The following is a 230,686-nucleotide window of genomic DNA, read 5'->3' as shown; positions in this document are numbered from 1 at the left end:
GCTGGTTGTCAATACGTCTGGATTCATGACGCTCTGTACCGATGATCTTAAGACCTCCGGCCTCTCTTGCAGCATCATCCAGCTTGATATCCGTACCACGTCCGGCCATGTTGGTCGCAATCGTGACTGCTCCGTGCTGTCCCGCATCTGCCACGATTTCTGCTTCCAGTTCATGATACTTGGCATTCAATACCTTATGCTGAATTCCTTCTTTTTTCAGCATTTTGCTGAGCAGCTCTGAAACCTCGATCGTGATTGTACCAACCAGGACCGGCTGTCCCGTTGCATGCGCTTCTTTCACGGCTTCAACGACTGCGTGGTATTTTTCCTGTTTTGTCTTATATACTGCGTCTTCGAGATCTTTTCTCTGAACCGGACGGTTGGTCGGGATCTCTACAACGTCCATTCCGTAAATATCACGGAACTCTTTTTCCTCAGTCAAGGCAGTACCTGTCATACCGCTCTTCTTCTCATACTTGTTGAACAGGTTCTGGAATGTAATAGTTGCCAGTGTCTTGCTCTCTCTTCTGACCTTCACATGCTCTTTTGCTTCGATCGCCTGATGCAGTCCGTCCGAATACCGTCTTCCCGGCATGATACGTCCGGTGAACTCATCCACGATCATAACCTCTCCCTCCTGAGTCACCACGTAATCCTGATCGCGGAACATCAGGTTATGCGCACGCAGCGCCAGAATGATGTTGTGCTGAATCTCCAGATTCTCCGGATCTGCCAGGTTCTCGATATGGAAGAAGTTTTCTACCTTCTTCACACCGTCTTCTGTCAGATTGACAACCTTTTCTTTCTCGTTGACAATAAAATCTCCGGACTCTTCAATATCTTCTCCCATGATCGCATTGATCTTGGAAAACTCACCGCTTGCTTCTCCTCTTTCCAGCTGGCGTGCCAGAATATCGCATGCCTCATACAATTTTGTAGATTTATTACTCTGTCCGGAAATGATCAGCGGAGTTCTGGCTTCATCGATCAATACAGAGTCAACCTCATCGATAACCGCAAAGTTCAGCCCTCTTTGTACAAGCTGTTCCTTGTAGATCACCATGTTGTCTCTCAGATAATCAAATCCCAGTTCGTTGTTCGTTACATATGTAATATCACAATTATATGCCGCACGGCGCTCATCATTGTCCATATCATTGAGAACCACACCGACTGTCAGTCCCAGAAATTCGTGTACTTTTCCCATCCACTCGGCATCACGCTTTGCCAGATAATCATTGACTGTGACAATGTGAACTCCTTTTTCTTCCAGCGCATTCAGATATGCCGGAAGTGTGGATACCAGTGTCTTACCTTCACCTGTACGCATCTCTGCAATACGTCCCTGATGCAGGATGATACCGCCGATCAGCTGTACCCGGTAATGGCGCATCCCCATACTTCTATATGCACCTTCTCTTACAACTGCATATGCCTCCGGGAGAATATCATCCAGTGTCTCTCCCTCTTTGAGACGTTCTTTAAACTCTCTTGTCTTATCCTTTAATTCCGCATCCGAAAGTGCTTTCATCTCTGGCTCCAGCGCCTCAATGCGATCCACGATCGGATAGATTCTCTTCAGCTCGTGCTGGCTGTGAGTCCCGAAAATTTTATCCATTAAACCCATAATCTGCAATCTGCTCCTTGTCTAAATTTACTCTGCCTACCATTCTATCACTAACTTTCCATGAATTCAACCAATTCATGTTTTTGTTCCGCTTTGTTTACATTTCATTTACAAACAGAGCAGATTTTTATAAGGAATTGTCCCTCCAAACAGATCCAGTGCACTTCCGATCGTAAAATCCAGCTTTCCATGTCCAAGATTTTTGAATTTTTCCAGTTCTTCCATACTTCCGATCCCGCCCGCATAAGTAACAGGAATCCCTTCCCATCTGCCAAGCAGTTCTACAAGTTCTCCTTCCACTCCGGAAGATTTTCCTTCCACATCCACACCGTGTACCAGAAATTCATCACAGTACTGCGCCATTTCATCAAGCAATTCTTCTGACAGTTTTTCTCTGGTAAACGTCTGCCACCGGTTTGTCACGATGTAATATTCATCCCCCTTTTTCCGGCAGCTCAGATCCAGCACTATCCTCTCTTTTCCGACCATCTCTTTCAGTCGTCTCAAACGGCTGCGATCCACCTCTCCTTCACGAAATATATAAGAGGTTACGATCACATGGCTGGCGCCTGCATCCAGATATTCTTCCGCATTTTCCGCCGTGATACCGCCGCCGATCTGCATCCCTCCCGGATATACCGAAAGCGCCAGAAGCGCCTGCGCTTTCGTTGCCTCAAAATATTCGGAATCTCTGGAATTGAGCAGAATGATATGCCCTCCTTTGAGTCCATCCTGTTTATATTTTTCTGCATACCAGGCTGCATCCTGTTCTGAAGTAAAATTGGTCTGTGCCATATCGCCTTCATCTTTTAAGCTGCCGCCGACGATCTGTTTTACTTTTCCGTTATGTATATCAATACAAGGTCTGAACTTCATCACAATTCTCCTTTTATAGAAAAGTGCTGCAAAAACTTCTTCTGCAGCACTTGTTTATCCGGTATTCAAAACCTACTTGTTATTCTCCCGGTTCTGTGTGTTATGATCTTTGGTCATTCCATCCGCAGCATCATCTACCGCATCCGTAGCTCCCCTTGTCAGATCATCCACTCCATTGGTCACACCATCCACTACATCATTCACACCGTCTGTGACATCATCTACCACGTTGTCTGCTTTTCCGTTACTGTTGTCATCTGTACGGTTTTCATTTCTGTCTGTCTTGTCATTGTTGTCCTTTGTTTTGTCAGTTGCATCATTCATTGTTGTATCGCTCTGTGTATCTCTTCTGTTTCCACATGCAGTCGTGCCCAGAAGCATACAGGTACACATCAGCAATACAAGCAGTTTTTTTCTGTTTTTCATAATCTTCTTCCTTTCATAAAATATAGTCTTACACTGTTAAGTTTTCCTTTTTTTAATATTTTATGAATGGAATTTTTTTCTTTTTTATGCTCTTGGTCCTGCTGATTTTCTCAGTTTTTCCAATGCTCTTGACTCCAGCTGACGGATCCGTTCTCTGGTCACGCCGAGTATCTGTCCGGTTTCTTCGAGCGTATGTACATTGCCGTCCTCCAGACCGTAGCGGAGTCTTAAGATTTTCTGCTCTTTTTCTGTCAGCGTGGAAAGCATCTCCTGCACTTCTTCTTTCTGTACCAGTGCCGCAACAGCCTCCTCCGGAGTCGGCTCCTGTGTATCTTCAATAAAGTCTTCCAGATTGCTGTTCTCTTCATCTCCCACCGGAGTCTCCAGAGAAACCGGATTCTTGATATAGCTCTGCATGCGCTCTACTTCTTCTGTTGTCATATGCAGCTCTTTTGCAATCTCCTCTGCTGCCACTTCACGCCCGAGTGTCTGTTCCATCTTCCGCTCTGTTTTGCTGATCTTATTCATATTCTGAGCCACACGGACCGGCACACGAATCTCTCTGGACTGAGAATCCAGCGCCCGCAGAATGGCTTCTTTGATCCACCATACCGCATAGGTGGAAAATTTACTGCCCTTTGTGTAGTCAAATTTTTCCACTGCACGCATCAGACCGATATTACCTTCCTGGATCAGATCCATAAACTGCATTCCTTTTCCGGCATAATGCTTTGCCACCGCAACCACCAGACGCAGATTTGCTTCCTCCATCTTTCGTCGTGCTTCTGTATCTCCTTCTGCGATCTGTCTGCCAAGCTCCAGTTCTTCCTCTGCTGTAAGCAGCGGGATCCTGCCGATCTCTTTTAAATAAATCTTTAACGGTTCCGTCATATCCACCGAATCCGGCACCAGATCCTCTGTTTCTGCTCCCAGATCCAGTTCTTCCTCCAACAGTTCCCTTTCTATCTCTTTACTCATATATTTTCATGCCTTTCTTTTCACGTAAGTCTCTGCTTATAGTTTCTCAATCACCTGACCGCTTCTGTAGGCTGCAAGCAGCGACTCCAGATCTGCTACCTGCTCTTTTAATTCGGTGCCGATATCTGTATTTCCAACGAGACGGCGTTCTGTCACCCGTTTCACTACCATGTAATCCGAATGAATATCGCTTCCCTTTTCCACCGCAGCCTCTTTCGACTCAAAAGGCTCATGGGCAACCAGAACAAGACCATAGGAGTTGTAGACAAGGGTATACCCTGCAATTCCCGTCTCTTTCTGATACGCCCTGGAAAAACCTCCATCGATGACCAGAACTTTCCCATTACACTTGATCGGACTTTCTCCGTTTTTACATTTTACAGGAACGTGCCCGTTGACAATGTGGGCTCCCTCCGGGTGCAGTCCGAACTCTTCCAGAATCTCGTCTACCACCGCTTCTTTTTCCAGAAGTTCGTAATACGGATTCTTTTTCTCCAGATGCGTCTCTTTTGCCTCGATAAAATACCGCTCAAAGGTCGCCATCTTGTCTTTTCCGAACAGCGGAGAATCCGGATGCTGCCAGATGCACCACATGATATTCTTTCCTTGCTCTTTTTCCTGTTCATCCAGCGCGAAAAAGCCTTTTCTTACATAGCCTTCCAGCGCATCATACAGACTTTTCCCACGGTAGCTTTTTCCACAGAGCTGTACTTCCTTTAAAGATCCGTCCTCTCTAAGCGGTACGCATCCGTGATACAAAAGATTGTTGTTATACACCTTGTATAATCCACCTTTTGCAAGCAAAAACCGCATATGATTCTGCAGCTTTTCACATCCTGCAAATGCTTTTTCCAGGCGTTCCATAATCTCCTCTTCCTCTTCGGTCAGTTCATACGGAGCTGCCGGATCAATGGTCGGAAACCTGTCATCTTTTAACGGATATTCTTTTCCATCCAGCAGGATCGTGCCTTTTTTATAATCAATCCTGTGCAGCAGTGCACGTTCTTCCATCTGAAATTCCGGATGCTGAAGAATCAGTTTTCCTTCTACCTTAAACTGTATCACGGAAATTGCCTTGTGCATCCGAAGATTCATCTCCATCTCCGCCTTTTGCAGGCGTTCGCTTCCTTTGCGCCTGAAACAGGTACAGGGGTCGTCCCCATAAATGCGAAGTGCAAAATTCGCCAGAGGCAGAAGATTGATCCCGTATCCATCCTCCAGAATATCCAGATTCCCATAACGGGCACAGATCCGGATCACATTGGCAATGCAGCCTCTTTGCCCTGCTGCCGCCCCCATCCAGAGCACATCATGATTGCCCCACTGAATATCCACTGAATGATAGGTCATCAGCTTATCCATGATAATATGCGGGCCCGGTCCTCTGTCATAAATATCACCGACAATATGTAAATGATCAATCACAAGCCTCTGGATCAGATCTGCGATCGCACAGATAAATTCTTCTGCCCTGCCGATCCGGATGATCGTCTGAATGATCTCATTATAGTAGGATTCCTTGTCATGAAGCTCCGCCTTTTCCGTGATCAGTTCTTCTATGACATAAGCAAAATCTTTCGGAAGTGCCTTGCGTACTTTAGAACGGGTGTACTTACTGGCTGCCCGTTTGCTCACCTCGATCAGACGGTACAGCTGAATTTTATACCAGTCTTCCATATGCTTCTCGGTCCGCTTTACCTGCTCTGTCTTCTCTTTTGGATAATAGATCAAAGTAGCCAGCTCCTGCTTTTCCCGCTTCCCAAGCGTATATCCAAATACATCCTCGATTTTGCTTCGCACCGCACCGGATCCATTCTTCAGCACATGGGAAAACGCCTCCCATTCCCCATGAATATCCGTCAGAAAATGCTCGGTTCCTTTCGGAAGATTCAAGATTGCCTGCAGATTGATGATCTCTGTAGAAGCCGCCGCGATCGTCGGATACAGATCCGACAGCCGCTCCAGATATCTTGTCTCTAATTCTTTCATGACACTCCCCGCTCTTTACTCAAACTCTGATTAAAACTGAATCACATCACTCATATCATACATGCCGGCTGTTTTTCCCGCCAGGAACTTGGCTGCTTCCACCGCGCCTTTTCCAAACACGCTTCTGGAATATGCTGTATGCTTAAATTCGATCACTTCATCCATTCCTGCAAAGATCACCTCATGCTCTCCCACGATTGTTCCGCCGCGAACCGCTGAAATTCCGATTTCTTTCTCTTCTCTTTTTTTGCGGTACTGGCTTCTGTCATATACATACGTATATTCATGATCCAGCGCTTCATTGACAGAATCCGCAAGCGCCAGTGCAGTACCGCTTGGAGCATCCACTTTCTGGTTGTGATGACGCTCTACCAGCTCAATATCATATCCCGCAGGCGCCAGTACTTTTGCGGCATCTTTCAAGAGTTTCATCAGCAGATTGATCCCCATGGACATATTCGCTGATTTTAAAACAGCTGTCTGCTCTGCTGCTTTTTCTACTTTTTCAAGCTGGGCTTCAGAAAGTCCCGTGGTACAAAGTACGACCGGAAGCTGTCTGTTCACACAATAGTCCAAAAGTCCGTCCACTGCTGCCGCATTGGAAAAATCGATCACTACGTCTGCCTCTGCATCACACGCTTCCATCGATGAAAACACCGGATACGGATTCTGCACTCCCTGAAACTGATCCACTCCTGCTACAATCTCCACTTTACTGTCTGCTTCCGCAATTTTTGTGATCACCTGTCCCATTTTTCCATTGCAGCCATGCATGATTATCTTTATCATCCTGATTTCCTCCTCGTTCTGTATCTTTCATTTTCCACACCGGAAAACGTTATTCTTTCACGCTATACCGATCCGGACTTTGCAATACACGCCTGCAAAAGACAGACTTTACCCGGATGGGTATACAAAAAAGGATATCACATTCTGGCTATTTGCTCAATCTATGATATCCTTTTAACAATTTTTTATGCTAACTGAATTCCGAACTCCTGCATTGCTTTTTTCAGCTGCACGGTATGTGCTTCACTCAGCTCTGTCAGCGGCATTCTCAATCCGCCGACTTCCATTCCCATCAGATTCACTGCTTTTTTCACCGGGATCGGATTCACTTCGCAGAACAGTGCCTCGATCAGAGGAAGTGCCTTCAGCTGTAATGCCCGGCTTCCCGCAATATCTCCCGCAAAGAAGCTTGCACAGATATCATGTGTCTCTCTCGGAGCTACATTGGACAATACAGAAATCACACCTTTTCCGCCCAGTGACAGGATCGGAACGATCTGATCGTCATTTCCTGAATATACATCCACTTTCCCGTCTGTCAGCTGCAAGATCTTCGCTACCTGTGAGATATTTCCGGATGCTTCCTTGACTGCCACAATGTTGTCAGTCTCTTTCGCCAGTGTCGCTACAGTGGATGGCTCAATATTCACTCCGGTCCTGCTCGCTACGCTGTACAAGATGATCGGCGCTTTTGTCTCGGCCGCGATCGCCTTATAATGCGCAATCAGTCCCGTCTGTGTCGCTTTATTATAATATGGGGTTACAAGAAGTACGCCATCCGCACCGCTCTCGGCTGCTTCTCTTGACATCTCGACTGCAGTCCGTGTACAGTTGGAACCTGTTCCTGCAATGACCGGAATCCGTCCTTTCGTCTGTCTGATCGTAAACTTGATGCAGTCCATATGCTCCTCTTCCGTCAATGTAGACGATTCCCCTGTTGTACCGCAGATCACAATACCGTCGGTACCGTTATCACAATGGAACTGAATCAATTCGTCCAGCTTTTCATAATTCACACTTCCATCTGCATGAAATGGTGTAATAATCGCAACTCCTGCTCCTGTAAAAATTGACATATTTATCCTCCTGACCTTGTCGATTCTCTACTCAGTAATGTTTATGAAATTTTATCATTATTCAGAAGTGATGTCAACGATGGGAATGTGAAAAACGTCCTATTCCATGCACTCCAGCTTGCTCACAGATACTTCATAGGCTGTTCGTGTCTGTGTTTCGGTCTCGGAAATTTTCTTCACATAATCTCTGCTCTGGATTCTTCCCAGTATCTGTACATGCTCTCCCACTTCAAATCCGGACGCATACCGTGCATTTCTTCCCCAGCAGATACACGGAATGTAGTCCGATTTTCCGTACGGACGGTTCACCGCCAGAAGCAGGTCCGCAATTTCCCGTCCAAGCGGTGTTTTCCTGTACACCGGCTTTTTACAGATATACCCCTCCAGCAGAATGTGATTTGTTTTCGCTCCATCCAGTTCCTCGTCAATAAATTCTACCTCTCTTACAAACACAGACAGCACCAGGCGGTTTTTCTGTTCTTCATGCCGGTTATAAGAACGGAACTGCCCGGATACCTTGATCGCCTCTCCCGTATAATCCTGCGTCACATCGATCAGACGTTCTGAGATCATGAGAGAAATCCGGTCATTTGAATTACTCAGACGCTTCACAAGCACATCCGCCATATAGAATCCCTCTCCGAACACCTCGTGGCTGTATGTAAACCCGGATGCCACAACTCCCATGATGGTTACCTGATTGTTTTCAATAATCTTATCTGACATAATTTGTAGTACTCCCTTCCTCGTATGTGGTATTTTATATTTTTGAGTCAACTTAAGTCTATGACATCATACCGCAGTTTAGACCCGATTGTCCGAAAAACCGTTCGACAAAATCTATCGACAATTTTTTTATTTGCCTGTCACAAGAGTACTTGTAAAATCTGAAATTTATGATAGAATGAAAAAGTTGTAACAAGAGAACACACATTAACATAAGTAGGAAAGAGTGTAAAATTATGAAAACAAAACGTGAAGATGTTAGAAATATTGCCATTATCGCTCATGTTGACCACGGAAAAACAACACTCGTGGATGAGCTCTTAAAACAAAGCGGTGTATTCCGCGAAAATCAGGATGTTGCGGAACGTGTCATGGACTCCAACGATATTGAAAGAGAACGTGGAATCACGATTCTCTCCAAAAATACTGCAGTCTATTACAAAGGAACCAAGATCAACATCATCGATACGCCCGGACATGCGGACTTCGGCGGTGAAGTTGAACGTGTCCTGAAAATGGTAAACGGTGTCGTACTTGTAGTCGATGCCTTTGAAGGCGCCATGCCGCAGACCAAATTCGTACTGAGAAAAGCACTGGAATTAGACCTTCCGGTTATCGTCTGCATCAATAAGATCGACCGCCCGGAAGCCCGCCCGGATGAAGTGATCGATGAGATCCTGGAGCTTTTCATGGAACTGGATGCTTCTGACGAGCAGCTGGACTGCCCGTTTGTCTATGCTTCCGCAAAATCAGGAATTGCGGTCCTTGACCTTTCTGACGAAGAAAAAGATATGCAGCCATTGTTTGAGACGATCCTCGAATACATCCCGGCTCCGGAGGGCGATCCCGAGGCACCGACACAGATGCTGATCAGTACCATTGATTACAATGAATACGTCGGACGGATCGGAGTCGGAAAAGTAGACAACGGAACGATTCGTGTCAATCAGGATATGCTCCTTTTAAACCATCATGATCCGGACAAGCAGCAGAAAGTCAAGATCAGCAAACTGTATGAATTTGACGGTCTGAACAAAGTAGAAATAAAAGAAGCCACGATCGGTTCTATTGTAGCGATTTCCGGTATTTCCGATATTTCCATCGGAGACACCCTCTGCTCTCCTGAGAATCCGGAAGCCATTCCATTCCAGAAGATTTCCGAACCGACGATCTCCATGCAGTTCATCGTCAATGACAGCCCGTTTGCAGGAAGAGAAGGAAAATTCGTTACTTCCCGTCACCTGCGCGACCGTCTTCTGCGCGAACTGAACACCGATGTCAGCCTGCGTGTGGAAGAGACGGAGAACGCCGACAGCTTTAAAGTATCCGGACGAGGCGAGCTTCACCTTTCTGTCCTGATCGAAAATATGCGCCGTGAAGGATACGAATTTGCGGTAAGCAAAGCAGAAGTTTTATATCACACAGATGAAAACGGCAAAAAATTAGAACCAATGGAGCTTGCCTACGTGGATGTACCGGAAGAATTTACCGGAACTGTCATCGACAAACTGAGTCAGAGAAAGGGAGAGCTTCAGAACATGGGCGTTTCCAGCGGCGGTTATACAAGACTGGAATTTCTGATTCCTGCCCGCGGACTCATCGGATACCGTGGAGAATTTATGACCGATACCAAAGGAAACGGAATCCTCAACACAAGCTTTAACGGATATGCGCCGTATAAAGGAGATATCCAGTATCGCAAACAGGGATCTCTGATTGCATTTGAGACCGGTGAGTCTGTCACTTACGGACTCTACAGCGCACAGGAACGCGGTACTTTGTTTATCGGACCTGGTGAAAAAGTCTATGCCGGAATGGTCATCGGACAGAACGGAAAAGCAGAAGACATCGAATTAAACGTCTGCAAGACAAAGCATCTGACCAACACCCGTTCCTCCAATGCAGACGAAGCGCTCCGCCTGACACCGCCTCGTATTTTGAGCCTGGAAGAAGCACTGGACTTTATCGATACCGATGAGCTTCTGGAGGTAACACCGGAAACACTGCGTATCCGCAAAAAAATCCTGGATTCCAGAATGCGTAAACGCAGCAATTTGAAATAATCAGGAGACAACCATGAAAAAATATGCCAATGCCTTTTTGAAATGGATCACTTCAATCCTGGAAGTTGTCATCGCTTTGATCCTTGCAGTTACAATTATCATCATGACCTTTCAGCTGATCCTCTCATTTCAGCATTTGTCAGACCTGAATCAGTATCCAAATTATGACGATATGCTGACTACCTGTTTTAACCTGATCATCGGTGTGGAAATGATACGTATGCTGTATCTCCACACCCCGATCACAGTATTTGAGGTTCTGCTCTTTGCCATCGCAAGACAGATCATCATCGAGCATGGATCACCGCTCAACAGTCTGATCGGCGTGATCGCCATTGCAATTTTATTTGCCACAAGAAAATTTTTGTTTATGACTTTTGATGAGTCTGAAAAGATTATTTTCCGTTCCTCTCAGAAAGTCAAATATATCAATCGTCTGATCCATGTCCACATTCCTTATGAGAATGATGAGACACTGCTGGATGTGCTGTTAAAGAAGATGAAGGAAGATGAAATTGAGATCGGAGTCGGTGCCTGCACTTACTTTTCTGATTTCGGTCTGCGCATCGTTAAGATCACCGATGGAAAAATTACCCGAATTGAAGTAATTCGTTCTATACAATAGAGGAATTCCGTGCTATAATGTTTACATAGTACAAAGAACACTTTATAAGGACAAGTTCTTTGTACAATATAAACAAAAGGAGTTGACCAGTATGAACTTTATTATTAGTGGAAAAAACATCGATGTGACACCAGGTTTAAAGGACGCTATTGAACAGAAATTAGGAAAACTTGAAAGGTATTTCACTCCTGAAACAGAAATTATCGTAACACTCAGTGTGGAAAAAGAACGTCAGAAGATTGAAGTGACCATTCCTGTAAAAGGAAACATTATCCGCTCTGAGCAGACCAGCGATGATATGTATGTATCCGTTGATCTTGTAGAAGAGGTTATTGAAAGACAGCTTCGCAAATATAAAAACAAACTGGTTGCCAGAAGCCAGGGACATCCTACCGCTTCCGGTTCCGGCAATAACTTTAAAAAAGAATTTTTCGAATCAGAAGATGACACTTCTGTAGATGATGAGATCCGCATTGTCCGTACAAAACGCTTTGGCATCAAACCAATGTATCCGGAGGATGCCTGCATCCAGATGGATCTTCTTGGACATGCTTTCTTCGTATTCTGCAACGCAGAGACAGACGAAGTCAATGTTGTCTACAAAAGAAAAGATGGTTCCTTCGGACTGATCGAGCCAGAATTTTCATAAGATAAAAAAGCTGCCTCAACCGGCAGCTTTTTTATTGTCACTTATTCAAATACGACCATCTCACCATCTACGTTGGCAAACCAGCACTCTCCTGTTCTGGCTATTCCGGTCTGACCATTTGTCGCTTCTGTGATCTCAGCGATCAGCTTTGACTCCTCCTCTTTCGGAATCAGGACAGTCAGATCTACTTTCTCTGTATACACACTGTCCAGGATTGTCAGCCCTCTTTGTCCCAGCAGATACTGAATTTTCCCCAATCCGGTATAATCTGTTGTAAGATTCAGTTTAAATCCATAGATTTTGGTAATAATCTGACTGTGGGAAATCCCTTCTCTTGCTGATTCGGTATACGCTCTCACCAAGCCTCCCGTTCCGAGAAGTGTCCCGCCAAAATACCGTGTCACAACTACAAAAATATTGTGAAGTCCCGCTCCCCTGATGACCTCCAGAATCGGTTTGCCTGCTGTACCGCTCGGTTCCCCATCATCACTGCAGCGCTCTGTCACGCGTTCTTCTCCGATTACATAGGCCCAGCAGTGATGCCTTGCATCCCAGTACTTTTTCCGTACCTGTTCCAGATACTGCATGGCTTCCTCCTCCGAGTGCACCAAAAATACTTCCGCGATAAACCGGGACTTTTTTTCCACGATCTCGCCCTTGCCGCCCTGATATACTGTCCTGTATTCCATCTGTCTCCCACCTTGCTTTTTCCATGCCTTTTGTTTGTTTCAGGTATTTTCTGCCTGTTCTTCCTCAATTATATATACTATGCCTTTGGAACAAACACAAGAAAAACTGTGCAATTATTAAAATTTTTTTATAAGAATATGAACTTTTTCTTTTTCCTTTGCTTTAAAAGAGCAAATTTGATATAATGAGTAGAATGAATAAAGGAGGATATTATTCATGAATTACGGAAAAGAAAGCCTTTCGAAGAAGAAAAAAAATGTATCTTCAAAGAAAAATATGAAAAAGAAACGGGTCGGCGTCCGTGTCTTTAAGGCCGTTGTCATCTGCTTCCTTCTCATCTGCATCATCGGTGCCGTAGGCGGCGGTCTTTTCGTCAAGAAGATCATTGACGATGCGCCAGAGATCACTCCTGCCAGTGTCAAACCAAGCGGATATAAATCCCAGGTGGTTGCGGCATCTAACGGTCAGAATCTGGGGCAGTTCCGGGAAGCCGGATCCAACCGTATCTACAAGACCATTGACACAATTCCAAAATATCTTGCCAATGCATTTGTAGCGATTGAAGACGAGCGTTTCTACGAGCACAACGGAATCGACCTGCAGGGTATCCTGCGCGCCGGTCTTGTAGGTATCACAAGCGGAGACTTTTCAGAAGGAGCCAGTACGCTCACCCAGCAGCTGATCAAAAATAACGTGTTCCCGAATTTCACGGAGGAAAAAACGTTTTTCGACAGTCTGGAGCGAAAACTGCAAGAGCAGTATCTTGCCCTGGAAATTGAAAAGCAGATGACCAAAGAAGAGATTCTGGAAGCCTACATGAACACCATCAACCTGGGACAGAACTGTCTCGGTGTTCAGTCTGCCGCAAAGCGCTACTTTAACAAAGATGTCTCAGAGCTTACACTTTCGGAGTGTGCAGTCATCGCCGGGATCACCCAGAACCCGACAAGATACGATCCTGTGACTCATCCGGAGGAGAACGCCAAACGACGGGACATTGTACTGAACAACATGCTGGAACAGGGCTACATCACCCAGCAGGAATTTGATGAGGCCAAGGCAGACCCTGTCTATGACAGGATTCAGCCTACTGCAGTCGGCTCTGATGCGGAAAAACCGAACACATATTTTATCGATGAGCTTGCAGAACAGGTGTTAAACGATTTGCAGGAACGTAAATCTTACACTGCAACACAGGCACATAATCTGCTGTACAGCGGCGGTCTGACGATTTATGCGACACAGGATCCGACGATCCAGCAGATCTGCGATGAAGAGGTTGCCGATCCGAGCAACTATCCGTCTACCATCGAATACGGACTGCAATACGCACTGACTGTTACACGTGCTGACGGTTCTGTTGAAAACTACAGCCAGAACAATGTAGGAGATTATATTCAGGCAGCATGGGGACGTGAATATCCACTTGTCTTCTCTTCCCCGGATGAAGCCAATCAGGCAGTTGCGGAATATAAGACAACACTTAATATCCAGGAAGGGGATACTGTAGACGAAAGTATTACAATCCCTCCACAGCCTCAGACTTCTGTTGTTGTGATGGATCAGTATACGGGAGAAGTCAAAGCCATTGTCGGCGGCCGCGGGGAAAAAACAGCCAGCTTTTCTCTGAACCGTGCGACCGATTCTCACCGGCAGCCAGGTTCCTGTTTCAAACCGCTGGGTGTTTATGCTCCGGCGATCGATACCGGAAAATATACTCTGGCTTCTCTGATTGAAGACTCTCCGTACACATACAGCGACGGAACTCCGGTCAACAACTGGGATGGCAAATATATTGGACAGGCTACTGTACGTTATGCGATCCTCCACTCCATGAACGTTTGTGCCGTACGTACTCTGACTGATATCGGTATCGATACAGGTATGAAATATCTTGAGAACTTTGGATTTACTACACTGGTAAGCAAAGAAGATGATCCGGCACACAACGATTACAACCAGTCCACTGCACTCGGCGGTATCACAAACGGTGTTTATAACATTGAACTGACTGCTGCCTATGCTGCACTGGCCAACAATGGAGTGTACACAAAACCGATCTTATATACAAAGGTTTTGGATCATGACGGCAATGTCATTCTGGACAACAGTACTCCTGAGACTCATCAGGTTGTAAAGGATTCCACAGCAGCACTTCTGACGAATGCTATGCAGGATGTGATCAAACGTGGTACCGGTACAGCTGCACAGCTTGCAAATGGAATGCCTGCATCCGGAAAAACCGGTACTTCCGAATACAGTACTGACCTCTGGCTTGCTGCTTACACACCGTACTATACATGCTCTATCTGGGGTGGATATGATTCCAATAAACCAATGGAGAATATCTATAATCAGACCTGGCACGAAGTCATGTGGAAAAATATCATGGACCGTGTCAACACTACACTCGGTCTTCAGGTAAAGAACTTTACCATGCCTGCATCTGTAGAGCAGAAAACAGTATGTTCTGTCACTGGTCTTCTGGCGGTCAGCAGTTGTCCGTCCTACACGGAATATTTCGCAAAAGGAACCGGTCCGACGCAGAGCTGCTCCGGCCACTATGAGGAAGAAGAGGATGACGAGGATGATGACGATAAGAACAAAGAGGATTCCGATTCTCAGAACAGCCAGGATTCCGAAGATAATGAGGATTCCGGAAATTCCGATCAGTCCGGTGATAACAACAACAATTCCGGAAACAATGGAAACAACAACGGAAATAATAACGGAAACAGCAATGGAGATTCCGGTACCGTAACACCTCCGGAAGAATAAAAAAGAAGAGAAGCGATCAGGATCATACCTGAACTGCTTCTCTTCTTTTATATTATCAGTTCCAGCACCTGTTGGTACTGCAGCTGCTGTATCAGATTGTAAATCTGTTCTTTCTCTTCTATCGGTGCTGAAAAGCTCAGTCCGCATCCAGATGTGATCTCCCTTGGAACTGGGATCAGTCTTCCCCCGATCTGCCGCTTTTTTGCCTCGCTTTCAAATGCCATCGCAGCTGTTGTCGTTTCAAATGTCACTATGATACGTAATTCTTTTGGTCTCATATCTCTTCTCCTGCTGTCATTTCTTTGATTGCCTGTACCGCTTCCTCCACCTGTTCTTCACTGAGAAAATGAGAAAAACTAAATCGTACGATTCCCTGTTCCTCTGTATGAAGTGCCCTGTGCATCAGGGGTGCGCAGTGTGCCCCAGGACGCGTCTGAATCCCGTACACCTCGGAAAGCTCATCGCTGACTGCAGAAGAGTCATAATTTCCGATATTCAAAGCGACGATCGGCGCCCGCTCCATATTTGAAAAGTCTCCATAGATTTTTACAGCATCCAGATGTTTGATTCCCTCATAAAACTGCCGCATTCTCTGACATTCAATCCTTTTGATCTGTTCTGTTCCGACATTCAAAATGTAGTTTAATGCTGCATGTAATCCGGCAATCCCATGCCCGTTTAACGTCCCCGCTTCCAGTACAGTCGGCATCTCCTTGGGCTGTGTTTTCAGAAAGCTCTGCACTCCGCTTCCCCCGGTTTTAAACGCAGGCAGGTGTACAGATTTTTGTACGATCATCCCCCCTGTTCCCTGTGGTCCCATCAGGCCCTTATGTCCGGTAAAGCAGAGGATATCAATAAAATCTCGTTCCATATCGATTGGAAATACTCCTGCTGTCTGAGACGCATCCACTAGAAACAACACGCCGTATTTTTTGCACAGTTTTCCGATTTCTGTCAGTGGATTTAAGTTTCCTGTCACATTGGATGCATGGGTACAGGCAAAGATATCCACACCATTTTGAAACAATTCTTCCAGCTTTTCCAGAGAAAGCCGCCCCTTCTCATCCACATCCAGGATCTGCAGGCTGCACCCTCTCTCTTTTGCCCGATACACGGGGCGTAAGACACTGTTGTGATCCATTGCTGTCGCCGCCATCCGTACCCCGGGAGCTGTCAGCCCCTGAATTGCAATATTAAGAGCTTCCGTAGCATTACTGGTAAACACTACCTGCTCCGGTCCTGGTCCGTGAAATAATTCATTCAGCAGACACCTTGTCTCATAGATCATGCGGGCACTGTTCAGACTGGATGCATGGCTTCCTCTGCCTGCATTTCCCATGGTCAGGATCGCATCATACACTGCCTGCGCCACTTCTCTCGGACGATAGTAGCTGGTCGCCGCGCTGTCCAGATAAATCATGGCTTCACAACCTTTTCTGCCTGCAGCATTTTTTCACAGATCACATACATATTTGTAACACCTCCCACAGAAAGCTTCTCCGTCAGTCCGTAGTGATTCAGACACGTTCCACAAGTCAAAATCTCCACTCCCTGCGATTCCAAAAGCTTCAGATCTTCGAGGGATTCGGAGCCTTCTACCGGAAGTCTGGCGCCTCCATTATACATGATGACTGTATCCGGAAGCCCTTCCTGACTCGTGAGCGCATAAATAAAGCCTTTCATCAGTGCCCTTCCAAGAACTTCATCCCCCTCTCCCATGCAGTCAGAAGATAACACAACGATTGTATTTCCTGTTTTTTCGGAGACCGGCTGACACGGGATACATTCTGCAGTCTCTTCCCCCGCTTCATCCACAGCGCCTTCTGCCTTTATAAAAACCCGATATGTATGTTCATCCTGTTGTTCCCAGGAACATTCCAGCTGTTTTTGTTTTGCCATTTTCTCCAGATTCTGCACGGCAATGGCATTGTCCACCAGTGTCTCTACGATATCTGATTCTGCCATCTGTGCCAGCATTTTTTTCGTCTCCACTACCGGAATCGGACACTGTTTTCCTCTTGCATCTACCATATATTTTTTCATGTTCTCTGCACCTCTATCTCACTTCTATTTTTTTCTCTCTTTTTTCTGTGACTTCTCCCACAATCGCACAGGGCAGTCCCAGAGCCTTCAACTCTTCCAGACACTGCTCCGCATCACTTTTTTCTATGCTGACAAGCAGCCCGCCGGATGTCTGCGGATCAAATAAAATCTCTTCCATTTCAAACGGAACCTCAAAAAACTGCACGTCTTCTCCCACATGGTTTCTGTTTCTCTGGGCTGCTGCAGTCAGGTAAAATTCCCCTGCATAATCAAACGCCTCCGGAATATATGGAACCTGACTGCTTTCGACGCGGGCAGAATATGCATCTCCCAGCATCTCCAGGAGATGTCCCAGAAAACCAAATCCAGTCACATCGGTACAGCCGTGCACCTGATACTTTCTCACTACTTCTGAGGCATACTTGTTCAGGGTGGTCATGGAACGGATTGCCTGCGCCATTGCTTCTTCGGATGCTTCCTGGATCCGGTTTGCAGTACACACGATTCCAACTCCAAGTGGTTTTGTCAGGATCAGAACATCCCCCGCCCGGCATCCATTGTTTGCAAACACCTTGTCTGGGTGTATGGTCCCCATTACAGAAAGTCCGTATTTGACGTCTGTATCCGCAATCGAATGTCCGCCTGCCAGAACACCGCCCGCCTCTTTGACTTTTTCTCCGCCACCCAGCATAATCTGCCCCAGTATGTTCAAATCCCAGTTTTCCGGAAAGCAGACAATATTCAATGCGGTTTTGACATCTCCGCCCATGGCATAAATATCACTTAATGCATTTGCTGCCGCGATCTGTCCGAATGTGTAGGGATCATCCACCATGGGAGGAAAAAAGTCCAGCGTCTGCACCACTGCCAGATCATCTGTCAGTTTGTACACTGCTGCATCGTCTGAACTGTCATATCCGATCATCAGGTTTTCGTCCCTCGTCTTTGGTATCTTTTCCAGAACTCTTGCCAGGATTCCCGGGCCCAGTTTTGCCGTGCAGCCCCCGCCTTTACAAAACACAATCTCTTCTTTGTCACTCATCTTTTCTTCTGCCTCCCTTTCATTTTCTGCCATCCGATCACTGCCGCACCGAGCGCACCAGTGCGCAAAACGGCTCCAACTGTTTTAAATTGATATTCACATCATCCCCCCTTTTGCTCTGTTTTTATTATACTGCATTCCCGGAAAAGAGACCAGCTTATGATCGATTTCTCCAATAACAAATTCTTATCTTTCTACATCTCGCACATTACGATCACTTTCTGGGGCGTTGTCATCGGCGGTATGCTGAATGTCGTATTGGTATAATAGACTAACAGCTCCATGTTTCTCGGACTGCAGGTAAACCTCTGCCCGTTCTGTGTCATGATATTTGTCACAGGACTGAGATTTAACCGAAGTGAATTATCTTCTGCCACCAGATTTTCATCAAAGAAATTCAGCATCACATTCTGTTCTCCCCGAAGCACTGTCACAATCTCTGCCCGGTATTGAGGAGGATAAATTGCCGGAACCGGAAGGCTGGTATCATAAAACGCGGCAACCCGCATTCCTCTTCGCAGCCTTACATTTTCGATCACCATTGTATCCGCCATCACGGTAAAGCGTACTTCTCCGTTTTCTGTATCCAGACGCAGAATCTGGCTGCAGCAGGAATCCCCTCTTTGAATCTCCCTTATCACACCGTTTATTTGTCCATATGTCTCATATGCCATTTTACGCACATCCTTTTTTCCTTATATTATGTCTTTTTCTCCGTATTGTTCACACTTTCTTCTTGTACTTTTCCCTGAAATTATGCTATACTGTTTTTCGGAAATCAAAAAAGGAAGCGAACGCAAATGAAAAGATCTGACAGAACATCTTTTTCAATTTCATATAATCAACAGACAGGCTGATGTGCAGCCTGTTTTTTTTCGCTTTACCATAGTAACTTAACGCATAATTATTTCAAAGGAGAGTGTCAAAACCATGAAAACCAATATTTTTAGGCCAAAAAATCTTTTCATGATTTTCCTTGGCAACACCACCATGGCACTGGGAATCGTCATGTTTGTTCTTCCCAACGAGCTGATGACCGGAGGAACCACCGGACTTTCTCTGATCATAGATCATTATCTGCATCTGCCGATTTCTGTCTTTGTGTTTATCTTCAATTGCATCATGTTTTTACTCGGTGCGCTGATACTGGGATTTGATTTTGCCCTGACCACATTGATCAGTACCTTTTACTATCCGATTGCACTTGGATTTTTCCAAAATATCCCTTCGCTTTCCACAATCACGGATGACCGGATGTTATCCAGCATCTTCGGCGGACTCTTTATCGGATTTTCACTGGGAATCGTCATACGGTGCGGAGCTTCTACCGGAGGCATGGATATCCCTCCGTTGATCCTGAACAAAAAATTCGGACTGCCTGTTTCTGTAATGCTCTATGTATTTGACTTTTTGATCCTGATCGGTCAGGCATTGTTCTGTGACAAAGAGGCCATTCTGTACGGAATTCTTCTTGTCATGACCTACACCATTGTACTGGATAAAATTCTTGTCATCGGCCAGGCTCAGACGCAGGTCAAGATCATCAGCCAGAAATCCGATGAAATCAATGAAGCCATTACGCGGAAGATTGATCGGGGATCTACGCTGCTTCATACAGAAACCGGATATCTTCATTCCAGACAAAATATGATCCTGACCGTCATTTCCAACCGGGAGCTTTCAAAACTCAATCAGCTCGTTATGGAAATCGACCCTACTGCATTTATGATCATCGGAAAGGTAAATGAAGTGCATGGAAATGGATTCACGCTGCCGAAAAAACATGCCGTAAAAACAGAGAAATAACGCATGACCACACAAAAAAGGACAACTGATTTTGAGGGCTGTACTCAAAGTCAGTTGTCCTTTTTCATGAAACAATCTTATAAATTTTTCAGCAATTTATCGATGCTGACCAGTTTTACACTGAGTACAAAAATCTCAGCTGCAACTGCCAGCTCTTCCGGTGTCGGATAAGACGGAGCAATACGAATGTTGCTGTCTTTTGGATCTTTTCCATATGGGAATGTTGCTCCGGCGCCTGTCATCACAAGCCCTGCTTCTTTCGCTTTTGCAACGATTGCTTTGGCACATCCTTCCATGGCATCAAAGGAGATAAAGTATCCGCCACGCGGAGCGATCCACGAACCAATCTCGAGTCCTCCCAGTTCACGCTCTAATGTGTTGATAACCGTCTCAAATTTTGGTCTCATGATATCTGCATGTTTTTTCATGTGCTCGACGATTCCATGAATATCTTTGAAGAATCTGACATGGCGAAGCTGATTTACTTTGTCATGGCCGATCGTCTGCACTTTCATCATATTGCGGATGTCTGCAAGGTTCGCATCAGAAGCCGCGATTGCTGCGATACCGGAACCCGGGAAACTGATCTTGGAGGTAGAAGAAAACTTGTATACCATATCCTGGTTTCCTGCTTTTTTACATTCCATCAGAATCTCGAGCAGGTAATCCTGTTTGTCTTCGTACAGATGATGTACACAATATGCATTATCCCAGAAGATACGGAAATCCTCTGCTGCCGGCTTTAAGTTTGCAAAACGATACACTGTCTCGTCAGAATATGTGATTCCCTGTGGATTGGAATACTTCGGTACACACCAGATACCTTTGATCGCCGGATCTTCACTGACCAGTTTTTCCACCAGATCCATATCCGGACCTGTTGCTGTCATCGGAACATTGATCATCTCAATTCCAAAATGTTCTGTGATTGCAAAATGTCTGTCATATCCCGGAACCGGACATAAAAATTTCACTTTATCCAGCTTGCACCATGGAGTACTTCCCATGATTCCGTGTGTCATCGCACGGGCTACTGTATCATACATCACATTCAGACTGGAATTTCCGAATACGATCACGTTGTCTTTTGGTACTTCCATCATATCTGCCAGAAGCTGTTTTGCCTCTGCGATTCCATCCAAGCCACCATAATTTCTGCAGTCCACACCGTCTTCACAGACAAGATCTGTTCCACTGTTTAAAATGTTCATCATCTCCATAGACAGATTCAGCTGTGCTGCTGCCGGTTTTCCTCTGGACATATCCAGTTTCAGCCCTCTGGCTTTTACCTCTTCAAACTGAGCCTGAAGCCCGCTTTTTAATTCCAATAATTCTTCCTTCGTCAAATCCTTATACGCCGCCATTGCAAGATTCCTCCAATTCTTTTATCACTGGTTGTTATTCTATCGACTTTTTGATGTTTCGTCAATCCTTTCTTGCAATTTTCTGCATTTTCCCGCATATTTTCATTGGAACGCGCCTATTTTTGAAGCAATTTATATGTATTCATTCATTTTTCTCCCTGATATTGTCTGATCAGTCCGCTGGACCACACGATCAGCTTTTCAGAAAGCTCATCAAAACTGCCTTTCACTTTTCCGCTTTTCTGCTTCATCTCGATCGCAATATACAAAATCTCCCGATCCAGTCCGTTCAGCTTCGGAAACAGCTCGGCTTTTCTTCTCAGATAATTCCCGGTCTTTAAAAAATATTCCGCCTGGATTGTAAATACCGATGTCTTATATAATTCCATCAGAACTTCCCGACTCTGCTCATGGAGCATATTGTGACAGGCGGCATGATACAGATTGCAGGCTCCCGTATGAACCGCCCGTCTCACGTCTGCCATATCCAGCTTTGCCACGATCTCATCCAGACTTCCTTTCAGCGGCATCGTGTCCTGACAAAACTGAAAAAGATCTGCTTTAGACCAGTTCTCCAGCTCTTCTCGGCCGGAAATAAATCCGCAGATCTTTTCCCGGTACGGAAGACGATTGAGCATCCCTCTGTAGATCCTCAGATCTGCCGGAAGAAGCGTATCCAGAATCAGAACCACATCAATATCACTCTCTTCTGTGGCTTCCCCTCTGGCATAACTGCCCTGTACCCCGATAAACCAGATGCGGTATCCAAATGTACTTACCACTTCATGCACATATTTTTCCAGCCAATTGTAAATTTGAAAACTCATATCTGATTCCTCCATGTCTCTTTTTCTGCCATCGAACGCCTCTTTTTATCAATTACTTCTATTATATGTAATTTTTATTCCCGCCGCAAGAAGGTTTTGGTTTATCTTTATGCCCCGGTACTCTGATACGCTTTCATCCCTTTCTTCCACACCAGAACGTCAATGACCCCCAATATGACACAGGCACCTGCTATATACAGCAAAATCCCGCTGCTGCCCTCTCCCAGCATGCAGACTGTCGGATAATAATTCGCCAGAGCGATCGGAATCAGCGCACTGACGGCTACCCGGATCACGGCATGGTAAATGTCGATCGTTTAACAGTTCCCCAATCTGCAAAAACTGTTCCAGTTCTTCTATAATTTCCTCATACCGTTCGTCCGATACCCGGTATATTTTCTTGTTTAACTCCAGAGAGTAAATAAAGGGAAGATCCCATACAAGAGAACTTTTCTGTCCAAAATTTGCCCCGATATATTCTGCATTTTTCTTGCGGAACTGAAAACTGTCCCTTCCGAACATTTTCGCTTCCCCGCTGTCCGGAGAAAGAATTCCCAGCATGGATTTGATCAATGTGGATTTTCCTGCACCGTTTAGTCCTACAATTCCGACCATCTCTCCTTCTTTGATCTGAAACGAAATATCTTTGATTGCTTCTTTTGTCTCGAATTTACTGCTTTTGAAGATTCCTTTCCCGCTTTTGATTTTTCTGCGGTATGTTTTGGTCACATGGTCCATTTCTACGATTGTGTTCATATTTTCCCTCATTCCTTCTTGATTTCAAACCGTAATCTGCAATTTCTCCTATTATATTATACCCCTCCCCGCAAAAACTGCGCAATAAAAAATCTCTGCTCTTTGGCTTTCATCTCTATTATCATTCGTGCTTTTTCATGATTCAAATGGGTATATAAGTTGTCAGAGATATCGAAACATGATAAAATATCACAGACATTCACACGAAAGGAGTCCCCTATGTCCTCTTATTCACAATCCGATATTTATCACAGTATCTTCTCAGACATTTACACTGTCTTTTGCGGAATGCAGGACTGCCCCCCTTCCTATTCCTTCGGGCCGGCAGTCCGGAACTGCTACCTGCTTCATCTCTGTCTGGAGGGAGAAGGTGTATTTTACTCCGGTGAAGAACGCTATCCGATCAAACAGGGACAGGGATTTCTCATTCATCCCGGTAAGCTGACTTTTTATCAGGCGGATTCAGTGAATCCCTGGAGCTATCTCTGGGTCGGTATCGGCGGTCATGATGCAGAAAAATATCTGCGGCTTGCCGGTCTTTCTGCCAGAAATCCGATTTTTTCCTGTACCCAGATCGATACCGCAAAATCCTATATCCTGGACATGATGAAGCATCACGCCTTAAGTGCCGCAAATGAGATTTACATCCAGGGAATTCTGATGCAGTTTCTCGCCCTTCTGGTGGAGGACGCCGGATGTACGGTTTCTCCTCAGCAGAATACATCCAGCGTATATATTAATCAGGCGATCTCCTACATCCATAAAAATTATCAGAATCCACTCACTGTACAGGAAATCGCGGACTATTTGTCTTTGAACCGGAGTTATCTGACGGAACTGTTTCTAAAAACCGTACAACTTTCCCCGCAGCAGTTTCTCACCCGGTACCGGATCACAAAATCCGAAGAGCTGCTCCAGTCAAGCAGCCTGTCCATCCAGAATATTGCCTATTCCTGCGGATATTCCAGCAGCTTTTCTTTTTCCAAGGCATTCCGTAAAGTGAACGGTCTAAGTCCTTCTGAGTATCGGAAGCAAAAAAGAGGGGGATGAAAAAATCAATTCTTTTGCATCCCCACCCCTTCATTTTTTATTCTTCCTTTGCTTTCAGCAGATAAAGAAGAGACTGGAAATCTCCGTTCTCTCCATTATACTGCTCCGGATTTTGTCCGGACGCCACGTCTGATACGATCAGTCCGGCCTGCATCAGCTCATCTCCGTACAATGCCATTTCCATATCCGAAATCTGATACGGAAGCTTCGGATCCAGTCCCTGCAGTCTGACGCTCCGATATCCGATATTGATCGGCTCCAGGAAGCGATACCAGCCCACAATCGCTTCTTTTTTGTCCTCAGACACAACCATCCATGCCATTTCATTTCCTGCAAACGGGCTCTGAAGTCGATAGAATGTTCCATACTGGATCAGGCTTCTGTGTTCTTTCATAAATGCCGTCTGCTTTTTGATTACCTCCCGCTCTGCCTCTGTCAGACTGTTCGGGTTCAGCTCATATCCGAATGTTCCGAAATACGCTACATCCGCACGCATTTTCAAAGATGTGTTGCGAAGCACCTGATGATTCGGCACTGCTGATACGTGAGATCCCATACTGCTCACTGGATAGACAAGGGACGTTCCATACTGGATCTTACAACGTTCCACTGCATCCGTATCATCCGATGTCCATGCCTGCGGCGCATAATACAGCAATCCCGGATCAAAACGGGAACCGCCGCTTGCACAGGATTCAAATAAAATTTCAGGAAATCTGCCCGTCAGCTTCTCATATAACCGATAAACACCTAGAATATACTGATGCATGACCTTACCCTGATCTGCGGCACTGGCTGTATGAGAGTATACTTCTGACATACAGCGGTTCATATCCCATTTGATATAAGAAATCGGCGCATCCTCCAGGATTTTTTCCATTTGTCCATAAATGGCATCCACCACTTCGGCTCTGGAAAAATCCAGAATATACTGATTTCTTCCATGGGAAATATGACGTCCCGGAGTAGACAAAATCCAGTCCGGATGCTCTCTATAGAGATTGCTGTCCTTGTTGACCATTTCCGGCTCAAACCAGAGACCGAATTTCATGCCTTCCGCCGCTACCTTCTTCGCGATTCCTGCAATGCCATCCGGCAGCTTTTCCAGATTCGGATACCAGTCTCCCAGAGAAGAATGATCATCCTCCCGTTTTCCGAACCATCCGTCATCCAGTACAAACAATTCGATTCCAAGCTGTTTTGCCGTGCGCACGATCTCCAGAATCTTTTCCTCATTGAAATCAAAATAAGTCGCTTCCCAGTTATTGATGAGAATCGGTCTCGGTCGGTCTCTCCAGTATCCTCTTGCCAGGCGTGCACGATACAGACTGTGGAATGCCTGACTCATCCCGTTCAGTCCGCGATTGGAATAGACCATCACCGCCTCCGGTGTCTGAAACTCATCTCCGTTTTTCATTTCCCAGGAAAACCGGTCCGGATGAATTCCCAGCGTCACTCTTGTGACATCGTATGTATCCACCTCTGCCTGCGCCAGAAAATTCCCGCTGTAAACAAGACTGAAGCCATACACTTCCCCGCACGCTTCCGTGGTATTCTCCCGACGCAGTGCCAGAAACGGATTAAAGTTACTGCTGCTGCATCCGCGCATACTATAAATTCCCTGAATTCCATACTGCAGCTTTCGCTCAGTCACCGCACGCTCTCTTCCCCAGGCTCCCGTCAGCTCGATCATTTGATAGTCGTGATCCGGCAGATCCACACTGCAGCTCATTGCACGTTCCAGCACGATCTTCTCTGTTCCGTGGTAAATCACCTTTGCACTTCTTGTAATCGCCGGAAGCTCTTCAAAAATCGTATAGTACAAGATCAGTGTGGTGTGAATCAGCTCATCTTTCAGTTCGATTTCCAGTGTCTGTGCCTCTTTGGAATCTTCGGTATAGGTAGCCGGCAGTCCTGCAAGCGCGGGCTTCCCGTCATAAATCCGATGTGTCTGATACACAAAATCCGTGATCCGGCTTCCGTTTTCCTGCAGAATCTCCACCGCCGGATACCGCATATCCCCTGCTCCATAGGACGGATATTCCTGCTTGATATGTTCCATCGAGAATGTGGAATCTCCTTCGTAAGTACATACAGCCATTGGGCGGTGACGCAGCTCCAGCAGATGGGCAAAACTCTCCCTGTCATGCAGTTTTTTCCCAAAATACAGCTGTCCTAACTGTCCGTTTTTTAAGACTGTGATAATATAACTGATATCCCTGTTGGAAAGATGAAATTCCCGGGATCCTTCGTGATAACAAATGCTCATATTTCTGGTTCTCCTCTCCTGTTTCTATTTCTTATTATAAAGATTTCGAGGGAGACTGCCAGACTGTAATGTTGGAAAAACATATCCAATTGTTGGGTCAGGATCCTACTTTTCGAAGCAATATCCGGAAGGTCTGATAAGCTCCGTTTTTGATCGGAAGTAAAATTCCGGTTTCCATCAATGCCGCTCCATAATACAGTTCTCCACTTTCTGCATCCTGATAACAGGCTTCTTCCTCAAGTCCCTTCCATTTCACTGCATTTCCTGTCATATTTCCATGAATCTGTGTCATCACTGCCTGCATCATCGCCTGTGTTCCATCCTCGGATACAAACTCCCATGCTGCAACTTCATCCGTCACAGGATTGCTCAGCCGGTAATACAATCCGGTCTGGATCAACGGTGCCAGCTGCTTATATTCCTTGATCTGTTGTCTGATCTCTTCTTTTTCTTCTTCGGTCACGTTTCCCAAGTCCAGTTCATATCCAAATGTACCTGCCATTGCCACTGCGCCTCTCGTTGAGAGTGGTGTTTTTCTTCCTGTCTGGTGGTTTGGCACCGCAGACACATGAGATCCGACTGCACTGATCGGAAATCCAAAAGACGTCCCGTACTGAATCTGCAGCCGGTCCAATGCATCGGTGTTGTCACTGCACCAGATCTGAGGTGTGTAATACAACATTCCTGCGTCAAACCTTCCGCCCCCTCCGCTGCATCCTTCAATCAAAAGATTCGGATACCGCTTCAGTAGACGGTCCAGGAAATCATAAACACCCAGTACGTAATCATACAGTACTTTCCCCTGATATCCAGCTGCTGCGGAATAAACGTCGCACAGACTGCGATTCATATCCCACTTCAGATATTCAACCTCTGCATAATCCAACACTTCTGTAATCGAATCAAAAATAAAGTCCACCGCATCTTTTCTGGAAAAGTCCAAAACCAGCTGATTCCTGCTTCGCACCGGATTTTTCCCCGGAATCTGAAGCGCCCAGTCCGGATGTGCTCTGTACAGATCACTGTCTTCTGAAACCATTTCGGGTTCCACCCAGAGTCCGAATTTTAATCCCATAGCGTGTATCTTCGCGGAAAGTTCTCCCAGACTGCATTTTAATTTTTCTTCATTGACCTGCCAGTCTCCCAGTGCCCGGTTGTCATCCCTCCGTTTACCAAACCAGCCGTCATCTAACACCAACATCTCGATTCCCAGCTCTTTTGCCTCTTCTGCCAGTTTTAAAATACTCTCCCCATCAAAGTCAAAATAGGATGCCTCCCAGCTGTTGATCAGAATCGGACGAACCTTTTCTTTATGAGGGCCCCTGCACAGATTGTTCCGAAAACACCGGTGCAGATTCTGGGAAAGCTCTGCCAGCCCGTTTCTGCTGTAGGTCATCACGGTTTCCGGTATGACAAAGACTTCTCCGGTATTCAGAGGATACGAAAACTGCTCCGGCTGCAACCCCATCAGCATTCTGTTCTGCCCGAACTGGTCTTTTTCCACTTCCGCCTGAAATCCTCCGCTGTATACAAAGGACATGGCATAACATGCCCCTGCATCTTCTGTTGTTCCCTCTTCTGTCAGAATCAGAAATGGACTGTATTGATGACTGGAGGTCCCTCTTCTGCTTCCGATCACATAATTTCCATGAGATACCGGAATTCTCTGATAATTCCGCTCCATCGCATGACGTCCGTAAAAACTGATCACATCATATTTTCCTGTCACAAAATCAAGACACGCAGAAGCCGCTTTTTCAAGATAAATGATGTTCTCTTTTGTATTGATGATCTGCGCACTTCGGGTGATCACATCGTATTTTGGCAGTACCCCATAGAGAAGTGTCACCTGAATTCCTGTCCGCCCATCTTCCAGCACCACTTCCAGTGTCTGTGCTTCTTTCTCAGCTCCATACACTGCCGGAAGTCCCGATAGTTCGTATTTTCCCGACAAGATCCGATATCCCCGGTAACGCAGGTCACAGGCAGTAGTCCCATCCTGTCCCCTTACGATCAGCGCTGTGCTTCTGTAATCTCCTGTTCCCCATGTTGGAAATTCCTGCGGGAGCACATCCAGAGAATAGGTTCTGTCATTTCCCGCATCATACAGGTTTCCGGAAAATCCTCTGTCCTGTTTTTGCAGAAGATAGTCCATGCAGCCTTTGGTCTTTCTTCCATAGTATAAATGTAAGAGAACACCATAAGGATCGATCTGCATCTGATAAGTGGAGTGCTCAGTATGTATTGTAAATGTCTTGTTCTGCTCATCAAAAATAATTGCCATATTACTCGTTCCTTTTCTTTTTATTTTACTGCTCCATTCACAACTCCGTTTAAAATCTGTTTCTGACAGATCAGATAAAAGATCAAGATCGGAAGTAATGCCAGCAGATAGGAGGCGAATGCCAGATTGTAATTTGTTCCAAACTGGGTCTGGAATGTCAGCTGTGCCAACGGAAGCGTATTCTGTTCTCCTCCTGACATGATCACAAGAGGTGTCATCACATCATTCCATGTTCCAAGCGCTGTCAGAACTGCTACTGTCGCATGCATCGGACGCATGATCGGAAATACGATCTTCCAGTAAGTTGTCCACGTACTTGCTCCATCCACGCAGGCAGCCTCCTCCAGTGCAATTGGAATATTCTTCAGATATCCGGTATACAAAAGTACATTCATCGGCATATAAAACACAACATAGAGAAGAATGACTCCAAAACGGTTATTCAGTCCCATTTGTGCTGTCTGTTTCACCAGAGGCATCATAAGAATCGCAAACGGAACAAACATCCCGCTGACAATGTATAAGTACACCAGATTATACCCTTTACTGTGCGCTTTATTTCTTCCAATGGCATATCCGATCATGGAATGGATCACAATACTGAGAGCAACTGTGACCAATGTGATGAAAAGACTGTTGCCAAGAGAATTCCAGAAATCCGTCACCCGCATAGCTTCCCGGAAATTTTCCAGACTCCAGGAGCTTGGCAGTGACAAGATTCCGGAAATACTGTTGGTCATCTCTGACGGCTGTTTAAATGCAATGACTACCGTCAGATACAACGGAAATGCAATGGTGATCAGCCCTAATACCAAGAAAATCATGGCCGGTTTGTTTGTTTTTGTATTTGCCCCTATCATAACTGCTCCTCCTTTTTCCCTAACCCGGATAAACCGGAAAAGTTATTTTTATTTTCTACCCCTTGTGTTATTCTAAAGAAAAAGGGGGTTTTTATATGTTACTCACTGATAAATACGTTGATAAAATTCATGGCATCATTACCTGTTATGACCGCATGATCATTCAGGGATATATCCCAAACTGGAGCCATGCGGAAGCAATGACTGCCTATATGAAACTCAACGGTATCCGTATTTTTGATTATCCCACCAGTTTCTCCCAGCCCCTTACGGAACAGGTCCGTCAGAATGCGGAAAAGATTGCTCACGAAAATGGAATGGAAATTGAGTTCATCCGAAAACTCCATGCTTTTCGAAAAGATGACCGCATCCAGAACATCATTGCCGAAACCGGAAAAACGGAAGGTCTGATCCATATCTTTTCTGCTATGGAATGCTGTAATACCTACAGGCCCTGGCATGATAAAACAACTGGGAAGACCTTCCTGAAGTTTGACCAGAGCAAGTGTCTTCATTACTATTTCTATTTTATCGACAGGGAACTTGGCCTTTGCTATCTTCGTGTCCCTACATGGCCGCCTTTCCGTCTTCAGTTTTACATGAACGGTCATAACCTGCTCGCCTATAAGCTTGATAAAAAACAGCTTTCTTACCGGATGCAGGACAACGCGTTCCTTGAAATCTCCGATATTGAAACTGCTCAGAAACTTTCTGACCGTATCAACCCGCAAGGGCTCCATAAAGTTCTCGATGTCTTTGCCAGACGCTACAGTCCCGTTCCGGAATCTCTCGGGCTGGGTTATACCTGGACGGTTCAGCAGATCGAATGTGCCACGGATATCATGTTCCGTAAGCCGGAATACCTGGCACCAATCTATGATGAAATCATCCACACTGCGATATATACTGTGAAGCCTGACAACATCGCCACTTTCCTTGGACAGCGAATCACTTATAACTGTACCAAAGAGATTGGCACAAACTATAATCAGCGCATCCTCGGAACGAGGATCAAGCACCACATGGGTGATGTGTCCATAAAAATGTATGACAAGTTTGGCTGTGTACTGCGAATTGAAAGCACCTGCAATGATATCAGTACGTTCCGTGTGGAGCGGGAAGTTCAGCATAGGGATGGAACATCCGATATTCGGAAAGCCCCTTTAAAAAAGAGTATTTACAGCTTATATCAGTTATTCACAATCCTGAAATCTGCGAATTACAGATACCTTGAATTTATCTCATCCTTTGATGATCACAGCAGCGGCAGGAAGAAATTGGATGAAGTCAGTCATTCCCGGAGGGAAAAGGAACGAACCTATCGCGGATTCAACTTTTTTGATTCCCGTGATCTGTCTGTACTGGAAGCCATCAGCAAAGGGGAATACATGACATTCGGGATACAAGGAAAACAGATCCGCCAGCATCTTCCGAAAATCACTCCGTCTGCCATGACAAGGATCTTTAAACGTCTGAAAGTCCATGGACTGATTGAAAAAATCCCAGGATCCTATAAATATTTGATAACGGCTCTTGGAAAAGAGATCATAGCTGCTGGTTTATCGATAAAAAACCTTATCCTTGTTCCGGCGCTTACATCTTGATTTTCCTGATGCCGAAATTTTGCCATTTTGCGTAGAAAATCATTTATAAGTGGCCTAATACTGTCATCTGCGTCACTGAAATTGCAACGATCACAAGGAAGAAAATAACCGCATTGGCACTCTGAAATCCGAACTGTCCTCCTGCCATACCATTCTGATAGATCAGATAGGAAATGGATTCTGTGCTCTGTGCAGGTCCGCCTTTTGTCAGTGCCATGATCTGATCAAAGACCATCAGAAAGTTTTTCACACAAAGCACCATATTGATCGTAAAAAACGGAAGAATCAGAGGAAATGTCAGGTTTTTGAACTTATTCCATCCGGTAGCTCCATCTATTGCGCCTGCTTCATACACATCCTCCGGTACGGTCTGCAGGCCGGAAATATAGATGATTGTATTCATCGCGATCGCCTGCCATGCACAAACGATCACAATAGCGATCCATGCCAGGTTCTTACTGGAAAGCAGACTCGAAGAAAGCGTTTCCCATCCGATCATCTCTCCCACTGCCGGAAGGATGTATGTAAAGAAATAGTTGAAAATATAACCGACTACCAGCGCTCCCAGAATATTCGGCAGGAAATAAGCTCCCCTGAAAAAGCTCTTGGCACGGATCTTACTGTTCAGAGCCATTGCCAGCAGCAGACTGATCACATTGACTACAATTGTCGTTACGATTGCCAGCTTAAAGGTGAACCAGTAAGAATTTCCCACTCTTACATCCTGAAACAGATCCATATAGTTCCGAACTCCCACCCAGTCATAAGAACCAAATCCTTTGAAATTCGTAAAACTGTACATCACGCCTTTGAGTAACGGCAATGTATTAAAACAGAAAAACAGTGCCACGACCGGTATTGTCATCAACAAAAATGTCCGTTTTCTCTCATTCATCTTTTTCATGCTCATTTCACCTCTCCCTATTTACTGTGTGTCTGTTCTGCTTCATATTTCTGCACCTTCTGTATGATATCCCGATTATATCTCTGCCAGTCTTTGTCAAATTTCTTCAGAAATGCATCTACATCTTTGTCGATCAGAAGTGTCTGTATCTGCGCATCGACTGCCATTTCTGACGGATAATAGTGATCCTGATAATCTGCCATATTTTCTTCTTCGATATATTGTCTGACACCGTCCAGCATCGGTGAGAGTTCAAACTCTCCCTCTTTGCACGGTACACTGTTCTGCTCATTCAGATAGTCCTGCACATTTTCATCTTCCAAAAGAAAATCTAACACTTCATATGCTGCTTCTTTATTCTTACATTCTTTTGTCACACAGAATTGAAGATCGATTCCCGAATTTAATGTATTCTCTTCTTTTTTGTCACTTCCCGGAAATACAAAGGAGTCAATTTCCATGTCAGGATTCACTGACTGAATCTGAGGTACCGCATAGCTTCCGATCGGATACATGACTGCCTCTCCTCTTGCAAACGCTGTACAGGCATCGTTGTAGTTATAAGCAAACGGATCCTTCGGTCCGTATGAAAGCAGCTGCAGCATTTTTTCCGCCACTTCGCGATAATTCTCCGTAAAAGTTGTCTTGCCCTGATTTACCTGGCGGCATACATCCGACGGTGCCAGATCTACTGCCAGGCCATTCCATGGTGCAAGACAGGTCCATGTGTCCTTAAATCCCATAGTGAAGGGCTGCAGTCCTGCGGCCTGGATTTCGTCACACAGGTTCATAAGTTCACTCCATGTCTGTGGTATCTTCCATCCGTGTTCTTCAAAAATCTTTTTATTATAAAGAATTCCTGCGGCATTTCCGGCATACGGTACTGCATAAACACCGTCTGTCGGCACAAATTCCAGATTTTTGTCAATTTCTTTATAAGACTCTTTAATCTCATCGAGTCCTTTGTAATCTGAAATATTCATCAGGATCTCGGCATCCAAAAAGTAGGAATAATTGATATCGCCGCCGATCCCGATAATATCCGGATAATCTTCCCGGATAAAACGAGTTCTCATGATCGTGGAAGCATCATTCGGTGATTCAATCTTCAGGCGGATATTTTTGTGCGTAGCATTAAACTTTTCTTCCACTTTTTCAAAATAAGCCGCAGCCTCTTGTTTATACTGCAGGATTTCAATTTCTGTGACTTTCTCCTCTTTCCCGCTTTTTCCACTGCAGCCTGTCAACATACATACAAACATTCCAAAAATCAGTAAAACGCTTATTGATATATTTCTTCTTTTTTTCATCAATATTTCCGCTCCTTTTTCTTTTTTCATGTACATGTTTTTCTTTATTAGTATTATAACATTCCATTTTGCGACTATGAATACCATAATTTTTGCACTTTTATATCTTAATGCTTGTTTTATATTCTATATTTGAAATAATCTAGCATTTTGGTATATAATGAAAATACACCTCACTTTTACAACAAGTCAGGAAAGGAGACTTTTATGAGTAATATACTCTTTTCTGTTTTTCCAAACGAAAATTTTATTGATATGAGCCTGTACCAGTTCGGCTGGGAACAGTGTCAGCCTTCCCACTCCTACGGTCCGGCTGCCAGAAATCATTATCTGTTCCATTATGTGATCTCCGGAACCGGTACACTGATGGCCGATGATACTTCCGGAATAACACAGACCTATTCTGTCAAAAGCGGACAGGGATTTATGATCTTCCCGCAGCAGATCACCACCTACATCGCCGACCAGAAGCTTCCCTGGGAATATGTGTGGATCGAATTTGACGGACTTCGCGTAAAAGAAATTCTGGAACTGGCAGGACTGACTAAATCTGCACCAATCTATCATGCACATTCCAAAGAAATGCGGGAAGTTCTGAAAGAAGAAATGCTCTATATTGCACGTAATCCCGAACAGCCGCCTTTTCATCTGATCGGCCATCTCTACCTTTTTATGGATGCGCTCACCCGCTCCTGCACACGTGAACAGACAAACTCTGCCGGCAGACTGCGGGATTTCTATATCCATGAGGCAATTGCATTTATTGAACAGAATTTTCAAAATGATATATCCGTAGAAGATATTGCTGAGGTATGCGGTCTGAACCGCAGCTACTTTGGAAAGATTTTCAAAGAGACTCTGGGGCGTTCACCTCAGGAATTTTTAATGAATTACCGTATGGTAAAAGCTACGGAACTTTTAAAACTTACTCAACTCTCCATCAGTGAGATTTCAAACGCTGTTGGGTATGCCAATCCACTGCATTTTTCGCGTGCTTTCAAAAATGTATATGGGGAATCGCCAAGAATCTGGCGTCAGAATCACAGGACATAACATCAAAAACCCGGGAGATCATTCTCCCGGGCTTCCTTATTTACTGCACTGTCGCAATATCGATCAGTGTCAGTTTTTTAATATCTGTATTTTCAAGACTGGTGATCAGCGCCTCAGCGGTATCGATCGCTGTCAGTACATTGACACCTGTCTCAATAGCGTTTCTTCGGATGACAAATCCGTCTCTGGAGTGCTCTGCCCCCTGTGCCGGAATATCGATGACCAGATCGATCTCGTGTCCTAAAATGAGATCCAGAAGGTTTGGCGACTCCTGCTCGATCTTGCGGACCGGAATTGCTTTCACGCCTGCTGCGTTCAGCGCTTCTGCCGTGCTCTTTGTAGCAAAGATACGGTATCCGATCTTTTCAAATCTGCGTCCGATCTCCACTGCCTCCGGTTTGTCCTCATCACGGACAGTCATGATCATGTTTTTGAACTTCGGCAGCTTGATTCCTGCACCCAGGAATGCTTTATAAAGTGCCTCGTCAAATGTCTTGGCAATTCCCAGACATTCTCCTGTAGATTTCATCTCAGGTCCAAGGCTGATATCTGCACCACGGATCTTCTCAAAGGAGAATACCGGCATCTTCACTGCCACGTAATCTGCTTCCGGCTGCAGTCCCGGTGTGTATCCCAGTTCTTTGATCTTGTTTCCGATGATCACTTTGGATGCAAGCGGTACGATCGGAATTCCGGTTACTTTACTGATATAAGGAACCGTACGGCTGGAACGTGGGTTTACTTCGATCACATACACATCATCTTCTCCACATACGATGAACTGAATATTGATCAGACCGATGACATGGAGAGATTTTGCAAGTCTTCTTGTATACTCTGCAATCTTGTCTTTTGCTTTCTGTGTCAGGCTCTGTGCCGGATATACAGAGATACTGTCTCCGGAATGGATTCCTGCACGCTCAATGTGTTCCATGATTCCAGGAATCAGAATGTCTTCGCCGTCACAAACTGCATCGACCTCGATTTCTTTCCCCTGTAAATATTTATCCACCAGAATCGGATGATCCTGTGCGATCCGGTTGATGATTCCGATAAATTCATCGATATCATTATCATTGATCGCGATCTGCATTCCCTGTCCACCCAATACGTAAGAAGGTCTTACCAGAACCGGATATCCAAGTCTGTTTGCAACTTCTTTGGCTTCTTCTGCAGTAAACACCGTTCCTCCTGTCGGACGTGGAATCTCGCACTCTTCAAGGATCTCATCGAATAATTCACGGTCTTCTGCTTTGTCTACATTCTCTGCAGAAGTTCCAAGGATCGGAACACCCATTTTCATCAGAGCTTCTGTCAGCTTGATCGCTGTCTGTCCACCAAACTGTACAACTGCACCGTCTGGCTTTTCGATATCTACAATACTCTCTACATCTTCCGGAGTCAGTGGTTCAAAATACAGCTTGTCTGCAATATCAAAGTCTGTACTAACTGTTTCCGGGTTGTTGTTCACGATGATCGTCTCGTACCCTTCTTTTGCAAATGCCCATGTACAGTGTACGGAACAGAAATCGAACTCGATTCCCTGACCGATACGGATCGGACCGGATCCAAGTACCAGAACTTTTTTCTTGTCACGAGTCTCTTCTACTTCATTCTCACTTCCAAATACAGAATAGTAGTACGGTGTCTCTGCCGCAAATTCTGCTGCACACGTATCTACGATCTTGTATGCTGCAACAATGCCGTTTGCATGACGCATATCGTGGATCTCACGCTCTGTCTTTCCTGTCAGCTGTGCGATCACGTTATCCGGGAACTCCATCCGTTTTGCTTCTTTTAACAGTTCCGGTGTCAGCTCTTCGGACTTCAGTGCGTTTTCCATCTCTACGATAATTGCAAATTTATCGATAAACCACTCATCGATCTGTGTGATCTCGTGAATTTTTTCGTAGCTTACACCTCGGCGGATTGCTTCTGCGATTCTCCACATACGCATATCATCCACGATCTCCAGCTGCTCTGTCAGTTCTTCCACAGACAGATCTGTGAAATCATAAGACATGAGGCTGTCTACATGCTGCTCCAGAGAGCGGATGGCTTTCATCAGCGCACCTTCAAAGTTGTCGCAGATACTCATCACCTCTCCGGTTGCCTTCATCTGTGTAGTCAGTGTTCTCTTTGCACTGATAAACTTATCAAACGGAAGTCTCGGAAGTTTTACGACACAGTAGTCCAGCATTGGTTCAAAGCTTGCATATGTCTTCTGTGTGATCGCATTTTTGATCTCATCCAGTGTATAACCAAGAGCGATCTTTGCTGCAACCTTCGCGATCGGATATCCTGTCGCTTTGGAAGCCAGCGCAGAAGAACGGCTGACACGCGGGTTTACCTCGATTACACAGTATTCAAATGTCTCCGGATGCAGAGCATACTGTACGTTACATCCACCCGTGATATTCAGCTCACTGATAATATTTAAAGCGGAAGTACGCAGCATCTGGTATTCTTTGTCCCCCAGCGTCTGTGACGGTGCCACAACGATACTGTCTCCTGTATGCACACCAACCGGGTCAATATTTTCCATATTACATACCGTAATGCAGTTTCCGTTTCCGTCACGCATTACTTCGTACTCAATCTCTTTCCATCCTGCAATACAGCGCTCTACCAGAACCTGTCCTACACGGGAAAGACGAAGTCCGTTCTCCAGGATCTCCACCAGCTGTTCAGAATCATGTGCGATACCGCCGCCGCTTCCTCCCAGTGTGTATGCCGGACGAAGTACAACCGGATATCCGATCTTATTTGCAAATGCAAGACCGTCTTCTACGTTTTCTACGACCAGAGAAGCTGCGACCGGTTCTCCGATCTTTTCCATCGTTGCTTTAAATTCCAGACGATCCTCTGCCTTTTTGATTGTCTCAGAAGTTGTACCGATCAGGCGGACATTGTGTTCTCTTAAAAATCCTGCCTCTTCCAGTTCCATTGCCAGGTTCAGACCAGCCTGTCCTCCCAGTGTCGGAAGTACGCTGTCCGGCTGCTCTTTTAAAATCAGCTGTTCCACAACTTCTACTGTCAATGGCTCAATATATACTTTATCTGCGATATCTTTATCTGTCATGATCGTCGCCGGGTTGGAGTTCAACAGAACAACTTCGATTCCTTCTTCCTTCAAAGAACGGCATGCCTGTGTTCCTGCATAGTCAAACTCCGCTGCCTGTCCGATAATGATAGGACCGGACCCAATTACTAATACTTTTTTAATACGACTGTCTCTTGGCATTATTTCGCTCCTCCCATCATCTCAATGAATCTGTCAAACAGGTAACCGGAATCCTGTGGTCCCGGGCATGCTTCCGGATGGAACTGTACGGTAAAGATGTTCTTTCCGACATAGGCAAGTCCCTCGTTTGTTCCATCGTTGACATTCGTAAATGCAGGCACTGCCACATTTGGATCTACATTTTCTGCATCTACCACATAACCGTGATTCTGAGAAGAAATATATACACGATTTGTCTGAAGGTCTTTGACCGGATGATTTCCACCGCGATGTCCGTATTTTAACTTGTGTGTAGTCGCACCTGTAGCAAGAGCCATGAGCTGATGTCCAAGGCAAATTGCAAAGATCGGAATATCTGTATTGTACAATTTTTTGATTTCTTCAATAATAGAGGTGCAGTCTGCCGGGTCTCCAGGGCCGTTTGACAACATGATTCCGTCAGGATTCGATGAAATGATCTCTTCTGCAGTTGTGTGGGCCGGGTATACAGTCACTTCGCAACCACGCTGATTTAAAGATTTGGCAATATTATTTTTTGCTCCTAAATCCAGCAGTGCTACTTTCTTTCCTGTTCCTTCCAGAACATATTTCTCGCTGCATGTTACTTTAGAAACAACATCACCTACTGTGTAGGCCTTCAGCTTTGGAAGAATCTCTTCCAGATTGTAATTTTCATTTGTAGTAATCATACCATTCATGGTACCTTTTTCCCGTAAAATCTTTGTCAGAGCACGTGTGTCCACGCCTGCGATTCCAGGAATATCCTGCTCTTTCAAAAAGTCCTGAATCGTACCTTCACATCTGAAATTGCTTGGCATACGAGACAGCTCTCTTACAATATAACCATCCGGCCATGCTTTTCTTGATTCCATGTCCGGTGTGATTCCATAATTCCCAATCAACGGATACGTCATTACGACTGCCTGTCCCGCATAAGAAGGGTCTGTCAACACCTCTAAATATCCTGTCATGGAGGTATTAAACACGATTTCACTAATCATATCTCTTGTCGAACCAATGCTTGTTCCTGTAAACACGGTTCCATCTTCTAAAATCAGAAATGCCTTCATCTGTTCACCTTATCCCTTCGTAAATTTTCTCAAATTGTAAAGATTATACTACATACCCGGGAATATTTCAACCTGTTTTTAGAAAATTAAAGTGTCATCAATTTTATCGTAATGCCTGCGAATCCATTTCAGCCCTTTTTCCATATTTCCTTCTTCCAGGGCATTTACGATTTCTTCATGGATCTGACACCAGTCCTCATTTTTTGCTTCCTTTTGTACATGTGCGATTTCTTCTTCACAAAGACCGGACAAAGATTCCATCACTGCGACAAGCAATTGATTCTCTCCTGCACGGATCAGCTCCTGATGGAATCTTCGGTCATGCTCTGCCGTCTTTTCCGGTATCTGCATCTCTTTTATTTCTGCTTTCAGCCTCTTTAAAACTTCCGGATTTTTCAACCGCACTGCCTGTACAAATGCCTCCTGCTCCAGGATTCGCCGGATTCGGCTGACTTCCCTGTAGTTGCTCTGTCCGGTGAGCAGCATCATGGAAAACACATTTCCCAGACTTTTCTGCGGCATATTCACCAGAAAATTTCCTTTGCCCTGTCTGCTCTCCAGCATTCCGGTATGTTCCATTGTGCGAAGAGCCTCCCGGACAGAATTTCGTCCCAGATTCAGACTTGCCGCCAGCTCCCGCTCAGATGGGATCTTGCTTCCGCAGGAAAGTTTTCCTTCTTGTATCTGCTGTTTCAGATATTCGATCACTCTCTCATATGTTTTCTCATTCATTCCCTAAAAAACCTCTGAATCTTAAATATTCTGTCAATACCTCAACTGTACCTTCGATCCCCAAAACGCCGCTGTCCAGACACAGTTCGTAATCCTGTGCCAGTCCCCACTCCTGCTTTGTATAATATTTATGGAAAGAAGCTCGTCTGCTGTCTGTATCCTCCAGAAATTTCTTTGCCTTTGTCTCGGAAAGTCCTTCCCGCTCCATGATTCTCTGCACACGGATCTTGGGATCTGCATGGATAAAGACACGGACTGCTTCCGGATCTTCTCTGAAAATATGGCCTGCGCATCTTCCTATTATAATGCAGGACTCTTTCGACGCCAGCTCCCGGATTCTTTGAAACGGAATCCGTCCGACCTCCTGTTCAAACTGGCTCATAGCAATGGCATATAATAAACTGTTTACCGGCTCTTCCTCATAAAATGCCTGCACCTCTTCATAATCATCCGTACCTTCTGCAATCTTTTGAAGTTCTGCCTTTCCATAAAGAGGAAGAGAAAGTCTCTCTGCCAGTAATTCCCCGACTTTTCTTCCGCTGCTTCCGGACTGTCTTCCAATTGTAATGATCATACGCTTCATTTGTTCTTCCTCCCTTATAAACATCCTGCAAAAACAGATGCGAAAATTACGGTCAAAAGTCCGGCTACCGCAATCGCCAGACTGCTCATGGCGCCTTCTACCGGTCCCATCTCCATTGCTTTTGCTGTTCCGATCGCATGGGATGCTGTTCCCAGGGCCAGCCCCTTCGCTACTGGTTCTTTGATCCGAAATACCCGGTACACCACGTCTGCGATCATATTTCCCAGTACTCCGGTAATGATGATCACTGCAACGGTAATCGTAACAATTCCCCCTAGTTCTTCCGACACTCCCATTCCGATTGCTGTTGTAATTGATTTCGGAAGCAGTGTCACATACATATCATGAGAAAGTCCGAATAAATAAGACAGGCCAAGAACACTGAGTATACTTGTCAAAACTCCGGATAAGATTCCCGCCGCTACTGCTTTTAAATTCTTTTTCAGCAGATTTAACTGCTGATATAACGGAACTGCCAGACAAACGGTTGCCGGCGTGAGCAGGTAACTCAAATACTGTGCACCCTGATTGTAATCATCATAGGAAATATCCCCTACTGTCAGAATCGCCATAACACACAAAATGGCGATCAAAAGCGGATTAAAAATTGCCATCTTGAACTTTCGTTTTAAAAGCAGCCCTGCCTCGTAACCGATCAGACTGACTGCTGCACCGAAAAATACGGAATGTACTAAAAACTCTTTCATCTTACTGTCTCCTGTTCTGCTTTCTCTTTCTTCTTTTTACTATTGTGTATGACAGTCTGTGTCACTTTTGCAGTCACTGCCATTACCAGAACCGTAGTCACGACCGTGATCACACTGATCGGGATCCACACGGGCTTCAGCACTCCCCATGCATTCAAAAGACCGACTCCTGCAGGAATAAACATGACCGGCATGATCTCAATCAAAAAGACTGCCGCATCAGAAACCTGACTCAGCTTGAGCACCCCTGTTTTCAATGCCGCCAGCATAAGGATAAGCCCCCACACGCTTGCCGGAACAGGCAATGGCAGCGCAGCTTTTAACAGTTCTCCTAAAAAAGAAATCAGCAGGATGATTACAAATTGTCTCAATATTTTCATTTTCTCATTCTCCCTTATAACCAACTGGTAGTACCAGTTGATTATAAAAAAGACTTTTTCCTCTGTCAAGAATTTTTCACATTGTATCCACTTTAATTCAATTCTGCAATTCTGGAAACTCCCACATAAATTTGTGAAATCTTATACCAGGTCCGGTAATCCACGGTTCCTGTCTGCGGCAGACCAAAAATTTCCTGAAACTTTCTGACCGCCTCCGCAGTTGCCGGTCCATACACTCCGTCTGTCTGAATCTTTGGCAGCGCCGGATACGCCCCCGCGATCACATTGAGCTGTTCCTGAAGCTGACGTACCTTTGCTCCGCTGGATCCATTTTCCAGTGTATATCCCGGCCAGGAAGACGGGATTCCGGAAATTTCTTCCGCTGTATTGATATACATATCACTTCCGTAAAAATAACGCAGAATCTCAATCGGAGTATATCCCTGATCTCCCAGCTCCTTTGACCCCCATTGTGTCATCCAGTTGGGACAGCTCACCCTGGTACCATCACAATACTGCGTCAGAATCGGCTGCCGTACATTCGGACGGGACAGATAGTTTGCAAAAATCTCATCCACTACCGCCGAAATCGTATCGTACACATTTCGTTCCGGAATCCACTTGTGATCAAATGCTGTAGACGATGTGATCGTAAAATCATACCCTTTATTCCGATACCATTCTGTGTATACCCTGTTCAATGTAAATGACATAATCGCCAGCACATTTGCGCGGATCGTACTGTCCGGCCAGGTTGCATAAATCTCACTGGACGCCACATTTTTGATGTAATCCCGATATCTCACATAGTAATTTTTTGCCGTGGAGTCCCTCGGAGAACCATCGTGGACAACCACAAATTCCGGAATCACTACCCGGCTGAGCACGATCTCTCCGGACTCTGTGACCGGCTTGATCTCATCCTCCGCAATTTTCGCCGGATATTCCCCGTAGAGCGTATGTGCAGGAATCACGAACACTTCTCCCGACTCTTCCTGTGTAACCTGAGGACGCATAGAAATATTTTGAATTGCCGTCACATCTGCCAGAATCTCCGCCCCTGAGATACTCACCGGTTCAAATCCTTCCGCCTCCACATTCAGTGTATATTCGGAATAGGGCTGCTGATCCGATTCCGGGTTCAGGCTGTACTCGATGGGCGGTGCCGCCAGTTCGATTTCTTCTGTCTGCCCGGATGAATCTGTCTGCAGCTTTTCCAGAGTATTTTCCGGAACTCCGGTATAAGAAATGGAAACCTGCGCATTCTGGATGGGAAAAGCCGTCACTTGTGATGTAATCTGGATCTGGAGTTTTCCCTTGTCTATGTGCTCCTGCTGCATTCGGATGGCCTGTGAGTTCCTCCTTTGATTTTTACTGTAATCCATATCCATTTTCCTTTTTCACAGTTTCTTCTAACTATATGCAAAGTATTCATAAAAAATAACGGACACTGGATGATCGAAAAAAAACGCTCCTGCTTTCGCAGAAACGTTTTTTTATACTGTATTCTTTTTGATCAAAACAACCGCATAATATCGTTATACATCACAAACACCATCAGTGCCATCAATGCTGCAAATCCAATAAAATGCACCATACCTTCTTTCTCCGGAGCGATCCGTTTTCTTCTCACCGCCTCGATCAGAAGAAATACCAGACGCCCTCCATCCAGTGCTGGGATTGGAAGCAGGTTCATGACACCTAAGTTGGCTGAGATCAGAATTCCCAGGTTCATCATACTTAAGATGACTGCCGACCAGCCGGACGGTGCTGCCGCATCATAGGTATCATTGACTACCTCAACAATTCCTACCGGACCGGACAACTGATTCACACCTACTTCACCCGTCAGGAGCATCTTCAGGCACTCCAGCGTGTACTCTACCCAGTATTTTGCCGTGTATGCCCCATACTGGATACTTTTGAAAAATCCCGGTTTCTCCACCTCTGCAGAATAGGTAAATCCCATTCTCTTTGTGGTCTCATCCCCAAACTGTCGTTTTTCCATCTGGATCGTATGTTCTTTTCCATCGCGCTCAAAGGTCAGCTCTGCCGTGTCAGATGTACTGTGTGTCAGATTGTACAGCTGGAACTCTTCATAAATATGAATTTTCTTTCCATTGATCTCTGTGATCACATCCCCTTTTTTCAATCCCTGCTCACTTCCTGAGGAACCGGATTCGACTTCCTGTATCACAGGAACCGCATAGCCGGCTGCTCCCACCAGAATCGCTGACATCAGAAGCGCCAGGATAAAGTTAAACAAAGGTCCTGCCGCGATCACTGAAATTCTCGCCCACACGGACTTGCTGTTAAAGCTCCCCTCGGAAGTATCGTCTGCATCATCTTCTCCCATCATGCAGGCACCGCCCAGAGGGAGAAGTTTTAAGCTGAATTTGGTTCCTTTAAACTCCTTGCCAAACAGAGTCGGCCCCATTCCCAATGAAAATTCATCTACACGGATCCCGTTTAATTTTGCCAGTGTAAAATGTCCCAGTTCATGGATGATGATGATCAAACTGAACAGAAGAATTGCTAAAATAATACCCATATACTACCACCTGTTTTTGATATATTCATAAGTTTCCTGCTCTGTCTGAAGAATCTCTTCTACGGTTGGATCTGCAATCACTTTGTGCATCTCCATACAGCCGGCAATGATCTCCGGAATCTGCAGATAGCCAATCTCCCGATTCAAAAACATAGCAACCGCACGCTCGTTGGCTGCATTGAATACCGTTGGAAGAGAGCCGCCTGTTTTTCCGGCTTCATATGCCAGCTTCAATCCATAGAACGTCTCCATATCCGGGCGCTCAAACGTAATCTGGGAAAGTGTCTCAAAATCCAGCCTGTCTCCCGGAAGATACCGTCTCTTGGGATAATACAAAGCATACTGAATCGGAAGTTTCATATCCGGTGTTCCAAGCTGTGCGATCACCGCGCCGTCCACATATTCAACCATGGAATGAATGATACTCTGTGGCTGCACGACAACCTGGATCTGATCCACAGACACATCAAACAGCCATTTTGCCTCGATCACTTCCAGTCCTTTATTGACCATGGTGGAGGAATCGATCGTGATCTTGCGCCCCATCTCCCAGTTTGGATGCTTCAGCGCATCTTCCACCTGAATATTAAGAAGCTCTTCCCGCTTTTTCCCGCGGAACGGTCCACCGGACGCTGTGAGCAGGATCTTATGCAGCGCCTTGTGCTGCCCTCCCTGCAAAGACTGGAAAATGGCACTGTGCTCACTGTCTACCGGAAGAATGGAAACTCCGTACTCCTTTGCCAGCGGCATAATGATGTGTCCTGCTGTCACCAGTGTCTCTTTATTCGCCAGTGCGATATCCTTTCCTGCCTTGATTCCCTCGATCGTCGGCAGGATTCCGATCATTCCTACGATCGCTGTCACCAGGATTTCTGCATCCTGCTGTACTGCCACTTCTATGAGTCCGTCCATTCCGGATACTACCTTCACATCCAGATCTTTGACATTCTCTCTGAGTTCTTTGGCTTTTGCCTCGTCCCACACCGCTGCCAGCACCGGATGAAACTTACGGATCTGCGCTTCCAGAAGCCCGATATTACTTCCGGCCGCCAGCGCCGTGACCTCGATATCCCGATTTTCTCTTACGACTTCCAGTGTCTGGGTTCCGATAGAGCCGGTCGAACCAAGTATTGCTATTTTTTTCATATCTGTTTTCCTTCTTTCTTAGAGAAGCACGGAAAGATAAAAAATGATCGGTGCCGTGAAAATAATACTGTCAAATCTGTCCAGAATCCCACCGTGTCCCGGTATCAACTTTCCGTAATCTTTGATGTCATGATTTCTCTTGATCGCGGATGCCGCCAGATCTCCGATCTGGGAAATCGCACCGCCTGCTGCACCGATTATTGCAAAGCTGGCCACACTGACTCCTGCATTGCCCCAGTGGTTGATCGCAAGTGCATAGAGAACTGCGATCAGCGCTGCTCCCGCGATTCCGCCGATTCCGCCTTCCACAGACTTCTTCGGACTCAGCTTCGGTGCCATTTTATGCTTGCCGATCAGCATCCCCACACAATATGCGCAGGTATCACATCCCCAGGCACAGATAAATACCAGCCATACCTGAAAGACACCGCCCGGCAGAATTCTTGTCTGATAAATATAAGACAACATCACTGCCACATAAAATACTCCGAAAAACGCTGCCAACATCTGCTCTGTCCGATATTTTGGATAAGAAAATACCAACACTGCCATCAGACAGATCACAAATGCCATAAATAACAGCATGAACCAATCCGTTGTATCTGGAAGCAGCGGTTTGGCATACAACAGACCATAGTATCCTGCTGCAAACAAAAATCCGCAGATCCCAACTGCTTTATTTTCAATCTCAAACACTCTGTACAACTCATAGACTCCGATCATACTGATCAAAAACAAAGTTGCAAACAGTACATTTCCTCCTGTGATCACTGTGATCAGAGCGATCACCACCAGGAGAATCCCACTTAAAAGACGTGTCTTAAACATCTTCTTCCTCCTTCACACCGCCGTATCTTCTGTCTCTTTTATTATACTGCGCAATTGCCTTTTCTAATTCCTCTTTTGTAAAATCCGGCCATGGAATCTCTGTAAAATAAAATTCCGTATATGCCAGCTGCCACAATAAATAATTGGAAAGCCGCAGTTCCCCACTGGTACGGATCAAAAGATCGGGATCCGGTATCCCATGGGTATCCAGATAAGACTCAAACACTGTCTCATCGATCGTTTCCGGCACAACCTTTCCATCTGCGCAGTCTCTTGCAAGGCGGCGCACAGCGCGGATCATCTCATCCCGGCTTCCATAATTCAGCGCGATCTGAAAGTTTAAGCCACCGTTATCCTTTGTGGCTTCTTCCAGTTCCAAAATTCTGGTCCGGATATCCTCATCCAGCGCCTCAATGTCTCCCAGCACACGCACTTTCATATCATTTTTCGCCGCGGTCTTCAGACAGGTCTTCATATAATTGCGCAGCAGTTTCATCAGCGCGCTGACTTCACTTTCCGGCCGGTTCCAATTCTCTGTGGAAAACGCATACACGGTCAGATATTTAATCCCCATTCTCCAGGCTTCTTCGCAGATCCGCTCTACATTCTTACTGCCCTGTGCATGCCCGTAATTTCTCGGCATTCCCTTGGCTTTTGCCCATCTCCCGTTTCCGTCCAGGATGATGGCAATATGCTGCGGTACGTTCATTGTATTTCCTCCTTCTTGCAGGTCTTTCCATCCAGAAGATGGAAAAGAGAGGCTTCTTCACATCTGCCCCTCCTGCTGTTTCGTAATATTGGCCTGTCACACAGGCTGTATCCTAAACTGTCAGTACTTCTTTGGATTTTGCTTCCACCGCTTTATCGACTTCTGCAATGTATTTGTCTGTCAGTTTCTGAAGTGAATCTTCCAAGTCTTTGATCCCGTCTTCTGAAATCTCTGTTCCTTTCAGTTTTTTGAATGCATCGTTTCCGTCACGACGGATATTGCGGATTGCAACTTTTGCTGCCTCTCCTTTTTTCTTCACATCTTTTACCAGTTCTTTTCTTCGCTCTTCTGTCAGTTCCGGGAACATCAGGCGTACCACCGTTCCATCGTTTGTAGGATTGATTCCGATATCAGACATCAGGATTGCTTTTTCGATTTCTTTTAACATGCTCTTTTCCCATGGCTGTATCTGGATCATGCGTGCTTCCGGTACGGATATGTTCGCTGCCTGCTGGATCGGAGTCGGCACTCCATAGTAATCCACTGTCAGCTTATCCAATACATGTGGATTGGCACGTCCTGCGCGGATGGCTGCAAGCTCACTTCCCAGATTGTTGATTGTTTTTGTCATCTTGTCATCATATACTTTTAATTTTTCATCCATGTTTTTGTCCTCCTTATACTGTCACTTTTGTTCCGGTAAATGTACCGCTCATGGTCTCTACAATACTGTTTTCTTCATTCAGTCCAAATACCAGCATCGGCATCTTATTCTCAAGGCAGAGAATGGATGCTGTCAGATCCACTGCTGCCAGCTTCTGATTGATCACTTCCTGAATGGAGATCTCATCATATTTTTTCGCCTCCGGATTTACTTTCGGATCGCTGTCATAAATTCCGTCAATTGCTTTTGCAAGAAGCATCGCATCTGCCTCGATTTCGATCGCACGCAGAACAGCTCCTGTATCCGTTGAAAAATATGGGTGTCCGGTTCCTCCTGCAAAAAAGATCACTTTTCCTTCTTCCAGCGCTTCCACTGCTGCATCCTTGGAAAACAACGATGTAAACGCTCCACATACAAATGGAGTAAACACTTCTGTCTTCATCCCCACATGGCGGAAAATGTCAGACACGTAAATACAGTTCATCACCGTTGCAAGCATTCCGATCTGATCTGCTTTTGTACGGTCGATCGTCTCACTGGTACGGCCTCTCCAGAAATTTCCGCCGCCTGTCACGATCGCAACCTGAATTCCCTGATCTACAAGCTGCTTCACCTGATTTGCAACTCCTATGCAGGTTGCCTCATCAAATCCTGTCTTTTTATCTCCGGCAAGTGCTTCGCCGCTCAGTTTTAACAATACTCTTTTCATCTGTCTGGCTCCTTCAAATCTCTTTGGTATCCGGCATCTCTGCCACATACGCATATTCTAAAATGAAGTATACCATAAGTTGTTTCATTTGTCATGCACTATAGTATCCGCTTTGAGAATTCTCTTCAAAAGACTGTCATAAATCGGCTCTGAGCGCATCAGCGTTGCCACAATATATGCCGTTACCGACACGATCGACAGGGAAAGCATCTGACTGATACTTCCGGACATTTCAAATAACAGGATAATCCCCGTCAGCGGTGCTCTTACAATCGCTGTAAAGAATCCGGTCATCCCAAGCAGTACAAAATTGTTGACATACACCGGAGCCAAGCCAAAAAATTCGACCCCCGCCATGGCAAATACTGCTCCGATCAAAGCGCCTAATATCAAAAGCGGAAAGAAAATTCCTCCCGGCGCTCCGGAGCCAAAGCTGACTGCGGAAAATAAAAACTTCATAACCAGCGTCAGCACAACCATCCCCAATACCATTTCACCCTGTGTCAGGCTGACAATCAAGCCCGAACCACTTCCCAATACCCACGGCATCACAATCCCCAATACTCCCGCAGTCAGAAAGGCGATCAACAGACGGCCTGTTTCTTTCATAAACGGAATTTTGCGATACAATTCCTGGGCCTTTAACATCCCCCAATTATAAAACACACCGGATACACCTACCAAAATTCCCAAAAGGATCAAAAGCCAGTAATAGTTTTGCGGCAGATATTTCGTGATCTGAAATCGAAATACCGGATCTAGGCCAAGAATGTGGGAAGCAATATAATCAGCCGTCACCGAAGCTGTCATGACAGGAAGAAGAATCGGGATTGAAAATGTTTTATGGATCTCTTCTACCGCAAACATCATACCTGCCAGCGGTGCATGGAAAGCAGCAGAAAGTCCCGCACTCGCCCCACAAGTCATCAAAAACTTCTCTTCTCTTTTTCCCCGTCCCAAAGCTCTGGATATCCCCTGTCCTGCCATGGCTCCAAGTTGGATCGACGGACCTTCTCTTCCAAGAGAAAGACCACCCAGCATACACAAAAAGCCTCCTGCAAATTTTGCCGGCAGCACGCGTTTCCAGTTTTGGGAAAGCCTCCCTGCTATCTCCCCTTCCACCTGAGGGATCCCGCTTCCTGAGATCATCGGTTCCCACTTCACCAGTTTTCCCACAATCCATGCAAGCGCTGCCAAAATCAAAAACCACACCACACATCGAAATGGATTTCCTTTCATATAAGAAAGAATCTTTACAAGCCAGTCTCCCGCAAAAGTCAGCGCCACTCGGTAAAGCAGCACGACAAATCCGCCGACAAGACCGACGCAGAGCCCTTCTGTGATCAGCATAACAGGTATTCTACGTGCGCGTTTCCACACATCATTCGTTTTCATAACGTCCCTTCTCTCATTCTTTTTTTTCTCATTCACGTTTTTATTCTACCACGTTTTCTGCCATTCCCAAAATAAAATCGAAAATTCCCCGGAAAACATTGACAATCCACCCTGATTGTTTTATGATATTTTTAGTTTCACACTTTAAACAACTAAAATTTTACAGTATTAATTCAAATAACTGGAGGATCGATTTATGATTATCGTATTAAAGCCAAATACCTCTGACAAAGATATTGCCAGAGTTGAACATCAGATTAAACGAAACGGTCTGGATACTCACATTGTCCGTGGACAGGAGATGACTATCATCGGGTGTATCGGAGATACGACCCGCCTGGATGCACGTCTTTTTGAAGTAGACGCTTCCGTTGACAAAGTCATGCATGTACAGGAACCTTATAAGCTTTCCAACCGCGCCTTTCATCCGGAGGATTCTATTATTGATGTATCCGGTGTCAAAGTCGGCGGAGACAATCTGGCACTGATTGCAGGTCCGTGTTCTGTAGAATCCTACGAGCAGGTTCTTGGAATCGCAAAATCTGTCAAAGCTGCCGGAGCCAATATGCTGCGCGGCGGCGCTTTCAAACCGAGAACAAGCCCGTATTCTTTCCAGGGACTCGGACTGGAAGGACTTGACATTCTCTGTGCAGTCAAAGAGGAGACCGGACTTCCGATCGTAACAGAACTGATGTCTCCGGATCACCTGGATGTCTTCAACGAAAAAGTCGACCTGATCCAGATCGGAGCCCGCAATATGCAGAACTTTGACCTGCTCAAACAGCTTGGACAGCTGGATCGTCCAATTCTTTTAAAACGAGGCCTGAACGCGACCTATGAAGAGTGGATCATGTCCGCAGAGTACATCATGGCAGCCGGAAACGAGAATGTCATCCTCTGCGAACGCGGAATCCGTACTTTTGAAACTTATACCAGAAACACACTGGATCTGCAGAGCATCCCTGTTCTGAAGAAGAAAACACACCTTCCGGTCATCATCGACCCAAGCCATGCCGGCGGAAAATGGTGGCTGGTAGAACCAATGGCAAAAGCATCTGTAGCAGCAGGCGCTGACGGACTGATGATCGAAGTCCACAACGATCCGGAGTGCGCACTCTGTGACGGCGCCCAGTCTCTGAAACCGGAAAAATATGCGGCTCTTCTGGCACAGATCGGACAGATCGCCCAGGTTGTCGGAAAACAGGTTTAACTTGATATACGGGAGGGATATTTTTGAAACTGACAGTAAATTTAGGAAAAAACAGCTATCCGATTTATATTGAAAACAACATTCTGGACAAGGCAAGTTCTTATATTTCCTCCTGCTTTTCCGGAAAAAAGATTATGATCATCTCTGATGACAATGTATTCCCACTTTACGGAGAGAAGTTGAAAACTTCCCTCGGTGACTATGAGGTACACGAGCTGGTCCTTCCACACGGAGAACCTACCAAAGCCTTTGAGACACTCCCCGCGCTTTACAATGCACTGCTAAAGCAGAAGTTTTCCCGCAGTGATCTGGTGATTGCTCTGGGCGGAGGTGTGATCGGAGATCTCGCGGGTTTTGCCGCATCCAGTTATTTAAGAGGGATCCGTTTCGTGCAGATTCCGACTTCCCTGCTTGCACAGGTGGATTCTTCCGTTGGCGGAAAGGTTGCGGTAGATCTCCCGCAGGGAAAAAACCTGGTAGGAGCTTTTTATCACCCAAAACTGGTACTGATCGATCCTCAGGTTCTTCGCACTCTTCCTGAACACTTTATTATGGATGGAATGGGCGAGGTCATCAAATACGGCTGTATCAGAGACGCTGCCCTGTTTGAGACATTAAAAGAACGTGGTTCTTTTGAAAACCTGCAGGACATTCTTCCTGAAATCATTTTCCGCTGTGTGGACATCAAACGTCAGGTTGTGGAAAACGATCAGTTCGATACCGGGGAGCGGATGCTTTTAAATTTCGGTCACACGCTTGCACACACGATCGAACAGTATTTCCACTATGAGCGGGAAAGCCATGGGGAAGCCGTCGGCATCGGTATGTATCAGATCAGTAAGCTCGCCGAAGAAAAAAACTTGTGCCAGCCAGGTACTGCCCAAAAGATCCGGCTGATTTTGAATGCCTACGGTCTTCCGGATACCTGCCATCTGCCGATGAGTGATCTTATGGACGCCATCTCACTGGATAAGAAAAATCTGAACAATCACTTAAATCTGGTGCTCCTTCACCAGATCGGTGACAGTTATGTATACCCTGCCGATCTTACATTCTTTGACCAGGCAGACGAAATTTAAAACAGGAGGAACCCACTTATGAAACAGATTACCGGACACACCGGACTGACAGGACTGTTCGGAAGCCCTGTTGCACACAGCATCTCTCCCATGATGCACAACGCTTCTTTTGAACATCTGGGACTTGATTATGTCTACCTTGCATTCGATGTCGGAACCGACAAACTGGCCGCTGCCGTGGATGGACTTCGCGCCATGAACGTACGTGGCTTCAACCTAACCATGCCGGATAAAAATAAAATGTGTGAGCTCTGTGACCGACTCTCTCCGGCTGCGGAAATCTCTCAGGCTGTCAATACCGTCGTGAATGACAACGGAATTCTGACTGGACATACAACGGATGGTACCGGATACCTGCTCGCAGCAAAGGATGCCGGATACGATCTGATTGGAAAAAAGATGACACTTCTCGGCGCAGGCGGAGCTGCCACCTCCATTCTGGTTCAGGCAGCACTGGACGGATTGTCAGAGATTTCCGTATTCAGTATCCATGACCAGTTTTATGTGCGCGCCGAGCAGATTGTTCAGACATTAAATGAGCGAACAAATTGTAAGGTACAACTGTTTGATTTTGAAGATGATTCCATCCTTCGAAGAGAGATTGCAGACAGCTATATCCTGACCAACGGAACTTCTGTGGGCATGGCTCCGAATACAGACGCTTCCATCATCAACGATCCGTCCTTTTTCCATAAAGACCTGATCGTTTCCGATGTGATCTACAATCCGAAAGAGACAAAACTGCTGCGCCTTGCCAGAGAAGCCGGATGTCCGACTTTCAACGGACTCTATATGCTGCTGTACCAGGGGGCGGAGGCATTCAAGCTGTGGACCGGGCAGGAGATGCCTGTGGAGAAGATTAAAGAGCTCTATTTTTCTTAAACTCAAATGGACCGTACACGAACCTTTTTTCATGCACGGTCCGTTTTTATTATTTTACTTCCCAGGGATTTTCCTCTCCCCGCTCATTCAGACAACAGCTCAAAATCGAATTTTTCACCATATCACTGACTGCCTGGTCGGTATAAAATGCCATATGTGGTGTCACAACTACATTAGGAAAACTTCTCAGGATACACAGATCATGCTTACTTAAGCACTTCGATTTCAGATCCTTATAATACAATCCAAATTCATCCTCGATCACATCCAGACCTGCTGCACCGACTTTTCCTGTTTCCAGACCTTTGATCAGCGCTTTGGTATCGATCAGACCGCCTCTTGCCGTGTTGATCAGAACTACACCATCTTTCATCTGCGCCATTGCCTTTTCATCGATCATATGGAAATTGGACTCAAATAATGGCATATGCAGTGTGATCAGATCACACTTCTGATAAATTTCCTGCACGTTTTCCACATAGTCTGCATATTCTTTTACACTCTCTGAACGATAGACATCATACGCATAGATCTTACAGCCAAATCCACTCAGATCCCGGATGACAGCCTGCCCGATTTTGCCGGTTCCGATGACGCCCACTGTAAAATTATGCAGTTCTCCTCCCTGGATTCCCGGCAGTGAAAAGTCGTTGAGCTCTGCCCGCTGCAGAATCCGTTTCATTTTTCGAATGGACATCAGGATTAAAAGCATCGTATAATCTGCCACACATTCCGGTGAGTATGTCACATTGCTGACCTTCATCCCACACGCTCTCGCTGCATCCAGATCGATATGGTCATAACCGATCGTCCGGGTAGAGATCATTTTGACTCCCAGTTCCCGGAATCGTCTTACCAGTGCTGCGTTAATTTTGCTGGTAAGAATACTGATATAGTCATATCCTTCTGCCAGATGTGCATTTTCCATAGATGGTCCCTGATGACAGATTCCCAGTTCTACCCCATATTCCTTTGAAAATTCCCGGAAATACACATCCTCATCAAATGTCCTGTAACTGTATACAAATAATTTCATAAGCCGCTCCTTTTTAATCTAAACCGTAATGACGGATTGCCTGAGCAATCCCATCTTTCTCTACTTCTGCTGTTACATACTCTGTAAAAGGATCCAGTCCTTTTGCATGATTTCCCATGGCAATCGTATGCTTCGCATACTGAAACATGGAAAGATCATTCATACTGTCTCCAAATACATATGCCCGATCCAGTTCCATCCCGAATTTTTTCAGGATTACATCGCAGGCAGTCCCTTTACTGTAGCCTTTCTGCACAATTTCATAGGTATTGCCTCCGCGGTCAATTGCTTCCATATCTTCCTCGATAAACGTAAAAAATTCCTGAAGATTGCTTTTCTCATCTGCATAAATGAACACCTTGTCATAAATGAAATCATCTTTTTCGAGATAACATTCCAATCCAAGACCATTGGACTGAAAATATCTTCTGGATGTCTCCAGACGTTCAAACCTGGTAATCCTCTCTGGAATATAAATATCTTCCGTTCCTTCTGCAATCCCGTCCAAATTGCATTCCGCCATTTTATTTAAAATTTCTCTTCCCCGTTTTTTGTCAATATTTCTTGTGAACAATACCTCATCATGATACGTCAGATATGTTCCGCATCCGCACAAATATCCGTCAAACATGAACTGCTTTAACTGTGCCGGAATCGAGCACATAGTTCTCCCTGTATTGATAAATAAAAGATGTCCTTTTTTCTGCGCCGCCAAAAGTGCCTCGATCGCGCTCTTTGGAATCTCTTTTGTTTTTTCACTTAATATCGTTCCGTCAATATCAAAAAATAATGCCGCTTTTTTCATATGTCACCTCTGATTTTCCATTCATTTTCTGCATTAACTGTATCACTCTTTTCTCCAAAAGTCTACTGTAAGCATATTTCCCTGTTTTCTCGAATATAGTAGCAAAAACAACGTTCCGGAGCTTTTCTATGAACATTAGCACGCATGACAAAAAAATCCTGTTTGTCTGTTTTCGTCGTCTTTTATTTCTTACACTTGCCTTTTTACTCGGTTCTCTCGCCGGAAAAGCCGAACTTTCCCTTGGCATTCATCCGGTATCCGGCCCGGTCCTCTCGTCCTCTGAAAACTGGGGCCTTAGTTTTCCAGAGGAAGGAACACTCCCCACTGCCAACGCTTCGATTGAAGAGCTGAAGCAATATGATGCTTACTACGCGCAGGATACGGATGAAAAAATTTTATATTTGACCTTTGACTGCGGGTATGAAAACGGCGCTACGCCAGCTATTTTAGATGCGCTGAAAAAACATCAGGCTCCTGCTGCTTTCTTTGTTGTGGGAAACTTTGTCCGGGATAATCCGGATTTGATCCGCCGCATGACAGAAGAAGGGCATACAGTGGCCAATCATACGCTCAGTCATCCGGATATGTCTAAGATTTCCTCTGTCGAAAATTTTCAAAAAGAACTTTCCGGCGTAGAATCTCTCTATAAAGAAATCACCGGCACTGACATGATCAAATATTACCGTCCCCCACAAGGTATCTACAGTACTGAAAATCTGAAAATGGCACAACAGCTGGGATACCAGACATTTTTCTGGAGCCTTGCCTATGTAGACTGGCAGCAGGATGATCAGCCTACTCATGAAGAAGCCTTTGACAAACTGCTTTCCCGCGTTCATCCCGGAGCGGTTGTACTGCTTCACAATACATCAAAGACCAACGGAGAAATTATGGAGGAGCTCCTCTCAAAATGGGAGGAAATGGGATATACCTTCCGTCCGTTGTCCGACCTTACCAAAGCAGCATAAAATCGAAAAAGGACAGCTTCCCATACGGCTGCTGTCCTTTTTCATACGCTCTTTTACTTTTTATTTCTGGCTTTGAAACCTTCTACAATCTGAACCATCTCCTGGGATGGATTGGAGATCACCGCCGTCTGAAATACTTTACACGGTGGTGCCAACTTTACACTCTCCACTGCCGCTGTAACAGCTGATACGCTTCCGCTTACAAAAATCAGGGCATGTCCGCCGCACTTTGTATCCTGTGTTTCATAAAAAACTTCTGCAGTCTTTAACATCCGATCCAGTACCAGAACCGCATTTGCCTCCCCAAGGACTTCTACCAGTCCAAATGCTCCGTATGTCATATTAATCTCTCCTTATTTTGTAATCGTCATTGCAATCGCCGTTTCTGTCTCCTCTGACGGGGATGCAATCACCGTGTGTGAAACAACCTTTGCGATTGGCTCTGCCGTCCGGATCGCCACTTCCATCGCAGCTTTCACATCCGAAATACTTCCCCGCATCTTTACACAGGCACCTGCTCCCAGACGGTTTCTCTCCACTCCCTGAATCTGTACTGCTGCTGCCTTTGCCGCCGCATCCAGTGCCACAAAACATGCGCACTCACTGTCCAGTTCAAATATTCCAATTGCCATACCATGATATTGTTCGGCCATACTTACCTCCTTCACTCAAAAACCTCTCTTCTTTGTTTTTCAGCATTTTTATTATACTTGGCTTTTTTAGGAATTTCAACCTGCTTTCTTTCCTGTTCACACCAATCCCCCGCCTATCCATACGCAATCGTAACAAGAATTGCTTTTTTTGCCGGATTCCGATAAAATAGTACTGATTCCAATAAATGATAAAAAACAAAAAGGAGAGACTATGATCCGAATTGCAATTGTTGAAGATGAAGATTCTTATGTACAGGTACTCACCGGGTATCTGAAACAATATGAAACCGAACATTCCCTTTCCTTCCAGATTTCCGTCTTTCACGATGGTCTGGACATTGTAAGTGAATATAAAGCAGACTACGATATCATTCTTCTCGATATCCAGATGAAACATCTGGACGGCATGAAGACTGCTGAAAAAATCCGGGAACTGGATGAAGATGTATCTTTTATCTTTATTACCTCTACGATCCAGTTCGCAGTTCAGGGATATCTGGTAGACGCCCTGGGATATGTTGTAAAACCGGTCGCCTATCTTGCATTTTCTCAGATTCTCGGAAAAGCTGTCAAAAAGGTGAAGCAAAAACAGCAAAAAGATTATATGACGATCGAAGTGGAAGGCGGACAGATGCGCCTGGATATCAGTCAGATTTATTACATCGAAAGCCAGCGCCACAACATTCTGTTCCATACCGAAAAAGGGGATTTTCTCACTGCCGGTCCAATGAAAAAGGTGGAAGCGCTTTTAAAAGACAAAGGATTTTCCAAATGCCATAACGCATATCTTATCCACCTGATGCATGTGACCGGTATTGTACAAAACAATGTCCTGTTATCTGATTCCACGACACTTCCTGTCAGCCGTGCAAAAAAGAAAGTGTTTCTGGAAGCTTTGACTGATTATATAGGAGGTGTACACCGATGAATTTAGACGCACTGATGGACACTCCCCGGATTTATACCGCCCTTGCTGAATGGGGTGCCTGCATCCTGTACGTCCTTCTCTTACGGCGAAAGGTAACCGGGTGGAAACTGCCGGTTTCCCTTGCCGGAAGCTTGCTCGTATTTATCGCTTATCAGGAATTTGCAGGAACTCTTCCTATTTATTTTTGGATTCCCTGCATGATCGGAGCCGCATTTCTGATGTGCCTCCTTCTGCATCTGCTCTGCGATACTACCTGGCTGGATGCCGGATTCTGCTGCGCACAGGCACTGGTTCTGGCAGAATTTACCGCGTCCTTTCACTGGCAGCTTTATGTCTGGTGGGCGTTGAATTACGCCAAAAACAGTCGGTTATTCTCGACTTTGACCATGCTGCTCTTATACACAGGCATTTATATCGGATATTACTTTCTGGAAAGAGGACATTTTCCGACTGACGAGCGCCTGCTGGTCAATGGAAAAGAACTCCTAAGCGCAATTCTCATTGCACTTGGAGCATTTGCCATCAGCAACATCAGCTTCGTCATACCAAATACGCCGTTTTCCAGTGCCACAAGTTCCATCCTGTATGTGCGGACACTGGTAGATTTCGGGGGACTTGTCATGCTTTTTTCCATGCAGGAAAAACGGGAAGAACTTCGTATGAGAAGTGAAAATCAGGCCATGAATATTGTTCTCCAGCGCCAGTATGACCAGTATCGGCTTTCCATCGATAATATTGAACTTTTACGAAGAGAATTTCATGATCTGAAACATTATATGATCGCGATCCGTTCTGAACAGGATCCCAAGAAAAAAGAACAGTATCTTCTGGAAATGGAGGAGGCGATCCACACACAGGAAGCGCTCACAAATACAGGAAACAGCGTACTGGACGTCGTTCTGACTACCAAAAGCACTTACTGTATGCAGAAGCATATTACATTCACCTGCATGGCTGACGGAAAACTGATTTCTTTTATGCATGTCAAAGATATTTGCTCTATCTTTGGAAATGCACTGGACAATGCAATTGAATGTGTTTCCCAGTTTGATGACCCTGAAAAGCGTCTGATCACACTGTCTATGTATCAGAAAAATCAATTATTGATGATTCAATGTGAAAACTATACGGAAACTTCGCTTTCTTTAAAACCGGATCAACTTCCGACTACAACAAAGCAAAACGCAGGTTATCACGGATACGGACTGAAAAGCATTCAGCAGGCAGCCCGCAAATATGGCGGCTCTATGACACTTCACGCAGAAGACAACTGGTTTACCCTGCAGGTGCTGATTCCTGTAGAATCTTAAACACAAAAGGAGAAAGTCCTGATTTGGCTTTCTCCTTTTGCTTATTCGCAAGTTCCTTATTTTCCGGTTCCCAGCTTTTTCTCATATTCTTTATTTGCTTTTCGGTTCTCAAAGAAACCGCCGAGTACTTTTTTCATACCTTTCATGAAATGTCCGTTGACCACTTCCGCCATACCCTCTGCCATTTTCATGCTGACCGCCCCATGCGTCATCTTTGCAATCCCTCGGAACGGCATATTATAAATAAACAGGATATTCAGATCCGGTTTTCCCTTATCCTCACTTTTCTTTTTCAGGTTTGTGAGAATCTTGTAGATCATTCTTGCCAGTCTGCTCTTTGCATAATACATCTGGCAGATCGCGTCATTCATTCCCAGTTCACCGCTCCACTTTCCATCCGGGATCGGTTGCTTCAGAAGTGCTTCAAATTCTGCATCCGGTACATCTCTGATAATTCCCGAAAAATATGACAGCATCTTTTCAGCATCATATGGCATTGTGTCAGTTGTTCCTTCTATTTCCAGTGTCTCTCTCAATCGGATATCCAATGCACATGCGCCAATACAGATTTCATATCTTCCTGCTTCCTTTTCCCAGCTGTCTGTCTCTACATTCCAGTAACGGAATGTCTTATCATCAAACAAAATCTGTACTTTTCTGCTTTCTCCTGCTTTCAGGAATACTTTTGCGAATCCTTTTAATTCTTTATCCGGACGGAAGATCTTTCCTTTCGGTGCACATACGTACATCTGAGCTACTTCCGCACCATCCATCTTTCCGGTATTGGTCAGTACAAATTCAACTCCATCCGCCGTTACTCTCAAGTCTGAGTATTCAAACGATGTATACGACAGACCATATCCAAACGGATACTGCACTCTCACTTTACTTGTATCATAGTAACGATATCCAACAAACAGACTCTCCCGATATTCCGAATTACGCTCTGTACTTGGAAAATATTTAAATGCCGGAGTATCTTCATAGCGAACCGGATATGTCTCACTGAGTCTTCCGGACGGATTGGCTTTTCCGGTCAGCACATCCAGCATGGCTCCTGCAGAAGCCTGTCCGCCAAGGTATCCGTGCAGCAATGCCTTACAGCAGGAATGCCACGGCATCTCAACTGCAGATCCCGCACTTAATACACCTACAATATTGGAGTTTACTTTTGCCATTGCTTCCAGAAGCTCCACCTGATTCTGCGGAATCCGCATATGCGTACGATCCAGACCTTCTGATTCGCTCAATTCATCCAGACCGAAGCAGTAAATAACCACATCTGCCATCTTTGCAAGATTCACTGCTTCCTTTTTCAGTACTTCATCTGCTTCTCCTGTTCTCTGATATCCTTTCGCTGTACCGATACACTGAATCGGATAGCTGCTGATCATCTGCTCCATTGTTTCTACTTTCGTTGGATTCACCAGAGAAGAACCTGCCCCCTGGTAACGAGGAACAGATGCAAAGTCTCCGATCAGTGCCACTCTTGTATTTTCTTTGAGAGGAAGCAGCTGGAACGGTTTTTCTTCATTCTTGAGCATCACAATACTCTCTCTTGCAGCTTTTTTCGCAAGCGTATGGTGAGCTTCTCTGTCAAATTCACGCACACGCTTTTCTCTGTTCTTTGCCAGTGTCAGTACTGCATCCAGAAGATCGTCCGTACACTGATCCAGTTCTTCCATGGAAAGGCTTCCCTCTTCTAACGCTGCCAGAACTTCTCGTGCCGCATCCAGTCCCGGCGCCGGCATCTCAAGATTAGATCGACAGGCAACTCCTTTTACATGGTCGTTCGAAGCCCCCCAGTCAGTGACTACAAGTCCGTCAAATCCCCACTCTTCTCTTAAAATTTCTTTTAACAAATGCTCATTTTCATTTGCATAGACTCCATTGACCTCGTTATAACTGGTCATGATGGATTTTGCTTTTCCTTCTTTAATCGCAATTTCAAACCCAGTCAGATAAATCTCCCTCAGTGTCCGTTCATCCAATACCGAATTCATTGCCATCCTGCGAAGCTCCTGGCTGTTAACCGCAAAATGCTTCGGACATGCATAGATTCCCTGACTCTGGATTCCTCTTACATAAGATGCAGCCATCTTTCCCGCCAGATAAGGATCTTCAGAAAAATATTCAAAATTCCTTCCACACAGAGGGCTGCGCTTAATGTTCAGTCCCGGTCCCAAAAGTACATCTACGCCTAATGCTGATGCTTCTTCTCCAAGAGCCTTTCCAATCTCTTCACCCAACGATTCGTCCCAACTGTTCGCAATCGTAGCTGCCGTCGGAAAACAGGTAGCCGGAACAGATGCATTCAATCCGAGATGGTCTCCTTCTCCTTCCTGTTTCCTCACTCCATGAGGACCATCTGAAAAAAACGCCGCCGGAATTCCAAGTCGTTTGATCTCTCTTGACTCCCACTCGGACGCTCCACTCAATATCGCTGCTTTCTCTTCAACTGTCATTTTCGCAATGATTTCTGCGTGTTTCATATCTCTCACCTTTCACTTCTTTATCTCTTCATTTTTCTGAAGACTACTCTATCACAAATCCGTAGAAACGGGGAGATTTCTGCACAACTGGTTGTTCTATCATCATAAATGGACCAACAACTACGTATCTTTCTCTTCAATCTGAGCCAGAAGTCTGGCAATCTGTGCATCCTTTTGTGCTAACTGCTCCTGATTCTTCTGTAACTCTTCTTCACTGTGTTTCAGCTGCTCCTGACTCCTCTGCAACTCTTCTTCACTGTGCTTCAGCTGCTCCTGACTCCTCTGCAACTCTTCTTCATTCTTCTTCAGCTGCTCCTGATTCTTCTGCAACTCTTCTTCACTCTGCCTTAGCTGCTCCTTCTGCGCCTTAATTTCTCTCTCCTGCTCTTCAATCATAAACTTCACCGTATTACGGTCCAGTTCCTGCAATTCTTTTGAAAACATACGTACCACCTCTTCTACATTCTCACAAATGTCATAAATTTCCTGATACATGTCTCTAAATTCGGGATACTTTTCGACCAGCTCTTTTACTTTTTCCGAAGTATCATTACTTAAAAAGGTAAGCCATGCATCAAGCTTGTTTTCGATAATTTTATTGTGCGTGGTTTTCCGGAAAATGTCAAGCGGCACCAAAACGTATTCCTGCAGCAGATTCACAGAAAGTCCGGTATCAAACTGCTGCTTTGCCCGATGGATATAGGTATTCGGAAATTCCTGAAATTCTTTTGTACTTTTTTCGATAAATACGATTGTATATACATTTTTCACATCACGATATGTAAAATTTCTCTTTTTTCTGCTCTTGACACTCTTATACTGCCGAAGAAGCAGATCGGCGGAATAGCACGCACACCGCTCTCCCGGAAAAAGATATCCGATACGCTGAATCTCTACATTCGCCAGACTTCCATCCATGAGCTCTACCACAATATCCATAATAACAAGACTCTGCTCATCTGCAATTCTCGTTCCGTCACTTGGTATAACCTGACGGATCTTCACTTCTGTCTCCAGGATACAGGACAACAGCTCCTCCAGTCGCTCCGGATGATAGATCGGGCTTAATATCTCCTTTCCAAACCCGTCATACAACACCTTGACTCCCCGCATCCCTGAACAGAACTTCAGAAAATCTCTCTGCTGTAGTTCTGTCCAGCTCTCATATTCTGCGAGCAGATTCTCATCACTCTTGATCTCTCCTATAATTGCTTCTTCGGTCCGAATATTCGGAAATAATTGTTTTAATGTTTCTGACATACACATACTTCTCCTTTTGTTGATTGATTGATTTTTTTGAAACTGCTCCTGAATCAGAATACTGATTTGAATCTGGATGCTTAAGATAAGGCAATACGCCTGAAAGATTTTTCGACTGCTGTGATATCAGCGTGTTTGGCATCCGATATAGCTATAGTCTAACATAGAATTTCTGGTGAATCTATAAATAAAATAAAAATTTTTTCTAAAAAAAGAGTTATTGCCCGATTGCAATAACTCTCTGTTTTTATGCTTCTTTCTCTTTAAATATGATCTTCATAATCGGGAAGAATACCCAGAACGAAATCACACAGTTGATCAGCATTGTGATAATATCAGCTACTGTCATTCCCGCACCTTCTCCCATCATTCCCATAAAGAAATCATAGATTGGTGTTTTATACAGTCCCTGCAGTGCCGCTGCGCCTACAGAGATCAATACCCAGGCAATGAAATACCATACTGCCGCTTTGACTACACTTGCATTGGATTTGAAAGTCACGTTCCGCTGCAGGAAAAAATTGATAACCTGCGCCAGAAAAAGTGTGATCTCCACTGCAAGGAAATATGCAAGTCCTCCGCCGCCTCCGGAGCTGATTGCTCCGGAAGCATAATCAAATACATAGTAGACGCTGCCGTCCAGATTATGTCCGATTGGCAGAATCTGAAAATTCGTATTGACAAGGGATGTAAAACCAAACGCATATTTAATTGCCGGCATCATGATCATCTGAAGTACTGTCACTCCATTGCTGATAATAAAGAATACGATAAACTGTGCAACTGCCGGGTGTTTTTCTTTAAAAGTCCCCCAGAAGCCTTTCTTTGCCGTGTTTTCCATTTCTATCTCCTCGCTATTGCTTAGTTCTCAACTGCTACAGCTGCCTTCTCTTCTGCAAGGCGTTTGCGGAAGCGTTTGATTGCCACGATTTCAAGTGCAAGAATTCCCACACCCAGTACAACATCTGCTGCAATTGCTGCAATCTGCCATGTCATCAGACCTGTTTCCAGATTTTCCGCATCATATGCACGACTGTTTACTACAGTGTACATAATATTTTTACAAGCCTGACGCATTGCTTCAACACCAGTTGCGCTCTTCTGATCTTTTACATGGTTTGTTTCTGTATCATATGCAACAAGCATTGCATCTGTACCATTTCTGATACCCTGGTCAGAGTTCATGTATCCATATACACCAAAGTAATCTGTCAGAACAAATCCCTGGAATCCCCATTCGTCACGGAGTACGGTATTGCACAGTTCTTCTGAGCCTCCTGCCCATCTTGTACCGATATAGTTGAAAGAAGACATCACTGCTTTTGCTTTTCCTTCTTTCACGCAGATTTCAAATGGTTTCAGATAAATCTCACGGATTGCCTGCTCATTTGACCATGTACAGAGCATACTTGTACGGTTTGTCTCCTGATCGTTCAGGGCAAAGTGTTTCAAATATGCATACACGCCGTATTTTTCTGCACCTACTACTGCATTTGCAGCAATTTTTCCGGATAACAGTCCATCTTCTGAATAGTATTCAAAGTTACGGCCTGCAAATGCAGAACGGTGAATATTCATTGCCGGAGCATACCATCCGGATACCCCCATTTCATCTGCCATTTTACCGATGCTTTCTCCGAATTCCATTGCAATCTCATCATTCCATGTACATGCGATCATAACCGCTGACGGGAATCCGATGGAACCTGTTCCTGTAAAGTTGTTATTGATAGATGCCGGTCCGTCACAGTCAATCGTCTGTATTTTTCCTACGCTGGAAGCTGCTGCTGTCTGATATCCGCCCAGAGCGATCACAGTATCCATATCACTGATTGTCATATTGTCAAGCAGTTCATCCCATTTTGCGTCATCATAGTCGACACCTCTTAAATCTGCCAGTTCAATATCATTTTTTGCACCTGTTTCCGGCATTTTATCTTCTTCATTGTTATAATCTTCCGGATTATAGTTGCTGTTGTTGATAAATTCTTTCTTTGCCTCTTTTGACATGGAAAGACTCTCTGGTGCTGCTGTTGCTTCTTTATAATTTGCAAATCCGTTTGCACGGGATAAGTATGTAACATCTCCTGCCGCATAGTCAAACTGATTTTCCACAGTTGTCTGGTCAGTCGAACGTTTATTGTCTCCTGTATACTTCACTGTTTCATCCACTGTATAAGTTTCAGATTCAATGATGTGATGTGAATCCGTGTTGATGCTGATCTCATAATCACCGGCTTCCAGAACGTATCCTTTTTCTTTCTGATAGTCATATGATGCCATATCTTCTGCTTTAAAGGAAATTGTCAGTGTCTGGGATTCACCCGGCTCTAAGCTTTTTGTTTTGTCATAAGCGATCAGATTCGCAGATGCTTTTTCAATTCCTCCGTTTGTGTACGGCGGGTTATAGTATACTTCTACAACATCTTTTCCTGCTGTGTCGCCTGTGTTTGTAACTGTAACATCAAAGGAAATTGTTCCGTCATTTTCTGTAATCTTGCCCATTTCCTGTGTAAATGTTGTGTAAGATAATCCATATCCAAACGGATACAGTACTGTTTTATCATAATCGATGAGCCCTTCACTGGCAGCTGTCTCGTAGAAACGATATCCGACATAAATTCCTTCTACATAATTTATGAAAGAAGGAGTTGTTGTCTCTTCTTTTCCTGTAAAGCCTGTCTGTGTTACTTTATACTCATCCATATTGTCATATGTAAAGTTTCCAAAGTTCTGTGCTGTCGGTGTTGCAGTCAGATCTCTTACAAATGTATCACTTGTTTTTGCCGACGGATTCACTTCTCCGCTTAAAATCACGCCAAGACCATTGAATCCTGCCTGTCCTGTTCCCGGACACCATACTGCACCTTTGATTTGCTCATAATCATTTAAGAATCCAAGCTCCATTGCATTTGCACCATTGTATACAACTACAACATTGTCAAAATCAGAGCATACCATATCCAGCATATTTTTCTCTGTCTGGCTCAGCTGCAGATAATGCTCTCCCGGCTCAAAGTCTTTGTAGTCTTTTGAGTTATCTGTATAAGTCACTTTGCTTACATCTGTCGGAAGATCTGCACCTTCTCCACCTACACGTGTAATCACAACCAGTGCTGTATCAGAAAAATCCTGTGCATTCTTGATCAAATCTTCACTGTAAGAATCTACTGTAGGTTCTGGAAGTGTCCAGTCCTGCTCCCACATTCCGACTTCCGGACGCTCTGCACGGTAGTCTTTGTAGAAATCAGAAAGCTCTGAGTTCAGTTCAAATCCTGCATTTTCCAGTCCCTGAAGTAAAGATACTGTCTCATATGCATCAGATAAAGAACCGGAACCTGTTCCACCATAACATGGATTTGTCGATGCCCATCCAAATACATTTAACTTTTTATTATTTTCCATCGGAAGCATATTGTCTTCATTCTTTAAAAGCACAATTCCTTCTTCCGCAATCTTCTCTACCAGTTTGGTTGCCTCATTTGATGTCTCTTCTGAAATTGTTCCGTTTCCGGTTGCAAGAGAGATCATGCTTGACATCGGTCCCCAGCAAATCATATTTACTACGATCACCAATGCTAACAGAATTGCAATTCCAGCCTGTGAACGTACCAGTTTTCTTTTTGTCTTTTTCAGTTTAAATGCCGCAATCAGAACAATCAGTGCAATTGCAAGCACAATACCAAATCCAATCAGATAAGGTTTACATGTATTCAATACATTTACCACATCCGCCATGTTAATCGCTAACATTTTTCTTCCTCCCGTATTCTCATATTCTCTATAGTGCCGGCCGGCTTTCTATGTTCATACTTTACCACATGTCCTTCTCTTTTTGAGTTTTTTTGCACAACTTGCACATTTCACAACACAACTGACAAAAAAGAGACAACAGATGAATGTTCTCCACCTGTTGTCTCCTCTCTTATGCACTATCCCTCCAGCTGTTTCTGCTTTTCATATTTTTTCATCACATAAATGTAATACGGAATCAATGGAATCAATGCCGAAATCCATGCCGCCGGATCTGCAAGGCAAACACCGAAAAAGCTCGTCTTTCCTGCCACCAAAAGTACGATCAGCGCTCTTGCCGCCAGTTCAAACACACCACCAAGCATCGGAACAAGACCGTAGCCCATTCCCTGCAGCGCATTTCGATAGATAAAAATACTTCCTAAAAACGGGTATGCCCAGAACACCGTCCGGAAATAAACTTCCGCTGCATGAAGTACCTCTGTCTCCGTTTTGCTCACAAACAACAATGTCATCTCTTCTCCAAAGAAGTACACCAAAACCATTGTGACCGCACTCCAGACAAATACCATGATCTGCGTGTATCGTACTCCCTTATGTACACGATCCATTTTCCCGGCTCCGCGGTTCTGACCCACATATGTGGCAACTGTGGCGCCAAACGCAGTAAATACTGTCACAATAATATTCTGCAGTTTTCCTGCAGCTGAAAATCCTGCCATATATACCGCTCCGTAAATATTGACCGCTCCCTGCACAATGATCGTTCCGATCGCCGTAATAGAAAACTGCAGTCCCATGGGAATTCCCAATGCCAGAAGCCGTCCCATGCTCTGAAAGGAAATCCGAAAATCTTCTTCCGAAAGCCGCAGGATCGGAAATTTTTTTACAATATAAATCAGACACAACAATGCAGAAACAGCCTGTGCGATCACGGTCGCATATCCGCAGCCTTCCACGCCCATTCCAAAATTCACGATAAATACAATATCCAGAACCACATTGATAATCGCGGAAATGATCAGAAAGTATAATGGTGATTTGGAATCGCCCAAAGCCCGCAGCACTGCCGCAAGTGCATTGTATGCCGCAGTTACGATCAGCCCGCCATAGATGACTGCCATATATCCTTTGATATCTGCCATCAGATTTTCCGGAGAATTCATCAGCCTTAAAATCGGCTCATTGGCAAATTCAAATCCGATCGTCATCACCACAGCAAACGCAATCGTCAGGTAAATGGACATTGCCACATAATGGCGCATCCGTTTCATATCTTTTGCTCCAAACCACTGCGATACCAGAATTGCAAATCCACTGGTCAGTCCCTGCAGCCATCCTGTCACAAAAAACATCAATGAACCGGTACTTCCGATCGCTGCCAGAGCATTGACACCCAAAAACTGCCCTGCAATGATGGAATCCGCAATATTGTAAAACTGCTGGAACACATTTCCCAGACACATCGGAATCATAAACTGAATGATCAGCTTTGTCGGACTTCCGACAGTCATATCATTTGTCATCTCTTTTTTCATCTTACTTCCCCTCTCTCTCGACTTCCTTCTTTCAACAATTGCAGTCCAATGATCAGCAGAACCGGAAATACGATTGCTGCCAAAAGTCCTGCCTTCAGATTCTCTGAAAATGCTCCTGATACAACGCCTACCACTCCCGGACCGGAAGAACACCCAAGATCTCCCGCAAGTGCCAGAAGTGCAAACAATGCAGTCCCTCCTTTCGGACAGGATGCTGCAGCCATACTAAAGGTTCCCGGCCAGAATACGCCCACAGAAAATCCACAAAGCCCACATCCCAGCAGCGCCAGCACCGGATTTGGAGACAATGCGGCAAGCAGATAACTCACAATGCACAAAATCCCGCTTGAGAGCATCATTTTTGGCAATGAGATCCGCTCACTCATCTTCGCATAGAGCAGTCTTGAACTTCCCATCAACAGTGCAAAAAGACATGGTCCCGCCAGGTCCCCGACTGCCTTTTCTACATGCAGCCCTGATTCTGCAAATGCTGACGCCCACTGGGACATTCCCTGTTCAGATGCCCCTGCACAGATCATCAGCAGTACCAACACCCAGAAAATTTTCATTTTAAATAATTCTCGCACAGGAATTCCCTCAACGTCTTCCTCTTCTGCCTGAATCGGTACCATTCCAAAATATACTGCATTCAACGCCGGAAGGATTGCCCAGATCACAGCCAGTATCCTCCAGTTCTCAATCCCCGCAATGGCAAAAAATGCAGTCGAGATCAGAATCACGCCTACATGCCCCCAACAGTAAAAAGAATGCAGAAGACTCATCGCAGCAGCCTTTCGCTCTGTCGGACAAGATTCTACAATCGGACTGATCAGCACCTCGATCAATCCGCCTCCAATTGCATAACAAAATACTGCCAAAAGCAGTCCTGCATACGCATCCGGAAAAACGGACGGAAACACTGCCAGTCCCACCAGGCCAACTGCTCCGAAAATATGTGCTGCCACCACACTGTTGCGGTATCCGATCTTGTCCACATATTTTGCGGCCAGCAGATCCACGATCAACTGCACCCCAAAATTAAAGGATACCAAAAGTGCGATCTTATCCAGCGAAATCTCATATGTACTCTGAAATGTCAGAAACAGAAGCGGTGCAAAATTGTTCACGATTGCCTGGGTAATATAGCCAAGGTAACAGGCATTCAATGTATGATTATAGTTTTTTCTGATGTTCATGTCCCTCATCCCTCATTTTTTCATATCAAAAGAGAGTATACCATACATATTTCGTATCGTATACTCTCTTTTTTGTACATTTTTCTATATTTCTCTTCTATCTTGCTCTTTTGAAGCTGATCGTTTTTACACTGCTGCACAGGCAGTTTCCAGGATATCTTCCAGTGCGTTTTTGCTGCTTGTATGGCAGCGGATGATCTCTGCATTGCAGCGGCCTGCTTCTTCCACTGCACACCGCACCATTTTGTGCGAAACAGTGTTTGTGAATAAAACGACCAGATCCGGAGTTCCTATCTTTTTGGACAGATTTCCTGACATCTGTGTGAACACTTTTGCTTTACACTGATATTTCTGACATACTTTTTTATACTGACAGACCATTCGGTCATGTCCTCCGATAATAACAATACTCATACGCACCTCCTGAATTTTCCTGTGTGTTCCCGTTTGTTAGTTGTAACTAACCTTAGTTTTATTCTATAGGAACTATTTCAAAAAATCAAGAGGGTTATTATCGATTTTTTCTCAATAACTAGTTTTCATCCAGTAAGTTTTTCATATTGGTCAGGCTGATCGTCAGCGTAGACATATTATGAAGCAGTGCAGACGTCGTAGGCTGCAGGATTCCTGTGACTCCAAGCAGTATCAAAGTAGCATTGATCCCGACAATGCTTCTGTAATTTTTCTGGATACGCCGCATCAGCGCCTCGCTTAATCTTCTCAACATTACGATTTCCCACAAGTTTTCTGCCGAGATTGTGATATCCGCAATTTCCTGTGCGATCTGCGCACCGTCACGAATTGCAATTCCCACATTTGCTGCCGACAATGCCGGAGAATCGTTGATCCCGTCGCCGATCATAATCACCGTACGGCCGGATGCGCGCTCCTGTTCCACAAATTTTGCCTTATCCTCAGGCAGCACTTCTGAATAATATGCATCCACACCAACTCTTCTCGCCACAGAAGCAGCTGTTTTTTCACTGTCTCCTGTCATCATCACGACTTTCTCAAGCCCTGTTGCCTTCAAAGCACGCACTACATCTGCCGCTTCTTTGCGCAGCGGATCTTCAATACATACAACTGCAGCAAGCTCATGCTCAATGGCAAGATAGAGCAGAGAACATTCTTCCGGAAGTGTTTCAAACTGTCGGATCCACGGTTCTCTGACCGAGCATTTTTCATCTTCGAATACAAAATGATGACTTCCGATCACCACGCGTTTTCCTTCGATCGTGGAGGAAATTCCATGTGCAACAATATAATTGACCTTGCTGTGCATCTCTTCATGCTCCAGCCCTCTTTTTCTGGCGGCTTCCACAACAGCCTTTGCCATGGAATGTGGAAAATGTTCCTCCAGACAGGCCGCCATTCTCAGCAGCTCATCCTCACTCTGCTCACAGAAAGAAACCACCTTTCGTACCGTCGGTCGCGCCTCTGTGAGTGTCCCCGTCTTATCGATGTAGGACGGATTTTGCGGACATTCAAAATAAAAAAGAATGTGGAGGTAACAGACAATGGCAAAATCATTATTTGAGGAACTGGGCGGCAAATACGAAAGGCAAGGGGATTATTTGATACCGTGCTTAACTGTACCCGCCGAAGAAGAACAGGCAATAGGCATCTGGGGGCAACGGCATTTAGATTATCTAAAACAGTACCGTAAAGTTACATACACCAATCTTCTTACAAGCGGCAGGCTAAACGCCTACCTTGCCGACATCAACAGACAGGCACAGGAACGCTTTGAAAGGCTCATAGAGGGTATGAAACAGGCACAGGGCATAACGGAACAGCTAAAGGCAGAAAACGCCTTAGAATGGACAGGATGCCTCAATAACATAAGGGCTTGTGCGAGGGAGATTGTGGAAAAGGAAATTATTTTTGCATAAACAGATGATTAGTGGCAGGGGGAAATCCTGCCGCTTTTTCTGCTTTAGTTTGTCAGCTTGACAAATAAAGGGTTAAGGAATATAATTAGATTCAGTATTATACAAGGAGTTAATAAATATGCGGCAAGGTATTCTTAAATAAACTGTCAATTTGATAGTGGGAACAAAAAGTAGCAGTCCCGTTTCACTTTTAATATGGGGCTTAGTTTTTTGTACCCAGTTTAAGAATACTTTTATCATGTAATTTTATATGCCCGAAAACATATAAGTGTTTTGGGGCTATTGGAGTTATTTACCCAGTGATAGGAGTATTTATCACTGGGTATTTTTATGCCCTTTTTTGGGTGTTGATAGGAGGAAAATCACATGAAAATAATTAACTTAGGCATTCTGGCTCACGTTGACGCAGGAAAGACAACATTAACGGAAAGTTTATTGTATACCAGTGGTGCAATTGCAGAACTAGGGAGCGTAGATGAAGGCACAACAAGGACAGATACAATGAATTTGGAGCGTCAAAGGGGAATCACTATCCAGACAGCAGTGACATCTTTTCAGTGGGAGGATGTAAAAGTCAACATTATAGATACGCCAGGCCATATGGATTTTTTGGCGGAAGTATACCGTTCTTTATCCGTATTAGACGGAGCAGTATTATTAGTTTCTGCAAAGGATGGCATACAGGCACAGACCCGTATACTGTTTCATGCACTACAGATAATGAAGATTCCGACAATTTTTTTCATCAATAAAATTGACCAAGAGGGGATTGATTTGCCAATGGTATATCGGGAAATGAAAGCAAAGCTTTCTTCGGAAATTATAGTGAAGCAAAAGGTTGGGCAGCATCCCCATATAAATGTAACGGACAATGACGATATGGAACAGTGGGATGCGGTAATTATGGGAAACGATGAACTATTAGAGAAATATATGTCAGGGAAACCGTTTAAAATGTCAGAACTGGAACAGGAAGAAAACAGGAGATTCCAAAACGGAACGTTATTTCCCGTTTATCACGGAAGCGCTAAAAACAATCTGGGGATTCGGCAGCTTATAGAAGTAATTGCCAGTAAATTTTATTCATCAACGCCTGAAGGTCAATCTGAACTATGCGGGCAGGTTTTTAAGATTGAATATTCAGAGAAAAGGCGGCGTTTTGTTTATGTGCGTATATATAGCGGAACATTGCATTTGAGGGATGTTATTAGAATATCTGAAAAAGAGAAAATAAAAATCACAGAGATGTGTGTTCCGACAAACGGTGAATTATATTCATCCGATACAGCCTGCTCTGGTGATATTGTAATTTTACCAAATGATGTTTTGCAGCTAAACAGTATTTTGGGGAACGAAATACTGTTGCCGCAGAGAAAATTTATTGAAAATCCTCTCCCTATGCTCCAAACAACGATTGCAGTAAAGAAATCTGAACAGCGGGAAATATTGCTTGGGGCACTTACAGAAATTTCAGATGGCGACCCTCTTTTAAAATATTATGTGGATACTACAACGCATGAGATTATACTTTCTTTTTTGGGGAATGTGCAGATGGAAGTCATTTGTGCCATCCTTGAGGAAAAATATCATGTGGAGGCAGAAATAAAAGAGCCTACTGTTATATATATGGAAAGACCGCTTAGAAAAGCAGAATATACCATCCACATAGAAGTCCCGCCAAATCCTTTCTGGGCTTCTGTCGGGTTGTCCATAGAGCCGCTCCCTATTGGAAGCGGAGTGCAGTATGAAAGCAGAGTTTCACTTGGATATTTAAATCAATCGTTCCAAAATGCGGTTATGGAGGGGGTTCTTTATGGCTGCGAGCAGGGGCTGTATGGATGGAAAGTGACAGACTGTAAAATCTGTTTTGAATATGGATTGTATTATAGTCCTGTAAGTACCCCCGCAGACTTTCGGCTGCTTTCCCCTATCGTATTGGAGCAGGCTTTAAAAAAAGCAGGGACAGAACTATTAGAGCCATATCTCCACTTTGAAATTTATGCACCGCAGGAATATCTCTCACGGGCGTATCATGATGCTCCAAGGTATTGTGCAGATATTGTAAGTACTCAGATAAAGAATGACGAGGTCATTCTGAAAGGAGAAATCCCTGCTAGATGTATTCAAGAATACAGGAACGATTTAACTTATTTCACAAATGGGCAGGGAGTCTGCTTGACAGAGTTAAAAGGATACCAGCCAGCTATTGGTAAATTTATTTGCCAACCCCGCCGCCCGAATAGCCGTATAGATAAGGTTCGGCATATGTTCCACAAGTTAGCTTAACAGCTTGCAAAAGTCATATAAAATGAGATTTGAAAGGATTAGAGACTAATTATGATGAAATGCGAATGGATATTGTGTCCTGTTTGTGGGAGCAAAACCCGTAATAAAATTAGGAAGGACACTGTTTTGGAGAATTATCCCCTTTATTGTCCAAAATGCAGACAAGAAAGATTGATTAAAGTTGACAACTTGAAGATAACTGTCATCAAAGAGCCAGACGCTTAAGACGCAGAGCCGATGAAATTGTGGAACAATTCACGAATCATCGGCTCTTTTTGTTTCGTATTTGAAAGAACAAACTCACCAAATAAAAAAAACGATATTCGGGTGGGTTATTTTGTTATACCCTAAATTACCCTCTGAATTTGTTTTTAAATTTGGAGGGATTTTTTTATGTCCTTTTTTCGGGCAGTTATCTATCTGCTCATACGAAGCAAAATTTATCAATACATAGCATATCAGAGAACGGCAGGAAACCAGTTAAAAAAATTTCTGCCAGTGCAACGGTACTTCTCACCTTGAAAGTAGAAGTACAATCTCCATACAATAGAATTACTATTTCCTATAACCGTAAAGGTCACAGAGCCTTTGCGGTTTTTCTTTTGTCGATTTTTGTTGGAAAGTGCCGTAGGGCTGTTTCTGATATGCGGTGTCGTTCTCCGCCTCTCCATCTGGATTTTTTACATTTCAAAAATTCAGATGGGAGGTATTTATGGTGAAATATGCACCAAGAAAGGTATATATCAGAGAAAGTGGCGGCTATGTGGAATTATCCTACACGGAGTTCTGCCGTTGCAGGGAATCCGACCAGACCTATATGGACAAGCTGTTTATCCCCATTCAAGGCTGTCTGCTTGAAGTCGTGAGGGAGCAATACACAGACTTCTACCGTGACAAGGAACGGTGGCGTTATCTGCAAAAATTAGATACAAAGAATAGACTGCTATCTCTCGACGGATTTACGGACAGCGAGGGGAATCCTCTGGACTTTATCACTGATGAAGCGGTGGACATTGCAGAAACCGTTGTCAATGCGGTCATGGTGGACAGGCTGAAAGCCGCCCTGCCTTTGCTGTCGGATAGTGAACAGGAGCTGATACAGGCAATCTTTTTTGACGGACTTTCCGAGCGTGAAGTCGGGGCGAGGTTGGGCATAACCCAGAGCGTTGTAAACAAACGCAAAGCCAGAATCCTAATAAAACTAAGAAAGATAATAGAAAATTAAAATTTAAGGCGTTCAGCCCCCTTGTTTTTTCCTTTGGGAAGATGAGGGGGCTTTTCTCTGCCCTCTCAATCAATTCTGATTGGAGGAAGTAAGAATGGCATACAACCACGGACGGGAGGACAGGAAATGGCGTATCTGGAAAGAAGCGGAGGAAAAGCTGCTGCGTGAGTGCGGCGTTGATGAAGCGACCATTGAGCAGATACGCATGGCGGACAGGGCAGACTTCAATTCCAACAGGCGGTTTTACCGATGGACGAATGACGTTGCGGAATATCTTGAGGACATGGCAGGCAGGGAGCGGCAGGCGGAAGTGGGTACGGTTGCGGAGTTACTGGAAGAGATTGAGAGCGAAAATCTCTATCAAGTATTAGTCACGGTGGACGGGCGTACCTTGAAAATCGTCCTGCTGAAAATGCAGGGGTATTCCACAAAGGAGATTGCCCCGCTTGTGCATTTGACGACTGGTGCCATCTATGCGAGGTTAGACCATCTGCGGAAGAAGCTGCGGAAAATTTTATAGCTTCTAAAACAGCCTGCCATCCTGCGGGCTACTGGGTGAGGGATGGAAATCCCCTCACTCATTTTTTGCAGGAGGACAACAGGATGGCATACAGGGTTAAGGCATACACGCTTCGGGAGGAATCCACGGAAAGCGGCACAAGGTATTTTATCAGCTTTAAGGACGGGCAGGGCAAATCCCACGAGTTGGAAGTGTCGGAACAGTTCTTTATGGAGTTTCGGCAGATGGAGCGCAGGAACAGGAATCTTTTCTAATGGGACGAGCGGCACAGGGAGTTTAACGAGGTATGGGACGAAACCCTTTACAGACGGGCGTTGCGTGTGCCTAAGAGCCTTGATGAACGCATGGTTGAGGAAGAACGGAATGAAACGCTCTATAAGGCGGTTGGGAGCCTTCCAGAGATACAAAGGCGGCGTTTCCTGCTCTACTACGAGTATGAGTTCAATTTTTACCAAATCGCCGCTATGGAGCATTGCACCGCTTCGGCAATACAGAAATCTGTTGCGATTGCAAAGGAGAAAGTAAAGGCGGAAATTGAAGAAATATCTCCAACCGTGACCGACACCGCCCGAAATAGAAATCTGTTTTTTATTTGTGTGGGATTGGCGGCATTACATACTCTCACTTTTTTCCGTGGGAGTAAATCTATTTTTAAGGAGGTCAACGCCTATGTGCAACGAAAACAAAGACACCGCCCGAAAGGAGGAAAGCCATGCAGAAGTTACAGACAGTCAACGCCGAAACGCTCCTTTATGAACCGCTTGAGAAACCATCCTTTGTGGTGGACAGCCTTATCCCGACAGGCTTATCGCTGTTCTGCGGCTCACAGAAGATAGGCAAAAGCTGGCTCATGCTGAAGCTATGCTTATGCGTGTCGCAGGGAATCCCTTTATGGGATATGCCGACAATGGAGGGCGATGTGCTTTACCTCTGCCTTGAGGACACGTTCTGCCGCATACAGGACAGGTTATTTCGTTTGACGGACGAAGCAAGCGGGCGGCTCCACTTTGCCGTGGCAAGCTGCAAGCTGTCAGACGGTCTTATCGTGCAGCTTGAAGATTATCTGAAAGATTACCCAGACAGCAGGCTCATTGTCATTGATACCTTGCAGAAAGTCCGTACAGCTTCAAAAGACAATGCCTATGCAAGCGACTATGGGGACATCTCCCTCATCAAAGACTTTGCCGACAGGCACTCTCTGGCGGTCATTGTCGTACACCACATCCGAAAGCAGAATGACAGCGACGTGTTCAACAAGGTGTCTGGGACGACAGGATTAACGGGGAGTGCGGACGCTACCTTTGTTCTGGAAAAGGAGAAACGTGCGTCTGACACCGCCAAGCTGTATGTGACGGGCAGGGACACGCCTTATCAGGAATACACGCTGCGTTTCCGTGATTGCCGTTGGGAGCTTGTGGAGCGGAAAACGCAGGAGCAGCTTGCGAAAGAAACGATACCAGATGTCCTTTTTCGGTTGGTGGATTTTATGAGGGATAAGGAAGAATGGATAGGCACGGCAACGGAACTGTTAGCCGCTATGGGGGAAACGGAAACCATACCCACGGTGATTACGAAATGGCTGAATGAATACCGCACCACATTTTTAAGCGAGAACCGTATCTGCTACCAGTACAGCCGCAGGAAAGACGGCAGGCGGATTGCCCTTGCAAGGAGGGCGGGTGACAGCGGTGATGGTGGTGACAGCGATATTAGGATACCCCCCTGTTACTGTCATTGACGCTTAAAGCCATGTAAAGCTGGCGGCTCTGCCCTGCGGGTGACAGCAGTGACGGTGGTGACAGTGATTTTAGGATACCCTGCCGCTGTCATCCCTACGGGAGAACACCCCGTAAACGCAAAATGCAGGCGTGAGATTTACTCGCCCTTTTCGGTCGTGTAAAACCACCCCTGCGGTCAGAAAAATCATTCCGATTTTTCCGACTGCGTTTACAGGGTGTAACACACTACACTTTGCCCTGCAAAGTCGTGTGCCAGACGTTCCCTCTGGACTCCCTTAAGGCAGGGCTGTGCCCTGCTATCCTACGCCTTACGGCTTCGGATAAAAGAATGGCGGCATGACGGTGACGGCTCTTGCGAGGGGGGTATCCCAAAAACACCGTCATCATCGACATGACCGTCATGCAGGGGGTGAGGGTGACAGTTGCGGCAGTCGGCAGGGGGTATCCCAAAACTGCTGTCACCACCGTCACCGCTGTCACCCCAAAGGACGGTCACCCGCCGAAAGAAAGGAGGAATCCGCCTATGCCTTATGCAATCCTGCGTTTCCAGAAACGAAAAGCGGGCGGCGTTGCGGCTTGTGAACGCCACAACGAGCGGAAGAAAGAAGCCTACAAAAGCAACCCAGATATAGATATGGAACGCTCTAAAAACAATTACCATCTCATAGCACCACCAAAGTACACCTACAAGAAAGAGATTAACCGCATGGTAGCCGAAGCGGGGTGCAGGACAAGGAAAGACAGCGTGATGATGGTGGAAACGCTCATCACAGCTTCACCAGAATTTATGAACCAGTTACCGCCCGAAGAACAAAAAGCGTATTTCCAGACGGCTCTTGACTTCATTTCGGAGCGTGTTGGAAAGCAGAATATCCTCTCCGCTGTCGTCCATATGGACGAGAGAACGCCCCATATGCACCTCTGCTTTGTGCCGATTACGCCAGACAATAAGCTGTCAGCGAAAGCTATCTTAGGCAACCAGAAATCATTATCCGAGTGGCAGACCGCCTACCATGAGCGGATGTCCTCACGGTGGAATCAGCTTGAACGGGGGCAGTCCTCAATGGAAACCAAGCGGAAACACGTCCCCACATGGCTCTATAAATTAGGCGGCAGGCTTGATAAACAGTATGAAGAAATCGTGTCTGCCCTATCCGACATCAACGCCTTTAACGCAGGGAAGAAAAGGGATAAAGCGTTAGATTTACTCTCTGCATGGCTGCCAGACGTGGAGAAATTCTCTAAGGAAATCGGGAAACAGCAGGCGTATATCGACAGTTTGAAAGAGAGAATTGGGCAGGAATCAGACTATGCGGGGCGTATGCGTGATGAAAAGTACGAGCAGGAACTAAAGGTGCAGAAAGCGAATCAGAAGATATTTGAATTGCAGAGAACCAACGAGCAGATGGGGCGGCTGCTGTCAAAAATACCGCCCGAAGTGTTGGAAGAATTGCAGAAAAATCATAGAAGCAGAGCGAAAGAAAGGTAGATATGTGAATGAAGAAACAGGATTTTAAGGTGTTAAAGACCAAAGACTTGTACCCGTTCCCCGACAATCCGTTTCATGTGGCAGAAGATGAAACACTGTCAGAGTTAGCGGAAAGCATCAAGGAATTTGGCATTGTCACGCCGATAATCACACGCCCGAAAGAGGACGGGGACGGTTATGAAGTGATTGCAGGACAGCGGCGTGTCCGTGCTTCTGAACTTGCAGGGATAAATACCGTGCCTGCGTTTGTCCTGCCCTTAGACCGTGACCGAGCCATCATCACCCTTGTAGACAGCAATTTGCAGCGTGAGAATATCCTGCCATCGGAGCGGGCGTTTGCTTACAAGATGAAATCCGAAGCCATGAAGCGGCAGGGTTTCCGCACAGACTTAACCTCGTCACAAGTTGTGACGAAGTTGCGGACGGACGACAAGGTGGCACAGGGCTTCGGCGTGGGCAGGATGACCGTGCAGCGTTTTATCCGCCTGACGGAACTGATACCGCCGATTTTGCAGATGGTGGACGAGGGGAAAATCGCCCTCACGCCTGCGGTGGAACTGTCCTTCTTGAAGAAAGACGAGCAGGAAAACCTCTTTGCCACGATGGAGAGCGAAGAAGCAACGCCCTCACTCTCACAGGCACAGCGGATGAAACAGTTAAGCCAGAGCGGGCGGCTTGACATGGATACGATATTTGCGATTATGACGGAGGAAAAGGGCAACCAGAAAGAAACCTTGAAAATCAACACAAGCAAGCTGAAAAAATACTTTCCGAAGAACACAACGCCGAAGCAGATGGAGGAAACCATCATCAAACTTTTGGAGCGTGAGTTGCAGAGGAAACGCAACCGTGACAGCCGCTAATCTTCTTTTTTCGGGAAGTAAATACAGAGAGTTGAGGTATGGAGAATGAGAGAAATCCAGTATGAAATCGTAAAGGAAATCGCAGTATTGTCTACGGGCGACAGTGGCTACACAAAGGAAATCAATCTCATTTCATGGAATGGGAAAGAGCCGAAGTATGACATCCGCAGCTTTTCCCCGAACCGTGAAAAGTGCGGCAAGGGAATCACGCTGAACGCTGATGAAGCGGCGGCACTCCTTAAAGCATTACAGAAAGAATTAAACAGCGAGGATTAATGGTATCTGATTGGCAGGGCGGGGACATTTCCAAACTCTTCCCTGCCCTGTCTGGAAAGGAAGATTTAAGTATGGGCGAGGATAAGAAAGCAGATAAAAAGAGAAAGCGTATCGTGCCAAAAGCACCAGTGCAGATGATAATCAGCCGTGAATATGTCGGCACACAGACCGTTACAGAAGCGTTTGTCCCGATTATCTCCGAGGATATTCGGAAGAAGATTGCCGAGGGCGACACCTTCGACAATGAGGGGCTGTCCGCTTAGAATGTACGCAATGGGACATGAAAACAGATAGGACAGATACGGAGGTTTTACAGTATGGCAGGAATCAAAGAAGAAAAGAAAATCTATTTAGTCGGCATTTATTGCCGCTTATCTAAAGACGATGGTACGGATAACGAGAGTGCGAGCATTGCGACACAGAAATCCATCCTCACGGATTATGTGAAAAAGCAGGGATGGCACATAGCAAAAACGTATGTGGACGATGGTTATTCTGGTACAAATTTCCAAAGACCAAGTTTCCAGAATATGATAAAAGACATTGAAAGCGGTCTGATAAACTGCGTGATTACGAAAGATTTATCCCGTCTGGGGAGAAACTATCTTGATTGTGGGTTATATCTGGAAGTTTTCTTCCCAGAGCATAACGTGAGGTATATAGCGGTCAATGACGGCGTAGATACCTTGAATAAATCTGCTATGGACATCACGCCTTTCCGCAACATTTTAAACGAAATGTATGCCGCTGACATATCTGTTAAGATAAAATCGGCATATCGGGCGAGGTTTCAACAGGGGAAATTCATGGGAACTACCGCCCCTTATGGCTATATCAAAGACCCTGCCGACCACAACCATCTGCTGATAGATGATAAAGTGGCACATGTTGTAAAAGAGATATTCGACCTTGCATTAAAAGGGAATGGAGTTGCCAAAATTTGCAGACATCTTAATAAACAGCATATCCTACGCCCTGCCGCTTATGCGGCGGAGCGTGGCGAAACAGGCTTTGAACGTCATTTTGAGGGGAACGAGGACAAACGCTATATTTGGAGTGGGAACAGCGTGAGGAGCATTTTAAGAAGCCCGATATATGCGGGAAATCTTGTAGGCTACAAACGGATTGCCGCCAATATGAAAATCAAGAAACGCCCCTCTAAGCTGCCCGAAGAATGGGAAGTGATACCCAATACCCATGAGGGAATAGTCACGCAGGAGGAATTTGATATTGTCCAACAGCTTATTACAAGTCGTAGGCTTCCACAGAACAAGGGAGGATTTGTAAATATTTTTGCAGGCGTTATCAAGTGTGTGGACTGCGGATGTGCTCTGCGGGCAATGAACGTACACAGGAGGAAACGCCCAGAGATTATCGACTGTGTACAGTATTCATGTAATAATTATGCAAGAAACGGAAGAAGCGAGTGTAGTGCCCACAATATAGAAGCAAGGGATTTATTCAATGCCGTTCTTGCCGACATCAACTGTTTTGCGGATATGGCAGTGAATGATGAAAAGGCGGTCAGGGCCATAGAAAAGCGGCTCACGGAAACAGACCAGAGCAGGGCGAAAGCATTAGAGAAAGAACGTAAGAAGCTGAACAAACGCCTTGCGGAACTGGACAGGCTGTTTTCCTCTCTCTACGAGGATAAGGTCATGGAGCGTATTACCGAGCGGAATTTTGAGATGATGTCGGGGAAATACCAGAAAGAGCAGCTTGAAATTGAAGCAAGGCTGAAAGAGGTGACGGAAACTCTTAATGAAAGCTACGAGAAATCACGGGGAATCCGTGACTTCCTCGCCCTTATCCGAAATTATCAAGGCTTAAAAGAACTGGATGCAACAGTTATAAACGCACTCATAGACAAGATACTTGTTTCGGAGCGTGAGAAGATGGCAGACGGAACAGTGAAGCAGGAAATCAAGATTTACTATAAATTCATCGGCTTTGTCGATGAATTACATATCATACCTACAAAACGGTGGGCAGCAATGCCCGCTAAAAATTGTACGGTGTGCGGCGTTGAATATGTCCCGGGCTCTGGTGCATCAAGGTATTGTCCTGCTTGTGCCAAGAAGATACGGAGGGAGAAATCAAACGAGAGCAAACGCAGGAGCAGAGAACAGAAAAGGATAGCATGTATGAACTGTCCGCAAAAAATGACCGACTGAACACGATCGTTGTGGCATTTGCAGCAGCTTCCATATATTTTCCGCCTTTTACGGTAATATTATGTGCGCCCGCCTCCCGGATCGCAGACAGTACCGAAATTGGAATCGCCAGCTTGAGTGCACACGAAAAATCTACCATCAGTACTGCCAGTGCCTTGGTCACATCTCTTGTCAGCAGCCAGGTCAGAATCGTTCCTGCCAGTGTATACGGAACCAGTTGATCTGCCAGATGTTCTGCATGACTTTCCAGATTTGATTTCAATTTTTCAGACTCTTCGATCATGGTCACGATTTTTTCAAAACGGGTTGCTTTGCTCACCGCTTTCACGCAGATGATCAGTTCTCCTTCTTCTACAACAGTTCCTGCATATACATAGCTTTCCGCTGTCTTTTTCACCGGAACTGCTTCTCCTGTCATAGAGGCCTGATTGACCATTGCCTCACCACGGGATACGACTCCATCAAATGGAATCACATTTCCCATGCAGACTACTACAAGATCTTCCGGTTCAATCTGTTTTGCGGGAACAAGAATCTCCTGTTCCTCTCTTAAAAGCCAGACTTTCCCCACATTCAGGGACATGTCGCGTGCCAGATCTCCGACAGATTTTTTATGTGTCCATTCCTCCAGCAATTCTCCGATGCCGAGCAGGAACATGATCGAACTTGCGGTATTCATATCTCTGCGCAGGATGGAAACACCGATCGCAGTGGCATCCAGAGCCGCCACTTCCAGTCTGCCTTTTTTCAGACTCGCGATCCCCTGCTGCAGATATTTCAGAGAACGGACACCTGTCCAGACCGCCCGTACCGGTGCCGGTATCAGAAGCTTCCCACCAAAACGCATCACGACTTTCATGAGCAGTTTTTCCTGATATTCTGCGTTCATCTGCCTTCCGGAATGCTCAGTCAGCCCCTCCGGCACTGTCACCCGATCATACCCAAACTTCTGCAGTGCCTTGATGATTTCCCGCCGGTCCTTTTCATAATAGATCACCGCATCCTGTGTTCTTTCATATACTTTTGCTTTTGTCACATTTTCCAGGTTTACGAGATAATACAGCAGAATATCCGCCTCTTCAAACGTCATTTTCGGCTGCACCATATGCACCCGTATTCTTCCCGGTATTTCATGCTTAATTATAAACTTCAATCAAATCCCTCTTTTTATCTTATGCCTCTTCTGCAAAATCTGTGTTGTCTGCCACTGTCTCTTCTGTTACTTCTTCTGCTTCCTGCTCCAGAGCTGCTTCTTTTGCTGCTCTCTCTTCATTGATCTGTTTTGCTTCCGCCAGAATATCTTCTGCATTTTCCTGTACAGTGGATGCTGTCTTCATAACAGAATCTTTTGCACGAAGCACTGCAGCTGTACAATTTGTATACACTTTTTTTGCATCTTTGCTTGACAACAGCTTCACTCCTGCTGTCCCGAATAAAACACCACCTGCAAAAATCCCTAATTTTTTCATTTTAAATACATCTAACATCTTTTCTTCCTCCTGTAAACTGATTCTCTTTTTCTATCTTACTTATGTTTGTAACCGGTATAAAATACCATTACTGCGCAGCATACTGTTGCCCACGCCCAAAATCGGTGTTGTTTCATCTGTTTCCCTTCTTTCTACAATCCATCGATCACTTGTACTTTCTGGTTACATTACACTCATTCTAGAACCCTGATTTTCATTCGTCAATCAAAAATCCGATTATCGATAAATTTTATCAATTTTTCTATCAAAAAAGTGTGGTACCACAGTGCATTTTTTCAAGATTTTACACTCTGCTGATACCACACTTTTCATTCTGCTCTTATTTACTCGGATTTCTTTGTCTGTTCCACTTCACTATGACATCCGCTGCAGCTTCCGCCGCATCCGGAGCACCCTGCACATCCGCCTTTTTTCCGATCACGAATCGTCGCACGGATTGAAAACGAAACAATTACAATTAAAACGATCAAAATAATACATGTTGCTGCATTCACGATTATCACCTTCTAAATTTCTTTTTTATATATTGTATCAGACTCGAGATTCCAATGCCAACTAAATAAAGAAGTATTACAAACAATACCGCGTATCCCATAGATACTACCGATTTTATTCCGCCCATTTTTTCTCCTTTAGGCTTCTGCCACAGAACGTTTTACACTCACTGCTTTTCCTTTATATGGATCTTTTCTGAATAACAGATATAAGACAACTGCCAGCAGCAGGATTGCAACTACTGTAGATGCTCCAAATGTAAGCGCACCTGTCGCAACACCACTGATCTGATATACCATAAATGTTACTACGTATGCAAATACATTCTGGAACAGGATTGCAAACCAGAACCATTTTCTGTCATTGAGTTCCTTTGCCATGGTAGCGATCGCTGCCAGACACGGTGAATCCAAAAGGTTAAAGAGTAGGAAACTGAATCCGGCTGCCGCTGACGGGAACCATGTTGCGACACCGTGTGCTACAACTGCCGGGTCTTCTGTATCTCCGGCTACATTTGCCAGAACTCCCATTGTCGTTACGATTGCTTCTTTTGCTGAGAATCCGGAAAGAGAAGCTGCCACCGGCTGCCATCTTCCAAATCCAAGCGGTGTAAAGATCACTGCGATCACACTTCCGATGGATGCCAGAATACTGTCTGCAGAATCCTCTACTGCCCCAAAGCTTCCATCTATAAATCCATATCCTCCAAGGAACCACATTACGATACAAGCTAGCAGCAGGATCGTTCCGGCTTTTCTGATAAATCCTTTGAGTCTTTCCCATGTATGGAGCAGTACTGTCTTCGCCTGTGGAAGGTGGTATGCCGGAAGCTCCATTACAAACGGTGCCGCATCTCCGTGGAACGGTTTTGTCTTTTTCAGAATAATTGCGGAAACCAGCACTGTCGCAACACCAATCACGTACATGATAAATGTCAGGGATCCTGCCGGAAATCCTGTCGCCTCTGAACCGATCACACCAGCCATCAAAGCGATAACCGGAAGCTTTGCACCACAAGGTACAAATGTAGATGTCATGATCGTCAGTCGTCTGTCATTGTCATTCTCAATCGTCTTGGATGCCATAATTCCAGGAATTCCACATCCGGATGAAATCAAAAGTGGAATAAAACTCTTTCCTGAAAGTCCGAATTTACGGAAAATACGGTCCATGACAAAGGCAACTCTGACCATATATCCACAGTCTTCCAGAATAGAGAGCAATACAAACAAAATCGCCATCTGCGGAAGGAATCCAAGTACTGCACCCAGTCCACCGATAATTCCGTTTACGATCAGATCTTCCAGAAATGCTGCTGTACCGATCGCCTGCAGTCCGGATGCCGCCGCGTCCTGAATCGCTACTACCAGTACATCATTGGTCCAGTCCGTCACATAAGTTCCAATGGTCATTACTGCAATCGCATATACAACATACATCACGCCAAGAAAGATTGGAAGTCCCAGTATCCTGTTTGTCACAATCTGGTCGATTTTATCTGAAGTCGAGAGTTTTTCTTTTGGCTTCTTTACACATTTTTCTACTACATATGTGATTGCCTCATAACGCTCATTTGTAATAATAGATTCTGTGTCATCATCCAGCCTTTCTTCCAGTTTGGCAGCGATTTTTTCTACTTGATTCTGTACAGATGCAGTCAGTTTTAACTGCTCCAGTACTTTCGCATCGCGCTCCAGCAGCTTGATCGCATACCATCTTTTCTGTTCTTCTAAAACGGATGACGGCAACTGTCCTTCCATCTCGGAAACAGCCGCTTCGGTATCCTTTGAAAACTTTATTTCTCCTGAAACAATGCTTTCTTTTTTCGCTGCTGTGACAGCCTCTTTCACTACTTCGCGAATTCCGGTTCCCTTTAAGGCTGAAGTTTTGACTACTTTACATCCCAGTTCTTTTTCCAACGCTTTTGTATCGATGCTGATTTTATTCTTTTCCAGCAGATCCGCCATATTCAGCGCAATTACAACCGGAATTCCAAGCTCTAAAAGCTGTGTTGTCAGATACAGATTTCGTTCAATGTTTGTGGCATCCACCAGATTGATGATCGCTTCCGGCTTTTCTTTTAATAAATAGTCACGGCTTACCACTTCCTCCAGTGTATATGGAGACAAAGAGTAAATTCCCGGAAGGTCTGTTACAATTACATCCTTATTTTCCTTACATTTTCCTTCTTTCTTTTCCACCGTAACTCCCGGCCAGTTTCCAACATACTGATTGGCACCTGTCAGAGCATTGAACATCGTCGTTTTTCCGCAGTTTGGATTTCCTGCCAAAGCAATTTTAATCGCCATCACTCTCTCCCTTTCCTTTCTTTACTCCATCTCAATACAGTCCGCATCGTCTTTTCGCAAAGACAATTCATATCCGCGGATCGTGATCTCGACCGGATCACCAAGTGGAGCCACCTTGCGTACATAAACCTGGCTGCCTTTTGTAATTCCCATATCCATGATACGGCGTTTTAAGGCCCCCTCGCCATGAAGTCGTTTCACTTTTGCAGTCTCACCCACGGCAATATTTCGCAATGTCTTCATTTTCCCTCTTCCTCCTTTAGACCATGATCTTGTTTGCCATCTCTTTGCTGATCGCGACTCTGGAATCTTTGATGCTTACGATCAGATTTCCATTTAACTGAGAAATCACCCGCACTTCTCCTCCGGCTACAAATCCAAGAGTTTCCAGGTGACGTTTCACTTCACTGTTTCCTCCGACTTTCTTAATATAATTGATTTCGTTTGCTGCTGCCATCGTCAAAGGCATCATAATCTCTCCTTTCCAATCACTACTAACTTTTATATTTTAAAACTATTATACGTTAGGCATTTCTAACAATATTCAGTTTACTCTTATCCCTTTCATTTGTCAATCTCTTTTTTATGTTTTCTCTCAGATCATGCCCTTCATGCACTGTTCCGGATTAAAAGAAATAGATACCACTTTCCGGTCATGAAGATATCCGCATGCCTGCAGCCCCTCTTCTACGATAGCTTTCCATTTCTGGGGAGAAATCCGGCACACGCTTTCATCATCCAACACAACAACGCAGGCATCTTCTTTCGGACAAGCTCCGGGACATTCTACTTTATACATGTTTCTTCTGCTGATCGCTCCGATTTCTTCCAGCATATTTATTATTCTGTATACCGTGGCAATCCCAATCTTCTCATCCATTCTGACAGCTTTATAATAAATTTCTTTACAGCTGGAGCACTCATTTTCTAAAATGATGTCAATGAGCGCCAATCTTTGCTTTGTAATCCTGCATCCCTGCTCTTTCAATCTCTGCAAAATCATCTCTCTTTGCATTTTCACATCATTCACAGTCCGCTCCCCTTTCCTTTTGAATCTGTTACTGACTATTTTTTCTCATTAGTTAGTATATTCTAACATTCATAAGTTGTCAATAACATTATAGTGTTTGCCGTCTCTTCTAAAATATGATATACTAAAGACAATTTAACGAGAAACGAGGTGCATACATTGAAGACAAACGAATCTGCAGAAAATTATCTGGAAACGATTCTGATCTTAAGTCAGAAACGTCCGGTTGTACGCTCTGTTGATATCGCTGAAGAACTGGGATTCAAAAAATCCAGCGTCAGTGTTGCCATGAAGAATCTTCGTGAGAAAGAACATATCACGGTTACGAAGGAAGGATTTATCTATCTTACCGAATCAGGAAAAGCCATTGCCGATATGATTTATGAGCGTCACAAGCTTCTGACTGCATGGCTGACACAACTTGGGGTAGATGAAGCTATTGCCGCAGAAGATGCCTGCCGCATGGAACACATCATCAGCAAAGAAAGTTTTGAAGCGATCAAAAATCATATTGAATCACACAGCAGACCATAAAAAAACATCTGTGAAGAACTTTATTTTTTGTTCTCCACAGATGTTTTTTAGTATACCGTCATTGCATATTTCCCTGTCTGATCATAAATTTCCTCTACCCGCTCAAGAGATTCCTCTACTTTCCCCTTCAGGGGATCAAACAACGTCACGCTTTGCTTTTCCAGATTGTATCCACCAAGCACCACACAGTGTTCATTCCAGTACCATCGATATGAATCCCCTCCATACTCTACACTCTGGCTCGAAAAATAGGGATCTTCCAGATCTGATGTCAGCCACAAAAGCACCGGATTTCCAGCTGCCACATACGGAAACAGCTCCTCCAGACTCAGCTTGCTGACATCATACGCTGTATGCTGCTGATATCGCTGTTTCAAAAAGCGGTTTGCCGTATTTACAAGTCCTGGCGGATAGATGCCCACTCCTCCATACGTAGAGGGATCTCCCACATACCCGGATGCATAGTTGTCCCGATTGTAGATCAGATATTCTTCTGCAATCGTGGTTTTTTCGATTGGATATCCTTTCTGTTTCAAAACCATGGTCAGCGCAACACTTTCACACCCGGTCGGTAGTTCCGGCTTCTGCAGGATCACTTCCATTTCGATCTGTGCCTGCTTGGGCAGCTCTCGTCTTTTTTCTTCGATCTTTTTTTCTGCGATTTCTGTCTGCGTCTGTTTCTGGATCACCAGCTGTCTGGCAGACGCCTCCTGCGCTTCTTCTTTTTCCTGCGCTTTTTTCTCACATCCGGTCATAAAAAGTGCTATCGCAAATAGTACCAGAATCAATCCAGCCATATTCTTTTTCATAATCTGTCCTTTCTTTTTACAGATATTGTGTCCAGATTTCCAAAAAGAACTTATGCGACAGCACCTAAATCCTAATTTTCAGTTTTTCCCAGTCGTTTGTACATGGTCTTTTGTACCGCATTCAAAATGTTTTCATATCCGGTACAGCGGCACAGGTGTCCGGATAAAAGTTTCCGTAATTCTTCTCTTGTATATTCTTTGCCTGACTCTAAAATCTCCACTGCACTCATGATCACTCCCGGTGTGCAGAATCCGCATTGTACCGCAGTCTCATCAATAAACGCCTGCTGGATATCTGACAACTCTCCATTCGGTCCCAGAAGGCTCTCCAGTGTCCGGATATTTTTCCCGTCTGCCCATACTGCCAGATAAATACAGGAGTTAAAACACTCGCCGTCAATGATCACATTACAGGCTCCGCATTCTCCGACTTCACAGCCTTTTTTTACACTGGTCAGCCGATAATCATTTCTCAGCATATCCGTCAGTGATGCGCGGACATCCACCATGGTCTCCCTGTATTCTCCGTTGATGGTGCATTTTACCAATTTATACTGCTTCTCACTCATGGATGACACCTCCTGTCCTGACAATCGCCTCTTTTAAAGCGCGCTGACATAAAACTCTTGCGATATGCTCCCGAAATGCCTTGCTGGCTCTCCAACTGTCTCTTGGATGGATATCAAAAAGCACCTGCTCTGCAATCTCCTCCAGTATCCGTGCAGATACTTCTTTTCCTCGTCCTGCCTCTTCTGCATGGACTGCACGCATCGGGATCGGTCCCGCCACACCATACGCAATCCTGACATCCTCTATCACCGTCTTATCTTCTGAAAGCTTTACATTGGCAGAACATCCGAGGGTTGCGATATCCATGGCGTTTCTCATGGCATATTTAATATAATGTCCCCGGTATCCCTGATATGATTGTTTTGGAATCAAAATCCCGGTCTGAAGCTCTCCCTGTCTTATATCCACTTTTCCGGCTTTGATATAAAACTCTCGGATGGGAAGTCTTCTGATGCCTTCCGGGCCTGTCAGTTCTATGATCGCATCCAACGCAAACAGCGTAGATGCCGAATCTGCGGAAGTCACACCATTACATGTGTTTCCTCCGATAGTCCCGATATTGCGGATCTGAGGACCTCCCACCATATCCACCGCTTCCCCAAGGACGGGAATATATTTCTGGATGAGTTCATTTTTTGTGATATGGGAAAAACTGGTGAGTGATCCGATTCTGAGCGTCTCATCTTCTTCCAGACTCACTCCTCTTAATTCATCCAGCCCATAAATACTGACAAGTTCCACTCCTGCCCGCTTTCCCTCACGGATCTGGACCAGCACATCACTTCCCCCTGCAATGATCTGTGCCTGCGGATGCTCTGTCAGAAGGCGGATGGCATCCTGTACATTTTCTGCTTCATAGAGCGCTTTGATATCATACATATTCGTTCACGACCTTTCCCCATTAAATCAATCCGTCTTCCCGGAATTTTGCAAACAGCCTGTGCGGATTCAGCGGAAGCTCATTGAGCCCGGATCCGGTTGCATTTAAAATCGCATTGCGGATTGCCGGCGCAACCGAACATACCGGCGGTTCTCCGAGAGCTTTCGTTCCGTAAGCACTGGTGGGCTCATAATTTTCCACAAACTCCCCGTGCAGATCGGGATGATCTTCAAATGTCGCCATCTTATAGTCCAGAAGATTATTGTCCAAAGGTTTTCCCGTTTTCTCATCAAATTTCAGCTCTTCGGAAAGTCCGAATCCAATTCCCATACTCATGCCTCCATGCACCTGCGCTTCCGCCAGCGCCGGATTGATCAGCCTTCCGCAGTCATGTACATTGACGATATTCGTCAGTGTGGCCCGGCATCCCGGAATATCTACCTCTACTTCCGCAAAGGTACAGCCGAAAGAGTAGGCATTATTTTTGATCTGATAGGTACTCTCTGCCGTGAGATGTCCGCAGTTAGTCAGGCTGTAGAGTTTTTCTGTTGCCAGCTCACCCAATGACATCAGAACACTGCCGTCTGTCGTACGCACAATGTTTCCATCTATAATATCCAGATTTTCTTTCATCTGCCGCGTCATCTCCACTGCCGTATCCAAAACATGACTTTTTAACAGCTCTGCTGTCTGCCGAATGGAAAATCCAGCCATATAGGTCTGCCTGGACGCATAGGCTCCAAGACCAAACGGTGTGATATCCGTATCCTGCATGGTCATCACATGAACCATATCAAACGGAATCCCCAGTGTCTCTGCCGCCATCTGCGCAAATGCAGTATCTGCGCCCTGTCCAATCTCCGTCTCCCCTACCTGCACCTGAATCGAACCGTCCTGATTCATGACCATACGGCAGGAGGATGTCTCCAGAGAAATCGGCCAGACACCGGTATTGTACCAGAATGCCGCCATTCCGATTCCTTTGCGGATATCCCCGGTTTGTTGTGCATATTCTCTACGTTTTCGCTCATAATCTACACTGACACTGCCTTTTTCCATGCATTCCCTGAAGGTATCATAATAATTGACATTTTTTGAAAATCCATCCGTATATCCTTTTGGCATCAGATATTTCCAGCGATATTCATACGGTGGAATCCCAAGTTTCACCGCAATGTCATCCGTATGGCTTTCCATCGCAAACATCGCCTGCGGAATTCCATAGCCGCGCATAGCTCCGGATACCGGTTTGTTGGTAAATACCGTGTACACATCTCCCTCAAAGTTCTCACACGGATACAGCTGCGGGAAAGATCCAAGAGCCTTTGCTCCAATGCTGTGTCCATGAGATGCATACGCCCCCTGATCGGAAAAGCACTCCGCTTTTCTTGCAGCGATCTCACCATTTGGACGCACATAAGAGATCAGATGTGTCCTGATAGCATGGCGTACCCGGTTACATACAAACGTTTCTTCCCGTGACACATCCAGCTTTACAAGCCGCCCGCCGACTGTCTGTGACAGATATGCACACAATGGTTCATATAGAATGTCCTGCTTGTTTCCAAAACCGCCTCCTATGTATGGCTTGATCACTCGCACATTTCCCCATGGGATTCCAAGCGCCTGCCCGACAACCCGCCTGCAGATATGAGGAATCTGCGTAGAAGAGACGATCACGTACCTGCCCTGTTCCATATACGCATAACAGATAAAATTCTCGATATGACAATGCTGCACGGTCGGTGTCTGATACCAGCCCTCCACTTTGATCAGCCCCGGCTCTTCTTTTGCTTTTTCAAAATCCCCTTTGTGGAGCGAAGTGTGTTTCAATACATTTCCCGGATAGTTTTCATGAAGCTGCGGAGCGTCCTCTTCCATTGCCTTTTGTACATCCAGCACAAACGGAAGGGGATCATACTCCACCTTGATCAGCCGCAGCGCCTGAGCTGCTGCCACTTCATTCTCCGCAACAACTGCTGCCACATCATCCCCGTAAAACCGCACATGCTCCGTTAAAAGCAGGCGGTCTTTGACATCCTGATGTGCAGGATCCGTAGACCACGGATGTCCCGCGGTCGGGAAATAATATTTCGGCACATCAAAGCAAGTCACGATCTTTACAACCCCGGGAAGTTTTTGCGCCTCACTGGTATCCACTGATCTTACGATTCCATGAGCGATATCCGCATGCAGTACCCGCGCAATATAAGCGCTTTTATCACACAGATCCTCCGTATATTTTGCCCGTCCGGTCACTTTTTCCAAAGCATCCACTCTCGTTACACTCTTGCCGACCACATGTTCTCTTTCCTCCATGATACGTCACCTCCGCAATTTATTTTGACATTCCCAATTTTTATTGCAGACAGATTTCTCTGCCTCGCACGTATTTCGCACGTACTTCTCTCTCATCTGCCAGATAAATCATTCTCTCCAGACGTGCTCTCACATCCAGATTTTGCGAATGCACAATTCTTGTGTCATCCAGGACAACTGCATCCAGTTCAAATCCCGGTTCAAAGCTTCCCACATTTCCAAAGAATTCACCGCCGCCTTTTGTGGCAATGTAAAATACTTCCTCCAATGTCAGTGGTTTTAAACTGTCATCCTGCATCCTCCAGCGCAGCTTGGAAGCCTGAATTGCAAGCGCCATTGCTTTGAACAGATTTTCTGTGGAGCCCCCTGCCACATCACTTCCAATTCCCACATGCATTCCTTCCTCCAGGAATGTCCGAACCGGCGCCACCCCCGATGACAAGTTCATATTGGATTCCGGACAATGGGCGATAAATACTCCGTTTTCTTTCATTCGCTGCCGCTCTTCTTTTCCGGAATACACACAGTGCGCCATTACGGTTTTGCAGTCTGCCCCAAACAATCCAAATCTGTCATAAGCATCCCCGTAAAACTCCGACCATGGGCAAAGCTCCTTCACCCAGGCAATCTCTCCCGGATTTTCTGATAAGTGTGACTGTACCGGAATCTGGTAATACATCTGAATTTTCTTTAAATTCTCCATCAGTTCATCACTGCAGCTCGGTGTAAACCTTGGCGTCAGAATCGGCATGGTATTCTGATATTTTTTATGCAATACATCCTTGATCCATTCCACTGTCTGAATCCCTGATTCTTCTGCCGATTCCTCTCTGAGATAATCCGGACAGTTGCGATCCATATTCACTTTTCCCACATACGTCACCAGTCCGCTTTGTTCCAGCTGATCCATTAAAAGCAGTGTGGCGTCTCTGTGGATCGTTCCAAAAATACATGCTCTTGTCGTTACACTTCTCTTTAGATTGTCAGTAAAGATACGATATGCACGCCGGGCATACTCCAGATCCTGATATTTTGCCTCCTCCGGAAACGTATTCGTCTCCAGCCATTCCAAAAGCTCCATATCCATTCCCATTGCCCGGAATGTATACTGCGGAGCATGCACATGCAGATCTGTCAGTCCCGGAATAATCAGACACTCCCCATAATCAGATACCGATACCTGTGCATATTCTGGAGGCACTTTCTCAAAAACCCCCTTGACCAGACCGCTTTCGCTGATCAGATAGTGATCCTTTAAGATCCTTAGTTCATCTTTATTTTTGCTGTATACAACATTCCCTTTTAATATAAAAACAGGTTCATTCATTGACTGACCTCCTACTCTTTCCGCCCGACTACAGACCGGGACTTTCCCATCCCACTCTGCTTATAGTCAGCTGTTTGCGGCAGCTGGTAGATACGTCCAACCAATTATGAACCTATATAAGCACCATTTTATGCAATTCGCACAATTATTGCTTTCACTATGTTAAATTTATATTAACATTCCCTATTTTGAATGTCAACAGCTCTTCCATGAAAAATGAATCCGGTATACGAAGTTACTGTGAACAGTAACGGATACTAAACTCGTTCCAGCATTACTTCAATCCGTCCACCGCAGACCATCCCTTCCTCTTCTGCAGCTTCCCTTGTCATATCCACCATACAAATCTGAAACCGCACTTTTTCTTCCCGCATCATCAGCAGTGCTTTTGTGATCACATCACTTTCCGCGCATCCGCCTCCGATCGTGTCGATCAGTGTTCCATCCTCCAGGATCAGCATTTTTGTTCCCACGCCTCTCGGTGCAGATCCTTTTCTGGAAATGATCGTTGCAAGTACTTTTTTCTGCTTTTTACAGTCCTCATCACACAGCGCCTCCAACAATTCTTTGGAATATCCGCATCCTTCTGCTTTTTCATGTTTCACCTGAATGATTTCTGCCATAACAGACACCGCAATTTCTTCCGGTGTCTCAGCGCCGATCTTCAGACCAATCGGTGTGTACACCTCATCCAGCTTCTCACGTTCATGTCCCTGCTCAAAAAGCTCTTCTTTGACGATCGCCACTCTGCGGCGGCTGCCCATCATTCCAATATAAGCATTTGGCTTCTCTACGATTGCTCCCAGACACACTTCATCATACCGGTGTCCTCTTGTCAAAATAATAAAATATGTATCTTCTCCTCCTGATATGCGTTCAAGTCCATGCTCAAAAGAATCGCAGATCACCACATCCGCGCCTGCCACTCTTGCATTGTCCGCAAATTTGGGACGATCCTCAAGAACCGTCACCTGAAATCCCAGCATTTTCCCCATCCGGATCATAGGTATGGACACATGACCGCCTCCGCAGATCACCAGCCTGGGCTGAGAACCTGCACGCTCACAAAACACTGCATGTCCCTCATATTGCTCCACCGGCTCTGTCACAAGTAATTTCTTTCCTGCCGATTCTCCCTCTAATACTGTCATAACAACACAGGAACCACTCTGCATTTTTTCTGCGAGAGAATTATAAAATTCACTCATCCTTTCACGCTCCTTTTTCATTACCCTTTCCCGAACCCGCAATTTGGAAACGTACACACCTCGCAGGACAGACACAGTCCTCCTTCTCCGAGTCTGTAAAAATCCTGATCCTGCAGCCGTTCTCCTGCCACCAGTCTTGGCAGTACCAGATCGAAGATTGTACGCCTTGCATACATCACGCAGCCCGGCAGGCCCATGATCGGAATCTCACCTTTATAGGCCAGCATAAACATCGCACCAGGCAAAACCGGGGCGCCATATGTGATCACTTCATCGGAAGCATTGCGGATTGCCAGCGGTGTCTTATCATCCGGATCGACACTCATTCCTCCGGTACACACAACCATCTGCGCACCTTTTTTGATCCAGTCATTGACTGCCTCTGTCACCATATCCGGTTCATCATTGCAGATTGTATTTCCAAGCACTTCTACTCCATATTCTTCCAGCTTCTGCCGGACCACCGGAGTAAATTTATCCTGAATCCTTCCGTGATATACTTCACTTCCGGTTGTCACGATCGCTGCTTTTTTCTTCTGAAACGGAAGGAGCGCAAAAACAGGAGTCTCTCCTGCTATCTCCTTTACCTGTTTCATTTTTTCTTCTTCGATCACCAGAGGGATCACACGCATTCCTGCGATCTTATCGCCATTTTTCACCGGAAAATTTCCGTGTCGGGAAGAAATACACATCTGTCCCATGGCATTGATCCTACACAGTTTCTCCTTGTCCACTTTCAGAACCCCGTCACACTGTGCCGTCAGCTCGATTTTTCCTTCTTTTGGCTTTGACGCATCCATCTGTGCATTCTGGCACACGCTGCGCAGGATCTCTGCCGCCTCATCTTCATGAAGCATCCCTTCTTGTTTTTCCCACACATACAGATGCTCTTTTCCAACGGAAAGGAGAACCGGAATATCCTCCCTTGTCACTACATGTCCTTTTCTAAAAACCGCATCTTTTACTACCCCCGGGATGATCTGCGTAATATCATGGCAAAGCATACAGCCCACTGCATCCTCGGTCTTGATCAGTTTCATACTTCTAAACACCTCTCTTTTCAATGCTTATAAGGAAATTTTCTCCAGATCACGCATCCACACTTGGGCACACGCATCGCTTGGCATTCTCCAGTCTCCTCTTGGTGAGAGTGCCACTGTCCCGATCTTCGGTCCGTCCGGCAGACAGGAGCGCTTAAACTGTTGGTTGAAAAATCGTCTGCAGAATGTTGTCAGCCATTTTAAAATTGTTTCTTTCTCATATACCCCTTCAAATGTCTGCATTGCAAGCCGATAGATCTTACCCGGCTCATATCCGAACCGCAGCATGAAATACAGATAAAAATCATGCAGCTCATATGGTCCCACCAGATCCTCAGTCTTTTGTGCGATATCCCCGTCTTTTGGAGGAAGCAGTTCAGGGCTGACCGGCGTATCCAGTACATCATAAAGGACTTCCTGCAATTTTGGATCCGCAGTCACGTCTGCCGCATATTTGACAAGATGACGCACCAGCGTCTTCGGTACAGAAGCATTCACTCCGTACATCGACATATGATCTCCATTGTAGGTTGCCCATCCAAGCGCCAGTTCTGACATATCTCCGGTTCCGATGACCATTCCGTTTGTCGCATTTGCAATATCCATCAATACCTGCGTACGCTCTCTCGCCTGCGCATTCTCATACGTTACACTGTGGTCTTTCGGATCATGTCCGATATCCTGAAAATGAAGACTTACGGAATCTGCAATTTTCACTTCCCGCAGCGTCGCTCCGAGCTGTTCTGCCATTTTGCAGGCATTCCGATACGTTCTGTCCGTTGTTCCAAAGCAAGGCATGGTGATCGCAAGAATCTCTTTTTTATCTTTTCCGATCATGTCAAACGCTTTTGCTGTCACAATCAATGCCAATGTGGAATCCAATCCCCCCGAAATACCAACTACCGCCGTGTTTGCGTGGGTATGGAGCAGACGTTTTTTGAGCCCCATTGCCTGGATTGTCAAAATCTCTTCGCATCGCAGAGCACGTTCTTTTTCATCCTGCGGCACGAACGGCTTTTTCGGAAACTCTCTTGTCAGTTTTGTCTCGCACACATCCAGAGGAAATGAGATTCTTGGCAGCACTTTCTCTTTTTCCATCGTAAATGTCGTGTTTTTCCGACGCTCACCGACAATCCTTTTGATATCCAGTTCTGTATAAATGATCTGATTTTCAAATCGCTTTAACTCTGCCAGGATACTGCCGTTTTCTGCGATCAGATTGTGTCCTCCAAATACAAGATCCGTCGTGGATTCCCCTTCGCCTGCATTTGCATAAATATATCCCGCGATCAGTCTCGCTGACTGTCCTTTGATAAGATCCCGTCTGTAGCTGTCTTTCCCGATCGTCTCATCACTTGCCGAACAGTTAACGATCACGGTTGCACCTTCCATTGCCGCACGGATGCTCGGCGGAATCGGCGACCACACATCCTCACAGATTTCCGCCGATACGATCAGCTCTTCCATAGAGGATGCCTGAAACAAAAGCCCCGGACCAAACGGCACTTTTTTACCGTTAAACAGGATTTCTCCCGGCACATCCGGTCCTGCCGTAAACTGACGCATCTCATAGAACTCACCATAGTTCGGAAGAAATGTCTTTGTCGTCAGTCCCAGGATTTCTCCCCTGCAAAGAGCTGCTGCCACATTGTAGAGCTTTGCATCCACCACAAGCGGCACGCCCACAAACACAAGCATGTCCTTCTCTCTTGTAAACTCTGTGATTTCAAGCAGTGCCTGTTTTGCTGCCTGCAAAAGTACATCCTGTGTAAACAGATCCCCGCATGTATATCCTGTGACACACAATTCTGGAAATACCACGATCTTTGCCTGATTGTTCTGTGCTTCTTCAATGGCACTGCATATCTGTTTTGTATTAAACGGCACGTCCGCCACCCGGATATCCGGTGTGGCAGCTGCCACTTTGATAAATCCCTGTTTCATTCTACTGCCTCACTTTCCCTATTTGGACACATCACTTCTATCTGCTTTTTTTCAAAAGTTCCTTCAGCTCGTCTACAGAAAATGTATAGGCGGTATTACAGAAATGACATTTTACTTCGATATCCTTTCCATCGTCGATCATCTCCTGAATCTCTTTTTTCCCGACACTGATGATTGCTTTTTCAATCCGTTCTTTAGAACAGTTGCAGTCAAATTTTGCAGGAAGTGTATCTGTGATCTCTACATCCAATCCCTCCAGAACGTGGTTCAGCATTTCTTCCGGTGTATGGCCATTGTCGAGCATTGCTGTCACAGACTGAATATTCTTGATGTTTTCTTCCAGCTTGCTGAGCACTTCCTCCTCAATAAACGGCATCACCTGTACGATAAATCCACCTGCGCATCGCACGGTATTGTCCTTTTCCATCAGCACACCCAGACCCACAGAAGACGGCACCTGCTCAGAGGTTGCAAAATAATAGGTCAGATCTTCTGCGATCTCTCCTGTCTGCAAAATCGTCTGTCCGGAATATGGTTCTTTGAGTCCCATATCCTTGATCACATTTAAAAATCCTGGTCCAAGCGCACCGCCTACATCCAGTTTTCCGTTCTTCGGCGGAAGCATCACATCCGGGTTGTGTACATATCCTTTCACTTCCCCCTTACTGTCTGCTGTCACTGTCATCCCTCCGATCGGACCTCCGCACTGCACCTGCAGCGTCAAAACATCCGTCGGATTCTTCATCATACTTCCCATCATCGCACCTGCTGTAAGAAGTCGTCCAAGTGCTGCTGTCGCAACCGGACTTGTATTATGCCTTGTTCTTGCCTCTTCCACAAGCTCTGTTGTTGATGCCGCAAACGCACGGATCTGCGCATTCGCTGCTGTTGCTCTTACAATATAATCTTTCATCTTATCTCTCCTGTTTCTTCTATTATAATGATTCTATTCTGCTTTTTTCACAGGTACCTTTCCCTGCTCTCTGGCGATCACATAGATTCGTTCACTGTTCTTAGAAGGCGGTTCTTTTGTAAACGCTTCGTATGCAGTCACAAACTGCAGTCCGGATTCTTCCACAATCCTTGTGATCTCTTCTAACGTATATGCTCTCTGGAAATGTGTCTCCCGGAATCTGCGATAGAGATCACCCTCTGTCTCACTTTCCGCATCTTCTCTGATGAACAGATTCAGTTCGTATTCATTGATCCGCTCTTCCTCATAATAATAATTATCCCAGATAAAACTGCAGTCCTCTCTGGATTCTGCAATGGTCTGATCCCCCAGAACCTCCCGGTACTTGTATTCTGTATTAAAATCAAAAATAAAAATTCCGCCCGGATCCAGATAATTATTCACCCAGCGAAATACCTGCTTCAATTCTTCCGGCTCTGTAATGTAATTCAGAGAATCACAGATACTAAATACCGCACCCACAGTACCATACAGTTCAAACTCCCGCATATCCTGAAGAAGATATAAAATCTCATGTCCTGACTTGATCTGCTTTTCTCTGGCGATCTCCAGCATTTCCTCGGAATTGTCCACTCCGATCATATCGTAGCCATCTGCTGCAAGAAGTTCCGTCATGGTTCCTGTTCCACATCCCAGATCAAGCACCAGACCGTCCTGCACGCCATACTCTTTTAACAATTCCTCCAGATAGCTTTTCCATTCTTCATATGGAATATTATCCATAAAGGTATCATACACTGCCGCAAAACTTGTATATGCATCCATTTTTCTGCTCCTTTGCTGATTCCTGTTGTTTCATTTTAGCATAACAAGGTGAAACTGTAAATCAATAACCCCTGTTTCCGTTACTGTTCGCAAATGTTCTGTTCCTGTTCACAGTAACAATATTCTTGACATCCTGTCTTTTTTTGAGATAGAATAAAAGCGAAAATTTGCTGCACACACCGTCATTGCTACAACAATGACGCTTTTTCTTTTGCAGATATTTTTAATACACGACAAAAGGTGGTGAGGTTATGGACGCTGGAGCCAGTCATCCTTCGGGATTTTTCAGAAAATTAAATAGAAAAAGGAGAGTAATGAACTATGAACAAAGAAATTTTTGTAAAACTCCTTGCGCAGCGCCAGTTCAAAGCTGTCAGAAGCATTCTGGATGTGATGAACGAAGTGGATATAGCCTCACTTCTTTCCGATCTGGAAGACAAAGAACTTGCACTTGCTTTTCGTCTCATTCCAAAGGATAAAGCCGCAGAAGTATTTGCCAATATGAATAATTCCATGCAGACTTATCTGGTAGAGATGTTTTCCGAAAAGGAGTTAAAAGAACTGCTCGATGACCTTTACATGGATGATACAGTGGATCTGCTGGAGGAACTTCCAGCTAATCTTGTCAATCGTATTCTGGACACTGTCAATCAATCTGACCGGAATCTGATCAATCAGCTTCTCAATTATCCGGATGACAGTGCAGGAAGTATTATGACGACTGAATACGTCGATATCCGGGAGACAATGACCGTTGCCCAGACCATGGCACATATCAAAGAGACCGGAATCCACAAGGAGACGATCTATACCTGCTATGTCACCGATCAGCGCAGACTGCTTGGAATCGTCAGTGCAAAAGACCTGATGACGACAGCTGATGACATTCTGATCCGGGATCTGATGCAGACAGAGATCATCTCCGTCACAACGCACACTGATAAAGAAGAAGTCGCACAACTGTTCACTAAATACGATTTTCTTGCCATTCCTGTTCTGGATCAGGATGAACGAATGGTTGGTATCGTCACATTCGATGATGCCATGGATGTTATGGTAGATGAAGCGACTGAAGACATTACCAAAATGGCTGCCATGAGCCCGAGTGAAACGACTTATTTTGATACTTCTGTTGCTGCGCATGCCAAACATCGGATCGCCTGGCTTTTGATCCTGATGTTTTCCTCTACCATCACCGGAAGTATCATTACCAAATATAAAAATGCATTTGCCGCAATCCCGCTCCTTGTATCCTTTATTCCCATGTTGATGGATACCGGCGGAAACTGCGGTTCTCAGAGTTCTACATTGATCATCCGCGGAATTGCACTCGGCGAGATTCGTTTTTCTGATCTGTTCCGGGTCATGTTTAAAGAATTCCGTGTTTCCCTGATCGTAGGTGTAGTACTTGCACTCGCCAATGGACTTCGTATTCTGATCATGTATCGAAATGCCGGACTTGCGCTGGTAATTGGACTTTCTCTTGTAGCTACTGTCATCATCTCGAAACTGATCGGCTGTCTGCTTCCATTGTTTGCAAAAAAACTGCATATGGATCCGGCCATTATGGCATCCCCGCTGATCACAACACTGGTCGATACCTGTTCCATTTTGATCTATTTCAATATTGCGACAAGAATCTTCCAGTTATAAAAATGGAGGACCGTCTCAAACGGTTCCTCCTCTTTTTTATGCTTCTATAATCTCTCCCATACTGATGGTTTTCTTCAACTCATAATTTCCATCCTGAGAATTTTCTAAAATCACGAAATCTGCATCTTTTCCGACTGTGATCTCACCTTTTTGTGTCAGTCCGAATTCTTTTGCCTGGTTTCCGGAACTCATCTGCACTGCCTCTTTTAAAGAAGCATCCGTAAATTTCATGATATTTCGGAACGCATCAATATACGTAAGAACACTTCCTGCAATCGTGCCGTCTTCCAGTCTCGCTGTGCCGTCTTTGACATAAACGGTCTGACCGCCCAACTCACTCTTTCCTTCCGGCATTCCTTTTGCACGCATAGAATCTGTAATCAATTCGATTCCGTCACTGCCTTTTACTTTGTATGCCATGTATACCATCTTTGGTTTAATATGGATTCCGTCACAGATCATCTCAGCTTTCACACCATCTGTCAAAAGTCCATATCCTGTCACACCCGGTTCTCTGTGGTTGAGCCCTCTCTGCGCATTATAAAGATGTGTCACATGACATGCACGACAGCCACAAAGCTGATCATAAGTCGCGTTAGAATGCCCCGCACTTGGCACGATTCCATTGGCAAGACACCAATCCTCAAATTCTGTATCCGCTTCTTCCGGAGCATAAGTCACGATTTTAATCCGGTTTCCGCTCAGTTCATTCCAGTGTTTTAAGACTGCTGCATCCGGCTTCTGGATATAAGATGCATCCTGTGCACCCTTGTAATTCACGGAAATAAACGGTCCTTCCAGATGGATTCCCTGAATGATCGGGTTCTTCTCTGCCGCTGCTTTGATATTCTTCATGGCACTTTCAATATTCTCTGAAGTCTGCGTCATCGTCGTGCAGAAATAAGAAGTAATTCCTTCTTTTGCAGCCATCTGTCTGACCATCCAGTCAATCTCATCTGCCGATGCATCCATGCTGTCCAGACCATATCCTCCATGGCTGTGTACATCAATGAATCCCGGAATCAGATACATTCCTTCCACTTCTACAATCTCATCCTCTTCTCTTGACACAAAATTCTGCATGGAGCCTACCTCGGCGATCGTCTTTTCATATCTTACAAATCCATCCTCAATTACTCCATTCCCCGTATAGATTGTCTTATTTTTTATTACTTTCATCACATTTTTTGCACAGCCGCCCCAGACTGGTCCTGTGCACTCCTTTCTGGTCTTTCTGATGTTTATCATAATACCAGACAGGTATTCTGTCAAAGTAATCTTGCAAGATTTATCATTTTATCATCCGATATTCCATCATCTCATATGCAATATGGCAGCCCTCCTGAATCTCCGGAGGGAGCAGTGCCATTGCCACACACTTTTCTTCTGCATTTTCATCTTCCAGTTTTTGCAGATACGCATACTCTCCGTCTATTCTGATCACTCTGTAATCAATTCTCTCAAACATGTAAATTCTCCTTCCTTTTTTGTTATTGTTCACAGTGACTTTTTTCAAGCATATACAGTCCTGCGGGAACCGCAAAACTGATTCCTGCCAGACAACACAGGCCGACAACCAGCCAGATCAACGGATATTGAAATACAAAATACGAAAGTTTTGTTTCCATATACGTTTTGATCCATTGTAACATGACACTTCCAATTGTCACAAGCAGAACTGTCACCGCACAAAAATAGTATCCGCCTTCCATCATGAAAAGCATACGCTTCTGCCGTTTCGTCATTCCCACACTTTCCATGATCCCCAGTTCCTTTTTTCTGGAAAGGATTCCTGTAACCACGATATTTAAGTAATTCGTCACTCCTGCCATCAGCAGCACAATACTGATACTTCCAAAAATAATCCGATTTCCCTGGATATAATCTTTGGCATTTTCCAGTAATTCCGACTTGCTGATACAGAAGATTCCCGCTTCTCCACTCTGATCCTCTACTCCTGCTGCGGACACGTTTCCCCGCCTTTTGTTTTCTTCCTCCAAAATATTTTGAATTTCTTTCCGAACCTCTGCCTCTTTTTTGTTTTCTACATTCAGTTCCATGTAAAGCGTCTTTTTCTCTGTCGGAATCTTTGCAAAGCCTTTCTCACTGATCAGAAAATAAATACTTCCTCCGCTTCCATGCCACGTCTGACGGATATCTGGAAATCCTTCTGCCCGGTTGTCCAGATATCCGCTCAGACAAAATGCCGGCGACTGTTTTCTCTGCATATTTTCTGCTTCTGTCTGCTCATCCCACTATATTGGTTTCCTAACTACTCCTCTCTATTTTCTTACTCCATAACTAATTGCATCCACTGGACAAGCATTTTTACATCGTCCACATCTGATACACTCCAGATGATTGCAATTCTCAACTGGATCTATATTCATTTGGCAAACTTTTTTACATTTTCCACAATTAATACACTTATCCGTATCCAATCTATATCTAAATATTGAAATAGGGTTAAAAATTGAGTAAATAGCTCCAAGTGGACATATATATTTACAAAAAGGTCTATATATAATTATAGAAAGTAACAAAGTAACTATTAGAATGATTCCTTTCCAATAATACAAGAAACCTATCGCATTTCTCATACTTTTATTTAATAAAACAAGTGGTAATCCTCCTTCCAGCATACCAATCGGACAAATAAGTTTACAAAAATACGGAGAACCCTGACCTAAAATATCAACCAAAAATAAAGGTAATATTATTACAAATACAAGTAATATTATGTATTTCAATTTTCTCAAATGTTTATCAAACTTAAATGTTTCAACTTTTTTAAAAAAGGGAATCTTATGTAGCAAATCTTGAATCAATCCAAATGGACACAGCCATCCACAAACAAATCTTCCCACCAATGCTCCTATAAAAAACAAAATCCCAACTATATAATAACTAATCTTATATTTTGAATTTCCAATCACTGCCTGTAGTGATCCTATTGGACAAGAACCTTTTGCTCCCGGGCATGAATAACAATTCATACCTGGAACACAAATTTTCTTTAAATTCCCACCGTAGATTTTACCAGTCTTAAACCCTTCAAAGTAGGAATTAGTAATTAAAAACCAAACGGATTGAAATAAATGCCTAAAACGATCTCTTATTTTATATTTATCTTTTTTTGTACTACCATTTATAATATTTTTAATTCTATCCAATTCCAATACACTCCATACAAATTCTTATCGCCTTATCCAAGACAACTTTAGTTTCTCCATTACTATGACCATAGTAAATCATCGCCATACTAATAAAGATAATTAATAAAGACAAGGCACGGCTTTTTAAAAATTTATTAACCATATACCAATCACCGCTTTACTTTTATTTATTTTTTATTTTTTCCAATTCTTTTTCAATTACCTGCTTCCATTCCTTTGCACTCTTTGCCCCAGAATAAGTATCACCTACAATATTTCCATTACTATCAACAAAGAAAGTCTCTGGCATAGCCTGTATACCATTCAATCTACCATTAAAGTTTGTCTTATCTGGCATTAAGAAAGGATATGAAGCCTTTGTCTTTTCATGTATTAACTTTGACTTTTCAATTGCTTCCTTGTTTTCACCGGTATCATCAACAGTATCTGTAACAACTCCAACGATATTTACACCCTTGCTTTTCATTTCATTCTGAACCTCAACCAAATCAGGAATTTCCTTTACACAAGCTGTACACCAAGTTGCAAATACATTTACCATAGTAAGATCATACTTCTCAAAATCTTTACTTGTAAAATCCTTGCCATTTATGTCCTTTGTTGATAGTTTACGTAAATCTTTAACCGATTCTTTGTTAAATGCTTCTGTATTTTCTAAATCAGTTTTTTCTGATAGCACAAAACCATTTTCAGGACGTTCTTTTTTATCTATAATTTGAATCTCAGTTCTTTTTAATTCATCCAGAAGATTACTTTCAGCTCCGCTATTTGTGCTTAAATAGCAATCGTATTTTCCATCACTTGAAACTCCTATTTTAGTATGAGTATCACATTTTGTAATTTTAGATATTTTTTCTTCTGATGTATTTTTTTCGAATATACCAATAGTCCCAATTCTTTCAAGCTCATTTTGCCAATTTTTATATCCATCGCCCATCTTTTCTATAACTGCATTTTTTTGTTCTTCTGTCATTTTTTCAAATGTCAAAATAGCATACTTTAGTTCTTTATCTATAGGACTTTGATCATCTAACATCGCTATCTTTTTATCAGCTATATAATTTCTAAATTTGTCTGAGAGTTTAAATTCAAGCCCTAAATATTCATAAACATATTCTTTCTTTGCCTCCAATGTATAATCTGATGGCTTAAAAGTTTCATTTTTGCCATTTGCATTAATTGACATGCCTGCCTCTTCAGAACTTATGGATTGTCCTTCTTTAATTTTATTGTTTTCATTACTTTTTTGACACCCAACTGCGTTTAAGCTCAAACATGATGCAAGTAATAGGCATGCTCCTCTTGATACTATTTTTTTCATAAATTATTCCTCCTTTATTTTTTACACAATAGCATTTTATATCTACTTTCAATAACATTCTACACACCTTTTATGAAACGTTGATGAAATATAATTTTTTATTTTTCCAAACTATGGTATAATTCATTAGGCCACTTATAAATGATTTTCTACGCAAAATGGCAAAATTTCGGCATCAGGAAAATCAAGACGTAAGGCCGGAACAAGGATAAGGTTTTTTATCGATAAACCAGCAGCTATGATCTCTTTTCCAAGAGCCGTTATCAAATATTTATAGGATCCTGGGATTTTTTCAATCAGTTCATGGACTTTCAGACGTTTAAAGATCCTTGTCATGGCAGACGGAGTGATTTTCGGAAGATGCTGGCGGATCTGTTTTCCTTGTATCCCGAATGTCATGTATTCCCCTTTGCTGATAGCTTCCAGTACAGACAGATCACGGGAATCAAAAAAGTTGAATCCGCGATAGGTTCGTTCCTTTTCCCTCCGGGAATGACTGACTTCATCCAATTTCTTCCTGCCGCTGCTGTGATCATCAAAGGATGAGATAAATTCAAGGTATCTGTAATTCGTAGATTTCAGGATTGTGAATAACTGATATAAACTGTAAATACTCTTTTTTAAAGGGGCTTTCCGAATATCGGATGTTCCATCCCTATGCTGAACTTCCCGCTCCACACGGAACGTACTGATATCATTGCAGGTGCTTTCAATTCGCAGTACACAGCCAAACTTGTCATACATTTTTATGGACACATCACCCATGTGGTGCTTGATCCTCGTTCCGAGGATGCGCTGATTATAGTTTGTGCCAATCTCTTTGGTACAGTTATAAGTGATTCGCTGTCCAAGGAAAGTGGCGATGTTGTCAGGCTTCACAGTATATATCGCAGTGTGGATGATTTCATCATAGATTGGTGCCAGGTATTCCGGCTTACGGAACATGATATCCGTGGCACATTCGATCTGCTGAACCGTCCAGGTATAACCCAGCCCGAGAGATTCCGGAACGGGACTGTAGCGTCTGGCAAAGACATCGAGAACTTTATGGAGCCCTTGCGGGTTGATACGGTCAGAAAGTTTCTGAGCAGTTTCAATATCGGAGATTTCAAGGAACGCGTTGTCCTGCATCCGGTAAGAAAGCTGTTTTTTATCAAGCTTATAGGCGAGCAGGTTATGACCGTTCATGTAAAACTGAAGACGGAAAGGCGGCCATGTAGGGACACGAAGATAGCAAAGGCCAAGTTCCCTGTCGATAAAATAGAAATAGTAATGAAGACACTTGCTCTGGTCAAACTTCAGGAAGGTCTTCCCAGTTGTTTTATCATGCCAGGGCCTGTAGGTATTACAGCATTCCATAGCAGAAAAGATATGGATCAGACCTTCCGTTTTTCCGGTTTCGGCAATGATGTTCTGGATGCGGTCATCTTTTCGAAAAGCATGGAGTTTTCGGATGAACTCAATTTCCATTCCATTTTCGTGATCAATCTTTTCCGCATTCTGACGGACCTGTTCCGTAAGGGGCTGGGAGAAACTGGTGGGATAATCAAAAATACGGATACCGTTGAGTTTCATATAGGCAGTCATTGCTTCCGCATGGCTCCAGTTTGGGATATATCCCTGAATGATCATGCGGTCATAACAGGTAATGATGCCATGAATTTTATCAGCGTATTTATCAGTGAGTAACATATAAAAACCCCCTTTTTCTTTAGAATAACACAAGGGGTAGAAAATAAAAATAACTTTTCCGGTTTATCCGGGTTAGGGTATACATGCTCGAATTGAATTATATGTCCAGTATTTCCCATCATGGTAATTCTTTCCCGATTTTTTATTTATTTCTATCCAATAATTGATCTGCTGTAGTACAAGCGCTTCGTTTAATCCTAATTCTCTTGCAAGAGTTTTATTTGCGACTATAGGTTGTTCATCAAATAAATACATACCATCAAACACTCCTTCCTATAATTTCAAGCCCTAATTTATTGATTTTTGGGCTTTTTCTTTAAATATTCACCTCAAAACAAGGGCTTAAAGTGTAGAACAGTCATTGTATCCTGTACTGAATAGTTGAAAATGGTATTATCAAGCACACTATAACAAACTTATTTTTCATCTTTAAGGCGTAATAAAAGAGGTCTTAGAATAAAGGAATCTGACGTATTTTCCATCAAATTGTTTTATCCTGAGACCTCTTGTGTTATCATATGGTTTTGTAACCATGAAATTAAGAAAGCAGAAACCTCCCCTACCAAAGTTTAGTTTCTGCCTTCACCTAAACATAGCTCTCGCTACATTCATACATACCTATGATAACAGTTAAAACAGAAAACTACAACCTTATTTCTCAGGATTTTTACAATAAAACAATAGATTCCCTTGATCTGAACCTTATTTCATGTGTCTGCGGTCACTCCGGCTGTCTCATCCGTCATGGCTCTTATAAACGCAGCATCCAGCTTGCTGACAGGATCCTCTCCCTTTCCGTTGTTCGTGTGTACTGCAAAATCTGCGGACATACCCATGCATTACTGCTTTCATCCATGGTCCCGTATTCCCAGATCCCCCTGGCCCTGCACGTCCGTCTGATTCAGGCTTATGAACATGAAACCGGATTCCGGAACATACTGGAAGAACAATACCTCGTGGATGAAAACAACCTGAAATCCATCATCCGGAACTACCGCTTACATTGGAAGCAGCGGCTGCTCTCCATGAGGCTTTACCTCCCCGATATCCCCAGCCTGATTTCAGGATGCTTTTCCCTCTTTTCCAGACAGTTCATGCAGATTAAATCAACCTCCAATAAACTTTTTATCCTGCCAACATAACCTTACACGACAGGTCTGGTTTTATCCCTTATCCTTTAGAAAAAGGAGGCAGATGAAATCTATGAAACAAGAAAAACAACAGGAAATCGCACTGATGCGCTATGGCGCCATCGCACCGATTATTGCAGGACTTGATGAACGTTATCCAAGCAAGACCGCTTTTTACACGGAAATTTCTGCAAAAGGACTCATGGAACCCGATGGGAAGCTCCATCATTATGCTCCCGCCACCATTGAAAAATGGTATCTGGACTATCAGAACCATGGTTTTGAAGGTCTCGTCCCGAAAGGGCGCTCAGATGCCGGCATGAGCCGCAAGCTTGACGAAGAACTTCAGGAGAGAATCCGGTATTTCAAGACCAACTATCCACGCATGTCTGCGGCCGCTATTTACAGGCAGCTGAAATCCGATGGCTCTGTAATAAACGGACAGGTATCCGAATCCACCGTCAGCCGCTTTGTGAAACGGCTTCAGTCGGAACTGCGGCAGACACCGAACAAGGATATGCGCCGCTATGAACGCCCTCATATCAATGAGGTCTGGTGCGGGGACAGCAGCGTCGGTCCCCGCCTTACAGATTCGGATGGCAAAAAACACCGGATCTATATCATTGCCCTGATCGATGATGCCAGCCGGTTCATTACCGGGATCGATGTGTTCTACAATGATAACTTTATCAATCTGATGTCCGTTATGAGATCAGCCATAGCAAAGTACGGGCGCCCCAAAGTTTTCAACTTTGACAATGGGAAATCTTATAAGAACAAACAAATGGAACTCCTGGCTGCAAGGATCGGTACAACACTCAGTTACTGCCAGCCATACACTCCTACCGGAAAAGCCAAGATCGAGCGATGGTTCCGGACCATGAAGGATCAGTGGATGGCAGCCCTTGATATGCGGGATTTCCATTCACTGGAAGAACTGAGGGGAAGCCTGCATGCTTTTGTCCAGAGATACAACCAATCCCCCCATTCTTCCCTCCACGGGCTGTCCCCACAGGACCGCTTCTTTTCGGAACCGGAACAGATCCGCAGGCTTTCTGAGGAAGACATCACCCAAAACTTCCTTCTGGAGATTGAACGCCGGGTATCTGCTGACAGTGTGATCGTCATCGACCAGATTGAATACGAAGTTGATTACCGTTTTGCACGGCAGCGCATCCGTCTGCGCTATTCTCCGGATATGAAAGAGATCTTCATCGTGGAATCGGATGGAACACTAACCCCGATCCGACTTCTGAACAAAACGGAAAACGCATTGATAAAAAGAGAAAAAGTACACTTATGTAAAGGAGACGAATGAGCATGGATTATACTGCAAGATACGGATTGGAATTCAATCCTTTCCTGAAAAACTCAAAGGAAGTCCTCGTAGAAACACAGGAGTACAAGGAGGTTCTGTTCCGGCTGGACTACCTGCTTACCACAAAAGGTTTCGGGCTCCTCACCGGAAGCGCCGGAAGGGGAAAGACCACCGCAGTCAGGAACTGGGCTTCGGGACTGAACACTTCCCTTTATAAAGTGATGTATTCCAGTCTTTCCACCCTGACCGTAAATGATTTTTACCGGAACCTTGCCACTGAGCTCGGAGCCCAGCCTGCATTCCGCAAGACCGATAACTTCAAGAGCATCCAGGATGAGATCAACCGTCTCGTACTTGAAAAACGACAGACGCCTGTCATTATCATAGATGAAGCGAACTATATCGGAAACGCAGTGCTCAATGACTTAAAAATGCCGTTCAACTTTGAAATGGATTCCAAAGACCGGGCAGTTGTTCTTCTTTCTGGTCTGCCACAGCTCAACAGCACCCTGCGCCTATAGTGGTTCAGTTGTCAAGACAAAAATCTAAGCTTTTTATAATGAACTGATATATGTAACTGGGTAGGGGAGAAAATCCCCCCTTAGGCTGCATGATCATCCAGTAACAGAATCGGATAATAGCAGGATGCCGGTGTTTGATTATTGAGTGCAGAATGACAACGTTCAAAGTTGTAAGTGTGCACATATTTACCGATTGCCTTCCGTGCTTCTCTGATATTGTTATATTGGGTCAGATATGCTTCCTCGTACTTGAAGCTTCGGAACCATCGTTCAATCATGATATTGTCAGCCCACCGGCTTTTACCATCCATGCTTTGACGGATCTGGTTCTCTTTGAGGAAATTCATGTACTCATTGCTTGTAAACTGACAGCCCTGATCTGAATTCAGGATAACAGGTTTTGCCACTATAAACGCCTTTTTTAACGCAGTTATGACCATTCTGGTATCCAGAGTATCATCGACTTCCCAGCCAACGATACAGCGGCTGTACCAGTCAATCACAGCGGTCAGATACAGAAATCCACGCTTAATGGGGATGTATGTAATGTCGATTGACCATGCCTGATTTGGACGGTCGATAACGGCGTTACGTAGCAGATACGGGCAGACTTTAGCCTGTCGCATACGTTTAGAAAGGTTCATTTTTGGATAAATTGGATCAATCCCCATTTCATTCATATAACGGCGCGTTTTCCGGCGACCAACCTGATGCCCACGCTTCTTCAGTTGAGCAGACAGTTGTCGTGCTCCCCAGGCCGGATTATCCGTGTGTAATCGATCTATGATCGATTTGCAATCCAACTCCTCCTGAGATATGGGCATGCCCTTGTAATAAACACTGGTACGATTGATATCAAGAAGTGTAGCTCCTGTTTTAACTGGAAGTTCTTTAGTCTTCAAAAGGTTTTGGACTAAATTTACTCTCGTAGTCAGGTCCAAGTGTTTCTTCAGATTTTTTTTTCAACCAATCCACCTGCATGGTGAGCTGGCCAACTTTTTTCGCATATTCAGCTTTTTCCTTGCGTTCTAAAGCGAGTTTTTCTTTCAGATTATCCTCTCGTGTGTCATTAAAAACCACGGATGCTTTATCGAGGAACTCCTTCTTCCAGTTGCGGAGAAGATTCGGCTGAATATTGTTTTCGGTTGCGATTGTATTTAAGTCTTTTTCTCCTTTGAGCAGTTCAATCACTAATTCTGATTTGAATTTGGCAGAGAAATTTCTTCTTGTTCGAGACATAATAATAATCCTTCTTTCTGTAGTGTTTACAGTATATCAGATTCATTAAGAAATGTCTCTTGAAGTGTCTTAAATTACGATACCATTATAATCAATACCTTCTTCCTACTCCATACACATTTTTTCTCATTACTTGTGTATCATGTACCTATATTGTCATGTAATCCTACTGTGTACACGCTATGTACAGTAAGCACATGGGGTTCAGTTTACATCTGCCAGTACAACTGCAGGTTTTGTCATTAATGCCCTGGCGATCGCCACTCTCTGCTGCTGTCCTCCGGAAAGCGTTCCGGGCAGCCGCTCCAGTTGATTCTGAATTCCCAACAGCATCACGATTTCCTCAAAGAGTTCCTGGTCGATCCCTGTTCCATCCAGCCACAGTGGAAGTACAATATTTTCATACACACTGAGCATGGGAACCAGGTTGTACTGCTGAAATACAAATCCGATATTTCGTCTGCGGAATATGGTTCGCTCTTCTGCTACCATATCTTTCAAGCTTTTTCCGCGGATCCAGACACCGCCTTCTGTCGGAACATCCAGACCTCCAAGCAAATTCAAAAGTGTTGTCTTTCCACTACCTGAGGTTCCCACAATTGCAAGAAATTCTCCATCTTCCACCGAAAATGTCACTCCATCCAATGCATGGACTTCATAGCTGTCTGTAACATAATATTTTTTCAGCCCGATCGCTTTTACCATTTCCATGATTTTCTTCCTCCTTTTTCGCTGTTAGTATACATACAAAATCTAACAAACTTCTAACAATCCGGAAGGAAGATTTATTTCTATCAATACTCCTTTTTCTTTTCTTCTGATCATAAGAAAGCCCTGATGCCTGCTGACAATTTCTCTTGCCAGATACAGCCCGATTCCAAAGCCATCCTGGGTCGTTACACGTTTTCCCCGATAAAATCGCTGAAAAACTGCATTTTCCTCTCCCGGTTCAATCCCAATCCCATAATCCCGCACCTGAATCTTCACAAACCTTTCCTTCTGTTGGACATCCACCTTGATCAGTCCTTTGTACTCACTGTATTTTACTGCATTGTCCAGTATATTATAAAACGCCTCTCCCAACCAGTTCGGATCATGCAGACAAGTCACCTGTTCCGGCAGAATAATCTGGAACTGAATCTCTTTTTCCTCCGCCCTTCTTTGTATCTGTCCAAATCCATTTCTTACTGTTTTTAAAAGATCCGGCTCTTCTTTTTTTATCTGAAGTATATGCTGCTCCAGCCGCGCCATTCGGATAAAACTCTCCACAAGAAACCCTAATTTTCCCTGACTGTTCTTCAATGCGTCAACGGATTGAAAAAACAACTCCTCTGACATCTGTTCCTTCCCATCCTCCAGAAAACCAATATATGTTTCCATATTCATCAGCGGTGTGCGCATCTGATGCGCAATCTGTGAGATCAGTTTCTGTATTTCATCCCTGCTTCTCTCCGCTTCCTCACTCCTGCCCTGAAGCATTTCCTGCACACGCACCAGCTGATGCTCCAATTTAGAGTACAGCGTTTCTTCTCCTGTTGAAAATGCCTGCACCTTTCTTTCATTTAAAATATCTTCTGTAATTTCTGCGATTTTATTGAATTCCTGTATTCTCTGTCTTCTGTTCAGAATATACATCACCGTCATCCCACATAAAAATCCGAAAACCAGTAGCGCCACAGTTTCCCATCTCATCGCTCTTTCTCTCCAATCCGATACCCCAGTCCGAATACATTCTGAATATATCCCTGCCGTTCTCCATCCGGTTCTATTTTCCTGCGCAGCCGATTGATCGTGACACTGACTGTATTGTCCACTACAAATTGTCCGTCCACACCCCAGATTGTCTCCAGAATATTTTCTTTTGTCAGCACCTGCCCCTGATTCCGCATGAGATATTCCAGGAGCTGATATTCTTTGGCTGTCAGAGAGATTTCTGTTTTTCCTGTAAAAACCTGTTTTCTATCCGGATACAGCGTCAATTCCCCTACCATATACCTTTCTTCAGGATTTCTCTTTAATACCACTTCCACCGCTTCATCAATACCTTCATGGAAAATGGCTTCACCACGTAATCCTGCGCACCAGCATCAAATGCCAGCAGCATTTCTTTTTCTTCATCCCGCGCTGTCAAAAAAATTGCCGGAATTCTTTTCTCCATTTGTAATTCCTGATACAACTCGATTCCATTTCCATCCGGCAGACCAATGTCAATGAGAAACACATCCACCTTTTCCCGTAATAAATCAAGCGCTTCTTTTCTTGTATGTGCAGATATGGTGTAATATCCTGCATTTTGCAGCGCAATTTCCAATGCCTGATTCAACAGACTATCATCTTCTATAATTCCAATTGTCATTGTGATCTCCCTGTTTTTTGATGCTGTTATTGTATCATAAAAGATAAAAAAACGGCCACTCATGTTTTAACATCCGTGACCATTCTCCACATTATTCCGCTTTTCCTGCGATCTCTTGATTTTCATCTTATCCTGATACATCTGTTCATCTGCACGTCTCTGTGTATCTGCAATCTCCTGATCCAAATTTTCGTCAAACTATGCATAACCTGCTGCCAGAGCAACAGGCACTTCCTATTTATCCCCGTATTTTGCAAACTTTTCTTTTACACGGACAAGAAGCTTTTCCGGTTCCGAATAATTTTCTAATAATAGTATAAATTCATCTCCGCCGTATCGATACGCCGTAACTTTTTGAGATTCAACACTCTGCAGGACCCGTGCTGCATTCACAATACAATCATCACCCACAGCATGCCCCAGCCGATCATTTACCAGCTTCAGATTGTTCACATCGATCACTGCCACTGTCAGGCCATTCCATTTCTTCTTTGCATCCAGGTTCTGCCGGTCTGTCTCATAAGAATTTCTGTTCTTTAGTTCTGTCATAAAATCAGTATTTGCCATGTCTCTGTATAATGGATTTGTCATGTACCGCCTCGGCTTCTATATCTGCCGCAACTTCTATTCCAAGTGCACCGATGACTTCTCCTGATTCATTATACAACGGATAATAAGCAATAAAAATATTTCCCCAGTCTGTATCCAGAATCTTCTCCGGCAATACCGTTTCCCCGCTTAATGCACGTTCCAACTCCGATTGTATTTCCGGTTCGATCGCATCTCCCGGATACCGGAAATCATCGGCATCTTCCGGCAGCCCGTCCACCACATATACCACCACACTCCCGCGAAGGGAGTGACTTAATGGATCCAATTATCCGAAAGTCCCGCCTGATTTCAATCCACACTCCCGCGAAGGGAGTGACTTGTGATAGTAATTTATGTACAACTGGTATGTTTGATTTCAATCCACACTCCCGCGAAGGGAGTGACTGGAAGAGTATCCGGAGCTTGCGCTTATGGACTGATTTCAATCCACACTCCCGCGAAGGGAGTGACCTTGGATGCGTTCGAATACACAATCGAACGTGACATATTTCAATCCACACTCCCGCGAAGGGAGTGACTGTCAGGATCATCCCTTCTGGCAACCGGAACTTATTTCAATCCACACTCCCGCGAAGGGAGTGACGTTCCGGTAAGCTACGATATCACTCACAACCATATTTCAATCCACACTCCCGCGAAGGGAGTGACGGCCTATGGTATTGATTTTAGCTATGGAATGTTGAATTTCAATCCACACTCCCGCGAAGGGAGTGACGCCCAGAATATCCGCAGGAGATCAAAAACTCTGGATTTCAATCCACACTCCCGCGAAGGGAGTGACACAATCTCAAGTGGATTTCTTGTGCCGTACTTTCATTTCAATCCACACTCCCGCGAAGGGAGTGACACTTTGGAAAGGATATGCCATGCTACAGTTGGGGATTTCAATCCACACTCCCGCGAAGGGAGTGACACAGGCGTAGAGGAAAAGTTGGAAGGTTATGCTATTTCAATCCACACTCCCGCGAAGGGAGTGACCTGTATGGAGACTATCGGCAGCAGTATACCGAGATTTCAATCCACACTCCCGCGAAGGGAGTGACGTGGATGGTTACACACCTTAAACAACCTAAGACATTTCAATCCACACTCCCGCGAAGGGAGTGACGTTTTTCCCGACCTGATCCCTAAACACACGGGATGGGATTTCAATCCACACTCCCGCGAAGGGAGTGACCTTCCGAAACTCAAAAACAAGCTGTACCGTGGAATATTTCAATCCACACTCCCGCGAAGGGAGTGACGCCACTTCATCCCACGTAAGCCCCTGCATCACCTTATTTCAATCCACACTCCCGCGAAGGGAGTGACCTTGCAAGTTCAATGACTCTATTCTGACCGATGAGATTTCAATCCACACTCCCGCGAAGGGAGTGACCGTATCAATCACTCCTTTCTTTTTGATTAAGTTCTATTTCAATCCACACTCCCGCGAAGGGAGTGACGAGTTCCAGACTGTGTTAAATGATGATTATTCACTATTTCAATCCACACTCCCGCGAAGGGAGTGACGTCTTTGGACAATCCCCGGCTCATAATCGACAGATTTCAATCCACACTCCCGCGAAGGGAGTGACAGATAAGGAAACAAATGACAAGAAAGATTCAACAAATTTCAATCCACACTCCCGCGAAGGGAGTGACTGATGTAGCAGAGGGAGAATTGGGCGGATTTATAATTTCAATCCACACTCCCGCGAAGGGAGTGACATGTTTCTGGACGATACGAGCAAAACATCTGCAAATTTCAATCCACACTCCCGCGAAGGGAGTGACGAATCGAAAGGAAATACGGATAATGATAGGTTTATTTCAATCCACACTCCCGCGAAGGGAGTGACCTCGATATTCATATAATCCGAGATCGCCAGATTTATTTCAATCCACACTCCCGCGAAGGGAGTGACGTGATGGAGTAGATTCACAGGATAAGGCACCGGGATTTCAATCCACACTCCCGCGAAGGGAGTGACCCCTCAGTTCTCGAACGTGATTCAACCACACATCATTTCAATCCACACTCCCGCGAAGGGAGTGACTTGCCGCCTGCTCCGTCTGTGATTTGATTGCAAATGATATTTCAATCCACACTCCCGCGAAGGGAGTGACAGCAATTTTGCCTAATTTTAGGCTTTATATTCTTTAATATTACTCAATTCTACCAATATCATTCTCTTTTCCTCATCATATTTCTCTAACTTTCACCTCTTCAACTAATTTTTGTGCATTTTTTTGGTGCGAATCTCCCAGCATTTTTATGTTTGCTTATCATCCGCACCCCAGTTACATAATAAGAATTCCATCCGCCGAAATTCCTCTGTCTACACCAACATGTTCGACTTTTGTTTTATATTGATTTCCCAAGTAATAAAATCTCAAACTATCAACTTCTTCATCGATGATATCTGTCAGTTTTGCCTTAAGCATAACACACTGTGCATTATCTAAGATACATTCGAATACAGAATTTTGCACTCTTCTCCCATAATTTACACACTGTTTTGCCACTTGGCGCAATCTCCTCTTTCCAGCCGCTGTTTCTGTGTTCACATCATATGTAATCAACACTAACATCCCATTTTCGCCTCATTTCCAGAGAAATACCGGATAACCATCTAAATCCCCTCTCAAATATCTTGCCAAGAGCATGGCCTGTACATAAGGAACCATTCCCCATTCTATCTTTTCTTTAAGATACGGATGGGTCAGTGTTTCTTTCTTTTTATTCTGCCATTCTGTCAACAATTTTTTTCTTAGATCATCATCCATCAATACAGCTCCATTTTCTTTTGTCACAAAATTTTTACCTGAAATTATCCTCTTATTAATCAGTGATAGAACAAATCTATCTGCCAGCACTGCTCTTAATTCTTCGATTAAATCTAATGCCAATGATGCTCTACCTGGACGCTCTGTATGAAGATATCCAACATACGGATCCAAACCAACGCTTTCCAGCGCCGATATAATCTGATTTGTAAGCAACGTATACACAAAAGACAGTAACGCATTTACATTGTCCTTTGGAGGTCTTTTATTTCTACCTTGAAATTTAAAATCCTTTTTCTGCTGTAATATCAATTGTTCAAACACTCCAAAATAAATACTCGCTGCTTCGCCTTCATATCCTCTTAACTGATCTTTTGATTGGCTATTTTGAATATATCCCAAAGAATTTTTCAAATACTCAGATGCCGCCTTTACTCGTTCTACATCTATTTGAAAACTATGATCCCGAACAGCACGTTCCAACACCCATCTTGCATTATGCACCTTCCCTAAAATGCAATTCTTTGCTATCTCAAGACTTTGTTCTTCACTTTTTGTACTGGCATACTGCTGTTCTCTCAATATAACATTTCCTTTTACCTTTCCCGTTACTCTGGCCAAAAATTTCCCCTGAGGTGTCATATAACACAAAGAAATATTCCGATCCGCACATGCTCCCATAAGTGCAGGACTTGTTCCTTTATATCCAAAAGAAACTATTCCTTCTAAATTATGCAAAGGCAAGCGTCCTATTTCAGTCGAATCTTCAAGAATTACAATATTTTCTCCATCTAATGCCAAATAACTGTTCTCAGAGGTCACATATAATGTATTCAATAACTTTCTCATTACTCTTCCTCCTTCAGCATCTGAGTAATATATGCCCTCACAGACCCCGACTTTCCAAGTCTAGGTAAACAAATATCTCTGAGAGAACATGCATTACACGATTTACTATATTTCATCTTCGGTGTATATTTCCTATCAAAATATTGATGCATTTCTTGAAACATATCGATGACTTCTTGTCGCAACTCCTCTGTAATCGTTATTACCTCGCGCCTCCTTGTTTCCCCATAAAACAATGCTCCCTCTGGAATTTCTGTAGAAAACATTTCCTCCAAGCACAATACTTGCGCTGCAAGCTGAAGTCTGTCTTCCTCAGTAACTTTTGGCTTTCCCTTTTTATACTCAATCGGATAAACAGAAAACAATCCTCTGTGACCGTGTAATTTTACTCCATCTTCACATCTGTGAAACTCAACAACATCACATTCCCCACTGACTCCCAGCAATCTTGAAGCAATCGGAAGCGATCTTGCCACAAGCAGATCTTTTCTCTTTTCCACGAGATACGGATCATGTGCTCTTTTATGCATCAATTCCCCGACAACTGTATGCACATTTTCTGCCCATTGCTGTTCAATATGAATCAACGCCCATTGTCTTCTGCAAAATTTAAAATGTTGAATACCTGATAACATCAAATAATCATCTTCTGCATATTCCATCAAATCATCCTTTTCATTTCTACTGAATCCGGTATATTTTCCTCATGAACCTCAACAATATAATCTCTATAACTTCTAGGATATTCTACTTCCTCTTTTTTTCGCACCTCCACAGAATCAAATAATTTATAAGCCGGACAATCTCCTAATTCTTTGCTGTGTTTAAATACGATCAGTTCCCGGACTGCCATATTTCCTCTTGCGGCAGAATGATCATGTTCAAACATATTGATAATTGCTTCCCACAACAATTCAAGATCTTCCTCTGAAAATCCTGTCACTTTCCGAGCCAGGTTCGCAGATACATACCCTTCTACACGATACAGTCCATAAGGTACTACACTCTTTCTTCCCATTTCCGTACTTTTGTTCGCAGCATCTTTTTCTGTAGTAATCGCCACCCTCGTGATTGTAACTTCCTGCGAAACAATTGGATCAATGCTTCTTGCAAATCCAAGCTGTACCGGTCCTCTTACCTGTCCACAATTTAAAGCAGCTTTTACAAACGTTGTCATCACAGCACCAAATGTTCGAATATCAAAAAAGTTCTGGCACATATAATCCCGGATTTTGACATCGACATTCTCATCATTTTTCTTTAATTTTTTCAAAGATTCTGTTACCTTTTTCTCGTCTGTTTCCTCCACTCCAACACTTGCACATGCCTCACGGTCACTTCTATTTAGAGGAACATCATCTTTTATATAAATCTTATAGCCTTCTGCATCTTCTTTGACCGTCTCAATATAATTCCGGATTTTTCTTTTCAAACAGACATCTGTGACTAACCCAAGTCCACTTTCCGGATCAATCCTCGGCATATTCCCCGCGTCCGGATCCCCGTTCGGATTTCCATTTTCCACATCAAATAAAACTACAAATTCATACCTGTTTTTAATCACTTCACTCATTTATTTTTCCTCCCTTTTTTCATATTTTTTCTGTTTCTGATGATAATAACCGATTGCAAACATTCCCTGCTCTTCCAACGACAATCGTTTTGGAAAACCTTTCTGACAATCTATCTTCCACATAAGTTCAGCTAAAAGTTTTTCATAATATTTTTTTGCTCCGTCCTTCTCTCTTCCTATTTTTTTTAAATGACTATTTTTGAGCTTGATCAAAATAGGAAATACAGATGCAGGTGTTCCGCATGCTGAATTGTAATACCGGTCTCGAATTGTCGCCTGGATATCTGGATTTGCTTCTATCTGTATCGCTTCCAAAACAAAAAACAGCCTTCCAAGTACATACGCAATATCATTGCTTTCTTCATTCAATCCCATATAATCCTCTCCTTTCTCCCAGTTACGATTTCTCATTAAATATGCCTTTATAATGGCGATCCTTCTCCAATTAAGTTTTCCTTCATCTTGCTCTGCACGGATGCGAATCAAGGTATCTGAATACAAGCGTTCCGGATATCTGCTGCCTGATAAAATTGCCCGAAAAGTCATGGCAGCCATGTTTGATACTGGCTTTTTATCCGTTGATTTTTTATTAACCGTTTCAAACAGCATTTCCCTCACGCTCAGATACTCTTTCTGTTCCCATTTGGGTCTGATTAACTCCATCCTCTTATAATGGGCAAAAATATTTTTCAAAATGTTTCCAAATGAATTTTCATAGAAAAACCGCACGGATAATCTTGCCGCATTCGGCGCTAATCCAAGAACATAAAACCTTTGTTCTGGATCCAATTCATTTCCCTGATATATTACAGGCTGTCCTAACCGTATCCGTTCAAAAAGGCTCTTTAATTCCTCCTGATTATCTGTAGGTGAATCCATACATCCCATAAATACAGCCTGGTAATCTGTCTCTGCACTTTCTGCCCAGAAAACAACCATCGTATCCCCGATCTGTAGTGAATATGTTCTGTTCGATAACAAATAATTCAGTGCCGTTGTATAAGCAAACTCTCCATAGGTTCCTACCGGAGCATTATAGCTTTGCTCCTTTCCATATGACTCAAACGCAGGTGCATTAAAGGAAACCAGTGCCGCTCCACTTGACTGCGCACCCGGAACACCTTTGATTCCTCTGTGGATTCTTGCTATTTCTGCTCTTTCTCCCGTCACAAGACAAATTCCCTGGACATCTTTACTCTCCCCGGAATTATGACTGTCCCAAGCCACCTTGACCTCTGTATCATCCTGAGCGTAATCCATGTCCATTCCAAAAATCAAATTGCTTCCATCTGTAATTTCTTCCCAATTATCTCTGATTTCCGGATGTTCCATTGCTTCTTCAGGATTCCACTTTTCAAAAAATAAGTATACTGCCTTGGCCATCGTACTTTTTCCCGGAGCCAATATAGATAGATGTCTTTCCCTTGCAGCATCAAAGCACTCTTTTGCTCTCTTTTTGCTTTTTTCATCTGTTTCCTGGCTGATCCCAAGTAAATATTTCGCATTGTCACACAAAAAATTAGCAGATACACCCGAAGATCTTGTAACCATCTCAGGTACTAAAAACACTTGAGGAACCTGAACCGTTTTCTTTCCCCGCTCTTCCTCTGTCTTCAAACAGCTGATTCCCTTTACATCTCCCTCTTCAGACAGATTGATTTGATAAGATACTTTTGCACTGCACCATCCAGGCTTAGGTACCTTTCCCTCCTCTGCCAGGTTTTCATAATATTTCGCAAGCGCCTGCAAAATCATCGTATCACCTCGCAATTCTGCAAATCTATGACTCCACGCTTCATAACCGCCCTAAAAAACATTGGACTGATATTTTCTTTATCGCTATAATCCATATCAAACAACATCAATCCGAAATCTTTTTCAGGCACATCGTCAAAAGCGGTCTTAATTTCCTCTTCCTCACATAATGCAAAGTTTGCCGGAAACTCTCTGCATCCAAAATATGGCATATGATAACACTCTCCTCTTCTCAGACGTCTCATCATAATATCCTTAAATTTCCCTGGATTATCTGTTTCATTTGCCTTCTCTGTCATCTCAAAGTGTGCTTCGATTACATACTCCACATTCGTCAAAATCATAGAAGCTCTCTGAACGATTTCTTCTTTACTGCTTATATAAAGAGGTTTCTTGCCCCCATTATACGCTGACAGTACATTACTGGCTAAAACCTTACTCTTCACTTCATTTCTTCGTACACTTGTAAAATGAATCGGATTTTTTACATATATCTTATCAATGATCCACCGCATCCCCGGATGCCAGTAAATAGCTTCCAAAATTCCTCTCGCCGCCGAAGGTGTCATTACGTCATAAGAGTATCGTTCTACTTTTAACTCAGGACGTGAAAATAATGCATAATCTCCCCAGACTTTTACCTTTACTCCCATTCCCATATTCTCACCTCTTTTTTCATTCTCATTATAAGATCACTCCTTCCTCGTAACACGCTGCAATATAATCTCGTGGCTGATAATAAAAATCTGTATTATAATCTGAAATATGCTCATCAATCCATGAATGATATACCTCCCAAATTCCCTTTATAACTTCCTCATCGCCATAGGAGTCTTCTATCAAACGCTCATATACTTCTCCTATATTCCAGTAATCAGGGACTAAATACTTACACTCCTTCTCATTATCAAAATTTCCCAATGTTATCTTACTTTCCTCTATAAATTCATCCGCCACCTTCTCAATTGGCTCGCAGTGGAACACATCTGCATACTCATAAATTCTCTCAATCCGTTCTTCTCCAAGAAAATCTACTACCTGTTTTCTCGTTCTTTTCACTTTTCTTCCAATATATTCAATCAAACTACATGTAAAAAATAGGTGATTGTTATTTTTTCTTGCCATATGACACCTCACATCCTACAAATTTCAGTGTATCCAAAGCAGAAATCGTATGAAAGCTAATCTGATGAGTCGGATACTTGAATTTTACCAACTCCCAAAATGCAGCCCTTGATATTTTCCCATCAATAAAATTCTGTATATAATTATAAATCGTATCATCTGCCATTGGTCCTTCCACAATATCATATTTGTGTGATTTCCCCTGACGACACGCCACAATAAAATCCAACCATTCTTCTGTCATTTCTTCAAATAAAAGGTAATTCAATTTTTCATTTGGCTCATATTCGTATTGATTAACATATCCCTTTTTTCCATATCTCGTAGCCCATCGTTCTGCTTGTTCCTGATATCGTGTGCAATAAAATCCAAAATAAAAATCTTTGTTATATTTCGCTTTTCTAATCTCAGGATATTCCACTATCGCATTACTTCCATGATATAAAATCATCCACATACTCCTTTATCTATTTCACCTTATTATTCTCATTATTTTATCTATTCTCTTATATTGTCAATATATCATACTTTTCCTCACTAATCAACCCAAATACCATTTTGTTAAAATACTTCTAATGAATTTTTAATATACTACATTTTTCTATTGTACTCCTTGAGCCTTAAAAAGCTGTATGCTATACTTACCTTGTCGGATTTTTCTGTGGATTGAAATATTAGTAGTAGCTTTAACTACTGCAAAAGAAGCAGTGTTTATGATAGAACTCCTCAAAGTTCTGCATATTCACTGCTTCTTTCATTTCCTATCCATTCTATTTCATAATTCTTTAAAAAAACAATACCATCCCATTATCAATTTCTAATTCCAGCCCCATCTCTTCTGTATATCTGCTCTCATCTGTCAATTCATAAAAATCTTCCATATTTTCCGCTATTGGTTTCAGCATGCCGGCGCCATACATCTTGTCAAATGTCTGATCATACACTGTAACGCAATATTGAGTTGCATTTCGCATCCCAGATCTGGTAAATCCTTTCACTTTTAATTCTCGGAGAATCTTATCTGCTTCCTCTTCACAATTTATAAAAACTGTTTTTGTATTTTGTTCAATCAATCGGAAGTCTTTTCCTACTTGCGCAAACCGATATTTTATTTTCTTATTTGTAAACTCGTCCATGATTTTTTTCTTATCCAGACTTTCTCCCTTGATATGATACAGCATTTCAAAATATCTTGTAATAGTCTCTCTATCTGAGAGATTCCTTCCATCTGCTATCAGACTTTTTGTTACATCGATCTGCTGACGCTGTCCTAAAATGTTCTCTTTTTCTTCAAATCTAAAAATCAACACTTTACTCTCTTCCACCTTACGCTGCCCTTCTCTGTTGCATCGTCCTGCCGCTTGTATCATGGAATCCACTCCTGCCAGTTCTCGGTAAACTGACTGAAAATCAAGATCTACGCCTGCCTCTACAAGGCTGGTGGAAATGAGAATACATTTTTTATTTTCCCCGAGCCTTTCTCTTATCTCATTTAAAACCCGTTTTCTATGCTTCGGATACATACTTGTGGATAAATGGTATACACCGTCTTCTTTTAACTCTTTGTAAATATTTTGTGCTCTCTTTTTCGTGTTGACAATACAAAGTGCCTGATATTCCTCCGTTAGCTTGTTCATCAGACAATCTTCCGTCACTGTTCCGATATTTTCAAACAATGTTCTCTTAAAAAAATGAAATTGTTCATCCATTCTAGGACACAGCTCTGTTGCTAAGACTTCACTCTGGAAAAATGATTTTAAAGCCGGCTGAGTTGCTGTACACAAAACAACACTCGTCTTATAATTATTGAGAAGTTCTTCTATCATTGCAATGCACGGTTTCAGATAATCGTTTGGCAACATCTGCGCTTCATCAAAAATAATCACACTATTTGCAATATTATGTAATTTTCTGCATTTGGAAGGCTTATTTGCAAATAAGGATTCAAAAAACTGTACGTTTGTTGTAACAACAACCGGTTTATCCCAGTTCTCAGCTGCAAGCTGCATTGGCTGAAGTTCTTCCGCTCTTTGAGAATCCACTTCATAAGCAATATTACAATGATTTTCCAGCACATTTTCGTCTCCTAAAATCTCTCTGAACACCTTCGCATTCTGTTCAATAATACTTGTATATGGAATGACATAAATTACCCGATCCATTTGATTTTCGACTGCATGACGTAATGCAAACGCCAAAGAAGCTATTGTCTTTCCACCGCCAGTCGGAACTGTCAGACGAAATAGTCCTCTCTCAGATCTTCCTTCTTCTAAACAATGCTTTAAAATTTCTGTTCTCCTTCCATTTACTGTATCCATGTCCTGATTTTTCAGCCATTCTGAAACATGCTTTTCCAATTTTTCAAGAAGAACTCCCACCGGTTCCCCAGAATTTCTTACCTTTTTCCCACGACTCATAAATGCCTCTGTATCTAGGAAATCAGCATCGACCAGACAAGAATACAACATTCTTATAAAAACACTCATGGAAAAATCTAGATTCACTGTCTTCTTGAAATCAAATGGATCCGTTACGATTTCCGGAATATCAATTTCTGTCTGATATACCTGATAATCACTGATTTTTTTCTTTCTTCTCCCCATTAGCGTAGGATCACCTGCATTGTCATAATTACTGCCATAATCCGGAAGCCCGGTATGATGCCCACCGATGCAATATTCTAAAAAACGGTACTTTCCACCTTTCTCCACGCAGACCCTCGCTCCTGCCGTAGAGTGATCCACCCTCTGATTACTTTCCCCTGTGATCCTTTTCAGGAAATCCACAGAATACTTTCCAATATCATGTAGCATCCCATTACAGTAACCCCAGTCTTCTTTCCCAAATTTTCCCGCAAATTCTCCTGAAAGTTTTGCCGTTCCTTCCAAATGATTTTTTACTGTCTGTATCCTTTTTTTATCTTTTTCATCGATATGTGCTATATATTCCATAATTTTCCTCTAACCTTCCCAATGCAGATTTCATTCTCCCACCTTACCAGAATACGCTTTCACTCTTTACAGATATTCAGTTACTTTAATATAAGGAACAACATTCCGTTTTGTCGCCCTTCCATGCACTCTATCATATTCTTTCAATGCCCTTCTGAAAATGCCTACCAAGGTTGCTGTATTGAAAGGAACACGCGTAAATCTTTTCATATTCCTTCATCCCCTGGACTTGCCAAAACATATCATAAAAACTTATCTTATAAGCTCTCAGCCAATCCCACATAATCTCCGGATCAGCAACATTTGGATTATCCAGATGACACCTACTGCATAATAATACATGATTTGATGGAATATCTTCTCCTCCAAGTGATTCTGGAACTATATGGCATCTCTAAAGATGTCTCTTACATCCACTTCTCGAGCATCTCTCATGTGCTTCTGAAAAATCCACACTCATCCACTTCTGCTTCCCAGTACTCTACAATTTGTTCTTTTGTCGTTTTGATCTTCTTTCTTTTACTCATATAATCTCTCTTTTCTGTAGACAACACACCGTCTCAACGATACTTTCGTTGTCCCAACAAAGTTCCTGTGTTTCCCTGTCTCCAAAATACACCGGAAAACGGAACTTTATGTGCTTCAGGAATCTGCCATCTGGCTGCTCCTGCTCATAAATGTCCACCTGTTCCACAAAGCTGTTAAGAAATTCTTTCTTCTCCAGGTCGGTGAACTTATCATATAGTTTATCAAAATATAAAAGAAATTGATAGACGTTTTCTTCTGATATTTTCTGTTGCCGGATATTCAGCAGGCGATTCTTGACTTCTTCTATACTGTTCTCCACGCCTTCAATCTCATCATACAAACGGTATAACCTTGTCTCCATATCCTGATATTTCTTCTCATAAAATTTATCCATGATATCCAGACTGTCCATCTGCTGTCCAAGTCTTCCTTTTGCTCCAGTCAACTGCCTATGCTGTTTTTCCAGTCTTTCAATCTCTTTTTCTATTTCTTCTGTATCTATTCTTGAACCGATTTTATTCAGAATTGCTTCTTCAAATTTCGGATTCTTCACCAGCTTCCGAATAACTTCTTCCACTGCATTGTTAATCTTCTCCTCACTCCATTGTTTACGATATCCACATTTATGACCATCTACCAGGCGACGATGTTTGCAGGCATAATAGAAATAATCCTTATATAAGGTTCCGTCTTTCTTTTTCTTTCGGTTCACGTTCCCATACATACCGCTTCCACATAACGGGCATCTCAATATTCCGGATAAAATATGCTCATGATCGAGACTATGTGTCTTTTCATATTTCACACCTGTTTTTTCCCGTTTTTGATGTGCCAGCTCCCAGTCTGTTTCTGAAACAATCCCTTCATGGATACCATCGTGCAGCATATAATTTTCCTGCTTTACAATGCGGTATTCATTTCTTGTACCAGAAACTTTCTCGTTTTTCCTTCGTCCATAAGCCAGCTTTCCACAGTATACCGGATTATCCAGAACGCCTTTTATAAATGAAGCGGCAAATGCGTCCAGTGTGTTATTCTGTCGTTTTTTCTTTTTATATCCATGCTGGTTCAGCCATGCAGCAATCGCAGAGATTCCCATATTGGTATGAATAAATTTATCATAGATCAGACGAATAATCTCTGCTTCGTCCTCTGCGATCTGCAATTCTCCATTTACTAATTCATAGCCATATGGAGCAAACCCACCGTTCCATTTTCCTTCCCTAGCTTTCTGCTTACGTCCTTCTATTGTCTGAACAAGAATATTCTCCCGTTCGATCTCTGCTACCGCAGACAGAACAGAAATCATCAGCTTTCCACTATCTTTTGAGCTGTCAATTCCATCTTCAACACAGATCAGATTTACTCCAAAGTCCTGCATTCTTTGCAGAGAATTTAAAACATCTGCCGCATTACGACCAAATCTGGAAAGCTTGAACACCAGTACAAACTGAACTTCATCTGTTCCATTCTCAATATTATCCAACATTCTCTGAAATTCCGGTCTGCCCTCTACGCTCTTTCCAGACTTACCTTCGTCTGAATACTCATTTACAATTTCCATATTCTGAAATTCCGCATATCTCTTGAGTTTTTCTTTCTGAGCATCCAGACTGTAGCCATCTACCTGCATGGTTGTGGATACTCTGGTATATATATCGCATTTAATCTTTTTATTCTTCATAATCTTCCTCGCAGTATAACTCTGTTTTATTGTCCCAACTTAATTTTAGTACTTGTTCCAACTATTTTCAATACTTATTTTCCGTATTGACGCATTTCTTCGCCAATCGTATAATTAAGTTAGATACAGAGCATTTCTGTTATCAAAATATTGCCCGCCCACCATTGGCGACTTATAAATGATTGGCTCGAAAATATTGTTCGCTTACCGGAAGCGTCTAATAAATGTCCGGCTTGAAAATTATTTAGAAATTATTTTTGTTTTCGATATTGTGTTTTTATCACACATTGCATATACTATAAATACACAAAAAAGCCAAAAAAGAGGAGGTGTTAGTATGGCTACTTCAAGTATTACTCATAATTTTGTCGTATCCAATCCAAATAGCATAAAGCGTTTTGTCGCAGCAATTGACGAAGCCGACCGTGACCGCACACCAAAGCAGACACTTCCCGGACGTCAGTTAACGAACCCACAGGAAATCTTAGCTTTAATGTCAAAAAGGAAGAAAAAACATGTCTGATAAATATTTTACCGTTAATATTCGGGCATATTTGGATAAAGACGAACCGACATATATCGGAGAGGAAAGTCTTTACGACTTACTCTCCGATTTTTCTTGTCCCAAAAATCCCGATGTGGAATACTTTTTATTACATAATGCGATTGAGTTTACCAAAAAAGATCAATCTATCACTTATCTGGTATTTGATGCTGAAGATGCTTCACTGGTTGGTTATTTTTCACTTACAGTAAAACCCATCTCTGTCCGTGCTTCAAATATCAGCAAGACAACGGCAAAAAAGCTGTCCCGTGTCAGTATTTTGGATGAAGAAACACAATCCTATACTACCGCAGCTTACCTGATCGCCCAGTTGGGAAAGAACTATTCTCTTCCAAAGGAAAAACGAATTCCTGGAAATATTCTACTGGGATTTGCACTGGAAACCATATCCAGTCTCAAATATTCCGTAGGTGGCGTTATGGAGTTTCTTGAATGCGAAGATAATGAATTTCTTCTGAGCTTTTATACGCAGAATCATTTCAAGCCATTTGATACTCGTATTACCGCTTCCCAGAATAATGAGCCACACACTCTGCATCAGCTTTTAAAATTTATTTGATTTAAAAATGCATGAAAAAAGCGACAGTCTGATTTACATTTTGTATTTCAGGAAACTGCCGCTTCTTTTTCTTCCTTATTCTGTTTTTCTTCCTCCAACTCCCGGAGGACTTCTTCGCCGTACTTATCAATCATCCGTACCAGAAAATCAATGCACCGCTCAAATTCAATATTCTGTTGCATAAGCTCCTCCCGTTATTGTTTTGATCTGAGCTTATTTTACAGAACCTGCCGGAAAACCACATTGAATAGAAATTGATTGTAAATTGACACAATCACTTTAAAAATATCCGTATTTTCTTGAATCGAATGTATGTTCGTGTTATGATAGATATACTTAATCTTAACTACGAAAGGGGAATTTCTATTGAATCGATGCGATTTTTCTTCTATTAGCACTTGCTTAAAAAATCATATCAGCGAAAGTAATCAAATGAGTCAGCCTGATTTTTTATACGAATTATTTGAAGATTTTATGGATGATCCGACAAATCAGGATTTTTCAATGGACAACGGTCTGGTTTGCCGCTGGATGACTGGTCAGGCTAAAATCAGTCCTAAAATATCCGCTTACTATTCCAAGCCATCCAATCAGGAAAATTTAGCCCATACCATCCACCAGAATCTTCTTCCACTGATGTCTGACTGTAATATGGCTATACAAGATATTTACACTTTATTCATTCAGGATGACAGCATCTCAGATGCGAAAAAGAAAAATCTGACTCCCTTATATAAACCAGCCAGTTCAAGACTGCTGTTTCTTGCAAAACTGATTTCTTTTGGCATGGAACGCCAATTCATCAAACGTAATACCAAAAATCAGAAGCTGCTCGGTGGACTTTACCGCATGAACGGTCATCCCGATCTTGCAAGAGAACACATGGAAAAAAGTATCTCACTGCTTGACCAATTTAACCTGCTTCATATAAATGACAGCATACCTCAGATTGCCAATTATGCAATGTTCCTGACAGAACAGCAGGAACCCGAAAGAGGCATCTCCGAATTGCAAAAATTATCCGGCATCATCAAGGAATACCATTCCAATGACTGTCTGGATTATGCCAAAGTACAGGAAACCCTTGGAACCATTTATCTGATGACTGCCAATCTTCCGCAAGCCAAAACACATTTTAAAAGAGCTTTCAAAATATATGAAAAGATCTGGGCTGATGAACCAGAAATGATTGAAGCAAAATATCAGGAAATTCAGGAGTTATATCCACAGATTGGATTTTGCATTGGAAAAAAACTATCCGGTCTTTTAACAAAATAAGTACAATTTACAGCGGGCAACTTGCCCGCCGTTATATTCAACTATTCGTCAAATAAATATACGCATCTTCCAAAGTGATATCATTATCCGGGACACACTTCTCATTTGGCTTTCCTTTGCTTAATATTTTCATATGAATTCCATTTTCTACATACTGCTTAGATGAAATAGAATAATTGGCTTCTAACAAACGGGCTTCTTCTGCATTTTGTACCGTACAATTCCAAACACAGCCCTTTGCATTTTCCAGCAATCCACTCACGCTTCCAGAATATAAAAAACTTCCCTTTTTCATAATGGCAAGCTGTGTACAGGTTGCTGCTAAATCTTCTACTACATGAGTGGAAAACAGCACAGTTCTATCCTTTGAAAAATCAACCAGAAGATTGCGGATCCTGATTCTTTCTTCCGGATCTAACCCAGTTGTTGGTTCATCAATAATCAAAAAATCCGGATTATTAAGAAGTGCCTGTATGAGTCCGACACGTCTCTTCATACCACCAGATAATTGCCGCATTTTTTTATTCTGATGCTCTGTAAGAGAAGTCTTTTCCAGATAATAGGTAATTCTTTGTTCGAGGTCATTTCTGGCTACTCCTGACAGTCCCCCCATATATACAAGGCATTCTTTCACCGTAAGATTCGGATATAAGTCGATTTCCTGTGGAAGATAACCAATCTTTTTCTGTATTTTTTCATAATTTCCCTCGTTATACAGAATTCCATCAAGCGAAACCAATCCTTCCGTTTGTTTTAAAACGGTTGTAAGAACCCTCATCAGCGTGGTTTTTCCCGCACCATTCTCTCCCAAAAGTCCGTAAATTCCCTTAGGTATTTCAAGAGATGCCTTATTTACTGCAACTACACCATTTTTAAATCTAACTGTTAAATCATTTATTCTAATACTCATAATCTATCCTCTTTTCTTTAAAGTCATTGGTAATACTGCAAATAAAAACAGCCCCGCTATAAAAGACACAAGCGTTCCATAAATCCAACTCTCGGACATTAATTGAGTAGGTTCACAAAAGCTGAAAGAAAACAATCCCAGATTTCCGAAAAATGAACTTCCCGCTTTTGATATAAGTCCAATGACAATTCCAAATAAACATCCAATACCTGCCCACATATTTCGAAGCAATGTACACAAAATCACAGTGCATATACTCCAAAACCAGATAGTTCCAAACATTGCAATGAAATATAAAAGAAATATCTGAATACCCGAAATGCCTTCGTTTACACCGCCCGGTTTTTGCCAGAAAAACAAAACATATCCAACACAAGAAAGTATTAATAAATATAATATTTGAACGCCCACTCTCTGCGATATTACTTTTAACTGCTTTTTTTGATCATACAAATGAAATACATCGGCACGCTTACTTTTTACTTCCATCAAATATGTGTCACTACAAAAAATAATTGTTAAAAATGCTATTGGAGACTGAATTGCTGAACCGATTTCTTCATAGTATATAATCGGATGAATAACACACAATATCAGTATAAATGCACATGAATAAAAAATCTTATATAACGACAGGCAGTTTTTTAGTTCCGTTTTCAATGAACCCTCCTCCTTTTCCAGATTGTAACAGAAATACATACTAATATAACAGATGCGATCACAAGCATAATCTGATTTATATTTGACATTTTGGCTGCATGTGTTTCAAAAAACCTGCCAGGAAATCGCACCATAATAGAGAACGGTCTCATATAATAAATATCATTCTTCTTGGTCAGCATATTTGAATATATAATGTGTAAAAACAAAACTGGTGCTGCCGGAAGCGGATTTTTAAATATTAATGCTGTAATTGTATAGACACAACATATCATCAAAAGATTCGGCACAATATAGATCAGAGAATTCACGCAAAAATCAATTGGTGTTACCGGAAATCCCGATTCTAAAGACGTTTTCAAACACAGCATAAAGAATATAACATTCAAAATCACTAATACGCCCAACATACTAATGAATCCGCTTATTATTTTCCCACATATATATTGGATTGCCGTAACAGGCTTTGTATGTAATAATTCATAGGTATTTTTTCGTGTATCCTGAATAAATAAAAATGATAGCAAGACTGTTGCAAAAAAGGCCATATGCAATCCTGCAAAATCCGTGAACTTTTTGGCAAAGTACCAGGAAAAAGAATGTTCGGATAATTTCCGCTCGATATAATGATTGATTTCTTCTGCTGTCCCCTTATGAATTTCAAGGTCCTCATAAGCATATATTGCATTATAATAGCCATATTGGGATTCCAAAAACTCAGAAGCAGTCTTTACATCCATATTCTGAATTTCTTTCATTACATGATCTGCTTCCTGCCTGCTAAATCCAAAACCATTTTGGGAGGTGTCCATTAACGTCTCTTTGATCGTATCTTCCCACTCCCTTCTTCTTTCTTTATCATCAGATGTGGGAATGTACCCATCCATGACATCAGCATCTTCCAATGCTACGTCATTTTGTGTGATCTGTTCATTCTGTTTGATATAATGAATTTGCAAATACGATGACAGACATTGATACATACTGGCAACTATAATAATCAAGCCAATCCACAAAACAGGGTTCTTTAAATAATCAAGTATACTTCTTTTTATGATTGTTTTCATTGTATCTCTTCCTTTCTTTATTTCTTTAACAACATCATACAAATCAATTCTCAATAAATTCACAACAAAAAAGACTAAAACCACTTTATTTGTGATTTCAGCCTTATAAAGTATTTTTATTCAGCTTTGAAAAGAGCTTCTACATGAGCACCGCCTTGTCTGGCATTATATATTTTCAAATTTCCTCCATGCTTTTCACAGAAAATACGAGAAATATACATACCAAGGCCAAAATGCTTTAAATCATCTTGTGGATTCTTATGATAAAATGGTTCTGTTACTTTTTCCTCAGTATCCACAAATCCTATTCCATCATCTTCAACAGAAATTATAAGAAAACCATCCTTTTTCTTTATCTGCAAAGCAATACTTTTTTGTGCATATCGAACCGCATTTTCCAGTAAGTTGTCTGTCACTTCCATGACAAGTTCCTCATCCACTTTCACAATGTTTTGTTCCTGCACTCTTTCTACCTTACATAATTTACTTTCCTTCTTGGACAGCATGGCAGCTTCTGCCTCAATCTTTTTTGCCAGTTCCGATAATTCTATCTCTGAGCATTGCAGTTCCCTCTGTTCTAAATGGGACATTTTTCTCATGTTTTCCGTGAAATGTTCTATACGGTCAATCTGATACATGCCTGTTTGTAAGATATCAATAACATCCTCTGTTTTTATACTCTCAGCAGAAACAAACTCTAAGAGCATTTCCTGATACCCACGCAATATGGAAAGTGGAGAACGTATATCATGTGCAATTGCATTCCGCAAAGCCTTCTCGTCATCAATCATCCTCCACATCTTTCTGTTGTTATCTGCTAAGGCACTTCGCATCATTTCAAATTCTTTACACAAAGTTCCCATCTCATCTTTATTTTCATAGGATACATGAAAATCCAGTTCATTATCTGCAATCATTTGTGAGGCATCTTTTAGTTCCTGTAGAGGTGTCTTTAACTTATTTTTATAAAAAAAGAATACCGCAGCAACACTCCCAACAATCGAAAAAATCAGTACCGAATATGTTTCCATAAAGTCACACATTTCCGAAAGATGATAGTCCAAACGATTCATCTGCGATTGATTAGGTCTTGATATCTCAATCTCGTATTTCTTTCCATATTGCTGAAACACGTCCGTATAATCTGCATAATCAATATATTTTTCCCATATTTTATTCTGCATATTTCTTGCAAAATGAACTGTAAATCCAGATAACAGAAATGCTGCCGTTAAGCTGATCACAAAATAAAGCAGAATTGTTTTTTTCAGTGACAAGTTTCTTATTTTTTCCATCGGTATCCAATCCCCCATACAGTTTCTATGTATTCTTTTTCTGAATAATCCGCTATTTTTTTCCTTATACGCCGTACTAATTCCGTTATCGTTCTACTGTCCCCTTCCGCATCATATCCACAGACTTGTGCATATATACGTTCTTTATCAAACACCTGCCCTGGATGCATGGATAAGAATTCAATAATCTGATATTCAATTTTTGTGAACTCCATCCTGTGTCCAGCTATAGCTACTATTTTTTCAGAATAATCAATCAGCATTTCATCCATGAAACGGTATTCCGTTTTTTGTTGATGCCTTTCTTCTCTCTTTATGTTTGTAACAATCCTCGCTTCCAACTCCCGAAGACTAAATGGTTTCGTAATATAATCATCCCCACCTGAAAGCAACCCATTAATTTTATCATCTTCGTCAACTCTTGCTGTTAGAAATAAAATTGGACATAACACTTTACTGCGTATCAGACGACATACTTCAATCCCATCCATGCGTGGCATATTGATATCCAACAAAATAATATCCGGTTTCATTTTTATTTTATTTAATGCTTCCATTCCATCTGTAGCCGTAATGGTTTCATATTGTTTCATATTAAAATAACTACAAAGCATTTTCACCAATTCTTTATCATCATCGACAACTAAAATCTTGTATTTCATCCAAACCACCTCCAGTATCCATATTATACGATAAAAAACAATGAAATCACAACAAGAGTACATGAAGAACGTAAGCACAATATATCTTTTTTCTCAATTCCTGCTCAATTTCCCCTCAATGCCTTTTTCCTCCGATTTTCGTATGCTTATCCCACAGCAAAGCAGTACCACACCGGTACGACCTGCTGAATCAATCAATACGAAAACGGAGGTATTTTTTATGCGAGAACTCAGAAACACAAAAATCATTGCTGTAGATCATGGCTACGGCAATATGAAAACAGCAAACACCGTCACCCCAACCGGCATCAAAGCCTATGAAACTGAACCAATCTTCACCGGGAATATTCTGGAATACAACGGCATTTACTACCGGATCGGCGAAGGACACAAAGAATTTATCCCGGATAAAGCTATGGACGAAGAATATTATCTTCTGACGCTAATGGCTATTGCAAGGGAACTGAATGTCTTTTCCATCCGTGAAGCAGATGTTCATCTGGCTGCCGGACTTCCTCTGACATGGATCAGAAATCAAAGAGAAGCTTTTCGTTCCTATCTGCTCCAGAATCCAGAAGTCCATTACCGTTTTAACAGCAAAGAGTATCATCTCCGCTTTGTGGGATGCAGCCTTTACCCACAGGGATATCCTGCTATCGTAAACCAGCTTGGAGATTTCAAGGGAACCAATCTCCTTGCAGATATCGGAAACGGAACCATGAACATTCTGTATATCAACAATAAGAAAGCACAGGAAAACCAATGCTGGACAGAAAAACTTGGTGTAAACCAATGCATGATTGCTGCAAAGAACGCTGTTCTGGACAAATTTGGAGTGAAGATTGAAGAATCCACAGTAGAACAGATTCTGCGGTTTAGAACAGCTGACATTTCAGCGCCATATCTGGATTGTATCAGTTCTATTGCCAGACAGTATGTGGCAGAACTTTTTTCCACGCTCCGCAAATATGAATACAATCCTGACCTGATGCGCCTGTATGTGGTTGGCGGCGGTGGATGCCTGATCCGTAACTTCGGAACTTATGACAAATCACGAGTCACCATCATTGATGACATCTGCGCCACCGCCAAAGGTTACGAATCTCTGGCTTATATGAGCCTGAAAAGGAGGGGATAAACCATGCAGAACAATATCCGCAACACAAACCTGCGATTTAATCTGGACAAAGCTCAACAGCGGAAAGCCTGGGAATATTTACAGACGATGGACAGACAGGATTTTAAATCTTACAGTCAGGTAATCTCTCTTGCACTGGTAGATTATTTTGACCGCTACTACCGCACACAGGCTGATCCTTATCTGGAAACAAGAGAACGGGAAGAACTTTTTGTGAAACAGATTGTAGATGCAGTGGAAAACAATCTGAAACAGGCATTGCCACTTTTTCTTTCCGGACTGACTGCAGGCATGATGCAAAGGGAGCCCCAAATCAGGCAATGTCATTTAGTTAAGACATTGAGTCGGCAGCCTCTTGCAGAGCAAGGTATATAAAAATATATACCCTGCTCTTTTTTTGTAAAAAATCCTTGACAAATATAGAAAAATTTGCGGCGAAGCCACTTAAATGTATTACATTTTGGAGGTAACGCTTATGATATTTGCGGAACATGTAAAAAACAAATTGTCATCTTTAATCCATAAAATGGCGACCGCCCCATGGTTGTTTTCAAAAAATCCAGAAGTTGATTTTTCACGGAACAGAAAACTTGATTTTGTATCTACAATTCAATTTCTTCTTTCTATGGAAAGTGGAAGCTTAAAAAAAGAATTGCTGGATTATTTCCAGTTCTCTGTCGATACCCCGTCTGCTTCAGCGTTCTGTCAACAGAGAAACAAACTACTTCTGGAGGCATTCCAGTTTTTGTTTTATGAATTTAATTCTTGTTTCTCATTCGAAAAAAAGTATAAGGATTATCAACTATTAGCTTGTGATGGCTCAGATTTGAACATTGCCCGTAATCCAAACGATGCAGGCACTTATTTTCAGTCTCAACCAACTGATCGGGGATTTAATCAGATTCATCTGAATGCTCTTTTCGACCTGTGCGAGAAGCGATATATTGATCTTGTGATACAACCTGCAAGGCTAGAAAACGAATCATTGGCAATGACACAAATGATTGACCGTTATAAAGGAGAGAAAAAAACAATTTTTATCGCAGACAGAGGATATGAAACATATAATATTTTTGCGCATGTCCAAGAAAAAGGAATGTATTATCTGATTCGTGTAAAGGATGGCGGTGGGGGAAGCATGACAGGAAGTTTTGACCTTCCTGATGAAAATGAGTTTGACCACGACATGCAACTTATATTAACCCGAAAACAGACAAAAGATGTGAAAGCTAAACCCAAAAAATTTAAATTTATTGCAAAATCCAGTCCATTTGACTATCTGGATTTATATGACAAAAAATTTTATACGTTGAATTTTAGAGTAGTAAGGTTTGCCATTTCAGAAGATTCGTATGAAAGTATAATTACCAATCTTCCAAAGGAAGATTTTCCAGTAGAAGAAATAAAGAAGGTTTATGCAATGCGATGGCATCGAAACATCGTTCAGGGAATTGAAATATGCTATCGGATTATGTTGCTTTCATTCAAAAAAGATGGAGTATATCATGCAAGAAATATACGCACGTTTAATCCTTTACAATTATTGTGAGCTCATTACAATGCATGTAATAATCCAACAAAAAGGTACAAAACATGTTTATCAAATGAATTACACAATAGCAATTCATATATGTCGTTATTTCCTGCGAAATGACATTTCCCCACCTGACGTTGAGACGCTGATACAGAAGAATCTTTTACCTGTAAGACCCGGGCGTTCCGACCCTCGCAAAGTCAAGCCTAAGTCAGCAGTAAGTTTTCTGTATCGAGTTGCATAACATCGATAAAAGTATATCGTTAATTTAGGCAGATAGCAATCTGTCTTTTTGTGCTGCATAAATATAAGAGCAAGTTTTTATAAAAGAAAAATCAGGCAAAGATAGTGAATTTTCTACCTCTGCCTGATAGGAATACATCTGCTTAATGTCTTAACTAAATGACATAACATTGTTTGTGGGACAGCCGGCTTGAACTGCATTGTTTACGTTTGGTCAGATACGCTAATAATTGTTGCACTATGATGTTGTATTGGTTCATGAAACCACCTCCTATTTTTGATGGTTTCATTGTTCCATAAACTAATTTTTTTATCCTCATCTTTTTCAAAAAAGATACTGTAAAATCAATGTTTTTTACAAAAGATGAGGATAAAAATTTCATGTTTATAAGCCTGTTACGATATAAATCTCATCGGCAGCTGTGATATCGCCTAACATTTCAGCTCCTTCATAATACGAAGGGTCTGATCCAAACGCTGTGGATCTGTTCCATTTGGGATAGTTAGAAGAAAACTTCCAACAAACAATTTCATTGGCTCTGTTACAGAAATGCTGTTTCTTTCCCCAGATGTTGGAAGCATATCCAATGGCTGTTCATACGAGAGCATACCAGTATCATGAAAATCCACTCTGACAACTTCCTGACTTTCCGGAGCGCTATGGCTGCGTCCGGTTGATGCCGGTAAATCCATACAACTTTTTTGACATAATCGTTTTACCCAGTTGTAAAAAGTTCCTGGTTTGATGTCATGTTCCACACACCATTGATGATCTGTCAATCCACTTTGACGGCATTCCATGATGAGACGATATTGTTCTTCTGCAGGTATTCTTTTGCTTCTCATGAGCAGTCCTCCATAAATCGAATCGAGTAAAATGCTCGCACCTATCATTTCTAGCAACAGAAGATGAAGTAAAGTGCTTGCATTCTCTATTAATTATTATGGACTGAATTTTAGGTCAGCACAATCCGTCGAATTATTTTGCGCTTACGAATCATGGTTTTTGCAACAGGAATATTCAACTTTCCAAATAAATGATATAAGATTAGCCTCCTTGAACATAGTAGCTGTAGTGCCATTTGTCATTTTCACGAGTTACTTCGAAAAAATTAAAGCTATGATCAGGGAGATTTTGATTAATTCGGTATAAAAAAGGATTTAATTTTTCTGGTACTGCTTCTTGCTTATTACTTTTTATAATATCAAGTTGTTTGATATTTAAGTCTTGCCAAAATTTAAAATTTAGAAAATAAAAATAATCAAACGAACATGGTTTATGATATTTCCTTTTTAATAAATCAGGTGTATAAGACTGATCAATAGAGTTGTTAATACTTTCTGTAGGATTTCCAATTTCAATTCCCCCCCTGCATATCAAAATAGGAGAAAGAGAAAAAGCATAAGATATTCCTATGATTAACAATGCACTAAATATTATTTTTCTATAATTTTTCTTTAATTTAGACATAATTATTATAACTCCATATCGTAACTGCGAAATAATGTTGCAGTAAAATTTAAAATTACCCCAGCCCTTCGTGAGTTGGAGTAATTCACTATAATTCACATGCCATTTTTGATAGACTAGAGTTTTTTACTCCAAGGTGCAAGTTCTGCCAGCTGTTCATCAGTCATATCTTTACTTTTCCGATGCTCCAGCAGAAATTTGAGATATCCGTAAATATTCAGGCCGTGTGCTTTTGCCATATCAACCCTTGTGTAGACTACCGCACTGGCATTCGCTCCGTCCACGGAACTACTGAACAGCTAGTTCTTCCGTCCTACTGCAAATGGACGGATCACATTCTCGATGAGATTATTGGTAAAGCTGCAGACCCATCCTCCAGATAGATCTCTGCTGTATCGCGCCGGTTGAGAACGTAATTCACCGATTTATCCATCCAGGTATTACGGACAGGCTTCTGCTGATCGATCCACGACCAGAAAGCCTCCAGAACAGGTTTTTTCTTCTCGAGACGCAGCTGTTTCCGCTTTTCATAATCACTGGGATGCTTTTTGTTAATAGAATCCTCAATGACGAATAACCAGTTGCAGTACTGGACTCCCTGCACTGCCGGCTGGCTGTAATCGTACTGCTTACCTTTGGGGACAGCATTAATAAAGTATCGCCAGATATGTGCCCAGCAGGAACAACCCTAATCCCCGGCAGATTGTTATATAGTGGTTCAGTTGTCAAGACAAAAATCTAAGCTTTTTATAATGAACTGATATATGTAACTGGGTAGGGGAGAAAATCCCCCCTTAGGCTGCATGATCATCCAGTAACAGAATCGGATAATAGCAGGATGCCGGTGTTTGATTATTGAGTGCAGAATGACAACGTTCAAAGTTGTAAGTGTGCACATATTTACCGATTGCCTTCCGTGCTTCTCTGATATTGTTATATTGGGTCAGATATGCTTCCTCGTACTTGAAGCTTCGGAACCATCGTTCAATCATGATATTGTCAGCCCACCGGCTTTTACCATCCATGCTTTGACGGATCTGGTTCTCTTTGAGGAAATTCATGTACTCATTGCTTGTAAACTGACAGCCCTGATCTGAATTCAGGATAACAGGTTTTGCCACTATAAACGCCTTTTTTAACGCAGTTATGACCATTCTGGTATCCAGAGTATCATCGACTTCCCAGCCAACGATACAGCGGCTGTACCAGTCAATCACAGCGGTCAGATACAGAAATCCACGCTTAATGGGGATGTATGTAATGTCGATTGACCATGCCTGATTTGGACGGTCGATAACGGCGTTACGTAGCAGATACGGGCAGACTTTAGCCTGTCGCATACGTTTAGAAAGGTTCATTTTTGGATAAATTGGATCAATCCCCATTTCATTCATATAACGGCGCGTTTTCCGGCGACCAACCTGATGCCCACGCTTCTTCAGTTGAGCAGACAGTTGTCGTGCTCCCCAGGCCGGATTAGCCGTGTGTAATCGATCTATGATCGATTTGCAATCCAACTCCTCCTGAGATATGGGCATGCCCTTGTAATAAACACTGGTACGATTGATATCAAGAAGTGTAGCTCCTGTTTTAACTGGAAGTTCTTTAGTCTTCAAAAGGTTTTGGACTAAATTTACTCTCGTAGTCAGGTCCAAGTGTTTCTTCAGATTTTTTTTTCAACCAATCCACCTGCATGGTGAGCTGGCCAACTTTTTTCGCATATTCAGCTTTTTCCTTGCGTTCTAAAGCGAGTTTTTCTTTCAGATTATCCTCTCGTGTGTCATTAAAAACCACGGATGCTTTATCGAGGAACTCCTTCTTCCAGTTGCGGAGAAGATTCGGCTGAATATTGTTTTCGGTTGCGATTGTATTTAAGTCTTTTTCTCCTTTGAGCAGTTCAATCACTAATTCTGATTTGAATTTGGCAGAGAAATTTCTTCTTGTTCGAGACATAATAATAATCCTTCTAGTGAATAGAAATGAATCTGCATCTAGGATGCTGTATGCTGTTCCGGAACAATGTCAATTGGGATCACGCACTGTTTCGGATGAGGAATCTCAAGATGAACATAATTCGCTACTGGAATCTGTTCCGTTGTCACTTTCCGACAGTGACTTCCCCAGTTATAAAAGTGCTTACTGAAATGTCGTTTTCACGACACCAATCAGCATCTGTCATGCCGCTGTAGCGGCATTCATTGATAAGCCCGTGTGCCGCCATCGAAACACGGGCTTTGTGAGTACCTGTCATACCCTATCCTCTATAATTGTAGTAAAATAGTCTAAATATCTATCAACTACGATTATAGGGGAACTGAACTTGTGGATTAGGAACTCCGCAGAAATATTTGGCGCTTACGGCATATCTACTATATAAACCTTGTTAGTGTCAAAAGTAGTGCTGTCTACACGACTGTTAAAATTAACATTAAAATAATTCGGTGTATGCTGTGTACAACTTATTTCTGCCAGCATGTTTTTGGATTGAACAAATTGTGTATGATACCATTCATAAGTGTCAGAATTCTTCCATACTAAGAAGTCACCCTCATCAGCATAAGCGTTTACTTCGGTTGCATCAGTGCAAACCTCACCCAAATAGCCCCTTATAAGTGACCAATACTGTACAAAACCTGAAGCCTGAATCCAAATTAAATTACCTGTAGGATACAAATCGCCATTATAATGCCAATCTGGATTTGGATCAAAACCGCCTTCTCGCAAAATGTGTGAAGCGAAATTTGTACAATCGCTCAAATATACACGATAGCTAAAGTCTGGAATAATTGCATGAGCTCTTGCATATTCTTTTGCGTTGATAAGAGCGTAAGCTTCTTTTGGCTGTATACGTCACTTCTAAGGGCAATCTACTTTCATATGTATTCTGGCATGTATACACACTGTTAACTTCCGATATATTTTCTTCTGCCATTACTGTAGATGTTCCCGAAACCCAAATCGTTAAGCCTAAAATAAGAGCTATTCCTTTCTTCATAATCATTTCCTCCTCTTATAAATCAAAAATCGGCATAGAATGCTATTCCTTTATTTTAAAAATTTTTACCATGCTGCATCTCTATTTCAATATTTTGACTTTTAAGTGCAAATTTTTGACCTTAAAAGTCAAATAAATCAAATTGATTCGTAACTACTCGATAACGCTTACCTTGAAAAATTAAGCACCGCCAATCCTGACAATCACTGGTTCCCTAGCTTTCGAATTTCTTCCGGTAGTTTTACAAGTCATGGCAACAGATTTTTCAGGAAAGCGTGATCTGTATTTAATATAATTTAGTGTACTGTATTGTTGACATTTAACTAAATATTTATAGCTATTATAGCCGCTTCATGTTAAAATAAAAGAAAACGGCGGTGATTTATATGGCAAGACCAAGAAAATATGTCATTAAACTTACAGATGATGAATTGAAGACATTAAAATCTATAATTCGCAAAAGTAATACATCTAAAACTATTCGAAGCAGATGCCAGATTATTATTGATTTGGATGAGGCTCATGGGAAAGTATTAACCCATGAGCAATCCGCAAGATCAAATGGTGTTTGCCTGACAACTGTAACGAATACAGTGACCAAATATTTTTCCGGTGGCATTGAAGCGGTTACCGAGTTCAAAAGAAATATCAATTCCGACAATGCAAGGCGTATCCTTGATGGACGTGCAGAAGCACGTATTATTGAACTTGCCTGCGGTCCTGTTCCAGAAGGTCATTCCAGATGGACTTTGCGTCTGCTGGAAAAAGAAGCCAAAGTAGTGCTTGATACACCGGTTAGCAAAGATGCTATCCGTAGAGCCTTAAAAAAAACAAACTTCGACCTCACAAAAATGAATACTGGTGCATTCCCTCAAGAGAGGACGCAGAATTTATAGCTTGTATGGAGGATGTTCTCGATGTATACGAACTTCCATATAACCCACAACGCCCCGTTGTTTGTATGGACGAAAAACCATATCAGTTACTTGGCGAGGCAAGATCCCCACTTCCTATGCGCCCCGGCAATGACCAGAAAGTAGATTCTGAGTATGTCAGAAATGGTACATGCAGCATTTTTGCATTCGTAGAACCGCTTGGTGGAGCTCATCATGTAAGTGTTCGGGAACATAGGACTGCAATTGACTGGGCAGAAGAAATCAAATATCTTGCCGATGTCATGTATCCAGATGTAGAAAAAATAATTCTTGTAATGGATAATCTTAATACACATAAACCAGCATCATTGTACAAACGTTACCCTGCTGATGAAGCCAGAAGAATCATGAAACGGTTGGAGATTCACTACACACCAAAACATGGCAGCTGCCTTGATATTGCAGAAATCGAACTTAACGTCATGACCAGACAATGTTTGAACAGAAGGATTGATAATATTTCAAATCTTCGTAAGGAATTATCAGCATGGGAAGTTGAACGAAATACCGTAGCCGCAAAGGTAAACTGGCAATTTCGAACGGAGGATGCAAGAATTAAATTGAATTCCTTGTATCCGACATTTACTACTGCATCTGAATAAGATGCAGTAGTAATGTTAAATATCAACGATACAGCACATTAGTTTCATCATAAATGTATAATATTTCAAATCTTTTTCAGACTCTACAATAAGAAATCTTTCTTTTGGACAAATTGCTTTTCAATCAAGACCATCCCACATATAAGAAACAGAGACATTCCCATGCCAATCCACGCATTTACTCCTGTAGACATGATTTCTTCCTGACGTATCAGCATCAAATAATTGTATACTAAAAAAGGCGTTTCAAAAAATACCGAACCGACCAGTATGATTACCATAATTAAGAAACTAATTACCACATTGATTTCCATCGCCATCACATACTGAACACATGCATTGCAACCATAACAAGATACGGCAATATAACTAAATAGATAAGCAATTGTATCGCAGAAACCTCTTGCAACTTTAATCCGTTATATTGAAACTGTAATTCTCTAGAAAGTCCCCCTATCTTAGCATCTGTACAGATTCCATAGATACCCATTGTTACATAAGTAATTACAAGATATATTGCCGTTTCCTTCAAAATCTGAAAAAACTTCAGATACCACCAATGTTTTCTCTTACCCTGACGAATAAGTTTCTGCTGTTCAAATTTCGAAAAAATCTGACTACTTTCATATCCTGTAATTGCGAAAAAGTAAATAAAATAGAATGACCACAATGAAGGAATATTAAATACTTCCTGTTCTGATGGCGGTATCGTTCCTTTAAAAAAACTGATTGCATAATCCGATAAGAAAAGGGAATAGTCTGTTTGCCGGATTTCTCCAAATATTTCAACATTTACTTGTAACCATCTGCAGTGAATACAAATTAAAATCATAAGAGGCAAATATTTTTTTATCTGTTCTGTTCGAAAAAAGTTCTGATATTTTTTCATTTTTCAATCTGCTCCTCCCAAATTACTCGAGCTGCATCATCACTTTTTCCGGATAAGAAGCAAACGTGATCCACTTTTCCCGACTTTCTATATCATTCCATTGCTTTTTTGTAAAATAGTTCGACAACAATTCGTATGGACATATCACTTCTTTTCTTTCTCCAGATTTCATAATTCCATGTCCCTGTAAACTTTCTCCAACTTCTTCCTTAAGGACACTAAAAAATAACGCTGAGATTCCCGACGATCCACCTTTTGTTTCTAAATTTAAGCTTGTCATTTCATACTTCTTATTTTCATTCGTTCGATTTTCCAAGATAAAGTGTACATTCCAAATTTTGGATTCACAAAGTGGCGTTTCTTCTGCCTTTTTATAAAGCGCGTCTCTTTCTTGATTTGTCAGCAGGTCAACTCGATCAATTTTCAGATAAATTCCTTCCTGAAATTCTACGAATTTTCCCATTTCTATTTTTTTCTCAACACTCCTTGGAAACTGACGATTGATCCGAACATACCCTACGGTAATAATTCCAACCATCAATAACAAAAATCCTGTTGTCCATATCCATTTCTTTTTCATAGTCTCACCTTACCTAACATACAATATGTTCTTTCACCTGCCCACAATCCATTCGATAAATTTCATCTGCCACAGACTCCAACACTTCTGATGTATGGCATGAAACAATTACTAGCGCTCCCCTTCCTTTTTCTTCTTTCACAATATTCCAAAGCCGTTCTTCACTCTTCTCATCCAGTGCATTTGCTGGTTCATCCAAAATTAAAATATCCGGCTTTTCCATAAGTGCCGCCGCAATTCCCAACTTTTGTTTCATCCCAAGCGAATATTTCCGATATTTTTTATGCATCACGTCTTCTAAACCAACGCGTGTCAATACGTCTTCGATTTCTTTTTTCTTCACTTGATTTCTGATTGCTGCAAGTATTTCTAAATTTTGCAAGCCTGTATAAGCTCCCAAAAATCCCGGCTTTTCAATCATCATTCCCAAACTTCGCGGAAACGACAGTTCTTTTCCAAGCTGTTCTCCATCAATGGTAACGCTGCCATCTGTAGGAATGACCAGACCACAAATCACCCGCATCAACATTGATTTTCCGCATCCATTTTTCCCTTGAAAACCGTATATTTTCCCCTTTTTCATAGAAATTGTAATATCCTTTAATACTTCATCCGCACCAATTTGTTTGCTGATATGTTTCACTTCTAAAAACATTGTTCACACCATCCTGTCTCGTCTGCTAAAAAATGTCTTGTTTCCTGATTTTCACCACACCTGCCAAATATTCTGTACCAATTATCACGATTCCCCCCAGTATCAATGTAAAAATTGACCTCGGAGAATTCCATCCTCCAAATGAAACCGAAAAGATTTGATAAAATCCTGTATTTCCCAAACGATCTGTTCCTGCCAGTACGATCAGCAAAATCCATACGGTAAACATATATCTGGGATTCCAAAATAATAAATCCAAAAAACCAAACACTATCATATATTTCAAAAAATACAGCATGCCCACTGTAATTGCCACACCCAAAAAGCCCGCATCTGCCACAGCTCCTGTTTGAGAATAAAATAAACTTCCTATTTCATTCCAGTTAATCCATACTCCCGTTAAGGAATACGCCGCAATACTTTCAATCAAAACCACTGCCAGGGCATGGTATATCGCATAGATTGCGCTTTCCATAAATTGAATCCCCAGCATCTTACTCCTGCTTCCATATCGCAGCAGTCTTTGGACATTTAAACTATCTTGTTTACATCGCATCACCAGAAAAACGGTAAACGGAAGTATCATGATCCCAAAGTTCCAGCTATTTTGCAATAAAATCAAAAAATCCGCAGTACTGATAGAAACATGATAAAATTGATATGTTTTGTTAAAACTTAAGATTCCCCAGCAAATACATACCGCATACTCTATATTTTCATTACGACCTCCAGATCCAGGTACGGAACCATATACAAGCTCAGCGATTCCATAATTCGTGATACCTGGTGGAAGGGGATAGGAAAGTGACTCGCATTTATCAAATGCTCTTAAGAAGTCATTCACCCCCGATTTGCTTGCACCCAGCTGTCTGGCAATTCCGCTTCCTGAAAGAGAAAGCGCATAATGTTTGATAATGATGTTCTTGTAGTCTAGCATACATTATTCTCCTGTAATAAATGTATTTTCATCCAATGGATGAATACACTTATTATCTCTGAGACTGTGCCAATAATCAAAGATGATGCGACCGTTCAGCTTCGCAAACTCGGCCGTTTGGATGTGCCATATGCATATAGAAGTTTTATGTTGTTACTTAACTCCTAAATACATCTGCTTGAGCCGAGTATATTTTGTAAAACTCTCCCTTTAACGCCATAAGGTTATCAAAACTCCCAATCTCTTTTATCTCTCCATCCTTAAGAAGAATAATGCAATCAGCGATTTTAACACTTGCCAAATGATGTGTAACTAAAATCGCTGTTTTATCTTTAAGTTCTTGTCTGAAAAGTGTATAATAATAATCTTCTTTAATTGGATCAATTGCTGCTGTTGGTTCATCAAGAACCAACAAAGTGGCATCTCTGTAAAATCCTCTTGCAATAGCAAGACTTTGCCATTGTCCTCCAGAGAGCTCCATATTTCCAAATTCCCTTCCAAGAATTGTCTGTAAATCAACCTTAATATCTTTAGAAAATAAATCAATTTTTGACTGAGCGCTTTCCATCTTATCAAAATCTGATATTCTAACATTTTCTTCTACGGATAACTTATATTTTGCATATTCTTGAAAAATGGCTGTTCTTCTATCTTCACTTGAAACTGTTTTACTCTTTTCTGTTATTACTTCTCCCTTATCCGGTTTATAGAGCCCCAGAATCAATTTACTCAACGTCGATTTCCCTGAACCGTTAACACCGACTAAAGCTACTTTTTCTCCCCTATTTATTTCAAAACTGATATTATCCAATGCACATTTTTTCTGATTAGGCCACTTATAAATGATTTTCTACGCAAAATGGCAAAATTTCGGCATCAGGAAAATCAAGATGTAAGCGCCGGAACAAGGATAAGGTTTTTTATCGATAAACCAGCAGCTATGATCTCTTTTCCAAGAGCCGTTATCAAATATTTATAGGATCCTGGGATTTTTTCAATCAGTCCATGGACTTTCAGACGTTTAAAGATCCTTGTCATGGCAGACGGAGTGATTTTCGGAAGATGCTGGCGGATCTGTTTTCCTTGTATCCCGAATGTCATGTATTCCCCTTTGCTGATGGCTTCCAGTACAGACAGATCACGGGAATCAAAAAAGTTGAATCCGCGATAGGTTCGTTCCTTTTCCCTCCGGGAATGACTGACTTCATCCAATTTCTTCCTGCCGCTGCTGTGATCATCAAAGGATGAGATAAATTCAAGGTATCTGTAATTCGCAGATTTCAGGATTGTGAATAACTGATATAAGCTGTAAATACTCTTTTTTAAAGGGGCTTTCCGAATATCGGATGTTCCATCCCTATGCTGAACTTCCCGCTCCACACGGAACGTACTGATATCATTGCAGGTGCTTTCAATTCGCAGTACACAGCCAAACTTGTCATACATTTTTATGGACACATCACCCATGTGGTGCTTGATCCTCGTTCCGAGGATGCGCTGATTATAGTTTGTGCCAATCTCTTTGGTACAGTTATAAGTGATTCGCTGTCCAAGGAAAGTGGCGATGTTGTCAGGCTTCACAGTATATATCGCAGTGTGGATGATTTCATCATAGATTGGTGCCAGGTATTCCGGCTTACGGAACATGATATCCGTGGCACATTCGATCTGCTGAACCGTCCAGGTATAACCCAGCCCGAGAGATTCCGGAACGGGACTGTAGCGTCTGGCAAAGACATCGAGAACTTTATGGAGCCCTTGCGGGTTGATACGGTCAGAAAGTTTCTGAGCAGTTTCAATATCGGAGATTTCAAGGAACGCGTTGTCCTGCATCCGGTAAGAAAGCTGTTTTTTATCAAGCTTATAGGCGAGCAGGTTATGACCGTTCATGTAAAACTGAAGACGGAAAGGCGGCCATGTAGGGACACGAAGATAGCAAAGGCCAAGTTCCCTGTCGATAAAATAGAAATAGTAATGAAGACACTTGCTCTGGTCAAACTTCAGGAAGGTCTTCCCAGTTGTTTTATCATGCCAGGGCCTGTAGGTATTACAGCATTCCATAGCAGAAAAGATATGGATCAGACCTTCCGTTTTTCCGGTTTCGGCAATGATGTTCTGGATGCGGTCATCTTTTCGAAAAGCATGGAGTTTTCGGATGAACTCAATTTCCATTCCATTTTCGTGAGCAATCTTTTCCGCATTCTGACGGACCTGTTCCGTAAGGGGCTGGGAGAAACTGGTGGGATAATCAAAAATACGGATACCGTTGAGTTTCATATAGGCAGTCATTGCTTCCGCATGGCTCCAGTTTGGGATATATCCCTGAATGATCATGCGGTCATAACAGGTAATGATGCCATGAATTTTATCAACGTATTTATCAGTGAGTAACATATAAAAACCCCCTTTTTCTTTAGAATAACACAAGGGGTAGAAAATAAAAATAACTTTTCCGGTTTATCCGGGTTAGGATATGTAAAACTGACATTCCGAAAGATAATCTTTGAAAAGTCTGTATAGTCATTATAAATATTAGGTACATCTTTTTCATTAATTAGCTCTATAGTGGCTTCAACCGTACCAATATTTTCAACAACTTCTCCAAAGTGGACTGAAATTAATTCATCCATCATTGAGAACATCCGCTTTAAGGTTGCAAGTATTGCTCCGAAAACACCTATAGTAATCTTCCCATGAATCATTTCTACTGATAAAAATGCAATAATCAATACCATTCCAATGAAAGTTATCAGTTTTCCAGTAATATCCCTTATCATACCCTGTGTATTTGTAGAAAAGATTTTATCCTGAAACTTCTTAAGAGATTCATAAAATTTATTAGAGAAAAAAACTTCAGCATTAAGAAATTTTAATTCTCGAACATATCTAACATTTGTAAAACACGAAATGAAGTGATTCATCTGAAGTTTATATACTGAATTTTCCTCATCCATGTCTGAGAACATCTTAATTTTTGAGAAATGAGACAACATGACCGGAAGAAAAATCAGCGGAAGAAGTATAATCATTTTCTTATCAATATTGAAGAAATACATCCCAAGAAACAAAAAATAAAGTCCATAAAATGTTACCGCATCTCCGAGAACTAGTACTAATTCAATAAGATTACCAGCACCTTTGCAGGCTCTCTCAATTTTGGATAATTCATTCAAATCGTCCAACTTAATTCTCTCTATGTTATTTATTTTCTTATGTAAACAGTCTGTTAAATTATTTACCCCTTTATCAATATAATATCCATAGAGATAATTCTGGTATCCGTTGGTTATTTCCGACAATAAAATCATAATAGCCAGTGCTACAATCGAAAAAACAATTTTTAAGTTGTTATCTCTCCCTATTGAATCGCTAAGGGTATCAATAAAAAACTGCATCAAAACAGTGCTACCAACGATTGCCATTGTCTGTAAAATACCAATAGTAAAATTCTTAATATATGTTTTCTTGTCAAGCTTGAACATGAGTTTTGTTGCTGCAACTGAAGTTTTAAAAACACCACTGTTATGCATCCTGATACCACCCTTTTTGTTTGTTATACATTTCCCTGTACAAATCACTGTTTCTCATGAGTTTCTCATGCGAACCGTGCATCTTAACCTGTCCTTCTTCCAAAAGATAAATGTCTTCCGAAGACTTCACAGAACCAAGTCTATGACTTATCAGTATACTCATTCTATTTCTGCTTAAATCTAATATTTGGTCATAAACTCTCTGTTCTGCCAAAGGATCGAGTGATGCTGTAGGTTCATCGAAGATTAGAAGTGATGCTTCGGATAAAAGTGCTCTACTGATTGCAAGCTTCTGCCATTCTCCGAGTGATAAATCTATGTTTTCTGGATATATTTTCCCAATTTTGCTGTTCAAGTTAATATCATTTGTTAGCTTATTAAAATTAAGCTTTTCAAACATATCTAGAATTTTTGTATTATCCTCGATTTCATGCTTTCTTCCAAGATTGATATTTTCCAAAAATGAAACTTGAAATTTAGAAAAATCTTGACTTACAACAGCAACTTCTGTAGAAAAATTTTCTGCTGAGAACTCCCGCAGATTGATGTCATTAATTAAAATAGTCCCTTCATAATCGCAATATAAACCTTTTATGAGCTTCACAATAGTCGATTTGCCAGCTCCATTTATTCCGATCAGTGCATACTTTCTATTTCCTTCCATTCTAAAACTACAATTCTTTAAGACATATTTTTCTGTCCCAGGATATTTAAAACTCACATTCCGAAATTGAATTGAGTTGATTGTCTCTAATGCTCTGTCTCCATATGTAACCTTTGCTCAAGTGGAACTACTCTTTTTTCGCCATTTTTATTAAATATGCTGCTGATTGTATCTGTAGAATTTCATCAAATGCTGACTTGGTCACCTCCCATTTATGCGGGGGTTCCTTAACTTTTATTAATATTTCGCCAAGCAAAGCACCTATATATCCGTCTCTATTTTCGGAAGGAATGTGACCTACATATTTAGAAAATTCATTCGATATACCGTCTATTGAAGTTTTTGCAGCTTCAATCGTAAATTTATCTAATATTTCCAAAAGGCGACTTTCGTCATAAGAGTCACCGAAAATTCTATTATATTGATTCCTGAATGTTTCTTCAGTTTTCTTAGAGGTAGCTCCTATGTCTTTTAAGCATTTTAATTTCTCAGTCTTTTTTATATTATTCCAACTATGAAACGGAGAATCACTTTTTATTGTAGCTGTAGTACTGAGTATATAATTGGAAAAGTTTTTTACACGCTCATAGTCTACATACCAATTTGCAAGTGTCTTCCAAAAATCTATATCTCTGTCCGAAATAGATGTATTCCCAAAATGATGTTTTACTTCTCTCTGAAAGCGACCACCCACATCATTTATAATGCTCACATCACCATTTGTCTCAATTTGCAGAGTATCGCCATCGTTCAATTCGAAGCAATCTCTTAAAGCTATTAGATACTGGTATATATCACCAGCTTTTTGCAATGTTGCATCATTAACTGCTCTTGTCACGGTCAATACCTCCCTTCAGATTTGACCATTTTTTCGCATTGCCTTTCCATATGTTTTGCCACTCTTTCTCATTCACTATCGTATCAAACACAGGCTCAAGAAAAGTCTGGATTTCTTCAATGACAAATGGAAACTCAAGTGTGTTATCTTTTATGGTTTTCAAAAAGAATTTCCAACGCTTCTGCATATCTTCATCATCGGCAAGTGCAACAACACGCTTAAAACTATCTCTGTCATAGGGAGTGCCACGCCGCTGTAAGGTTTCAAATATAGCTGCCTGTAATTTTGCACCCTCAAAATCGAATGTCCTTGAAAGATAATAGATGTCATAAAAATCTTTCATCCTGCCTGTCAGTTCAAAGCGTTGCAGTATGGCATCAAACTTCTCGGCAATGGTGCTTTCAAGGGAATAAGTTTTGATTACAGGTGCTTCAAAATCTGGAAGCTGAGTGTTGATTGTGCGTTCTTCGGCACGGGGGACTATAATATCGCCCACTCCTATATCAACATTAAACGGCACACGCACATTTTTTATTTGAGCAATAATTTGTGTACTGATACCGTGATATTTTCTTTGCGGAGAAATCTTTTCAAAGCCTTTTGCTCGCATTTCTATATAATCGTTACCAGTCGGCGTGTCGATGATTTTACAAATCAACTCTTTTACATCATCTATTGTATTAGAGTATCCACGGAGCAAGAAATCGACATCAATTGTTGCTCTACTTTCAAAATTAGTTAAAGTATAAATGAACAATCCACCTTTGAGTATAAGCGTATCCTCACACCCAGATTTTGATAACTTTCTCAAAAATTCTTCCTGCACAAAAAGCTGCAAACATTGCTGGTAACTGATACCAGAAGCTTTTGCTTTATTTCTCAGCTTTGCCAGAACGGAAGCTGCTATATCTGCCATTACAACCACACTCCAATCAATTCTTTTACACGCGTTTGAACACGCAAAGCTTTCGCATATTCTATAAGATTCGGTATATTCTTTTTCGGGTCCTTAACATAGCCTTGTACTGCTTTATTAAAAACCTCCTTATCTATCTTGTTCATATTTCGCAGCACATCGCAAATAGTACGGTCACGGTCATAAATGCGGACTTTGTGGAAATCAATTTCACCTTCGGTTTCGCCCAGCGTAACCAACTCTGACTCTACACGATATGCCTTTATAAACGGATAATCGATTTTTGTTCGCCGCTTAGAGACATTTTTATCTATTGCAAAGTTCCATTCGGCAGGATTTCTGTCACTGTATCTATAATAGAATAGGGCAGTCTCCATACAGAGCACTGCATCGGGAAACAATCGATTGATAATGACAACTTCGCTTTCTCCATAATCTTGAGTCCAGTGATAGTAACCTCGCCTGACTCTTTCAATCAATCCTTCATCTAAAAGTTGTTTTATATCTGCATAGTATAACTTTGAAGCTGTAAGTTCAGCAGTAGTCATAACATAATTATGACTGCTAAACAACATTCTCAGTGTCTCAATATCTTTATTCTGAAGCATATCTTCACCTCTATTTAATCGCCCCTAATCAAGTCAACGATTGGGCACTTTACTATATTATATTTGATTTTTCTCTTTAAGTCAATAATAGCAAAGTGAACGCTTTTAATTCTATCAATTAGGCAGTTTAGTATAAAATCTGTCCTCCACTTTTATAACCAAATAAAATATTGGTCAACGAAAAGACAACTATGTAAAAAAATAAGCGTACCACTATTTCTAATGATACGCCTATCCTCATTAAATCACTTCAAAATGCTTCAACGCATCCTTTATCGCTTCCACCTTCTCCGCCGTCGGATGCTTCCTCGGCTGTTTCAATTCTTCTACCGCATTAGGAGCATCGTACATTGGCAGGCCTAAATCTCTCTTTACCTCTGCGATATATGCGGTATGTACTTTGAAACCGTATTTAGCTTCTATGTACTCCTTTATCATTTTGTAGGTCACTCGCTCTTTGGGCTTGTAGCTTTCCGCTCTTTTAGCGATATTATCAAGCGGAACTTTTCCCTCACCCTCACCAAACTCAACTTTTACGTTGATATGTCCGTCTGGCTTTTTGTGGGAAAGCAGTACTACCGTCTCCACATGCACCGTCTGACAAAACTGATCCACCGCCACACTCTTCACAACCTCATATCCTCTTGCCTGTATCATCTCCAGATCCCGTGCCAGACTGGTCACTTTACAGGAAATGTAGACAATCTTGTCCACTCCGTAATCCAGGATTTTCGGCAAAGCCTTTGGATGAATCCCGTCTCTTGGCGGATCCAGGACGATCACATCCGGTTTTTCCTCAATCTCATCCAACACTTTAAATACGTCCCCGGCAATAAATTTACAGTTGGAAAGTCCGTTGTGTGCAGCATTTTCTTTGGCTGCCTCCACAGCTTCCTCGATAATCTCCACACCGATCACCTGTTTTGCCACCGGCGCCAGCACCTGCGCGATCGTCCCAGTTCCGCTGAACAAATCGAACACTGTCATATCGTTGATATCTCCGATATAATCACGAACTGTACTGTAAAGCACTTCCGCCCCTCTTGAATTTGGTTGAAAGAAAGAAAACGGCGTGATCTTGAATTCCAAATTCAACAGCTTCTCATAAAAATAGTCCTGCCCGTAAATGATTCTGGTCTCATCACTCTGAACCACATCAGAAAGAGAATCATTTAAAATATGAAGAAATCCCACGATTTTCCCTTCCAGTTCCAAATTAAGGAGTGCCTCTTTTAATGGAGACATATCGTGTTCTTCCTGTGTAGTTGTAACCAGATTGACCAGGATTTCTCCTGTGCGGTCACCTCTCCGAAGCAGCAAATGACGCAGATAGCCTGTATGCTGCATTTTCTTATAATAGCTGACATTTCGCTCCTTAAAATATTCCAGCACACAATTTAAGATTTTTGTCATGTCATCATGTACCAGCTTGCAGTCTGACGCTGTCAGCACATCATACGTGCTGCCTTTTTTATGCAGTCCCAATGTCAGAGGCCCGTCCTTATACTCGTCGCCGAACGAGAACTCCATCTTATTGCGGTATGCAAATTCTTTCGGACTTGCCTTCACTCCTTCAAAAAGATATTCACCGTTCACTGCTTCATTCAGAATGTTTTTCACCTGTTCTGCCTTCATGTCCATCTGTGCTTCATAAGACATGGTCTGGTACATACACCCTCCGCATACCGGGAAAATGCTGCACACCGGTTTTCTTGTTTCCAGCGGAGATTTCTCCAGCACTTCCAACAGGCGCCCCTCTGCATTTCCTCGCTTAAACTTATTCACACAGAATTTTACCTTCTGTCCCGGAATCCCGTTCTTTACGATCACAGATTTGCCTTCTTCTGCAACTGTGACAACTCCTTTATTGGGAAACTCCACTTTTTCTATCGTTCCTTCTAATACTTGTCCTTTTTTCATTCTCTTTTATCCTTATCTTTTCTTTGTTTTTGTAATACTTCCTGACGAAAAAAGAGACAGGGTGCAGTGTATTCCGACCACATCCTGTCTTCTGTTCTCTTTTCGTTCTGATTAAACCTGATCTTCCTCACTGAAATAATCATCGAAATCATCATCAAAATCTTCTTCGAAATCTTCCAGATAATCCGGTGTAAAGAAGCAATATACCGCATATGCGATCGCTGCCACTGCTGCAACAGCACCTACAATCGCCAATACCCAGATGACTGTCTTTTTCACTTTTTCATCATCTTTCTTTTTCAGTAATTCATTCAGTTTTGACTCTGCGATCAATTCCTCAACTTTACTCATATATTCACGTCCTTTCTCCTTGCCGCCGTACAGGTTTGCTTTTCATTATTATAACACTATCATTTTCAGATTACTACTGATTTATGCCAAATTCACATAATTTCTATAATTTTACCAAACGGGCAAATCCGGCAAACATTTTTTTCACTCCGGCGGTGTCAAACTCTACGGTTACCTCAAAATCTCTGCCGCCTTCCGTAATCTGTGTCACGGTTCCTTCTCCAAATTTCATGTGCCGGACACGGTCACCCACACCATAATCCAGCCCCTTTTCTTTGCTGACTGCAAACTGTTTTGGCGCAGCCGCAGAAAATGCCTTTGCCTTAAAGGTCTGTTTTGCCTGCGTATACGCAGTCTGTTTCGGAATCTCCTGTCTTTCTTCAAACATTTTCGAAGAACGGTTGCCATTGTCAAGCAGTTCCAATGGAATTTCTTTCATAAACCGGGACACTTTATTGTACTGTGTCTCTCCCCGCACCATCCGCCGCATAGCACTGGTCATGGTCAACTTCTGCTCTGCTCTTGTGATTCCCACATAGCAGAGGCGCCGCTCTTCTTCCATATCCTCCCTGTCATCTGATGTAACTGTCATATAACTTGGAAACAGTCCGTCTTCCATTCCTGCCAGATACACATGTGGAAATTCCAGACCTTTTGCACTGTGCAGTGTCATTAAAACTACATAATCCTGTTCCTCATCCAGACTGTCAATGTCTGCCACCAATGCGACTTCTTCCAAAAATCCGCTAAGTGTCGGTTTTTCATCCTGATCCAGACAGGATTCTTCATAAACCGCAACCTTGCTTCGAAGCTCGTCGATATTTTCAATTCTTGTCTCTGACTCTTCTTTTCCTTCTGCTTCCAGACTCTCTATGTATCCCGTCTTATCGATTACTTCCTGCAAAAGATCCGACAGACTTAAGGTTTCTGCCACTCCCTTAAAGTACTCGATCAATGCCACAAATCCTTCCAGCTTTGCAGCACCTCTTGCCACCCCCGGTATCAGATCCAGCCCTAAAAGAGCATCATAGAATCCGATTCCTCTGGACGCCGCTGACTCCTGAATTCGATTGATCGTAGTCAGGCCAATGCCTCGCTTCGGTACATTGATGATCCTTCTGACTGCCAGATCATCTTTTCCATTGTCGATGGTCTTCAGATATGCAAGCACATCCTTGATTTCTCTTCTCGCATAGAAATTCACACCGCCGACAATCTTATATGGAATATTCTGTGCCACAAACCGTTCCTCAAACAGACGGGACTGCGCGTTAGTCCGGTATAAAATCGCATGATCATTGTAAGATGCCCCGTTTCTGACTTCCCTTTCAATGTCATCTGCAATATATTCTGCTTCATCATATCCGGTATCAAACTGGCAGAACTTAATCTTCTCTCCTTCTCCATTATCTGTCCAAAGCTGCTTGTCCTTTCTACCCACATTGTTGCTGATCACTGCATTTGCAGCATCCAGGATATTGCCTGTAGAACGATAATTCTGCTCCAGTTTGATGACTGTCGCATCGGGAAATTCCTGTTCAAAATTCAAAATATTTTTAATATTGGCTCCCCGGAATTTATAAATGGACTGATCATCATCACCGACCACACAGAGATCTCTGTATTTGCCCGCCAGCAGACTCACCAGCTGGAACTGCACGGTATTTGTATCCTGATACTCATCCACCATAATATAACGAAACCGCTCCTGATAATTCTCCAGCACATCCGGCTGAGTCTCAAACAGTTGCACCGTCTTCACGAGCAGGTCGTCAAAATCCAGTGCATTATTGGCATGCATCTGCTTTTCATACTCCTGATATACCTTGGCGATCTTCTCTTTTCCAAAGTCCCCCTGCGCATTCAGCGCATACTCCTGTGCGGAAATCATCTCATTTTTTGCTGAGGAAATCGCCGCTAAAAGATTTCTCTCCTTATATACTTTCGTATCGATCTCCACCAGCTTACAGACATCTTTCATCAATGTCTTCTGATCATCCGTATCGTAGATTGTAAAATTCGTATCATACCCCAGGCGGTCAATATGTCTTCTCAAAATCCGTACACAAGTCGAGTGAAACGTGCTCACCCAGATACTCTCTGATCCAAATCCCACCAGATTATCCACACGCTCCCGCATCTCCCCGGCCGCCTTGTTCGTAAACGTGATCGCCAGGATATTCCATGGATTCACCCCCTTTTCTTCTATTAAATATGCAATCCTGTGCGTCAGCACTCTCGTCTTTCCCGATCCCGCTCCCGCAAGGATCAGAAGCGGACCATCCGTGCAGTAGACCGCCTCCCTCTGCTGTTCGTTCAGTGTATCATAAATGCTCATAATTGATCTCCTTTAATTGTCATGATTCTATTATCGAACATAGTTTCGTTCAAGTCAACTATATTATGGAAACAGATAAAAAATCTCCGCCATTTCCTTACAAAACAGCGGGATTTTAATGACTGTATTCACTTCATAACATCTCTGATCTTATTTGGGATCATCACTACTTCTGCCGGAATATCATTATCTTTATAATCATCATCGATACATTCATCCCAATATTCCAGATGCCTGATATCGATATAGCTTTCTGAATCGTACACCTCTGTACCGCCTTCTCCCTGTACAGAGTACCAATACAGAAATTCTGTTCCGTTGACCACTTCCCGGTGAATCGATTCTACAAACATTTTTTCATTCTCTAATGTAAGAAGTGTATCTTCCATATGGTCATTCAGAAAGGCCATCCATTCATCTACTTTCCCGGATTTTCCTTCTTTTACCTTAAATCGACTGAGTTCTGCTTTCAACATCTGAAATCCTCCCGTTTTTCTTTTAGTTTACTCTCGTTATGATCATATATCAATAATAAATACTGCTTGACTATCTAGTTTTCATTACTATATAATAAGTACATCGAGGTGATTATATGACAATTGATACAAATGATATTTTAAACAGCATACTGGAAAGTCTGTCCCGGATCGACTACATTCATCCCGAGGATATTCCGAATATCGACTTATATATGGATCAGGTGACCACATTTATGGATACTCAGCTTTCTTCAACCAAGCGCTACGCAGATGACAAGATTCTGACCAAGACCATGATCAACAATTACGCGAAGAACAATCTGCTTCCGCCGCCTGTTAAGAAGAAATATTCCAAGGATCATCTGCTCCTTCTGATTTTTATTTACTATTTTAAAAGTATTCTTTCCATCAAGGATATCGAGACACTGTTAAAGCCGATGACAGATGCCGGCTTTGGTCAGGATTCTGACAAGGATACTTCCAGCCTTGCAGATATGTACCAGCAGATCTGCACCATGTGCAAAGGCCAGCTTGAACCGCTCAAAGAAAATATTTCTTCTGCCTGGGAGACTGCCGGAGAGACATTTTCCGAGATTCCTGATACCAGCAAAGATACTTTTCAGATTCTGGCATTTATCTGCAGCCTGAGTTTTGACGTATACGTAAAAAAAATGATGATTGAAAAACTAATCGATACGTTTTCCAGCGAAGATTCTTCCCATAAGAAATAAAAATACCCGGCTATACTGGCCGGGCATTTTTATTTCTTCACATCTTTTATTTTTCCATCCGCTCAAACACCATATCGTATCCGTCATTTCCATAATTCAATGACCGGTTCACACGACTGATCGTTGCTGTGGATGCGCCTGTCTTCTCTGCAATCTCCAGATATGTCTTCTGCTCTCTTAACATCTTTGCCACTTCAAATCTCTGGGAAAGTGAGAGCAATTCATTGATGGTACAAATATCTTCAAAGAATGTATAACACTCCTCTTTGTCCTTCAGACTCAAGATTGCATCAAACAGGTAATCTACTGCTTCTGTTCTGATTTTTTTACTCATCTCTTACCTCTCCTTTGTCAGTCAGGTCACTACTTTTACATTTTATCACACTAAATTTTTAAAGTCCACTTTTTTATAGAGATTTTAGAGATTCAGACAATTTTCAATTTTTTAAAGAAATATTACGATTCTTTATAATTATTCAAAAATTCCTTTAATTTATTAAAATCTGTTGTCACCACCAGCTCTTCCGGGAACTTGCAAAATTCCAAAACTTCCTTTATATAGCTGAAATTTCCAGCATCCACGTCAATGTGAGCATCACTTCCCGTTGTCACACAAACTTCATATTGTTTGCATAATTCTAACATTTGCAGCACATTTTCCCTGGTATTTTTTCTGAATCCATCCGGTCTTAAGGAACTGTTATTGATCTCCAAAAGCGTCTTTGTCTCCTTTGCAGTTTGAACCAGCACTTCATAATCTACCGGAAATCTGCCGTCATCCGGATGCCCGATAATATCAACATACGGCTTTTTCATGACTGCCGTATAAGCTTTCGTATTTTCTTCTCTGGTATGATCAAGTCCATAACATGGAGAATGAATCGATGCGATCACAATGTCCAGATTTCTGCAGAGAGATTCTGAAAGATCCAGATCTCCGTCCGGATTCATAATGTTAAGCTCCGTTCCAAGAAGCAGTTTCACACCATGCATTTCGCGCGGGATCACATTAAAATTCCGAAAATAAATCTCCTGACAAGATCCCGGCATTTGAGGTGCATGTTCTGTCAAAGATAATACTTCCAGTCCATTTTTTGATGCTGCATATGCCATTTCTTTCAAAGAACTGTATGCATGTCCGCTTGCAATTGTATGTGCGTGTGTATCTGCGATCAATCTCATAATTTATCCACTCCATTTCTTTTGATTTTTTATTCAGTATACCACATTTTGTTCTGAATACAATTTTTCATCATGGATACACTAAATCCGAGGTGATAATTTTGGATAAAGAAACACAAAAAGAAATGAAAAAAATCAAGAACTGATTGACCATTATGATTATTTAAAAAATGCCGCTTCCTCCACAGACTGCACCGGACTGATCCCGGCGCTGCCCGAATCCGAGGACGAGCTTGATGCCTACAATGATGTTTATCAATATCAGACTCCACTCGTCAAACCAAAATCATAGAGGGAGCACACCCGGTTACTGTTCAGTAACACACCCACTCTCCAATCACGATAATTTGACAAAAAACGTTGTTCTTCGTCAAACAAAATGCTATAATGTCTTTATCGTAGGTAAAACGAGTCACAACAAGTGATACAAAGGAGAGATATAAATAATGAAATGCCCAAAATGTGGAAAGGATGTCATTTTACAGAAAAAGCAAGTAGGGGTTGATGAAAATGGCAATCCGGTTTTAAACGAATACGCAATCTGCAAAGACTGCAAAAAACAATGGAATCTTGACAAACAACGTGCAAAAAAATCGGCTCCTAAACCGGCTGCTTCTGTAGCAAAACATACAGAAGCAGCTCCAAAGCAGGAGGCGCCAAAAGCACCTGTAGAAAAAACAGAAGAAACAAAAGCAACAGAACAAAAGAAAATCGCTGAGCACACAGACGAGCCAAAACAGCCTGTACAGAAAAAGAAGCGTCCAGCTTCCGAAAGACCTGTTTCTGAGCATTCCGAAAGACCGAAAAAGAAACGTCCGGTCTCTGATCATTCTGAAGAAGCGCCTCGGAAAAAACGTCCTGATTCCGAAGCTTCTGATGCTGTACCTAAGAAAAAACGCCCGGCTCCTGCAGATTCAAAAACAAGAGTGATTTCTGTTCCGGAAGAATTCAAACAGGAACCTTCCGAAGAAGGGCAGCGTTACGGTAATATTCCTTCTGAAAAAGTACGTGCAAAACGTGAACGTGCAGTGAAAAAAAGTTACGAGGATATGCTTGCATCTGATCCGGACAGAAAGTCTGTACACAAACGCAAGCCGGCGCCGAAGCCAGTAGAAGAACCGGAAGAAATCGAAGACGAGGAAGAATATGAGGATGATTACATCACTCCAAGATTCCGGGTACTCCGTGTGATTTTCGGACTTCTTTCTATCGTAGCGTTTGGTTTCTTTACATACAAAGGAGTGATCAGCGGACTGGACAGCATTACCTCCGGAAGTAATTCCAACATTGGTACTTTCTATGTCATCATGGCACTTTGCATGCTGATCTCCGGACTGCTTCTTCTCATTCTTCAGAAGAGCAATACGATTTTTGCATTCCTGCTCCCGATGCTCTTTTATATCGGATGCAGCGTGATCGGTTTCCTGAAACATGGTGATGACAAGATGCTCTTATACAGTGCGATCGCATGTGTTGTACTTGCAGTGATCTTCCTGATCCTGACGATCTTGTCCAGACGTGACACTGAGGAAGACGAAGACTTTGATGATTATGATGATCCATTCGAAGAGGATCACGATAACTACTAATTTTAAATTATAATTTTATGCCGGTCTGATTTCATTCAGACCGGTTTTTTTCACGCTTCTTTTTTTCCGGCATATACTTTTAGTAACATCTTTAAAAACTATGGAGTGCTTATGAAAAAAAGAATTCTCACATTTCTTCTTGCCGCATCCATGATCCTGCTTACGGGATGCCACTCTTCAAACAACAGTACCCCGACCGGCGGCAATCCGGATTCTTCCAAAGAGGAATTGACAAAACTCACCTTAAATGAAGTTGCACACTCAATTTTCTATGCCCCTATGTATGTTGCCATTGAAAAAGATTATTTCCGGCAAGAGGGCATTGAACTGGAACTCGTCACAGGATTTGGGGATGTATACTTAGTACAAAGCAAATGATACAATATTCTCAGGACGGCAACTCCATCCGTCCAACACTCATATACGCCGCCCGTAAAAAGGTGTGCATCATTTCGGTTGTCAGGATCATCCCTTCTGGCAGCCGGAATTTAAAAGTATTACCGGGTATCTCCAAAAACTCTTGATATAGTAAAAACGTATCGTAAGATTCGTAGATTTGATATTCCATATCTATCCCCTCCATTTATTCCATTATATCATAAAAATATTTTAAAAACTTTTCATTTTCCTATTGACTTTACGCCTTATAAGACGTATAATAAGGCCATAAGATAAAGCAAAGGAGATACGAAAAATGAAAAAATACAACTTATCAAAAATTATGAAAAGAGCATGGGAACTGGTAAAGAAAACATCCTTCGGAATCTCCGAAGCTTTAAAGAAAGCATGGAAAGAAGCGAAAATGGGAGGAACAAAAATGACAGGAACAGAGAAACAGATCAGTTTTGCAAACGATCTGATCAAAAAAATGAACGAGCAGTTTGATGCTCTGATCGCAGAGTGCAAGGCAAAATATCCGGAAAGCGTGAGCATGTGGGAATCTCGCAAGGAAGAATACAACAGAATCCTTTCCGAATCTGATGCCGGACTCGTAATTGATCTGCTGAAGTGGAACAATGAAACAGCTTACATGAAATACTACCAGAGACTTATGTTTGATCTTAAACACGAACGCAATACAATGTGTAAAAGAATTTTAAGTGAAGTTTACGGAAAATAATTACAAGAAAGACATTGTAGCAAGACGCAAGTGATGTATATGCTGACCTATCGGCTACGGGGAGAAATGGAGAAAATCATGGCAGAATTAAAAGAACTCAGAAAATTTATGAATATGACGCAAAAAGAATTGGCAGAAAAATCTGGAATCAACCTACGGCAGATACAAAAGTACGAGTATGGAGAGTACGATACAAGCAAAATGATGCTTAGAAATGCAATCGCACTGGCAGATGCACTGGAATGCGATGTTAGGGAATTGTCGGAGTTGAACTTGAATATTTTTACAAACGAAGCGAAGAAAGCCATAAAAGATGGAGAAATGGACTTACATGATCTTTTAAGGATGGACAAATACCAGAAAATCAAAAAGCTAAGCAAGATCGGAGAATTTGAAAGTACTTTTTACGAAAGCTATAAATGGATCCCGGAAACACTGTTTGATAAATTAACACCAGATGAGCTTGCGAAGCTTGTAGATAGCTTTTATGACTGTTATAGCTCTGGTAAAAATGCAAGATAAAAGGATAAGCTTAATGCTTATCCCTATCTTTTAGATTTAAATATACTGTTAATATTTCAATCCGCGTCCGCCGGAATTGCTGGCAGAACCGCACACCAAAGCATCCATTAGGTGCGACAACTTTAATATCTCGCATTAAAGTTACTACTAATATTTCAATCCGTGAAACTGTGATTTGCCCAGTTTCCGCAATACAGAGCATCATCTGTATTGGACATCTTTACAATACCACATTTTCCCGGATATGTAAATACATCCAGAAAATTTATCTAACAATTGTAAAGTTTCCCCTCAGAGAGCTAATCTCCGAGGGGATTTTATTAGATGGATGTAGATGGTTTTCTGTTCAGCACCGCAAGTAATCTTGCGTGCCACGGCGCGATTGGACTCCATTTGTAGCACGGCATATCTTTTCCGTTGTTGTCCTTGTAAATCTGCTGAACGATTTTCAGCTCGTCCGGATGCGCCAATGTGATTACTTTATATCCATCAAAATAAAATACTGCACCTTTTCCCTCAACTGTAAATAAACATCTCATCTCTTCATTTTCTCCTTCCTGTTCAACCACGTTTTGATTTCCATCCATCAATTCCTTGATTCGTTTGATAAAATAGGCTTTTGTCTGCGCTGCACCGCCGTGAATCTCTACTGATCTGTGCGGACAAGCGGTTGCAAACACCTCCTGATGTAGCATGATCGTGCTTTCGTTTGGTACGATTCCGTATTGCTTACACTTCTCAGCGGCCAACTGCAATGCTTTTTCCTCGTTTGCTTTAAATACATCCAGATCACCCATACTCTGGCATACCTCAATACTCAAAAAATTGAGATTTCCGTTTAAGTCACCACAATGCCAAGCGCAGTTAGAATCATCCTCTGCCTGCAAAATCCCATCACTGCACACGTAATAATGAGCAAATCCGTTTTCCAAGTTTGCATTTTGCAAATAATTCTGGTAATACTCTGCCGTTGCATTCTGGCTGTCTGCACCATTGTGGATAAAAATACCGACAGGATTCTTCCCTCTCCTGCCGGAAATTCCTCTACAGATACTCATTCTTTCTCTTCCTCCTGCTCTTCTGTCTCAAATACCTTTTCCAGTTCCTCTGCGGATACCCTTCCAAATTCGTTCTGTTCGCTCATGGTCTCACCTCCTCCGTGCGTGTCGCACAATAAAAGAGAGCCTGTTTCCAAGCTCTCTGAAATTACCTACTTATATGTAAGTGCCCTCTCTGAATCTCCTGCTCCCGGTGTTGTTGGGTCTACCACCACACCAAGGATTGCCAGAACTGCAAAGAGCGCATTAATTACAGTCAATAACTTGTCTCCAAGGTCTCCGAGATCGATCGCAAATCCAAACACTGCCGCAATAGCCTGTATCAACAGTAAGATTGCTGGGATCAGCGCTACCCAGAAAGCCTTGTTTTTAATTCTTACAATCCAATTGATTTTTTTCATGGTTCTACCTCCTTTAAAAAAGCATTGCTGCTACTGCACCGATAATAGCTCCGATGAGAGCGGTAATAACCCCATCCCATCTCTTAGCTGGTGTCTGCTCAAGATGCGTCACCTTTGCGGTGAGTTGTACCAACGTCTGGTTCATGAAGCCGACCTCTTTGGTTAGCCCTACCATTTCTTGTGCCAGTTGATGTACCACGCTCACAACGTCCTCTGCTTCTTTCATTCGATGCTTTAATGAGCCGATTTCTTTTCCGTGCTCTGCAAGTTTCACTTCTACTTCATTTTCTGTCATGTTTTCCCTCCGGTTTTTAAAGTATAAAAATAAGACCAACACGGTCTTGCTCTGATCTCCATATCCGCTCCTTTAGTCATCCGTAATCCATGTAAATGTCTTTATGCGCTCACAGTAGTCTGTCTTGCCAGTTACAATGGATATTCCTCCGTCTTTTGTAATGTAATACCTGCCAGTCCCGATAACTGACGTACCAACCAATTCGCTGTACGTCTCTACTATGTCTACGACTGGTCGATATCCTACAGGGATCTTTAATTCGTCGAACGGTCCGTGCGATCCTGTGTTTGGAAATTGTATAAGTGCCGTGATTTTACATGTAACCACGCACCCTCTCCTTTTTAGCTCCGCCTGTATATAGTTGGATGGGTTTGTGCTGGCGAATGGTCCTTTTATCTTTCCGGAGTCATAATTTGTTGCTTTAGATATGTTCATTTCGTATGATCCGGAGTTTTTAACAAATATACCGTCCCGTTTAAAATTAACAAGGTTTGAAATGGTGGCTCCGTCAAAATACTGCGCAATCTGCGTTGGGAATATAGACAAGCTTGTGTGTCTGCCGCTGTCCATCCCATTCGCTACAAATACGCCCTTGCTTATCGCAGAGCTGTTTATCCCGTTTTCATCTTCGGAGTAGATCTCTCCGGTATTTACCTGGATAAAAAAGTGTCCGTCCAGACTCTTTATAAGTCCAGCGGTTACAGTTCCGAGGTTTGCGGCAATCGCACTTAGCGTCTCTACATTCAGATTTTCTACAGAAATGTAATAGATCGCCCATTTACTTCCATCCCATCTTTTAATCGGCTCTCCACTTGCTGTCTGCCAGAGCTGTCCAACTTTTGGATTTTCCGGGGGTGTGGGAGATATGATAATTCCACTATCCCCTGTCTCTCCGTTGTCTCCACGTACACCGATAATCACAGGTGTGGTCTTGGTTTCCGTGCTATTGGTGTACCGGATAAGGTCGTAGCTCCATAGGTTTTTCTTGGTTTCGGTCATGTCTTGCTTCGTGTCCGTCCATCCCGGAGAGGATACCGTGATTCCCGTGCTTTTTTCGGATGCCAGATAATACTTGGTCACACTCTCGATTCCTACACCGTCCTTTCCGTCATCCCCGTTTTTTCCAGGATCTCCCGGTGCTCCATCGTCCACCTTGGTGATTGTTACCTCATAATATCCACGCCGGATTCCATTTTCAGTTGCCACGAAAGAGTACACCGCCTTGGTATCCACATCCTCTGCATTTACTGTCACGCTCCTACCTACATAAAACTCTATCCCATCTTTACTCCACCGGATTTCCAGATTTCCAGACACATCCACACCGTTGTTGTAAGCGTAGGCAGTCAGTGTAGTGCTGCCGATGCCGTTTTTAAAGATAATGCCGTTGTTTGTAGAGATGGAACAGGTGTAGACTTTATTTTTTGAAATCAAGTCCTGCATCCTTTTGATGAGATCGTCGGATATTTCGGATGTAAGCTCTTTGTAGTTTGTAAATACCGTCTTTGCAGTTTTTGGATTGGTAAGACTCCTGATCTGTTCTGATACTCTTGCCTGTAGATAAAGGACTGGTGTCCACTCCTGATCCTGCATCCTTACCGTATCCCCGATGTTGGTGTCAAAATATCCGTCCACCTCGTAGGTTACTACTGGCTCGGATGCGGTCTTGAGGTCAGATAATGCCATGCTGTACAGCTTGTCCTTGCTGTCTGTATCGTACTCTTTACGCATCAGGATATAAGCATCAGCCTTATTTACGATGTTGGATGGGAACCGGTCCCTTGCCTGTGGTGCGCGGATGATCGCACCGTCTGTAAAGTACTCGATATTGCCGTTTTCATCGTATTCTTTCTTGTCAAGACCATTGATTGTCAGACCGTCCTTTCCGGTCGGCTGGATGCAGGTGTAAAGCTTCTCGGCATCTGTGGTTTTTCGAATTCCGGTAATTCCTTTCCCGTACCGCAGTACAATGTCATTCCGGTATTCTCCGACTCCGCTGTCTGTATCGGAGTGTTTCCGATATACATTTAGGACAATCTCTTTTAAAGAGTAGTCTCTGTTCAGTACTGTCTCAAATTCGATCTCCGCAGAAAAAACATTGGCCAGAGAAAATAATCTCTTTAACACGGTCGTTGTGCCAGTCCATTCGTTGGTAATCCGTTTGTCCGACACCTCATTGAGTCCCAATTTAAGCGTTCTCTCAGCGTCAAACACGGCAAGGTACTCTTCAAAGCTCATTGCCCTTCCGGCTTTGTATTCGCCAGCATCCTCGTTAATAAGCTCAAACGACAGTGACCATGCCGTAGCGGAAATCGTCTGCTCCGTCTGATCGGTATTTACAATATTTAAGTAGTAAGATTTACCCATGTAAGTAAATGCCACCTTGTTTCCGACTGTAACATGTTCTGCGTCTGGATGCTTTGCATTTACCGTAAAAGTATAGGTATTCGCCGCTCCCTGCAAATACTCATGCAGATCATCATCCCAGTAGTGCATAGACTTTTTGTGTGCATTATCCATAAATGCTATAGGCGTGTTATTTGCACTTAAAATTGCAATTCTAATACTGTCCATTACAAGTAAACCTCCCGTATTTTTGCTTTAATCTGTGGCGGCGGAGCAGAGAAAGAAGAGTAGCAGAACTGTACTTCCGTTGTTCCGGGCGGAACTTTTGGATAATTAGATCCATCAATCTCATCTCTTTTTGCCGGCATCCCGTTAACATAGACCTTTGTACTCTCTCCATTTATGGACACCACATCTCCAGCACGATACCGGTTCGGCACATCTCTGTATTTTTCCACGTTATCCTTGCGGAACCAGATACTTTTTAAATAATTGTGCGTGACGTACTGGTTCGTGAGGTTTCTGTCTCCCCACTGCCCGATCCAGATCTGGATTTTTTCGCATTCCATATCCTTAATCTCTGGTATGTTTCGCTCCATATAACTTCCATACCAGAAAATCCGCAGCTTTTCTCCCTCTTTTAAAAAGTCGTTGTGGCATCCCATTTTTAGGTTAAACGGATTGCCCTCGTAGGCTGTCGGCTGGAACTCTTCCCGTCTGAGCAAGGTGTTCCCTGGGGCAAACCACTCGATACGCGCCGTATTACCTGTGGCATCACTCTTGTTAATAGACATGGAGCAGATCACTTCATTTTTCCTTGTAAGAAACGCAATAGTCTGTGCTCCCGTCTGTCCCATCAATCCAGTCTCGAACCAGTGCTGGGTGTAACAGTAAAAGTTCTTCGCTCCACGTCTGCCCTCGCTGTCCACCGGGATAGTAAGGGTTTTCATTCCACCGTTCCAGTATCCGGATGTTGCCTGTCCACCTTTTAATGCCATGACGTTATATCCGGCAACATTCTTGACTTCGAGTGTTCCCTGTGTGGTATTTTCTGGATTCTGATAAGAGGTGCCGCGATCGTCCTGAAACAAGCTATAACCGTTAAACAGTTCTTCAGATGCTTCGTAATTCTCTCCGTCTGTCTCTTCTTGCTTGCCGAGCTGGATCACTCCATACTGACTAACCAGTCCGATAAAGCCGTTTTCGTGCTGGTGCGTGATCTCATAGTCCACATCCGCCCATTCGGTGCCGTTGTTTTTAATGGTTATGGTCTGGTAGCCGTCTTCCTGTACTCCGTCAAAGGTAAATTCTGCGGTTGAGTACGCTACCCCATCCGGAATGAGCCATGTGATCGTGCCTTTCCCAAACATTGCAACCTGTGTTATATCAAAATTACCGTCAGGGACAGCATAAAAATAGCGATCCGGATAATTCCCAAACACAAGCCTTTTCGGCTCTGTGACGTTCAGGATTTTCTGAATCGCGTCATAGCTTGCCAAGATATCGCCTTTAATTTCAAAGGGCATTTCAAGCGTCTTTGATTTATATGTTATGTAGCCAAAATCCTCTCCTTTTGCACTTTCTGCTCCGTCAAGGAGTTCCGACTCTCTATTTACTCCGCTAAACGGAGAGAACCCGGACAATACACTTAAGTATCGCCCGAGTTCCTGATCGTCAAATTTTACTGATAGGCTCAATTTCTATCCCCTCCTAACATCTTCCGAAAACTAGAATTCTTTTCTATTTGTTTTTCCATTGGTGTTGCGAGTACTCTGGATGTCTCTACGGAATCGATTTTATTGATAATTTCAAGCGGCCGGTTTGCGAGTCTGGATAATCGATCTACCGCGTAGAGTAGCTCACCATTATCTGTCGTTCTGACTGCCGATCTGGAAGCAACATATCCACTTGCTGTCGGGCTTGCAGACGTTGTAACACCAAGAGCAGCTCCCTGTATCCGGGACACCATCTTGTTTGCCTGTTTTTCCATGTCTTTGTACGGGATATTATCCTCAAATCCAACCCCGATACCGAGAGCCATGTTTTTCCCGACCTGATCCCTAAATACACGGGATGGGGAATGGATCCCAAGTTTGCTTTTAACCCAATTCAAGGCATCTGTAGCAGCGCCCACAGCGGCATCTACTAGCTGTCCAGCCGCAGAAGCGACACCGGATGCAATGCCCTTTATGATGTTAACTCCAACGCTGAGCCAATCTACACTCAAAAAAGCATCTTTTATCGCAGAGATGATCTGTGGTATTTTCCCAACCAGGTTCGGTATTGCTCGAATCAAACCAGAAGCTAACTCTCCGATAATTTTAATTCCTGTGGATAAAATCTGTGGAAGATTACTTGCAATGCTTGCTATAAAACGTGCTATCGCCTGAGCTGCAGCTGATATGATAGCCGGTAGATTGTTTATAATTCCATCCACAAGACGTAAAATCATCTGGACACCGGATTGCAATACTGACGGAAGTGATGACAAGAGTCCATTTACAAAATTTGTAATTACCGCCGCTCCCTGCGTAATCAACTGTGGGAGGTTTTGCAGGATGCCAAGAGTAAGTTGTGTTACAATCTCAAAGCCTTTGGTGAGCAGTGTCGGAATCCCAGTTGCAATTCCAAGCAGAAACTGGTTCAGCAGTTCCATTCCAGTAGAAATAAGCAGCGGAGCATTTTCCATTATTCCGGCAAACAATCCATTTACAATGTTTCCGGCAGCCTGAATCATACCGGAAACGCCATTTTCCTCAAATCCTTGCGTAAGCTGCTCAATCGCGCTGATCGCCGCAGGTAATAACGATTCCGTGAGTCCATCAGATATAGGTTTAACAACTTCGCCTAAGAGCTGTTGTGCGTTGTCCTTTAATGTGGAGATCAGACCGCTAAAAGTCTGGCTTTGCTTCTCCATGCTTTGGAAATACTTACCGCCCTCAGATGTTGCTCTCTGCATGGATGCGGTAATCTCATCCACGGAGATTGTCCCTTTGCTTATTCTGTCATACAAGGACGCCATTGATTCCCCTGTGCTCTCGGAAATCTCCTGCAGTGGGTTAAAACCAGCTTCGATCATCTGTTTAACATCTTCCAGATACACTTTTCCAGCGGAGGACATCTGTCCGTAAGCAGTAGCAATTCTGGACATCTTATCGGCTGAGCCTTGCGAGATATCGCCAAGCATCATCATTTTGTCCATGGCTTCGTCTGCACTAAAACCATAATTCATCAACAGCTGTGTAGTATCTGCTAAATCCGGAAGTTCAAACGGCGTTTCCGCTCCTACTTTCTTCAATTTGTCGATTACTTCCGCTGCTTTTTCTGCGGATCCGGTCATAACCTCGAATGAAGTCTGATAAGACTCTATGGATGCATTGTATTTTACTCCAGCTACAACACCAGCTCCAAGCGCAGCCGTCACAGCACCAACCGCAGCAACTGCCACTCCTGCACCTTTCTTGGCTATTCCACCAAGTTTGGAAATTCCGGAATTAAATCCAGATTCATTTATTTCCGTGTCAAATTTTAATGAGCCATCATAACCCATACTATCCCTCCTATTCTTGGATAGCACAGGCTCATAGGCTCACTTAAGTGCTTTATTTCTTAATTTCTATTTCTTTCTTACAAGTCCGACATTTTACGTAGATACCGTGGCTTTTGGCTGTATTGTCTGCAATAGCAAGTTTGCAGCCGCACACAGGGCATCTAATCCAATCTCGGACTAATATTGGTTCTTTTTTCATGATCCACCTACATAAAAGCGTCACCGATTTCAAAATCAGTCAATTCTTCCTGTTTTAACTCGATCAGTTTTTTAATTTTCTGGATTCTCTTTTTCTCTTCCGGATCTTTAACTTCGCTCAGATCAATTCCTCTGTACATAATTCTTTTCTTGATCTCATTGTCCTCTGATAATCCATCAAAAAGCATTCGAAATTTCCACCAGTGCAGATATTTAATATCAATCAGGTCGATTCCGTAATCGCGCAAAAATGCTGATAATATATAGGGATAATCGATGGAAAAAGAAAAAAGATTCTTTTGCCTCACTGTTCCGGTTTGACTGACTTCTCCGTCTGAAAAATCAGCACTCATAAAGTCGCATAATGCGTCAATTGCAGGCTGCGATATTTCGATATCGTCAAGGAAATACTCACTCAAAATCAACAGCTTATCCACAGACTTGACATCTTTATCTTTTAACATGTCCAAAAGAGAAATATACTCTCGAAAATCGGTTCTGATTCTCACAGGCTTTCCATTTACAATTACCGATGTCGGGAGTGATTCATAGAAGAGGTTCATCGGTTCTTATTCGCCCCTCTCCTAGCTTTCCTGTTTGGTGTATATTTGTTTACCATACTGTTATATCTGGACTGCTCGCTGTTCCGTAAATCAAACAGTGAATTGGCGGCCTTAACTCTCATGTCCATGCTGTTTTTCCCTAGAAACATTTTTTCGCTTGTTCCGTCTCCGAATAATCGGTCATAGAAATCATTAAAAACCTTGCATTGCGCCCTCGTAATCTCGGACACTTTTCCAACTTTCGGTACTTTCTTGGATTTCGCAACCATTTTCTCGTAGCAGTCCTCAAATTTTTCCATAAAATCTGCATCTGTAAAATCGATGTCTGTTTCAAAATTATTAAATTTCCACCGGCTCATTGGCTCACTCTCCTTTTCTTTCATTCAGTTGCTGCGTAATCACCTTTTGCGTAAGTAACCGTCTTGCTTGTAAAATCGGTTTCTGTAACGTATCCTTCCTCGATGTCGGATACAGATTTAAGAGATCCGCTATACACAAGCGCATCCGTTCCATCTCCGTCGGAATCCGGGATAACCGCATAGGTTCTTTTTGTAGCGTAACACTTATCGCCCTTGTCACTTTTCTTGAAGAAATCGACAACTACAACCTCTACATGTGCGTCATCTCCAAGTTTTTCACCATCGTGGATTGTTGCGATTTTTTCGTGTACCGGGTTGTTTGTGTACCGGTCAAACGAATATTCAATTGCCGGCGCGTACCCCACAACGTCTGCACGCTCCGCGATCTCATCCACGTACTGTCTGGAATACTCTTTCGGGTTTTTCCCGTTTGTCATGGTTGTAAAATTCGTCATGCGTTCGAATTTTGGTGAGCTTCCAGTAGCGTCCGTGTTCATGTATGCCACCCGTTTGTGGCGTCCAACTAATTCAGACTTTTTCTCTGACATATTTATACCTCCTGTGCATAAATTAAGCGGCACTCTATGCGATACTTGGCATTTTCGCCGTTCATATCGTACAGGTAGCCACTGTTTAAAGTTTCGATTGATATTGGATTCTTCTTTTCTCCGAGTTCCGGTAGATTGCCATTAAAACTCTGCTGTTCCAACCACTCTTCAAAGCTCTGGAAAAATCCGCTATTTTCAATGTTAATTCGTGCGTCTTGGTCATACTCTTCTTGGCTTGTAAATGCGAATTGGAACTGTTTCTTTGTTCCACCATCCATGTATCTCTGGATAATCGGATCGCATGGAAGAGGATCGATGGAATACCCCATATCTGTTCCAATATAGTCCACGTTTACACGTCCGTCACTTAAAAACGGGCATGTGAGGATGTATGATCTGACGCTGTCAATGAGATTTGACATACTTAGCCGCTCCTTTCAGAATAGAGTCCTTGTGCCGGTTCTTCATGCGCTCAAACCATCGTGATTTTTCCTTATGCTCGTAATACTGTCTACGGGCATAAGGCGCAATCTGATTGATTTCTCCACTTCCAATCACTGTTCCAAGTGTGGGTGATTTAATCAAAACACCGGATCTCTTTGGCGTCTCTGGCGCCATCCGTCTAATACACTCGGAATCTACAAAAGACTGTGCATTTGCGAAACCGGATTCCATACTTGGCTTAAAGCTTGGATTCCATTCGATTTTTGCTGATACTTTTCCACCGCCGGATGCTTGGGTATATATAGATCCTCTCGGAGTCTGGATTTTGAATTTCTTTTTTCCTTTTGCCATTACACTCCCACCACCTTAATATGCGGATTGCCGCCAAAAGTATTGTAGTTTACAGACGTGACTCTGGTCTTATCCAGTCCATCCAAGTCCTTGATGGTCTGCATATCAACCTTGCAATCACCTTTTACAAGGTAATCGTCTTTCTTGATTTCCGCGCTCGTATCCGGGATTCTGACCGTGTAGGTGTCTGCTTGCTTTAATCCATCAGTCGTGATCTGCGACTTTTCGTTTTTATACCACCATACCTCTGGGATGTAGGTTCGTTCCCACTCATCCAGTCTGGTTTCTGAGTTATATTTCCTACTGTAAAGCGTGGCATCTGTGTTGGTTATCATAATTCCACCCCCATATACAAGAGTCTGGTCGGCTCAAGATAAAGCAACAATGTGTCAAATATATTCCTTTTAAGCAGATCGTCCGCTGTCTCTCCGTTTCCTCCGCTTTCATAGCTGACGGAGTATCCGTCCGTGTTTTCGGATGTGACCGCGCGTCCAGAATGCTTGCTTCTGACCTTTTCATCATTTGCAATCAAATCACAGACGGAGCAGGCGGCAAGCTTTACTTCTTCCATCTCCATGTTGTCATCAGCGCGCCCGAAGGTAATCCTCCGGACATAAGCTGATGCTTTCATAATGGATTTCTCAAACTCTTCTTTCGCCAGATTCCCCTTGTATGTAGAGGTATAATATTCATAATCTGCGTACAGATTCATTCGATCAACCCCCTACTCCGCAGCAGTGTGCACATAGATGGCCACTTTTTTGTTGTCTTTCGCTTCTGCGATACCTACGGTACGATATCCGAACTTCCAAGCATCTGCATCCTGGTTTGCATCCGGTGTGATAATCTTAGATACAGTGTGCTTCTGATTCTGGATTACTGCATTCTTGTCAACAATCAAGAAATCAATCTTCTTACCGCCTGTTGTTGTAAAGCCGCCGGCTCCAGATGCTGTCAACGTGACTTTGTCGAAAAATCTTCCCTCAGGAACTTCAATCACTCCAGCCCAGCCTTCCAGAACTTTCTTGGATGCCGTTGTATCAAGGTCCTCAATATCCCCTTTGAGTGCGGCAGAGATATACAGATAACAGGTTTCCGGCTTTGCCTCCGCATTTTTAATAGCAGTCTTGCCTTTTCTAATTGCTGCAATTCCGGCTTTCGCATCTGCAATCGCTGCTTCCACTTTATTAGCAGATAGTGCGTATCCTGCATAAGATGCAAGTCTCCAAGCGTCAAGCTCCGGAACAACCTGTGTTCTCAAAAATTCTCCAGAAAGACGTCCGAAGGCAACACCTGCAGACTCGATATTGTCCATAGCGTCCACAGTGAACATACGGCCTCGATCATAAGTACATTTCTTAGTCTCGTACTCAAGTGTCACGTCACCTGCAACATATCCTGTCTGCTTATTGTAATTTGCAAGACCGGACATCGTCATTTTCGGAATCAAAATTTCATTTGCGTTTGCACCCTCTCTCACAAGCTCATTCGGACCATCCAAAACCGCTGTCAAAGATGCCAGCTTGTAAACTTCGTCCAACATCGTAGAGTATGCTTTTCTTAATGCAATTGTGTTCACCATATCTTATTACCTCATTCTTTCAAAATTATTTTTCTGCCGGAAGCCCCATGGCCGCTCTGATTGCTGACATATTATCTCCGCCAACATCAGCACCGCCTCCTGTTGCTCCGACTGCGTTCATGAATGGTTCATTAGAACCAAATAAATAAGCATCAGATTCCTTTACGGTTTCCAATGCTTTCTTGATGTCCTCAGACTGGTTTTTCGATCCTTTCAAAGCGTCAATATCAAGCATAGCCATGACCGCTTTTTCATTGCGTCCCCCGGCTGTCTTGATTGCTTCTTTGATCGTGTCGGAAAAGATGCGATCTGCTTCTTTGGCGGCATACTCAGCATCCTTGTCTTTCAGCTGCTGATTCAGCTTATCAATTTCTCCCTGCATAGCTGTTGGGTCAACATCTTTAAACTTTTCCAAAGATTCCGTTGTGGTCTCAAGCTGACTCTTATAATTGTCACGCTCCCCCTCTGCTTTGGTAGTCTTCGCCTTTTCAGCGGCAATGTCTTTCCCGTTCTCTGCCATGATTTTATCAATGACATCCTGCTCCAATCCAAGTCCTTTTAAAAATTCTGTTTTCATGTTTCCATTCTCCTTTCGCATTAGGTTGTTTAAGGTGTGTAACCATCCACCACGAATTGACTGTTTAAGGTCTCATCTACTGACCAAAAAGGCATAAAAATAACACATATCTCTATGTGCTAATGTCTTACCTATTCAATTTTTCCGCACTTTACACAACGCCTAACATATCCCTTTGTAGCCTTGTTGTAGTGCTTGCAATACTTGTGTTTGCAGAATCTCTGCTTTAACCATTTGAACATATCTACTCCTAAACCTAAAGTAACGCCTGTACCTGTTCTTTTAAGCTCTCCGGTACATCATCAATTGTCAAGTGTCCGCCTTTGATTCTGTTTGCCAAAAACTGTGCCATAATTTACACCCCCGCTTCCATTGTTGCAAGAATAAGTTCCTGAACCGCCTGATCTGTGACTTCCTGCGCCGCCTGCGTTGCTTTCAAGTCTTTCTGCAATTTCCCGTAGGCGCTCATACCGTCATCCACTGCTTCATATTCTTTGATTACGTTTTCTTCTGTCTCTGTGTATCCAACAAAGACAAGATTGCTGAATCCCTCTGGTTTCTCTTCCTTGAGCGGCTTATAGCCTTCCTTTTTGATGGAGCTGATTCTTACAGTTCCGTTTTCCATTATTTTTGCATAGTTCATATTACTTCTCCTTTCGGTATGTTACTTTAATATCGGGGTCAAGCTCCCCTCCGTCCGCTGTGATGACTGTGGTAGGGTAGTAGGTTTTTAATGCTCGGATAGCGTTTTGTTCGGATTGTGGTAGGGGGACGAATTCGGTTTCCTCAGTTTTGTAAACCATTGTTAATGGGTTATTTTCCATCCACTTAATAAACTCTTCTTTTGTCGCAATATCCGTATTAAAATACTGTGATTGCATACTTGGTTGATCAGAGTAGCGGTATAATTCTCCGGTATTATACGATCCATCCACATTTTTAAATTGCTTACAATAAGATGTTTGATAACCTTTTATCTTTTTTATGTTGGTTACAGTATACGTATACACACCATTACTGTGGTTTTTATAAAGTTTAAAACCATACGGGAACAAATCTGTCCGGGATGGTCGTATGTCTGTATCGATTGCCGACTGATACAACCACCCAATCTCTCCGCCCTGCTCCACGAGCTTATCCCATTTTGTAATAGGGCGGTCGGAAGTTAAAACAACCGACTCTTTCTCAGTATACGGAGAACTTATATCAACTTTTTTAATAAAGTCATATGCAACATAAGCATTATCGGTATTAAGAATCTTAGCATTAACTCCTTGGTACAAAAATAATCCATCTACGGTCACAGTGAATGTATAACCTCTATATAATGAGTTCGGCAATCTACAGATACCGCTTACAACGCCAGTGCTGCTAATCGGATATCCTCTGGAATTATAATAAGCATAAAGTTGTCCAGAATTAGCAAATGTTCTTTCTTCATTCAATATACCTGCATTCACAACAGCAGATTTTACATCAATATAAATTCTATACGTTTTACCTTTTTCTAATGGAAGAGGTCTTATTTTGTCGGCATATGAACCTTTTTGCAAATAGCCACAGTTACTTACCTTCACATCCACTTCATACTTCTGCTTCTCATCATTCCACTTTCCGACACTCTTGATTTCCTGCGGATATTCTGGGCTTGTGGATGGTTTACCGCCTGTATAGGGTTCGTAGGAATCCAACTCAGTCTCCTCCCTAATCATCGGTAGAATTTCTAGCGGGTTTTCTGTTTCTATTCTGACCTCAATAGTTTCTTCTTTATCAATTTTAAAATTAAACTTGTTAGTAGCAGTCCATCCATTCGTAATGTTGCTTTTGTCTTCGTGTAATATATACAAGTTCTTTGACGTTTTTGAGCTATATACATAGTTTCCAATCTGCAATTTGAGATTTGTCTTGCTTTTTCCCTCTGCATAGATCGAAAATTTGTCCGGAAGCAAATTCTTCCCAGTAGTCTGCACCTGCTCCGTCTTCCCACCAAGCTCCAACCTCTCAAGCGGTGCATCCAAGCTGTTCGGAAGTACCAGCATCCCTGTACCCTCTAGCTCTACCCTGTCATAATTCGGTGGCTGTGGAGTGGAGACTCCTAGAGGGCAGATCATATCCACTCCTATGATTCCTGTTCCATCTACCATTTTAAGCATTGTACTTCTACTCCTTTTTCTGAGGTTGCTGTGGGGATGATCTGGACGATGTTGCTCTTTCCACCACCGTAGGAACCGTACTGCAATACCTGTGCGGTCTGTGCCGGAATCAGTACGCTTTGTTCTTTTGTTGCGTCCCTTTCCAGAGATGCGTAAATATCACCATCCGTAAAATTCTTAACCAGAAATTCGGATGATGCTGTCTCAAATTCAAAAATCAATGTTTCTTCCGCTGTCGGCTGTCTGATTACTTTTACTTTACTCATTTCCTAAACCTCCTAAATCGTTTTGGTACGGGTGCCACTCTGCCGCGCATATCGTAATAGATGCGCTCTCTTTCTTGTTGTAGACCCATTTTCTTGCAAAATCTGGTGTATTCTCCCAGTTGTCCTTGATACTTTGCTTTCGCAAGCATCACATCGTCTGGATCAGCTCCGCCCTGTTTTAGTAGCACAGCCTTTTCTCTCTGTGCCCTCATAGCGGTTTCCATTTTCCTCTGTTGCTGTCTGGCTTCGTATAAGGTGTATTCCTTGCCGTTAAACGTCTTAGGTATACTTTCCTTTCGGTTCTGCTCTGCAAGCCAAGAATCAGACCAATTCCGCTCCGAGACGCCTTTCACAAACGGGTAATATTCGTGATAGCAGTTCGCTCCAAGCAGTCCAGTGACTGTTCCAAGACCACATACCGTAACAAGTTGTTCCTTTGACCAGACCTTCCCTTGCCAGACAGCGTGTGATGGTCTCGCTCCGGCGTGCCACGCGACTTCGTAATGCTCTGTCCCAAGCTTATCGGCGTTCATTTCTGATATTTTCCCGGTAAGCTGTGACACACCCGTCATAACCGCTCTCCTTGCCGCCACATCTACCCTGCTATGCCACCCAGAAGCGTAGTCAATGCTTCTGAGTCCGCTTTTTGTGAGTTGAGTAACCACCTTGCGAATCATGGTATTGTAGTCAAACGTGCCGTATACAACCCCTGTAATAGCTTGGTCGAGATATCCTTGGTAGATGTCGGACAATGGAGTCATAACGAGCCTACCGCCGCCATAATCCACATAAAATCCCATGGACTTTGTGACGTTCCGCAGATCATCATTGCTCTGCCGGATGAATCCATCTGTAAGCTGTTGCAACTCCTTATTATCCTCGTAGGGGATATATTCTGCATTGACCTGCTCGTAGATGTCTTTATTACGGACATATTCCCAGTCGATTACCTTGTCGTACAGCTCAAACACTTCCGGATAGGACAGGTTTAGAGCAGTTTTAATCATCTTTTCGATGTCCTCAGAAGAGTACCCAATAATCTGTAGTCGGTTAATCTGCCAGTCGGCTGTGCTTGTGATTTTTCCCGCTTTTTTAATCCGGCGAACAATGTCCTCGAGAATCATCTGTTCCAAATCAAGAAAATGCTTCTCGATCTGTCCGGATAGCTGCTTTTTGTAGTCTTCCCTCAATTGGTTCACCTACTCCATTACTTCGATCTGCTCTGGCAACATCTTTTTCGCTGTGGCTTCGTCCTCGTTGTACCACTTCATGCGGTATTCCAAATGCGACATCACTCCCATACTCACGTCCTGTCTGTCCTGCTGACGCTCTGTTTCCTCATCGGTCAGTATGGAATCGTTGAATTTGCAAGAGAACTCATATCCCGAATTAAGCATACTGTTGTAGAATGCAAGCCCTGCGGCAAAGTCCTCTAAGCAATCGTATAAGTTGTTCTGGATCGCCGTCACTCGGTTGTACTTGCGGTTCTTTGATGCTTTAATTTCCGTGGCTGTTTTCGCTACTTCCTGCGCATCTGACAGGTCTCCATAAGCAAGACCTACAGAAAACTCGATCTCTCGCTTGTATTCCTCCAACCCGCGCTTAAAGGCTTCGTCCCTCATTTCTGGGGAGTATTCCTTTAATAATTCTTGGTCTTTCCCGACATCCAGATTCATTCCACGGTACAGCTTGTTTTTGAGTTTCGGAAGTCCAAACTTCCCGGTTGCCTTATCTTGCTTAAGTGCTCTATTATCCACATGGATAGCACGCTCTCCAGATTCGTATTCCCAATCAAGTCTTGCTCCCTGTGTATCCGCTTTCCGAATCAGTTCAGCGGCAGATTCGTACACTGATACACCACATGCGGAACCATCTATTTTATTTTTGATTGGATTACGGTAATACCCAAAGTCCATACGGTTCATTCCTGGGTATGTAATCGGTCCAGGTAGGATATTCTCCCATTCTTCCACCGCTTCTAGGCTGCATGGAAGACCGATATCATTCGCTGTCTGAGAATGGAAACACTTGTTTTCTATGGTCAGATTCCCGCCAATGAAATAGTGCCGTTCAAGCCTCGTGAAATAATCAGCGTCCCCAACCTTTTTTACGGTCAGAAATGCAATATCATTCGGCTTTCCATCATCCCCAAAACTGATCGGTATGATCTTGTCGGCTGAGATAAATTCGGCAGCCGATTCTCCCAGTGGTTTCAAAACGAATGACCCAAGCGCAAGGCCTTCCTGTAGGTTCTCATTCAGACTCGTGATATTCTTCTGATAGATCTTGTCCAGACGTTCATTACTTACATTGGTTTCCATTTCCACAAGTGCACAGTCTGCAAACTCTCGGCAGATTCCATCTTCAATCCCGAGGGAAACAATGCTGTCAGAGATCCAATCTGCATCACCATTTAACATCTGTCTCCATCTGTTGATTGCATCTATCATGTCGTTGGATAGTGCGATATCCTTGCCGATAATCTGTTTTAATGTTGTATACCCAAACATCCTCATGATTCCTTTCCAAAGTCTTTTAATCCCATCAAACATTTTCCACCTCTTCAATTAGGTATTTCATGTCGCGTTCGATCGTGTACTCAAACGCATCCAAGCTGTCAATGTCAGTGCTGCCATCGTCCAAGCGTTCGTCTTTGTCCTTTACTTCTTTGTCCCACACTGCATCAGAAAGAGCCGTTTGCAAACTTTCGCAATCGCTCGTAATAAAAAACCGCCCAGCCCCCATGAGCTTGACGGTGCATCTGATTCTGTCGTTAATTGGTCTTTTCTTTGCTGGTTTGACAGCGATCCACGGAAATTCTTTTTCTACTGCATTTCGAATGGAATTACCGAGGACTGTTTCTGCATTATCCCAAAATACGGATTCTACGTTGCAATACTGTACATAATCTCCACTTTTCACGCATACCGAATATTGTTCTATTACTTCTCGGATAAATTCGCAAAACAACTCATTCAACCTATTGCTGTCGATGTCTTCTTTTTCATCTTTCGCCGTAATTCTACGGGATTTTAGCGCAATTACATCTCTGTAATTATCCGTATATCCTCTGGCAACGAATGAGTGGCCGGATTGATTACCGCCAAAATCCAAGCCGATCTCGATTGATGTGATATCTTCCTTTCGGAACTGCTTATACTCTGAGTCTGGAGAGAACTCATCCACAATTTCGCATTTGAACGCTTCTGGGTTGTCCGCAAACCGCTTGTAGATCGCCCCGTCAGCTCGTTTCCACAAGCCAAGGATGAGGCGGTCATAATAGATTGTACCATCATATTCCTTACAGAGTTGCTTAACAAATTCTGGATCCAGAAATGGATTATCAAATATCGTGTACTTTTGGAGATAGATGTCCAGCTCTACATTGTCGATGAACTCTTTGAGCCAGTGCGTCGGATGTTCCGGGTTGCAAGCTCCATCAAAGCAGGAGTACGTCTTATCGAGACGGGATTTAAGCATCTGGAACACCTCTTTGTTCCATTTTGCGATCTCATCACCATAGCAGTACTTAATGGACGCTCCCTGTATCTTTGCAACCTGACTGACCTTTTCCGCTCCGAGACAATAGACATCCTCTCCGCATACTCTTGCCACATTCCGGTTGTTAATGTTCCCGATCAGATCGCTGGTATAGATCTCTCTCATCGGTTGGAGCACGTTTCGCTCTATGGATTCTTTGGAGACACCCATGATTACATTTAAGCCGGGAAGTCCAGCTCTCTCTCGGATTCTTTTAGGCACGATATAAGCAGTATCAACAAAAGACTTTCCAGAACGAACCGCTCCGGACTTGATATTCCATCTATGAGTTGCGTTTATGATGTATTCATTCTGTTTTTTGCTTAGCTGCATTGTCATGCATTCCTTTCAAGATTTCATCCAGCTTTTCAATTGCTGTTCTGTCCTCGTATTCCTGCTTATCTCTCCACTTGTCTGGTTTCCGGTTCTTGAGCCAGAAAATCTGCGCTGTTGTATCTCCCGGTATATATACCTCATCCGTTGCTTGTACAAGTTTCTCTTTTTCGCATAATTTCCCATGCTCATCGTAATACTTCTCTTTTACCTTGAAAGTTTTTCTTACTTCATGAGTGCCGCCGAGTGCCCTTTCAAACAAAGAATTTTCTACTTGCCTGTCAGCAACATCCTTATTCTTTTTTAGGACTGCCGAAAGTGCCGAATACTTATCCCTCCACGTTCTAAATGTCGAATAAGCAACCCCCATATTCTGAGCAATCTGCTCATCCGTTAGACCATCTCTAGCCCATCCCTCTATTTTTAGCAAGCCTTCCGGCTCTAGCCATTCCTGATATTTACCTTTCGCCATCCGACTCACCTCTTTCATTATTTTTTATTCTTCTTGTTCATGTTTTGTATAGTCCATCTATTCGCCATATCGTTGATATTTTTAGAACTTATTGTGCTTCTGATATCTATTACTTGTGAAGCACTCGTAAATGTATTAAGTTTCTGCTTAATTTCTTGCCCTATCTTTTTGTAGTTATTTGCCATTTCTTTCGAATGCGCATTTTGTCCGCGTATTCCTGTGGTGTTTATTCTTATATTGTTATTAACAGTCCTGAAAGCACTATCAACAATTTCCTTCGCCCACGCTTTTTGTTTTTCGCTTCCGCTCAATTTACTTGTATCAAACGACATTCCGCCGCCTTTTCTGCTTAGCCCGCTCGAGCTTCCTCTACCACCCATTACATTTCACCTCGTTGAATTTATCTGCAAATGCTTTTACTCTAACAATATTCCCCATACACACATCCGGTATTTGTCCATAAAAAATAATGGTCTCCGGCTGAAGCCTTGTAACCATTTCTTTGTATCCGTCAATAAATAACTTCTTGCTATCTTTATTCTTCATGCATCCAACACTTGATACAGCTACTGTTCCACCTTCTGGCTCTCCGTCAAAGCACCAGTTAAACGACTCTTTATCACTCCATGCGATTGTAGGGATTACTTTAATACCCGTCATTTGCATGTAAGCGCCACACCAGTGTTTTCGGTAATGGTTGTAGATCTGGATTGCTTTCGGATAATCTGAATACAAACTAAAATCCGGTGCGAGCACATACTCAAACTCTTGAAGCATCGGAATATACGCATCGATATTTGACCACAATCTTACGAATTGATAGTCATCCACAAAAAAATGAACTGCTTTTCCTTTTCTGTTTTTGATAGTTTTAGCAGCATTAAAAGGGATGAACTGACAATCTCCATGAAATTCTTGCGGGAAAATTACTGGAATATCATAATCTCCGCTCCCTTCCATTATTGCTTTTTGTAGATTTTCATAATTTCTTAGGTTTGTATATTTCATTTTCCCCTCCAAACAAAAAGCACCCATCTCTGGATGCCAAGAATTTAGGACTACTGCTCGAAAGAATTACAAATGCCAACAAAAACCAAAATAACCAAATACACAATCAAAATTTATAAGAAAAAGGAGGAAACCTTGCAGTAGTCCGCAACGGGTATAGCAGGACTCGAACCTACGACACATCGGTTAACAGCCGATTGCTCTGCCAACTGAGCTATACACCCATAGGATGCCCTTTATCGACATCCTTTACCCTATCCGCACTCGGGTACGCTGATTACACTAAATATAGATTGCTGAATCTATTTTTGTTTGTTTTGCAGATCTGCGGATATCTGCGTTTTGTGATATCACTCGTAGCACTTCCACGGCATTCCGGATTTTTAATATTTACCATGATATGCTACTAAACCGTGCGCGGGGTTCGAACCCGCTTGTCCCAACTGACCACGGCATAAAAACACCGCCAGACAAGAAAGGGTAAAAGTCCGGCGGTGTTCTGAATGTTTGGAAAGATTGTTTTAGAACAATATACAATCGTTCTAGGATAATTATAGCATAAGTAAAATATAAATGCTATAAATCTTTAAGCTGTGCGCTTATAATCTGCGATACTCGCGCCTGGGTATATCCAATTTCATCTGCGACTTTTTGCTGGGTTTTCCCCTCAAGATAGTGCAACTCAAATATCTCTTTAATCTCCGGATCATCAATCCCATTTATGTAGTCTTCGACTTCTTCTTGCTCTTTCAGGATCCGCAGCCTGTCCGCTTCTTTTCGCCTAATCTGCTGTCTTACATTCTCGTCTTCGTAAGGATCATACATCTGGACTGATGTTCGCACTTCCGTGTATGGGAAATCTGCACTGGATCCAGTTACTTTCCCCATAACAACAGTTGGTTCCCGTTCGCAGAGTTCTTGTATCTGGTTCTCAATCCGGATAAGTCTATCTTTGTTTGGTTTGTACTTTTTCAGTGTTTTCTTGTCCACCTTAATCACCTCCCGGAATCGGTTCTTTGATGTTATGCTTTTCTGCAATGTATTCCAGAGTGTCCTTATTCGCCCTCTCACCGCCTTTAAAGTCGCAGGCAAAGGCTTTATGCCCCTTTTGCTTTAAAGCTGTCTCACAGGGCTTTCTCGTTGCCATCTTGTATGCTTCTATCTTTCTCACGGGGTCTGCTGTCTCCCTTCTGTGTTTCATGGTTTCTCTGGTCATGCCGTCACCTCAATTTCCTCTCCTGTCAGTTCTTCCAACTTCTGTCGCATTTCTTCCACTGTCATTTTCTTTGGTTCTTTGCGCTCCCAGATGAGTTCAAGGTTGTGGTCTTCCATGATACTGCTAATTTTTCCCATGCATTTAATCTTATATACCCTAACTATTTCTAAACCGCTTGCCACATTTTTTAAGTTTTCGTTATAGTCTCCCAAATCCGAATATCCATCTTCGCCAATCAAAAAGCCGCCTATAACAAGTCTTTTCCCGAAATAGTTATCATTATATTCGACCACCATTCCGTCTTTTAAATCTGACTTGGTAAATTCTTTGTCCATGTAATCACTCCATTCTAAGATTTTATAATTGTACTTTTCCGCAAAATCACGAGTCGAATATTCTCCGTTTCCGTAATAACACGTTCCTTCGTTGCGCATATAATTTGTATTTTTCAAATAACTTTTTCCGTTACACCACTTCATCCTATGTTTGTGCATCTGCTTGCAGAAGTCTTTCGCTTCCTCTTCTGTCTTACAGTGTACTGCAATCTTATTATCTGCATCCTTAAATTCTTCCCAGTTAAATCTCATCTTTTTTACCTCCATAATTTCCGCACTATCCAGTCCAAAAACACCACAAACGGCACAAGTGGAAAAAATAGTGCCATTAAATAGTCAATCGGTTCCAGCTCTACATCCTCTTCCAATCCTGTCTTTAAAGTAATCACGGTTCCCAGTCCCAATATGTAGTAAAGGGTCAGGAATGCGATTGTGATTAAAATGTCCATGTTATTCCTCCTGCCTATTATTCCATCCTTGCCTTGCTGCATCCTGTGCAATCATCTTGTCATCCCACCACGCCTTAATTGCCGCATAAGGCCCAGATGCTCCGCAAGCACCGCACACTACCCTATATCCTTTGCCTCCCATTCTCCGGATTCTGACTCTTCTGTCACGGCATCCGCAAAATGGACACGCTTTAATTTTCATTCCGCATTCTCCTTATCCACATACTTCTCCACAATATCTACTGCACAAGTCAGCCCATAAATATAGCTTTCCAGTTCTTCTGCTGTTTTGCTCGCTCCATGTCTTTTCTTTTCTTCCTTTAAGGTTTCGTAGGCGTCATTTTTCATGGATTCGATTTCTTCCACGATTTTCTCTAATGCGTTCATCACTCCACCTCCAACAGCTCTGGATTATCAAAGATATTTCCGATAACTTCCGTTCTATTTGGATTCCGATTATATTTAAAAACATCGTTATTGGTGCATTTTTTATTTCCTCGTCCACATACTGCCCATGATCCCCTCCATTCGCTCCAAAACACAGCACCTACACGATATTTTATCTCTTCGCCATCTTTTAAAAACGGACTTCCATCATAGTCATAACTATATCTGAGAATATCATTCTCCCAGATCTTCTTATCGTTTTTGTCGGTAAGTCCGGTGTACTGGCATAAAGTACTTGGAGCAATCTCGCATTTTAGTAATATATCTGGTAATTCTTTGCTAATTTTGTGTATTTCCACTTTTCCAGAAGGATATGCAACAACATACCCTTCCACCCATTCTCCATTGTCTTTTCTCTTTGCTTTAAAAAGGATTTCTCTGCTCATCTTCCTTTCCTCCGTTCTGTCGCATCTGCTCAATGTAAATATCTGTAGCACACCTTACAATTTCCGGTTTCATTCCATCGTAAACAGTTCCTTGTGTAAAATGTTTGTCACACGATCTTTTAATCATGTATAGGATATCTTCAAATGTTTGTTTTTTCATTCTTTCACTCTCCTGTTCCACATTCCCCTACCGGCGGTTTTGTTGGTTTTATATTTTTATTCTTATAATTCCCATCCAGAATCTTTGCCATATTCGTGTCATTCATCATCCAGTCAAAGGTTGCTGACCAATTCCGGTTATTTTCGCCTTTTAGAAAGTCGCTTTCTTCTGCGATCTCAAATACTCTTTGAATGTCATCAATGGAATATTTTCTTAATCTTGCTTTAATTGCCCGTTTTCTTTTTTCAGACAATCGTGTTAAGCGAGGGAATGACACGCAAGTGGCATTATACATATCAGCTATTTGCTGATAATCCACTCTATTACCTCTTATATCTCTTTCTTTATCTATATCTTTATCTTCTTCTTTATCTTTATCTGTAGCGTGACTTCCCAAATTTGTCACACTTGTGTCACGTGACATTTCCGTGACACACTCAATTTTTTGTTTTTCCCTCTGTTTTTGCTTCCTAATCCGGTTCTGCTCCCTTATTTTTTCAAGCGCTTCTGCGTTCTGGTGTTCCTCCCATCCGGGGATCGAGAAAAATCCATTGTCCATCACGATCATTTCAAGCTGCTCCAGTGATTGTAAGGCTAATTTCACGGTATTCTCTTCAAAGTCCAGCTCATCTGCCAGCATTTTAGGCGTGTACGGGATGTTTTGCGTTAAAAATACCATTCCATTACTATTACACCGACCAGCCATCGTGAGTAGCATTACCCAGATCAGGACGATATTGTTCCCGTCCGGTAATTTCCGCAGATGCTTGATTTTGCGATTATCAAACATATCTGTTGTGATCTTGATCCACTTAACCTCTGCCATTACTCATCCTCCGCAATATAGACCACCACGCAAGGCTCATCAGAATACACTTTTTCGATTTCCAGACTTGTCACCTGCTTATCGTCCGTATATGCAACTCCATTCAGTCCATCTAAAATGATTTTTGCGATATTATCTAAGTCCGGCTTTTTATTCGGCTTTATTTCGCCTTTTAAAGCTTTCTCCTTATTCTTCTTAGACCAGCTCTCGGGAATCGGAAATTTCGCCAAAATTCGGACTCTCAGAGGGATGTCCGTGTAAAGCACGCCTATACTCTGCTTGTAAATCCTTGCAACTTCCTTTTCGTACTTTTTATTTTCTGGTGGCGTATATGTAATGACTTTAAATCCGGCTCTGCGGAATCTCGGTCTTGCTTTTCCAACCGGTTTGCCCGGAATTGTAATTACCATTTATTCTCCTTTCTGCTCCCGGAATTACCGGGAGACAATGAATCTGGCTTACTTAAGGTATTTGTGACGTACTGTGCAGCAGCCATGAACGGGTTACAATTTATAGCGAAAGGTTACCCTTTGCTAACATAGTGAAATTCTTGTCGGAACTGCTCTTCTGTTCCGTAGTGCTGCAAATAATACTCTTTGCAGCGTTTTCTTAAGTATCGGTCAACTTTTGATGCATTCTCCCCTGCCCTTGTTCCGTTTGGATGCAGGTCTGGTCTCAATGGAGCGATAAAACCATAATCCTCCGAAAGCTCAATTTCTTTCGATGTGTGGCTGAAAATGTGATGCCTCTCCACTCCGTAAGCTCTGGTGTACATGCAGTGATCCATATCTTCTGTAAATATGCTCCACAGCTTCTTTGGTCTGCCGGATGCTCTTTGATGACCTTTTTTCTTTTTCTTGCACTTTGGCTTAGGGAATGCCATGTCACTGTAATCAATGCTCATAGTTCAATTCCCCATTTCTGCTTAAGCTCTTCTTTTTCATCTGGTGTCAGCAGATCTGCATCCGGTATACCGACCTCTCTGCAATCTTCCAACACACCCTTGATGAGCCGGCTCATTTCCTTGCTGTTGTACTTGCTTGAGCCTTTAAAACACTGCAAAGTGTGCAGCGTCTCCACTCTTCCCTGCAGGTCTTTTACTTCCTGTGCTCCACGATCTATCACAATCCGGAACACTGACTGTGCCAGATAGATGTCTTTTTCCCGGAGCGGTATGTACTCAAAAGCGCCGTGGGATTTTAATTCATTTAGGTACGCTTGCCACCTAGTGATGTCCAACTTTTCCGCTAATTTATCCAGCAACACCCACAAATAAGAGTTTGCGTCAAGGCTTCTCTTTGCTCTGTACGGCTTTATTTCAAGCGTTAATTTCTCATAATCTTTCAGTTCATCGTAGGCTTGTCGGAAGTCCTCTACGGATTCGAATAGGATAGTGTGGCAATCTATCAAACGGCCTTTTAATTTTCCTGTAAATTTCATTTTTTCTCCCTGTTATCAGCAACAAAAACTCTGACTTTTCCACCATTTTTAAGTAATTTAACAATGGAAATTGCGGAAATACAGCGATTTTCATCATATAATATTTTTTCCACCGAAAACTTGTCGTAGCACGTTAAAACATCATTTCCTCTCTGATCTTTCCTGCCAGAAGCTTTTATTTCGCACCAGTCAGATGGAATCCAGATAAATGGGGCAGTATACAACTCTCTCCCAATTCCCCAATTAAAGCAAGCTCTCTTAAAGCTGTCAGATGCAAGACCCTTTTCTTTTTCGGTAAAGCTTTCTGTTCCCGTGTCTTCTTTTGGAACCCAGATGCCTTTATCGTTATCCCATATACTCACGGTGCAGTTTGCGTTGTCTCTGCTGTGTTCTCTTTTCCAATTTAACTTTCCTACAGTTTCATCCAAGATATTCATGTCGCACCTTGCGTCTTTATATAGTAGCAGCGATATCCCATTACTCTTCACCGTTGCGATACGGCATTCAATCTCATTCGCTTTTAATGTCCTAAATTCCATATTTCCACCCTACCGAATCTGAATATTATTATTCTGCACCAATACAACGCCAGAGAGTTCAACCCCATCTTTCAGGGCTTTTTTCACCTTGGTCTTGTCCACTTCTGGATCAGTGAACTTCAAGTATTCTTCATCCAGCTTTGAAACGTCTTGCACTTCTACACTCTCTGATTTTCGATAAGAAATGCTGACTCTTGGTGTCTTAAATTTTTCACCACATAAATAACCAGACAGGTATTCTTTCAAGTTTCTTGCCTTGTTTTCACATGTTTTCTGGCGGTCAGCCAGTTTGTTTTTCTCTGCCTTGATTGCTTCTGCATCAGATAAGAGGTTTTTGATCCAGAGAGCAATTCCCTCTACCTTTTTATCAAAATCCATCTGCAACTGTGCCAGCTTTTCCGGGTCGATAATCTCTCCTGTTTCCTGATCTACACAATTTAAAATCTCTTCGTCAATCTCGTATAATGTTGCCACTTGTTATTTCCTCCATAAAATCACAATAATTCTGATAGTGCCTTTTGCGCACCCTAAAATATCTGTCTTTTTCAGCCGCTTCTTGATCTGTTATTTCTTCCAGTTCTTCTGTATATCCGCACATATTATTTACCCACCATATCTACTGCTTTTTCCAGTAATACTTTTGCCAAAACGATTGCATCATCTAGTTGCTTATCTGTTGCAATCCCGTCAAACAAATCGTAATTTCCATCAGCAACAAATCCGTTTTCTTGTGCGCATAAAAATATTCTGCTACCGTAATTCGAAAATTCAACGCTTACGTACGGATACCCGTTCTCACCTATTCCACGCTCGTGGATATCAAGAACTAAGTCCAAAAGTTTATGCATTTTCTTTCTATCCATTGCTTATCCTCCTACTCATCCTTGGGAAATCTAAACTCCATCAAATCTGCTAACATCAAATATTCCTTTGCAGTCCGGCTGTCTCCGTGCCGTTCTTTCACCTTTTCTCTAAATTCATTAAGTGTTCCGTAAAAACATCCACATCTCACGCTGATTCCGCCGTCTTTCGTGCGGAAAAATGTTGTCGTCCTATTTTCTGACCCGAAACAGCTTGTAGCAGAATAATCGCGGCAGTTTTGAACCCAAGCGTTACCGCATACCCAAGCGTCACCGTATACCTGAGCGTCACCGCATACCCAAGCGTTACCGTATACCCAAGCGTTACCGTATACCCAAGCGTTACCGTATACCCAAGCGTTACCGTATACCCGAGCGTCACCGTATACCCGAGCGTCACCGTATACCTGAGCGTTACCGTATACCCAAGCGTTACCGCATACCCGAGCGTCACCGTATACCTGAGCGTCACCGCATACCCAAGCGTCACCGGATACCTGAGCGTTACCGTATACCCAAGCGTTACCGGACTGATCAAGGTTCTCTTCTTTCTCTACAAGGCCACCCAATTCTCCTTCTTTTACGTCACCAAACGACACAAGAGCCTTGATTCTAAAGAGCTTCTTTCCTAAAAAAGTTACAAATTCTCTGGTTAATTCAAATTTTTTCATTTACATTTCTCTCCTTTTCGTCTACAATTTAAATGATTTAATTTCTTGAGTGCTCGAGGGTTGCCGCCCTGTGACAGCACTCTTTTTTAATACCCGACTGCTAGATACCACGCCAGCATCACCAAGATAAACCCGATCACTGCCACTCCAGCTCTGATCCAGTAAGGCTTGTCCTTTTCTTCTGGCAGCTCTACGGAGACTGACCGGATATCCCAACTGTTTAAAGCGTTGGGCTGTTGAGTAGTCTGGCAATGGTAAGTTCCTTTAATTTCCATGTTCTTCCTCCTTTAATTTCACGGATTTTCTTCCTTGATACTCCAGTTCCCTGCAGTAATTGTTTAAACAGGCGATTGCGTGCAACTTTTGCTCCTCAGAATACCAACCAAGCCTTTCTGTGGATTCCAGTGTCTGGATAAATTTCTCGATCTTGTTTACTGTTAGCCTTTTCATAGCTTGTCCTCCCTTCTACCGCCTAGGCGGTTTCCTCTTCTGTCCTCTTTTCGAGTGTGTAATCAATTTTCACATGTTCCTGTTCTTCGATAAGAGATATCAACACTTGCATGATTTTTTCCATATCTGGCTTCATAAAATCACCTCTCTACTATGTATGCTGGATGGATTGTCCGAGATATGTTGTCCTAGTTATTCTCTTTTTCATCTACTGCATCCATGTCAGATCTCGCCTTTAAAATATCTATACTATTTTTAGCGAGCATAAATCCCTGCGGATCATTTTCTGCCAGATGCTTTGCCTTTCTTACCATTTCTGCAATTTCTTTTTTATCTTTATCGCTCATGCGTACCTCCTTATGCTGCGTTCAGCTCAATTACTGGATAGATGCCGTTTTTCTTAAGCTCCTCGTATAAAAACAAGCGCCCTTTCTGTGTCCACTGCGTCTGCATTGTTACATCCGGATCTCCGTTGCTCCTTGTAATATCGATTGTTTTACTATGCACATAGCCGCAATTCTGATATTTTGAGTAGAGCACCCACTGTTTATTAACCTTGTACTGGATTTTCATATCGTTCAGAATCCGGTTAAATCGCACCGCTGACATTCCATAGTCTTTGGCGATCTGCGTAGTTGCTACCAACGATTTTGATTCCAGAATATGGTCAACATAGTTCGCTTTTGGTGTCATTTCCTCGATCAATTTCTGCTGTTCCACAACCTGCCCTCCGAGGAATTTGCACCTGTCTTTTAGGCTGTCAATGGTCTTTCCTGCCGTCTTTAAGGCTCTTGCCATTACCTGTTCTGGTGTGTTCCATGCTTTTTCGAGGTCAATTAATCTTTGTCTGCATTCTCTCCCTTTGTCAGTTCTGCTCATTAGGCAGATGTGCTTTGCCATGTCTACTGACAAATCAAAATCTTCAACCTCTCTCTGTACTTCTCTTCCACCCTCGATCTGAACTCGTACTTTCAGGTACGGGTTGGAGAAATCCTCATTCTCAATAAATCCTTGCGAATTCTTTTCGAACCATTCGGAAAATCTTTTTCTGATCCCAAGAGCCTTATGAAGATCTCTGGCAGATACGGTTGGTTCGCTACCGTCTGTGTTGATTGCAAATAATTCATTCAATACCTTTTACCTCCTATTTTTATTGCCGTCGTAACCTCCGTGGCGGGATTGCTTTCTTTTCGTTTATCTCCTATACTGTAAATACAGGGCACTGCCATGCCTGAGTATTACGAAAGGAGCGATTTTATGAGACGTTGTAATTCACCTTTTAACGGAAAGCAATTTGTTTTAAACAAAAACACTGGAGAAATTCACGATCTAGACCGCGAAACACCGCAATGTCAAATCGATGAAATAAAACCAGAACATGTTTTTAACTGCGACACTTATACAGAAGCTGTGATTTTTGCTTCCATGCTTGCTGTAAACAGAAACGGCTGTGCTTACTGCATGCCTGAAAAGAATAGAGGATAATCACTTTCTTGAGCTGCTTCTAATGTATGTCGCAGCTCTTCCTCTGAAATTTCCTTTTTTAAAGCCTCTTCCAGCTTTTCAGGCGTTTTAAATTCTTCCGCCAACGCAATGATCATCTCACTGAATTCTCGTTCAGCACTAATCGCTTTTAAAAGTTCGAAATTATTTACAACCCCTTTTCTCTTTCGATTTAAAAATCTTTCTACGAATTGCCATCCTTGCGTTTCTTTCAATTCTTCCCACTCTTTTTCGGGAAGCTCAAAAGATATTGCTGCGATGGATTCTCCTTTTAAAAATGTTTTGCGTGTGCAAAAAATTTCATGCATCTCTTCACTCCTCCTTCCTTATATTCTGTCCTCTGCATTTCCGGGCTCGGAACCGGCTTCGGCTGCATTACAGTGCCAGAATGCGTCCGGCGGTTTATCAGAGCTGTTGTCATTTTCTTCAAGCCCAAGATCAATCAACATATCATTGAATTGATTGGAAATCTTTAAAATAAATTTTGTTAAAATAATAAGAGATTTCACATTCCCGCGATCTGATATCTTCCTGTGAGCTGATAGCAGATTTTTTATAACTGTCTTTCTAATGTAAAATCCAAATTCTTCTTTTGTTTTCATTTCCATTTCCTCACTTTCGGTTTGTTTGTGTTGTTGTTTTGTTGTTGTACGACTATTGTACGTCGGTTAATCAACTTTGTCAATACCTTTTTGTTGATTTTTTCAACATTTTTTAATTGACATTTATCTCTCTGTAGTTTATAATCTACATTGAATAGGAGGTGTGCCAATGAATGAGCGCATAAAAGAGCTGCGCAAGACAATAGGAATAACGCAGCAAGAACTTGCTGATAAACTTGGATTAAAAAGAAATACGATTGCTACATATGAAATAGGAAAAGCAATTCCGAGTGATAGAGTTATTTCTGATTTATGCAATAAATACAGCGTGAACGAAGAGTGGTTAAGATCCGGAAATGGAGAAATGTTTAAACAGCCATCTGATGAAGTAGGCCACTACGTAGAAGACTTGCTTGAATACGACGGCGTCGGAAATCCTTTTTACGATATTATTATAGAAATGATGAAGAAATATCAGGAAATGGATGAGAAGTCAAAACTTGTTATAAGAGAGTATTTTAAAAGCGTAGGATCTGGATTGAATAAAAAAGGGGAAGACTAAAGTCTCCCTCTTCGCTCCAGATACCTATGTAATATCGAAACAAGCTGCCGGATGATTTTATAATCATTACCGTTGAGCTTGGATAACAAGATATTTAATTCGTCCATCGTGAGTCCCTCCTAACTACAAAAACACTCGTTCGAAATCCCTGAACATATAATACTATCTCAGGGGACAAAAATCAATATTTTGTTCGAACATTTGTTCTATTATTTTGTGGCAATGTTTTGCCCTCTATTAAATAAACAGTTAAAATTCGGGAAACTTACGCGAAAATGGACAATCGTCCCAGATGTGGGACACTTATTGATATGGAGAGTCGATAAGGTCGGAAATTCGGACTTTTAAGCCCTTGGCAAGCAATTCCAGCGTGTCAGCTGTCGGCGATATTTTACCATTTGCAATGCGGTTAATCGTTGATTTTGATATTCCAGTTGCAATGGATACTTGCCGAGTAGATAGGTTTTTATCGTGCATGATCTTATCGAGTAGTATTTTCATAGTGTAATTATTGTAGTATATTCCAAATCTGGAAACTACAGGTAAATAATGGTAATGATATAACCGCTTCGGCGTTTATATATAAATTGCGGGAAAAGTACAGGAGAGAAAAAGAAGGTGAATTAAGAAAGGAATGGGATTTCGTTTCAGAAAAAGTTTTAAAATTGCTCCCGGTATAAAGTTTAATCTTAACAAGAATAGCCATAGCTTCACGTTTGGTGGAAAAGGAATTCACTACACTGTTAATTCTGATGGAAAACGGACAAAAAGCTTTGGAATTCCAGGGAGCGGACTGTATTACACAGAAACCAAAAACGGAAAAACTAAAGAAAAAAAGGGGAAAACAATGAGTAAAGCATCGAATAAGAGTGGTGGTGGATGCCTTAGTGTTATTGCATTGCTGATAATGCTCTCTATTGCACTTGTAGTGTATTCTTTTTTATGGATACCAGCGATACCGGCATTGATATACTGTGTTGTATCCAAAAAATTCCGGCCATACAGGATCAGGAATACTGTGATATGCTCGATTGTGTTTGCAACATCTCTAATTATCTTTATATGGCTTGGATCTCCGTCTGAATTGAACTCTATATCTGCAGAGTGGGGGAAAGAAGAATTTAATATCGGAGATGTAACGGAGGTGAAAATTACTCCAAGCCCGTCGGACGCAAAAATCGAAAGCTTGGAATTATCCGAAAATAATATCGCAGATCTCGAATATAAGGACGGAAAAGCCGTCATTACATTTACGGGTTCTGGGAATGCATCACTATTTTTTACGGCGAATGGAGAAATTAAAAGCAGTTCGAAAACTATTACCGTTATAGATCCGGAAGAAGAAGCGAGAATAAAAGCCGAGGAAGAAGAACGGATTAGGTTGGAACAGGAAGCTCAAGCAGCTGAACAGGCGCGTATCGAGCAAGAACAGGCTGCGGCTGCTGAACAGGAAAGGATTGCACAAGAGCAAGCTGCAGCGCAAGCAGCACAAGAGCAGGCTGCACAGCAAAGCCAAGATGACCCCATCGTGTATATAACAAACACTGGGGCAAAGTATCATAGCGCTGGATGCAGAACTTTGAAATCTAAGATAGAAAAACATCTGTCTGAGGTACGCGGAGTTTATGAACCGTGCGGCATTTGCCATCCACCACAATAAAATAAAAACCGCCCCTGCGCCAACAGAGACGGTATACATATCCGAAGATATGCGATTGAAATCCACGAATATTGTATCATCTTCGGGGCAGTCACGCAAGCGGAACATATGTTTTGCGCTGGCTGTTATTTTTGTACCAATTTTAAATATATTTTACAAAAGGAGAGTGATGCAAATGCCAGAAAAAATACTGCGGTGTGCCATATACATCCGCGTCTCCACATTTGAGCAGAGCGTACATGGCAAGTCTCTGCAAGCACAGAAAGAATGCCTGGAGCAATACGCAACAGACAACAATATGTCTATAGTAGGTGTCTATGCGGACGAGGGAAAGACTGCCAGAAAAGAATTGAAGAAAAGAAAAGCCATACACGCTCTTGTAGAGGACGTAAAAAGGGATAAAATTGATGTGATAATTTTCTGGAGACTCGACAGATGGTTTCGAAATCTGTCAGATTTCTATAAGGTCCAGGATGTACTTGATGAGCATGGAGTGCGTTGGATCTCGGTTTCCGAGCCAGGAATAAACATGGAGACCAGAGACGGACGATTGCAGTTAAATGTAGTGCTGTCGATCGGTCAAAACGAAGTAGACACCACATCCGAGCGAATTAAATTTGTGAATGAAGCATCTATAAGACAGAAAAAGCTAATATTTGGAGATGCAAATATGCCTTTTGGTTATAAAACAGGTGTTGTAGATGGAAAGAAATGCATGGTTAAAGATTCGGAAACAGAACACATGGTGGAAGATTTTTTTGAATATTTTAGAAATCATAACTCCAAGAAGGGCGCTATCCGGTACATGCAGGAAACCTATGGAATTGATTTTAGCTATGGCATGTTACGGACGATGTTATCCAGCGAATTTTATAAAGGGACGTACAGAGGATACCCTTATTGTCCAGCATACCTGTCAGAAAAAGAATGGGATGAGATGCAAACTATATCGAAAAGAAATATTAAAAACACGCCGTCTGGTAGAATATACCTATTTACAGGTTTGATGCGCTGTCCTGTGTGCGGACAGAAATTAGTTGGCACCGGATGCTCATCAATTATCAACCGTAAAACCGGAGAAAAAAGAACATACTGCTACTACCGTTGCAACAGAGCGCTTATTGATCATATTTGCACGTATAGGCATAGGGTAAGCCAGAACCTTATCGAAAAATATCTGCTCGAAAATCTTGAAAGAGAGTACGAAAAGTATAAGGTCCGCACCAACCAGATCAGCGAAGAGTTAAAAAAGCAAAAGAAAGCGAAAGATCCGAAAAAGCTTAGAAAAGAAATGGAACGATTAAATTTGTTATTTCAAAAGGGGCGGATCTCTTTTGAATATTACGATACGGAATACAACCGGCTCGAAGAAGAATACGTGCATTCTTCCAACCCATGCCAACAAAAAGAAGAAGCTCGCAATACACGATACATAGAAGAATTGCTGCAAACTGATTTTCGGCAGATGTACAACTCTCTTTCGCTCGAAAACAGGCGTTCTTTTTGGCGATCCACAATACAGGAGATTTACCTAAATGATGACAATACGATTAAAGCTGTAGATTTTTTATAATCTGTTTTGTACTAAGTGTTTAGCCCCATTTGGAGCCGACAAAACGATGACTGCTGTACTTTCTGGTGAAGCAGATATCGGATTTATGGGGTCGGAAGCTTCCATTTACACGTATAACGAAGGCGCTTCTGACTTTGTTGTAAACTTTGCCCAGCTCACCCAGCGCGCAGGCAATTTTCTTGTTGCCAGAGAAGAGAGGCCCGATTTTGAGTGGACAGATTTAAAAGGAAGCACTGTACTTGGCGGACGAAAGGGCGGAATGCCGGAAATGGTTTTTGAATATATCTTAAAGCAACACGGTATGGATCCGAAAACCGATCTGAACATTGTACAAAACATTGATTTTGGTTCCACTGCCGCCGCATTCTCAGAAGGTCAGGCCGACTATACCGTAGAATTTGAACCCGGAGCCACATCCCTGGAAACAGGCCAGAAAGGATATGTGGTCGCTTCTCTCGGAACCGACAGCGGATACATTCCTTATACCGCTTTCAGTGCCCGCAAAAGCTATATCAGTGAACATTCAGATACTATTCAGGGATTTGTAAATGCCCTGCAAAAGGGAATGGACTACGTACAGACACATTCTCCGGAAGAGATTGCCAAAATCATTGAACCGCAATTCCCGGAAACAGACCTTTCCACGATCACAACCATCGTATCCCGCTATTATGAGCAGGATTCCTGGAAAGAAAATCTGATCTTTGAACGTGACAGCTTTGAACTGCTCCAGGATATCCTGGAAAGCGCCGGCGAGCTGAAGGCCCGCGCTCCTTATGAAAAACTGGTCACAACTGATTTTGCAGAAAATGCCGGACAAAATTAGTGCTTCACAATTTCTTTTGGTTTTATTAACATTAGATTCAAATTTATATCACATTTTTTACACAATTTCTTTTTATACTATAATTGTTCAAAAGAACAGAACACTTTTTCATAAACTTTTTCCCCCCTTTGAGTCACAGAAATGTGGCTCTTTCCTTTTGTCCTTTTATTCTTGCATCTTCTCTGATGCAGTGTTACTCTATAGTTAATAACTTTTCAGGAGGGAACACCATGATCGATAAGAAACTCATCCCTGTCAAAGGATTAAAAAAAGAACCCTTTTCAGGTTCTCATTTTGGAATGCGCTATTATTTTTGTGCTGACGATACAAAAGAAAACTTTCTCGTATTTGTATATCCGGAGCCATGGTCATTTGAAAAGACACCAGACGAACAAAAAACACAGAATACATTTCCCATGACCGAGGATGGAATGGATGCTGCGATTTCCTGGCTTTTGGAGCAGTACGATGCACGCAGGGATTTCTGGAACTCTGTTTCCAAAAACACGATGCATCTCGTCAATCAGACTTCCTAATTCTAAAAAATCTATAAGCTCCTTTTTATACTTTCATTACATTTAATTAAGATATTTTTTCACTTCTTGTCACATCTCATTCACAATTCACTGGTATTCTATATCTATCAACAAAAACAGAAGACGATGGCTGCACATGCAGCGCATCTGTGGTCATTGGACTTCGCCCAGATATTTATTTTTGACATTACCTAATTTTAGATAAATTTTCCCTTTTCTCAAGGCTGCACAGGATGAAAGTCCTGATGCAGCCCCTTTTCATATTACCGGATATATCCTTCCCGGTATGCCTTCTGTTTATTTGCCTCATACAGCTCTGCAAATACAGTCTCATAATAAGGTCTTACAAAAAATAATCCTGCCAGTCCAAATGAAATCTTTTCTAAAATAAACCAGCCGATAAATGAAAGATCTAATACGAATACATCCATTTTCTGCCCCATCATCATGCGGCGGCTGATCTGAAATGCCTCTTCTCTTGGCATTGTCGGATTCTCTGCCAGAATATATGGAATCATCCGATATTCATAGTGCTTGATAATCCCCGGCACGACAAGCAAAAGTGTCCAAAGTGCAGTATACAGATCTTTCAAAAAGATGGTCAATGCGATGTTTCCATAATTTCCACTCTGAAATCCGAAAAATATAGTTCCCGCAGACGGATTCTCTCTCCTGTTCTGAATAAAGAAACGAATGCCGCCTACATAGACCACGTTTCCCACAACAATCTTGATCAGAAGCAGTACCAATGCAATAAACAATGAAAAAACGGACCATAATACTCCAAACCAGTATCCCAACCCATCAAACAGACTTGACAACCAGCCCTGATATCCATAAGCAGGAAGAATATCGGTGTAATCTCTGATCTTCAACATGATCTCTTTTTTCGGTCCATCCGGTTCCATCATCAGCACAAGTGTCAAAATCAATGCCATGCCTACGCACATCCAGTAATTTTTATAAAAATTCATCTTTGCATTGTTTTTCAGCTGTCCTCTTGTCCAGTTCGGCATCTTTTTTCCTCCATTTCCGGCTCACTGTTTTGTTCTGTGGCCTGTTTTTTATTATACTTCTGAATGAAAGGAAAATCTACCGAATCCTTTGATATTCCGGAAAATACTTTTCAAAGCTCTTCTGCAGGCAGTCCCTTGTTTCTTTTTCCATCTGGCGATAGCGCTTCATCAGGGACTTTCCTTTTTCTGTCACCGTACATTTTCCACCGCTTTTTCCGCCGTGCCTGCGCTCCAACAACTCATAGCCCAGTTCTTTTTCTGCCCGGTTGATGATCTTCCAGCCTTTGCTGTAGGACATTCCCATTTCCCCGCAGGCATCCTTCATGGACTCCGTCACCAGAATGTGCTCCATCAAAATGACCAGTCCCGGTCCAAATACCAGATCTTCCTGATATATTTTAATTTTTAATGTCGGATGAAACATCTCTCACATCCTCCTATTCTTCTAAAAGCAAAATTCGTTTCGGGTCCACCTGTACCCACTGCGGGATCTGTGTCTGTTCCCGCTCCATCTTCATCCACATATTTTCTTTCGGATTTTCTCTGTTTCGAAATAAAATCGTCCACTCAAACGGCGCGCGTACCTCGCGGTCCACAGCCACCGGAATTTTATTCTCACTATCATGTGACGAAGTATCCGCCGGATGAAAATCATGCGCCCGAATTCCTACATGGGTGATTTTTTCTGAAACTTTCCGGTCTACCGTCAGTTCCACGCCCCAATCCATTGCATACACTTTATGCATTCCACGCTTTTTCGCTCTCGAAATATTTTTACATCCTGTCAGCCTCGCTGCAATAACACGCTCCGGCTGTTCAAACAGTTCTTTCGTATCTTTTGAAACCAGAATTTCGCCCTGGCCCATCACCATCGTTCTGTCACACAACTTGTATATTTCATCCCGGTCATGACTTACAATGATTGTCGTTTTTCCAAACTCCCGGAGATGTTGTTTCAACTCAAACTGGAGTTCTTCTTTTAAGTAACTGTCCAGTGCAGAAAACGGCTCGTCCAAAAGGAGCAGTTCCGGTTCACAAGCCAGTATCCTCGCCAGGGCCACTCTCTGCTGCTGTCCTCCAGAAAGACGGGCGGGATAGCCGGATGCCAGCTCTGACAGATGAAATTTTTCCATCATTTCCATTGCCCGCTCTCTTTTCGCCGCCTTTTTTCCCTGGATTCCTGCTTCAATATTTTGAAACACTGTCATATTGGGAAATAAGGCATAACTCTGAAACAAATATCCCACACTGCGTTTTCTGGGCGGCAGATTTACTTTATGACCTCTGTGAAACAATTCCCGTTTTCCCAGGCAGATTTTTCCCGAATCGGGTGTCTCGATTCCGGCAATCGCTTTGAATGTCATACTTTTTCCGCAGCCTGAAGCTCCCAGAATCCCGATACATCCGCCTTCTGCCTGAAATTGTATATGCAGGGGAAAGTTCTTGAGTTTTTTCTCAAAATTCACTTCTAATACGTTCATCTGTACTACCTCCGGCTAAATTTCTGAAATCCGTGCGTGACTGCATTCATTCCTGTCACTACCAGGAATGAAATGATCACCAGAATCCACACATACTGATACGCTTCTTCCATATTTCCGGCTGACACCGCGGAATATACTGCAAGCGGAAGCGTTCTGGTCTCTCCTGCAATATTTCCTGCGATCATGGCAGTTGCTCCAAACTCTCCTAATCCTCTTGCAAATGCAAGGATTCCGCCTGACAAAATTCCGGACATAGCGTTTGGAAACCATACTTTCCAGAAAATGCACCATTCGGACATCCCAAGCGTCCTGCCTGCATAAAGGAGGTTTTCATCTACCTGCTGCAGCGCTCCTCTTGCCGAACGGTACATCAAAGGGAACGAAATCGCCACTGCTGCCAATACTGTTGCCTGCCATGAAAATGCAATCTTTGTCCCGAAAAATTCCAGAAAAAATCTCCCCACCGGGCGTTTTACCCCAAAGATGTACAACAGGAAAAATCCTGCCACCGTAGGCGGCAGGACAAGAGGAAGCGTCAGAATACCGTCACAGACCAGCTGCAGCTTTCTGCTGCGGATACGCTCCACGCCATATGCGGCTGCCAGTCCCAGAAAAAAAGTGATCACAATGGACACAGAAGCCGTTTTCATAGAAACAATGATCGGTGAAATCTCCATGTGCTCTCCTTCCCCAGTTACTCTGCATTCTTCTGAAAACCGTAGGATTCAAATACTTTCAGTGCCTCTTCGGACTGTAAAAACTCTACAAATTTTTCCGCTGCATCTTTATGCTTCGATGCGCTTACCACGCCGACCGGATAAATTGCAGGCTCTGCCAGACTGTCTTTCGGTGCTTCTGCCACTACTTTCACCTTATCTGTAGTCGCTGCATCTGTCGCATACACGATTCCGGCGTCTGCACTGCCCTCTTCTACCCATTTTAAAACTTCTGTAACATTGGTTCCGAGACTTGCCTTTGCAGACACTGTATCCCAGATTCCCAGATTGGTCAGCACTTCTTTCGAATACTGTCCTACCGGAACACTTTCCGGATCTCCGATTGCGATCACATTTGCTTTGGTAATATCCTCAAAGTTCTGCAGATCCTGCGTAGAATCTGCTGCTGTGATCAGTACGATCTGATTCTGAAGAAGATCTACCACAGAGTCCTTCTCCACCAATCCCTGCTCCGTCAGCGCATTCATCTGCTTCGTCGCCGCTGACATAAAGACATCTGCCTCAATCCCCTCTTCGATCTGTGTCTGTAATTTTCCCGAACTGTCATAGGTGCCTTTTACGGTAATATTCGGATTTTCCTTTTCAAACATAGGAAGCAGTTCTTCTTCATAAGAATATTCCAGACTCGCTGCAGCAGCCACCAGTAATTCTGCCGGTTTTTCCTCCTGCTTTGTTTCTTTTGTCTGTTCTTCTGTTTTTACTTCTCCGCATCCTGCAAGCAGGGAACCTGTCAATGCTGCCAGTGCCAGAATACTCCAGATTTTTCTTCGTTTCATCTCATACCTCCTCGTTTTGTGTTTTTCTTTTATTATACATCAAGTTATTTTCAAAAACAACTTGATGTGTAAATCGCGCAGGCGTTGAATCTCCTGAGAAATCAGCGCCTGCTCATTTCTTCTTTATTTCTTTTTCTTTTCATACGGTGTTCCATGAAGCGGCAGCTTCGTCTGGAACTCACCAGTCAGTTTATAATAGGCTCCCGTGATCGCCGGAGCTGTCGGGATTGATGTGATCTCTCCAATTCCGATTGCACCGTATCCCGGTTCTACTCCTGTTTTCTCGATGATCATGGACTCAATATGCGGCACCTTATCTGCCCGGAACAATCCCAGTGTTCCAAATCTGGAAACCGGACGCCCTTCCTTGATCTCATACTGTTCTGTCAGTGCATATCCCATTCCCATGACAACACCGCCCTCAATCTGGCCTTCCACACTGATTGGATTTACGGCTTTCCCCACATCATGGGCTGCCACCATTTTCTGAATCGTTCCATCTTCATTCAAAATACAGACCTGTGTTGCATATCCATATGCCACATGAGAAACCGGATTCGGAACATCACTGCCCATTTTATCCGTCTTTGCAAGATATTCTCCGTAGTATTCCTTTCCTTCCAGTTCCTGAAGTGAATGTGTCTTTAAATCTTCACACAATTTTTCACAGGCCCGTTTTGCCGCTTCTCCTGTGATCAATGTCTGTCTGGAACCGGATGTCGTTCCGGAATCCGGAGAATTGGATGTGTTTGCAGGACAGTACCAAATCTGCTCCACCGGAATCTGAGCGGTCTGCGAAACCACCTGTGTCAGGACTGTTCCAAGTCCCTGACCGATACAGGAAGCTCCCGCATGAATCTGTACCATTTTATTCTGCACCAGCAGACGGCATCTTCCCCAGTCCGGCAGCCCCACGCCTACACCGGCATTTTTCATCGCACAGGCGATTCCTGCATACGGCGCCTGTTCATAAATCTCTTTGACAGCCTCCAGTGTCTCTGCAATTCCTGTAGAGGCATCTGCGATCTGTCCGTTTGGAAGCACCTGTCCGGGCCGCACCGCATTCCGATATCGGATCTCCCATGGAGAGATTCCCACCATCTCCGCCAGCAGATCCAGATTCCGTTCTGCTCCAAAACAGGTCTGTGTCACACCGAATCCGCGAAATGCTCCAGCCGGCGGATTGTTGGTATACACGGCTTTTCCGTCAATGTCAATGGTCTGGAAATTGTAAGGCCCTGCCGCATGGGTACAGGCTCTTTGCAGAACCGGTCCGCCCAGAGATGCATACGCACCTGTATCCGATACAACTACAGCTTTCATTGCAGTCAGATATCCGTTCTCATCACATGCTGTGGTAATATCCATCCACATCGGATGCCGTTTGGGATGCACGGTGATACTTTCCTGTCTGGACAGCTTTACTTTAACCGGACGCTTTGTCAGGTATGCCACCAGTGCGGCATGATGCTGTACACTGACATCCTCTTTTCCACCAAATCCGCCGCCTACCAGCTTGTTTTCCACAATCACTTTTTCCGGCGGAAGTCCAAGCATCATACTGCATTCGTGCTGGGTATCGTAGGTTCCCTGATCCGAAGAATAGATAAATACTCCGTCATCAAACGGCATGGCCACTGCACACTCCGGCTCCAAAAAGGCATGTTCCGTCCACGGAGTTTCATAATGTCTGGTCACTTTATATTTCGAGTTGGCGATCACTTCTTCTGCATTTCCTCTGACCAGATGCTCATGGGCGAGTACATTTCCATCCGGCTGGATTCCCGGATGAATGCGGGGTGCGTCCTCTTTTAATGCTTCAAACGGATCCAGCACCGGTTGCAGCACTTCGTAATCCACCTTTACCAATGCCTTTGCACGTTCCAGAATCTCCGGTGTCTCTGCTGCGATCAGACAAATGGCATCTCCCAGATAATGTGTCACATGTCCGACCGGGATCATTGTATCCCAGTCCGGTTTCAGATGTCCCACCTTCACAGAACCCGGAATATCATCCGCCGTATATACTCCGATCACACCTTCTAATTCCAATACCTTCTCTGTATGGATCGCCAGCACTTTTGCTCTTGGATATTCGGAGCGCACCGCACTGGCATAGATCATATCATCCAGATACACATCATCCGGATACTGCCCGGTTCCAAGAACTTTCTCCTTTGCATCCACACGCAGGATCGGTGCCCCGACAGAGACCACGCCGCTGTTCTCTTTGGCCGGAAGATCTTCCCGAAACATCTTTGCTGAGAGCAGGATCGCCTCGATGATCTTTTGATATCCGGTACAGCGGCAGATATTATTCCGAATGGTTGCCGCCGCCTCAACACGGCTCGGATCCGGATTCTGATCCAGAAGCCCCTTGGCGCACATCACCATGCCCGGAATGCAGAATCCGCACTGCACCGCGCCGACCTTTGCAAATGCATATGCATAAACTTCTTTCTCCCGTTCACTCAGCCCTTCCACTGTGACTACAGATTTTCCCTGCAGCTTGGAAAGCATTGGAATACATGCCTTTGTGGCTTTTCCATCCACCAGCACCGTGCAGGTTCCGCACGCGCCCTGGCTGCATCCGTCCTTTACTGAAGTAAGCCTTAAATCATCCCGAAGAAACCGCATCAGCTTCGTATCCTGCTCCACCTCATAATCTTTTCCATTTACATGAACCATCAGCATATGAAAACCTCCTTTGGGGTACTCCCCGTTTTATTCCGTCATGTCTTCTCTCCTGTCAATGTCTTTTAATTCTTCCGGCGCACACTCCACGATCCGGATCTTCTCTTCATATTGCTTCATCAGCTGTCTGCCGCCCGTATCCCCGGTCAGATGCATAAGCTCCTGAAAATACGTGCTTCCCCACAATACCGGATTTCCGCGCATTCCATCATATCCGGCACAGACAATGCTGTTTTTATGAAGGCATCCCTCGTTTAAAATCTTCTGGATTGTAGCAGCCTGGATTCCCGGCTGATCGCAGACCAGAAACAACACACCCTCCAGGTCTGGATTTTGTGAGAGCAGTTCCTGCAGCGCCAAACTGACAGAATGTGAAATTCCCTGTTCCGGCTGTCTGTTCTCTACAATATGGATCCCCAGGCGCTGCGCTTCTTCTGCCAGTGCTTCTCTTGCGGTCACGACCACCCTGGAAAGTCCCGAAAATGCTTCCAGCTTCTCAAGTGCATGCCGATAAAGAGGGATTCCCTGAAATTTTTCCGACAACTTGTCACTTCCAAACCGTTTTGCTTCCCCTGCTGCCAGAAGTGCCACTCCATAATTTCCATAGATCTGTCCAAACAGAGATACCGCTTCCAGCACACCGCCTCCGACTGCCCTTGCTTTGTCCGAGATTGTAACACAATGCTCTGGTTCACATCTGGCATCAATGTCTCCGATCTTCAATCCTTCTGTGACCTGTACATCCTTCTGGAGCATTCCGCGGACAATTCCGCTCATCTTTGCATAGACCGGCTGCTTCCCGGTCCTGGCAACAAGCTGGCCTTTTTCTACGGTATCTCCGATTTCTGCCACAGGCTCCATGATTCCATCTGCACTGGCACGGATCAGACGCTCGGTTGTAAAGCCGCCTATATTTCCCGGAACTCCGGTATTTGGGATTGCTTCTTTTTCCCAGATCACATTTCCCAGTGTATGTCCTCTTTTTGTCTCGATGACACAGTGACAGTCTTTTCCTGCGTAAAATCCCGGTCCTACACCGATGACAAACGGCGCGTCCGTGATCCGGGTTCCCAGATTCTTCTTTGCCAGGATTGCATCCACTACTACATCTGGATGAAACGACCCGATAATATCTGCTTCTGGATCCACCAGTACCGGAATCTCTCCTCTTTGTAAGATCCTGTCTGCTTCTGCAGCATCCTTTACCAGCACCCCTTTTAAATCTTCCACCTCTGCCTCGTTTTCGTAAACTGCTCTGGAGAGCGCCACGCTTCGCCGCACGGTCAGCGGAACCGCAATCTCTGTCATCACAATCTGATGTCCTGCATGGTATAAGCGAGAGGCAATTCCTGTTGCCAGATCTCCTGCTCCTTTGATTACAATCTTCATTCTTCTTCCTGCCTTCCTTCTGCTGTCACTGTCACATCTGCAAACCCGCGTTTTTCCAATTCCCGGCAGATTTCCTGCGCAAACTGTCTTCTTCGCGTGGTGTCTGCTTTATTTAAAATCACCTGATACCGCATGGTTTCTTTGACATTCTTTTTCCCGCCGCGGCTTTCAAGTGCCAGCCGCGCAATATCCACTGCTGATATCGGGTCTGTTATCTTCTTCTCCAAAATTTCTGCTGCCAGCCCGGGACGAAAACACGCCTCCCGAAAGGACTTTCCCACTGCGTCCAGACCGTAAACTGCCAGCACCCGTGTACTTTTTTGATAGATGACCGGCTCCCACGACTCCGGTACTTTGCAGGGAAGCCTTCTGGCTCCGTCTGCCTCGATCAAAAACAAATCCGGACCATACTTTCTCACCTCATCCAGAAGCGCTTCTGAAACACCTCTGACCTTTTCCGGATTATCATCCTGTTCTCCAAACCACACCTGATGAGTCTGCCCCCATCTTTGTGTAATGCGCTCTGCATCCGCACCGAGTAAAAAATGCGGTTCTTTTTTCATCCGTGTGGTCGTGGTCACTGCCACATTTTTCTGTCTTTTTTCCATTTCATCCGTAAGCCTGCGGATCGTAGTTGTTTTTCCTCCTGCTCCCACTACAGAGATCACTTCTTTTGCTGTCTCTGTAATCTGCAGTCCATCTAAGAGGGACTTCTTGATCTGTAGATTTCCGCTTTCCCATTTCCATATACTTGTCATGTCTGTTTGCTGTCTCTTTCTTTTTTTAGGGCTTCTTCATCAGAAGCCCCTTTCACTTTACCGAAATCCCACAGATCCTGCAACCTTTGATTTTACCGAATCAAATAAGAGTAATCCCTGCACACAGTTTCAATCATGCGTCCCAGTCCATCCGGAAGAGCTGCCGGTTTCTCCGGTTCCCAGATAAAGGTCTTCCCAAAGAAGCGTACCTTACAGCGTCGGGTCTCTTGATCCAGAACTGCAAATCCCTGATTCTTACTGTTTTCCATATCTGCTTCTGTTTCGAAAAGTGTGAATTTATCCAGATATGGAGCGCTGGAATATGGACAGAAACTCTTACAGTTGCCGCACTCATTACACAGATAATCTACATGGATGATCTGGTGTTTTTCCATCCCCGGTACCTGAATGGCAATATTTGCACGGTTTGGACAGACTTCTACGCAGTTTTCACAGATTGTCGAGCATCCCAGGCATCTGCCTGCCTCTTTTGTCTCTTTCTGTTCCTCTTTTAATACCCCTCTCTTGGCATAGACCTTTTCTTCCTCTGCCAGTTTATCAAAATCACACGCCAACACTTCTCCTGCAATTGCCTCAGCCACTTTTCGTCCGTCCCGGATCGCCTCTACAACTGTTGCCGGTCCATACAGACCATCGCCTGCTGCATAGACATTGTCATCACTGGTTTTTAATGTCTTTTCATCGACATATAATCTTCCCTTTTCCGATACTGCCAGACCGTTTGCCTGATACCAGTCTGTCGGCACTTTTTCTCCAACTGCAGCGATCACCGTATCTGCCGGAACCCAAACTGTCTCCCCGGTCTCTGTCACTCCTCTTCTGCCCGATACATCATAATCGGAAAGCTGCATCACTTTGCAGAAAAGCTGGCCGTTTTCCAGTTTTACAGGAGACAATAACTCTTTGAATTCCACTCCATCTTCCAGGGCCATCACCAGTTCTTCTTCATCCGCCGGCATATACCGTCTCGTTCTTCTGTAAATCAGATAAACATGCTCCACGCCTGCGTTTCGTTTTGCCGCTCTTGCAGTATCCATGGCTGTGTTTCCGCCTCCGATAACAACCACATGTTTTCCAAGTGAAACCTTACCGTCTGTCTGTTTAAATTCTGCCAGAAATTCCAGTGCATTTTTCGGCATTCCGCTTTCCAGCTTTAAGCTTCCCTGAACCGGAGCTCCCACTGCCAGTACGATCTTTGTATATCCCTGCTTTTTCAGTTCTTCCAAAGATTCCAACTTTGTATTGCAGTGGATGTCCACCTGCATCTTTCTTAAGATTTCCGCATCTTTTTCAATGGCATCCTCCGAAATACGAAATGGCGGAATCACGTGACGTACTACGCCTCCTAAAGATTCTTTTGCCTCAAATAGCGTAACTTCCATACCACCTTTTCTGAGGAAGTATGCAGCCGCCATTCCTGCCGGGCCGCCTCCGATGACTGCCGCTTTTCCTGCTTTTGTCACTGCCGGCACCGGAAGTTTTTCAAGCAGCGCCTCATATCCATTTTCTGCCGCTTTTAATTTCATCTCCCGGATATGAACAGGTGTCTCATAAAAGTTTCTGGTACATTTGCTCATACAGTTATGTGCACAGATCGTTCCTGTAATAAACGGAAGCGGGTTCTTCTCTGTGATCACTTCCATTGCTTCCTCATACTTTTCTTCTCCCACAAGCTGCAGATACGTTGTGATATCCTGATGGATCGGGCATCCCTCTTTACACGGCGCCACGAAACAATCCATGAGCGGAACTTCTTTTTTCATCTTTCTTGACGGCAAAGGCTTCATTGCCTTCACATGATGCGGGTCTTTCACCGCCTCTTCTGCAAGTTTTCCTGCAGATTCTGCGTCCACTTTTTCAAACGGAGCATTCTCCTTGTCCAGAAGCTTTGCCATCTGCGTCAGTCTCTGATAACCGCCCGGTTTCAAAAGAGTCGTTGCCACAGTAACCGGCCAGATGCCTGCATCCACAATTCTTTCTATATTATAGTAATCCGCTCCTCCGGAATAGGAAATACGAAGCCTTCCGTCAAATTCTTTTGCCAGTTTTGCTGCCAGTGAAATGGACAACGGATACAAGGATTTTCCTGACATATACATCTCTTCGCTTGGAAGCTCATTCTGTTTCACATCCACAGGGAACGTATTGGTGATCTTCACACCAAACTCCAGATTTCTCTCTTTCGCCGTATTCATCAGGCGTGTCAGCATCGGAACTGCATCTTCATACTGCAGGTCATCCTTAAAGTGGAAGTCTCCAAACTGTATGTAATCATATCCCATCTCATCCATGGTCTTTCTCGCAAACTCATATCCAAGCAGTGTCGGATTGCATTTTACAAAGGTATGGAATCCTTTTTCCGTAAGCAGATACATGGCGATCCGTTCAATCTCCTGCGGAGGACATCCATGCAGTGTGGAAAGTGTCACGGAATTGCAGATTTCCGGCGGGATCTGCTCGATATCTTCTGTTGTCACGTGCTCAAACCAATCCGCATGTTCCAGTAAATATGCCTTGCAGTGCTTGAAAATCTCTGTATCTTCTGCGTGTTTCATGGAATTCAGGAAGGTATCCACCTTCGGGGACTGGATGCCTGCCAGATCATATCCCACACTGACATTAAACTGAAATCCATTCATATCTCCAAGTCCAAACTCTTTGGCGATCACTTTCAATAAGAACCAGGCTTTGATATACTCTTCCATTGCCTGCGGTACTGTCAGCTCTGTGGACCACTCGCAGTTATATCCTTCATCATCCGCCTTGATACACGGACGGTTGATGCATGCCGCCAGCTCTTCTCCATCCATGATCTGTACGGTCTTCAATTCAAAGAAACGACTGCCGGCATAGTAGGCTGCCACAATATTCTGTGTCATCTGCGTATGCGGACCGGCTGCCGGTCCAATCGGCGTCTCCAGAGTACGCCCGAACATCGTCCGGTTATGTGTTCCATCTGCCCGGTACGCATGATGCTGTCCGAACACGGTTCCTCTTTTTTTCTTTTCCTGTAATACCCATTCTACCAACTGTTCAAATGACATCGGTGTCATAACTTCACTCATCCTCATGCCCTCCTTATGCGTTGATCCTCTCAGCCAGCTCTTTTGCCGCCTGTCTGCAGTCTGCCATCACTTTTGCTTCATCTATAGATACAAGTTCTCTGTCTTTCATCAATACTTTTCCATTCGCCACTGTGGTTACTACCTGTTTTCCAGTCATACCGAATAAAATGTGGCTGTTTGCATTGTCCCCGTTCATCGGTGTCAGCGGATCATAATCCACAACAATCACATCTGCAGCAGCTCCTTCTTTCAATACACCAAGCTTCTGCGGGAAATAACGCTCTGCAATTTTGACATTTCCGTCAAAAAGCATCTGCGGAACCTCTCCCCATGCGGCATTCGGATCACACAGATGATGCTTGTGCAGTACGTTTGCCACTTTGTAAGACTCTGTCATATCATGAGTATATCCGTCTGTTCCAAGTCCGGTCAGGATCCCTCTGTGCACCAGTTCCATCGTCGGCGGACATCCGCAGGCATTGCCCATGTTGGATTCCGGATTGTGTACCACCATTGTGTTCGTCTCTTTGATCAGATCCATCTCATGGCCGTTGATATAAATGCAATGTCCAAGCAGTGTCTTTTCTCCCAGGATTCCCCAGTCCATCAGACGATCCACGATCCGCTTTCCATAATGTTTCAGACAATGATGCAGATCTTCGATCCCTTCTGCCACATGGATATGATATCCCACGCCGTCTGGCTTGTTCGCTGCCGCCAGCTCCATCGTCTCATCAGAAATTGTAAACTGTGCATGCATTCCCATCATGCCCGCGATCATGCCGGTATCCTCTTTTTGTGCATGACGGATAAACTCTGCATTTTCCATAACGGAATCTCTTGCCTTATCCTTCCCGTCACGATCCGAGATCTCATAGCATAAACAGGAGCGGACTCCGGTTTCTTTCGCAGCCCTTTCAATCTCATATAAAGAACCACGGATGGAACCAAAGCTTGCATGATGGTCAAATACCGTTGTCACACCATTTTTGATCGAATCAATATATGTAGCCATGGCGCTTAAATATGTATCATGCAAGGTCAGATTGCGGTCAATCGTCCACCACATCCCATCCAGAATATCTAAAAATCCTTTTGGGTCATATCCTTTGACGGACAGTCCTCTTGCGAATGCACTGTAAATATGTTCGTGTGCATTGATAAAGGCAGGCATGATCACCTTGCCCTTTGCATCCAAAAACTCCGCATCCGGATACGCCGCCTTCACTTCCGAAAGCGTACCAGCCTTCACGATTTTTGTCCCGTCAATCACCACGGCCCCGCATTCCAGATATGGATTGTCCGCATCTCTTGTGATCATCCTGCCGTTTCCTAAAATAAGCATATCAACCTCTCCTTTTCTTTTTGAAAGTCTTCTATTTTTGTGCATATCTTCCAGAACCGCTTTTGCTGTTTATAGAATACCATCAAAACTGCACAAATGCAACACGATTCTAAAACTTTTTTAGGTATTCTAAAACTTTTTTAGAGAAACTATTGATTTTATGGATTTTTATGATATTATGAGTTTAGAAGCAGTTGTTTTTGACAGATTTTACCAATGTTTTTCACAAAGGGAGGGATGACTATGGATCATACACTCAAGCTTCTAAAGCAAATGGCGCATGGTATTGCAAAACAGTTCGGAACTTCCTGTGAAGTTGTCATTCATGATCTGAACAAGGACCTGGAGACCTCCATCGTCCACATTGAAAACGGACAGGTGACACACCGCAAGTCCGGAGACGGACCTTCCGGGATCGTACTGGAGACCTTGCACAAAAACGCTGCCAAAGTACAAGATAAGCTTTCTTATCTCACACGCACGGAGGACGGCCGGATTTTGAAATCCAGTACCCTTTACATACGGGATGCCGATGAAAAGATTTCTTATATCTTTTCCATCAACTATGACATTACAGCACTTCTTACGATAGACAGTGCACTGGGGTCGCTTCTTCACACCGAACCGGAAACAGATACTTACACAGTCAGCAAGCCTCACTCGCCGCAGACGATCACACGCAATGTAGAAGAGCTGTTAAACGATCTGATGCAGCAGGGCGTGGCACTGGTCGGAAAACCGGTGGCTTTAATGACCAAGGAAGATAAGATTCAGGTGGTCCGCTATCTGAATGATGCCGGTGCGTTTCTGATCACAAAATCAGGAGATAAGGTTGCAAATCTTCTCAATATTTCTAAATTTACACTTTACAGTTATATGGATGCAGGAAAATAGCAGATCATAAGGAGGTTTTACACATGGAGACAATCAAATGGGCAGTCAATCATATGCCGAAGACCGAGGATGCCAACCTTCCGGTCATGGCACTTTCCGAGGTGGAAAAAGCCCGCACGTTCCACGAAAGTTTTCCGCAATACAGTGTCACACCACTCGTAAAACTGAACCACATGGCCGAAAAATTAGGACTTGGTTCACTTTACATCAAGGATGAATCCTATCGATTCGGACTCAATGCTTTTAAAGTCCTTGGCGGATCCTTTGCCATGGCACGTTACATCGCACAGCAGACAGGGAAAGATGTCAGCGAGCTTCCCTACAACATCCTCACTTCTGAAGCGCTCAAAAAAGAGTTCGGTCAGGCCACCTTCTTTACTGCAACCGATGGAAACCATGGACGCGGAGTTGCCTGGGCTGCCAACAAGCTCGGACAAAAGGCAGTTGTCCTGATGCCTAAAGGAAGTACACAGACACGGTTAAACAACATCCGAAAAGAAGGCGCCACTGCTACGATCGAAGAATGCAACTACGATGAATGCGTGCGCATGGCTGCCGATATGGCTGCCAGAACTGAACATGGTATCATCGTGCAGGATACTGCGTGGGACGGCTATGAAGAAATTCCGGCATGGATCATGCAGGGATACGGAACCATGGCCATGGAAGCCGACGATCAACTTCATGAAGACGGCTGCGAAGCCCCGACTCATGTATTTATCCAGGCTGGTGTCGGATCCCTTGCCGGTGCTGTTCAGGGATATTTTGCGAACCGCTATCCCAAGACCCCGCCGAAAGTGGTCGTTGTGGAAGCCGAAGCGGCTGCCTGCCTTTACAAAGGAGCTGCTGCCGGAGACGGTGCGATCCGCATTGTAGACGGTGACATGCCGACGATCATGGCCGGGCTTGCCTGCGGCGAACCGAACACCATCTCCTGGGATATCTTAAAGAATCATGTGGATACCTTTGTTGCTGCACCAGACTGGGTCGCTGCAAAAGGAATGCGGATGCTCGCCGCACCGATCAAGGGAGATACGCCGGTCACTTCCGGAGAATCCGGAGCCGCACCGTTTGGAACGCTCGCCTGCATCATGTGCATGGACGAATATCAGGAATTAAGAGAACACCTGGGCCTGGATGAAACTTCCCGGGTACTGCTTTTCTCCACCGAAGGAGATACCGATCCTACACGTTACGAATCCATCGTATGGGACGGCAATGAACGTTAGATCAGGAAACCATTTCATTATGTTTATCAAGGAGGATTTTAAAATGGATTTCAACAAAATCAAAGAAGCTGCACAGAACTATGAAGCGGATATGACAAAATTTCTCAGAGAGATCGTAAAATTCCCGGGTGAGAGCTGTGGGGAAAAGGATCACATTGAACGGATCGCCGAAGAGATGCGGAAACTGGATTTTGATAAAGTCGAGATCGATCCGCAGGGAAATGTACTCGGATATATGGGAACCGGAGAGACACTCATCGGATTTGATGCACATATTGACACCGTTGGTATCGGAAACCGTGACAACTGGGAATTCGATCCATATGAAGGATTCGAATCTGACACAGAGATCGGAGGACGTGGTACTTCTGATCAGCTCGGAGGTATCGTCTCTGCAGTTTACGGTGCAAGGATCATGAAAGATCTGGGGCTTTTAAGTGACAAATATACAGTCCTTGTCACAGGAACCGTACAGGAAGAAGACTGCGACGGCCTCTGCTGGCAATACATCATCAACGAAGATAAAGTCCGTCCGGAATTTGTGGTATCCACAGAACCGACTGACGGCGGTATCTACCGCGGACAGAGAGGACGTATGGAGATCCGTGTAGACGTCAAAGGCGTATCCTGTCACGGCTCTGCACCGGAGCGTGGAGACAATGCAATCTACAAGATGGCTGATATCCTGCAGGATGTCCGTGCACTGAACGAAAACGATGCCGAAGAGACAACTGAAATCAAAGGACTCGTAAAAATGCTGGATGAAACATATAATCCGGAATGGGAAGAAGCAAGATTCTTAGGACGGGGTACCATCACAACTTCTGAAATTTTCTTCACTTCTCCAAGCCGCTGTGCGGTTGCAGACTCCTGCTCTGTTTCTCTGGATCGCCGTATGACTGCCGGAGAGACATGGGAAAGCTGTCTGGATGAGATCCGTGCACTTCCAAGCGTACAGAAATATGGGGAGGATGTAACGGTTTCCATGTACAACTATGACAGACCATCCTATACCGGACTGGTATATCCGATCGAATGCTACTTCCCGACCTGGGTCATTCCAAAAGACCACAAAGTCACAAAAGCTCTGGAAGAAGCCTACAAGGGACTTTACGGAGAAGAAAGGATTGGAACACCAGAGACTGCTAAGATGAGAAAAGCCCGCCCACTGACTGACAAATGGACGTTCTCTACAAACGGCGTTTCCATCATGGGACGAAACGGCATTCCTTGTATCGGATTTGGTCCTGGAGCAGAAGCACAGGCTCATGCACCAAATGAAAAGACCTGGAAGGCAGACCTGGTAGTATGTGCCGCTGTTTACGCTGCACTGCCGACTTTATATTGTAAGTAAACTTTCAAAATAACAAGAAACACAACAGGCACAGCCTGAGTATATGGAGGAATCACACTATGAAAACATTACAGGATTACATCGATAAACTGAACGCACTCAACTTCAAAGACATGTACAACTCTGACTTTTTCCTGACCTGGGAAAAAACAGACGACGAACTGGAAGCAGTATTTACACTGGCAGACGCACTCCGTTTTATGAGAGAAAACAACATCTCCACAAAAGTATTTGAAAGCGGACTCGGAATCTCTTTATTCCGTGACAATTCCACACGTACCCGCTTCTCATTTGCTTCCGCATGTAACCTGCTCGGACTTGAGGTGCAGGATCTGGATGAAGGAAAATCGCAGATTGCGCATGGTGAGACGGTTCGTGAGACAGCCAACATGATTTCTTTCATGGCAGATGTCATCGGAATCCGTGATGATATGTACATCGGAAAAGGAAATGCTTATATGCACGAAGTCGTAGATGCTGTGACAGAAGGACACAAAGACGGGATTCTTCAGCAGAAACCGACACTTGTCAACCTGCAGTGCGACATCGACCATCCGACACAGGCAATGGCCGATATGCTGCACATCATCCATGAATTCGGCGGTGTCGAGAATCTGAAAGGCAAGAAGATCGCCATGTCCTGGGCATACTCTCCTTCCTACGGAAAACCGCTCTCTGTTCCACAGGGTGTGATCGGACTGATGACACGTTTTGGAATGGACGTTGTACTGGCACATCCGGAAGGATATGAAGTCTTCTCGGAAGTGGAGGCTGTTGCTGCCGAAAATGCGAAAAAATCCGGCGGTTCTTTCACAAAGACCAACAATATGGCAGAAGCTTTCAAAGATGCCGACATCGTTTATCCAAAGAGCTGGGCGCCGTTTGCTGCCATGGAAAAACGTACTGAATTATATGGAAACGGTGACTTTGCGGGAATCGATGCTCTGGAAAAAGAACTTCTGGAACAGAACGCACAGCACAAAGACTGGGCTTGTACAGAAGAACTGATGAAGACGACCAAAGACGGTAACGCGCTCTACCTGCACTGTCTGCCTGCAGATATCACAGGTGTCAGCTGCGAATCCGGTGAAGTCGATGCCAGCGTATTCGACCGCTACAGAACACCACTTTATAAAGAAGCCAGCTACAAACCGTATATCATCGCAGCCATGATCTTTCTTGCAAAATTTGCAGATCCTGCTGATATCTTAAAGAAGCTGGAAGAGAAATCCACACCTAGAGTTTTTGAGTAAAACCTGTTATACTAGAACACGATGCGAAATGGATTATATTCAAGGAGGGACTAAGCTATGCTAAAATATGTAGAAACCAAAAATGCACCGGCAGCAATCGGACCTTATTCTCAGGGAATCATCTGTAACGGAATTGCGTTTTTCTCCGGTCAGATCCCGCTCTCTCCGATAACAGGAGAAGTGGTCGGAACCACGATCGAAGAACAGACAGAACAGGTGATGTTAAACATCAAAGCGCTTCTTGAAAGCCAGAATGCAGATTTTACAGATGTGGTAAAAACAACCTGTTTCCTTGCAGACATGGGTGATTTCGCTGCATTCAATGAAATCTATGCAAAATATTTTACAGGAAAACCGGCGCGCTCCTGCGTTGCTGTAAAAGATCTTCCAAAAGGAGTTTTATGTGAGGTAGAAACAATCGCATCAATCAGGGAGGAATAGATATGACAAGGAAGAAACGAATTGTCATCGCCCTGGGCGGAAACGCCCTGGGCAACACCCTTCCGGAACAGATGGCAGCTGTCAAGATCACAGCGCACGCCATCGTTGATCTGATCGAGGAAGGATGTGAAGTTGTGATTGCTCATGGAAATGGCCCTCAGGTAGGAATGGTCAACAACGCAATGCTCGCCCTGACTCACGAAGATGCACACCAGCCCAATACCCCTCTTTCTGTCTGTGTTGCCATGAGCCAGGCTTATATCGGCTATGATCTGCAGAACGCTCTCCGTGAAGAGCTCTTAAATCGCAATATCACCGATATTCCTGTCGCAACTATGATCACACAAGTACGTGTGGATGAACATGATCCAGCTTTTGCCTGTCCGTCCAAACCGATCGGACGTTTTCTTACAAAAGAACAGGCAGACGAAATGTCGCAGAAATATGACTACATTATGAAAGAAGATGCCGGAAGAGGCTACCGTCGTGTCGTAGCTTCTCCAAAACCACAGGAGATCATTGAAATCGGCACAATCCGGACGATGGTGGATTCCGGTGACCTTGTCATTGCCTGTGGCGGCGGAGGAATTCCGGTCATTCGTCAGGGCAATCATCTAAAAGGTGCCAGTGCAGTCATAGACAAAGATTTTGCCAGTGCGCTTCTCGCAAAAGAACTGGATGCAGATGTTCTGATCATCCTCACTGCTATAGAAAAAGCAGCCATTCATTTCGGGACACCAGAACAGACATGGCTGGATGATATCACAGTAGCTGAAGCAAAACAGTATATTGCAGAAGGTCATTTTGCTCCCGGCTCCATGCTTCCGAAGATGCAGGCGGCCGTAGAATTTGCAGAATCTGCACCCGGAAGGCAATCTTTGATCACATTACTAGAAAAAGCCAGAGAAGGAATTCAGGGGCTTACAGGAACCCGGATCCATCTCGAATAAAGGGGGACACCTTATTTATGAAACATCAGACAACCCGCTCTACCATTTTTGAACTAAGCGGAGTGCCTGCCCTTAATCAGGCATTTCCACTTGCACTGCAGCATGTTGTCGCAATGATCGTCGGCTGTGTAACGCCTGCTATCATTGTATCCGGTGTAGCCGGACTTTCGGAAGCTGACTCTGTTATTTTAATTCAGGCTGCCTTGGTCACTTCCGCACTTGCCACATTGTTACAACTGTTTCCATTTATCAAGACCCGGTATCTTACAATCGGATCCGGCCTTCCGGTCATCATGGGCATCAGCTTTGCCTATGTTCCGAGTATGCAGTCCATTGCCGAAGAGTATGATGTCGCCACCATTTTAGGTGCTATGATCGCAGGTGGTATCGTGGCTGTTTTTGTGGGACTTTTTATCCGGAAGATCCGCAAATTTTTCCCGCCTCTGATCACTGGAACCGTTGTATTTACAATTGGACTTTCTCTGTATCCGACTGCCATTAACTATATGGCCGGAGGGGTAGGCAGCGAAGATTATGGTTCCTGGCAAAATTGGCTGGTCGCTATTTTGACATTGACTATTGTAACGGTATTGAATCATTTTGGAAAAGGAATCTGGAAACTGGCATCCATTCTGATCGGTATCATCGGTGGATATATCATCGCACTGTTCTTCGGAATGGTAGACTTTTCTCCTATCCATGATGCTGCCCTCTTCCAGGTGCCAAGCCCGCTTCATTTCGGAATTCGCTTCGAACCTTCCGCCTGTGTCGCAATCGGTCTTCTGTTTGCAATCAACTCCATTCAGGCAATCGGCGACTTTTCCGCCACAACCAGCGGAGGAATGAATCGTATGCCAACAGATCAGGAACTGCAGGGAGGAATCGTAGGATATGGAATCTCCAATATTCTATTTTCTCTTCTCGGCGGACTCCCGACTGCTACATACAGCCAGAACGTGGGAATCGTTGCAACGACAAAAGTTATCAACCGCTGTGTACTCGGCGGTGCGGCACTGATTCTGTTGATAGCCGGAGTGATCCCGAAATTCTCGTCTCTTTTAACGACAATTCCGTATTGTGTACTCGGCGGTGCCACAGTGTCTGTTTTCGCATCCATCGCCATGACCGGAATGAAACTGATCACATCACAAAATATGACATTTCGCAATACTTCCATCGTGGGACTTGCGGCAGCACTGGGAATGGGAATCTCACAGGCAAGTGATTCTCTTGCCAGCTTCCCGGACTGGTTTGTGATGATCTTCGGCAAATCACCGGTTGTAGTGGCTACATTGCTTGCAGTACTCCTCAACATTGTACTGCCCAAAGACAAAGAAGATGCAAACTGATTTGTACATTTGACAGTCTTTCTTACATAACAAAAATGTTCCCATCAGAAAATCCCGATGGGAACATTTTTGCTTTTACAGCTCCCAGAATGCAATCTTGGCATCCAAAGCTTCTATTTTTATTTCATAATCCTGCGGATAATACCTTGTAGAAAACACAGTCTCTCCATCATTGACAAACACTTCTACAGAAGAAACATCTGCAAGAATCCGGACGTTTCTGACTTCACTTACTTCCCGGAATCTAAGACTTCTTCCCGCGGATACGGACGTCTTATCCTGGCTTGTAAACTTCATCTCAAATCTTCCGTTTACATATTCCAGAACCAGTTCTTTTGCCAGTACTGCGCGGAAGTGATTTCCTGTGATATTCTGCACCTCTGCCTCAAAGACTTTTGTACCTTTCTTCTCCAGAACAGAGACTGCTCTTTCTTCTCCTCTGCGCAGTGCTTCCAGTTCTTTTACCGGTTGCTGAAGCACTTTTTTATCTTTGACATGCACTTCTCTTGGAAATGTAAAGCAGTGCTGCCATCCATCTTCCAGCGTCAGGTTTGTGTATTCCTCACAATCCGGCATTCCCATCCAACTGATGTGGATCCGGCGTCCATCCTCACTTTCAAAACTCTGCGGTGCATAATAATCAAATCCATAGTCCCAGAGTTCATAGTCAGAAAGCACATACTCGGAAAGGATATCCCCCTCTACCAGAAAATATCCGGACTGGTACACATTTCGTGCATTCCACACGCCGCCTTCCAGCCCCTGCACGGAAGTCGATAAAATCTTTCTGCCTTCTGTTTCAAAATAGTCTGGGCACTCCCACATATATCCAAATCGCTCTGCTGTCTTTACATCGCTTTTGTAGATCCAGTTCAGCTGATCCTCAGACTCAAAAATCAGCACTTTTCCTTCATCTTTCTGCGTTCTGGCTCCCTGCACCATGTAATACATGCCGTTTTCTTTCCAGACTTTCGGATCACGTACATGGCAGGTCAGATCCTGCGGATAATCACTGTTTCTCATCAGTTCTCTTTTTCTGCCAAAATGCTCTCCGTCCTCGCTGACCACCAGAACTGTGTTTGCCTCCCGGCCGGTTCGGATATAGTCAAATTCTCCGTCCTCAAGCTTCACATTTCCGGTATAATACAGGTACATCTTTCCGTCTTCAATAAACGCTGATCCCGAATACACGCCATGGCAGTCAAACGGCTGATCCGGATACAGGCTGACACCCTCGTATTTCCATTCGATCATATCCCGGCTTGTATAGTGTCCCCACATCTTCAGACCACCCGTTGCATTAAATGGCGAATATTGAAAAAATGCGTGGTAGATTCCTTTGAACTGACACAGTCCGTTGGGATCATTGAGCCATCCTGTCGGCGGCATCAGATGCAGCTTCTGGCGGAAACGGTCTTTGCCGTCTGCACACGCTTCTGCCGACTTTGTTAAACCTTCCAGATCTCTTGTCAATGCATTCATATCTCTATCTCCTCGTATTTTTTATGAAGTACCATCATTTTTTCTCCACAGCTGACATGATCTGCAGAAACCTTTTCCACATCATAGTCATCTGCATTGGTAAGAATCATCATCGTTGTTGTCTCGTAACCCTCTTTTCGGATCGCATCCAGATCCATCTTAAGAAGTACATCTCCCGCATGAACATAATCTCCGTCTGCCACACACTTTGTAAATCCTCTGCCTTCCATTTTTACGGTATCAATTCCTGCATGGATCAAAAGCTCTCCACCGGATGGTGTGGTCATACAAACTGCATGCCCCGTATCATAAATACTCAGGATCGTACCGTCACAAGGGGCTACAAGCTCCGCTGCTTCCGGCTCTACAGCAACAGTTGTTCCCAGGATTTCCTCCGCAAATGTGGCATCGGAAATCTCAGCTGTCGGAACAACTTTTCCGGAAACGGGACTTCCCAGAGTCTCTTCTGTGACAGCCTCTGCCTGTGAAACCGGAATTTCTTCTGCCGGAATCACTGCTTCTGCCTGCTCTTTTATTTCTTCCTTTTTATCTTTATAAAGGATAAATGATACCGCAAAGGCAACTCCGACTGCGATCGCCATCTCGATCAGATACTGTACCGGCTGGTTCAGACACAGAAGGATACCAAAAATACCTGTCACTCCGGTTCCTTTTGCTCCAAGGTGTACGATTGATGCATAGAGTGCACCGCATCCTCCACCGATACATCCTGCGATGAACGGCTTGAAAAATCTTAAGTTCACTCCAAAGATCGCCGGCTCTGTAATTCCCATAAATGCACTTAAAGATGATGGAAGTGCCAGCGCTTTGATCTTCTTATCTTTTGATTTTACTGCAACTGCAAGCGCTGCTGCTCCCTGTGCCACGTTTGCCGCACTTGCCAGCGGAAGCCAGTAAGTCACTCCATACTGTGCAAGCTGTCCCAGGTCGATCGCTGCATACATCTGATGGATTCCTGTCACTACAGTCGGTGCATACAGACCTCCCATTACGAGACTTCCCAATCCCAGAGGAAGTGTCAGAAGCCACTGGATACAGTTCAGGATCGCATTCTCCGCCCATACAAAGACCGGACCGATAGCTGCCAGTGTCAGATACCCTGTCACAAATACACTTACCAGAGGTGTTACGAACAGATCCAGTACCTCCGGAACAACCTTGTGCAGCTTTTTCTCAATCACAGACATCAGCCATACGGCAATGATAATCGGAATGATATGTCCCTGATATCCAACCATATCAATCTGATAGAGTCCAAAGAATACCGACTGCGTTGCTTTCACACCTTCTGTCGCCACAGTATACGCATTCTGCAGCGCCGGGTTAATTGTGATCATTCCGATTACAGCTCCCAGGTATGGATTCGCACCAAAAGCTTTTGCAGCTGAAAAAGCAATCAGAATCTGTAAAAAGGTATACGCTGTATTACTGAACAGATTCGCAAATACATACAGTGAACTGGTCGTGTCAATATGAATAAAATTGTTCGTATTCATAAAATCAAGAGAGTTCATGATTCCCATCAAAAATCCACTTGCCACAATGGCAGGAATGATCGGAACAAAAATATCTCCCAGAAGCTTGATTGCCCGCATAAACCAGTTCTGCTTCTGTACCGCTGCCTCTTTTGCTTCGCCTTGGAGCTTGCTGTCACTCCTGCAATCTCAATAAACTGATCAAACACCTTGTTGACCGTACCTGTCCCCAGAATGATCTGAAGCTGTCCTGATGCCTCAAACACTCCTTTGACTCCATCTACATTCTCCAGCGCACCTTTGTCTGCCTTCTTGTTATCTGCAATAACCAGGCGCAGTCTGGTCGCACAATGTGCCGCTGAAATGATGTTCTTGCTCCCACCAACATAATTCAAAATTTCCTGTGCGGTTTTTTTGTAATCCATACCTTCATCCCTTTCTTTTTTCTTTGCAAGACTCACGTTTCATGTAATCGATTTCATATCTTGTAAGATTATAATAGTGAAAAAAATGCCATTTGTAAAGATGGCATTTTTACTAATTTATATTTTATTTTTTTTGTATATTTTGCTAGATTTCTGTTTTACAGCAGTTCATATCCAAGCTTAATCTCTGTCGTGAGTGTCTTTCCTGATTCTACCATATCCAGCAGCAATCTGGCGCCTTTTACACCACTTGTCTGGTACCCGAAATGCACGGTTCTGATTCCGCCCGTAACCGCTTTCAGAAACTGATTGTCCCCAAATCCTGTCACCTGAATACTCCTTTGAGGCGAAAGCTGTGCAATTGCTTCGATCACTCCTGCAGCAATGGTATCTGTGGCGCAAGATATGATATCGATATCACTCTCTGATCTCAAAAGATCACATGCCTGCTCATATCCGGACTCCATTGTGAAGCTTGCCCGGCGCAGACATCCTTCCTCCAGCTCTCTGCCAACTGCTCTCAGACCATCCCGGAAGCCGTCTTCTCTGGCTGCACCTGCCGCCTTATCCTCTCTTGTCACACCGATATAAGCAATACGTCCGGACATTTCTTTTCCGATCTGTTCTGCCAGTTCTTTTGCAGCCCCATAATCATCATGGTAAATACAGCTGACCTCGTTTGTCTGCTGTCCGATTACTACGATCGGCACTCTGCACTTTTTCAGTTTTTCCTTGTGCGCACTGGAAAGGACTGTTCCTACCAGAATGATTCCGTCCACCGGATAAGATTCAAACAAATCCATGTATTCCAGCTCTTTGGACGGATCGTTATCTGTGATGGTCAGAAGCATCTGATAGGCTCTTTCTGAAAGTACCTGACCAATTCCCTCTGTAATCCTGCTGATCGACTCTGAATTGATCTTTGGAACAATCACTCCGACCAGGCACGCTCGTTTGGTGCGAAGCGTTCTCGCCTGTACAGACGGGCGGTATCCTGTTTCTTCGATCACTGCCCGGATCCTCTCCTTCTTTTCTTCACTTACGTATCCCCCGTTCATATATCTCGACACTGCTGCACTGGATACCTGCGCAAGCTTTGCAATTTCCTTTATCGTCATAAGTTCTGCTCCTGTGGATTTTCTTTTGACTTTATTATAGAAGTCTCCTCTTCTGTTGTAAAGTAGAAGAACGCTAAAAAGCAGGGACATATCGCCTGTTACGCAATATGTCCCTGCCCTTTTTATCCACGATTCTTAAAATTCAATCGTTTCTGTCTGCTGCTCGATATTATGCCGTCTTGCATATCCAGTCAGAATCATAGTCAGTGCACCGTCTCCTGTCACATTGCATGCGGTACCAAAGCTGTCCTGCAATGCAAAGATTGTCAGCATCAGTGCTGTTCCTGTGGCATCAAATCCAAGAACTCCCGTGATAAGCCCAAGAGAAGCCATCACCGTTCCGCCTGGAACCCCCGGTGCTCCGATTGCAAACACGCCAAGCAGTGCACAAAATAAGATCATGGTTCCGACTGACGGCAGTTTTCCATATAAAATTTGGGAGACCGTCATCACAAAAAATACTTCTGTCAGAACAGAACCACAAAGATGAATGTTTGCAAACAGCGGAATCCCAAAGCTGACCATATCATCCCTCAGTACCGGCTCCGACTTTCTGGCACATTTTAAAGCCACTGCAAGCGTTGCAGCAGAGGACATCGTTCCCACTGCAGTAATGTATGCCGGACCATAATGCTTTACAACTTTCCACGGATTGTTTCCGGAGTAAATTCCACCCACTGCATATAAAACCGCCATCCAGATAAAGTGCCCCACCATCACGATCAGCACAACCTTGAGAAATACCGGCAGCTGCTTTGTGATCGTTCCCTCGTATGCCAGAGACCAGAATGTAAGCGCAATAAATACCGGAAGGATCGGAATGACAATCTTGGATACGATCATCAGTACGATCTGTTGGAATTCATCTAATAGCCGGATCACTGTCTCTGCCTTGGTCCAGGTTGCCGCAAGCCCGATCAAAATAGAAAATGCAAGCGCACTCATCACGGACATAATCTGCGGGATTTCCAACTGGAATACAATTTCCGGAAGTTCTTTCAGCCCGTCTACTTCCGAAACAATTGATAAATGCGGAATCAGTCCATATCCGGCTGCCATTGATCCCAGCGCCGCTAAGACGGAGGATACATAAGCAAGAAGAACAGCCACTCCTAATATCCTTGACGCATTTTTCCCGAGCTTCGTGATTGATGGCGCAATAAACCCGATCACAATCAGCGGTACACAGAAATTAATCAGTTCTCCTAATACAAACTTGATCGTGACGATCACATTCATGACCGCTTCATTTGAAATCAGCCCCAGCACAATTCCGATGATCACTCCCAAAAGAAGCTGAAACGGCAGACTTTTTAAAATCTTTTTCATTGTTTTCATCCTTTCCCTCATTCTTTACAATTCCTACTTTTTCAGTATGTTTTAAGTATACTATAAATCTGATAGAATTACTATATTTTTTCTAATTTTATGTGGGAAAAAATTTTTTAGAAGTCTTTTCGTATTGATTTGAAGGTGTTACACTATAAATAATAATCTCCATAAATTCACAGACTTGAAAGAAGGCACCGATTATGATCAAATTACTGGCAATCGATATGGATGGAACCTGACTTCCGCATCAGCTGACAGATCAGAATTCCCTGTTTCGCTATGTCATCTCCTCAAACGGAGCAAAGGTCACAGACTATCACACGCAAAAGACGCTCTACCAGTCAGAAATTCCAAAGCAGACTGCTCTTTCTTTGTTAAATGCCTGTCAAAGCGAGAAGCTTGGTATCACTGCGCATATCAGACATGAGTATCTGCTGCAGGGACACAGCCTTGTTTTTCTGGGACGTCTGATCTATGGAAAAGATGCCAGAAAAGTCCGTTATGTCCAAAATATGGAACAGACGATCCAGGAGCTTTCATGTGATGTGAAAGAACTGCAGTTTTACTTTTTTCCAAAAACTCCATGCCGCAGCTCAAAATGCATCTTGCAAACTCCCCGTCTCTTCGTGCTGCCTACACCGGTCAGTATGCAGAGATCTTTTCATCAGAACCCTCCAAAGGGGCGCTCTGACGCATCTGGCCCAATCACTTGGTATTGCAAAATCTGAGATTGCCTGCATCGGGGACTGAGAAAATGATCTGAGTATGTTTGAGGCTTCCGAAATGAAGTTTGCCATGGGCAATGCCGTTGAGATTCTGAAAAAAGAAGCCGATCATATGCTTCCGGACTGCGATCATAACGGTGTGACTGAAGGGGCTGCGTTATTGGAAATGATGACTACTTAAACCATCCTTTCTTTTTAAAAATCCAGATTTCCACTGCAATAAGAAGCAGACACACAACACAGATGATCCCGTACCCTCCCGGTGCAGTCAGTTCGGGCATATGTGCAAAATTCATTCCGTACCATCCTGCAATCAGCGTCAACGGCATAAAAAGCGTTGTAACAATCGTCAGCACTTTCATAATTTCATTCTGCCGGATATCGATCTGCGTCTGATGCATTTCTCTAAGCTGCATGGAATACTCTTTGAGTGTCTGCACCATGTCATACAATCGTCCTGCCTTCTCACAGAAAAGCCCAAAAAGCAATGCTTCCTGTTCTGTTTGATGTCTCGCTGCATTTTGCTGAAGAGTTTCCCCCATATCCGATAACTGTTCATAATACGCACTCAGCACAGAAAGTTCCTTTCTGGATAACAGGATTTTTCTGTCAAAATCTTCCATATTTCCCTCCAGCAGTTCCTCTTCCAGATGGGAAAGATTTTCTTCATAATCCTGCAGAAACAGCATGTCATCTTTGATAAGATACTCCATCCAGTCAAACAAAAGCAACAATGGCGAAGTACGCTCTTCATCCTGATATTCCCGGACTTTTTTCATCTCTATTTTGATATGATCCTGATTTTCAATAAAGATCAGCTGTTCCTCTGCAATACAGTACCCAAACGTGATCTTATCTCCTGTCAGCTTTGTTTTTCTTGGAATCGCAAATGTTCCTGTGACTGCCTGACGCAGACATTCTGCCTTACAGAAATGCACTCTGTTCAACGCAATTTCACCAAAATTTCTTTTAAAAATATGCGGATACTCCGCCTGAAATTTTTCCGGTGTCAGAATTCGCAATTTGTTTATACTCTTTTGCACAATCTCATCCTTTCTATTACAGCCTGTCCGGATATCTGCAGTTACTCTGCCTCATCCAATATTTTTTGTATGGTGTTTTTTACCAGTGTAAATGCCACCGGATTCTTTCCGCTGTTGATCACAATATCTGCCATACATCTCGTCGGCTCTACATATAAATAATGCATCGGTTTTACTGTTGTCAGATACTGCTCCACAACACCTTCCATATCACGTCCCCTCTCCTTGACATCGCGGATGATCCGACGCAGGATTCGTTCATCCGCATCTGCCTCCACATAAACCTTGATGTCCAACAAATCTCTCAGACGCTCATCTGCCAGAACAAGAATCCCTTCCAGAAGAATTACTTTTTTCGGTTCCACCCTCACAACCTGATCCGATCTTGTATGCTGTGTATAATCGTATACCGGACAATCTACTGCCTTTCCTGCTTTCAGGTTCATCAACTGCCGGATCAAAAGCTCTGTCTCCATTGCATCCGGATGATCATAATTTGTCTTTCTTCGCTCTTCTAACGGGATGTCACTCTGATCCCTGTAATAATTGTCATGATATAAAACTGCCACATCATCTTTAAATTCTTTCTTTAATTTTTTCGTAAATGTAGATTTTCCTGACCCCGTTCCGCCTGCAATTCCTATGATAATCGTTTTCATATTTTCTCTCCATGTATTCGTTTTTCTTTTTACTATACCATATTTTCTTTCAGGAGAGTTACTCTATTTTGCAAACTCTTTTATCTCTGCTTCTGTTCTTGCAAACCGACCGACTGCTTTTTCTATTTTTCCTCCATGCCTATAATACTTTGCTTCCGTTTGCGGTTAATTTAAACCTGGCTCCCAGTACTTCTGCCGCTTTCCTACACATCATCATCCTGCCGAGAAAAATTTCAAAATATTCATACATTGTACAAATCTCCTCGTCAATCTGTAAATTCAATGCGATCAGATGCTTCTGCGCATTCACTTTTACAGCCGCACTTGTCACTGCATAATTCACACGATCGTGCTTATCAAAACTTGCTTTTTCTTTATTTCTTACACGATTTCTCCTGACATCTGTCTTATCCGCAAGAATCAACGCAGCTGATATTGCATCGATGGCCTCCCCTGTAGATTCATCATGATTTCCAATCGCTGACATAACAAGGATTCTGTCTCTCAGCGGCATTTTCAACTTTTCCAAGATTGAACATGCCAGAATTGCCCCATATTCCCCATGATTCTTTCGATTGATCACATTCCCAATGTCATGCATAGCCCCTGCAATCTCTGCAAGTTCAATCTCATGTTCTGTATATCCAAATTTTGACAAAATCATCCCTGCACGTTTTGCAACTATTGCACAATGTTTTTCGGAATGATCGGTATACCCAAGAATTCCGAGATTTTCGTTGCCCTTCTCCAAATACGCTTTTACTTCCTCATTTTGTAATATCTCTTTGTAATTCAATTCTTTCGCCTTCTCCAATTCCATTTTTCCGTCTGAAAATTTTTCTGCTATTTCTGTCTTTTTTCCGCATTTGCATAAGCAGCCTCATAAAAGCACTCCTGGGAATTCAATTTCTGTACATGAAGATTTCGATCCACATAGATTCCTTTTTCCGTCAGACATTTTCCCTTTTCATCATCCTTCATCATCGTTTCAAACATCCAGTCCAGCTGATTTTTTAATCGTTCATCCAGAACCGGGGCAGCCACCTCCACACGACGAAGCGTATTTCGTGTCATAAAATCTGCTGAGGCAATATACACATTCTCTCTTTCTTTCGTTCCAAATCGATAAATTCGAGAATGTTCCAGGAAACGCCCTACAATACTTATCACAGTTATGTTTTCTGTATACCCTTTGACACCTGGAATCAGACAGCAGATTCCTCTGACAATCATTTCAATCTTTACGCCTGCCTGAGACGCTTCGACTAATTTGCTAATGATCACCTTGTCTGTCAAAGAATTGATTTTAATTCCGATGTATCCTTCTTCTCCATTTTTCACATGTTGAATTTCTTCTTCTATCATATCCAACACTTTATTCTGCAAACATTTTGGTGCTACTAATAAAAGATGGGTTTCTTCCACTGTTTCTCCTCTTAACAGTGCTGCAAACACTTCAGCAGCCTCTTTTCCGATTTCTTGATTTCCTGTAATCAATGACAGATCCGTATACAGCGCAGATGTTTTTTCATTATAATTTCCAGTTCCGATCTGTGTCACATAGGACACTCCTTGCTCTGTTTTTCTGGAAATCAGGCATAATTTTGAATGTACTTTATATCCGTTTAATCCATAAATCACACGACAGCCGGCCTCCTCCAATTTTCTGGAATATTCAATATTATTTTCTTCATCAAAGCGGGCGCGAAGTTCTACCAGTACAACAACTTCTTTTCCATTTTCTGCGGCTTCCACCAGTGCATCTACAATCTGGCTTTTATTTGCCAAACGGTACAACGTCATTTTAATCGATACAACCGACTCATCCTCCGCTGCTTCATATAGCAGATTGATAAAGGATTTCATACTTTCAAACGGATAAGATAAAAGCACATCTTTTTCCAGAATCTGCGGAATCAAAGATTCCTTATCATTCAACTGAGGGGTTGGCCTTGGGGTTCGTCTTGGATAAAACAACTCCCCTGCATTTGTATTTTTCAGATAGCTCTGAATAGCAAAGACAAATGACAGATCCAATGGGACTTCCGACCTAAATACATGTTCCTTTTCCACGTGGATCGTTTTGCATAACGCATGCATCATTTTTTTATTCAGAGTTCCGGTAAATTCCATCCTGACCGGGTTCATCCGCTTTCTCTCTTTTATTAAATTTTCCATCGCATCTCTGTAATCCAGATCCTCGTCATAAATCATCTCTGTGTCAATATCTGCATTTCTTGTGACACGAATCAAAGATTTTTCTTTCACACTATAATTTTTAAAGAATTTCGGAAGAAATTGCAGAATTAATTCTTCTGAAAGCAGAAAGGTTCCCTTTCGAGTTGGAATATCGATCAATCTGCGGAACACATTGTTGCTGCATGGAATGATTGCAGTTCTCGTCTTCCCACCCTTCGACTCCAAAAGAGCAACAGCATAGATATCCTTATTCTTTAAAAAAGGAAAGGGCTGCTGTTTACTTACGATATTCGCTGATAAGTAGGGTGCAATTTCCCTGTCAAAATATTCCTCCAGAATTTTTCCTTCTTCTGCAGACAGCTTATTAAAATTGATCAAACGAATTCCTTTCGGCTCCAGTTCCCCCATCAATTGTTCATAAATAACCGTCTTTTTCTCCTCTAGCTCTCGTGTTGCCCTTATAATTGCTTTCACTTGCTCTTCACTTGTCATATTGGTTTTATTCTCACGAACAACTTCTGATACATCCATTTGATCCATCAGCGTTCCTACTCGAACTCGATAGAATTCGTCTAAATTTGACTGGTATATCGATACAAAAGTCAACCTCTCTGCAAGTGGGACTTTCGGATTTCCCGCCTCATTCAATACTCTCTCATTAAACTTCAACCAGGATAATTCCCGATTCATCATATATGGACTTTTCTTTATTTTTTTCTCTGATTCTTTCATCTAAACAGTTCCTTTCTATGTTTTTTACTCGCTTTTCTTCTACAAACGGCGGATAGCATCCGTTGCCAACACGGATCTTTCACATTCTTCCGGCAACAAAGTAACCTGCCAGCATAACGGACTTCCCTTCATATGCTCTGCAGCATAACTCAATCCATTGGTTCTTTCATCCAAATAAGGTCTGTCTATCTGATTTGGATCTCCCAATAAAATTATTTTTGTTTCTTTTCCGGCACGCGTAATAATTCCCTTAATCTGTGCCGGTGTCATATTTTGCGCTTCGTCTATGATCAAATATGTTTTCATGATGGATCTTCCTCTGATAAAGGTCAGAGCCTCTGTCTGGATGATTCCTCTGTCAAAAATTTCCTGTATTTTATCATTCAATTCCTGCTCATTTGAATATCGCTCACGATCACTGGAATCTACCAATTGTTCCAGATTATCCATAATCGGACGCATCAAAGGAGAAATCTTTTCCTGCTCATCACCTGGAAGAAATCCAATGTCAGAATCAAATAAAGCATTCGGACGACAGATCAGGATCCTCCGATATTCTCCAGATGGATTGTTTAACAATTTTTCCAGTCCCACTGCCAGTGAATAAAAAGTTTTGCTCGTCCCTGCCATTCCTTTTACAATGACAAGCGGAGCTTTCTCTGCAGACTGCATCAATGCTTCCTGTAAAAAATACTGTCCTACATTCCTTGGACTAACTCCATATGGAGCAGCTTTTCTATAATCAAGCTTTCGGATCATCCCTTTCTCAACCCGCCCCAACTGAGTCTTTTTCGAAGACTGATCCGCTTTTAACAGAATAAATTCGTTTTCAAACAATTCCGGGCAAGTGTGATTCCCGCTCATATCACAGCAATATACACATTCTACCGGAACTCCCTTTTTCTTAAAATCTTTAAACAATTCTTCTGGTACAAACACCTCTCTCCTCCCCAAATACTGCTCCTCATGTACCGCAACCTGCTCTGTCCCAAAGTCCTCTGCCTGAATTCCAAGCAACTGTGCTTTGATACGCAAAAGAATATCTTTTGTCACCAGAATCACCTGTTCTTTCAGATCATTTGACAGCCCTACACAAACTTTCAGAATGCGATTATCAGATTTATGTTCCGGAAGATCCGGAGGCAATTCAACGTTCCGGTAATTTTTTTCT

The 230,686-nt window shown here is 43.2% G+C and carries 240 protein-coding genes, 1 tRNA gene, 10 pseudogenes, 1 CRISPR repeat array and 1 riboswitch (2 of these 253 cut by a window edge); of the genes and pseudogenes, 58 read left to right on the top strand and 193 right to left on the bottom strand.

Translation table 11 applies throughout. The annotated features are described in order from the left end of the window. The 8 genes from secA to FXV78_RS11895 all read right to left on the bottom strand — a co-directional run. Positions 1–1,627, bottom strand: the 5' portion of a protein-coding gene (gene secA / locus FXV78_RS11930) for a preprotein translocase subunit SecA (protein ID WP_004844554.1). 944 nt of this gene lie to the left of the window's left edge; 1,627 of the gene's 2,571 nt are visible here — the first part of the coding sequence; it begins with the start codon at positions 1,625–1,627; its stop codon lies off the left edge, out of view. Between the two features lie 108 nt (positions 1,628–1,735). Beyond that, the gene (gene hisA, locus FXV78_RS11925) at positions 1,736–2,503 is read right to left on the bottom strand and encodes a phosphoribosylformimino-5-aminoimidazole carboxamide ribotide isomerase (RefSeq protein ID WP_004844555.1); all 768 of its coding nucleotides are present in this window, start codon (positions 2,501–2,503) and stop codon (positions 1,736–1,738) included. Positions 2,504–2,575: 72 nt separating this feature from the next. Beyond that, positions 2,576–2,929, bottom strand: a complete 354-nt coding sequence (locus FXV78_RS11920) for a hypothetical protein (RefSeq protein ID WP_004844556.1) — start codon at positions 2,927–2,929, stop codon at positions 2,576–2,578. 84 nt (positions 2,930–3,013) lie between these two features. Continuing rightward, a complete protein-coding gene (locus FXV78_RS11915; RefSeq protein WP_004844557.1) occupies positions 3,014–3,907 on the bottom strand; it encodes a sigma-70 family RNA polymerase sigma factor in 894 nt (297 codons plus the stop codon). Positions 3,908–3,943: 36 nt separating this feature from the next. Next, positions 3,944–5,896, bottom strand: coding sequence for a fructose-bisphosphatase class III (locus FXV78_RS11910; RefSeq protein ID WP_004844558.1), 1,953 nt, complete (start codon positions 5,894–5,896; stop codon positions 3,944–3,946). A gap of 30 nt (positions 5,897–5,926) precedes the next feature. Continuing rightward, positions 5,927–6,685 (bottom strand): 4-hydroxy-tetrahydrodipicolinate reductase, encoded by a 759-nt coding sequence (gene dapB / locus FXV78_RS11905; RefSeq protein ID WP_004844560.1) that lies wholly within the window; start codon positions 6,683–6,685, stop codon positions 5,927–5,929. Positions 6,686–6,870: 185 nt separating this feature from the next. Then, positions 6,871–7,761: a 4-hydroxy-tetrahydrodipicolinate synthase gene (gene dapA / locus FXV78_RS11900; RefSeq protein WP_004844561.1), complete on the bottom strand. Its 891-nt coding sequence runs from the start codon at positions 7,759–7,761 to the stop codon at positions 6,871–6,873. A 99-nt stretch (positions 7,762–7,860) separates the two neighbouring features. Further along, positions 7,861–8,487, bottom strand: a complete 627-nt coding sequence (locus tag FXV78_RS11895; protein WP_004844562.1) for a single-stranded DNA-binding protein — start codon at positions 8,485–8,487, stop codon at positions 7,861–7,863. Positions 8,488–8,723: 236 nt separating this feature from the next. Here FXV78_RS11895 and typA point away from each other — a divergent pair, with 236 nt between their 5' ends. From typA to hpf, 3 genes are all read left to right on the top strand, one after another. Further along, entirely contained in the window at positions 8,724–10,550 is a 1,827-nt protein-coding gene (gene typA / locus FXV78_RS11890) for a translational GTPase TypA (RefSeq protein WP_004844564.1), read from the top strand. Between the two features lie 13 nt (positions 10,551–10,563). Next, positions 10,564–11,175 (top strand): hypothetical protein, encoded by a 612-nt coding sequence (locus tag FXV78_RS11885; RefSeq protein WP_004844565.1) that lies wholly within the window; start codon positions 10,564–10,566, stop codon positions 11,173–11,175. 91 nt (positions 11,176–11,266) lie between these two features. Next, positions 11,267–11,824: a ribosome hibernation-promoting factor, HPF/YfiA family gene (gene hpf, locus FXV78_RS11880; protein ID WP_004844566.1), complete on the top strand. Its 558-nt coding sequence runs from the start codon at positions 11,267–11,269 to the stop codon at positions 11,822–11,824. 41 nt (positions 11,825–11,865) lie between these two features. Here hpf and FXV78_RS11875 read toward each other — a convergent pair whose 3' ends face one another. Next, positions 11,866–12,513 (bottom strand): YigZ family protein, encoded by a 648-nt coding sequence (locus tag FXV78_RS11875; RefSeq protein WP_004844567.1) that lies wholly within the window; start codon positions 12,511–12,513, stop codon positions 11,866–11,868. A gap of 217 nt (positions 12,514–12,730) precedes the next feature. Between FXV78_RS11875 and FXV78_RS11870 the strand changes: the two genes are divergently transcribed. Further along, positions 12,731–15,292: a transglycosylase domain-containing protein gene (locus FXV78_RS11870; RefSeq protein ID WP_004844569.1), complete on the top strand. Its 2,562-nt coding sequence runs from the start codon at positions 12,731–12,733 to the stop codon at positions 15,290–15,292. Positions 15,293–15,339: 47 nt separating this feature from the next. Here the strand turns inward: FXV78_RS11870 and FXV78_RS11865 are convergent, their stop codons facing one another. From FXV78_RS11865 to FXV78_RS11845, 5 genes are all read right to left on the bottom strand, one after another. Continuing rightward, positions 15,340–15,570 (bottom strand): putative Se/S carrier protein, encoded by a 231-nt coding sequence (locus tag FXV78_RS11865; protein ID WP_004844570.1) that lies wholly within the window; start codon positions 15,568–15,570, stop codon positions 15,340–15,342. Further along, complete coding sequence (locus FXV78_RS11860; RefSeq protein ID WP_004844571.1) at positions 15,567–16,712, bottom strand: aminotransferase class V-fold PLP-dependent enzyme; 1,146 nt, start codon at positions 16,710–16,712, stop codon at positions 15,567–15,569. The genes FXV78_RS11865 and FXV78_RS11860 overlap by 4 nt, the downstream gene beginning before the upstream one ends. Then, positions 16,709–17,335, bottom strand: coding sequence for a sulfurtransferase-like selenium metabolism protein YedF (yedF, locus tag FXV78_RS11855; RefSeq protein ID WP_004844572.1), 627 nt, complete (start codon positions 17,333–17,335; stop codon positions 16,709–16,711). The genes FXV78_RS11860 and yedF overlap by 4 nt, the downstream gene beginning before the upstream one ends. Before the next feature lie 13 nt (positions 17,336–17,348). Then, complete coding sequence (selD, locus tag FXV78_RS11850; protein WP_022038002.1) at positions 17,349–18,377, bottom strand: selenide, water dikinase SelD; 1,029 nt, start codon at positions 18,375–18,377, stop codon at positions 17,349–17,351. Positions 18,378–18,571: 194 nt separating this feature from the next. Continuing rightward, positions 18,572–19,051: a hypothetical protein gene (locus FXV78_RS11845; protein ID WP_004844574.1), complete on the bottom strand. Its 480-nt coding sequence runs from the start codon at positions 19,049–19,051 to the stop codon at positions 18,572–18,574. 256 nt (positions 19,052–19,307) lie between these two features. Between FXV78_RS11845 and FXV78_RS11840 the strand changes: the two genes are divergently transcribed. Next, complete coding sequence (locus tag FXV78_RS11840) at positions 19,308–20,183, top strand: YitT family protein (protein ID WP_004844576.1); 876 nt, start codon at positions 19,308–19,310, stop codon at positions 20,181–20,183. A gap of 77 nt (positions 20,184–20,260) precedes the next feature. Here the strand turns inward: FXV78_RS11840 and FXV78_RS11835 are convergent, their stop codons facing one another. The 4 genes and pseudogenes from FXV78_RS11835 to FXV78_RS18980 form a co-directional block, all read right to left on the bottom strand. Further along, complete coding sequence (locus tag FXV78_RS11835) at positions 20,261–21,547, bottom strand: aspartate aminotransferase type Ic (protein WP_004844577.1); 1,287 nt, start codon at positions 21,545–21,547, stop codon at positions 20,261–20,263. A gap of 146 nt (positions 21,548–21,693) precedes the next feature. After that, positions 21,694–22,374, bottom strand: coding sequence for a nucleotidyltransferase domain-containing protein (locus tag FXV78_RS11830; protein ID WP_009245252.1), 681 nt, complete (start codon positions 22,372–22,374; stop codon positions 21,694–21,696). 107 nt (positions 22,375–22,481) lie between these two features. Continuing rightward, positions 22,482–22,670, bottom strand: a complete 189-nt coding sequence (locus FXV78_RS18985) for an ABC-2 family transporter protein (RefSeq protein ID WP_073962381.1) — start codon at positions 22,668–22,670, stop codon at positions 22,482–22,484. A 106-nt stretch (positions 22,671–22,776) separates the two neighbouring features. Then, a pseudogene (locus FXV78_RS18980) lies at positions 22,777–22,989 on the bottom strand (ATP-binding cassette domain-containing protein); the annotation flags it as partial. A 360-nt stretch (positions 22,990–23,349) separates the two neighbouring features. Between FXV78_RS18980 and FXV78_RS11815 the strand changes: the two are divergent. Further along, positions 23,350–24,180 (top strand): AraC family transcriptional regulator, encoded by an 831-nt coding sequence (locus FXV78_RS11815; protein ID WP_009245254.1) that lies wholly within the window; start codon positions 23,350–23,352, stop codon positions 24,178–24,180. A 37-nt stretch (positions 24,181–24,217) separates the two neighbouring features. Here the strand turns inward: FXV78_RS11815 and FXV78_RS11810 are convergent, their stop codons facing one another. From FXV78_RS11810 to FXV78_RS11800, 3 genes are all read right to left on the bottom strand, one after another. Further along, positions 24,218–26,449: an alpha-galactosidase gene (locus tag FXV78_RS11810; RefSeq protein ID WP_004844583.1), complete on the bottom strand. Its 2,232-nt coding sequence runs from the start codon at positions 26,447–26,449 to the stop codon at positions 24,218–24,220. Between the two features lie 97 nt (positions 26,450–26,546). After that, a complete protein-coding gene (locus tag FXV78_RS11805) occupies positions 26,547–28,733 on the bottom strand; it encodes an alpha-galactosidase (protein ID WP_004844584.1) in 2,187 nt (728 codons plus the stop codon). Positions 28,734–28,753: 20 nt separating this feature from the next. Continuing rightward, positions 28,754–29,593, bottom strand: coding sequence for a carbohydrate ABC transporter permease (locus tag FXV78_RS11800; protein ID WP_004844585.1), 840 nt, complete (start codon positions 29,591–29,593; stop codon positions 28,754–28,756). Positions 29,594–29,688: 95 nt separating this feature from the next. Here FXV78_RS11800 and FXV78_RS11795 point away from each other — a divergent pair, with 95 nt between their 5' ends. Next, entirely contained in the window at positions 29,689–31,197 is a 1,509-nt protein-coding gene (locus tag FXV78_RS11795) for a MarR family transcriptional regulator (protein WP_004844586.1), read from the top strand. Positions 31,198–31,240: 43 nt separating this feature from the next. On the opposite strand, the gene FXV78_RS11790 is transcribed toward FXV78_RS11795, so the two are convergent. Next, on the bottom strand, positions 31,241–32,107 hold the full coding sequence (locus FXV78_RS11790; RefSeq protein ID WP_004844587.1) for a carbohydrate ABC transporter permease: 867 nt from the start codon (positions 32,105–32,107) through the stop codon (positions 31,241–31,243). Positions 32,108–32,118: 11 nt separating this feature from the next. Then, the gene (locus FXV78_RS11785) at positions 32,119–33,411 is read right to left on the bottom strand and encodes an ABC transporter substrate-binding protein (protein ID WP_039960167.1); all 1,293 of its coding nucleotides are present in this window, start codon (positions 33,409–33,411) and stop codon (positions 32,119–32,121) included. A gap of 207 nt (positions 33,412–33,618) precedes the next feature. Here FXV78_RS11785 and FXV78_RS11780 point away from each other — a divergent pair, with 207 nt between their 5' ends. Beyond that, the gene (locus FXV78_RS11780) at positions 33,619–34,464 is read left to right on the top strand and encodes an AraC family transcriptional regulator (protein WP_004844589.1); all 846 of its coding nucleotides are present in this window, start codon (positions 33,619–33,621) and stop codon (positions 34,462–34,464) included. Positions 34,465–34,504: 40 nt separating this feature from the next. Here the strand turns inward: FXV78_RS11780 and carB are convergent, their stop codons facing one another. The 14 genes from carB to FXV78_RS11710 all read right to left on the bottom strand — a co-directional run bounded on the left by carB (position 34,505) and on the right by FXV78_RS11710 (position 49,182). Then, a complete protein-coding gene (carB, locus tag FXV78_RS11775) occupies positions 34,505–37,708 on the bottom strand; it encodes a carbamoyl-phosphate synthase large subunit (protein WP_004844591.1) in 3,204 nt (1,067 codons plus the stop codon). Then, a complete protein-coding gene (locus tag FXV78_RS11770; protein ID WP_004844592.1) occupies positions 37,708–38,778 on the bottom strand; it encodes a carbamoyl phosphate synthase small subunit in 1,071 nt (356 codons plus the stop codon). Before FXV78_RS11770 ends, carB begins: the two co-directional genes overlap by 1 nt. A 78-nt stretch (positions 38,779–38,856) precedes the next feature. Continuing rightward, the gene (locus FXV78_RS11765; RefSeq protein ID WP_004844593.1) at positions 38,857–39,510 is read right to left on the bottom strand and encodes a FadR/GntR family transcriptional regulator; all 654 of its coding nucleotides are present in this window, start codon (positions 39,508–39,510) and stop codon (positions 38,857–38,859) included. Further along, positions 39,503–40,093, bottom strand: a complete 591-nt coding sequence (locus FXV78_RS11760; protein WP_039960129.1) for a cytidylate kinase-like family protein — start codon at positions 40,091–40,093, stop codon at positions 39,503–39,505. Before FXV78_RS11760 ends, FXV78_RS11765 begins: the two co-directional genes overlap by 8 nt. Before the next feature lie 14 nt (positions 40,094–40,107). Continuing rightward, positions 40,108–40,800, bottom strand: a complete 693-nt coding sequence (locus tag FXV78_RS11755) for an LrgB family protein (RefSeq protein ID WP_004844595.1) — start codon at positions 40,798–40,800, stop codon at positions 40,108–40,110. After that, positions 40,797–41,180 carry a CidA/LrgA family protein gene (locus tag FXV78_RS11750; protein ID WP_009245263.1) on the bottom strand — a complete coding sequence of 128 codons (384 nt, stop codon included), beginning with the start codon at positions 41,178–41,180 and terminating at the stop codon, positions 40,797–40,799. The genes FXV78_RS11755 and FXV78_RS11750 overlap by 4 nt, the downstream gene beginning before the upstream one ends. A 92-nt stretch (positions 41,181–41,272) precedes the next feature. After that, a complete protein-coding gene (locus FXV78_RS11745) occupies positions 41,273–42,565 on the bottom strand; it encodes a peptidoglycan-binding protein (RefSeq protein ID WP_039960131.1) in 1,293 nt (430 codons plus the stop codon). Between the two features lie 131 nt (positions 42,566–42,696). Beyond that, on the bottom strand, positions 42,697–43,731 hold the full coding sequence (gene rseP / locus FXV78_RS11740) for an RIP metalloprotease RseP (protein WP_004844598.1): 1,035 nt from the start codon (positions 43,729–43,731) through the stop codon (positions 42,697–42,699). A gap of 3 nt (positions 43,732–43,734) precedes the next feature. Continuing rightward, positions 43,735–44,877 (bottom strand): 1-deoxy-D-xylulose-5-phosphate reductoisomerase, encoded by a 1,143-nt coding sequence (gene dxr / locus FXV78_RS11735; RefSeq protein WP_004844599.1) that lies wholly within the window; start codon positions 44,875–44,877, stop codon positions 43,735–43,737. A gap of 18 nt (positions 44,878–44,895) precedes the next feature. Then, positions 44,896–45,705 carry a phosphatidate cytidylyltransferase gene (locus FXV78_RS11730; RefSeq protein WP_004844600.1) on the bottom strand — a complete coding sequence of 270 codons (810 nt, stop codon included), beginning with the start codon at positions 45,703–45,705 and terminating at the stop codon, positions 44,896–44,898. Continuing rightward, positions 45,698–46,414: an isoprenyl transferase gene (locus FXV78_RS11725; protein WP_004844601.1), complete on the bottom strand. Its 717-nt coding sequence runs from the start codon at positions 46,412–46,414 to the stop codon at positions 45,698–45,700. Before FXV78_RS11725 ends, FXV78_RS11730 begins: the two co-directional genes overlap by 8 nt. 112 nt (positions 46,415–46,526) lie before the next feature. Continuing rightward, entirely contained in the window at positions 46,527–47,078 is a 552-nt protein-coding gene (frr, locus tag FXV78_RS11720; protein ID WP_004844602.1) for a ribosome recycling factor, read from the bottom strand. Positions 47,079–47,091: 13 nt separating this feature from the next. Beyond that, positions 47,092–47,787, bottom strand: coding sequence for a UMP kinase (gene pyrH / locus FXV78_RS11715; RefSeq protein WP_009245265.1), 696 nt, complete (start codon positions 47,785–47,787; stop codon positions 47,092–47,094). Positions 47,788–47,871: 84 nt separating this feature from the next. Next, positions 47,872–49,182: a ClC family H(+)/Cl(-) exchange transporter gene (locus FXV78_RS11710; protein ID WP_009245266.1), complete on the bottom strand. Its 1,311-nt coding sequence runs from the start codon at positions 49,180–49,182 to the stop codon at positions 47,872–47,874. 196 nt (positions 49,183–49,378) lie between these two features. Between FXV78_RS11710 and aroF the strand changes: the two genes are divergently transcribed. From aroF to FXV78_RS11695, 3 genes are read left to right on the top strand one after another with little or no spacing between them, the layout of a single operon-like run. After that, positions 49,379–50,392 carry a 3-deoxy-7-phosphoheptulonate synthase gene (aroF, locus tag FXV78_RS11705; RefSeq protein WP_004844605.1) on the top strand — a complete coding sequence of 338 codons (1,014 nt, stop codon included), beginning with the start codon at positions 49,379–49,381 and terminating at the stop codon, positions 50,390–50,392. Between the two features lie 23 nt (positions 50,393–50,415). Next, positions 50,416–51,471 carry a 3-dehydroquinate synthase gene (gene aroB, locus FXV78_RS11700; protein WP_009245267.1) on the top strand — a complete coding sequence of 352 codons (1,056 nt, stop codon included), beginning with the start codon at positions 50,416–50,418 and terminating at the stop codon, positions 51,469–51,471. Between the two features lie 18 nt (positions 51,472–51,489). Then, positions 51,490–52,353 (top strand): shikimate dehydrogenase, encoded by an 864-nt coding sequence (locus tag FXV78_RS11695; protein WP_004844607.1) that lies wholly within the window; start codon positions 51,490–51,492, stop codon positions 52,351–52,353. Positions 52,354–52,402: 49 nt separating this feature from the next. Here FXV78_RS11695 and FXV78_RS11690 read toward each other — a convergent pair whose 3' ends face one another. Both FXV78_RS11690 and FXV78_RS11685 read right to left on the bottom strand, forming a co-directional pair. Further along, positions 52,403–53,389, bottom strand: a complete 987-nt coding sequence (locus FXV78_RS11690) for a D-isomer specific 2-hydroxyacid dehydrogenase family protein (protein ID WP_004844608.1) — start codon at positions 53,387–53,389, stop codon at positions 52,403–52,405. Between the two features lie 13 nt (positions 53,390–53,402). Then, on the bottom strand, positions 53,403–54,194 hold the full coding sequence (locus tag FXV78_RS11685; protein WP_004844609.1) for a Cof-type HAD-IIB family hydrolase: 792 nt from the start codon (positions 54,192–54,194) through the stop codon (positions 53,403–53,405). A gap of 128 nt (positions 54,195–54,322) precedes the next feature. Between FXV78_RS11685 and FXV78_RS11680 the strand changes: the two genes are divergently transcribed. Next, entirely contained in the window at positions 54,323–55,162 is an 840-nt protein-coding gene (locus FXV78_RS11680; RefSeq protein WP_004844610.1) for a polysaccharide deacetylase family protein, read from the top strand. Positions 55,163–55,215: 53 nt separating this feature from the next. Here FXV78_RS11680 and FXV78_RS11675 read toward each other — a convergent pair whose 3' ends face one another. Continuing rightward, complete coding sequence (locus FXV78_RS11675) at positions 55,216–55,503, bottom strand: BMC domain-containing protein (protein ID WP_004844612.1); 288 nt, start codon at positions 55,501–55,503, stop codon at positions 55,216–55,218. A gap of 12 nt (positions 55,504–55,515) precedes the next feature. Further along, on the bottom strand, positions 55,516–55,815 hold the full coding sequence (locus FXV78_RS11670) for a BMC domain-containing protein (protein WP_004844613.1): 300 nt from the start codon (positions 55,813–55,815) through the stop codon (positions 55,516–55,518). 211 nt (positions 55,816–56,026) lie between these two features. Between FXV78_RS11670 and FXV78_RS11665 the strand changes: the two genes are divergently transcribed. Next, positions 56,027–56,743 (top strand): LytR/AlgR family response regulator transcription factor, encoded by a 717-nt coding sequence (locus FXV78_RS11665; protein WP_023923766.1) that lies wholly within the window; start codon positions 56,027–56,029, stop codon positions 56,741–56,743. Continuing rightward, on the top strand, positions 56,740–58,053 hold the full coding sequence (locus tag FXV78_RS11660) for an ATP-binding protein (protein WP_004844616.1): 1,314 nt from the start codon (positions 56,740–56,742) through the stop codon (positions 58,051–58,053). The genes FXV78_RS11665 and FXV78_RS11660 overlap by 4 nt, the downstream gene beginning before the upstream one ends. 56 nt (positions 58,054–58,109) lie before the next feature. On the opposite strand, the gene FXV78_RS11655 is transcribed toward FXV78_RS11660, so the two are convergent. From FXV78_RS11655 to FXV78_RS11620, 8 genes and pseudogenes are all read right to left on the bottom strand, one after another. Beyond that, positions 58,110–60,545 carry a glycoside hydrolase family 3 C-terminal domain-containing protein gene (locus FXV78_RS11655; protein WP_004844617.1) on the bottom strand — a complete coding sequence of 812 codons (2,436 nt, stop codon included), beginning with the start codon at positions 60,543–60,545 and terminating at the stop codon, positions 58,110–58,112. 120 nt (positions 60,546–60,665) lie between these two features. Continuing rightward, a complete protein-coding gene (locus tag FXV78_RS11650; RefSeq protein ID WP_004844618.1) occupies positions 60,666–61,805 on the bottom strand; it encodes a PD-(D/E)XK nuclease family transposase in 1,140 nt (379 codons plus the stop codon). A gap of 247 nt (positions 61,806–62,052) precedes the next feature. Next, positions 62,053–62,646 (bottom strand): hypothetical protein, encoded by a 594-nt coding sequence (locus FXV78_RS11645; protein ID WP_004844619.1) that lies wholly within the window; start codon positions 62,644–62,646, stop codon positions 62,053–62,055. A 20-nt stretch (positions 62,647–62,666) separates the two neighbouring features. Then, a complete protein-coding gene (locus FXV78_RS11640; protein ID WP_004844620.1) occupies positions 62,667–65,558 on the bottom strand; it encodes a glycoside hydrolase family 3 C-terminal domain-containing protein in 2,892 nt (963 codons plus the stop codon). Positions 65,559–65,737: 179 nt separating this feature from the next. Beyond that, complete coding sequence (locus FXV78_RS11635) at positions 65,738–67,096, bottom strand: MATE family efflux transporter (protein WP_004844622.1); 1,359 nt, start codon at positions 67,094–67,096, stop codon at positions 65,738–65,740. Further along, positions 67,093–68,292, bottom strand: a complete 1,200-nt coding sequence (locus FXV78_RS11630; protein ID WP_009245276.1) for an MFS transporter — start codon at positions 68,290–68,292, stop codon at positions 67,093–67,095. The genes FXV78_RS11635 and FXV78_RS11630 overlap by 4 nt, the downstream gene beginning before the upstream one ends. Positions 68,293–68,418: 126 nt before the next feature. Then, entirely contained in the window at positions 68,419–68,706 is a 288-nt protein-coding gene (locus tag FXV78_RS11625; protein ID WP_004844625.1) for a DUF2325 domain-containing protein, read from the bottom strand. Positions 68,707–68,824: 118 nt separating this feature from the next. Further along, a pseudogene (locus FXV78_RS11620) lies at positions 68,825–69,751 on the bottom strand (HAD-IC family P-type ATPase); the annotation flags it as partial. Positions 69,752–69,809: 58 nt separating this feature from the next. On the opposite strand from FXV78_RS11620, the gene FXV78_RS11615 reads away from it, so the two are divergent. From FXV78_RS11615 to FXV78_RS11550, 12 genes and pseudogenes are all read left to right on the top strand, one after another. Next, complete coding sequence (locus FXV78_RS11615; RefSeq protein ID WP_001129922.1) at positions 69,810–70,184, top strand: TnpV protein; 375 nt, start codon at positions 69,810–69,812, stop codon at positions 70,182–70,184. A gap of 366 nt (positions 70,185–70,550) precedes the next feature. After that, on the top strand, positions 70,551–72,470 hold the full coding sequence (gene tet(O) / locus FXV78_RS11610; RefSeq protein ID WP_000691758.1) for a tetracycline resistance ribosomal protection protein Tet(O): 1,920 nt from the start codon (positions 70,551–70,553) through the stop codon (positions 72,468–72,470). A gap of 51 nt (positions 72,471–72,521) precedes the next feature. After that, complete coding sequence (locus tag FXV78_RS11605; protein WP_002779755.1) at positions 72,522–72,695, top strand: cysteine-rich KTR domain-containing protein; 174 nt, start codon at positions 72,522–72,524, stop codon at positions 72,693–72,695. A 490-nt stretch (positions 72,696–73,185) separates the two neighbouring features. Next, positions 73,186–73,695: a sigma-70 family RNA polymerase sigma factor gene (locus tag FXV78_RS11590; RefSeq protein ID WP_105116765.1), complete on the top strand. Its 510-nt coding sequence runs from the start codon at positions 73,186–73,188 to the stop codon at positions 73,693–73,695. Positions 73,696–73,789: 94 nt separating this feature from the next. Further along, positions 73,790–74,215 (top strand): RNA polymerase sigma factor, encoded by a 426-nt coding sequence (locus tag FXV78_RS11585; protein ID WP_000323895.1) that lies wholly within the window; start codon positions 73,790–73,792, stop codon positions 74,213–74,215. Positions 74,216–74,298: 83 nt separating this feature from the next. After that, a pseudogene (locus tag FXV78_RS11580) lies at positions 74,299–74,773 on the top strand (RNA polymerase sigma factor). A 154-nt stretch (positions 74,774–74,927) separates the two neighbouring features. Then, positions 74,928–75,960 (top strand): annotated as a pseudogene (locus FXV78_RS11575) (AAA family ATPase). A 517-nt stretch (positions 75,961–76,477) separates the two neighbouring features. Next, on the top strand, positions 76,478–77,443 hold the full coding sequence (gene mobV / locus FXV78_RS11570) for a MobV family relaxase (RefSeq protein ID WP_001820668.1): 966 nt from the start codon (positions 76,478–76,480) through the stop codon (positions 77,441–77,443). Positions 77,444–77,451: 8 nt separating this feature from the next. Next, positions 77,452–78,306, top strand: coding sequence for a ParB/RepB/Spo0J family partition protein (locus FXV78_RS11565; protein WP_000743700.1), 855 nt, complete (start codon positions 77,452–77,454; stop codon positions 78,304–78,306). Between the two features lie 45 nt (positions 78,307–78,351). Beyond that, on the top strand, positions 78,352–78,582 hold the full coding sequence (locus FXV78_RS11560) for a YdbC family protein (protein ID WP_001206986.1): 231 nt from the start codon (positions 78,352–78,354) through the stop codon (positions 78,580–78,582). A 71-nt stretch (positions 78,583–78,653) separates the two neighbouring features. Next, positions 78,654–78,845, top strand: a complete 192-nt coding sequence (locus FXV78_RS11555; protein WP_001820669.1) for a hypothetical protein — start codon at positions 78,654–78,656, stop codon at positions 78,843–78,845. Between the two features lie 54 nt (positions 78,846–78,899). Beyond that, entirely contained in the window at positions 78,900–80,756 is a 1,857-nt protein-coding gene (locus FXV78_RS11550; RefSeq protein WP_004844629.1) for a recombinase family protein, read from the top strand. Here the strand turns inward: FXV78_RS11550 and FXV78_RS18870 are convergent. The 7 genes and pseudogenes from FXV78_RS18870 to FXV78_RS11515 all read right to left on the bottom strand — a co-directional run. Further along, positions 80,746–81,909 (bottom strand): annotated as a pseudogene (locus tag FXV78_RS18870) (HAD-IC family P-type ATPase); the annotation flags it as partial. The gene FXV78_RS11550 and the pseudogene FXV78_RS18870 overlap by 11 nt on opposite strands. Positions 81,910–81,928: 19 nt before the next feature. Continuing rightward, positions 81,929–82,243: a DUF6110 family protein gene (locus FXV78_RS11540; RefSeq protein ID WP_004844631.1), complete on the bottom strand. Its 315-nt coding sequence runs from the start codon at positions 82,241–82,243 to the stop codon at positions 81,929–81,931. A gap of 326 nt (positions 82,244–82,569) precedes the next feature. Next, on the bottom strand, positions 82,570–82,740 hold the full coding sequence (locus FXV78_RS11535) for a FeoB-associated Cys-rich membrane protein (RefSeq protein WP_004844633.1): 171 nt from the start codon (positions 82,738–82,740) through the stop codon (positions 82,570–82,572). Positions 82,741–82,878: 138 nt separating this feature from the next. Next, a complete protein-coding gene (gene feoB, locus FXV78_RS11530; protein WP_004844635.1) occupies positions 82,879–85,050 on the bottom strand; it encodes a ferrous iron transport protein B in 2,172 nt (723 codons plus the stop codon). Positions 85,051–85,071: 21 nt separating this feature from the next. Then, complete coding sequence (locus FXV78_RS11525; RefSeq protein ID WP_004844636.1) at positions 85,072–85,293, bottom strand: FeoA family protein; 222 nt, start codon at positions 85,291–85,293, stop codon at positions 85,072–85,074. A 16-nt stretch (positions 85,294–85,309) separates the two neighbouring features. After that, positions 85,310–85,522: a FeoA family protein gene (locus FXV78_RS11520; RefSeq protein ID WP_004844637.1), complete on the bottom strand. Its 213-nt coding sequence runs from the start codon at positions 85,520–85,522 to the stop codon at positions 85,310–85,312. A gap of 123 nt (positions 85,523–85,645) precedes the next feature. Continuing rightward, positions 85,646–86,065 carry a transcriptional repressor gene (locus FXV78_RS11515; RefSeq protein ID WP_004844638.1) on the bottom strand — a complete coding sequence of 140 codons (420 nt, stop codon included), beginning with the start codon at positions 86,063–86,065 and terminating at the stop codon, positions 85,646–85,648. Positions 86,066–86,239: 174 nt separating this feature from the next. Here FXV78_RS11515 and FXV78_RS11510 point away from each other — a divergent pair, with 174 nt between their 5' ends. Continuing rightward, positions 86,240–86,614 carry a metal-dependent transcriptional regulator gene (locus FXV78_RS11510; protein ID WP_009245279.1) on the top strand — a complete coding sequence of 125 codons (375 nt, stop codon included), beginning with the start codon at positions 86,240–86,242 and terminating at the stop codon, positions 86,612–86,614. A 47-nt stretch (positions 86,615–86,661) separates the two neighbouring features. Here the strand turns inward: FXV78_RS11510 and FXV78_RS11505 are convergent, their stop codons facing one another. The 10 genes from FXV78_RS11505 to FXV78_RS11460 all read right to left on the bottom strand — a co-directional run bounded on the left by FXV78_RS11505 (position 86,662) and on the right by FXV78_RS11460 (position 98,449). Beyond that, complete coding sequence (locus FXV78_RS11505) at positions 86,662–87,423, bottom strand: C39 family peptidase (protein WP_004844640.1); 762 nt, start codon at positions 87,421–87,423, stop codon at positions 86,662–86,664. A 71-nt stretch (positions 87,424–87,494) separates the two neighbouring features. Next, on the bottom strand, positions 87,495–87,992 hold the full coding sequence (gene xdhC / locus FXV78_RS11500; RefSeq protein WP_004844641.1) for a xanthine dehydrogenase subunit XdhC: 498 nt from the start codon (positions 87,990–87,992) through the stop codon (positions 87,495–87,497). After that, positions 87,985–88,872: a xanthine dehydrogenase subunit XdhB gene (gene xdhB / locus FXV78_RS11495; RefSeq protein ID WP_004844642.1), complete on the bottom strand. Its 888-nt coding sequence runs from the start codon at positions 88,870–88,872 to the stop codon at positions 87,985–87,987. Before xdhB ends, xdhC begins: the two co-directional genes overlap by 8 nt. A gap of 22 nt (positions 88,873–88,894) precedes the next feature. After that, positions 88,895–91,192, bottom strand: a complete 2,298-nt coding sequence (gene xdhA, locus FXV78_RS11490; RefSeq protein WP_004844643.1) for a xanthine dehydrogenase subunit XdhA — start codon at positions 91,190–91,192, stop codon at positions 88,895–88,897. Between the two features lie 40 nt (positions 91,193–91,232). Next, positions 91,233–92,519 carry an amidohydrolase family protein gene (locus tag FXV78_RS11485; protein ID WP_004844644.1) on the bottom strand — a complete coding sequence of 429 codons (1,287 nt, stop codon included), beginning with the start codon at positions 92,517–92,519 and terminating at the stop codon, positions 91,233–91,235. A 43-nt stretch (positions 92,520–92,562) separates the two neighbouring features. Then, positions 92,563–92,659: riboswitch (purine riboswitch) on the bottom strand. Positions 92,660–92,776: 117 nt separating this feature from the next. Further along, on the bottom strand, positions 92,777–93,727 hold the full coding sequence (locus tag FXV78_RS11480; RefSeq protein WP_081448204.1) for an XdhC family protein: 951 nt from the start codon (positions 93,725–93,727) through the stop codon (positions 92,777–92,779). A gap of 20 nt (positions 93,728–93,747) precedes the next feature. Beyond that, a complete protein-coding gene (locus FXV78_RS11475; RefSeq protein ID WP_004844646.1) occupies positions 93,748–94,767 on the bottom strand; it encodes a molybdopterin-binding protein in 1,020 nt (339 codons plus the stop codon). Between the two features lie 27 nt (positions 94,768–94,794). Continuing rightward, positions 94,795–96,711 (bottom strand): NAD(+) synthase, encoded by a 1,917-nt coding sequence (locus FXV78_RS11470; protein WP_004844647.1) that lies wholly within the window; start codon positions 96,709–96,711, stop codon positions 94,795–94,797. 37 nt (positions 96,712–96,748) lie between these two features. Beyond that, entirely contained in the window at positions 96,749–97,624 is an 876-nt protein-coding gene (gene hslO / locus FXV78_RS11465; RefSeq protein ID WP_004844648.1) for an Hsp33 family molecular chaperone HslO, read from the bottom strand. 33 nt (positions 97,625–97,657) lie between these two features. Then, positions 97,658–98,449, bottom strand: a complete 792-nt coding sequence (locus FXV78_RS11460; RefSeq protein WP_004844649.1) for a class I SAM-dependent DNA methyltransferase — start codon at positions 98,447–98,449, stop codon at positions 97,658–97,660. Positions 98,450–98,770: 321 nt separating this feature from the next. Here FXV78_RS11460 and mgtE point away from each other — a divergent pair, with 321 nt between their 5' ends. Further along, positions 98,771–100,102, top strand: coding sequence for a magnesium transporter (gene mgtE, locus FXV78_RS11455; protein ID WP_004844651.1), 1,332 nt, complete (start codon positions 98,771–98,773; stop codon positions 100,100–100,102). Positions 100,103–100,138: 36 nt separating this feature from the next. Here mgtE and nagA read toward each other — a convergent pair whose 3' ends face one another. The 9 genes from nagA to FXV78_RS18465 all read right to left on the bottom strand — a co-directional run bounded on the left by nagA (position 100,139) and on the right by FXV78_RS18465 (position 107,127). Next, the gene (gene nagA, locus FXV78_RS11450; protein ID WP_004844652.1) at positions 100,139–101,350 is read right to left on the bottom strand and encodes an N-acetylglucosamine-6-phosphate deacetylase; all 1,212 of its coding nucleotides are present in this window, start codon (positions 101,348–101,350) and stop codon (positions 100,139–100,141) included. 43 nt (positions 101,351–101,393) lie between these two features. Continuing rightward, the gene (locus FXV78_RS11445; protein ID WP_039960138.1) at positions 101,394–101,570 is read right to left on the bottom strand and encodes a hypothetical protein; all 177 of its coding nucleotides are present in this window, start codon (positions 101,568–101,570) and stop codon (positions 101,394–101,396) included. A 22-nt stretch (positions 101,571–101,592) separates the two neighbouring features. Continuing rightward, the gene (locus FXV78_RS11440; protein WP_004844654.1) at positions 101,593–102,330 is read right to left on the bottom strand and encodes an ABC transporter permease; all 738 of its coding nucleotides are present in this window, start codon (positions 102,328–102,330) and stop codon (positions 101,593–101,595) included. A 54-nt stretch (positions 102,331–102,384) separates the two neighbouring features. Continuing rightward, positions 102,385–103,275 carry a 4Fe-4S binding protein gene (locus FXV78_RS11435; protein WP_004844655.1) on the bottom strand — a complete coding sequence of 297 codons (891 nt, stop codon included), beginning with the start codon at positions 103,273–103,275 and terminating at the stop codon, positions 102,385–102,387. Beyond that, entirely contained in the window at positions 103,268–103,357 is a 90-nt protein-coding gene (locus FXV78_RS19050) for a CD1871A family CXXC motif-containing protein (protein WP_258143362.1), read from the bottom strand. Before FXV78_RS19050 ends, FXV78_RS11435 begins: the two co-directional genes overlap by 8 nt. A gap of 84 nt (positions 103,358–103,441) precedes the next feature. Beyond that, positions 103,442–104,599: a TlpA family protein disulfide reductase gene (locus tag FXV78_RS11425; RefSeq protein WP_004844656.1), complete on the bottom strand. Its 1,158-nt coding sequence runs from the start codon at positions 104,597–104,599 to the stop codon at positions 103,442–103,444. 135 nt (positions 104,600–104,734) lie between these two features. Beyond that, the gene (locus tag FXV78_RS11420) at positions 104,735–106,291 is read right to left on the bottom strand and encodes a MarR family transcriptional regulator (protein ID WP_148844610.1); all 1,557 of its coding nucleotides are present in this window, start codon (positions 106,289–106,291) and stop codon (positions 104,735–104,737) included. Positions 106,292–106,363: 72 nt separating this feature from the next. Next, positions 106,364–106,546 (bottom strand): hypothetical protein, encoded by a 183-nt coding sequence (locus tag FXV78_RS18975; RefSeq protein WP_004844659.1) that lies wholly within the window; start codon positions 106,544–106,546, stop codon positions 106,364–106,366. 452 nt (positions 106,547–106,998) lie between these two features. Then, a complete protein-coding gene (locus FXV78_RS18465; protein WP_004844660.1) occupies positions 106,999–107,127 on the bottom strand; it encodes a hypothetical protein in 129 nt (42 codons plus the stop codon). Positions 107,128–107,485: 358 nt separating this feature from the next. On the opposite strand from FXV78_RS18465, the gene FXV78_RS11410 reads away from it, so the two are divergent. Beyond that, positions 107,486–108,739, top strand: coding sequence for a DDE-type integrase/transposase/recombinase (locus FXV78_RS11410; RefSeq protein ID WP_004844662.1), 1,254 nt, complete (start codon positions 107,486–107,488; stop codon positions 108,737–108,739). Positions 108,740–108,741: 2 nt separating this feature from the next. Continuing rightward, on the top strand, positions 108,742–109,260 hold the full coding sequence (locus FXV78_RS11405) for an ATP-binding protein (RefSeq protein WP_233447375.1): 519 nt from the start codon (positions 108,742–108,744) through the stop codon (positions 109,258–109,260). Between the two features lie 80 nt (positions 109,261–109,340). On the opposite strand, the gene FXV78_RS11400 is transcribed toward FXV78_RS11405, so the two are convergent. From FXV78_RS11400 to FXV78_RS11320, 18 genes and pseudogenes are all read right to left on the bottom strand, one after another. Continuing rightward, entirely contained in the window at positions 109,341–110,162 is an 822-nt protein-coding gene (locus FXV78_RS11400) for an IS3 family transposase (protein ID WP_004841748.1), read from the bottom strand. Continuing rightward, entirely contained in the window at positions 110,152–110,499 is a 348-nt protein-coding gene (locus FXV78_RS18295; protein ID WP_004615306.1) for a transposase, read from the bottom strand. The genes FXV78_RS11400 and FXV78_RS18295 overlap by 11 nt, the downstream gene beginning before the upstream one ends. A 213-nt stretch (positions 110,500–110,712) precedes the next feature. Then, a pseudogene (locus FXV78_RS11395) lies at positions 110,713–111,210 on the bottom strand (ABC transporter ATP-binding protein); the annotation flags it as partial. A gap of 42 nt (positions 111,211–111,252) precedes the next feature. After that, a complete protein-coding gene (locus tag FXV78_RS11390; protein ID WP_004844664.1) occupies positions 111,253–112,191 on the bottom strand; it encodes a sensor histidine kinase in 939 nt (312 codons plus the stop codon). Further along, positions 112,188–112,855 (bottom strand): annotated as a pseudogene (locus FXV78_RS18860) (response regulator transcription factor). Before FXV78_RS18860 ends, FXV78_RS11390 begins: the two are co-directional and overlap by 4 nt. Before the next feature lie 234 nt (positions 112,856–113,089). Next, the gene (locus tag FXV78_RS11380) at positions 113,090–113,446 is read right to left on the bottom strand and encodes a GGDEF domain-containing protein (RefSeq protein ID WP_233447374.1); all 357 of its coding nucleotides are present in this window, start codon (positions 113,444–113,446) and stop codon (positions 113,090–113,092) included. Continuing rightward, positions 113,409–113,684, bottom strand: coding sequence for a PAS domain-containing protein (locus tag FXV78_RS11375; RefSeq protein WP_131588787.1), 276 nt, complete (start codon positions 113,682–113,684; stop codon positions 113,409–113,411). The genes FXV78_RS11380 and FXV78_RS11375 overlap by 38 nt, the downstream gene beginning before the upstream one ends. A 3-nt stretch (positions 113,685–113,687) precedes the next feature. Continuing rightward, a CRISPR array of direct repeats spans positions 113,688–115,576; the repeat unit is 32 nt; unit sequence ATTTCAATCCACACTCCCGCGAAGGGAGTGAC. 174 nt (positions 115,577–115,750) lie between these two features. Beyond that, a complete protein-coding gene (gene cas2, locus FXV78_RS11370; protein ID WP_004612290.1) occupies positions 115,751–116,041 on the bottom strand; it encodes a CRISPR-associated endonuclease Cas2 in 291 nt (96 codons plus the stop codon). 12 nt (positions 116,042–116,053) lie between these two features. Further along, on the bottom strand, positions 116,054–117,085 hold the full coding sequence (cas1c, locus tag FXV78_RS11365) for a type I-C CRISPR-associated endonuclease Cas1c (protein ID WP_004844676.1): 1,032 nt from the start codon (positions 117,083–117,085) through the stop codon (positions 116,054–116,056). Continuing rightward, positions 117,085–117,747, bottom strand: coding sequence for a CRISPR-associated protein Cas4 (gene cas4, locus FXV78_RS11360; protein WP_004612292.1), 663 nt, complete (start codon positions 117,745–117,747; stop codon positions 117,085–117,087). Before cas4 ends, cas1c begins: the two co-directional genes overlap by 1 nt. Next, entirely contained in the window at positions 117,747–118,658 is a 912-nt protein-coding gene (gene cas7c / locus FXV78_RS11355) for a type I-C CRISPR-associated protein Cas7/Csd2 (RefSeq protein ID WP_004612293.1), read from the bottom strand. Before cas7c ends, cas4 begins: the two co-directional genes overlap by 1 nt. Beyond that, positions 118,659–120,413: a type I-C CRISPR-associated protein Cas8c/Csd1 gene (gene cas8c / locus FXV78_RS11350; RefSeq protein ID WP_004612294.1), complete on the bottom strand. Its 1,755-nt coding sequence runs from the start codon at positions 120,411–120,413 to the stop codon at positions 118,659–118,661. Next, entirely contained in the window at positions 120,410–121,072 is a 663-nt protein-coding gene (gene cas5c / locus FXV78_RS11345; protein WP_004612295.1) for a type I-C CRISPR-associated protein Cas5c, read from the bottom strand. The genes cas8c and cas5c overlap by 4 nt, the downstream gene beginning before the upstream one ends. Before the next feature lie 25 nt (positions 121,073–121,097). Beyond that, positions 121,098–121,538, bottom strand: a complete 441-nt coding sequence (locus tag FXV78_RS11340; RefSeq protein WP_004612296.1) for a hypothetical protein — start codon at positions 121,536–121,538, stop codon at positions 121,098–121,100. Next, complete coding sequence (locus FXV78_RS11335) at positions 121,522–121,989, bottom strand: DUF3990 domain-containing protein (RefSeq protein ID WP_009245303.1); 468 nt, start codon at positions 121,987–121,989, stop codon at positions 121,522–121,524. Before FXV78_RS11335 ends, FXV78_RS11340 begins: the two co-directional genes overlap by 17 nt. A gap of 334 nt (positions 121,990–122,323) precedes the next feature. Beyond that, positions 122,324–124,489, bottom strand: a complete 2,166-nt coding sequence (locus tag FXV78_RS11330) for a CRISPR-associated helicase/endonuclease Cas3 (RefSeq protein WP_004612298.1) — start codon at positions 124,487–124,489, stop codon at positions 122,324–122,326. A gap of 66 nt (positions 124,490–124,555) precedes the next feature. Next, positions 124,556–124,699, bottom strand: coding sequence for a hypothetical protein (locus FXV78_RS18290; RefSeq protein ID WP_004844677.1), 144 nt, complete (start codon positions 124,697–124,699; stop codon positions 124,556–124,558). A gap of 313 nt (positions 124,700–125,012) precedes the next feature. Further along, the gene (locus tag FXV78_RS11320; RefSeq protein ID WP_004612300.1) at positions 125,013–126,701 is read right to left on the bottom strand and encodes a recombinase family protein; all 1,689 of its coding nucleotides are present in this window, start codon (positions 126,699–126,701) and stop codon (positions 125,013–125,015) included. Between the two features lie 337 nt (positions 126,702–127,038). Here FXV78_RS11320 and FXV78_RS18280 point away from each other — a divergent pair, with 337 nt between their 5' ends. Next, entirely contained in the window at positions 127,039–127,224 is a 186-nt protein-coding gene (locus FXV78_RS18280) for a hypothetical protein (RefSeq protein ID WP_009245306.1), read from the top strand. Next, positions 127,217–127,825, top strand: a complete 609-nt coding sequence (locus FXV78_RS11310) for a hypothetical protein (RefSeq protein ID WP_004844680.1) — start codon at positions 127,217–127,219, stop codon at positions 127,823–127,825. Before FXV78_RS18280 ends, FXV78_RS11310 begins: the two co-directional genes overlap by 8 nt. Positions 127,826–127,872: 47 nt before the next feature. Here FXV78_RS11310 and FXV78_RS18460 read toward each other — a convergent pair whose 3' ends face one another. Next, positions 127,873–128,007, bottom strand: a complete 135-nt coding sequence (locus FXV78_RS18460) for a hypothetical protein (RefSeq protein WP_004844681.1) — start codon at positions 128,005–128,007, stop codon at positions 127,873–127,875. A 250-nt stretch (positions 128,008–128,257) separates the two neighbouring features. On the opposite strand from FXV78_RS18460, the gene FXV78_RS11305 reads away from it, so the two are divergent. Then, complete coding sequence (locus FXV78_RS11305) at positions 128,258–129,103, top strand: tetratricopeptide repeat protein (RefSeq protein WP_004612304.1); 846 nt, start codon at positions 128,258–128,260, stop codon at positions 129,101–129,103. A 37-nt stretch (positions 129,104–129,140) separates the two neighbouring features. Here the strand turns inward: FXV78_RS11305 and FXV78_RS11300 are convergent, their stop codons facing one another. The 5 genes from FXV78_RS11300 to FXV78_RS11280 all read right to left on the bottom strand — a co-directional run bounded on the left by FXV78_RS11300 (position 129,141) and on the right by FXV78_RS11280 (position 133,697). After that, a complete protein-coding gene (locus FXV78_RS11300) occupies positions 129,141–130,013 on the bottom strand; it encodes an ATP-binding cassette domain-containing protein (protein ID WP_004612305.1) in 873 nt (290 codons plus the stop codon). Between the two features lie 3 nt (positions 130,014–130,016). Beyond that, a complete protein-coding gene (locus FXV78_RS11295) occupies positions 130,017–130,673 on the bottom strand; it encodes a transporter (protein WP_225084314.1) in 657 nt (218 codons plus the stop codon). Continuing rightward, a complete protein-coding gene (locus FXV78_RS11290) occupies positions 130,670–131,740 on the bottom strand; it encodes an ABC transporter permease subunit (RefSeq protein WP_039960146.1) in 1,071 nt (356 codons plus the stop codon). Before FXV78_RS11290 ends, FXV78_RS11295 begins: the two co-directional genes overlap by 4 nt. Positions 131,741–131,856: 116 nt before the next feature. Further along, the gene (locus tag FXV78_RS11285) at positions 131,857–133,035 is read right to left on the bottom strand and encodes a sensor histidine kinase (protein ID WP_004844683.1); all 1,179 of its coding nucleotides are present in this window, start codon (positions 133,033–133,035) and stop codon (positions 131,857–131,859) included. Continuing rightward, on the bottom strand, positions 133,023–133,697 hold the full coding sequence (locus FXV78_RS11280; protein ID WP_014080778.1) for a response regulator transcription factor: 675 nt from the start codon (positions 133,695–133,697) through the stop codon (positions 133,023–133,025). The genes FXV78_RS11285 and FXV78_RS11280 overlap by 13 nt, the downstream gene beginning before the upstream one ends. Positions 133,698–133,917: 220 nt before the next feature. Here FXV78_RS11280 and FXV78_RS11275 point away from each other — a divergent pair, with 220 nt between their 5' ends. The 3 genes from FXV78_RS11275 (at position 133,918) to FXV78_RS11265 (ending at position 136,384) form a co-directional block, all read left to right on the top strand. Next, entirely contained in the window at positions 133,918–134,835 is a 918-nt protein-coding gene (locus FXV78_RS11275; protein ID WP_039960149.1) for a ParM/StbA family protein, read from the top strand. Between the two features lie 3 nt (positions 134,836–134,838). Then, complete coding sequence (locus tag FXV78_RS11270) at positions 134,839–135,210, top strand: hypothetical protein (RefSeq protein ID WP_004844685.1); 372 nt, start codon at positions 134,839–134,841, stop codon at positions 135,208–135,210. Positions 135,211–135,310: 100 nt separating this feature from the next. Next, on the top strand, positions 135,311–136,384 hold the full coding sequence (locus FXV78_RS11265; protein WP_233447373.1) for an IS4 family transposase: 1,074 nt from the start codon (positions 135,311–135,313) through the stop codon (positions 136,382–136,384). 660 nt (positions 136,385–137,044) lie between these two features. On the opposite strand, the gene tnpA is transcribed toward FXV78_RS11265, so the two are convergent. From tnpA to FXV78_RS11225, 7 genes and pseudogenes are all read right to left on the bottom strand, one after another. Further along, the gene (gene tnpA / locus FXV78_RS11260; protein WP_039960150.1) at positions 137,045–137,458 is read right to left on the bottom strand and encodes an IS66 family insertion sequence element accessory protein TnpA; all 414 of its coding nucleotides are present in this window, start codon (positions 137,456–137,458) and stop codon (positions 137,045–137,047) included. A gap of 202 nt (positions 137,459–137,660) precedes the next feature. Beyond that, positions 137,661–138,083, bottom strand: coding sequence for a hypothetical protein (locus FXV78_RS11255; protein WP_039960151.1), 423 nt, complete (start codon positions 138,081–138,083; stop codon positions 137,661–137,663). A 116-nt stretch (positions 138,084–138,199) separates the two neighbouring features. Beyond that, positions 138,200–138,794 (bottom strand): annotated as a pseudogene (locus FXV78_RS11245) (IS66 family transposase); the annotation flags it as partial. A gap of 83 nt (positions 138,795–138,877) precedes the next feature. Continuing rightward, positions 138,878–139,699, bottom strand: a complete 822-nt coding sequence (locus FXV78_RS11240; RefSeq protein ID WP_243133487.1) for an IS3 family transposase — start codon at positions 139,697–139,699, stop codon at positions 138,878–138,880. Beyond that, on the bottom strand, positions 139,689–140,036 hold the full coding sequence (locus tag FXV78_RS18275) for a transposase (protein ID WP_004615306.1): 348 nt from the start codon (positions 140,034–140,036) through the stop codon (positions 139,689–139,691). The genes FXV78_RS11240 and FXV78_RS18275 overlap by 11 nt, the downstream gene beginning before the upstream one ends. 402 nt (positions 140,037–140,438) lie before the next feature. Continuing rightward, positions 140,439–140,867 carry an amidase domain-containing protein gene (locus tag FXV78_RS11230; protein ID WP_233447416.1) on the bottom strand — a complete coding sequence of 143 codons (429 nt, stop codon included), beginning with the start codon at positions 140,865–140,867 and terminating at the stop codon, positions 140,439–140,441. After that, positions 140,854–141,078: a hypothetical protein gene (locus FXV78_RS11225; RefSeq protein WP_105084816.1), complete on the bottom strand. Its 225-nt coding sequence runs from the start codon at positions 141,076–141,078 to the stop codon at positions 140,854–140,856. The genes FXV78_RS11230 and FXV78_RS11225 overlap by 14 nt, the downstream gene beginning before the upstream one ends. A 386-nt stretch (positions 141,079–141,464) precedes the next feature. Between FXV78_RS11225 and FXV78_RS11220 the strand changes: the two genes are divergently transcribed. Both FXV78_RS11220 and FXV78_RS11215 read left to right on the top strand, forming a co-directional pair. Beyond that, positions 141,465–141,974: a helix-turn-helix domain-containing protein gene (locus tag FXV78_RS11220; RefSeq protein ID WP_004614566.1), complete on the top strand. Its 510-nt coding sequence runs from the start codon at positions 141,465–141,467 to the stop codon at positions 141,972–141,974. Then, positions 141,944–142,615: an IS630 family transposase gene (locus tag FXV78_RS11215; protein ID WP_114149247.1), complete on the top strand. Its 672-nt coding sequence runs from the start codon at positions 141,944–141,946 to the stop codon at positions 142,613–142,615. Before FXV78_RS11220 ends, FXV78_RS11215 begins: the two co-directional genes overlap by 31 nt. Positions 142,616–142,698: 83 nt before the next feature. On the opposite strand, the gene FXV78_RS11210 is transcribed toward FXV78_RS11215, so the two are convergent. From FXV78_RS11210 to FXV78_RS11135, 16 genes are all read right to left on the bottom strand, one after another. Continuing rightward, positions 142,699–142,935, bottom strand: a complete 237-nt coding sequence (locus FXV78_RS11210) for a hypothetical protein (RefSeq protein ID WP_004844697.1) — start codon at positions 142,933–142,935, stop codon at positions 142,699–142,701. Then, complete coding sequence (locus FXV78_RS11205) at positions 142,935–143,504, bottom strand: hypothetical protein (RefSeq protein ID WP_004844698.1); 570 nt, start codon at positions 143,502–143,504, stop codon at positions 142,935–142,937. Before FXV78_RS11205 ends, FXV78_RS11210 begins: the two co-directional genes overlap by 1 nt. Before the next feature lie 22 nt (positions 143,505–143,526). Further along, positions 143,527–144,084: a hypothetical protein gene (locus tag FXV78_RS11200; RefSeq protein WP_004844699.1), complete on the bottom strand. Its 558-nt coding sequence runs from the start codon at positions 144,082–144,084 to the stop codon at positions 143,527–143,529. A gap of 13 nt (positions 144,085–144,097) precedes the next feature. Beyond that, positions 144,098–144,739 (bottom strand): ABC transporter ATP-binding protein, encoded by a 642-nt coding sequence (locus tag FXV78_RS11195; RefSeq protein WP_004844700.1) that lies wholly within the window; start codon positions 144,737–144,739, stop codon positions 144,098–144,100. A 25-nt stretch (positions 144,740–144,764) separates the two neighbouring features. Continuing rightward, positions 144,765–145,676, bottom strand: coding sequence for a hypothetical protein (locus FXV78_RS11190; RefSeq protein WP_004844701.1), 912 nt, complete (start codon positions 145,674–145,676; stop codon positions 144,765–144,767). Positions 145,677–145,833: 157 nt separating this feature from the next. Next, a complete protein-coding gene (locus FXV78_RS11185) occupies positions 145,834–146,487 on the bottom strand; it encodes an ATP-binding cassette domain-containing protein (protein ID WP_004844702.1) in 654 nt (217 codons plus the stop codon). Between the two features lie 74 nt (positions 146,488–146,561). Beyond that, complete coding sequence (locus tag FXV78_RS11180; RefSeq protein ID WP_004844586.1) at positions 146,562–148,070, bottom strand: MarR family transcriptional regulator; 1,509 nt, start codon at positions 148,068–148,070, stop codon at positions 146,562–146,564. After that, on the bottom strand, positions 148,007–149,206 hold the full coding sequence (locus FXV78_RS11175) for an ABC transporter ATP-binding protein (protein ID WP_004844704.1): 1,200 nt from the start codon (positions 149,204–149,206) through the stop codon (positions 148,007–148,009). Before FXV78_RS11175 ends, FXV78_RS11180 begins: the two co-directional genes overlap by 64 nt. Beyond that, positions 149,199–149,927, bottom strand: a complete 729-nt coding sequence (locus FXV78_RS11170) for an ABC transporter ATP-binding protein (protein ID WP_278285830.1) — start codon at positions 149,925–149,927, stop codon at positions 149,199–149,201. Before FXV78_RS11170 ends, FXV78_RS11175 begins: the two co-directional genes overlap by 8 nt. Positions 149,928–149,997: 70 nt before the next feature. Beyond that, positions 149,998–150,708: a hypothetical protein gene (locus tag FXV78_RS11165; RefSeq protein ID WP_004844706.1), complete on the bottom strand. Its 711-nt coding sequence runs from the start codon at positions 150,706–150,708 to the stop codon at positions 149,998–150,000. After that, positions 150,692–151,624, bottom strand: a complete 933-nt coding sequence (locus FXV78_RS11160; protein ID WP_004844707.1) for a nucleotidyl transferase AbiEii/AbiGii toxin family protein — start codon at positions 151,622–151,624, stop codon at positions 150,692–150,694. Before FXV78_RS11160 ends, FXV78_RS11165 begins: the two co-directional genes overlap by 17 nt. Next, positions 151,624–152,232 carry a type IV toxin-antitoxin system AbiEi family antitoxin domain-containing protein gene (locus tag FXV78_RS11155; protein WP_004844708.1) on the bottom strand — a complete coding sequence of 203 codons (609 nt, stop codon included), beginning with the start codon at positions 152,230–152,232 and terminating at the stop codon, positions 151,624–151,626. The genes FXV78_RS11160 and FXV78_RS11155 overlap by 1 nt, the downstream gene beginning before the upstream one ends. Positions 152,233–152,472: 240 nt before the next feature. After that, a complete protein-coding gene (gene rlmD, locus FXV78_RS11150) occupies positions 152,473–154,152 on the bottom strand; it encodes a 23S rRNA (uracil(1939)-C(5))-methyltransferase RlmD (protein ID WP_004844709.1) in 1,680 nt (559 codons plus the stop codon). A 111-nt stretch (positions 154,153–154,263) separates the two neighbouring features. Next, positions 154,264–154,503, bottom strand: coding sequence for a hypothetical protein (locus FXV78_RS11145; protein ID WP_004844711.1), 240 nt, complete (start codon positions 154,501–154,503; stop codon positions 154,264–154,266). A 103-nt stretch (positions 154,504–154,606) separates the two neighbouring features. After that, positions 154,607–156,841, bottom strand: coding sequence for a DNA helicase PcrA (pcrA, locus tag FXV78_RS11140; RefSeq protein ID WP_004844712.1), 2,235 nt, complete (start codon positions 156,839–156,841; stop codon positions 154,607–154,609). 128 nt (positions 156,842–156,969) lie between these two features. Next, positions 156,970–157,317, bottom strand: a complete 348-nt coding sequence (locus FXV78_RS11135) for a DUF6176 family protein (RefSeq protein ID WP_004844713.1) — start codon at positions 157,315–157,317, stop codon at positions 156,970–156,972. Positions 157,318–157,433: 116 nt separating this feature from the next. On the opposite strand from FXV78_RS11135, the gene FXV78_RS11130 reads away from it, so the two are divergent. Continuing rightward, positions 157,434–158,051 (top strand): DUF1836 domain-containing protein, encoded by a 618-nt coding sequence (locus tag FXV78_RS11130; RefSeq protein WP_004844714.1) that lies wholly within the window; start codon positions 157,434–157,436, stop codon positions 158,049–158,051. Positions 158,052–158,097: 46 nt separating this feature from the next. On the opposite strand, the gene FXV78_RS11125 is transcribed toward FXV78_RS11130, so the two are convergent. Together FXV78_RS11125 and FXV78_RS11120 are read right to left on the bottom strand one after the other, a co-directional pair. Then, a complete protein-coding gene (locus tag FXV78_RS11125) occupies positions 158,098–158,385 on the bottom strand; it encodes a YerC/YecD family TrpR-related protein (RefSeq protein ID WP_004844715.1) in 288 nt (95 codons plus the stop codon). Positions 158,386–158,507: 122 nt separating this feature from the next. After that, positions 158,508–159,233, bottom strand: a complete 726-nt coding sequence (locus FXV78_RS11120) for a phosphatase (RefSeq protein ID WP_004844716.1) — start codon at positions 159,231–159,233, stop codon at positions 158,508–158,510. 446 nt (positions 159,234–159,679) lie between these two features. On the opposite strand from FXV78_RS11120, the gene FXV78_RS11115 reads away from it, so the two are divergent. Both FXV78_RS11115 and FXV78_RS11110 read left to right on the top strand, forming a co-directional pair. Further along, the gene (locus FXV78_RS11115; protein ID WP_004844718.1) at positions 159,680–160,822 is read left to right on the top strand and encodes a hypothetical protein; all 1,143 of its coding nucleotides are present in this window, start codon (positions 159,680–159,682) and stop codon (positions 160,820–160,822) included. Positions 160,823–160,933: 111 nt separating this feature from the next. Then, positions 160,934–161,200 carry an ABC transporter substrate-binding protein gene (locus FXV78_RS11110; RefSeq protein ID WP_004844719.1) on the top strand — a complete coding sequence of 89 codons (267 nt, stop codon included), beginning with the start codon at positions 160,934–160,936 and terminating at the stop codon, positions 161,198–161,200. 10 nt (positions 161,201–161,210) lie between these two features. Here the strand turns inward: FXV78_RS11110 and FXV78_RS11105 are convergent, their stop codons facing one another. Then, entirely contained in the window at positions 161,211–161,390 is a 180-nt protein-coding gene (locus FXV78_RS11105) for a hypothetical protein (RefSeq protein WP_105084815.1), read from the bottom strand. A 126-nt stretch (positions 161,391–161,516) separates the two neighbouring features. On the opposite strand from FXV78_RS11105, the gene FXV78_RS11100 reads away from it, so the two are divergent. Together FXV78_RS11100 and FXV78_RS11095 are read left to right on the top strand one after the other, a co-directional pair. Further along, positions 161,517–161,942: a hypothetical protein gene (locus FXV78_RS11100; protein ID WP_004844721.1), complete on the top strand. Its 426-nt coding sequence runs from the start codon at positions 161,517–161,519 to the stop codon at positions 161,940–161,942. Positions 161,943–162,020: 78 nt separating this feature from the next. Next, a complete protein-coding gene (locus FXV78_RS11095; protein ID WP_101884753.1) occupies positions 162,021–162,464 on the top strand; it encodes a helix-turn-helix domain-containing protein in 444 nt (147 codons plus the stop codon). A 320-nt stretch (positions 162,465–162,784) separates the two neighbouring features. Here the strand turns inward: FXV78_RS11095 and FXV78_RS11090 are convergent, their stop codons facing one another. The 46 genes from FXV78_RS11090 to FXV78_RS10875 form a co-directional block, all read right to left on the bottom strand. Beyond that, complete coding sequence (locus FXV78_RS11090; RefSeq protein ID WP_004844723.1) at positions 162,785–163,522, bottom strand: peptidoglycan recognition protein family protein; 738 nt, start codon at positions 163,520–163,522, stop codon at positions 162,785–162,787. Positions 163,523–163,674: 152 nt separating this feature from the next. Continuing rightward, the gene (locus FXV78_RS11085; RefSeq protein WP_105084814.1) at positions 163,675–163,923 is read right to left on the bottom strand and encodes a phage holin; all 249 of its coding nucleotides are present in this window, start codon (positions 163,921–163,923) and stop codon (positions 163,675–163,677) included. A 13-nt stretch (positions 163,924–163,936) separates the two neighbouring features. Continuing rightward, the gene (locus FXV78_RS11080) at positions 163,937–164,218 is read right to left on the bottom strand and encodes a hypothetical protein (RefSeq protein ID WP_233447372.1); all 282 of its coding nucleotides are present in this window, start codon (positions 164,216–164,218) and stop codon (positions 163,937–163,939) included. Positions 164,219–164,290: 72 nt separating this feature from the next. Further along, positions 164,291–166,792, bottom strand: a complete 2,502-nt coding sequence (locus FXV78_RS11075; RefSeq protein WP_004843166.1) for a phage tail protein — start codon at positions 166,790–166,792, stop codon at positions 164,291–164,293. Then, positions 166,792–168,261, bottom strand: coding sequence for a distal tail protein Dit (locus tag FXV78_RS11070; RefSeq protein ID WP_004843165.1), 1,470 nt, complete (start codon positions 168,259–168,261; stop codon positions 166,792–166,794). Before FXV78_RS11070 ends, FXV78_RS11075 begins: the two co-directional genes overlap by 1 nt. After that, the gene (locus FXV78_RS11065; protein ID WP_004843164.1) at positions 168,258–170,114 is read right to left on the bottom strand and encodes a tape measure protein; all 1,857 of its coding nucleotides are present in this window, start codon (positions 170,112–170,114) and stop codon (positions 168,258–168,260) included. Before FXV78_RS11065 ends, FXV78_RS11070 begins: the two co-directional genes overlap by 4 nt. Positions 170,115–170,320: 206 nt before the next feature. Then, on the bottom strand, positions 170,321–170,821 hold the full coding sequence (locus FXV78_RS11060; protein WP_233447371.1) for a Gp15 family bacteriophage protein: 501 nt from the start codon (positions 170,819–170,821) through the stop codon (positions 170,321–170,323). A gap of 50 nt (positions 170,822–170,871) precedes the next feature. Next, positions 170,872–171,234, bottom strand: coding sequence for a DUF6673 family protein (locus FXV78_RS11055; RefSeq protein WP_039959738.1), 363 nt, complete (start codon positions 171,232–171,234; stop codon positions 170,872–170,874). Between the two features lie 20 nt (positions 171,235–171,254). After that, on the bottom strand, positions 171,255–171,782 hold the full coding sequence (locus FXV78_RS11050) for a hypothetical protein (protein ID WP_004843160.1): 528 nt from the start codon (positions 171,780–171,782) through the stop codon (positions 171,255–171,257). Between the two features lie 2 nt (positions 171,783–171,784). Beyond that, positions 171,785–172,204: a hypothetical protein gene (locus FXV78_RS11045; protein WP_004843159.1), complete on the bottom strand. Its 420-nt coding sequence runs from the start codon at positions 172,202–172,204 to the stop codon at positions 171,785–171,787. Beyond that, positions 172,188–172,577: a hypothetical protein gene (locus tag FXV78_RS11040; RefSeq protein WP_004843158.1), complete on the bottom strand. Its 390-nt coding sequence runs from the start codon at positions 172,575–172,577 to the stop codon at positions 172,188–172,190. Before FXV78_RS11040 ends, FXV78_RS11045 begins: the two co-directional genes overlap by 17 nt. Further along, a complete protein-coding gene (locus tag FXV78_RS11035; protein ID WP_004843157.1) occupies positions 172,577–172,912 on the bottom strand; it encodes a DUF6751 family protein in 336 nt (111 codons plus the stop codon). The genes FXV78_RS11040 and FXV78_RS11035 overlap by 1 nt, the downstream gene beginning before the upstream one ends. Further along, positions 172,909–173,289 carry a head-tail connector protein gene (locus tag FXV78_RS11030; RefSeq protein ID WP_004843156.1) on the bottom strand — a complete coding sequence of 127 codons (381 nt, stop codon included), beginning with the start codon at positions 173,287–173,289 and terminating at the stop codon, positions 172,909–172,911. Before FXV78_RS11030 ends, FXV78_RS11035 begins: the two co-directional genes overlap by 4 nt. Positions 173,290–173,301: 12 nt before the next feature. Beyond that, positions 173,302–174,159, bottom strand: coding sequence for a hypothetical protein (locus FXV78_RS11025; RefSeq protein WP_004843155.1), 858 nt, complete (start codon positions 174,157–174,159; stop codon positions 173,302–173,304). 25 nt (positions 174,160–174,184) lie between these two features. Beyond that, a complete protein-coding gene (locus tag FXV78_RS11020; RefSeq protein ID WP_039959735.1) occupies positions 174,185–174,736 on the bottom strand; it encodes a phage scaffolding protein in 552 nt (183 codons plus the stop codon). 256 nt (positions 174,737–174,992) lie between these two features. After that, a complete protein-coding gene (locus tag FXV78_RS18455) occupies positions 174,993–175,088 on the bottom strand; it encodes a CD1375 family protein (protein ID WP_266451159.1) in 96 nt (31 codons plus the stop codon). A gap of 3 nt (positions 175,089–175,091) precedes the next feature. Then, the gene (locus FXV78_RS11015; RefSeq protein WP_004843152.1) at positions 175,092–175,379 is read right to left on the bottom strand and encodes a hypothetical protein; all 288 of its coding nucleotides are present in this window, start codon (positions 175,377–175,379) and stop codon (positions 175,092–175,094) included. Between the two features lies 1 nt (position 175,380). Next, positions 175,381–176,889, bottom strand: coding sequence for a hypothetical protein (locus tag FXV78_RS11010; protein WP_004843151.1), 1,509 nt, complete (start codon positions 176,887–176,889; stop codon positions 175,381–175,383). After that, the gene (locus FXV78_RS11005) at positions 176,874–177,155 is read right to left on the bottom strand and encodes a hypothetical protein (protein ID WP_004843150.1); all 282 of its coding nucleotides are present in this window, start codon (positions 177,153–177,155) and stop codon (positions 176,874–176,876) included. Before FXV78_RS11005 ends, FXV78_RS11010 begins: the two co-directional genes overlap by 16 nt. Beyond that, on the bottom strand, positions 177,152–178,354 hold the full coding sequence (locus FXV78_RS11000; RefSeq protein ID WP_004843149.1) for a phage minor capsid protein: 1,203 nt from the start codon (positions 178,352–178,354) through the stop codon (positions 177,152–177,154). The genes FXV78_RS11005 and FXV78_RS11000 overlap by 4 nt, the downstream gene beginning before the upstream one ends. Then, positions 178,355–179,707, bottom strand: a complete 1,353-nt coding sequence (locus FXV78_RS10995) for a hypothetical protein (protein ID WP_004843148.1) — start codon at positions 179,705–179,707, stop codon at positions 178,355–178,357. It lies immediately after the preceding gene. Beyond that, entirely contained in the window at positions 179,700–181,028 is a 1,329-nt protein-coding gene (locus tag FXV78_RS10990) for a terminase large subunit domain-containing protein (protein ID WP_004843147.1), read from the bottom strand. The genes FXV78_RS10995 and FXV78_RS10990 overlap by 8 nt, the downstream gene beginning before the upstream one ends. Next, positions 181,003–181,500, bottom strand: coding sequence for a transposase (locus FXV78_RS10985; protein WP_039959750.1), 498 nt, complete (start codon positions 181,498–181,500; stop codon positions 181,003–181,005). Before FXV78_RS10985 ends, FXV78_RS10990 begins: the two co-directional genes overlap by 26 nt. A gap of 17 nt (positions 181,501–181,517) precedes the next feature. Next, on the bottom strand, positions 181,518–181,880 hold the full coding sequence (locus FXV78_RS10980; protein ID WP_004843145.1) for a hypothetical protein: 363 nt from the start codon (positions 181,878–181,880) through the stop codon (positions 181,518–181,520). Further along, complete coding sequence (locus FXV78_RS10975) at positions 181,870–182,508, bottom strand: DUF4417 domain-containing protein (protein WP_039959733.1); 639 nt, start codon at positions 182,506–182,508, stop codon at positions 181,870–181,872. Before FXV78_RS10975 ends, FXV78_RS10980 begins: the two co-directional genes overlap by 11 nt. Before the next feature lie 151 nt (positions 182,509–182,659). Next, positions 182,660–182,732 (bottom strand) — tRNA-Asn (locus FXV78_RS10970). Positions 182,733–183,084: 352 nt separating this feature from the next. Continuing rightward, entirely contained in the window at positions 183,085–183,498 is a 414-nt protein-coding gene (locus FXV78_RS10965; RefSeq protein WP_039959732.1) for a sigma factor-like helix-turn-helix DNA-binding protein, read from the bottom strand. Between the two features lies 1 nt (position 183,499). Beyond that, positions 183,500–183,724 (bottom strand): hypothetical protein, encoded by a 225-nt coding sequence (locus tag FXV78_RS10960; protein WP_004843141.1) that lies wholly within the window; start codon positions 183,722–183,724, stop codon positions 183,500–183,502. Continuing rightward, a complete protein-coding gene (locus tag FXV78_RS10955) occupies positions 183,721–184,311 on the bottom strand; it encodes a hypothetical protein (protein WP_105084813.1) in 591 nt (196 codons plus the stop codon). Before FXV78_RS10955 ends, FXV78_RS10960 begins: the two co-directional genes overlap by 4 nt. A gap of 5 nt (positions 184,312–184,316) precedes the next feature. Further along, positions 184,317–184,508 carry a hypothetical protein gene (locus FXV78_RS10950; RefSeq protein WP_004843139.1) on the bottom strand — a complete coding sequence of 64 codons (192 nt, stop codon included), beginning with the start codon at positions 184,506–184,508 and terminating at the stop codon, positions 184,317–184,319. A gap of 1 nt (position 184,509) precedes the next feature. Beyond that, a complete protein-coding gene (locus tag FXV78_RS10945) occupies positions 184,510–184,710 on the bottom strand; it encodes a Lar family restriction alleviation protein (protein ID WP_004843138.1) in 201 nt (66 codons plus the stop codon). Continuing rightward, positions 184,707–184,895, bottom strand: a complete 189-nt coding sequence (locus tag FXV78_RS10940; protein WP_004843137.1) for a hypothetical protein — start codon at positions 184,893–184,895, stop codon at positions 184,707–184,709. Before FXV78_RS10940 ends, FXV78_RS10945 begins: the two co-directional genes overlap by 4 nt. After that, positions 184,895–185,341 (bottom strand): YopX family protein, encoded by a 447-nt coding sequence (locus FXV78_RS10935; RefSeq protein ID WP_004843136.1) that lies wholly within the window; start codon positions 185,339–185,341, stop codon positions 184,895–184,897. Before FXV78_RS10935 ends, FXV78_RS10940 begins: the two co-directional genes overlap by 1 nt. Then, positions 185,319–185,501 carry a hypothetical protein gene (locus FXV78_RS10930; protein ID WP_004843135.1) on the bottom strand — a complete coding sequence of 61 codons (183 nt, stop codon included), beginning with the start codon at positions 185,499–185,501 and terminating at the stop codon, positions 185,319–185,321. Before FXV78_RS10930 ends, FXV78_RS10935 begins: the two co-directional genes overlap by 23 nt. Positions 185,502–185,505: 4 nt before the next feature. Next, positions 185,506–186,327: a phage replisome organizer N-terminal domain-containing protein gene (locus tag FXV78_RS10925; RefSeq protein WP_004843134.1), complete on the bottom strand. Its 822-nt coding sequence runs from the start codon at positions 186,325–186,327 to the stop codon at positions 185,506–185,508. Then, entirely contained in the window at positions 186,327–186,737 is a 411-nt protein-coding gene (locus FXV78_RS10920) for a RusA family crossover junction endodeoxyribonuclease (protein ID WP_004843133.1), read from the bottom strand. Before FXV78_RS10920 ends, FXV78_RS10925 begins: the two co-directional genes overlap by 1 nt. Before the next feature lie 113 nt (positions 186,738–186,850). After that, on the bottom strand, positions 186,851–187,231 hold the full coding sequence (locus tag FXV78_RS10915) for a hypothetical protein (RefSeq protein ID WP_004843132.1): 381 nt from the start codon (positions 187,229–187,231) through the stop codon (positions 186,851–186,853). Continuing rightward, positions 187,228–187,767: a NinB/YbcN family protein gene (locus FXV78_RS10910; protein WP_004843131.1), complete on the bottom strand. Its 540-nt coding sequence runs from the start codon at positions 187,765–187,767 to the stop codon at positions 187,228–187,230. The genes FXV78_RS10915 and FXV78_RS10910 overlap by 4 nt, the downstream gene beginning before the upstream one ends. After that, positions 187,764–188,306, bottom strand: a complete 543-nt coding sequence (locus FXV78_RS10905; protein WP_004843130.1) for a hypothetical protein — start codon at positions 188,304–188,306, stop codon at positions 187,764–187,766. The genes FXV78_RS10910 and FXV78_RS10905 overlap by 4 nt, the downstream gene beginning before the upstream one ends. Positions 188,307–188,315: 9 nt before the next feature. Further along, positions 188,316–188,780 (bottom strand): siphovirus Gp157 family protein, encoded by a 465-nt coding sequence (locus FXV78_RS10900; protein WP_004843129.1) that lies wholly within the window; start codon positions 188,778–188,780, stop codon positions 188,316–188,318. 125 nt (positions 188,781–188,905) lie between these two features. Then, positions 188,906–189,169 carry a hypothetical protein gene (locus FXV78_RS10895; RefSeq protein ID WP_004843127.1) on the bottom strand — a complete coding sequence of 88 codons (264 nt, stop codon included), beginning with the start codon at positions 189,167–189,169 and terminating at the stop codon, positions 188,906–188,908. 11 nt (positions 189,170–189,180) lie between these two features. Next, positions 189,181–189,837, bottom strand: coding sequence for an LbetaH domain-containing protein (locus FXV78_RS10890; protein WP_004843126.1), 657 nt, complete (start codon positions 189,835–189,837; stop codon positions 189,181–189,183). Positions 189,838–189,923: 86 nt separating this feature from the next. Beyond that, positions 189,924–190,112, bottom strand: a complete 189-nt coding sequence (locus tag FXV78_RS10885; RefSeq protein ID WP_004843125.1) for a hypothetical protein — start codon at positions 190,110–190,112, stop codon at positions 189,924–189,926. Then, on the bottom strand, positions 190,102–190,287 hold the full coding sequence (locus tag FXV78_RS10880) for a hypothetical protein (RefSeq protein ID WP_004843123.1): 186 nt from the start codon (positions 190,285–190,287) through the stop codon (positions 190,102–190,104). Before FXV78_RS10880 ends, FXV78_RS10885 begins: the two co-directional genes overlap by 11 nt. A gap of 188 nt (positions 190,288–190,475) precedes the next feature. Further along, a complete protein-coding gene (locus tag FXV78_RS17935; protein ID WP_004843119.1) occupies positions 190,476–190,634 on the bottom strand; it encodes a hypothetical protein in 159 nt (52 codons plus the stop codon). A gap of 10 nt (positions 190,635–190,644) precedes the next feature. Beyond that, positions 190,645–191,418, bottom strand: a complete 774-nt coding sequence (locus FXV78_RS10875; RefSeq protein ID WP_004843118.1) for a phage antirepressor KilAC domain-containing protein — start codon at positions 191,416–191,418, stop codon at positions 190,645–190,647. Positions 191,419–191,544: 126 nt separating this feature from the next. On the opposite strand from FXV78_RS10875, the gene FXV78_RS10870 reads away from it, so the two are divergent. Further along, positions 191,545–191,772 carry a hypothetical protein gene (locus FXV78_RS10870; RefSeq protein WP_039959730.1) on the top strand — a complete coding sequence of 76 codons (228 nt, stop codon included), beginning with the start codon at positions 191,545–191,547 and terminating at the stop codon, positions 191,770–191,772. On the opposite strand, the gene FXV78_RS10865 is transcribed toward FXV78_RS10870, so the two are convergent. Together FXV78_RS10865 and FXV78_RS10860 are read right to left on the bottom strand one after the other, a co-directional pair. Then, on the bottom strand, positions 191,742–192,098 hold the full coding sequence (locus tag FXV78_RS10865; protein ID WP_004843117.1) for a hypothetical protein: 357 nt from the start codon (positions 192,096–192,098) through the stop codon (positions 191,742–191,744). The genes FXV78_RS10870 and FXV78_RS10865 overlap by 31 nt on opposite strands. An 18-nt stretch (positions 192,099–192,116) precedes the next feature. Beyond that, on the bottom strand, positions 192,117–192,392 hold the full coding sequence (locus FXV78_RS10860) for a hypothetical protein (protein ID WP_039959728.1): 276 nt from the start codon (positions 192,390–192,392) through the stop codon (positions 192,117–192,119). 169 nt (positions 192,393–192,561) lie between these two features. Between FXV78_RS10860 and FXV78_RS10855 the strand changes: the two genes are divergently transcribed. Continuing rightward, on the top strand, positions 192,562–192,954 hold the full coding sequence (locus FXV78_RS10855) for a helix-turn-helix domain-containing protein (RefSeq protein WP_004843115.1): 393 nt from the start codon (positions 192,562–192,564) through the stop codon (positions 192,952–192,954). Between the two features lie 303 nt (positions 192,955–193,257). Here the strand turns inward: FXV78_RS10855 and FXV78_RS18855 are convergent, their stop codons facing one another. Next, complete coding sequence (locus FXV78_RS18855; protein ID WP_233447415.1) at positions 193,258–193,431, bottom strand: helix-turn-helix domain-containing protein; 174 nt, start codon at positions 193,429–193,431, stop codon at positions 193,258–193,260. A gap of 157 nt (positions 193,432–193,588) precedes the next feature. On the opposite strand from FXV78_RS18855, the gene FXV78_RS10845 reads away from it, so the two are divergent. The 4 genes and pseudogenes from FXV78_RS10845 to FXV78_RS10830 all read left to right on the top strand — a co-directional run bounded on the left by FXV78_RS10845 (position 193,589) and on the right by FXV78_RS10830 (position 197,549). After that, the gene (locus FXV78_RS10845; protein WP_004843111.1) at positions 193,589–194,614 is read left to right on the top strand and encodes a DUF4236 domain-containing protein; all 1,026 of its coding nucleotides are present in this window, start codon (positions 193,589–193,591) and stop codon (positions 194,612–194,614) included. Continuing rightward, positions 194,580–196,187 carry a recombinase family protein gene (locus FXV78_RS10840; protein WP_004843109.1) on the top strand — a complete coding sequence of 536 codons (1,608 nt, stop codon included), beginning with the start codon at positions 194,580–194,582 and terminating at the stop codon, positions 196,185–196,187. Before FXV78_RS10845 ends, FXV78_RS10840 begins: the two co-directional genes overlap by 35 nt. A gap of 28 nt (positions 196,188–196,215) precedes the next feature. Further along, a pseudogene (locus FXV78_RS10835) lies at positions 196,216–197,013 on the top strand (ABC transporter substrate-binding protein); the annotation flags it as partial. A 230-nt stretch (positions 197,014–197,243) separates the two neighbouring features. Next, positions 197,244–197,549, top strand: coding sequence for a hypothetical protein (locus FXV78_RS10830; protein WP_004843107.1), 306 nt, complete (start codon positions 197,244–197,246; stop codon positions 197,547–197,549). Positions 197,550–197,812: 263 nt separating this feature from the next. Here the strand turns inward: FXV78_RS10830 and FXV78_RS10825 are convergent, their stop codons facing one another. From FXV78_RS10825 to ssnA, 10 genes are all read right to left on the bottom strand, one after another. Beyond that, the gene (locus FXV78_RS10825; protein WP_004843105.1) at positions 197,813–198,565 is read right to left on the bottom strand and encodes a DUF975 family protein; all 753 of its coding nucleotides are present in this window, start codon (positions 198,563–198,565) and stop codon (positions 197,813–197,815) included. A gap of 76 nt (positions 198,566–198,641) precedes the next feature. Continuing rightward, on the bottom strand, positions 198,642–198,989 hold the full coding sequence (locus FXV78_RS10820; RefSeq protein ID WP_004843104.1) for a winged helix-turn-helix domain-containing protein: 348 nt from the start codon (positions 198,987–198,989) through the stop codon (positions 198,642–198,644). A 13-nt stretch (positions 198,990–199,002) separates the two neighbouring features. Next, positions 199,003–200,046: a sulfate/molybdate ABC transporter ATP-binding protein gene (locus tag FXV78_RS10815; protein WP_004843103.1), complete on the bottom strand. Its 1,044-nt coding sequence runs from the start codon at positions 200,044–200,046 to the stop codon at positions 199,003–199,005. A gap of 5 nt (positions 200,047–200,051) precedes the next feature. Continuing rightward, on the bottom strand, positions 200,052–200,726 hold the full coding sequence (gene modB, locus FXV78_RS10810; protein WP_004843102.1) for a molybdate ABC transporter permease subunit: 675 nt from the start codon (positions 200,724–200,726) through the stop codon (positions 200,052–200,054). 17 nt (positions 200,727–200,743) lie between these two features. Continuing rightward, complete coding sequence (modA, locus tag FXV78_RS10805; RefSeq protein WP_004843101.1) at positions 200,744–201,562, bottom strand: molybdate ABC transporter substrate-binding protein; 819 nt, start codon at positions 201,560–201,562, stop codon at positions 200,744–200,746. 123 nt (positions 201,563–201,685) lie between these two features. Continuing rightward, positions 201,686–204,256 (bottom strand): selenium-dependent xanthine dehydrogenase, encoded by a 2,571-nt coding sequence (gene xdh / locus FXV78_RS10800; RefSeq protein WP_004843100.1) that lies wholly within the window; start codon positions 204,254–204,256, stop codon positions 201,686–201,688. Between the two features lie 30 nt (positions 204,257–204,286). After that, a complete protein-coding gene (yqeB, locus tag FXV78_RS10795) occupies positions 204,287–205,645 on the bottom strand; it encodes a selenium-dependent molybdenum cofactor biosynthesis protein YqeB (protein ID WP_004843099.1) in 1,359 nt (452 codons plus the stop codon). Further along, on the bottom strand, positions 205,642–206,403 hold the full coding sequence (yqeC, locus tag FXV78_RS10790) for a selenium cofactor biosynthesis protein YqeC (protein WP_004843098.1): 762 nt from the start codon (positions 206,401–206,403) through the stop codon (positions 205,642–205,644). Before yqeC ends, yqeB begins: the two co-directional genes overlap by 4 nt. A gap of 92 nt (positions 206,404–206,495) precedes the next feature. Continuing rightward, positions 206,496–209,489: a putative selenate reductase subunit YgfK gene (gene ygfK, locus FXV78_RS10785; RefSeq protein ID WP_004843097.1), complete on the bottom strand. Its 2,994-nt coding sequence runs from the start codon at positions 209,487–209,489 to the stop codon at positions 206,496–206,498. A 13-nt stretch (positions 209,490–209,502) separates the two neighbouring features. Then, a complete protein-coding gene (gene ssnA / locus FXV78_RS10780) occupies positions 209,503–210,834 on the bottom strand; it encodes a putative aminohydrolase SsnA (RefSeq protein ID WP_039959723.1) in 1,332 nt (443 codons plus the stop codon). A gap of 243 nt (positions 210,835–211,077) precedes the next feature. Here ssnA and FXV78_RS10775 point away from each other — a divergent pair, with 243 nt between their 5' ends. Genes FXV78_RS10775 through FXV78_RS10745 form a run of 7 tightly spaced genes read left to right on the top strand, consistent with a single transcriptional unit; the run spans position 211,078 to position 218,304 of the window. Further along, positions 211,078–211,728: a helix-turn-helix transcriptional regulator gene (locus FXV78_RS10775; protein ID WP_009245863.1), complete on the top strand. Its 651-nt coding sequence runs from the start codon at positions 211,078–211,080 to the stop codon at positions 211,726–211,728. Between the two features lie 23 nt (positions 211,729–211,751). Then, entirely contained in the window at positions 211,752–212,957 is a 1,206-nt protein-coding gene (gene dpaL / locus FXV78_RS10770; protein ID WP_004843094.1) for a diaminopropionate ammonia-lyase, read from the top strand. A 43-nt stretch (positions 212,958–213,000) separates the two neighbouring features. Next, on the top strand, positions 213,001–214,311 hold the full coding sequence (locus FXV78_RS10765) for a YgeY family selenium metabolism-linked hydrolase (protein ID WP_009245864.1): 1,311 nt from the start codon (positions 213,001–213,003) through the stop codon (positions 214,309–214,311). A gap of 59 nt (positions 214,312–214,370) precedes the next feature. Further along, entirely contained in the window at positions 214,371–215,564 is a 1,194-nt protein-coding gene (gene ygeW / locus FXV78_RS10760; protein WP_004843092.1) for a knotted carbamoyltransferase YgeW, read from the top strand. 57 nt (positions 215,565–215,621) lie between these two features. Next, positions 215,622–216,005 (top strand): RidA family protein, encoded by a 384-nt coding sequence (locus FXV78_RS10755; protein ID WP_004843091.1) that lies wholly within the window; start codon positions 215,622–215,624, stop codon positions 216,003–216,005. Positions 216,006–216,007: 2 nt separating this feature from the next. Next, entirely contained in the window at positions 216,008–216,955 is a 948-nt protein-coding gene (arcC, locus tag FXV78_RS10750; RefSeq protein ID WP_004843090.1) for a carbamate kinase, read from the top strand. 17 nt (positions 216,956–216,972) lie between these two features. Further along, a complete protein-coding gene (locus FXV78_RS10745; RefSeq protein WP_004843089.1) occupies positions 216,973–218,304 on the top strand; it encodes a uracil-xanthine permease family protein in 1,332 nt (443 codons plus the stop codon). A gap of 75 nt (positions 218,305–218,379) precedes the next feature. Here FXV78_RS10745 and FXV78_RS10740 read toward each other — a convergent pair whose 3' ends face one another. The 4 genes and pseudogenes from FXV78_RS10740 to FXV78_RS10725 all read right to left on the bottom strand — a co-directional run bounded on the left by FXV78_RS10740 (position 218,380) and on the right by FXV78_RS10725 (position 224,154). After that, entirely contained in the window at positions 218,380–219,786 is a 1,407-nt protein-coding gene (locus FXV78_RS10740; RefSeq protein ID WP_004843088.1) for a glycoside hydrolase family 32 protein, read from the bottom strand. Next, a pseudogene (locus FXV78_RS10735) lies at positions 219,783–221,707 on the bottom strand (glucose PTS transporter subunit IIA). The gene FXV78_RS10740 and the pseudogene FXV78_RS10735 overlap by 4 nt, the downstream one beginning before the upstream one ends. 158 nt (positions 221,708–221,865) lie before the next feature. After that, positions 221,866–222,825 (bottom strand): LacI family DNA-binding transcriptional regulator, encoded by a 960-nt coding sequence (locus FXV78_RS10730; RefSeq protein ID WP_039959722.1) that lies wholly within the window; start codon positions 222,823–222,825, stop codon positions 221,866–221,868. Between the two features lie 135 nt (positions 222,826–222,960). Then, a complete protein-coding gene (locus FXV78_RS10725; protein WP_039959746.1) occupies positions 222,961–224,154 on the bottom strand; it encodes a dicarboxylate/amino acid:cation symporter in 1,194 nt (397 codons plus the stop codon). A gap of 254 nt (positions 224,155–224,408) precedes the next feature. Between FXV78_RS10725 and FXV78_RS18850 the strand changes: the two genes are divergently transcribed. Together FXV78_RS18850 and FXV78_RS18450 are read left to right on the top strand one after the other, a co-directional pair. Next, positions 224,409–224,885 carry an HAD hydrolase family protein gene (locus FXV78_RS18850; protein WP_322084906.1) on the top strand — a complete coding sequence of 159 codons (477 nt, stop codon included), beginning with the start codon at positions 224,409–224,411 and terminating at the stop codon, positions 224,883–224,885. 55 nt (positions 224,886–224,940) lie between these two features. After that, a complete protein-coding gene (locus FXV78_RS18450) occupies positions 224,941–225,063 on the top strand; it encodes a hypothetical protein (RefSeq protein ID WP_009245872.1) in 123 nt (40 codons plus the stop codon). Here FXV78_RS18450 and FXV78_RS10715 read toward each other — a convergent pair. The 5 genes from FXV78_RS10715 to FXV78_RS10695 all read right to left on the bottom strand — a co-directional run. Continuing rightward, positions 225,056–225,925 carry a magnesium transporter CorA family protein gene (locus FXV78_RS10715; protein ID WP_004843081.1) on the bottom strand — a complete coding sequence of 290 codons (870 nt, stop codon included), beginning with the start codon at positions 225,923–225,925 and terminating at the stop codon, positions 225,056–225,058. The two genes, FXV78_RS18450 and FXV78_RS10715, sit on opposite strands and share 8 nt — an antisense overlap. A 41-nt stretch (positions 225,926–225,966) precedes the next feature. Then, positions 225,967–226,584, bottom strand: coding sequence for a uridine kinase (udk, locus tag FXV78_RS10710; protein WP_004843079.1), 618 nt, complete (start codon positions 226,582–226,584; stop codon positions 225,967–225,969). A 139-nt stretch (positions 226,585–226,723) separates the two neighbouring features. Beyond that, on the bottom strand, positions 226,724–227,404 hold the full coding sequence (locus FXV78_RS10705) for an HD domain-containing protein (protein WP_004843078.1): 681 nt from the start codon (positions 227,402–227,404) through the stop codon (positions 226,724–226,726). Positions 227,405–227,427: 23 nt separating this feature from the next. Next, entirely contained in the window at positions 227,428–229,515 is a 2,088-nt protein-coding gene (gene ppk1 / locus FXV78_RS10700; RefSeq protein WP_004843077.1) for a polyphosphate kinase 1, read from the bottom strand. Positions 229,516–229,554: 39 nt separating this feature from the next. Then, positions 229,555–230,686 carry the 3' portion of a PhoH family protein gene (locus FXV78_RS10695; protein ID WP_004843076.1) on the bottom strand. The gene runs 242 nt beyond the window's last position, so 1,132 of the gene's 1,374 nt are visible here — the last part of the coding sequence; its start codon lies off the right edge, out of view; the stop codon is at positions 229,555–229,557.

Source organism: Mediterraneibacter gnavus ATCC 29149 (assembly GCF_008121495.1).
GTDB lineage: Bacteria > Bacillota > Clostridia > Lachnospirales > Lachnospiraceae > Mediterraneibacter > Mediterraneibacter gnavus.
Note: the sequence above shows the minus strand (reverse complement) of the source record. Positions and strands in the feature narration are given on the sequence as shown.

Bases quoted from the DNA above. Each gene is read 5' to 3' on its own strand.
- hisA (WP_004844555.1), bottom strand. From the start codon at position 2,503: ATGAAGTTCAGACCTTGTATTGATATACATAACGGAAAAGTAAAACAG.
- FXV78_RS11920 (WP_004844556.1), bottom strand. From the start codon at position 2,929: ATGAAAAACAGAAAAAAACTGCTTGTATTGCTGATGTGTACCTGTATG.
- FXV78_RS11915 (WP_004844557.1), bottom strand. From the start codon at position 3,907: ATGAGTAAAGAGATAGAAAGGGAACTGTTGGAGGAAGAACTGGATCTG.
- FXV78_RS11910 (WP_004844558.1), bottom strand. From the start codon at position 5,896: ATGAAAGAATTAGAGACAAGATATCTGGAGCGGCTGTCGGATCTGTAT.
- dapB (WP_004844560.1), bottom strand. From the start codon at position 6,685: ATGATAAAGATAATCATGCATGGCTGCAATGGAAAAATGGGACAGGTG.
- dapA (WP_004844561.1), bottom strand. From the start codon at position 7,761: ATGTCAATTTTTACAGGAGCAGGAGTTGCGATTATTACACCATTTCAT.
- FXV78_RS11895 (WP_004844562.1), bottom strand. From the start codon at position 8,487: ATGTCAGATAAGATTATTGAAAACAATCAGGTAACCATCATGGGAGTT.
- typA (WP_004844564.1), top strand. From the start codon at position 8,724: ATGAAAACAAAACGTGAAGATGTTAGAAATATTGCCATTATCGCTCAT.
- FXV78_RS11885 (WP_004844565.1), top strand. From the start codon at position 10,564: ATGAAAAAATATGCCAATGCCTTTTTGAAATGGATCACTTCAATCCTG.
- hpf (WP_004844566.1), top strand. From the start codon at position 11,267: ATGAACTTTATTATTAGTGGAAAAAACATCGATGTGACACCAGGTTTA.
- FXV78_RS11875 (WP_004844567.1), bottom strand. From the start codon at position 12,513: ATGGAATACAGGACAGTATATCAGGGCGGCAAGGGCGAGATCGTGGAA.
- FXV78_RS11870 (WP_004844569.1), top strand. From the start codon at position 12,731: ATGAATTACGGAAAAGAAAGCCTTTCGAAGAAGAAAAAAAATGTATCT.
- FXV78_RS11865 (WP_004844570.1), bottom strand. From the start codon at position 15,570: ATGAGACCAAAAGAATTACGTATCATAGTGACATTTGAAACGACAACA.
- FXV78_RS11860 (WP_004844571.1), bottom strand. From the start codon at position 16,712: ATGATTTATCTGGACAGCGCGGCGACCAGCTACTATCGTCCGAGAGAA.
- yedF (WP_004844572.1), bottom strand. From the start codon at position 17,335: ATGAAAAAATATATGGTAGATGCAAGAGGAAAACAGTGTCCGATTCCG.
- selD (WP_022038002.1), bottom strand. From the start codon at position 18,377: ATGAGTGACAAAGAAGAGATTGTGTTTTGTAAAGGCGGGGGCTGCACG.
- FXV78_RS11845 (WP_004844574.1), bottom strand. From the start codon at position 19,051: ATGGCATATGAGACATATGGACAAATAAACGGTGTGATAAGGGAGATT.
- FXV78_RS11840 (WP_004844576.1), top strand. From the start codon at position 19,308: ATGAAAACCAATATTTTTAGGCCAAAAAATCTTTTCATGATTTTCCTT.
- FXV78_RS11835 (WP_004844577.1), bottom strand. From the start codon at position 21,547: ATGGCGGCGTATAAGGATTTGACGAAGGAAGAATTATTGGAATTAAAA.
- FXV78_RS11830 (WP_009245252.1), bottom strand. From the start codon at position 22,374: ATGAGTTTTCAAATTTACAATTGGCTGGAAAAATATGTGCATGAAGTG.
- FXV78_RS11815 (WP_009245254.1), top strand. From the start codon at position 23,350: ATGTCCTCTTATTCACAATCCGATATTTATCACAGTATCTTCTCAGAC.
- FXV78_RS11810 (WP_004844583.1), bottom strand. From the start codon at position 26,449: ATGAGCATTTGTTATCACGAAGGATCCCGGGAATTTCATCTTTCCAAC.
- FXV78_RS11805 (WP_004844584.1), bottom strand. From the start codon at position 28,733: ATGGCAATTATTTTTGATGAGCAGAACAAGACATTTACAATACATACT.
- FXV78_RS11800 (WP_004844585.1), bottom strand. From the start codon at position 29,593: ATGATAGGGGCAAATACAAAAACAAACAAACCGGCCATGATTTTCTTG.
- FXV78_RS11795 (WP_004844586.1), top strand. From the start codon at position 29,689: ATGTTACTCACTGATAAATACGTTGATAAAATTCATGGCATCATTACC.
- FXV78_RS11790 (WP_004844587.1), bottom strand. From the start codon at position 32,107: ATGAGCATGAAAAAGATGAATGAGAGAAAACGGACATTTTTGTTGATG.
- FXV78_RS11785 (WP_039960167.1), bottom strand. From the start codon at position 33,411: ATGAAAAAAAGAAGAAATATATCAATAAGCGTTTTACTGATTTTTGGA.
- FXV78_RS11780 (WP_004844589.1), top strand. From the start codon at position 33,619: ATGAGTAATATACTCTTTTCTGTTTTTCCAAACGAAAATTTTATTGAT.
- carB (WP_004844591.1), bottom strand. From the start codon at position 37,708: ATGCCAAGAGACAGTCGTATTAAAAAAGTATTAGTAATTGGGTCCGGT.
- FXV78_RS11770 (WP_004844592.1), bottom strand. From the start codon at position 38,778: ATGAAGGCATTTCTGATTTTAGAAGATGGAACCGTGTTTACAGGAACA.
- FXV78_RS11765 (WP_004844593.1), bottom strand. From the start codon at position 39,510: ATGAATGAGAAAACATATGAGAGAGTGATCGAATATCTGAAACAGCAG.
- FXV78_RS11760 (WP_039960129.1), bottom strand. From the start codon at position 40,093: ATGAAGCGTATGATCATTACAATTGGAAGACAGTCCGGAAGCAGCGGA.
- FXV78_RS11755 (WP_004844595.1), bottom strand. From the start codon at position 40,800: ATGAAAGAGTTTTTAGTACATTCCGTATTTTTCGGTGCAGCAGTCAGT.
- FXV78_RS11750 (WP_009245263.1), bottom strand. From the start codon at position 41,180: ATGAAAATATTGAGACAATTTGTAATCATCCTGCTGATTTCTTTTTTA.
- FXV78_RS11745 (WP_039960131.1), bottom strand. From the start codon at position 42,565: ATGGATTACAGTAAAAATCAAAGGAGGAACTCACAGGCCATCCGAATG.
- rseP (WP_004844598.1), bottom strand. From the start codon at position 43,731: ATGGGTATTATTTTAGCAATTCTTCTGTTCAGTTTGATCATCATCATC.
- dxr (WP_004844599.1), bottom strand. From the start codon at position 44,877: ATGAAAAAAATAGCAATACTTGGTTCGACCGGCTCTATCGGAACCCAG.
- FXV78_RS11730 (WP_004844600.1), bottom strand. From the start codon at position 45,705: ATGTTTAAGACACGTCTTTTAAGTGGGATTCTCCTGGTGGTGATCGCT.
- FXV78_RS11725 (WP_004844601.1), bottom strand. From the start codon at position 46,414: ATGAACGTACCGCAGCATATTGCCATCATCCTGGACGGAAACGGGAGA.
- frr (WP_004844602.1), bottom strand. From the start codon at position 47,078: ATGGATGAAAAATTAAAAGTATATGATGACAAGATGACAAAAACAATC.
- pyrH (WP_009245265.1), bottom strand. From the start codon at position 47,787: ATGAAAAGAGTATTGTTAAAACTGAGCGGCGAAGCACTTGCCGGAGAT.
- FXV78_RS11710 (WP_009245266.1), bottom strand. From the start codon at position 49,182: ATGAAAACGAATGATGTGTGGAAACGCGCACGTAGAATACCTGTTATG.
- aroF (WP_004844605.1), top strand. From the start codon at position 49,379: ATGATTATCGTATTAAAGCCAAATACCTCTGACAAAGATATTGCCAGA.
- FXV78_RS11695 (WP_004844607.1), top strand. From the start codon at position 51,490: ATGAAACAGATTACCGGACACACCGGACTGACAGGACTGTTCGGAAGC.
- FXV78_RS11690 (WP_004844608.1), bottom strand. From the start codon at position 53,389: ATGAAATTATTTGTATACAGTTACAGGACATTTGATGAGGATGTGTAT.
- FXV78_RS11685 (WP_004844609.1), bottom strand. From the start codon at position 54,194: ATGAAAAAAGCGGCATTATTTTTTGATATTGACGGAACGATATTAAGT.
- FXV78_RS11680 (WP_004844610.1), top strand. From the start codon at position 54,323: ATGAACATTAGCACGCATGACAAAAAAATCCTGTTTGTCTGTTTTCGT.
- FXV78_RS11675 (WP_004844612.1), bottom strand. From the start codon at position 55,503: ATGACATACGGAGCATTTGGACTGGTAGAAGTCCTTGGGGAGGCAAAT.
- FXV78_RS11670 (WP_004844613.1), bottom strand. From the start codon at position 55,815: ATGGCCGAACAATATCATGGTATGGCAATTGGAATATTTGAACTGGAC.
- FXV78_RS11665 (WP_023923766.1), top strand. From the start codon at position 56,027: ATGATCCGAATTGCAATTGTTGAAGATGAAGATTCTTATGTACAGGTA.
- FXV78_RS11660 (WP_004844616.1), top strand. From the start codon at position 56,740: ATGAATTTAGACGCACTGATGGACACTCCCCGGATTTATACCGCCCTT.
- FXV78_RS11655 (WP_004844617.1), bottom strand. From the start codon at position 60,545: ATGAAACACGCAGAAATCATTGCGAAAATGACAGTTGAAGAGAAAGCA.
- FXV78_RS11650 (WP_004844618.1), bottom strand. From the start codon at position 61,805: ATGTCAGAAACATTAAAACAATTATTTCCGAATATTCGGACCGAAGAA.
- FXV78_RS11645 (WP_004844619.1), bottom strand. From the start codon at position 62,646: ATGGAAAACACGGCAAAGAAAGGCTTCTGGGGGACTTTTAAAGAAAAA.
- FXV78_RS11640 (WP_004844620.1), bottom strand. From the start codon at position 65,558: ATGTTAGCGATTAACATGGCGGATGTGGTAAATGTATTGAATACATGT.
- FXV78_RS11635 (WP_004844622.1), bottom strand. From the start codon at position 67,096: ATGAAAAAAGAGATGACAAATGATATGACTGTCGGAAGTCCGACAAAG.
- FXV78_RS11630 (WP_009245276.1), bottom strand. From the start codon at position 68,292: ATGAACATCAGAAAAAACTATAATCATACATTGAATGCCTGTTACCTT.
- FXV78_RS11625 (WP_004844625.1), bottom strand. From the start codon at position 68,706: ATGAGTATTGTTATTATCGGAGGACATGACCGAATGGTCTGTCAGTAT.
- FXV78_RS11615 (WP_001129922.1), top strand. From the start codon at position 69,810: ATGGCAAAATCATTATTTGAGGAACTGGGCGGCAAATACGAAAGGCAA.
- FXV78_RS11605 (WP_002779755.1), top strand. From the start codon at position 72,522: ATGATGAAATGCGAATGGATATTGTGTCCTGTTTGTGGGAGCAAAACC.
- FXV78_RS11585 (WP_000323895.1), top strand. From the start codon at position 73,790: ATGGCATACAACCACGGACGGGAGGACAGGAAATGGCGTATCTGGAAA.
- mobV (WP_001820668.1), top strand. From the start codon at position 76,478: ATGCCTTATGCAATCCTGCGTTTCCAGAAACGAAAAGCGGGCGGCGTT.
- FXV78_RS11565 (WP_000743700.1), top strand. From the start codon at position 77,452: ATGAAGAAACAGGATTTTAAGGTGTTAAAGACCAAAGACTTGTACCCG.
- FXV78_RS11560 (WP_001206986.1), top strand. From the start codon at position 78,352: ATGAGAGAAATCCAGTATGAAATCGTAAAGGAAATCGCAGTATTGTCT.
- FXV78_RS11555 (WP_001820669.1), top strand. From the start codon at position 78,654: ATGGGCGAGGATAAGAAAGCAGATAAAAAGAGAAAGCGTATCGTGCCA.
- FXV78_RS11550 (WP_004844629.1), top strand. From the start codon at position 78,900: ATGGCAGGAATCAAAGAAGAAAAGAAAATCTATTTAGTCGGCATTTAT.
- FXV78_RS11540 (WP_004844631.1), bottom strand. From the start codon at position 82,243: ATGTTAGATGTATTTAAAATGAAAAAATTAGGGATTTTTGCAGGTGGT.
- feoB (WP_004844635.1), bottom strand. From the start codon at position 85,050: ATGGCGATTAAAATTGCTTTGGCAGGAAATCCAAACTGCGGAAAAACG.
- FXV78_RS11525 (WP_004844636.1), bottom strand. From the start codon at position 85,293: ATGAAGACATTGCGAAATATTGCCGTGGGTGAGACTGCAAAAGTGAAA.
- FXV78_RS11520 (WP_004844637.1), bottom strand. From the start codon at position 85,522: ATGATGCCTTTGACGATGGCAGCAGCAAACGAAATCAATTATATTAAG.
- FXV78_RS11515 (WP_004844638.1), bottom strand. From the start codon at position 86,065: ATGCAAAGAGAGATGATTTTGCAGAGATTGAAAGAGCAGGGATGCAGG.
- FXV78_RS11505 (WP_004844640.1), bottom strand. From the start codon at position 87,423: ATGAAAAAGAATATGGCTGGATTGATTCTGGTACTATTTGCGATAGCA.
- xdhC (WP_004844641.1), bottom strand. From the start codon at position 87,992: ATGAGTGAGAAGCAGTATAAATTGGTAAAATGCACCATCAACGGAGAA.
- xdhB (WP_004844642.1), bottom strand. From the start codon at position 88,872: ATGTATGATATCAAAGCGCTCTATGAAGCAGAAAATGTACAGGATGCC.
- xdhA (WP_004844643.1), bottom strand. From the start codon at position 91,192: ATGGAGGAAAGAGAACATGTGGTCGGCAAGAGTGTAACGAGAGTGGAT.
- FXV78_RS11485 (WP_004844644.1), bottom strand. From the start codon at position 92,519: ATGAATGAACCTGTTTTTATATTAAAAGGGAATGTTGTATACAGCAAA.
- FXV78_RS11480 (WP_081448204.1), bottom strand. From the start codon at position 93,727: ATGAGTGAATTTTATAATTCTCTCGCAGAAAAAATGCAGAGTGGTTCC.
- FXV78_RS11475 (WP_004844646.1), bottom strand. From the start codon at position 94,767: ATGAAACTGATCAAGACCGAGGATGCAGTGGGCTGTATGCTTTGCCAT.
- FXV78_RS11470 (WP_004844647.1), bottom strand. From the start codon at position 96,711: ATGAAACAGGGATTTATCAAAGTGGCAGCTGCCACACCGGATATCCGG.
- hslO (WP_004844648.1), bottom strand. From the start codon at position 97,624: ATGAAAGATTATATTGTAAGAGCAACAGCAGCGAATGCGCAGATCCGT.
- FXV78_RS11460 (WP_004844649.1), bottom strand. From the start codon at position 98,449: ATGGATGCATATACAAGTTTTGCGGCAGTGTATGATACCTTTATGGAT.
- mgtE (WP_004844651.1), top strand. From the start codon at position 98,771: ATGAACAAAGAAATTTTTGTAAAACTCCTTGCGCAGCGCCAGTTCAAA.
- nagA (WP_004844652.1), bottom strand. From the start codon at position 101,350: ATGATAAACATCAGAAAGACCAGAAAGGAGTGCACAGGACCAGTCTGG.
- FXV78_RS11445 (WP_039960138.1), bottom strand. From the start codon at position 101,570: ATGTTTGAGAGAATTGATTACAGAGTGATCAGAATAGACGGAGAGTAT.
- FXV78_RS11440 (WP_004844654.1), bottom strand. From the start codon at position 102,330: ATGCAGAGAAAACAGTCGCCGGCATTTTGTCTGAGCGGATATCTGGAC.
- FXV78_RS19050 (WP_258143362.1), bottom strand. From the start codon at position 103,357: ATGATTTACTATGGTCATAGTAATGGAGAAACTAAAGTTGTCTTGGAT.
- FXV78_RS11425 (WP_004844656.1), bottom strand. From the start codon at position 104,599: ATGAAAAAAATAGTATCAAGAGGAGCATGCCTATTACTTGCATCATGT.
- FXV78_RS11420 (WP_148844610.1), bottom strand. From the start codon at position 106,291: ATGTTACTCACTGATAAATACGCTGATAAAATTCATGGCATCATTACC.
- FXV78_RS18975 (WP_004844659.1), bottom strand. From the start codon at position 106,546: ATGTATTTATTTGATGAACAACCTATAGTCGCAAATAAAACTCTTGCA.
- FXV78_RS18465 (WP_004844660.1), bottom strand. From the start codon at position 107,127: ATGGGTATGTCCGCAGATTTTGCAGTACACACGAACAACGGAAAGGGA.
- FXV78_RS11410 (WP_004844662.1), top strand. From the start codon at position 107,486: ATGAAATCTATGAAACAAGAAAAACAACAGGAAATCGCACTGATGCGC.
- FXV78_RS11405 (WP_233447375.1), top strand. From the start codon at position 108,742: ATGGATTATACTGCAAGATACGGATTGGAATTCAATCCTTTCCTGAAA.
- FXV78_RS18295 (WP_004615306.1), bottom strand. From the start codon at position 110,499: ATGTCTCGAACAAGAAGAAATTTCTCTGCCAAATTCAAATCAGAATTA.
- FXV78_RS11390 (WP_004844664.1), bottom strand. From the start codon at position 112,191: ATGAGATGGGAAACTGTGGCGCTACTGGTTTTCGGATTTTTATGTGGG.
- FXV78_RS11380 (WP_233447374.1), bottom strand. From the start codon at position 113,446: ATGACAAATCCATTATACAGAGACATGGCAAATACTGATTTTATGACA.
- cas2 (WP_004612290.1), bottom strand. From the start codon at position 116,041: ATGTTAGTGTTGATTACATATGATGTGAACACAGAAACAGCGGCTGGA.
- cas1c (WP_004844676.1), bottom strand. From the start codon at position 117,085: ATGAGAAAGTTATTGAATACATTATATGTGACCTCTGAGAACAGTTAT.
- cas4 (WP_004612292.1), bottom strand. From the start codon at position 117,747: ATGGAATATGCAGAAGATGATTATTTGATGTTATCAGGTATTCAACAT.
- cas7c (WP_004612293.1), bottom strand. From the start codon at position 118,658: ATGAGTGAAGTGATTAAAAACAGGTATGAATTTGTAGTTTTATTTGAT.
- cas8c (WP_004612294.1), bottom strand. From the start codon at position 120,413: ATGATTTTGCAGGCGCTTGCGAAATATTATGAAAACCTGGCAGAGGAG.
- cas5c (WP_004612295.1), bottom strand. From the start codon at position 121,072: ATGGGAATGGGAGTAAAGGTAAAAGTCTGGGGAGATTATGCATTATTT.
- FXV78_RS11340 (WP_004612296.1), bottom strand. From the start codon at position 121,538: ATGGCAAGAAAAAATAACAATCACCTATTTTTTACATGTAGTTTGATT.
- FXV78_RS11335 (WP_009245303.1), bottom strand. From the start codon at position 121,989: ATGATTTTATATCATGGAAGTAATGCGATAGTGGAATATCCTGAGATT.
- FXV78_RS11330 (WP_004612298.1), bottom strand. From the start codon at position 124,489: ATGGAATATATAGCACATATCGATGAAAAAGATAAAAAAAGGATACAG.
- FXV78_RS18290 (WP_004844677.1), bottom strand. From the start codon at position 124,699: ATGAAAAGATTTACGCGTGTTCCTTTCAATACAGCAACCTTGGTAGGC.
- FXV78_RS11320 (WP_004612300.1), bottom strand. From the start codon at position 126,701: ATGAAGAATAAAAAGATTAAATGCGATATATATACCAGAGTATCCACA.
- FXV78_RS18280 (WP_009245306.1), top strand. From the start codon at position 127,039: ATGGCTACTTCAAGTATTACTCATAATTTTGTCGTATCCAATCCAAAT.
- FXV78_RS11310 (WP_004844680.1), top strand. From the start codon at position 127,217: ATGTCTGATAAATATTTTACCGTTAATATTCGGGCATATTTGGATAAA.
- FXV78_RS18460 (WP_004844681.1), bottom strand. From the start codon at position 128,007: ATGCAACAGAATATTGAATTTGAGCGGTGCATTGATTTTCTGGTACGG.
- FXV78_RS11305 (WP_004612304.1), top strand. From the start codon at position 128,258: ATGAGTCAGCCTGATTTTTTATACGAATTATTTGAAGATTTTATGGAT.
- FXV78_RS11300 (WP_004612305.1), bottom strand. From the start codon at position 130,013: ATGAGTATTAGAATAAATGATTTAACAGTTAGATTTAAAAATGGTGTA.
- FXV78_RS11290 (WP_039960146.1), bottom strand. From the start codon at position 131,740: ATGAAAACAATCATAAAAAGAAGTATACTTGATTATTTAAAGAACCCT.
- FXV78_RS11285 (WP_004844683.1), bottom strand. From the start codon at position 133,035: ATGGAAAAAATAAGAAACTTGTCACTGAAAAAAACAATTCTGCTTTAT.
- FXV78_RS11280 (WP_014080778.1), bottom strand. From the start codon at position 133,697: ATGAAATACAAGATTTTAGTTGTCGATGATGATAAAGAATTGGTGAAA.
- FXV78_RS11275 (WP_039960149.1), top strand. From the start codon at position 133,918: ATGCGAGAACTCAGAAACACAAAAATCATTGCTGTAGATCATGGCTAC.
- FXV78_RS11270 (WP_004844685.1), top strand. From the start codon at position 134,839: ATGCAGAACAATATCCGCAACACAAACCTGCGATTTAATCTGGACAAA.
- FXV78_RS11265 (WP_233447373.1), top strand. From the start codon at position 135,311: ATGATATTTGCGGAACATGTAAAAAACAAATTGTCATCTTTAATCCAT.
- tnpA (WP_039960150.1), bottom strand. From the start codon at position 137,458: ATGAGAAGCAAAAGAATACCTGCAGAAGAACAATATCGTCTCATCATG.
- FXV78_RS11255 (WP_039960151.1), bottom strand. From the start codon at position 138,083: ATGTCTAAATTAAAGAAAAATTATAGAAAAATAATATTTAGTGCATTG.
- FXV78_RS18275 (WP_004615306.1), bottom strand. From the start codon at position 140,036: ATGTCTCGAACAAGAAGAAATTTCTCTGCCAAATTCAAATCAGAATTA.
- FXV78_RS11225 (WP_105084816.1), bottom strand. From the start codon at position 141,078: ATGAAGAAAGGAATAGCTCTTATTTTAGGCTTAACGATTTGGGTTTCG.
- FXV78_RS11220 (WP_004614566.1), top strand. From the start codon at position 141,465: ATGGCAAGACCAAGAAAATATGTCATTAAACTTACAGATGATGAATTG.
- FXV78_RS11210 (WP_004844697.1), bottom strand. From the start codon at position 142,935: ATGGCGATGGAAATCAATGTGGTAATTAGTTTCTTAATTATGGTAATC.
- FXV78_RS11205 (WP_004844698.1), bottom strand. From the start codon at position 143,504: ATGAAAAAATATCAGAACTTTTTTCGAACAGAACAGATAAAAAAATAT.
- FXV78_RS11200 (WP_004844699.1), bottom strand. From the start codon at position 144,084: ATGAAAAAGAAATGGATATGGACAACAGGATTTTTGTTATTGATGGTT.
- FXV78_RS11195 (WP_004844700.1), bottom strand. From the start codon at position 144,739: ATGTTTTTAGAAGTGAAACATATCAGCAAACAAATTGGTGCGGATGAA.
- FXV78_RS11190 (WP_004844701.1), bottom strand. From the start codon at position 145,676: ATGCTAGACTACAAGAACATCATTATCAAACATTATGCGCTTTCTCTT.
- FXV78_RS11180 (WP_004844586.1), bottom strand. From the start codon at position 148,070: ATGTTACTCACTGATAAATACGTTGATAAAATTCATGGCATCATTACC.
- FXV78_RS11175 (WP_004844704.1), bottom strand. From the start codon at position 149,206: ATGCATAACAGTGGTGTTTTTAAAACTTCAGTTGCAGCAACAAAACTC.
- FXV78_RS11160 (WP_004844707.1), bottom strand. From the start codon at position 151,624: ATGGCAGATATAGCAGCTTCCGTTCTGGCAAAGCTGAGAAATAAAGCA.
- FXV78_RS11155 (WP_004844708.1), bottom strand. From the start codon at position 152,232: ATGCTTCAGAATAAAGATATTGAGACACTGAGAATGTTGTTTAGCAGT.
- rlmD (WP_004844709.1), bottom strand. From the start codon at position 154,152: ATGAAAAAAGGACAAGTATTAGAAGGAACGATAGAAAAAGTGGAGTTT.
- FXV78_RS11145 (WP_004844711.1), bottom strand. From the start codon at position 154,503: ATGAGTAAAGTTGAGGAATTGATCGCAGAGTCAAAACTGAATGAATTA.
- pcrA (WP_004844712.1), bottom strand. From the start codon at position 156,841: ATGAGCATTTATGATACACTGAACGAACAGCAGAGGGAGGCGGTCTAC.
- FXV78_RS11135 (WP_004844713.1), bottom strand. From the start codon at position 157,317: ATGTTGAAAGCAGAACTCAGTCGATTTAAGGTAAAAGAAGGAAAATCC.
- FXV78_RS11130 (WP_004844714.1), top strand. From the start codon at position 157,434: ATGACAATTGATACAAATGATATTTTAAACAGCATACTGGAAAGTCTG.
- FXV78_RS11125 (WP_004844715.1), bottom strand. From the start codon at position 158,385: ATGAGTAAAAAAATCAGAACAGAAGCAGTAGATTACCTGTTTGATGCA.
- FXV78_RS11120 (WP_004844716.1), bottom strand. From the start codon at position 159,233: ATGAGATTGATCGCAGATACACACGCACATACAATTGCAAGCGGACAT.
- FXV78_RS11115 (WP_004844718.1), top strand. From the start codon at position 159,680: ATGAAATGCCCAAAATGTGGAAAGGATGTCATTTTACAGAAAAAGCAA.
- FXV78_RS11110 (WP_004844719.1), top strand. From the start codon at position 160,934: ATGAAAAAAAGAATTCTCACATTTCTTCTTGCCGCATCCATGATCCTG.
- FXV78_RS11105 (WP_105084815.1), bottom strand. From the start codon at position 161,390: ATGGAATATCAAATCTACGAATCTTACGATACGTTTTTACTATATCAA.
- FXV78_RS11100 (WP_004844721.1), top strand. From the start codon at position 161,517: ATGAAAAAATACAACTTATCAAAAATTATGAAAAGAGCATGGGAACTG.
- FXV78_RS11095 (WP_101884753.1), top strand. From the start codon at position 162,021: ATGGCAGAATTAAAAGAACTCAGAAAATTTATGAATATGACGCAAAAA.
- FXV78_RS11090 (WP_004844723.1), bottom strand. From the start codon at position 163,522: ATGAGTATCTGTAGAGGAATTTCCGGCAGGAGAGGGAAGAATCCTGTC.
- FXV78_RS11085 (WP_105084814.1), bottom strand. From the start codon at position 163,923: ATGAAAAAAATCAATTGGATTGTAAGAATTAAAAACAAGGCTTTCTGG.
- FXV78_RS11080 (WP_233447372.1), bottom strand. From the start codon at position 164,218: ATGACAGAAAATGAAGTAGAAGTGAAACTTGCAGAGCACGGAAAAGAA.
- FXV78_RS11075 (WP_004843166.1), bottom strand. From the start codon at position 166,792: ATGGACAGTATTAGAATTGCAATTTTAAGTGCAAATAACACGCCTATA.
- FXV78_RS11065 (WP_004843164.1), bottom strand. From the start codon at position 170,114: ATGGGTTATGATGGCTCATTAAAATTTGACACGGAAATAAATGAATCT.
- FXV78_RS11055 (WP_039959738.1), bottom strand. From the start codon at position 171,234: ATGAGCCGGTGGAAATTTAATAATTTTGAAACAGACATCGATTTTACA.
- FXV78_RS11050 (WP_004843160.1), bottom strand. From the start codon at position 171,782: ATGTCAGAGAAAAAGTCTGAATTAGTTGGACGCCACAAACGGGTGGCA.
- FXV78_RS11045 (WP_004843159.1), bottom strand. From the start codon at position 172,204: ATGTCAAATCTCATTGACAGCGTCAGATCATACATCCTCACATGCCCG.
- FXV78_RS11040 (WP_004843158.1), bottom strand. From the start codon at position 172,577: ATGGCAAAAGGAAAAAAGAAATTCAAAATCCAGACTCCGAGAGGATCT.
- FXV78_RS11035 (WP_004843157.1), bottom strand. From the start codon at position 172,912: ATGATAACCAACACAGATGCCACGCTTTACAGTAGGAAATATAACTCA.
- FXV78_RS11030 (WP_004843156.1), bottom strand. From the start codon at position 173,289: ATGAATCTGTACGCAGATTATGAATATTATACCTCTACATACAAGGGG.
- FXV78_RS11025 (WP_004843155.1), bottom strand. From the start codon at position 174,159: ATGGTGAACACAATTGCATTAAGAAAAGCATACTCTACGATGTTGGAC.
- FXV78_RS11020 (WP_039959735.1), bottom strand. From the start codon at position 174,736: ATGAAAACAGAATTTTTAAAAGGACTTGGATTGGAGCAGGATGTCATT.
- FXV78_RS18455 (WP_266451159.1), bottom strand. From the start codon at position 175,088: ATGGCACAGTTTTTGGCAAACAGAATCAAAGGCGGACACTTGACAATT.
- FXV78_RS11015 (WP_004843152.1), bottom strand. From the start codon at position 175,379: ATGAACTATGCAAAAATAATGGAAAACGGAACTGTAAGAATCAGCTCC.
- FXV78_RS11010 (WP_004843151.1), bottom strand. From the start codon at position 176,889: ATGCTTAAAATGGTAGATGGAACAGGAATCATAGGAGTGGATATGATC.
- FXV78_RS11005 (WP_004843150.1), bottom strand. From the start codon at position 177,155: ATGAGTAAAGTAAAAGTAATCAGACAGCCGACAGCGGAAGAAACATTG.
- FXV78_RS10995 (WP_004843148.1), bottom strand. From the start codon at position 179,707: ATGTTTGATGGGATTAAAAGACTTTGGAAAGGAATCATGAGGATGTTT.
- FXV78_RS10990 (WP_004843147.1), bottom strand. From the start codon at position 181,028: ATGCAGCTAAGCAAAAAACAGAATGAATACATCATAAACGCAACTCAT.
- FXV78_RS10985 (WP_039959750.1), bottom strand. From the start codon at position 181,500: ATGGCGAAAGGTAAATATCAGGAATGGCTAGAGCCGGAAGGCTTGCTA.
- FXV78_RS10980 (WP_004843145.1), bottom strand. From the start codon at position 181,880: ATGGGTGGTAGAGGAAGCTCGAGCGGGCTAAGCAGAAAAGGCGGCGGA.
- FXV78_RS10975 (WP_039959733.1), bottom strand. From the start codon at position 182,508: ATGAAATATACAAACCTAAGAAATTATGAAAATCTACAAAAAGCAATA.
- FXV78_RS10960 (WP_004843141.1), bottom strand. From the start codon at position 183,724: ATGACCAGAGAAACCATGAAACACAGAAGGGAGACAGCAGACCCCGTG.
- FXV78_RS10955 (WP_105084813.1), bottom strand. From the start codon at position 184,311: ATGAGATTTAACTGGGAAGAATTTAAGGATGCAGATAATAAGATTGCA.
- FXV78_RS10950 (WP_004843139.1), bottom strand. From the start codon at position 184,508: ATGGACATTTTAATCACAATCGCATTCCTGACCCTTTACTACATATTG.
- FXV78_RS10945 (WP_004843138.1), bottom strand. From the start codon at position 184,710: ATGAAAATTAAAGCGTGTCCATTTTGCGGATGCCGTGACAGAAGAGTC.
- FXV78_RS10940 (WP_004843137.1), bottom strand. From the start codon at position 184,895: ATGAACGCATTAGAGAAAATCGTGGAAGAAATCGAATCCATGAAAAAT.
- FXV78_RS10935 (WP_004843136.1), bottom strand. From the start codon at position 185,341: ATGAGCAGAGAAATCCTTTTTAAAGCAAAGAGAAAAGACAATGGAGAA.
- FXV78_RS10930 (WP_004843135.1), bottom strand. From the start codon at position 185,501: ATGAAAAAACAAACATTTGAAGATATCCTATACATGATTAAAAGATCG.
- FXV78_RS10925 (WP_004843134.1), bottom strand. From the start codon at position 186,327: ATGGCAGAGGTTAAGTGGATCAAGATCACAACAGATATGTTTGATAAT.
- FXV78_RS10920 (WP_004843133.1), bottom strand. From the start codon at position 186,737: ATGGTAATTACAATTCCGGGCAAACCGGTTGGAAAAGCAAGACCGAGA.
- FXV78_RS10915 (WP_004843132.1), bottom strand. From the start codon at position 187,231: ATGAGCATTGATTACAGTGACATGGCATTCCCTAAGCCAAAGTGCAAG.
- FXV78_RS10910 (WP_004843131.1), bottom strand. From the start codon at position 187,767: ATGAAATTTACAGGAAAATTAAAAGGCCGTTTGATAGATTGCCACACT.
- FXV78_RS10905 (WP_004843130.1), bottom strand. From the start codon at position 188,306: ATGGAATTTAGGACATTAAAAGCGAATGAGATTGAATGCCGTATCGCA.
- FXV78_RS10895 (WP_004843127.1), bottom strand. From the start codon at position 189,169: ATGGATAGAAAGAAAATGCATAAACTTTTGGACTTAGTTCTTGATATC.
- FXV78_RS10890 (WP_004843126.1), bottom strand. From the start codon at position 189,837: ATGAAAAAATTTGAATTAACCAGAGAATTTGTAACTTTTTTAGGAAAG.
- FXV78_RS10885 (WP_004843125.1), bottom strand. From the start codon at position 190,112: ATGGAAATTAAAGGAACTTACCATTGCCAGACTACTCAACAGCCCAAC.
- FXV78_RS10880 (WP_004843123.1), bottom strand. From the start codon at position 190,287: ATGAAAAGGCTAACAGTAAACAAGATCGAGAAATTTATCCAGACACTG.
- FXV78_RS17935 (WP_004843119.1), bottom strand. From the start codon at position 190,634: ATGAGCGATAAAGATAAAAAAGAAATTGCAGAAATGGTAAGAAAGGCA.
- FXV78_RS10870 (WP_039959730.1), top strand. From the start codon at position 191,545: ATGAGACGTTGTAATTCACCTTTTAACGGAAAGCAATTTGTTTTAAAC.
- FXV78_RS10865 (WP_004843117.1), bottom strand. From the start codon at position 192,098: ATGCATGAAATTTTTTGCACACGCAAAACATTTTTAAAAGGAGAATCC.
- FXV78_RS10860 (WP_039959728.1), bottom strand. From the start codon at position 192,392: ATGAAAACAAAAGAAGAATTTGGATTTTACATTAGAAAGACAGTTATA.
- FXV78_RS10855 (WP_004843115.1), top strand. From the start codon at position 192,562: ATGAATGAGCGCATAAAAGAGCTGCGCAAGACAATAGGAATAACGCAG.
- FXV78_RS18855 (WP_233447415.1), bottom strand. From the start codon at position 193,431: ATGCACGATAAAAACCTATCTACTCGGCAAGTATCCATTGCAACTGGA.
- FXV78_RS10845 (WP_004843111.1), top strand. From the start codon at position 193,589: ATGGGATTTCGTTTCAGAAAAAGTTTTAAAATTGCTCCCGGTATAAAG.
- FXV78_RS10840 (WP_004843109.1), top strand. From the start codon at position 194,580: ATGAACCGTGCGGCATTTGCCATCCACCACAATAAAATAAAAACCGCC.
- FXV78_RS10830 (WP_004843107.1), top strand. From the start codon at position 197,244: ATGATCGATAAGAAACTCATCCCTGTCAAAGGATTAAAAAAAGAACCC.
- FXV78_RS10825 (WP_004843105.1), bottom strand. From the start codon at position 198,565: ATGCCGAACTGGACAAGAGGACAGCTGAAAAACAATGCAAAGATGAAT.
- FXV78_RS10820 (WP_004843104.1), bottom strand. From the start codon at position 198,989: ATGTTTCATCCGACATTAAAAATTAAAATATATCAGGAAGATCTGGTA.
- FXV78_RS10815 (WP_004843103.1), bottom strand. From the start codon at position 200,046: ATGAACGTATTAGAAGTGAATTTTGAGAAAAAACTCAAGAACTTTCCC.
- modB (WP_004843102.1), bottom strand. From the start codon at position 200,726: ATGGAGATTTCACCGATCATTGTTTCTATGAAAACGGCTTCTGTGTCC.
- modA (WP_004843101.1), bottom strand. From the start codon at position 201,562: ATGAAACGAAGAAAAATCTGGAGTATTCTGGCACTGGCAGCATTGACA.
- xdh (WP_004843100.1), bottom strand. From the start codon at position 204,256: ATGCTGATGGTTCATGTAAATGGAAAAGATTATGAGGTGGAGCAGGAT.
- yqeB (WP_004843099.1), bottom strand. From the start codon at position 205,645: ATGAAGATTGTAATCAAAGGAGCAGGAGATCTGGCAACAGGAATTGCC.
- yqeC (WP_004843098.1), bottom strand. From the start codon at position 206,403: ATGACAAGTATATGGAAATGGGAAAGCGGAAATCTACAGATCAAGAAG.
- ygfK (WP_004843097.1), bottom strand. From the start codon at position 209,489: ATGAGTGAAGTTATGACACCGATGTCATTTGAACAGTTGGTAGAATGG.
- ssnA (WP_039959723.1), bottom strand. From the start codon at position 210,834: ATGCTTATTTTAGGAAACGGCAGGATGATCACAAGAGATGCGGACAAT.
- FXV78_RS10775 (WP_009245863.1), top strand. From the start codon at position 211,078: ATGGATCATACACTCAAGCTTCTAAAGCAAATGGCGCATGGTATTGCA.
- dpaL (WP_004843094.1), top strand. From the start codon at position 211,752: ATGGAGACAATCAAATGGGCAGTCAATCATATGCCGAAGACCGAGGAT.
- FXV78_RS10765 (WP_009245864.1), top strand. From the start codon at position 213,001: ATGGATTTCAACAAAATCAAAGAAGCTGCACAGAACTATGAAGCGGAT.
- ygeW (WP_004843092.1), top strand. From the start codon at position 214,371: ATGAAAACATTACAGGATTACATCGATAAACTGAACGCACTCAACTTC.
- FXV78_RS10755 (WP_004843091.1), top strand. From the start codon at position 215,622: ATGCTAAAATATGTAGAAACCAAAAATGCACCGGCAGCAATCGGACCT.
- arcC (WP_004843090.1), top strand. From the start codon at position 216,008: ATGACAAGGAAGAAACGAATTGTCATCGCCCTGGGCGGAAACGCCCTG.
- FXV78_RS10745 (WP_004843089.1), top strand. From the start codon at position 216,973: ATGAAACATCAGACAACCCGCTCTACCATTTTTGAACTAAGCGGAGTG.
- FXV78_RS10740 (WP_004843088.1), bottom strand. From the start codon at position 219,786: ATGAATGCATTGACAAGAGATCTGGAAGGTTTAACAAAGTCGGCAGAA.
- FXV78_RS10730 (WP_039959722.1), bottom strand. From the start codon at position 222,825: ATGACGATAAAGGAAATTGCAAAGCTTGCGCAGGTATCCAGTGCAGCA.
- FXV78_RS10725 (WP_039959746.1), bottom strand. From the start codon at position 224,154: ATGAAAAAGATTTTAAAAAGTCTGCCGTTTCAGCTTCTTTTGGGAGTG.
- FXV78_RS18450 (WP_009245872.1), top strand. From the start codon at position 224,941: ATGAAGTTTGCCATGGGCAATGCCGTTGAGATTCTGAAAAAAGAAGCC.
- udk (WP_004843079.1), bottom strand. From the start codon at position 226,584: ATGAAAACGATTATCATAGGAATTGCAGGCGGAACGGGGTCAGGAAAA.
- FXV78_RS10705 (WP_004843078.1), bottom strand. From the start codon at position 227,404: ATGGAATTGGAGAAGGCGAAAGAATTGAATTACAAAGAGATATTACAA.
- ppk1 (WP_004843077.1), bottom strand. From the start codon at position 229,515: ATGAAAGAATCAGAGAAAAAAATAAAGAAAAGTCCATATATGATGAAT.